Source organism: Flavobacterium aquidurense, assembly GCF_031458035.1.
Lineage (GTDB): Bacteria > Bacteroidota > Bacteroidia > Flavobacteriales > Flavobacteriaceae > Flavobacterium > Flavobacterium aquidurense_C.
The window spans coordinates 173014-403699 of sequence record NZ_JAVDXR010000003.1; the positions used below are offsets into that span (position 1 = coordinate 173014).

Annotated in this window: 209 protein-coding genes and 1 pseudogene (2 of these 210 running past the window's edge); 115 read left to right on the plus strand and 95 right to left on the minus strand. The window is 33.7% G+C overall.

All coding sequences use genetic code 11. From position 1 onward, the window contains the following. From coaE to J2X17_RS06255, 10 genes are all read right to left on the minus strand, one after another. A protein-coding gene (coaE, locus tag J2X17_RS06210) for a dephospho-CoA kinase (protein ID WP_310295712.1) crosses the window boundary here: on the minus strand, positions 1 to 254 show its 5' portion. 343 nt of this gene lie to the left of the window's left edge; 254 of the gene's 597 nt are visible here — the first part of the coding sequence; it begins with the start codon at positions 252 to 254; its stop codon lies off the left edge, out of view. 1 nt (position 255) lies between these two features. Continuing rightward, positions 256 to 1254, minus strand: a complete 999-nt coding sequence (locus tag J2X17_RS06215) for a glycosyltransferase family 2 protein (protein WP_310295714.1) — start codon at positions 1252 to 1254, stop codon at positions 256 to 258. 125 nt (positions 1255 to 1379) lie between these two features. Further along, complete coding sequence (gene fabV / locus J2X17_RS06220) at positions 1380 to 2570, minus strand: enoyl-ACP reductase FabV (protein ID WP_310295716.1); 1191 nt, start codon at positions 2568 to 2570, stop codon at positions 1380 to 1382. A 107-nt stretch (positions 2571 to 2677) separates the two neighbouring features. Further along, complete coding sequence (gene recN / locus J2X17_RS06225; protein WP_310295718.1) at positions 2678 to 4330, minus strand: DNA repair protein RecN; 1653 nt, start codon at positions 4328 to 4330, stop codon at positions 2678 to 2680. A gap of 54 nt (positions 4331 to 4384) precedes the next feature. Next, positions 4385 to 5269, minus strand: a complete 885-nt coding sequence (gene porD, locus J2X17_RS06230) for a type IX secretion system protein PorD (RefSeq protein WP_310295720.1) — start codon at positions 5267 to 5269, stop codon at positions 4385 to 4387. A gap of 68 nt (positions 5270 to 5337) precedes the next feature. Next, positions 5338 to 6552, minus strand: a complete 1215-nt coding sequence (gene coaBC, locus J2X17_RS06235; protein WP_310295722.1) for a bifunctional phosphopantothenoylcysteine decarboxylase/phosphopantothenate--cysteine ligase CoaBC — start codon at positions 6550 to 6552, stop codon at positions 5338 to 5340. A gap of 9 nt (positions 6553 to 6561) precedes the next feature. Then, positions 6562 to 6879, minus strand: coding sequence for a DNA-directed RNA polymerase subunit omega (locus tag J2X17_RS06240; protein WP_007807938.1), 318 nt, complete (start codon positions 6877 to 6879; stop codon positions 6562 to 6564). 9 nt (positions 6880 to 6888) lie between these two features. Then, positions 6889 to 7683: an outer membrane protein assembly factor BamD gene (locus J2X17_RS06245; protein ID WP_310295725.1), complete on the minus strand. Its 795-nt coding sequence runs from the start codon at positions 7681 to 7683 to the stop codon at positions 6889 to 6891. A gap of 130 nt (positions 7684 to 7813) precedes the next feature. Then, positions 7814 to 8701 (minus strand): 4-hydroxy-tetrahydrodipicolinate synthase, encoded by an 888-nt coding sequence (gene dapA, locus J2X17_RS06250; RefSeq protein WP_310295727.1) that lies wholly within the window; start codon positions 8699 to 8701, stop codon positions 7814 to 7816. A 15-nt stretch (positions 8702 to 8716) separates the two neighbouring features. Beyond that, entirely contained in the window at positions 8717 to 9229 is a 513-nt protein-coding gene (locus tag J2X17_RS06255) for a DUF6913 domain-containing protein (RefSeq protein WP_310295729.1), read from the minus strand. A gap of 47 nt (positions 9230 to 9276) precedes the next feature. Between J2X17_RS06255 and J2X17_RS06260 the strand changes: the two genes are divergently transcribed. Together J2X17_RS06260 and J2X17_RS06265 are read left to right on the plus strand one after the other, a co-directional pair. Then, the gene (locus J2X17_RS06260; protein WP_310295731.1) at positions 9277 to 10056 is read left to right on the plus strand and encodes a 5'-nucleotidase C-terminal domain-containing protein; all 780 of its coding nucleotides are present in this window, start codon (positions 9277 to 9279) and stop codon (positions 10054 to 10056) included. 41 nt (positions 10057 to 10097) lie between these two features. Next, positions 10098 to 11009, plus strand: coding sequence for a bifunctional metallophosphatase/5'-nucleotidase (locus J2X17_RS06265; protein ID WP_310295733.1), 912 nt, complete (start codon positions 10098 to 10100; stop codon positions 11007 to 11009). Here J2X17_RS06265 and J2X17_RS06270 read toward each other — a convergent pair. From J2X17_RS06270 to rpsF, 9 genes are all read right to left on the minus strand, one after another. Continuing rightward, positions 10995 to 11681: a lysoplasmalogenase family protein gene (locus tag J2X17_RS06270; protein WP_310295734.1), complete on the minus strand. Its 687-nt coding sequence runs from the start codon at positions 11679 to 11681 to the stop codon at positions 10995 to 10997. The two genes, J2X17_RS06265 and J2X17_RS06270, sit on opposite strands and share 15 nt — an antisense overlap. A 7-nt stretch (positions 11682 to 11688) precedes the next feature. Further along, positions 11689 to 13695, minus strand: a complete 2007-nt coding sequence (ligA, locus tag J2X17_RS06275; protein WP_310295736.1) for an NAD-dependent DNA ligase LigA — start codon at positions 13693 to 13695, stop codon at positions 11689 to 11691. Between the two features lie 244 nt (positions 13696 to 13939). After that, on the minus strand, positions 13940 to 15874 hold the full coding sequence (locus J2X17_RS06280) for an OmpA family protein (protein WP_310295738.1): 1935 nt from the start codon (positions 15872 to 15874) through the stop codon (positions 13940 to 13942). An 11-nt stretch (positions 15875 to 15885) separates the two neighbouring features. After that, positions 15886 to 16818, minus strand: coding sequence for a PorP/SprF family type IX secretion system membrane protein (locus J2X17_RS06285; RefSeq protein ID WP_310295740.1), 933 nt, complete (start codon positions 16816 to 16818; stop codon positions 15886 to 15888). 45 nt (positions 16819 to 16863) lie between these two features. After that, the gene (locus J2X17_RS06290; protein ID WP_310295742.1) at positions 16864 to 24009 is read right to left on the minus strand and encodes an Ig-like domain-containing protein; all 7146 of its coding nucleotides are present in this window, start codon (positions 24007 to 24009) and stop codon (positions 16864 to 16866) included. Between the two features lie 1316 nt (positions 24010 to 25325). After that, positions 25326 to 25799 carry a DUF6495 family protein gene (locus tag J2X17_RS06295; protein ID WP_310295744.1) on the minus strand — a complete coding sequence of 158 codons (474 nt, stop codon included), beginning with the start codon at positions 25797 to 25799 and terminating at the stop codon, positions 25326 to 25328. Between the two features lie 124 nt (positions 25800 to 25923). Beyond that, complete coding sequence (gene rplI, locus J2X17_RS06300; RefSeq protein WP_072971140.1) at positions 25924 to 26364, minus strand: 50S ribosomal protein L9; 441 nt, start codon at positions 26362 to 26364, stop codon at positions 25924 to 25926. Between the two features lie 66 nt (positions 26365 to 26430). Continuing rightward, complete coding sequence (gene rpsR / locus J2X17_RS06305) at positions 26431 to 26727, minus strand: 30S ribosomal protein S18 (RefSeq protein ID WP_002987043.1); 297 nt, start codon at positions 26725 to 26727, stop codon at positions 26431 to 26433. 5 nt (positions 26728 to 26732) lie between these two features. Next, a complete protein-coding gene (gene rpsF, locus J2X17_RS06310) occupies positions 26733 to 27074 on the minus strand; it encodes a 30S ribosomal protein S6 (protein ID WP_007810575.1) in 342 nt (113 codons plus the stop codon). A gap of 177 nt (positions 27075 to 27251) precedes the next feature. Here rpsF and J2X17_RS06315 point away from each other — a divergent pair, with 177 nt between their 5' ends. Beyond that, the gene (locus J2X17_RS06315) at positions 27252 to 27950 is read left to right on the plus strand and encodes a LytR/AlgR family response regulator transcription factor (protein WP_026982306.1); all 699 of its coding nucleotides are present in this window, start codon (positions 27252 to 27254) and stop codon (positions 27948 to 27950) included. On the opposite strand, the gene priA is transcribed toward J2X17_RS06315, so the two are convergent. From priA to nadC, 7 genes are all read right to left on the minus strand, one after another. After that, positions 27951 to 30401, minus strand: a complete 2451-nt coding sequence (priA, locus tag J2X17_RS06320) for a replication restart helicase PriA (RefSeq protein WP_310295748.1) — start codon at positions 30399 to 30401, stop codon at positions 27951 to 27953. Between the two features lie 50 nt (positions 30402 to 30451). Continuing rightward, positions 30452 to 30856, minus strand: coding sequence for a type II toxin-antitoxin system VapC family toxin (locus J2X17_RS06325; RefSeq protein ID WP_310295750.1), 405 nt, complete (start codon positions 30854 to 30856; stop codon positions 30452 to 30454). Continuing rightward, positions 30856 to 31092 carry a hypothetical protein gene (locus J2X17_RS06330; RefSeq protein WP_310295752.1) on the minus strand — a complete coding sequence of 79 codons (237 nt, stop codon included), beginning with the start codon at positions 31090 to 31092 and terminating at the stop codon, positions 30856 to 30858. The genes J2X17_RS06325 and J2X17_RS06330 overlap by 1 nt, the downstream gene beginning before the upstream one ends. A gap of 112 nt (positions 31093 to 31204) precedes the next feature. Continuing rightward, positions 31205 to 31960 carry a subclass B1 metallo-beta-lactamase gene (bla-B1-FLAV, locus tag J2X17_RS06335; RefSeq protein ID WP_310295754.1) on the minus strand — a complete coding sequence of 252 codons (756 nt, stop codon included), beginning with the start codon at positions 31958 to 31960 and terminating at the stop codon, positions 31205 to 31207. A 7-nt stretch (positions 31961 to 31967) separates the two neighbouring features. Continuing rightward, positions 31968 to 32396, minus strand: coding sequence for a DUF2147 domain-containing protein (locus tag J2X17_RS06340; protein WP_310295757.1), 429 nt, complete (start codon positions 32394 to 32396; stop codon positions 31968 to 31970). A gap of 1 nt (position 32397) precedes the next feature. Beyond that, the gene (locus J2X17_RS06345; protein WP_310295759.1) at positions 32398 to 33321 is read right to left on the minus strand and encodes a YihY/virulence factor BrkB family protein; all 924 of its coding nucleotides are present in this window, start codon (positions 33319 to 33321) and stop codon (positions 32398 to 32400) included. Between the two features lie 100 nt (positions 33322 to 33421). Next, positions 33422 to 34279 (minus strand): carboxylating nicotinate-nucleotide diphosphorylase, encoded by an 858-nt coding sequence (nadC, locus tag J2X17_RS06350; protein ID WP_310295761.1) that lies wholly within the window; start codon positions 34277 to 34279, stop codon positions 33422 to 33424. Between the two features lie 336 nt (positions 34280 to 34615). On the opposite strand from nadC, the gene J2X17_RS06355 reads away from it, so the two are divergent. The 7 genes from J2X17_RS06355 to rlmH all read left to right on the plus strand — a co-directional run bounded on the left by J2X17_RS06355 (position 34616) and on the right by rlmH (position 40273). Then, the gene (locus J2X17_RS06355; protein ID WP_310295763.1) at positions 34616 to 35716 is read left to right on the plus strand and encodes a DNA alkylation repair protein; all 1101 of its coding nucleotides are present in this window, start codon (positions 34616 to 34618) and stop codon (positions 35714 to 35716) included. A gap of 297 nt (positions 35717 to 36013) precedes the next feature. Beyond that, positions 36014 to 36895, plus strand: coding sequence for a pirin family protein (locus J2X17_RS06360; protein WP_310295765.1), 882 nt, complete (start codon positions 36014 to 36016; stop codon positions 36893 to 36895). 3 nt (positions 36896 to 36898) lie between these two features. Continuing rightward, positions 36899 to 37294, plus strand: coding sequence for an OsmC family protein (locus tag J2X17_RS06365; protein ID WP_310295767.1), 396 nt, complete (start codon positions 36899 to 36901; stop codon positions 37292 to 37294). Positions 37295 to 37315: 21 nt separating this feature from the next. Then, the gene (locus tag J2X17_RS06370; RefSeq protein ID WP_310295769.1) at positions 37316 to 37600 is read left to right on the plus strand and encodes a GNAT family N-acetyltransferase; all 285 of its coding nucleotides are present in this window, start codon (positions 37316 to 37318) and stop codon (positions 37598 to 37600) included. 227 nt (positions 37601 to 37827) lie between these two features. Next, positions 37828 to 39243 (plus strand): adenosine deaminase, encoded by a 1416-nt coding sequence (locus tag J2X17_RS06375; protein ID WP_310295771.1) that lies wholly within the window; start codon positions 37828 to 37830, stop codon positions 39241 to 39243. Positions 39244 to 39413: 170 nt separating this feature from the next. Next, entirely contained in the window at positions 39414 to 39716 is a 303-nt protein-coding gene (locus J2X17_RS06380) for an antibiotic biosynthesis monooxygenase family protein (RefSeq protein WP_310295773.1), read from the plus strand. Positions 39717 to 39799: 83 nt separating this feature from the next. Next, on the plus strand, positions 39800 to 40273 hold the full coding sequence (gene rlmH, locus J2X17_RS06385) for a 23S rRNA (pseudouridine(1915)-N(3))-methyltransferase RlmH (RefSeq protein ID WP_026982293.1): 474 nt from the start codon (positions 39800 to 39802) through the stop codon (positions 40271 to 40273). A gap of 40 nt (positions 40274 to 40313) precedes the next feature. On the opposite strand, the gene J2X17_RS06390 is transcribed toward rlmH, so the two are convergent. Further along, on the minus strand, positions 40314 to 40964 hold the full coding sequence (locus J2X17_RS06390; RefSeq protein ID WP_310295775.1) for a hypothetical protein: 651 nt from the start codon (positions 40962 to 40964) through the stop codon (positions 40314 to 40316). Positions 40965 to 41101: 137 nt separating this feature from the next. Beyond that, positions 41102 to 41935 carry a dihydropteroate synthase gene (gene folP, locus J2X17_RS06395; protein ID WP_310295777.1) on the minus strand — a complete coding sequence of 278 codons (834 nt, stop codon included), beginning with the start codon at positions 41933 to 41935 and terminating at the stop codon, positions 41102 to 41104. Positions 41936 to 42168: 233 nt separating this feature from the next. Between folP and J2X17_RS06400 the strand changes: the two genes are divergently transcribed. From J2X17_RS06400 to J2X17_RS06480, 17 genes are all read left to right on the plus strand, one after another. Then, positions 42169 to 42708, plus strand: coding sequence for a DUF1599 domain-containing protein (locus tag J2X17_RS06400; RefSeq protein WP_310295779.1), 540 nt, complete (start codon positions 42169 to 42171; stop codon positions 42706 to 42708). A gap of 90 nt (positions 42709 to 42798) precedes the next feature. Next, on the plus strand, positions 42799 to 43899 hold the full coding sequence (locus J2X17_RS06405) for a BT_3928 family protein (RefSeq protein WP_310295781.1): 1101 nt from the start codon (positions 42799 to 42801) through the stop codon (positions 43897 to 43899). Between the two features lie 160 nt (positions 43900 to 44059). After that, on the plus strand, positions 44060 to 44725 hold the full coding sequence (locus J2X17_RS06410; protein ID WP_310295783.1) for a dienelactone hydrolase family protein: 666 nt from the start codon (positions 44060 to 44062) through the stop codon (positions 44723 to 44725). A gap of 375 nt (positions 44726 to 45100) precedes the next feature. Then, positions 45101 to 45601, plus strand: a complete 501-nt coding sequence (locus J2X17_RS06415) for a TlpA family protein disulfide reductase (protein WP_310295785.1) — start codon at positions 45101 to 45103, stop codon at positions 45599 to 45601. A gap of 57 nt (positions 45602 to 45658) precedes the next feature. Beyond that, positions 45659 to 46411 (plus strand): triose-phosphate isomerase, encoded by a 753-nt coding sequence (gene tpiA / locus J2X17_RS06420; protein ID WP_310295786.1) that lies wholly within the window; start codon positions 45659 to 45661, stop codon positions 46409 to 46411. Positions 46412 to 46687: 276 nt separating this feature from the next. Beyond that, positions 46688 to 47521 (plus strand): 50S ribosomal protein L11 methyltransferase, encoded by an 834-nt coding sequence (gene prmA, locus J2X17_RS06425; RefSeq protein ID WP_310295787.1) that lies wholly within the window; start codon positions 46688 to 46690, stop codon positions 47519 to 47521. A 36-nt stretch (positions 47522 to 47557) separates the two neighbouring features. Continuing rightward, positions 47558 to 47833, plus strand: a complete 276-nt coding sequence (locus J2X17_RS06430; RefSeq protein WP_294780715.1) for an ATP-dependent Clp protease adaptor ClpS — start codon at positions 47558 to 47560, stop codon at positions 47831 to 47833. A gap of 64 nt (positions 47834 to 47897) precedes the next feature. Next, on the plus strand, positions 47898 to 49169 hold the full coding sequence (locus J2X17_RS06435; protein ID WP_310295788.1) for a sterol desaturase family protein: 1272 nt from the start codon (positions 47898 to 47900) through the stop codon (positions 49167 to 49169). Positions 49170 to 49176: 7 nt separating this feature from the next. Then, positions 49177 to 49854 (plus strand): lysoplasmalogenase, encoded by a 678-nt coding sequence (locus J2X17_RS06440; protein WP_310295790.1) that lies wholly within the window; start codon positions 49177 to 49179, stop codon positions 49852 to 49854. A gap of 122 nt (positions 49855 to 49976) precedes the next feature. Then, the gene (locus J2X17_RS06445) at positions 49977 to 50429 is read left to right on the plus strand and encodes a 2-dehydro-3-deoxyphosphooctonate aldolase (protein WP_310295791.1); all 453 of its coding nucleotides are present in this window, start codon (positions 49977 to 49979) and stop codon (positions 50427 to 50429) included. Beyond that, the gene (locus J2X17_RS06450; RefSeq protein ID WP_310295793.1) at positions 50430 to 50810 is read left to right on the plus strand and encodes a hypothetical protein; all 381 of its coding nucleotides are present in this window, start codon (positions 50430 to 50432) and stop codon (positions 50808 to 50810) included. It begins immediately after the preceding gene. 336 nt (positions 50811 to 51146) lie between these two features. Continuing rightward, the gene (locus tag J2X17_RS06455) at positions 51147 to 51596 is read left to right on the plus strand and encodes a hypothetical protein (protein WP_310295795.1); all 450 of its coding nucleotides are present in this window, start codon (positions 51147 to 51149) and stop codon (positions 51594 to 51596) included. Between the two features lie 150 nt (positions 51597 to 51746). Then, positions 51747 to 51896, plus strand: a complete 150-nt coding sequence (locus tag J2X17_RS06460) for a hypothetical protein (protein WP_310295796.1) — start codon at positions 51747 to 51749, stop codon at positions 51894 to 51896. A 100-nt stretch (positions 51897 to 51996) separates the two neighbouring features. After that, complete coding sequence (locus J2X17_RS06465) at positions 51997 to 52797, plus strand: arylamine N-acetyltransferase family protein (RefSeq protein ID WP_310295798.1); 801 nt, start codon at positions 51997 to 51999, stop codon at positions 52795 to 52797. 261 nt (positions 52798 to 53058) lie between these two features. After that, positions 53059 to 53877, plus strand: coding sequence for a 3-deoxy-8-phosphooctulonate synthase (kdsA, locus tag J2X17_RS06470; protein WP_133507114.1), 819 nt, complete (start codon positions 53059 to 53061; stop codon positions 53875 to 53877). Positions 53878 to 53893: 16 nt separating this feature from the next. Beyond that, on the plus strand, positions 53894 to 54799 hold the full coding sequence (locus J2X17_RS06475; protein ID WP_310295801.1) for a hypothetical protein: 906 nt from the start codon (positions 53894 to 53896) through the stop codon (positions 54797 to 54799). A 215-nt stretch (positions 54800 to 55014) separates the two neighbouring features. Then, a complete protein-coding gene (locus tag J2X17_RS06480; protein WP_310295802.1) occupies positions 55015 to 55692 on the plus strand; it encodes a YiiX family permuted papain-like enzyme in 678 nt (225 codons plus the stop codon). A 97-nt stretch (positions 55693 to 55789) separates the two neighbouring features. Here the strand turns inward: J2X17_RS06480 and J2X17_RS06485 are convergent, their stop codons facing one another. The 13 genes from J2X17_RS06485 to dnaK form a co-directional block, all read right to left on the minus strand. Beyond that, positions 55790 to 57178, minus strand: coding sequence for a M20/M25/M40 family metallo-hydrolase (locus J2X17_RS06485; RefSeq protein ID WP_310295804.1), 1389 nt, complete (start codon positions 57176 to 57178; stop codon positions 55790 to 55792). 85 nt (positions 57179 to 57263) lie between these two features. Then, on the minus strand, positions 57264 to 59192 hold the full coding sequence (locus tag J2X17_RS06490; RefSeq protein ID WP_310295805.1) for a discoidin domain-containing protein: 1929 nt from the start codon (positions 59190 to 59192) through the stop codon (positions 57264 to 57266). 3 nt (positions 59193 to 59195) lie between these two features. Then, complete coding sequence (locus J2X17_RS06495) at positions 59196 to 60002, minus strand: glycerophosphodiester phosphodiesterase family protein (protein WP_310295807.1); 807 nt, start codon at positions 60000 to 60002, stop codon at positions 59196 to 59198. A 124-nt stretch (positions 60003 to 60126) separates the two neighbouring features. Then, positions 60127 to 62427: a beta-glucosidase BglX gene (gene bglX / locus J2X17_RS06500; protein WP_310295809.1), complete on the minus strand. Its 2301-nt coding sequence runs from the start codon at positions 62425 to 62427 to the stop codon at positions 60127 to 60129. Positions 62428 to 62464: 37 nt separating this feature from the next. Next, positions 62465 to 63853: a glucoamylase family protein gene (locus tag J2X17_RS06505; RefSeq protein ID WP_310295811.1), complete on the minus strand. Its 1389-nt coding sequence runs from the start codon at positions 63851 to 63853 to the stop codon at positions 62465 to 62467. Between the two features lie 70 nt (positions 63854 to 63923). Continuing rightward, positions 63924 to 64901, minus strand: coding sequence for a LamG-like jellyroll fold domain-containing protein (locus tag J2X17_RS06510; RefSeq protein WP_310295813.1), 978 nt, complete (start codon positions 64899 to 64901; stop codon positions 63924 to 63926). Positions 64902 to 64919: 18 nt separating this feature from the next. Beyond that, on the minus strand, positions 64920 to 66374 hold the full coding sequence (locus J2X17_RS06515; RefSeq protein ID WP_310295815.1) for a RagB/SusD family nutrient uptake outer membrane protein: 1455 nt from the start codon (positions 66372 to 66374) through the stop codon (positions 64920 to 64922). A gap of 4 nt (positions 66375 to 66378) precedes the next feature. Continuing rightward, on the minus strand, positions 66379 to 69396 hold the full coding sequence (locus J2X17_RS06520; protein ID WP_310295818.1) for a SusC/RagA family TonB-linked outer membrane protein: 3018 nt from the start codon (positions 69394 to 69396) through the stop codon (positions 66379 to 66381). Positions 69397 to 69640: 244 nt separating this feature from the next. After that, a complete protein-coding gene (locus tag J2X17_RS06525) occupies positions 69641 to 72385 on the minus strand; it encodes a helix-turn-helix and ligand-binding sensor domain-containing protein (protein WP_310295819.1) in 2745 nt (914 codons plus the stop codon). A gap of 101 nt (positions 72386 to 72486) precedes the next feature. Next, the gene (locus tag J2X17_RS06530) at positions 72487 to 73671 is read right to left on the minus strand and encodes an acetate/propionate family kinase (protein ID WP_310295822.1); all 1185 of its coding nucleotides are present in this window, start codon (positions 73669 to 73671) and stop codon (positions 72487 to 72489) included. A 97-nt stretch (positions 73672 to 73768) separates the two neighbouring features. Further along, a complete protein-coding gene (gene pta / locus J2X17_RS06535) occupies positions 73769 to 75862 on the minus strand; it encodes a phosphate acetyltransferase (protein ID WP_310295824.1) in 2094 nt (697 codons plus the stop codon). A 62-nt stretch (positions 75863 to 75924) separates the two neighbouring features. After that, positions 75925 to 76995: a magnesium/cobalt transporter CorA gene (gene corA, locus J2X17_RS06540; protein WP_310295826.1), complete on the minus strand. Its 1071-nt coding sequence runs from the start codon at positions 76993 to 76995 to the stop codon at positions 75925 to 75927. Between the two features lie 205 nt (positions 76996 to 77200). After that, positions 77201 to 79084 carry a molecular chaperone DnaK gene (gene dnaK / locus J2X17_RS06545; RefSeq protein WP_026982239.1) on the minus strand — a complete coding sequence of 628 codons (1884 nt, stop codon included), beginning with the start codon at positions 79082 to 79084 and terminating at the stop codon, positions 77201 to 77203. Positions 79085 to 79439: 355 nt separating this feature from the next. On the opposite strand from dnaK, the gene J2X17_RS06550 reads away from it, so the two are divergent. From J2X17_RS06550 to J2X17_RS06565, 4 genes are all read left to right on the plus strand, one after another. Beyond that, the gene (locus J2X17_RS06550; RefSeq protein WP_310295828.1) at positions 79440 to 79907 is read left to right on the plus strand and encodes a hypothetical protein; all 468 of its coding nucleotides are present in this window, start codon (positions 79440 to 79442) and stop codon (positions 79905 to 79907) included. A gap of 15 nt (positions 79908 to 79922) precedes the next feature. Further along, a complete protein-coding gene (locus J2X17_RS06555; protein WP_310295830.1) occupies positions 79923 to 80570 on the plus strand; it encodes a hypothetical protein in 648 nt (215 codons plus the stop codon). A gap of 143 nt (positions 80571 to 80713) precedes the next feature. Then, positions 80714 to 81151: an acyl-CoA thioesterase gene (locus J2X17_RS06560; protein WP_310295832.1), complete on the plus strand. Its 438-nt coding sequence runs from the start codon at positions 80714 to 80716 to the stop codon at positions 81149 to 81151. An 87-nt stretch (positions 81152 to 81238) separates the two neighbouring features. After that, positions 81239 to 82090, plus strand: coding sequence for a mechanosensitive ion channel family protein (locus tag J2X17_RS06565; RefSeq protein WP_310295834.1), 852 nt, complete (start codon positions 81239 to 81241; stop codon positions 82088 to 82090). 124 nt (positions 82091 to 82214) lie between these two features. On the opposite strand, the gene J2X17_RS06570 is transcribed toward J2X17_RS06565, so the two are convergent. Further along, complete coding sequence (locus J2X17_RS06570) at positions 82215 to 82907, minus strand: hypothetical protein (protein WP_310295836.1); 693 nt, start codon at positions 82905 to 82907, stop codon at positions 82215 to 82217. A gap of 272 nt (positions 82908 to 83179) precedes the next feature. On the opposite strand from J2X17_RS06570, the gene J2X17_RS06575 reads away from it, so the two are divergent. The 5 genes from J2X17_RS06575 to J2X17_RS06595 all read left to right on the plus strand — a co-directional run bounded on the left by J2X17_RS06575 (position 83180) and on the right by J2X17_RS06595 (position 87764). Next, positions 83180 to 84172 (plus strand): alpha/beta fold hydrolase, encoded by a 993-nt coding sequence (locus J2X17_RS06575; RefSeq protein ID WP_310295838.1) that lies wholly within the window; start codon positions 83180 to 83182, stop codon positions 84170 to 84172. A gap of 110 nt (positions 84173 to 84282) precedes the next feature. After that, positions 84283 to 84672 carry a DUF1398 domain-containing protein gene (locus tag J2X17_RS06580; RefSeq protein WP_310295840.1) on the plus strand — a complete coding sequence of 130 codons (390 nt, stop codon included), beginning with the start codon at positions 84283 to 84285 and terminating at the stop codon, positions 84670 to 84672. Between the two features lie 15 nt (positions 84673 to 84687). After that, positions 84688 to 85512, plus strand: a complete 825-nt coding sequence (locus J2X17_RS06585) for a ThuA domain-containing protein (protein WP_310295842.1) — start codon at positions 84688 to 84690, stop codon at positions 85510 to 85512. A gap of 11 nt (positions 85513 to 85523) precedes the next feature. Then, complete coding sequence (locus J2X17_RS06590) at positions 85524 to 86378, plus strand: sulfurtransferase (RefSeq protein ID WP_310295844.1); 855 nt, start codon at positions 85524 to 85526, stop codon at positions 86376 to 86378. A gap of 144 nt (positions 86379 to 86522) precedes the next feature. Then, positions 86523 to 87764 (plus strand): ATP-binding cassette domain-containing protein, encoded by a 1242-nt coding sequence (locus tag J2X17_RS06595; RefSeq protein ID WP_310295846.1) that lies wholly within the window; start codon positions 86523 to 86525, stop codon positions 87762 to 87764. 103 nt (positions 87765 to 87867) lie between these two features. Here the strand turns inward: J2X17_RS06595 and J2X17_RS06600 are convergent, their stop codons facing one another. Further along, a complete protein-coding gene (locus J2X17_RS06600; RefSeq protein ID WP_310295848.1) occupies positions 87868 to 88911 on the minus strand; it encodes an RluA family pseudouridine synthase in 1044 nt (347 codons plus the stop codon). Further along, a complete protein-coding gene (locus tag J2X17_RS06605; RefSeq protein WP_310295850.1) occupies positions 88901 to 89524 on the minus strand; it encodes a PASTA domain-containing protein in 624 nt (207 codons plus the stop codon). Before J2X17_RS06605 ends, J2X17_RS06600 begins: the two co-directional genes overlap by 11 nt. A gap of 336 nt (positions 89525 to 89860) precedes the next feature. Between J2X17_RS06605 and J2X17_RS06610 the strand changes: the two genes are divergently transcribed. The 4 genes from J2X17_RS06610 to J2X17_RS06625 all read left to right on the plus strand — a co-directional run bounded on the left by J2X17_RS06610 (position 89861) and on the right by J2X17_RS06625 (position 92945). Then, entirely contained in the window at positions 89861 to 90832 is a 972-nt protein-coding gene (locus J2X17_RS06610) for a D-alanine--D-alanine ligase (protein ID WP_310295852.1), read from the plus strand. A gap of 195 nt (positions 90833 to 91027) precedes the next feature. After that, positions 91028 to 91720 (plus strand): DUF421 domain-containing protein, encoded by a 693-nt coding sequence (locus J2X17_RS06615; protein WP_310295854.1) that lies wholly within the window; start codon positions 91028 to 91030, stop codon positions 91718 to 91720. 102 nt (positions 91721 to 91822) lie between these two features. Next, complete coding sequence (gene coaD, locus J2X17_RS06620) at positions 91823 to 92281, plus strand: pantetheine-phosphate adenylyltransferase (RefSeq protein ID WP_310295859.1); 459 nt, start codon at positions 91823 to 91825, stop codon at positions 92279 to 92281. Positions 92282 to 92366: 85 nt separating this feature from the next. Next, complete coding sequence (locus J2X17_RS06625; protein WP_310295860.1) at positions 92367 to 92945, plus strand: PhnA domain-containing protein; 579 nt, start codon at positions 92367 to 92369, stop codon at positions 92943 to 92945. 148 nt (positions 92946 to 93093) lie between these two features. On the opposite strand, the gene J2X17_RS06630 is transcribed toward J2X17_RS06625, so the two are convergent. Together J2X17_RS06630 and J2X17_RS06635 are read right to left on the minus strand one after the other, a co-directional pair. Next, the gene (locus J2X17_RS06630) at positions 93094 to 93540 is read right to left on the minus strand and encodes a hypothetical protein (RefSeq protein WP_310295861.1); all 447 of its coding nucleotides are present in this window, start codon (positions 93538 to 93540) and stop codon (positions 93094 to 93096) included. A gap of 346 nt (positions 93541 to 93886) precedes the next feature. Beyond that, entirely contained in the window at positions 93887 to 95236 is a 1350-nt protein-coding gene (locus tag J2X17_RS06635) for a DEAD/DEAH box helicase (RefSeq protein ID WP_310295862.1), read from the minus strand. 338 nt (positions 95237 to 95574) lie between these two features. Between J2X17_RS06635 and J2X17_RS06640 the strand changes: the two genes are divergently transcribed. Continuing rightward, the gene (locus tag J2X17_RS06640) at positions 95575 to 97302 is read left to right on the plus strand and encodes a M14 family metallopeptidase (RefSeq protein WP_310295863.1); all 1728 of its coding nucleotides are present in this window, start codon (positions 95575 to 95577) and stop codon (positions 97300 to 97302) included. 640 nt (positions 97303 to 97942) lie between these two features. Here J2X17_RS06640 and J2X17_RS06645 read toward each other — a convergent pair. Further along, positions 97943 to 98554 (minus strand): NUDIX hydrolase, encoded by a 612-nt coding sequence (locus J2X17_RS06645; protein WP_310295865.1) that lies wholly within the window; start codon positions 98552 to 98554, stop codon positions 97943 to 97945. Between the two features lie 7 nt (positions 98555 to 98561). Here J2X17_RS06645 and pyrE point away from each other — a divergent pair, with 7 nt between their 5' ends. After that, the gene (pyrE, locus tag J2X17_RS06650) at positions 98562 to 99206 is read left to right on the plus strand and encodes an orotate phosphoribosyltransferase (protein ID WP_310295867.1); all 645 of its coding nucleotides are present in this window, start codon (positions 98562 to 98564) and stop codon (positions 99204 to 99206) included. Between the two features lie 137 nt (positions 99207 to 99343). Then, positions 99344 to 99736 (plus strand): SRPBCC family protein, encoded by a 393-nt coding sequence (locus J2X17_RS06655; protein WP_310295869.1) that lies wholly within the window; start codon positions 99344 to 99346, stop codon positions 99734 to 99736. A gap of 192 nt (positions 99737 to 99928) precedes the next feature. Here the strand turns inward: J2X17_RS06655 and J2X17_RS06660 are convergent, their stop codons facing one another. After that, positions 99929 to 100669 (minus strand): biotin--[acetyl-CoA-carboxylase] ligase, encoded by a 741-nt coding sequence (locus J2X17_RS06660; protein WP_310295870.1) that lies wholly within the window; start codon positions 100667 to 100669, stop codon positions 99929 to 99931. Positions 100670 to 100762: 93 nt separating this feature from the next. On the opposite strand from J2X17_RS06660, the gene rsfS reads away from it, so the two are divergent. The 7 genes from rsfS to J2X17_RS06695 all read left to right on the plus strand — a co-directional run bounded on the left by rsfS (position 100763) and on the right by J2X17_RS06695 (position 106391). Then, entirely contained in the window at positions 100763 to 101134 is a 372-nt protein-coding gene (gene rsfS / locus J2X17_RS06665; protein WP_007809313.1) for a ribosome silencing factor, read from the plus strand. Positions 101135 to 101149: 15 nt separating this feature from the next. Next, positions 101150 to 103075 carry an ATP-dependent zinc metalloprotease FtsH gene (gene ftsH, locus J2X17_RS06670; RefSeq protein WP_310295873.1) on the plus strand — a complete coding sequence of 642 codons (1926 nt, stop codon included), beginning with the start codon at positions 101150 to 101152 and terminating at the stop codon, positions 103073 to 103075. A 114-nt stretch (positions 103076 to 103189) separates the two neighbouring features. Beyond that, complete coding sequence (locus J2X17_RS06675; protein WP_310295875.1) at positions 103190 to 103795, plus strand: lactate utilization protein B/C; 606 nt, start codon at positions 103190 to 103192, stop codon at positions 103793 to 103795. A gap of 1 nt (position 103796) precedes the next feature. After that, complete coding sequence (locus J2X17_RS06680) at positions 103797 to 104687, plus strand: phosphatidate cytidylyltransferase (RefSeq protein WP_310295877.1); 891 nt, start codon at positions 103797 to 103799, stop codon at positions 104685 to 104687. Further along, entirely contained in the window at positions 104677 to 105330 is a 654-nt protein-coding gene (locus J2X17_RS06685; protein ID WP_310295879.1) for a phosphatidylserine decarboxylase family protein, read from the plus strand. The genes J2X17_RS06680 and J2X17_RS06685 overlap by 11 nt, the downstream gene beginning before the upstream one ends. After that, entirely contained in the window at positions 105331 to 105600 is a 270-nt protein-coding gene (locus tag J2X17_RS06690; RefSeq protein WP_310295881.1) for an acyl-CoA-binding protein, read from the plus strand. It abuts the gene before it with no gap. Positions 105601 to 105608: 8 nt separating this feature from the next. Then, entirely contained in the window at positions 105609 to 106391 is a 783-nt protein-coding gene (locus J2X17_RS06695) for a superoxide dismutase (protein WP_310295883.1), read from the plus strand. A gap of 116 nt (positions 106392 to 106507) precedes the next feature. Here the strand turns inward: J2X17_RS06695 and J2X17_RS06700 are convergent, their stop codons facing one another. After that, the gene (locus tag J2X17_RS06700) at positions 106508 to 108379 is read right to left on the minus strand and encodes an alpha-amylase family glycosyl hydrolase (RefSeq protein WP_310295885.1); all 1872 of its coding nucleotides are present in this window, start codon (positions 108377 to 108379) and stop codon (positions 106508 to 106510) included. A gap of 341 nt (positions 108380 to 108720) precedes the next feature. Here J2X17_RS06700 and J2X17_RS06705 point away from each other — a divergent pair, with 341 nt between their 5' ends. From J2X17_RS06705 to J2X17_RS06735, 7 genes are all read left to right on the plus strand, one after another. Next, a complete protein-coding gene (locus J2X17_RS06705) occupies positions 108721 to 110388 on the plus strand; it encodes an OstA-like protein (protein WP_310295887.1) in 1668 nt (555 codons plus the stop codon). A 122-nt stretch (positions 110389 to 110510) separates the two neighbouring features. After that, complete coding sequence (locus J2X17_RS06710; RefSeq protein WP_310295889.1) at positions 110511 to 111707, plus strand: aspartate aminotransferase family protein; 1197 nt, start codon at positions 110511 to 110513, stop codon at positions 111705 to 111707. Positions 111708 to 112033: 326 nt separating this feature from the next. After that, on the plus strand, positions 112034 to 113428 hold the full coding sequence (locus tag J2X17_RS06715) for a tetratricopeptide repeat protein (RefSeq protein ID WP_310295890.1): 1395 nt from the start codon (positions 112034 to 112036) through the stop codon (positions 113426 to 113428). 2 nt (positions 113429 to 113430) lie between these two features. After that, complete coding sequence (locus J2X17_RS06720) at positions 113431 to 114180, plus strand: shikimate dehydrogenase family protein (protein WP_310295892.1); 750 nt, start codon at positions 113431 to 113433, stop codon at positions 114178 to 114180. 68 nt (positions 114181 to 114248) lie between these two features. Continuing rightward, the gene (locus J2X17_RS06725) at positions 114249 to 114998 is read left to right on the plus strand and encodes a lipid A phosphoethanolamine transferase (protein ID WP_310295894.1); all 750 of its coding nucleotides are present in this window, start codon (positions 114249 to 114251) and stop codon (positions 114996 to 114998) included. 274 nt (positions 114999 to 115272) lie between these two features. Next, positions 115273 to 117264: a DUF349 domain-containing protein gene (locus tag J2X17_RS06730; protein ID WP_310295896.1), complete on the plus strand. Its 1992-nt coding sequence runs from the start codon at positions 115273 to 115275 to the stop codon at positions 117262 to 117264. 174 nt (positions 117265 to 117438) lie between these two features. Next, on the plus strand, positions 117439 to 117858 hold the full coding sequence (locus tag J2X17_RS06735; protein ID WP_310295898.1) for an OsmC family protein: 420 nt from the start codon (positions 117439 to 117441) through the stop codon (positions 117856 to 117858). An 83-nt stretch (positions 117859 to 117941) separates the two neighbouring features. On the opposite strand, the gene J2X17_RS06740 is transcribed toward J2X17_RS06735, so the two are convergent. Together J2X17_RS06740 and gyrA are read right to left on the minus strand one after the other, a co-directional pair. Next, positions 117942 to 119213 (minus strand): tetratricopeptide repeat protein, encoded by a 1272-nt coding sequence (locus J2X17_RS06740; protein WP_310295899.1) that lies wholly within the window; start codon positions 119211 to 119213, stop codon positions 117942 to 117944. A gap of 45 nt (positions 119214 to 119258) precedes the next feature. Continuing rightward, a complete protein-coding gene (gyrA, locus tag J2X17_RS06745; RefSeq protein ID WP_310295901.1) occupies positions 119259 to 121901 on the minus strand; it encodes a DNA gyrase subunit A in 2643 nt (880 codons plus the stop codon). A 257-nt stretch (positions 121902 to 122158) separates the two neighbouring features. Between gyrA and J2X17_RS06750 the strand changes: the two genes are divergently transcribed. The 3 genes from J2X17_RS06750 (at position 122159) to J2X17_RS06760 (ending at position 126828) form a co-directional block, all read left to right on the plus strand. Further along, the gene (locus J2X17_RS06750) at positions 122159 to 124705 is read left to right on the plus strand and encodes an ATP-dependent Clp protease ATP-binding subunit (protein WP_310295903.1); all 2547 of its coding nucleotides are present in this window, start codon (positions 122159 to 122161) and stop codon (positions 124703 to 124705) included. A gap of 140 nt (positions 124706 to 124845) precedes the next feature. Further along, positions 124846 to 126213, plus strand: coding sequence for a 30S ribosomal protein S6--L-glutamate ligase (rimK, locus tag J2X17_RS06755; RefSeq protein WP_310295905.1), 1368 nt, complete (start codon positions 124846 to 124848; stop codon positions 126211 to 126213). A gap of 99 nt (positions 126214 to 126312) precedes the next feature. Further along, complete coding sequence (locus J2X17_RS06760) at positions 126313 to 126828, plus strand: DUF421 domain-containing protein (RefSeq protein ID WP_310295907.1); 516 nt, start codon at positions 126313 to 126315, stop codon at positions 126826 to 126828. 180 nt (positions 126829 to 127008) lie between these two features. Here J2X17_RS06760 and J2X17_RS06765 read toward each other — a convergent pair whose 3' ends face one another. Genes J2X17_RS06765 through hutH form a run of 3 tightly spaced genes read right to left on the minus strand, consistent with a single transcriptional unit; the run spans position 127009 to position 130583 of the window. After that, positions 127009 to 128343: an inorganic phosphate transporter gene (locus tag J2X17_RS06765; RefSeq protein ID WP_310295909.1), complete on the minus strand. Its 1335-nt coding sequence runs from the start codon at positions 128341 to 128343 to the stop codon at positions 127009 to 127011. A 32-nt stretch (positions 128344 to 128375) separates the two neighbouring features. Then, on the minus strand, positions 128376 to 129020 hold the full coding sequence (locus tag J2X17_RS06770; RefSeq protein ID WP_007810732.1) for a DUF47 domain-containing protein: 645 nt from the start codon (positions 129018 to 129020) through the stop codon (positions 128376 to 128378). A 48-nt stretch (positions 129021 to 129068) separates the two neighbouring features. Further along, on the minus strand, positions 129069 to 130583 hold the full coding sequence (gene hutH, locus J2X17_RS06775) for a histidine ammonia-lyase (RefSeq protein WP_310295914.1): 1515 nt from the start codon (positions 130581 to 130583) through the stop codon (positions 129069 to 129071). A 632-nt stretch (positions 130584 to 131215) separates the two neighbouring features. Between hutH and thrA the strand changes: the two genes are divergently transcribed. The 11 genes from thrA (at position 131216) to J2X17_RS06830 (ending at position 145863) form a co-directional block, all read left to right on the plus strand. Then, positions 131216 to 133663, plus strand: coding sequence for a bifunctional aspartate kinase/homoserine dehydrogenase I (thrA, locus tag J2X17_RS06780; protein WP_310295916.1), 2448 nt, complete (start codon positions 131216 to 131218; stop codon positions 133661 to 133663). Between the two features lie 148 nt (positions 133664 to 133811). After that, positions 133812 to 134735, plus strand: a complete 924-nt coding sequence (locus J2X17_RS06785) for a homoserine kinase (RefSeq protein ID WP_310295918.1) — start codon at positions 133812 to 133814, stop codon at positions 134733 to 134735. Positions 134736 to 135102: 367 nt separating this feature from the next. After that, positions 135103 to 136392: a threonine synthase gene (thrC, locus tag J2X17_RS06790; RefSeq protein ID WP_310295921.1), complete on the plus strand. Its 1290-nt coding sequence runs from the start codon at positions 135103 to 135105 to the stop codon at positions 136390 to 136392. 1332 nt (positions 136393 to 137724) lie between these two features. After that, positions 137725 to 138342: a hypothetical protein gene (locus tag J2X17_RS06795; protein WP_310295923.1), complete on the plus strand. Its 618-nt coding sequence runs from the start codon at positions 137725 to 137727 to the stop codon at positions 138340 to 138342. Positions 138343 to 138522: 180 nt separating this feature from the next. Beyond that, positions 138523 to 139092, plus strand: coding sequence for a hypothetical protein (locus J2X17_RS06800; RefSeq protein WP_310295925.1), 570 nt, complete (start codon positions 138523 to 138525; stop codon positions 139090 to 139092). A 170-nt stretch (positions 139093 to 139262) separates the two neighbouring features. Beyond that, positions 139263 to 140711, plus strand: a complete 1449-nt coding sequence (locus tag J2X17_RS06805; RefSeq protein WP_310295927.1) for an AbiJ-related protein — start codon at positions 139263 to 139265, stop codon at positions 140709 to 140711. A 182-nt stretch (positions 140712 to 140893) separates the two neighbouring features. After that, positions 140894 to 142774 (plus strand): P-loop NTPase fold protein, encoded by a 1881-nt coding sequence (locus tag J2X17_RS06810; protein ID WP_310295929.1) that lies wholly within the window; start codon positions 140894 to 140896, stop codon positions 142772 to 142774. Between the two features lie 169 nt (positions 142775 to 142943). Next, positions 142944 to 143423 (plus strand): hypothetical protein, encoded by a 480-nt coding sequence (locus J2X17_RS06815; protein WP_310295931.1) that lies wholly within the window; start codon positions 142944 to 142946, stop codon positions 143421 to 143423. 159 nt (positions 143424 to 143582) lie between these two features. Then, entirely contained in the window at positions 143583 to 144284 is a 702-nt protein-coding gene (locus J2X17_RS06820; RefSeq protein WP_310295933.1) for a hypothetical protein, read from the plus strand. A gap of 319 nt (positions 144285 to 144603) precedes the next feature. Then, entirely contained in the window at positions 144604 to 145110 is a 507-nt protein-coding gene (locus J2X17_RS06825) for a GNAT family N-acetyltransferase (RefSeq protein WP_310295935.1), read from the plus strand. A gap of 204 nt (positions 145111 to 145314) precedes the next feature. Further along, complete coding sequence (locus J2X17_RS06830) at positions 145315 to 145863, plus strand: HutD family protein (RefSeq protein ID WP_310295936.1); 549 nt, start codon at positions 145315 to 145317, stop codon at positions 145861 to 145863. A gap of 216 nt (positions 145864 to 146079) precedes the next feature. On the opposite strand, the gene J2X17_RS06835 is transcribed toward J2X17_RS06830, so the two are convergent. From J2X17_RS06835 to J2X17_RS06855, 5 genes are all read right to left on the minus strand, one after another. After that, entirely contained in the window at positions 146080 to 146463 is a 384-nt protein-coding gene (locus J2X17_RS06835) for a DUF3037 domain-containing protein (protein WP_310295937.1), read from the minus strand. Then, positions 146453 to 147235, minus strand: coding sequence for a HipA family kinase (locus tag J2X17_RS06840; protein WP_310295939.1), 783 nt, complete (start codon positions 147233 to 147235; stop codon positions 146453 to 146455). The genes J2X17_RS06835 and J2X17_RS06840 overlap by 11 nt, the downstream gene beginning before the upstream one ends. A 125-nt stretch (positions 147236 to 147360) precedes the next feature. Beyond that, positions 147361 to 148209, minus strand: a complete 849-nt coding sequence (locus J2X17_RS06845) for an NAD(P)H-hydrate dehydratase (protein ID WP_310295940.1) — start codon at positions 148207 to 148209, stop codon at positions 147361 to 147363. Positions 148210 to 148541: 332 nt separating this feature from the next. Further along, positions 148542 to 150371, minus strand: a complete 1830-nt coding sequence (locus J2X17_RS06850; protein ID WP_310295942.1) for an adenylate/guanylate cyclase domain-containing protein — start codon at positions 150369 to 150371, stop codon at positions 148542 to 148544. Further along, positions 150371 to 150823 (minus strand): hypothetical protein, encoded by a 453-nt coding sequence (locus tag J2X17_RS06855; protein ID WP_310295944.1) that lies wholly within the window; start codon positions 150821 to 150823, stop codon positions 150371 to 150373. Before J2X17_RS06855 ends, J2X17_RS06850 begins: the two co-directional genes overlap by 1 nt. 257 nt (positions 150824 to 151080) lie before the next feature. On the opposite strand from J2X17_RS06855, the gene J2X17_RS06860 reads away from it, so the two are divergent. The 5 genes from J2X17_RS06860 to J2X17_RS06880 all read left to right on the plus strand — a co-directional run bounded on the left by J2X17_RS06860 (position 151081) and on the right by J2X17_RS06880 (position 156965). After that, positions 151081 to 151968: a YitT family protein gene (locus J2X17_RS06860; protein WP_310295945.1), complete on the plus strand. Its 888-nt coding sequence runs from the start codon at positions 151081 to 151083 to the stop codon at positions 151966 to 151968. Positions 151969 to 152290: 322 nt separating this feature from the next. Continuing rightward, positions 152291 to 153373, plus strand: a complete 1083-nt coding sequence (gene gcvT, locus J2X17_RS06865; RefSeq protein ID WP_310295947.1) for a glycine cleavage system aminomethyltransferase GcvT — start codon at positions 152291 to 152293, stop codon at positions 153371 to 153373. A gap of 231 nt (positions 153374 to 153604) precedes the next feature. After that, positions 153605 to 155635 (plus strand): S41 family peptidase, encoded by a 2031-nt coding sequence (locus J2X17_RS06870; RefSeq protein ID WP_310295949.1) that lies wholly within the window; start codon positions 153605 to 153607, stop codon positions 155633 to 155635. A 282-nt stretch (positions 155636 to 155917) separates the two neighbouring features. Continuing rightward, positions 155918 to 156631, plus strand: a complete 714-nt coding sequence (locus J2X17_RS06875; RefSeq protein ID WP_007811539.1) for a YebC/PmpR family DNA-binding transcriptional regulator — start codon at positions 155918 to 155920, stop codon at positions 156629 to 156631. Between the two features lie 142 nt (positions 156632 to 156773). Continuing rightward, positions 156774 to 156965, plus strand: coding sequence for a hypothetical protein (locus tag J2X17_RS06880; RefSeq protein ID WP_310295955.1), 192 nt, complete (start codon positions 156774 to 156776; stop codon positions 156963 to 156965). A gap of 114 nt (positions 156966 to 157079) precedes the next feature. On the opposite strand, the gene J2X17_RS06885 is transcribed toward J2X17_RS06880, so the two are convergent. From J2X17_RS06885 to J2X17_RS06895, 3 genes are all read right to left on the minus strand, one after another. After that, positions 157080 to 157991: a LamG domain-containing protein gene (locus tag J2X17_RS06885; protein ID WP_310295957.1), complete on the minus strand. Its 912-nt coding sequence runs from the start codon at positions 157989 to 157991 to the stop codon at positions 157080 to 157082. A gap of 353 nt (positions 157992 to 158344) precedes the next feature. Next, positions 158345 to 159385, minus strand: a complete 1041-nt coding sequence (gene capA, locus J2X17_RS06890; RefSeq protein WP_310295958.1) for a cysteate synthase — start codon at positions 159383 to 159385, stop codon at positions 158345 to 158347. Positions 159386 to 159455: 70 nt separating this feature from the next. After that, a complete protein-coding gene (locus J2X17_RS06895; protein ID WP_310295960.1) occupies positions 159456 to 161516 on the minus strand; it encodes a S9 family peptidase in 2061 nt (686 codons plus the stop codon). Between the two features lie 143 nt (positions 161517 to 161659). On the opposite strand from J2X17_RS06895, the gene J2X17_RS06900 reads away from it, so the two are divergent. Next, a complete protein-coding gene (locus J2X17_RS06900) occupies positions 161660 to 161980 on the plus strand; it encodes a YbaB/EbfC family nucleoid-associated protein (RefSeq protein ID WP_055098103.1) in 321 nt (106 codons plus the stop codon). Positions 161981 to 162078: 98 nt separating this feature from the next. Here the strand turns inward: J2X17_RS06900 and J2X17_RS06905 are convergent, their stop codons facing one another. After that, positions 162079 to 163098 (minus strand): threonine aldolase family protein, encoded by a 1020-nt coding sequence (locus J2X17_RS06905; protein WP_310295964.1) that lies wholly within the window; start codon positions 163096 to 163098, stop codon positions 162079 to 162081. A gap of 151 nt (positions 163099 to 163249) precedes the next feature. Here J2X17_RS06905 and prfB point away from each other — a divergent pair. The 8 genes from prfB (at position 163250) to hemN (ending at position 171420) form a co-directional block, all read left to right on the plus strand. Then, positions 163250 to 164348 (plus strand): peptide chain release factor 2 gene (prfB, locus tag J2X17_RS06910; protein WP_139256999.1). Its coding sequence is split into 2 segments (ribosomal slippage): positions 163250 to 163312 and positions 163314 to 164348, totalling 1098 coding nucleotides; the frame shifts between segments, so codons are not numbered across the junction. Between the two features lie 74 nt (positions 164349 to 164422). Next, on the plus strand, positions 164423 to 164869 hold the full coding sequence (gene msrB / locus J2X17_RS06915) for a peptide-methionine (R)-S-oxide reductase MsrB (protein WP_310295967.1): 447 nt from the start codon (positions 164423 to 164425) through the stop codon (positions 164867 to 164869). A gap of 356 nt (positions 164870 to 165225) precedes the next feature. Continuing rightward, a complete protein-coding gene (gene lpxD / locus J2X17_RS06920) occupies positions 165226 to 166224 on the plus strand; it encodes a UDP-3-O-(3-hydroxymyristoyl)glucosamine N-acyltransferase (RefSeq protein ID WP_310295969.1) in 999 nt (332 codons plus the stop codon). A gap of 302 nt (positions 166225 to 166526) precedes the next feature. Further along, positions 166527 to 168155, plus strand: coding sequence for an acyl-CoA carboxylase subunit beta (locus tag J2X17_RS06925; RefSeq protein ID WP_310295971.1), 1629 nt, complete (start codon positions 166527 to 166529; stop codon positions 168153 to 168155). A gap of 307 nt (positions 168156 to 168462) precedes the next feature. Beyond that, on the plus strand, positions 168463 to 168882 hold the full coding sequence (locus J2X17_RS06930) for a DoxX family protein (protein ID WP_310295973.1): 420 nt from the start codon (positions 168463 to 168465) through the stop codon (positions 168880 to 168882). 121 nt (positions 168883 to 169003) lie between these two features. Next, positions 169004 to 169351, plus strand: coding sequence for a hypothetical protein (locus J2X17_RS06935; protein ID WP_310295975.1), 348 nt, complete (start codon positions 169004 to 169006; stop codon positions 169349 to 169351). Between the two features lie 106 nt (positions 169352 to 169457). Further along, positions 169458 to 169928, plus strand: coding sequence for a hypothetical protein (locus J2X17_RS06940; protein ID WP_310295977.1), 471 nt, complete (start codon positions 169458 to 169460; stop codon positions 169926 to 169928). 127 nt (positions 169929 to 170055) lie between these two features. After that, complete coding sequence (gene hemN, locus J2X17_RS06945) at positions 170056 to 171420, plus strand: oxygen-independent coproporphyrinogen III oxidase (RefSeq protein ID WP_310295979.1); 1365 nt, start codon at positions 170056 to 170058, stop codon at positions 171418 to 171420. On the opposite strand, the gene J2X17_RS06950 is transcribed toward hemN, so the two are convergent. From J2X17_RS06950 to J2X17_RS06985, 8 genes are all read right to left on the minus strand, one after another. Then, positions 171417 to 172118 (minus strand): sulfite exporter TauE/SafE family protein, encoded by a 702-nt coding sequence (locus J2X17_RS06950; protein WP_310295981.1) that lies wholly within the window; start codon positions 172116 to 172118, stop codon positions 171417 to 171419. The genes hemN and J2X17_RS06950 overlap by 4 nt on opposite strands. Positions 172119 to 172122: 4 nt before the next feature. Then, positions 172123 to 172572: a FixH family protein gene (locus J2X17_RS06955; RefSeq protein ID WP_310295983.1), complete on the minus strand. Its 450-nt coding sequence runs from the start codon at positions 172570 to 172572 to the stop codon at positions 172123 to 172125. A 104-nt stretch (positions 172573 to 172676) separates the two neighbouring features. Next, positions 172677 to 174095 (minus strand): cytochrome c oxidase accessory protein CcoG, encoded by a 1419-nt coding sequence (ccoG, locus tag J2X17_RS06960; RefSeq protein ID WP_310295985.1) that lies wholly within the window; start codon positions 174093 to 174095, stop codon positions 172677 to 172679. Positions 174096 to 174100: 5 nt separating this feature from the next. Continuing rightward, the gene (locus tag J2X17_RS06965) at positions 174101 to 175042 is read right to left on the minus strand and encodes a cbb3-type cytochrome c oxidase N-terminal domain-containing protein (RefSeq protein WP_310295987.1); all 942 of its coding nucleotides are present in this window, start codon (positions 175040 to 175042) and stop codon (positions 174101 to 174103) included. 1 nt (position 175043) lies between these two features. Next, positions 175044 to 175238, minus strand: coding sequence for a CcoQ/FixQ family Cbb3-type cytochrome c oxidase assembly chaperone (locus tag J2X17_RS06970; RefSeq protein ID WP_310295989.1), 195 nt, complete (start codon positions 175236 to 175238; stop codon positions 175044 to 175046). A gap of 7 nt (positions 175239 to 175245) precedes the next feature. Continuing rightward, positions 175246 to 177432: a cytochrome-c oxidase, cbb3-type subunit I gene (gene ccoN / locus J2X17_RS06975; protein WP_310295991.1), complete on the minus strand. Its 2187-nt coding sequence runs from the start codon at positions 177430 to 177432 to the stop codon at positions 175246 to 175248. Between the two features lie 2 nt (positions 177433 to 177434). Continuing rightward, a complete protein-coding gene (ccoS, locus tag J2X17_RS06980; RefSeq protein WP_041517968.1) occupies positions 177435 to 177626 on the minus strand; it encodes a cbb3-type cytochrome oxidase assembly protein CcoS in 192 nt (63 codons plus the stop codon). A 115-nt stretch (positions 177627 to 177741) separates the two neighbouring features. After that, on the minus strand, positions 177742 to 180129 hold the full coding sequence (locus J2X17_RS06985; RefSeq protein WP_310295994.1) for a heavy metal translocating P-type ATPase: 2388 nt from the start codon (positions 180127 to 180129) through the stop codon (positions 177742 to 177744). Positions 180130 to 180332: 203 nt separating this feature from the next. On the opposite strand from J2X17_RS06985, the gene J2X17_RS06990 reads away from it, so the two are divergent. Then, positions 180333 to 181013, plus strand: a complete 681-nt coding sequence (locus J2X17_RS06990; protein ID WP_310295996.1) for a Crp/Fnr family transcriptional regulator — start codon at positions 180333 to 180335, stop codon at positions 181011 to 181013. Positions 181014 to 181254: 241 nt separating this feature from the next. Then, positions 181255 to 181707 (plus strand): PepSY-like domain-containing protein, encoded by a 453-nt coding sequence (locus J2X17_RS06995; protein WP_310295998.1) that lies wholly within the window; start codon positions 181255 to 181257, stop codon positions 181705 to 181707. Between the two features lie 111 nt (positions 181708 to 181818). Here J2X17_RS06995 and mazG read toward each other — a convergent pair whose 3' ends face one another. The 3 genes from mazG to def all read right to left on the minus strand — a co-directional run bounded on the left by mazG (position 181819) and on the right by def (position 183836). Continuing rightward, positions 181819 to 182589 (minus strand): nucleoside triphosphate pyrophosphohydrolase, encoded by a 771-nt coding sequence (gene mazG, locus J2X17_RS07000; protein ID WP_310295999.1) that lies wholly within the window; start codon positions 182587 to 182589, stop codon positions 181819 to 181821. 102 nt (positions 182590 to 182691) lie between these two features. Beyond that, entirely contained in the window at positions 182692 to 183177 is a 486-nt protein-coding gene (locus J2X17_RS07005) for a DUF5606 family protein (RefSeq protein ID WP_310296001.1), read from the minus strand. 68 nt (positions 183178 to 183245) lie between these two features. Further along, positions 183246 to 183836: a peptide deformylase gene (gene def, locus J2X17_RS07010; protein WP_310296003.1), complete on the minus strand. Its 591-nt coding sequence runs from the start codon at positions 183834 to 183836 to the stop codon at positions 183246 to 183248. Positions 183837 to 184036: 200 nt separating this feature from the next. Here def and J2X17_RS07015 point away from each other — a divergent pair, with 200 nt between their 5' ends. After that, the gene (locus J2X17_RS07015) at positions 184037 to 186259 is read left to right on the plus strand and encodes an FUSC family protein (RefSeq protein ID WP_310296004.1); all 2223 of its coding nucleotides are present in this window, start codon (positions 184037 to 184039) and stop codon (positions 186257 to 186259) included. A 224-nt stretch (positions 186260 to 186483) separates the two neighbouring features. On the opposite strand, the gene J2X17_RS07020 is transcribed toward J2X17_RS07015, so the two are convergent. The 5 genes from J2X17_RS07020 to J2X17_RS07040 all read right to left on the minus strand — a co-directional run bounded on the left by J2X17_RS07020 (position 186484) and on the right by J2X17_RS07040 (position 189845). Continuing rightward, entirely contained in the window at positions 186484 to 187983 is a 1500-nt protein-coding gene (locus tag J2X17_RS07020; RefSeq protein WP_310296006.1) for a malate:quinone oxidoreductase, read from the minus strand. Positions 187984 to 188108: 125 nt separating this feature from the next. After that, positions 188109 to 188525, minus strand: coding sequence for a Holliday junction resolvase RuvX (gene ruvX / locus J2X17_RS07025; protein WP_310296008.1), 417 nt, complete (start codon positions 188523 to 188525; stop codon positions 188109 to 188111). A gap of 24 nt (positions 188526 to 188549) precedes the next feature. Continuing rightward, positions 188550 to 188831 carry a type II toxin-antitoxin system RelE/ParE family toxin gene (locus J2X17_RS07030; RefSeq protein ID WP_310296010.1) on the minus strand — a complete coding sequence of 94 codons (282 nt, stop codon included), beginning with the start codon at positions 188829 to 188831 and terminating at the stop codon, positions 188550 to 188552. Then, positions 188821 to 189066 (minus strand): hypothetical protein, encoded by a 246-nt coding sequence (locus J2X17_RS07035; protein WP_310296012.1) that lies wholly within the window; start codon positions 189064 to 189066, stop codon positions 188821 to 188823. The genes J2X17_RS07030 and J2X17_RS07035 overlap by 11 nt, the downstream gene beginning before the upstream one ends. A 44-nt stretch (positions 189067 to 189110) precedes the next feature. Continuing rightward, positions 189111 to 189845 carry a class I SAM-dependent methyltransferase gene (locus J2X17_RS07040; RefSeq protein WP_310296014.1) on the minus strand — a complete coding sequence of 245 codons (735 nt, stop codon included), beginning with the start codon at positions 189843 to 189845 and terminating at the stop codon, positions 189111 to 189113. 218 nt (positions 189846 to 190063) lie between these two features. Here J2X17_RS07040 and J2X17_RS07045 point away from each other — a divergent pair, with 218 nt between their 5' ends. The 3 genes from J2X17_RS07045 to J2X17_RS07050 all read left to right on the plus strand — a co-directional run bounded on the left by J2X17_RS07045 (position 190064) and on the right by J2X17_RS07050 (position 192520). Beyond that, positions 190064 to 190879 carry a 2,3,4,5-tetrahydropyridine-2,6-dicarboxylate N-succinyltransferase gene (locus J2X17_RS07045; RefSeq protein ID WP_310296016.1) on the plus strand — a complete coding sequence of 272 codons (816 nt, stop codon included), beginning with the start codon at positions 190064 to 190066 and terminating at the stop codon, positions 190877 to 190879. A 542-nt stretch (positions 190880 to 191421) separates the two neighbouring features. Further along, on the plus strand, positions 191422 to 191703 hold the full coding sequence (locus J2X17_RS19045; RefSeq protein ID WP_409025245.1) for a superinfection immunity protein: 282 nt from the start codon (positions 191422 to 191424) through the stop codon (positions 191701 to 191703). A gap of 52 nt (positions 191704 to 191755) precedes the next feature. Continuing rightward, positions 191756 to 192520 carry a glycosyltransferase family 32 protein gene (locus J2X17_RS07050; protein ID WP_310296018.1) on the plus strand — a complete coding sequence of 255 codons (765 nt, stop codon included), beginning with the start codon at positions 191756 to 191758 and terminating at the stop codon, positions 192518 to 192520. A 169-nt stretch (positions 192521 to 192689) separates the two neighbouring features. Here the strand turns inward: J2X17_RS07050 and J2X17_RS07055 are convergent, their stop codons facing one another. Continuing rightward, the gene (locus J2X17_RS07055; protein WP_310296020.1) at positions 192690 to 193442 is read right to left on the minus strand and encodes a glycosyltransferase family 2 protein; all 753 of its coding nucleotides are present in this window, start codon (positions 193440 to 193442) and stop codon (positions 192690 to 192692) included. Between the two features lie 126 nt (positions 193443 to 193568). On the opposite strand from J2X17_RS07055, the gene J2X17_RS07060 reads away from it, so the two are divergent. Together J2X17_RS07060 and J2X17_RS07065 are read left to right on the plus strand one after the other, a co-directional pair. Then, positions 193569 to 194636, plus strand: coding sequence for a glycosyltransferase family 9 protein (locus tag J2X17_RS07060; protein WP_310296022.1), 1068 nt, complete (start codon positions 193569 to 193571; stop codon positions 194634 to 194636). Between the two features lie 16 nt (positions 194637 to 194652). Further along, positions 194653 to 195426: a glycosyltransferase family 2 protein gene (locus tag J2X17_RS07065; RefSeq protein ID WP_310296024.1), complete on the plus strand. Its 774-nt coding sequence runs from the start codon at positions 194653 to 194655 to the stop codon at positions 195424 to 195426. Here the strand turns inward: J2X17_RS07065 and J2X17_RS07070 are convergent. After that, a complete protein-coding gene (locus tag J2X17_RS07070) occupies positions 195407 to 196171 on the minus strand; it encodes a lipopolysaccharide kinase InaA family protein (protein ID WP_310296026.1) in 765 nt (254 codons plus the stop codon). The genes J2X17_RS07065 and J2X17_RS07070 overlap by 20 nt on opposite strands. Before the next feature lie 60 nt (positions 196172 to 196231). Between J2X17_RS07070 and J2X17_RS07075 the strand changes: the two genes are divergently transcribed. From J2X17_RS07075 to J2X17_RS07085, 3 genes are all read left to right on the plus strand, one after another. Beyond that, positions 196232 to 197188 (plus strand): WaaS/CpsH family glycosyltransferase, encoded by a 957-nt coding sequence (locus tag J2X17_RS07075; protein ID WP_310296028.1) that lies wholly within the window; start codon positions 196232 to 196234, stop codon positions 197186 to 197188. A gap of 235 nt (positions 197189 to 197423) precedes the next feature. After that, complete coding sequence (locus J2X17_RS07080) at positions 197424 to 198608, plus strand: acyltransferase family protein (protein WP_310296030.1); 1185 nt, start codon at positions 197424 to 197426, stop codon at positions 198606 to 198608. A gap of 71 nt (positions 198609 to 198679) precedes the next feature. Beyond that, positions 198680 to 199240 (plus strand): L-threonylcarbamoyladenylate synthase, encoded by a 561-nt coding sequence (locus J2X17_RS07085; RefSeq protein WP_310296032.1) that lies wholly within the window; start codon positions 198680 to 198682, stop codon positions 199238 to 199240. An 84-nt stretch (positions 199241 to 199324) separates the two neighbouring features. On the opposite strand, the gene J2X17_RS07090 is transcribed toward J2X17_RS07085, so the two are convergent. Continuing rightward, positions 199325 to 200449, minus strand: coding sequence for a cysteine desulfurase family protein (locus J2X17_RS07090; protein ID WP_310296034.1), 1125 nt, complete (start codon positions 200447 to 200449; stop codon positions 199325 to 199327). An 87-nt stretch (positions 200450 to 200536) separates the two neighbouring features. Here J2X17_RS07090 and J2X17_RS07095 point away from each other — a divergent pair, with 87 nt between their 5' ends. Beyond that, a complete protein-coding gene (locus tag J2X17_RS07095; protein WP_310296036.1) occupies positions 200537 to 201535 on the plus strand; it encodes a hypothetical protein in 999 nt (332 codons plus the stop codon). Between the two features lie 148 nt (positions 201536 to 201683). On the opposite strand, the gene J2X17_RS07100 is transcribed toward J2X17_RS07095, so the two are convergent. Together J2X17_RS07100 and J2X17_RS07105 are read right to left on the minus strand one after the other, a co-directional pair. Next, positions 201684 to 202235: a Smr/MutS family protein gene (locus J2X17_RS07100; RefSeq protein WP_310296037.1), complete on the minus strand. Its 552-nt coding sequence runs from the start codon at positions 202233 to 202235 to the stop codon at positions 201684 to 201686. Then, on the minus strand, positions 202225 to 202410 hold the full coding sequence (locus J2X17_RS07105; protein ID WP_310296039.1) for a hypothetical protein: 186 nt from the start codon (positions 202408 to 202410) through the stop codon (positions 202225 to 202227). The genes J2X17_RS07100 and J2X17_RS07105 overlap by 11 nt, the downstream gene beginning before the upstream one ends. 105 nt (positions 202411 to 202515) lie before the next feature. Here J2X17_RS07105 and J2X17_RS07110 point away from each other — a divergent pair, with 105 nt between their 5' ends. Continuing rightward, positions 202516 to 202800, plus strand: a complete 285-nt coding sequence (locus tag J2X17_RS07110; RefSeq protein WP_310296041.1) for a DUF2752 domain-containing protein — start codon at positions 202516 to 202518, stop codon at positions 202798 to 202800. A 12-nt stretch (positions 202801 to 202812) separates the two neighbouring features. Here J2X17_RS07110 and J2X17_RS07115 read toward each other — a convergent pair whose 3' ends face one another. Then, positions 202813 to 203514, minus strand: a complete 702-nt coding sequence (locus J2X17_RS07115; RefSeq protein WP_310296042.1) for a DUF1003 domain-containing protein — start codon at positions 203512 to 203514, stop codon at positions 202813 to 202815. Positions 203515 to 203704: 190 nt separating this feature from the next. On the opposite strand from J2X17_RS07115, the gene J2X17_RS07120 reads away from it, so the two are divergent. From J2X17_RS07120 to J2X17_RS07135, 4 genes are all read left to right on the plus strand, one after another. Continuing rightward, positions 203705 to 204496, plus strand: a complete 792-nt coding sequence (locus J2X17_RS07120; RefSeq protein ID WP_310296043.1) for a serine O-acetyltransferase — start codon at positions 203705 to 203707, stop codon at positions 204494 to 204496. A gap of 1 nt (position 204497) precedes the next feature. Next, positions 204498 to 205385 (plus strand): cysteine synthase CysM, encoded by an 888-nt coding sequence (gene cysM, locus J2X17_RS07125; protein WP_154782914.1) that lies wholly within the window; start codon positions 204498 to 204500, stop codon positions 205383 to 205385. Between the two features lie 126 nt (positions 205386 to 205511). Next, positions 205512 to 206498 carry an aldo/keto reductase gene (locus J2X17_RS07130; RefSeq protein WP_310296045.1) on the plus strand — a complete coding sequence of 329 codons (987 nt, stop codon included), beginning with the start codon at positions 205512 to 205514 and terminating at the stop codon, positions 206496 to 206498. Positions 206499 to 206601: 103 nt separating this feature from the next. Continuing rightward, positions 206602 to 207042: a hypothetical protein gene (locus J2X17_RS07135; protein ID WP_310296047.1), complete on the plus strand. Its 441-nt coding sequence runs from the start codon at positions 206602 to 206604 to the stop codon at positions 207040 to 207042. A gap of 2 nt (positions 207043 to 207044) precedes the next feature. On the opposite strand, the gene J2X17_RS07140 is transcribed toward J2X17_RS07135, so the two are convergent. Next, positions 207045 to 208094 (minus strand): sensor histidine kinase, encoded by a 1050-nt coding sequence (locus J2X17_RS07140; protein WP_310296049.1) that lies wholly within the window; start codon positions 208092 to 208094, stop codon positions 207045 to 207047. Positions 208095 to 208253: 159 nt separating this feature from the next. Between J2X17_RS07140 and rlmD the strand changes: the two genes are divergently transcribed. From rlmD to J2X17_RS07155, 3 genes are read left to right on the plus strand one after another with little or no spacing between them, the layout of a single operon-like run. After that, positions 208254 to 209666 carry a 23S rRNA (uracil(1939)-C(5))-methyltransferase RlmD gene (gene rlmD, locus J2X17_RS07145; protein WP_310296051.1) on the plus strand — a complete coding sequence of 471 codons (1413 nt, stop codon included), beginning with the start codon at positions 208254 to 208256 and terminating at the stop codon, positions 209664 to 209666. An 11-nt stretch (positions 209667 to 209677) separates the two neighbouring features. Continuing rightward, a complete protein-coding gene (locus J2X17_RS07150) occupies positions 209678 to 210235 on the plus strand; it encodes a DUF6452 family protein (RefSeq protein WP_310296052.1) in 558 nt (185 codons plus the stop codon). Further along, positions 210207 to 211022, plus strand: coding sequence for a DUF6048 family protein (locus J2X17_RS07155; RefSeq protein ID WP_310296053.1), 816 nt, complete (start codon positions 210207 to 210209; stop codon positions 211020 to 211022). Before J2X17_RS07150 ends, J2X17_RS07155 begins: the two co-directional genes overlap by 29 nt. Positions 211023 to 211071: 49 nt before the next feature. Here J2X17_RS07155 and J2X17_RS07160 read toward each other — a convergent pair whose 3' ends face one another. The 3 genes from J2X17_RS07160 to J2X17_RS07170 form a co-directional block, all read right to left on the minus strand. Then, the gene (locus J2X17_RS07160; protein ID WP_310296055.1) at positions 211072 to 211764 is read right to left on the minus strand and encodes an aspartate/glutamate racemase family protein; all 693 of its coding nucleotides are present in this window, start codon (positions 211762 to 211764) and stop codon (positions 211072 to 211074) included. Positions 211765 to 211972: 208 nt separating this feature from the next. Continuing rightward, a complete protein-coding gene (locus J2X17_RS07165; RefSeq protein WP_310296057.1) occupies positions 211973 to 212209 on the minus strand; it encodes a hypothetical protein in 237 nt (78 codons plus the stop codon). A 163-nt stretch (positions 212210 to 212372) separates the two neighbouring features. Continuing rightward, the gene (locus J2X17_RS07170) at positions 212373 to 213536 is read right to left on the minus strand and encodes a THUMP domain-containing class I SAM-dependent RNA methyltransferase (RefSeq protein WP_310296059.1); all 1164 of its coding nucleotides are present in this window, start codon (positions 213534 to 213536) and stop codon (positions 212373 to 212375) included. Positions 213537 to 213673: 137 nt separating this feature from the next. On the opposite strand from J2X17_RS07170, the gene J2X17_RS07175 reads away from it, so the two are divergent. From J2X17_RS07175 to J2X17_RS07215, 9 genes are all read left to right on the plus strand, one after another. Continuing rightward, positions 213674 to 214438, plus strand: coding sequence for a class I SAM-dependent methyltransferase (locus J2X17_RS07175; protein WP_310296061.1), 765 nt, complete (start codon positions 213674 to 213676; stop codon positions 214436 to 214438). A gap of 90 nt (positions 214439 to 214528) precedes the next feature. Continuing rightward, the gene (locus J2X17_RS07180; RefSeq protein ID WP_310296062.1) at positions 214529 to 215197 is read left to right on the plus strand and encodes a ZIP family metal transporter; all 669 of its coding nucleotides are present in this window, start codon (positions 214529 to 214531) and stop codon (positions 215195 to 215197) included. A 385-nt stretch (positions 215198 to 215582) separates the two neighbouring features. Beyond that, positions 215583 to 216395 (plus strand): N-acetylmuramic acid 6-phosphate etherase, encoded by an 813-nt coding sequence (gene murQ / locus J2X17_RS07185; protein WP_310296064.1) that lies wholly within the window; start codon positions 215583 to 215585, stop codon positions 216393 to 216395. 112 nt (positions 216396 to 216507) lie between these two features. Beyond that, entirely contained in the window at positions 216508 to 216729 is a 222-nt protein-coding gene (locus J2X17_RS07190) for a DUF6095 family protein (RefSeq protein WP_017498392.1), read from the plus strand. A gap of 88 nt (positions 216730 to 216817) precedes the next feature. Next, positions 216818 to 217390, plus strand: a complete 573-nt coding sequence (locus J2X17_RS07195; protein WP_310296070.1) for a pentapeptide repeat-containing protein — start codon at positions 216818 to 216820, stop codon at positions 217388 to 217390. A 110-nt stretch (positions 217391 to 217500) separates the two neighbouring features. Then, a complete protein-coding gene (locus J2X17_RS07200; protein WP_310296072.1) occupies positions 217501 to 218073 on the plus strand; it encodes a DUF1572 family protein in 573 nt (190 codons plus the stop codon). A gap of 130 nt (positions 218074 to 218203) precedes the next feature. Further along, positions 218204 to 218575 carry a DNA topoisomerase IV gene (locus tag J2X17_RS07205; RefSeq protein ID WP_310296073.1) on the plus strand — a complete coding sequence of 124 codons (372 nt, stop codon included), beginning with the start codon at positions 218204 to 218206 and terminating at the stop codon, positions 218573 to 218575. Between the two features lie 94 nt (positions 218576 to 218669). Continuing rightward, positions 218670 to 220589: a DUF294 nucleotidyltransferase-like domain-containing protein gene (locus tag J2X17_RS07210; RefSeq protein ID WP_310296075.1), complete on the plus strand. Its 1920-nt coding sequence runs from the start codon at positions 218670 to 218672 to the stop codon at positions 220587 to 220589. 2 nt (positions 220590 to 220591) lie between these two features. Further along, positions 220592 to 221218, plus strand: a complete 627-nt coding sequence (locus J2X17_RS07215; protein ID WP_310296077.1) for a 3'-5' exonuclease — start codon at positions 220592 to 220594, stop codon at positions 221216 to 221218. A gap of 44 nt (positions 221219 to 221262) precedes the next feature. Here the strand turns inward: J2X17_RS07215 and J2X17_RS07220 are convergent, their stop codons facing one another. Then, positions 221263 to 223026 (minus strand): type VI secretion system baseplate subunit TssF, encoded by a 1764-nt coding sequence (locus J2X17_RS07220; RefSeq protein WP_310296078.1) that lies wholly within the window; start codon positions 223024 to 223026, stop codon positions 221263 to 221265. Here J2X17_RS07220 and J2X17_RS07225 point away from each other — a divergent pair. Next, positions 223027 to 223686: pseudogene (locus tag J2X17_RS07225) on the plus strand (AAA family ATPase); the annotation flags it as partial. A gap of 54 nt (positions 223687 to 223740) precedes the next feature. On the opposite strand, the gene J2X17_RS07230 reads toward J2X17_RS07225, so the two are convergent. The 5 genes from J2X17_RS07230 to J2X17_RS07250 all read right to left on the minus strand — a co-directional run. Beyond that, positions 223741 to 226464 (minus strand): DNA gyrase/topoisomerase IV subunit A, encoded by a 2724-nt coding sequence (locus J2X17_RS07230; RefSeq protein ID WP_310296079.1) that lies wholly within the window; start codon positions 226462 to 226464, stop codon positions 223741 to 223743. 39 nt (positions 226465 to 226503) lie between these two features. After that, positions 226504 to 227076: a hypothetical protein gene (locus tag J2X17_RS07235; protein ID WP_310296080.1), complete on the minus strand. Its 573-nt coding sequence runs from the start codon at positions 227074 to 227076 to the stop codon at positions 226504 to 226506. A gap of 13 nt (positions 227077 to 227089) precedes the next feature. Further along, positions 227090 to 228958 (minus strand): DNA topoisomerase IV subunit B, encoded by a 1869-nt coding sequence (locus J2X17_RS07240; RefSeq protein WP_310296082.1) that lies wholly within the window; start codon positions 228956 to 228958, stop codon positions 227090 to 227092. Between the two features lie 159 nt (positions 228959 to 229117). Then, a complete protein-coding gene (gene pncB, locus J2X17_RS07245; protein WP_310296084.1) occupies positions 229118 to 230296 on the minus strand; it encodes a nicotinate phosphoribosyltransferase in 1179 nt (392 codons plus the stop codon). Between the two features lie 68 nt (positions 230297 to 230364). After that, positions 230365 to 230686 carry the 3' end of a transglutaminase domain-containing protein gene (locus J2X17_RS07250; RefSeq protein WP_310296086.1) on the minus strand. It continues 656 nt past the right edge of the window, so only the last 322 of its 978 coding nucleotides appear in the window; its start codon lies off the right edge, out of view; the stop codon is at positions 230365 to 230367.

The window sequence follows — 230686 nt, forward strand, 5'->3', positions numbered from 1 at the left end:
ATACCATTTAGTTTTGCTAGTTTATCAGCATCTTTAAATACAATTTCAGCAAGTTTTGCTCTATTTAAAATATTATTTTCAAAAAGAATTTCGCCAAACTCCTGTTTTATCTTTTCTATAATATAGTCCGATTGCATTACTGCCCTGGCGCCATCATCGGCAATATATAGAGGAACTCCCATTTCTTTAAAATAGTTTGCAATGGTTGTTTTCCCACTACCAATTCCCCCTGTCAGGCCAATAACTTTTGTCATATTATATTTTAAAAAACATACGAGGAAAAGCTTCTTGTGGTTTTTTCTTCAAAAGAATCACTTTTACAAACGATTCCAAAAACCCCGTTCCATAACCATAAAATTGTTTCCAAACTGCAATTACAGATAAATAGCCAATTTTAATATTTTTATTCTGAATACTAGCTGTAAGAAAAATAATAACGAAATATACAAAATATAATTGTAATAAAATATCAATATTAAAAATTAATAGTAAAAAAGCTAATAATAATCCTAGTATAAAAAATGTTGGAAAGAAAAACGTTAACTTATTATGTTCTGGATACCAGCTATTTAGGATTGGTCTGGCTATTCCAAATTTATGAACCTGAATAGAAAACTTTTCCCAGTCAATTCTGCGTTTATGATACACATAAGCTTCTGAAAATAATCTGGTTTGAAAACCTAAATTCCATAAACGGATGGATAAATCCGGATCTTCTCCAGGGTGAATATTTCCAAAACCTTTTGATGCTTCAAATGCTTTTTTAGAAAGTCCCATATTAAAACTACGAGGCTGAAACTTGGTTATTTTTTCTGAACCACCACGAATTCCACCTGTTGTCAGAAATGAAGTCATGGCAAAATTGATTGCTTTCTGAATATTAGAAAAACTATCTAATGCTTTATCAGGACCTCCGAAACAATCTACATAATCTTCATTTAATGCTTTTCGTACTTCCGTCAAATAATTAGGCGGAATAATACAATCTGAATCAAAAATGATAAAATAATCTCCTCTCGCCTTTTGCATTCCAAAATTCCTAGAATCTCCCGGTCCTGAATTCTCTTTAAAATAATAAGAGATATTTAATTTTCCCTGATATGTCATCACAACATCTTTACATGGAATTGAAGAACCATCTTCGACAAGAACGATTTCAAAAGCTTCATTATAATCAGACTTTGACAAGCTTTCTAATAGTTCATCAACTTCGTCTGGGCGATTATACACGGGTATAATTAAAGAAAAAATCATAATGGGATATGCGGTATTAAAGTGGCAATTGTTTTAAATTTCAAAATTTTAACAAAGATATGTTATATTAACAAAAAAACCATTCGTCGTAACGAATGGTTTTCATTTATAGTGGTAATTTGTATTTATTTAATACTTTCTATTCCTACAACTTCATTTGCTTCCGCTTTATAATCAACTCCTGCAAATTCAAATCCGAATAAATTCAAGAAATCATTTCTATATCCTGCTAAATCTCCAATAGCTGGTAACGTTTCAGTTGTTGCTTCTTCCCAAAGTTTAGCCACTTTTGCCTGAACATCATCACGCATTTCCCAATCATCAATTCTGATTCTTCCTTTATCATCTGTAGGAACAGGTGATCCAGTATACAATCTGTCTTGAAACAATCGTTGAATTTGCTCAATACAACCTTCATGAATTCCTTCTTCTTTCATAATTTTATATAAAAGAGAAATATATAAAGGAATAACCGGAATTGCAGAACTTGCTTGTGTTACTAAAGCTTTATTTACAGACACATAAGCTTGTCCACCAATTGATTTCAAGCTATCAGTGATAGAAAATGCAGTCGCTTCCAAATGATCTTTTGCACGACCAATTGTACCTTTACGGTAAACTGCTTCTGTCAATGATGGTCCAATATAAGAATAAGCAACTGTTGTAGCGCCTGGAGCCAATAAATTTTCATCTTTTAAAGCATCCATCCACATTGCCCAGTCTTCACCGCCCATTACGGCAACTGTATTTTCAATATCTTCTTCATTTGCCGGAGCAATAGAAACTTCAGTAACATTTCCTGTGTGAAAATCTACTGTTTTATTTGTAAAAGTTTGTCCGATTGGCTTTAAAGTCGAGCGATGTAACACTCCTGTCTTAGGGTTTGTACGCACTGGCGAAGCTAAACTATAAATAACTAAATCAACCTGACCTAAATCAGCTTTAATTAAATCTAATGTTTGTCTTTTTATTTCGTTTGAAAAAGCATCTCCATTGATACTTTTTGCATATAAACCTGCTTTATGTGCTTCAGTTTCAAAAGCAGCAGAATTATACCAACCCGGTGAAGCTGTTTTTCCTTCAACTGGCGGCTTTTCAAAGAATACTCCAATTGTTGCAGCATCAGATCCAAAAGCACTTGTAATTCTAGAAGCCAAACCAAAACCAGTAGATGCGCCAATAACCAATACCTTTTTAGCACCGGCGATTGAACCTTTTGATTTTATATATTCTATTTGATTTTTAACATTTTGCTCGGCTCCTTTTGGGTGGGCTGTCAAGCAAATAAAGCCTCTCATTCTAGGTTCTATAATCATATTTTTATTGTTTATTCGTTCATTTGCTACTCATTAAAGTGAGGTAAATGATTAGCTTATTTACGTTTTGTGAATTCGTTTTAAGATGACAAATATAAAGTATTTCTTTAGTTCAACAAGGCTTTGGCATGATTTAAAGCTGAATCTGAGACAACTGCTCCGGATAACATCTGAGCAATTTCGATAACTCTTTCGTCCTGAGACAGAAGCTTTAATTCTGATTGCGTGTCGTCGCCCACCGTTGACTTGAAAACTTTGAAGTGCGAATCTCCTTTTGCGGCAATTTGAGGTAAATGGGTAATAGCAAATATTTGCATTTTCGCACTCATTTCTTTCATGATTTCTCCCATTCTGATTGCAATTTCCCCAGAAACTCCTGTGTCTATTTCATCAAAAATTAATGTTGGTAATTTTGAATATTGAGCTAAAATTGCTTTTACAGCCAACATTATACGCGACATTTCTCCTCCCGAAGCGACTTTTTTCAATAATCCAAAATCAGTTCCTTTGTTCGCCGAAAATAAAAATTGCAATTCGTCTTTTCCATTTTGAAAATAAGTTTCAGATGGCAAAAGTTCCATTTTAAAACGAACGTTTGGCATTCCTAAAGTTTCTAGAACCGAAATTAATTGGTTCGATAAAACCGGTATTGCATTCGATCTGTTTTGGTGAATTGAATCAGCAAAAGCATCCAATTCTATAACTTTTTGATCTATTGATTTTGTTAAGGAAGCAATTTCTTCTTCGATATTACCTAACTCAACAACAGCATTTTCTAATTTTGTCTGAATTTCCAATAATTCATCAACCGAAATTACCTGATGTTTTTTCTGCAAATTATAAATCAATTGTATTTTTTGATTTATCAATTCCAGCTTTTCAGGATCATTTAATAATTTCTCAGAAACGTTTTGCATTTCTCTCGAAACATCATCAAATTCAATTGCAACACTTGTGACTCTTTCTAACAAGCTTTGATATTCTGGCGAAAAAGCAGCTATTTTTTGCAATGAAGTTTTAATTTCATTCAAATTATGAAAAACCCCAAATTGTTCTTCATTAGCAATTACCAAAGACTTATCAATAGCTTCTTTTATAACTTCAACATTATTCAGTTTTTCAAAATCAGCTTCTAACTCTTCCTGTTCCCCGGATTTCAATTTAGCAGCAACTAATTCATTCAATAAAAAAGTGTTGTACTCCTGCTCTTTTCCTGAATCACTTTGTTTTTTTAGCAAAGCATTCAGTTTTGATTTATCCGATTTATAAGTTTTAAGTAATTTTTGGTACGATGCAATTACTTCAAAATTATCAGCTATAGCATCTATTATTTTAAACTGCACATTTTCGTCTGATAATTCCTGAGTTTGCTGTTGCGAATGAATATCAATCAAAAACAAACTTAAATCTTGCAATTCCTGAAGATTTACTGGACTGTCATTTATAAAAGCACGAGATTTTCCTGAAGGCAAAATTTCTCTTCTTATAATAGTTTCATCTTCATAATCAAGATCATTTATCTCAAAAAACTCTTTTAAATTGTATTTAGAAATTTCAAATTGTGCTTCAATTACACATTTTTCTTCCTTATTTTTTAATGAAGTTAAATCGGCTCTTTTTCCTAAAACCAAACCTAGTGCGCCTAATATAATTGATTTACCAGCCCCCGTTTCACCTGTAATTATAGAAAACCCTTTTGAAAAATCAATTGACAATTTTTCAATCAAAGCATAATTTTTAATCGACAGCGAAGTAATCATAGGATAAATAGGTAAATATAAAAGTTAATGAAGTAGTAAAAATCGAAAAAGCAATTAATATTTAATTTGCGACCATTTGGTAGTGTTCAAAGGAGAAACCTTATTCAATACATCTGTTAAATCAGTAACCGGTATACTGGGCCCTCCTGAAAAAACAGAAACAATCTCATCTGATTTTGCATCAAAAAACACTCTCGTTAAAAATGCATTTGGTTTAACCGAATTAAATTTACCAATAAGCAATAAAGAAGATTTAATCCTTTCTTTTGCTCCTTTTAAATCGTCGCTCATTTTATCCAAACCAGTATTATACAAAAATGTTACCTGACGTAAATCGCTGTACATTGGTGAAATCATATCTGTTATTAAATAATAACGATTCTGAATTCCGTCAGCCTGGCTCCAACCTTTAAAACCACCTTGCTGAGCAACGTTTGCAATGTTTTGCGCTGTTTCAAAATAAGGGTTTCCTGCTCCCATCTGAAAAGAATCAGCATCCATTCCTAAAATCAAATAGCTGTAAAAAGAAACTACAGATACTAAATTTGATTCGTAAGTTGTTGGATTAAATAACAATGGTTCGTATTCCGTATATCGGAAGCTAAAATCTTTATCATTAAAATTTAATATTGGAGAAGAATATGTCGAATTAAAGATCAATCTTGATGACTGTACCTGAATTGTACCTGAAAACTGATCTGAATTATTTGATGACAATGTAATATACATAGAACAATTGATACGCTCGTTTTGTTTTAAAATTGATCCAGTCCAATCTGTTTTGTTTACAAACTCCGACAAGGAAGTCTGAAGTGTCTTAAAAACCTGCTGATTCGGATTTGGCAACCTTTCAGTATTGATAGTTACGGTACAATTTAGCTGTTGTGCCTGCGCAAAGCCAAAAATTAAAAACGCTAAAAGAGTAACTATTTTTTTCATACAACGAAAATATTTTGGTTTAAAGGCAGATAATTAAGCTAATCCTGGTTGATTGTACTTTGATTATTTTATGTTTCCAAAAAATGTAAAATTACTTTATTTAAAATATCAACTGCAACAGATTCTTTTGATTTTAGTTCCATAGGTTCGATTTCAAAATTCCTGTCAATAAATGTAACTTTATTGGTTTCTTTTTTAAAACCTGCACCTTCATCCTGCAAAGAATTAAGAACAATCAAATCTAAGTTTTTTTTCCGAATTTTCAGCTTAGCATTTTCAATTTCATTTTGAGTTTCTAAGGCAAAACCAATTAAAAATTGATTTTTTTTGATTGCTCCTAATGATGCTAAAATATCTTTTGTTTTTTCAAGTTCAATAGAAAATTCGTCGGCGGCTTTTTTAATTTTTTGCGTAGCAACTGTCTTAGGCTTATAATCAGCAACTGCTGCTGCTGCAATAGCAACATCAACATCATTAAAACGTAAATGACAAGCATCATACATTTCCTGAGCAGAAACTACATTCACAACTTCAATCGAAGTATTTTTCACTTTGTAATGTGTTGGTCCGGAAACCAAAATAACTTTTGCTCCTAAATTAGCTGCTGCATTTGCGATATCAAACCCCATTTTACCCGAGGAATGATTTCCAATAAAACGCACGGGATCTATTGCTTCGTATGTTGGGCCTGCAGTTATAAGTATTTTTTTTCCTTTTAATGGTAATTTACTCTCTAAATCTGCTTCAAGAAAAGCAATGATATTCTCTGGCTCAGCCATTCTTCCTTCTCCGGATAAACCGCTGGCAAGTTCCCCGTTTTCAGCAGGAATCATAATATTACCAAATTGTTTTAAAGCTGTAAAACTACTTATTGTAGAAGGATGTTTATACATATCCAAGTCCATTGCCGGAGCAAAATAAACCGGGCATTTAGCCGATAAATAAGTAGCAATTAAAAGATTATCACAGTTTCCAGTAGCCATCTTAGACAGCGTATTTGCTGTTGCAGGAGCAATTAATATTAAGTCGGCCCAAAGTGCCAAATCAACGTGATTGTTCCAAACAGCATCTTCATCATCCTGATTAAAGAAAGTGGAGTGTACAGGATTTTTTGATAATGTAGACAACGTAAGTGGAGTTACAAAATCCTTAGAAGCAGGTGTCATTATCACTTGGACATGTGCACCTGCTTTTATAAAAAGTCGTACTAATGAGGCTGTTTTATAGGCTGCAATTCCACCGGAAACTCCCAGCAAAACTTTCTTACCGTTTAAAACTGACATTATACTATATTATTTGTTTGAACCTCTGTGGTAAGTTTTACCGTCTAACCATTCCTGAACAGCCAGCGCGTGTGGTTTTGGTAATTTTTCGTAAAATTTAGAAACTTCAATTTGTTCTTTATTTTCAAAAACTTCTTCAAGACTGTCATTATAAGTAGCAAACTCCTCTAATTTCTCAGTTAATTCTTTTTTAATTTCAGAATTAATTTGATTTGCTCTTTTAGCCATAATGGTAATTGCCTCATACACATTTCCTGTTGGCTCTTCAATAACAGTTTTATTATATGTTATTGTATTTACAGGAGCATTCGTCTTTTTTAAATCCATGACTTTATTTTATTTAGTAAATTTTTGTAAATCTGTTTCAACTCTGGCGTACATTTCGTCTGCCTGTTTTTTATATTTTGTGTCGCTTTTAAACTTTATCAGGTTATTATAAGCCACTTTTGCAACATTCAAACGCTCTTCCATTTTTTGCGGAATACTGTTTATTGCTAATTGATATGCAGAATCATATTTATAGAACAATGCATCTTCTTTTAAAGGTGTTCCTGGAAAATCAGCAATAAAATTATCAAAAGCAATTAACGCTGATTTATAATCTGAAATAGTATTATATCCTTTAGCATTTTCATATGCTTTTTTCTCTAATTTACCATTAAGAACTTTAACAGTTTCATTAGCCTGAGCAATATATTCAGAGTTTGGATAATTATCTATAAATGTCTGTAATTTTTCTAATGCTTTTACAGTATCAGCCTGATCTAAGCTGTAAACAGGAGCTAATTTTGAATAGCTATACGCTCCTAAAAACGCAGCTTCCTGCACTTTTTCACTACGTGGATAACCTGAAACAAAGCTTTCGAATTGATAACCGGCTAAATAATATTGATGTGTTTTGTAATAAGACTGCGAAAACATGTAAAAAAGTTTTTCAGCCTGAGGTTTACCTCTATATGAAGGTGCTAATTGTTCAAAAAGACGGATTGCTTTTGAATATTTTCCTGCATCATACATCTGAGTCGCTATTTCAAATTTTGCGGCAACATCATCATTTTTTAATGCCTTTTGATAATCACTACAAGAACAAAAAAGGACAACAACAATTAATAGAGATACTATTTTTTTCATTTTCTTACTTTTATTATGATTTCTCAGACAATTATGCCAAAGCAAAATCACACCGAAGTTCCGGTGGCAAATTTAGTTATTAATTTAGCTACTACAAAATATTTTTTGGTATAATAAAATACCGGCAATCTTACTCTATCTTAATGCTGTTTTTTACAAATTTATTCAATCTTTCTGCTAATGAATCATCAACAGTTACTAAAGGTAAACGAACAGTATTATCAGCAATACCAAGGGCTTGAAACACTTGTTTAATTCCGGCTGGATTTCCCTGTTCGAAAATCATATCAATACAATCAGATAAAAAATATTGTGTTTTAAAAGCTTCATTTACTTTTCGGTTCAGACCTAAACGAATCATTTCTGAAAATTCTTTAGGGAATCCCTGCCCAATAACTGATATTACTCCTGCTCCACCCGCTAGAACTATTGGTAAAGCAATCATATCATCGCCCGAAATAACAAGAAAATCTTTTGGTGCATTTTTTAACAATTGCAAAGCCTGAGCCATATCTCCTGCTGCTTCTTTTATAGCCACAACATTACTGAATTCATTTGCCAGACGAATTACCGTCGAAGGCAACATATTACTTGATGTCCTTCCTGGAACATTATATAAAATCACTGGTATCGGAGATGCCTCAGCAATAGCTTTGAAATGCTGATAAATCCCCTCCTGAGTAGGTTTATTGTAATACGGTGATACTGAAAGGATAGCTTCAAAAGCTGAGAAATCTCTTGTTTTCAATTCTTCGACAATTTGCAGCGTATTGTTACCTCCAACACCCAGGACTAAAGGCAATCTTCCTTTATTAGTATCAACAACAGTTTTAATAACTAATTCTTTTTCGGCTTGGGTAAGGGTTGCATTTTCAGCTGTTGTTCCCATAACTACAAGATATTCAACTCCTCCATCAATCGAAAAATTAACTATACGTTGTAAAGCTTCAATATCAATTGAGAAATCTTTTTTAAATGGAGTTACAAGGGCAACACCAGTTCCTATTAATGATTGCATATTCTAATTTATAATTTATTTTATGTTCTTTAAATACTTAAACAATTCAAAAATGAAAAGTTTATAATTTTCTAAATCAGTGTCTAACATCCATCGATTTAAACTTTTATCGACCGTAGAAAAACCAACTTTAAATTTCGCTTTTGACTGACTTGTGACCATCATCAAAATAACTTTTTCGACATTGTAATAACTTATTAAAAGGTCAAATTCTGTTTTTATAAAATCAATTAAAAAATCTTCCGTTACATCTCCCTTCCAACTTATATGTTTTTTACCAAAAGTGGGTCTTGAATATGTTTTTTTATCCTTGAATTTACCCCTGTAAACTATTGTTTTTATGTTCTCAGGAACAATTCCATACAGCATTAATTCTTTTATCAACTCTTTTGAATGACGAAATTCACTCTCATCAATCAGTAAACCAATTGTTTGTACATTACTTGTAAAGACTTCATTTTTGACATTATTCAGGTGATTTTTTAATGATTTTTTTACAAAAAATTCCTTTATATAATTTAAAAACATAGTACTTTTACTAGATTACAAAATTAATTATTTAAGCCGCATTTAAGATGGTAAAACTAAAAAAGTATAACGGATTTTTAAAACTTTTTGTTATATTCTTAACACTTTTTTTAATATTTTCCTGTAGTAAGAAAAACTACAACCTGACAAAGATAGAAGGAAAACAGCTTCCGATTACAGAAAAAGGCACACAAACGCCTGAAATTGAAAATTTCATAAAGCCATATCGAGATCATATCAACAAAGATTTAGACAACGTTTTAGCATATTGTCCGGAAACTCTCGATAAAAGTTCAGGAAAATGGCAAACCAGCATTGGAAGCCTAATGGCAGATGTTTGTTTGCAAAGAGGAAATACGGTTTTCAAAACCCGCGAAAAGAAAGATATTGATATATGTCTTTTAAATCACGGTGGAATTCGGTCCATTTTACCAAAAGGAAATGTAACGACAAGAACTGCTTTTGAAATTATGCCTTTTGAAAATAGTTTGATAGTAGTTGCTTTAAAAGGTGATCAGATTCTTGATATAGTCTCTTATATAATTAAGGAGAAAAAACCTCAGCCGTTGTCAGGTTTGACTTTTACCATCTCAAAAGAAAATAAAGCAAAAAATATCCTGGTTCAGGGAAAACCGGTTGAAACTGATAAAACTTATTACGTGGTGACCAATGATTATTTGGCGAATGGTGGCGACAACATGAGTTTTTTCTTAAAAGCAACTCAAAAATTTGATCTGAATTATAAAATCAGAGATGTGCTGATTGATTATTTTAAAGAAGTTGATACCATTCCGGTTAAAACAGACATTAGAATTACGGAAGAATAAAAAAATTAAAATTGCTGGCGCATACGCAAAAAAAATATACAATGAAAAGAAGAGAATTTATCGAGAAAACAGCTGCAAGTACTGCCTTATTAAGTTTAGGTTTGTCATTAAGCAGTTTTGGAGCTAACGATATTAAGCACTTAACTATTTTACATACTAATGATGTTCATAGCCACATTGATCCTTTTCCGGCCGATGATCCGAGAAATGCAAATAAAGGCGGTGTATCTCGCAGGGCTGCACTTATCGAAACAATCCGCAGAGAAAACCCGAATGTACTTTTGTTAGATGCGGGTGATATTTTTCAGGGAACTCCATATTTTAATTATTATGGGGGAGAGCTTGAATTTAAACTGATGAGTATGATGAAATACGATGCATCAACCATTGGAAACCATGATTTTGATAATGGTCTCGATGGTTTATATGCACAATTACCTCATGCTAGTTTTGATTTTATCTGCTCGAATTACGATTTTAAAAATACGGTGATGAACGGCCAGGTAAAACCGTATAAAATCTTCAATAAAAACGGAATTAAGGTTGGTGTTTTTGGCTTAGGAATTGAACTTGACGGTTTAGTAGACAAAAAAATGTACAAAGAAACTATATATAATAATCCGGTTGAAATTGCACAAGATATGACGCAAAGGCTAAAAAAGGAAGAAAAATGCGATCTGGTTGTTTGCCTTTCTCATTTAGGCTATAACTATAAGGATGATCAATCTAAAATTTGTGATTTAAAATTAGCCGAATTAACTCAGGATATCGATTTAATTATTGGAGGACATACGCATACATTTTTAGATAAACCAACCATTGTTAAGAATAAAGCAGGAGAAAATGTTTTAGTAAATCAAGTAGGTTGTTACGGTATAAATCTAGGCCGAATAGATTTTTATTTTGATAAGGACAAAGCGCATACAAATCAGGCAAAATCAATCATTGTTTAAAAGTTTTTCCTGCGCCCTAATCTGATTCTTTGATCTTTCCAAAAAATATGCAACCATAAAAAAATAAGCTAAGATTTGAGTTACATCGCGAATTAAAATCAGGACGACAGAATAGGAAAAATATTCATTGAAAATGTAAAATATATCTGAAAATATATAGCATACTGCCATTAATGACATTATTAAAGCGATATGAGTTCCTTTTGTAATGTAGCGCACAAAGGCAAAATAACTTAAAACACTAAGAACAATTCCGTAAAAAGTATATAATAAATTGAACTTTTTCATATTTTCTGACTGAAGACTCAAAACGGAAACTAATAAATAGACAAGAAATATTATAACTATAGATATTGGTAAAATATCTTTTTTGGCAAGCTTAATTTTTTCACGTTCTAAAATAAAAAGTTTTAAAAGTAAGAGGTAAACCACTAAAAAACTTAAAAGACCCCCAATTTCCGAAACCTCAACAGCCATAAGATCAAATACCTGACCAACAAAACAAAATAAAAAAATGAATGCTTCTGTTTTTTCTATTTTAAATTCGCTGCTTATAAAAAAATAGAAGAATATGGCGGGCAATACAATTGCCTTGGCATACATTGCCAGAAAATCCTGCCGCGTCCAATCAAAAATGATTGTCAGCAGTAACGCCAGAAAATATAAAATCAACGAGGGTTTATTCGCTTTCATTTAATTTGGTTATAAAATCTTCTTCAGATAATATCGGAATATTTAATTTATTCGCTTTTTCTAATTTAGCCGGGCCCATATTATCACCTGCAACAACAAAATCAGTTTTTGCAGAAATTGAACTTCCAACTTTTCCACCATTATCTTCGATTGTCTTTTTCAATTCATCTCTCGAAAACTGAGCAAAAACTCCCGAAACGACAAAAGTTTTTCCAAGGAATTTTTCTGTAGCATTTGGGTTGATTTTTTCTACAATTTCAAATTGAACTCCATAACTTTTAAGACGTTCTATTATTTTTTGGTTTTCTTCATTTTCAAAAAATTCAATGACGCTTTTAGCAATACGCTCCCCTATTTCATCAACCAGAATCAAATCCATTAATGAAGCCTGACTTAATGCATCAATATTTTTGTAATGCTTAGCTAGTTTTTTAGCAACAGTTTCACCCACAAAACGAATTCCGAGTGCAAATAAAACGCTCTCAAACGGAATTTCTTTTGATTTCTCTACACCTTTGACCAAATTCTCAGCCGATTTTTGCGCCATTCTTTCTAAGTGCAAAATATCCTCTACTTTTAATTCGTATAAATCGGCATAATTATGAACCAAATTATTCTTAAAAAGCAAAGCTACAGTTTCGCCACCAAGTCCTTCAATATCCATTGCTTTTCTTGAAATAAAATGCTGTACTCTTCCAATAATCTGCGGAGGGCATCCGTAGAAATTAGGACAATAATGATTTGCTTCGCCTTCGTTTCTAACCAATTCCGTCTGACATTCCGGGCAATGTGTAATGTAGTGTGTAATCTCAGAATTTTCAGGACGCTGTTCTAAATCTACAGCAATGATCTTCGGAATAATTTCTCCGCCTTTTTCAACAAAAACTGTATCATTTATTCTGATATCCAACTTTTCAATTTGATCGGCGTTGTGCAACGATGCTCTTTTTACAATTGTTCCAGCCAATTGTACGGGTTCTAAATTTGCAACCGGAGTAATTGCTCCCGTACGCCCAACCTGATAGGAAATCGATTTTAATTTGGTCGAAACTTGTTCTGATTTGAATTTGTAAGCGATTGCCCAACGCGGGGATTTTGCCGTATATCCTAATTCTTCCTGATGTTGAATGCTATTTACTTTAATTACAACACCATCCGTTTCATAAGGCAATTTATGGCGGTGAACGTCCCAATAATCGATGAAGTCGAAAACTTCCTGCATATTATTGACTAATTTAGCCTCATTCGGAACTTTGAATCCCCATTTTCTCGCCGATTCCAATCCTTCGTATTGAGATGAAAAAGGCAAATTATTTCCCGTAACAAAATATAATAAACATTCTAACGGACGTTTGGCAACCTCAGCACTATCCTGCAATTTCAAACTTCCGGAAGCTGTGTTTCTTGGATTTGAATATGGGGTCTCTCCGATTTCAATTAGTTCCTGATTCATTTTTTCGAAACCGGCAAAAGGCAAAATTATTTCGCCTCGAATATCAAATTTATCCGGATAATTCCCTTTCAATTTTAAAGGAATCGATTTTATTGTCTTGATGTTATTTGTAACCTCATCACCCTGAAAGCCATCTCCTCTGGTTAATGCCTGAACTAATTTTCCGTTTTCATAAGTAATGCTAATTGAAGCACCATCGTACTTTAATTCGCAGGTGTATTGCAATTTCACATTCCCTAAAACTCTCTGAATTCGGTTTTCCCAATCCAGCAAATCTTCTTTAGAATAAGAATTATCCAAAGAATACATTCGATATTGATGTGCAATCGTTTTAAAATTTTTAGTGACAGCTCCACCAACGCGTTGTGTTGGCGAATGTTCATCAAAAAATTCGGGGTGTTTGTTTTCTAATTCCTGAAGTTCTTTTAATTTAATATCAAAATCATAGTCTGAAATTGTGGCATTATCAAGTACATAATAATTGTAATTGTGTTGATTAAGTTCTTCTCGTAAGGCCTGAATTGTTTCTTGAATACTCATAAAATATTAAAATGATGCGGATTGTAATTTTGACTAACTGAATATCAAAATTAGGACTTTTTTAGCCGAAAAACATCAAAAAACAAAAGTTTTAAAACATCAAAAATCAAGTTGCAAAAAGATGCAACCTGATTTTCTTCTTGTCCATTATTCTTAAAAAGAATTAAACAAAACCAACTTCCAAATGGTTCCTTTGTTTTATATTCTTACACTTATAATCAAATGATTAGTGGTAAATATAAAACTATTTCTGTATAATGATAAAGTCGGAGCGTCTATTTAACAAATGTTCATCTTCGGTGCACTTTACACCATTTTTACATTTATTAATTAATCGGGTTTCCCCGTAACCAATCGCACTTTCAATTCGTGAAGCATCAATATCTTGTGAAATAATATAATCACGAGTTGACTTGGCCCTGTTGTCTGAAAGTTTCAGATTATAAGAATCTTTTCCTCGGGAGTCTGTATGCGATTCGATTTTGATTCTGGTATTAGGGAATTTTTTCATTACAAAAACCACTTTCGCCAACTCTTCGATTGCCAAAGGTGTAATGTCGTATTTGTCGTAATCAAAGTAAATTGGTTTTACATCTACTTTTTCAACACCTTGTTTTTTCACTACCAAGTCGTCGTAATTGCTCAGTTCGAAATTAACATCTTTAATTTCGCCTCCATTATTATTACTGGTTTCGGCAGTTTTTTCGTCGCTGGCGTAATTTGGTTTTGCGGCAATCATTTTTACTACTTTATTACACGGTACTTCGATTGCATATTTACCTTCAAAATTTGTTTTGGTCTCGCCAAGAACATCACTGATAGAGTTGTATGCCATGATAGAAACCTCAGAAAGCGGCAATTTTGTTTTACGATCTGTTGCGATACCTGAAATAATTTGATTACAAACTGGTTTTCCTTTTACAAATGAATAAATATCATCATCGCCTTTGCCTCCTGCTCTATTGGAAGATACGTAACCATATTCTTCTGTACGGTCAATTATGAAAGCAAAATCATCTTTATTACTGTTAATTGGGTTTCCTAAATTTATAGGATCGGAGAAAGTTCCGTCAGCTAATAATTTGCTTTCGTAAACATCTAAATCTCCCCATCCGTAATGCCCATCAGAAGAAAAATAAAGCTTTCCATTACTGAAAAACGGAAAAAGATCATTTCCGATAGTGTTGATTTTTGGTCCAAGATTTACTGGCGAACTCATTGTTCCGTCAGCAGCAATTTTCACATAATACAAATCGGTTTCACCAATTCCTCCCGGCATATCAGATGCAAAGAAAAGCCATTGACCGTCTTCGCTCAATGAAGGATGGCCTACAGAATAATCGTCACTGTCAAAGAAAACTTTTTGCGGATTTTCTAATTTATTATCTACAATACTTCCTTTAAGAACTTGAAAATTATTCGTTTTAGTTTCGTCGATAACTAATTTATTCTTTTTAACGATGTTAGTCGAATAGTAAATTGTTTTTCCACTCGCATCAAAAGAAGCAGTTGCTTCATGATATTTGGTCATTACGTTAGACAGAAACACTGTTTCATTGAATAAACTTCCATCGGCCTGATTTCTTTCAGCTACATAAAGATTAAGAAATGGCTGGTTGTTCCAGGTATATAACTTTTCGCTAAACTTTGTGGTATCTCTCGCAGAAGTAAAGACAATTTTATCCTGAAAAAAAGTAGCTCCAAAATCAGATTTGCTTGTATTTATATCAAGATTTTTAACTGTGTACAGAGATTTAGTTTTAGACAAACTATCCATCTGCTTCTTTTGGGCAACATATCTGTTTATTTCATTTTGATCCCCTTTTCTGCTAAGATATTCCTTTGTCATTTTATCTGCCTCATCATAATCCATTACACCTTTAAGTGATTGAATATAACGCAAATAATAAATATCGGTTAAATTATTACCTTGAACATCGTATAATTTTTTGTACCATTTTAATGCATTTCGGGCATCAGAAATAAAATAATACGAATCGGCTGCATTTTTTAGCGTTTGTGCTGACGGATTTTTAATGTTCTGTAAAATTTCTTCGTAAGCTTTTGAAGCGTCTGCATACGCATAATTTCTAAACAGGGCATCGGCCTTTTTTAAGTTAGTCTGAGCGAAACTAAGTGTAACGCTCAAGACTAAACATAGGATATATAATTTTTTCATAGGTTTTACTTTTAGAAGAATCGAGGAGATTTAATTTTGCTTTCCCCTTTGTTAAACTGATAACGCAAGATGATTTCGTGAGATCCGTCATTGTATTTATTCAGATCGCTTACTGTATAATCGAAAGCGTATCCGATATAAAAACTTTTAGATATCTGAAAACCTGCCAGGATGCTCACAGAATCATCTGTTCTGTAAGAAGCTCCTATTACAAATTTCTCAGCAATCATAAAATTCGCAGAAACATCTGCAGTAACCGGTGCTCCCGTTACTGCTTTTACTAAGAATGCAGGTTTGAATTTTAAATTCGGATTCAAATCAAAAACATACCCTCCCATTAAGTAATAATGCAAACGGTCATAGTCTATAGATTCCTGAACATCATCGTAATAATTACTTTGAATGAAACTCGGAATTGATAATCCTACATACCATTTATCAGTGTAATAATAAACCCCAGCTCCAACGGCCAATTTTGCCTGATTGTCAATATTTTGATTTAGCAAAACATCATTTGGATCATAATATCTTCCTTTTGACCAATCAACGTTTAACATTCTCATACCCGCTTTTAATCCGAAAGCTAGTCTTTGTTCATATCCAAGAGGAATTGAGTAAGAGAAGTTTCCGTCAAGATACAGCTCGTTTGATGGACCAATTTTATCGTTAACGACACTTAATCCTAAGCCAATCATTTCATTTCGAAGAGGCGAATGAATAGAAAATGATTGTGTTTCTGGTGCCCCTGGAATTCCAACCCATTGAGAGCGGTACAAAAGTGCTGCATCTAAGGTGCCGGTAGACCCAGCATACGCTGGATTTACTGCCATAGTGTTGTACATATACTGCGTGTACTCCGGATCTTGTTGTGCGCTGACACAAAATGTGATAAAAGAACATATTATCAAAAAATATGTTTCTAATGATTTTATATATAGTTTCATAACGATACTCATTTAGTTTAATTAATTAGATGACTAATAGTTTGCTTATCTCATAATAGATAACCACCCTTTTTTAATCGTTCCGTTTCCAATGTCAATCACATAAAAATAAGTACCTGTTGGCAACATATCTCCTTTATTGATCACTCCAGATACATTGGCAGTTCCATTCCAATCATTTTCATAATGTTGTTTACTATATACTAATGCTCCCCATCTGTTGTAAACTTTTAGCTCATTATTTGGATATGATTCGATACAGTCAATTCTAAACAAATCGTTTTGTCCGTCATTATTCGGAGTAAACTCATTGTAAACTGTCAGGCAAATTGGTTCTACAGTAACTGAAGCTGTATTGTTTGCCGCATTTGAATCTAATGGTGTTGAAACTATAACACTTGCAACACTTACATACTCGCCGCCTGGCACTACCTCAGCCACAATTGTAAGCGTAACACTTTCTCCTGAATTTAATGTTGGAATTGTCCAAAGGTGAGTGATCGGATCATAAGTTCCTGTAGATGTATTTGCGCTTACTAAATCATAACCGCTAGGTAATAAATCACTTACTATTGTGTTGATGAAATTACCCTGACCAACGTTATTTACTGTTACTGTAAATGTTATCTCCTCTCCAAAATTAGGAGTTGGGTTACTTACTGTATTTGTAATAGTCAAATCTGAACAGGTAGCTACTGTAACATTCAATGTTTTAGTGGTTGGTTCATTACAATTATTAATGTAGGCCACCTCAACTTTACCCTGTCCGATATCAGACCATGAAATAGTCACAGAACCATCATTAGCTCCGCCGCCGGCGGTTATGGTTCCATTAGTAACTTTCCATACAAAATTTGATTTTCCATTTGCAATTGAATACGTAATTGGCTGGAAAACACAAGGAGTATCGTCAGTAGTGGTCAGTTGAACTAAGGCATCGTTTTCAAAATTTATTGTTACTCCCAAACGTGTAGCACTTACACAACCATTTGTAGTGTTATTAAGTGCTCCCGCATAATATGTAGTTGCCGTAAGCGGTGTATTTGATGCTAAAGGTGTTGCACTTGTTGGAGAGGCATACCACACAACATTTGTTTCATTTACTAATATGTTAGCCAAAGTTGCTAAAGCAGATGGGCAAAAAGTTTGTGTAGTTCTAGGCGTTGTAACAACAGCCGGAGTATTTACATTTACTGCAACTGCCAATCTTACCGGATTCTCACAACCTACAGGGCTTGAAACTACTCCATAATAAGTTCCCGTAGCTAAAGCTGTTGTTGCTGCTAACGCTGTACCACCTGGTGCAGTACTGTACCATACCACATTTGCTTCATTAACCTGAATATTAGCTACTGTTGCTACATTTAACGAACAGAAGTTTTGCGTTAATGAATTTGTAGTTGGCGTAGAAACCGGATTGTTGATATTAATTGTTACCTGCAAACGTGTTGCACTTTTACAACCTGTAACCGGATCTGAAATTTCTCCAAAGTATGTACCTGAAGTTAATGGTGTTGTTGATGGAATCGCTGTTCCTCCTAAAGCACTATTAAACCAGCTCACATTACTTTCTTTTACTTGAATACTTGCAAATGTTGGAGCGCTTGCTGAACAGAAGTTTTGAGTTCCTGCCGTTACCAAAGTTGGTGTCCCCGGATCTGTAACGCTAATTGTTACCGATAATCGTGAAGCGCTTTCACAACCAGTTGTTACGTCTTTTAATGCTGCAAAATAAGTTCCGCTTGTCAATGTTTTTGTTGACGGAATTAAATTTCCTCCACTTACAGCGTCATACCAAACAATATTTGTTTGGTTGAATTGAACACTTGCAAAAGTTGGCGCATTTATTAAACAGAAGTTCTGAGTTCCTGCGTTTACTAAAGTTGGAGTTCCCGGATCTGTAACGCTGATTGTTACTGATAATCTCGTAGTACTTTCACAACCTGTTGTTGCGTCTTTTAATGCTGCAAAATAAGTTCCGCTTGTCAATGTGTTTGTTGAAGGAATTAAATTTCCTCCACTTAAAGTATCATACCAAACTATATTTGTTTGATTGAATTGAACGCTTGCAAAAGTTGCTGCATTTATCAAACAGAAGTTTTGAGTTCCTGCGTTCACTAAAGTTGGCGTGCCCGGATCAGTTACGTTTATTGTTACTGATAATCTTGAAGCACTTTCGCAACCTGTTACAGCATCTTTTAATGCTGCAAAATAAGTTCCGCTTGTCAATGTATTTGTTGACGGAATTAAATTTCCTCCACTTACAGCGTCATACCAAACGATATTTGTTTGATTGAATTGAACACTTGCAAAAGTTTGTCCATTTACCAAACAGAAGTTTTGAGTTCCTGTCTTCACTAAAGTTGGTGTACCCGGATCGGTTACGTTTATTGTTACTGATAATCTTGAAGCGCTTTCACAACCTGTTACAGCGTCTTTTAATACTGCAAAATAAGTTCCGCTTGTCAATGCATTTGTTGACGGAATTAAATTCCCTCCACTTAAAGCATCATACCAAACGATATTTGTTTGATTGAATTGAACGCCTGCAAAAGTTGGCGAATTAACCAAACAGAAGTTTTGAGTTCCTGCGTTCACTAAAGTTGGTGTTCCCGGATCAGTAACGCTTATTGTTACTGATAATCTCGTAGTACTTTCGCAACCTGTTGTAGCATCTTTTAATGCTGCAAAATAAGTTCCGCTTGTCAATGTATTTGTTGATGGAATTAAATTTCCTCCACTTACAGCATCATACCAAACTATATTTGTTTGATTGAATTGAACGCTTGCAAAAGTTGGCGCATTTACTAAACAGAAGTTTTGAGTTCCTGCGTTTACTAAAGTTGGCGTGCCAGGATCAGATACGTTGATTGTTACTGATAATCTTGTATTACTTTCACAACCAAATATTGGATGTTTTATAGCTGCATAATAAGTTCCGCTTGTCAATGTATTTGTTGACGGAATTAAATTTCCTCCAGTTACAGCATCATACCAAACTATATTTGTTTGATTGAATTGAACACTTGCGAATGTCGGAGCATTTACCAAACAGAAGTTTTGTATTCCTGCGTTTACCAGAGTTGGTGTTCCAGGATCTGTAACGCTAATGGTTACTGATAATCTTGTAGCACTTTCGCAACCTGTTGCAGGATCTTTTATCACAGCAAAATAAGTTCCGTCTGCAAGTGCATTTGTTGAAGGAATAACAGTTCCTCCATTTATCAAATCATACCAAACGATATTCGCTTGATTGAATTGAACGCTTGCAAATGTTGGCGCATTTACCAAACAGAAGTTTTGTGTTCCGGCTGTAACCAAAGTCGGTGTACCTGGATCGGTTACGTTTATGGTCACTGACAATCTTGAAGCACTTTCACAACCTGTTGTTGCATCTTTTAGTGCTGCGAAATAAGTTCCGCTGGTTAGTATAGCTGTTGACGGAAATAGATTTCCTCCACTTACTGCATCATACCAAACGATATTGGTTTGATTAAATTGAACACTTGCGAATGTCAGTGCATTTACCAAACAGAAGGTTTGAGTGCCTGCATTTACTAAAGTTGGTGTTCCAGGATCAGTTACACTTATTGTTACTGATAATCTTGCATTGCTTTCACAACCTGATATTGGATCTTTTATAGCTGCATAATAAGTTCCGCTGGTCAATGTATTTGTTGACGGAATTAAATTCCCTCCATTTATCAAATCATACCAAACGATATTCGCTTCGTTAAACTGAACGCTTGCAAAAGTTGGCGCATTTACCAAACAAAAGTTTTGAGTTCCTGCTGTTACCAAAGTCGGTGTACCCGGATCATTTACATCAATTGTTACCGATAATCTTGTAGCACTTTCACAACCTGTTGCAGGATCTTTTATCACGGCAAAATAAGTTCCGTCTGTAAGTGTAGTTGTTGAAGGAATAACAGTTCCGCCATTTATCAAATCATACCAAACGATATTCGCTTCATTAAACTGAACGCTTACAAAAGTTGGTGCATTAACCAAACAAAAGTTTTGGGTTCCTGCTGTTAACAAAGTTGGCGTGCCAGGATCATTTACATCAATTGTTACCGATAATCTTATAGCACTTTCACAACCTGTTGCAGGATCTTTTATCACAGCAAAATAAGTTCCGTCTGTAAGTGTAGTTGTTGAAGGAATAACAGTTCCTCCATTTATCAAATCATACCAAACGATATTCAATTCATTAAACTGAACACTTGCAAAAGTTGGTGCATTAACCAAACAGAAGTTTTGAGTTCCTGCTGTTACCAAAGTTGGCGTACCCGGATCATTTACATCAATTGTTACCGATAATCTTGTAGCACTTTCACAACCTGTTGCAGGATCTTTTATCACGGCAAAATAAGTTCCGTCTGTAAGTGTAGTTGTTGAAGGAATAACATTTCCGCCATTTATCAAATCATACCAAACGATATTCGCTTCATTAAACTGGACACTTGCAAAAGTTGGTGCATCAACCAAACAGAAGTTTTGGGTTCCTGCTGTTACCAAAGTTGGTGTGCCCGGATCATTTACATCAATTGTTACCGATAATCTTGTAGCGCTTTCGCAACCTGTTGCAGGATCTTTTATTACGGCAAAATAAGTTCCGTCTGTAAGTGTAGTTGTTGAAGGAATAACAGTTCCGCCATTTATCAAATCATACCAAACAATATTCGCTTCATTAAACTGAACACTTGCAAAAGTTGGTGCATCAACCGAACAGAAGTTTTGGGTTCCTGCTGTTACCAAAGTCGGCGTGCCAGGATCATTTACATCAATTGTTACCGATAATCTTGTAGCACTTTCACAACCTGTTGCAGGATCTTTTATCACAGCAAAATAAGTTCCGTCTGTAAGTGTAGTTGTTGAAGGAATAACAGTTCCTCCATTTATCAAATCGTACCAAACGATATTCGCTTCATTAAACTGAACACTTGCAAAAGTTGGTGCATTAACCAAACAGAAGTTTTGGGTTCCTGCTGTTAACAAAGTTGGTGTGCCAGGGTCGTTTACACTAATTGTTACTGACAATCTGGTAATACTTTCACAACCAGTTGTTGCATCTTTTAATGCTGCATAATAAGTTCCGCTTGTTAATACATTTGTTGACGGAATTAGATTTCCTCCACTTACTGCATCATACCAAACGATATTGGTTTGATTAAACTGAACACTTGCAAAAGTCGGAGCAGTTACCAAACAGAAGTTTTGAGTCCCTGCCGTAACCAAGATTGGCGTACCCGGATCGGTAACTTCTAATGTTACTTCTCCTCGTTCTAAAATAGGACAGCCATTTCGTATCGATTCTACATAATATTTATGTATTCCTGCTGTCAATGTATTTGGAAGGGTAAAGGTAGAACCATTAGCCACAACTGCTCCTGCTGTTGGCGCATCATACCAGACATAAGTGGAACAAGCGGATGAAGGCACCTCAAGATTCACATCTGATCCTGAACAAACCGTTACTTTATTAGTGAGATCGCCTCCAATTACTTTAGTATTTGCAACACGTTCGACTGTATGTACATCAAGAAAATTTAAAACTGTTAAAGCTCCTCCAAAACTTATTCTAACCCGATCGTATGGATCGGCTTGAGAAGATGCAACTTCAATAGATGCGAAGCCTCCTGATAATAAATTTATACTTAAAAGTGAATTTGTATTTTCAATTGGAATTGAAGGACCAACAGCAACATTACCTAAATAACGTTGTATACTTAATCCATTAAGTAAATTGACATTCAGAATTGGACTTGGTCCTGAAACTACTATTTTTAACTTATCACTTGCAATAAATGGCGTTTTAAATTGAACCATTAAATCGGCAGTAGCAAGAACACCGGCTCCTACATACATTCTTGCAGAAGTAGTATCATCATGATCGGCAACATTCCATGCATTGCTAACACCTACAGTAGCGGTTAAGGCCCCAACCCCTATCTCTGTAACTCCATGAAAAATATCCTGAATATCTCCTGGTGTACAAGCTGGTACTCCCACCACTTGTCTCTTATAATATGCCTCATACACTCTGGTACTTTGAGCAATACTTACGATGGGCACTGACAAAATTCTGATTCCGTCATAGTCTATTGGTCCGGAATTATCTGAAGGCACAAAAGTAAATTCAAAACTATTATCACCAGATAATAAATTCAATAATGATCCGGAAATTGCTTGATAGTTACCAACAACAACGCCATTTTTTACTCCAGCCACTGATAAATTGTAAGCCACCGCAACTCCACTATATTCAGACCCTAATTTTACTGTAACAGGAGTACCTATTGGAATAGGATCTGACCAAAATAAATCTTGCCATGTTGTACCAATTCCTGCAACCCCAAGTCCTGTAACAATTGTAGAATAAGTTTGCAAATTTTTATCTTTAGCATTATCTCCATTTGCTACTCCACCTGTTACAATACTTCCTGAAGATTGCCCATTAGCATAAACTCTTTCCTGCAATGGCTGGCAATTAACATTAACAACAACTGCTACTCTTTCATCACTTTCAGAACCATTTCTTGACACACCTATGTAATAGGTCGTATTAGCTGTTACATTTGAAGTTGTAAAAGTATTACCTGTCGCAAGAGGAGTTGTAGATGTAGGAGAACTATACCAAGCTAATGTTGTTCCTGCTGCTGGAACAGCAGTAAGTGTAATAGGATTTCCAGAATTTACAGTTTGAGTTAAACCTCCAGTAACTGTTGGTTTTTCAAATTCTACACGAACATCATAAACGCGTAAATTTACCAGAAGACTTAGAAGTCCACCATCCTGAATCTGTATTTGATTAGTGTCACCTGTTAAAGTATACCTTACAAGACCAATAGTGTTGCCAGGCAATAAACTTAAATTCAAAAGCGGGCTATTTAATGGTACACTTGAACCAACATTAGTCCCCGAAAATTTTGCCTGAATGGAGGCATTCGCAAGCAAACCAGCATCTAAAACAGCATTACCTGTACCTATATAAAGTACAATCTGGTCTCCTGCTTTTGCAGTTTGATTAAGCGTTAGTGTTTCTTCAACAAAACATCCTACTCCAACATCATTTATCAGTGTGGCAAATGTTGTCGGAATAACCGTGTCACTGTTATAGGCGTTCCCTGGGTTATTAACCCCTAAGCCTACGCATACAGTACCGCCTTGACTAACTGTGTGAGACACCGGTCTAGTAAAATTTTGGGCATAGTTTATATTACAAAAAAGCAACAAAAACACCAAACCTAACAATCTCTTTTTTAGAATGAGATCATAAAGAGTAATTTTTTTTTTCATAATTTGGAAGATTAGAAAATGGACAATAAAACACCTGTTGCGATAAGCTATAGGCTTAGGCAATTTTAAAAAACGTTAATAATCAGTCGCTTAAAATGAAATTTAAAATAGTAGTTATCCACTATTTTAAAACTACATTTAAAAAAAACGTTGCGCATACAGCAGTATACAAGGACCATCACTTCTTATTCTTTTGAATAAAAAATGTCTCAAAAACTTTATGGAATACTGAACCGAATCAATTTTCCAAATAAATAGCGTGATTTGTCAGGAGGTTAATTTTCGAAAAGAAAATATATGTTTTTAAGTAGAATTGGGGAATTCTATTAAATATAAAGTGTTTAAACTACTACTGAAAGATGATTAAGCATTCGATAGTAGGTGATTTAGAAGTGTAAATCCCAAAAACTAACACTATTTTTAATATACAAAGTCAGTTGTATTCATGATATTTAACCACAAGAATACCTTTCATCGACAAGCCGCTGAGTACTGGGGTTAAAAAATAAAAATTTGACGTAATGCTGGCTTTTTTGGAATATGCTGGCCAGCAATGTAAAATTTGCTTTTTGAGTTAATTTTATTTTATTCAATAGCATAATAAATAAAATTAAAGCACTCTGAACTACTAACACAAATTCGATAACTAGAGTAATTGTCAATTTCATAAGCAAATCAATTAAGTTATAAAAAAAATAAACTTTAATATTTTAAGCAGCACTTTAAAAACAATTACAATTCTAAAAGTGTTTATCAAAAAACCAAAATATTTTGTTTAACTTTTCTTTGATTAAAATTACTTAAAATGAAACTATAAAACAAGAATAAATTTCTTATTTTTTTTTACTTAAAAAATTTTAAAACATTAAAACAAAGCCGCCATTATCAGTAAAATATGGGCTTCAAAAGCAAATATAACTGTTAAAAATATAATAAAAAAAAATATAAAAAACGGTAAAATTTAAATAATGTCAGTTTAATAATACAATAAACTAAAAATACAATATTCAAAAAGATTAAACAAAACTCCTCAATTTATTTAGCATATTTAATAAGATGCAGCTAAAAATCATCAGACTAATCAACAATAAACAACTAAAAACAAGCAAAAAAGTCATATTTAAAAGATTAAACAAAAGTTAAATAAAAAAAATAGACAAACAATAATATCGTTTGTCTATTTCTTATTTAATTTAATATTAAACCTAAGATTCAATAATGGTATTTATTTGTGTAAACAATTGCCCATCGCTTAAAAAAGCACCTTGTTGGATCAACTCAAAGATAGAAGCATTTCTATCTTCAGTAAAAACCTTTTTCCCAACTTTCATTTCTATGTTTTCTGTAAACATATTATCACTTAACCATTGCAAACCGTCTTTAGTTAAAAAATCAGTTTCAGGAACTAGCGATTTCAAAACGATTGACTTAACATCTGTTTCAAAGCACTGAAACAAAAAGATATGATTTTTAGAAAAGTGTTCTAAAAACTCAGCTCTTGACAAAACACCTTCCCAAATCAAATCTGAAAAAACATCCAGTTCCTGCTCAGCAACTTCTGGTTTGTTTATTTTAAGAGAATCCCATTCTGCTTTATCAATAGCCTGTGTAGCCAAAAAACTGGCAAATTCTGCATGCAATTCATCAAATTGCTCTTTTGTTAATCTTGCGTATTTCATCTTTTATTTGGCTTTATGCCTTACGCTATAAGCTATAGGCAAATAACTATAAATCTATTTAATATTTCCTTTAAACAAAAAAATCCCGATTCGCATCGGGATTTTTATATAGTATTTAAAACTATTACTTTTCAGCGATAATTTCGTATGGTAAATCAACGATAACATCTCTGTGTAAACGGATGCTAGCAGAATATTTCCCTGTACGTTTTACGATACCACTAGTGATGAATTTTCTATCAATAGCGTTACCTGATTTCTCTAAAGCTTCAGCAATGTCGATGTTTGTGATAGAACCAAAAAGTTTCTCTCCACCAGCTTTTGCAGTAAGTTTAATTTCAAGAGCTTTTAAAGTTTCAGCTAATGCTTTAGCATCAGCAACCACTTTAGCTTCTTTATGTGCTCTTTGTTTTAGGTTTTCAGCTAAAACTTTTTTAGCAGAAGGAGTTGCCAATGAAGCAAAACCTTGAGGAATTAAAAAGTTACGACCGTAACCAGGTTTTACAGATACTACATCATCTTTAAATCCCAGGTTTTGTACGTCTTGTTTTAAAATAAGTTCCATGTTGTTGTCCTTATATTTTAGAAGTTAGGTTCTGCTTTAACAGAAACCAGCGACTAGAGTTTTTAATTATTTTAATAAATCGGCCACGTATGGCATTAAAGCTAAGTGACGAGCTCTTTTTACAGCTACAGAAACTTTTCTTTGGTATTTCAATGAAGTTCCAGTTAAACGACGAGGAAGAATTTTTCCTTGCTCATTAACGAATTTCAATAAGAAATCAGCATCTTTATAGTCGATATATTTGATTCCTGATTTTTTGAAACGACAATACTTTTTAGTTTTGTTAGTTTCAATGTTTAAAGGCGTTAAATATCTGATATCTCCGTCTTTTTTTCCTTTTGCAGATTGCTCTATTGTAGACATAATAATTAAGCTTTAGTAGATTTTAATTTGGCTCTTCTTCTTTCAGCCCATGAAATAGCATGTTTGTCTAAACTTACAGTTAAGAAACGCATAACTCTTTCGTCACGTCTAAATTCAGTTTCAAAAGCAATTAGAACTTCTCCAGCTACTTTGAATTCGAATAAATGGTAAAAACCACTTTTTTTGTTTTGGATTTCGTAAGCCATTTTTTTCAGACCCCAATCCTCTTTCGATACCATTTCAGCTCCTCTACTAGTAAGAAATTCTTCAAATTTCGTTACTGTTTCCTTCACCTGAACCTCAGATAAAACGGGATTTAAAATGAAAACAGTTTCATAATGATTCATAAATACAATATTTATTTGTTAAAATTGGGTGCAAAAGTAACCATTATTTTTATATATACAACACTTTTTCTACTTTATTCGTTGTAATGTAAAAAATACGGCTTAAGTTTAGTTTTTTTCCTAGAAAAATAATACATTTACTACTGCTATCCTGAATTTATTCTAAATTTAAATGTTATGAAACTAAACTGTGTTGTTGTAGATGATAGTTCTATACAGAGGACAATTATTGCAAAATTAGTTAATAATCACCCAGGTTTGCACTTAATCGGGGACTTTTCTAATGCAATAGAAGCAAAAAGTTGTATCTCTTTAAATAATATCGATCTAATATTTTTAGATATTGAAATGCCTGTAATTAATGGTTTTGATTTCCTTGATGGACTAAAATCTAAGCCTCAGATTATATTTATTACTTCTAAAGCCGAGTATGCCTTAAAAGCTTTTGACTACGATGCTACTGATTATCTTCAGAAGCCTATTGCCGTTGACCGTTTCAATGCTTCTGTAAAAAGAGCGATTGACATGCACCTGCTTAGAAAAGAGGTTAAAGAAGAGGAAGGAGAGCACATTTTTATCAAAAGCAATCTTAAAAAGCTAAAAATTTTCACATCTAAAATTAAATGGATTGAAGCTTTTGGAGATTATGTAAGAGTAGTTACAGAAGACGACAGCAACTTAGTTCTTTCGACAATGAAATCTTTTGAAAACGATTTATCAAAAGATAAATTTATTCGCGTTCACAAGTCCTATATTATTAATATTGACAAGGTAGAACGCTTCAATAGTAAATTTGCCGAAATCGGAATTACTAAAATTCCTTTAAGCCGAAACAAAAAAGAAGATTTAGTTAAAGCATTATCTACTTCGTCTTAATTAATAAAAATCGACGTTAGCAATCACTTTAATAGCTCTGTATTGAGCAACAGCCTCAAAACTATTCAACATTTTCTGAATAGTTTTTTTTGTGTTTCCTAAATGCAGGTTTTGCGGAATTTTAATCAATATCGTTCTGATATATTCATTTCTGATTCTGCTAATCGCTGGTTCTTCCGGACCTAAAACCGGCATATTCAAATTCTGACTCAAAACCTGGTACAGCCACATCGATCCTTCTTTCAGTTTATCAAAATCTTTGTGCTTCAAAGTCAGTTTTATAATTCTGAAATAAGGTGGATATTTATAGATCTGACGATCGTATAATTGCTCCTTATACATACCTATATAATTATGTGTAGTAACCTGCTGAATTGTGTTATGATTCGGATTGTAAGTTTGAATCACAACTTTTCCTTGTTTTTCTGATCTTCCTGCTCTTCCTGCAACTTGTGTCATCATCTGAAAACTACGTTCGAAGGCTCTAAAATCCGGGTGGTGTAGCATATTATCGGCATTCATAATTCCGACAAGACTTACATTATCAAAATCCAATCCTTTAGCCAGCATTTGCGTTCCGACCAAAATATCAATTTCTCTATTCTTGAAAGTATCAATAATTTTCTCAAAACCAAATTTTCCACGTGTTGTATCCTGATCCATTCTTCCAGTTTTGGCTTTCGGAAAAAGAGAAACCAATTCCTGCTCAATTTGTTCCGTCCCGAAACCTTTTGTAGTCAAATCTATACTCGAACAACTATGGCAATGTGTTGGTTTTGCAATTGAATATCCGCAATAGTGACATCTTAATTGATTTTTATGTTTGTGAAAAGTCAAACTCACATCACATTGCTGACAATGCGGAACATGACCACAAGTGAGACATTCGATTATAGGCGAATATCCCCTTCTGTTTTGAAACAAAATAACCTGCTCACCCAAAGACAATGCTTCAGCAATTTCTTCAATTAAAAGATCACTAAAATGACCAGTCATTCTTTTTCTGAAATGCTTGTCTTTTAAATCAACGAGCACAACTTCAGGCATTCGAACATTATTATAACGTTCTGAAAGCGTTACTAAACCAAATTTCCCACTTTGTGTATTAAAATAGGTTTCAATACTCGGAGTTGCTGATCCTAAAAGTACTTTGGCATGATGAAAATTAGCCAAAACAATTGCCGAATCTCTAGCGTGATATCTGGGCGCCGGATCCGTTTGCTTGAACGTCTGTTCGTGCTCTTCGTCAACAATCAATAATCCGAGATTATTAAAAGGCAAAAACAAAGCCGACCTTGCTCCTATTACAATTTGCGCTTTCTCTGAATTTTCCAGCGTTTGTTTCCAGACTTCTACTCTTTCGTTGTTACTGTATTTCGAATGAAAAACAGCCACCTTATCTCCAAAATGATTTCTAAGACGAGAAACCAATTGCGTTGTTAATGCAATTTCAGGCAATAAATACAAAACCTGTTTTCCAGTTTCTAAATATTCCTCTATTAACTTAATATATATTTCCGTTTTTCCACTTGACGTAACACCATGCAAAAGACAAACTTCTTTTTCCTGTAAATTATTTTTAATTTCATTAAAAGCTGTTTCCTGAGCATCACTTAATTGCAATTGCTTTTCTGAAGCTTTCCCATCAAAAGAAACCCTGTCGTGTTGCAGAAAATATTCTTCAAAAATTTCTTTTTCGATTAATGCTTTTACAGTGGCAGCAGTAGCATTTGAAACTTCGGTCAATTTCTTAACAGTAACCGGTTTTTTCTCCGAAGCATTAATTTGGAAATAAGCCAAAACAATTTCTTTTTGTTTATTGGATCTTTTCAGAAATTCCAATAATTCATTTAAACCGTTATCTGATTCGTATTTCGAATGTAATTTTACATATCGAACCAGTTTGGGCTTATAACTTTCTTTTATTTCTTCTTCTAAAACTATAATACCTTTATCCATCAGTTTTTGAAGAATCGGAAAAATATTCTTTTTGTTTAAAATTGAAATAATCTCCTGAACTTTAAGAGAACTTTGTTGCTGCAATGCTTCATAAATCAAAAATTCCTCATCTGAAAGCTCCTTTTGGTTAACAATAACATCAGCTTTATGCGAAATAATCGTTTCACTTTCCAACAACAATCCACTCGGAAAAGCACCGCGATACACATCACCAATGCCACACATATAATAATTTGCCACCCAAAGCCAGTGTTTAATCTGAGTTTCGGTAGCAATTGGTCTTTCGTCTAATATTTGATGAATTTCTTTGGCATCATACAAACTTGGCTTATTCTGATGCATATCAATAACCAAAGCCGTATAGATTTTACTTTTACCAAAAGGCACCGCCACCCGCATTCCTTTTTTAATGAAATGGAATTCAGCCTCAGAAACACGGTATGTAAAGGTTTTAACTAAGGAAAGTGGTAAAATAACTTCGACAAAAAACATGTGATTTTTTTATTGGGATTTATAAAAGGGAGGAAAAACCGGCATTACAATTAAGTTCTTTCAAACCAATTCTCCATTCGAATTCCACTCAAAAGTTTAAAATCCTTAGTATTATCAGTAACTAAAATTAAGTTATTTTCTATCGCAGTGACACCAATCAAAAGATCAAACTCATCATGCATTGGTTTTCCAATTTTTCTAAGTCTTACTTTTTCTATAGCATATCTTTTTATAGAACCAAAAATAGGAATAACAGTCAATCCTTTTAAAAATACATCAACAGCTTTATTTGATTTTATAGGATCGTCACTATTTTCAGCTCCAAAACGCAGTTCTGCAACCGTAATTTCAGAAATATAGCAATTTTCTAACCCTATCTCTTTTATCATTTTATCAAGATGTAGTCTTCCTCTTAAAAAGAAAACACAGATACTTGTATCAAGTAAATAACCCATTAAAATTTAATATCAGTATTTTTAAATTTTCTGCTGGATTTAATTTCAGACACAATCTCTTCTGCAGATTTCTCGGAAGCAAACGCACCAAAAGATTTATAAAAACCAACTCCTTTTGACTTATTGGCTTTTAAAGATTTTGTCAGTCTTTCAATAAGCTCAATTTTATTATCAAAACTAAGTCCCTCAAATAAATTTGAATAGCTTTCAAGTATATTTTTGTCAGTTATAGTCATCCTTATTTCATTTTAATTAGTTCCAAATATAAGCAAAATTAGCTATTTTTTGGTAATAAATTAAAGAACTACCAACCGCAAAAAGATGTAATATTAGTACCGTAATATAAAATTATTTTTTCTCTGATTTATTCGAAACTTTTTCAGCATTATATTCCTGAACCAATTTCAAGGTATGTTTTAAAGAGGTCAAATCTTTCCAATCATCGTGTCCAGTGATGATATATTTTGGACTTTTAAATTTCGATTGTACTTTTTTAATCGATTTTTCCCATTCTTTCACATCTGCATCACCTAAATACCCTAGATCTTTTGCTTCCGCACTTTTGACGAAACAACCTCCGTAAAGTATTTTTTCTTTATCAAACCAAACTATAATATTGTCCGGCGCATGTCCTTTTCCAGGATAGTATACCTGAAAAGTATGGTTTCCAACATTAAAAATTGTATCGTTTGGAACTATAAATTCAGCTCTTTTTTCATTATTTTTCTTAAGGATATTATCTGTTAATTTACCAGAATATGTTTTTATTCCTTTTTGTCTATAAAAATCTAATCCACCCGCACGGTCATCATGAGAGTGCGTTGCAAAACACATAATAACCTCTTTGTTATGCTTTGCCTTAATTGTATCTAACAAAGGCTGAAACTGTGTTTTGTCCCACGGCGCATCAAACAACACAACACCTTTATCTGTAACAAGATATAGGGCATTGGCAGAAATCATCGTTCCGTTATAATCGTGAAACGTTCTATAAACATAAAAGTCACCTGTAAGATGACTTATTTGTAATGGCGAATTCTTAGATTGTCCAAAACTATTGGATAGTATTGCTAAGAATAAAATTATCGAAGCTAATTTTCGCATATTTTTTTTATTTCACTCTTGTCCAATATTGTGTTCTTCCCATAATAGAAATCCCAACATAACCGCGAAGTTTTAGTTTATCAGCAGATTCTAATTCGATATAACATTTGTATTTTTTTCCGTTCGTTGGATCTAAAATTGATCCTCCGTTATATTCAGAACCGTCTTTTTTAAGACCATTAATGATAACCATACCTAAAATTGGTTTATTTTTTTCTGTACCTTCACATTTTGCACACACATCTTTTTTATGATCAGCACGTAATATTTCAACAACTTTACCATAGATTTTTCCAGATTTTTCATAAACCTCTACTATAGATTTAGCTTCACCAGTTTCATCATCAATTGTTTTCCATTTTCCAATAACACTTTGCGCCTGAATAGTACTCATTGTTATAAAAAAAACACCAATTGTTAACATCCAATTTTTCATATTATATATTTTTTTTTTGTTTTAATTTTCTGATAGTGGCATTCAATTCAAAACCCAGAAGCAGAATCATACAGTTGATCCAAATGTAGAACATTAGAATTAATAATGTTCCGATTGAACCGTAAAGTTCGTTATATTTTGAGAATTTTATAACCCAAATCCCAAAAAAGAACGAGGATATAACAATTAAAACCGTTGTAAAAACAGATCCGATACTTATAAAAGGAACTTTATTATACTGTTTAGTACCATAACGTAATAATATTGAAGATGTTATCAAAATCATCAAAATTACAAACAAATATCGGCCCAAAATAATGAGCGGAATTCGATCACTCAAAACATCCTGAATGATAGTTTTTTGAATAAATACCTCAAAAACGACAATTGTGGCCACCGTAACAAACAAAATAATAGTCATTATAAGTGAAATCGCCAACGCCACTAAATACTGACTAAAAAAACCACGTTTATCAAAAACATGTTTTGAAGATTCAAAACCGCTCAGAATTCCGTTAATACCATTTGCCATCAAAAAAATGGAAAGCAAAAATCCTGAAGAAAGTAATCCGGAGTGACTATTGTTTAAAATATCGCTAATAATTTTACTAATAGCATCGTACGTATTTGGTGGAACTCCTTGTTGTACAAACTGAAGAAAATCATCCTGAAATCCTTCAATAGGAATAAACGGAATTAAATTCAAAATAAATAAAGCAAAAGGAAACAAAGCCATAAAAAAGCTAAAAGAAACCGCACTCGCATGATATGAAAAAGCGCCTTCGATAATTCCCATTATATACATTTCTAATAAATCGTATAAAGAGAATCCTTCAAGCCAAGGAAATTTTATTCTCTTAAAAAGACGAGCTACAGAACGTACAATCGGGATTTTTTCAATCCGATCTTCAATTTCTTGAGACATATATTTTTAGATTTTTAGACTGCTTAGATTGTTAGACTTCTTAGATTTTTGGATTGTAAGATTAAAGCATTCTGTGCTATATTAACAATTAATAATTAATTTAAAAAGCTTTTAGGCTCAAATCCATATTATAAATAGAATGTGTTAAAGCTCCTGATGAAATGTAATTTACACCGCAAAGTCCATATTCTCGAATGGTTTTTTCATTGATATTTCCAGACGATTCTGTTTGGCATTTTTTACCAATTAAAGCCACTGCTTTTTTAGTATCTTCATAATTGAAATTGTCGATTAAAATTCTGTGAACGCCGTCGCTCAACAAAATTTCACGAATTTCATCCAGATTTCTGGCCTCAACAATGATCTTTAAATCTAAATTGTTGGCTTTTAAATAGTCTTTCGTCTTCTTAATGGCCAATGTAATTCCTCCAGCGAAATCAATATGATTGTCTTTCAGCATAATCATATCATATAAAGCATAACGATGATTTTCACCTCCTCCTATTTTTACTGCCCATTTTTCGGCAGCTCTAAAATTTGGAGTTGTTTTACGTGTATCTAAAATTTTAGCACCGGTCCCGCCCAAAAGCTGTACATATTCGTTAGTTTTTGTTGCAATAGCGGACATTCTTTGCATAGTATTCAAAACCACTCTCTCTGCCTTTAAAATAGATTGCGAACTGCCCGCAACTTCAAAAACGACATCGCCATATTCTACGCGCGTACCGTCTTCTATGAATGTTTTTACTTTTAATTTTGGATCAACAAATTCAAAGATCAATTTGGCCAGTGCAACGCCAGCAATAATTCCCTGATCTTTTACCAATAATTTAGCTTGTCCATGAGCCGTATCCGGAATACATGCCAATGAACTATAATCTCCCGGTCCTACATCTTCTCGAATTGCATTGCTGATCAATAGTTGTAATTCAGCTTGAAATTGTACTTCGCTAATCATTTTTCTTAAATTTTATAATATGCTAAAGTAGGACTTATTTTGTGGATTTGAAAGTTTAAGCTTTGCCAAAAATTCCAAAACAAGAAAATACCTGATAAAATTAAGAAGAAAAGTATTAAAAAACTCTAACACATAGATACATAGTTAATCATTGTAAAAAAAGGCGTTTCACTCTTATAAAAACACAATACAACTATGTGGTAAAATCTGATTTTTTTTAAAACACCTCAAACTAAATAGTAAAATTCTATGTTTCTATATGTTTATTTTTTTAATCAAAACCCATAACTTTAATTCAAAACATTAAATATCTTTGAGTTTCATTCAAACAAAATCATGGGATTAATTAAAGATATTTACTCGGTTACTTTTTACGAAAAATTTAGTCAGGCTGTCGCAGAAGTGAATCCGGCATTCAACAAAGAAAAATTCATTGAAGCCATTTACGAAGGCAATTTTACACAAAAAGAATGGAAAGACCGCATGAAACACACTACCGTTGTTTTACATCAGTTTATGCCCGAGAATTTCCCTGAAGCCGTTGCTTTAATTGACAAAATCATTAAAAACTTAAAGAAAAATAGTTTTACTGATGGAAATCTGGCATTCATTTTCTTTGCAGATTATATTGAAAAATACGGTTTGGATGATTTTAAAACTTCGGCGAAAGCCTTTGTTTCCATAACACAATTTATTAGTTGTGAATTTGCTGTTCGTCCTTTCATTTTAAAATATAAAGAAAAGATGATCGATGAAATGACAAAATGGTCGTTGCATGAAAATCATCATGTAAGAAGATTAGCCAGCGAAGGTTCGCGCCCGAGATTACCGTGGGCAATGGCGATTCCGTACTTAAAGAAAGATCCAACTTCTATTCTGCCTATTTTAGAAAATCTTAAAAATGATCCATCAGAATATGTTCGCCGAAGCGTCGCCAATAATTTAAATGATATTGTAAAAGATAATCCGGAAATTGTCCTTGATATTGCTCAAAAATGGAGAGGCATCAGCAAAGAAACCGACGCAATCATCAAACACGGCTGTCGTACTTTATTAAAGCAAGGACATCCTGAAATTTTGAGTCATTACGGTTTAGAAAGTACCAATATTGAGCTTTCTAATTTCGAAATCAAAACACCAAAAGTCAAAATTGGAGAGTATTTACAGTTTCAATTTCACTTAAATAATAAAAATGATGAGGCTAAAACAATTCGTTTGGAATATGCTGTTCATTACAAAAAATCAAAAGGTCATTTGGCTAAAAAGGTCTTCAAAATCAGTGAGAAAATCTATCAGCCACATCAATTGACTAAAGTCGAGAGAAATCAATCTTTTAAATTAATTACAACTCGTGTTTTCCATACGGGAATGCATCAATTGTCTATTATCATTAATGGGACAGAAAGTGAGGCTTTGGAATTTGAATTGATTGGATAGAATTTTAAACACATAGAAACATAGATTTTAGCTGTCTGAAAAAGTCGTTTCACTCGCATCAAAACACATTAGATCGTAATCTACACTATGTGTTAAAATCTAGATTTTTTAAAATAATCTAAAACTTTCGATTTTAAATCTATGTTTCTATGTGTTAAATTTAATCAACACTATAAAAACAAAACCAACCATTTTCCCTACTTTTATAGTTATTACCGAAAACACATGTTCTTAATCTAAATTAAGTTACAGATTGTGACTGCAACTGTAATTTTGCATTCAACTAAAACGAAAACCATGTCAAATATCAGTTTAATTATCGAAGAACGCTCTGCCAATATTGGCAATTTTATGGTAGGCAGATTATTGCCTTTCCGTGAAAAAAGAGCTGTCGGACCATTTGTATTTATCGATCACATGGGACCGGCGCATTTAAGTGATCATGAAAATATGGATGTCCCTCCGCATCCGCATATCGGACTTTCAACTCTTACTTTTTTGTTTGACGGAAGCATCATGCACCGCGATAGTTTAGGAACCGAATTAGAAATAAAACCAGGTGCCGTAAACTGGATGACGGCCGGAAAAGGAATTGTACATTCTGAAAGAACACCGGAATATTTAAGACATTCTGATAAAATGCTTCACGGTTTGCAAATTTGGGTGGCGCTACCAAAAGAATTGGAACAAATGGATCCGACTTTTGCGCATGTTGAAGCAGATGACATTCCGAAATGGGAAAATGATGGAGTTTCTTATAAATTAATTGCCGGAGAAGCTTTTGGAAAAAAATCGCCAGTTCCCGTTTATAGTCCGTTATATTTTATTGAAATTAAAAGTACCGAAGCAAAAAAAATCAATATCGGAAAAGATTTATTCGGCGAAAGCGGTTTATATATTTTAGAAGGAAGCATTAAAAGCGGCGAACATGTTTACGATCCAAAACAGATTCTGATTACCAATGACAGCACCTTATGCGAATTTGAATTAGCCGAAAACAGTACCGTTTATATTTTTGGCGGTATCCCATTTCCTGAAGAACATTTTATCTTTTGGAATTTTGTTTCTTCAGACAAAGAACTAATCGAAAAAGCAAAAAAAGACTGGACAGAACAGACTTTCCCGAAAGTTCCGGGCGAAACAGAATTCGTGCCTTTACCTGAACCTAGAATCAAATAATTTATGGATACCATTAAAGCACAAATCGATACCCGAAAATACCGTACTGAAATAACATCTAAAAGTGGCAATATTCTGATTTCAGACGAACCACAGGAAATAGGCGGGAAAAATTTAGGATTTAGTCCGTTTGAACTTCTGGCTTCATCTCTAGCTTCCTGCACTTTAATTACGTTACGGATGTATATTGACAGAAAAGGATGGGATGTTTCAGAACTAACTATTTGGGTAGATTTTGAAAAAAATGAAGAACATACCGTTTCTTTATTTTCAACAAAAATCCTGATCACAGGAAATGTTGACGATGCACAAAAACAACGAATTTTGAAAATTGCAAACAGTTGTCCTGTTCATAAAACACTTATAAATACAATTAAAATCGAAACTTCTCTAGTATAAATAATCTTAGATAAAATAATCATGGAAATACATCAAATTAACGATATAAGAAGAGGCTATTTTGAAGCTATCGAAGACGGAAAACAAGCCGGAAAGATGACCTATACCTGGGCAGGAGATTCAAAATTTATCATTGACCACACCGAAGTGAGCGAAGGATTTAATGGAAAAGGTGTTGGCAAAAAATTAGTGATGAAAGCAGTTGAATACGCCAGAAATAGTAACCTGAAGATTATTCCGCTTTGTCCCTTTGCAAAAAGCGTTTTTGATAAGACGGAGGAAATTCGTGATGTACTTTTTTCGTAAGATGCTAAGATTCCTAAGGTTCTAAGATTTTTTTAACCGCAAAGCACGCAAAGAATTACGCAAAGTTCGCAAAGTTTTAAGTAAAGCTTTGCGAACTTTGTATTTATATTCAGTTTTAGCATATAACTAAACTTTGCGAACTTTGCGGTTAGATCAACACAAAGTAAAAACACATTTTCAAATCTCCTCGAAAAGCCTTACATTTGCATGTAATTTAAACTTAGAGTATGACAAGGATAATTACACTTTTCTGTTTTTTTATAGCGCAAATCAGCTTTTCTCAATCGGCTGAAAATTATTTAGAAAAAAACAGAAACAATGAAGCTCTCTTAACAGCTTTCTTTCAACAAATGCCAAAAGGCGGCGATTTACATCATCATTTTTCGGGATCAGTTTATGCAGAATCTCTTTTGGAAAGAGCTATTGCAGAAGATTTTTATCTGAATATAGAAACGATGGGAGTTGCTAAAACAAAACCTGCAATTGGCAATTGGCAAACCTTCTCTTCTCTTAAAAACGAAGGAAAATTACCTTTTTATCAGCAACAAATAATGCAAACCTGGTCGGCTAAAGATTATAATGGTTCAGTACCTTCTGATGATTTATTTTTTGACTCTTTCATGAAATTCGAACCAACTATCGCAGGTCATTTTGCAGAAGGAATGCTTGAATTAAAGAAACGCGCCATTGCAGAAAATGTAAGTTATATCGAAACACAATTATCAACGATTCCGTGTGATATGGATGTTTCTGATTTAAGTGATTTCAATTCAAAACTACGTCAGGCAGCTAGTCAAAAAGATGAAAAAGCAGTTCTAAAACTTTTAGATGAATTGAATAAAGCGATTCAACAAAAAGATGCTAAAAAATATGCTACTGAATTCAACACCAATTTCATTGCAAAACTGCACAAAGACCTAAAAATTGACGACGAGAAATTTACAATGCGTTATCAAAATTTTGTACTTCGTTTTATGAATCCGGTCGATTTATTTAAAAACCTGACAATCGCTTTTATCTCAGCAAACGACAGCAAATTAGTGGCAGGAGTAAACATCGTTTCCCCAGAGCATGGTCAAAATTCTATGAAGGACTATTGGTTGCACATGGTAATGTTTAAATATTGGCACTCTAAATTTCCTGACGTAAAATATACGCTTCATGCGGGAGAATTAACTTTAGGTTTAGTTCAGCCAGAAGATTTAACGTGGCATATTAATGATGCGATTCACGTTGCCGGTGCTAACAGAATTGGGCACGGAGTTGACATCGCCTACGAAGAAAACTCATACGATTTATTGCGTTACATGACAAAAAACAATATTCCGATTGAGATTAATTTGGCGAGTAATGAGTTTATTTTGAAAGTAAAAGAAGGTCGTCATCCGTTTACACTTTACAGAGAATTTAATGTTCCAATTGTAATCAGCACAGACGATGCGGGAATTTTGAGAACCAATATGACAGAACAGTATGTTTTATTGGCTAAAAGATATCCTGACGTTTCATACGCAACGATAAGGCAATACGTTTACAACAGCATTAATTACAGTTTTATTCAGGATGTCTCGGTAAAAAAACAATTACTGAAAGATTTGGATACGAGATTTAAAACTTTTGAAGAAAAATTTTCTAAAAACTAAATCTTTATAAACTTGTGTGAAAAGATTTCACGCAGATTTACTCAGATTAAAGCTAATTAACGCAGATTTTAAAATAAAAATCTGCCGAATCTGCTAAATCTGCGAGACCTATTTTTTTTCTCGCAGATTAGCAGATCGAGATAAAAATGAATTTGTAATCCTAATTAACTATGATTTTAGAAGCCGCTGTTCTTTATATAAAACGAGATTTATTAACTCAATTCGAAATTGATTTTGCAAAGGCAAGTCAGTACATTTCTTCGATTGATGGCTATTTAGGACATCGATTAGAAAAATGTCTGGAAGTCGAAAACAAATATCTTTTATTAGTTGATTGGAGTACTTTGGAAGATCATACAATAGGTTTTAGGACTTCGGAAGCGTATTTAGAATGGAAAAATATTTTGCATCACTACTATGAACCTTTTCCAATTGTAGAACATTTTGAAACCGTTTTTGAGAATAGAAAATAATCTTTTATGCCACAGATTAAAAGATTTTAAAGGATTTTTTAATCTATGAGAATCTTATAATCTGTGGCAAAAATCGAAAAACAATGAACATCAAACTTATCGCCATTGGCAAAACCGACAATAAATCGTTGCAGACTTTAATAGACGATTATACCAAACGTTTATCGTTTTATATCAAATTTGATTTGGAGATTATTCCGGATATCAAAAACGTGAAGAATTTATCTGAAAGTCAGCAAAAGGAAAAAGAAGGCGAATTGATTTTGTCCAAACTTTCTCCGACAGATCAATTGATTTTATTGGATGAAAACGGCAAAAACTTTTCCAGCGTTGGTTTTTCTGAAGAATTACAAAAGAAAATGAATTCGGGAATCAAAACTTTGGTTTTTGTAATCGGCGGTCCTTACGGATTTTCAGATACCGTTTACAGCAAAGCGCAGGGCAAAATTTCGCTTTCGCTGATGACTTTCTCTCATCAGATGGTGCGTTTATTTTTTATCGAACAATTGTATCGCGGATTTACGATTTTAAGAAATGAACCTTATCATCATCAGTAGACTTTTGTTTCAGGTTTTCTTTGTTTCAGGTTTCAAGTTTTTAGTAGATATACTCTTCTTCTTCACTTATAAAAACAAATGGGATCTTTTTATCAATTATAGTTTTTACAAGGATTTTAGATTGGATATAATCGCCATAATGCATATTCTTATCATAGGAAAATATAATTTGGGCTTTCGGATTTATAACCAAACTATCTAAAAAAGGTTCCAGATTATTTTTAGGAAAATCGTAAGTTTTTCTTCCCCTATATTCTATCATTCCATTTTTTCTAAAATACAATTGGCTCGTATTTTTGCTAATACGCTCCATTTTATAAAACACTTTCGTGAAAGGCAAAAAGGCTAAATTCTTTCCGATGGAATCTGCATAGGAATAATAATTTTCGGCTTTTTCATTTTTATGGGCACTGTCTCCGCGTTTTTTTTCCTGCAATTTTATTACTTCCGGAATTACCAATTTTAATGGTAAGCGCTTGTCGATATTGAAAATCCAATTGGTTGAGATGATGCTGTTTTTTCTGTTTACTTCGGCGATTGTGTCTTTGCCTTCGGTTTTAAAAAAGATGTAAATTGGTGAATGATCCTGAACATCTTTAACGATTGACACATTTGCTTTTGGGAGCAAAACATCTTTTTTTTCTCCACATGAAAAAAGAAGAAAAGCTATAATTACAGTAAAGTATTTCATAATTTATTTATTTTAACACAAAGTATGTCATTCCGACGGAGGAGGAATCCCCGCAAGTAGCTCGACAAAGTTTGGCAATTATGATTGCGGAGTTTCTTGTGGGGATTCCTCGTTCCTCGGAATGACAAATCTGTCGGTTATATTTTATTATAATTCATTTTCTCAAACAAAGTCACACATTCCATTGCCTCTTTTACATCGTGCACACGAAGTATTTTCGCTCCTTTTGTCAATGCAATTGTATTAAGAACCGTAGTTCCGTTTAAGGCTTCTTGTGCAGAATTACCAAGTGTTTTATAAATCATCGATTTTCTTGAAACTCCGGCTAAAACTGGTAACTCTAATACATTAAAAAGTTCCATTTTTTGTAAAACTTCATAATTCTGATCGGTTGTTTTTGCAAATCCAAAACCCGGGTCAAGAATCAAATCAATAATTCCGAGGCTTCTCGCCTTTTTTACTTTTTCAGAAAAATAAAAAAGCATTTCTTTTACAATATCATCGTATTCAGTCAGACTTTGCATCGTTTGCGGATTCCCGCGCATGTGCATCATAATATACGGAACATTATATTTTGCAATCACATCAAACATTTTATCATCCAATTCTCCTGCAGCAATATCATTTATAATCGCCGCGCCGTTTTCTATACTTGCTTTTGCGACTTCGGCTCTAAAAGTATCAATCGACAATAAAGCTTCCGGAAAATGTTTTAAAATCAATTCAATTACTGGAACAATACGTTCAATTTCTTCGGCTTCGGTTACAAATTCAGCACTTGGTTTGCTCGAATATGCGCCAATATCAATAAATGTTGCACCTTCAGATAACATTTTCTCAACTTGAGAAATAATTTCCTCTTCGTTTTTATATTTTCCTCCGTCAAAAAAGGAATTTGGCGTGACATTCAAAATCCCCATTACTTTAGGAACTGATAAATCAATAAGTTGTCCTTTGCAGTTAATCGTCATTTGTTGTTTATTTTTGTTTCAGGTTTCAAGTTTCAAGTTTCAGGTTGCTGTAGATTGTATAGGTTCCAGAACTTGAAACTTGAAACCTGAAACTTGAAACATCATTTTTTCAGTTTCAAATTATCCCATTAACAATTTGTTTAGAAAAAACTTGAAACAAAGAAAACCTGAAACTTGAAACTCTTGAAAAATTCCTTATTTTTGAAGAAATTTTAGCAAATATACAGCAATAAATGAAGAATACTTCCCTTGAATATGATAATGTAATTACGGTTTGCCGTACTTTATTTATCAATAAAATGACAGATTATGGCAGTGCATGGAGAATTTTAAGACTGCCTTCGCTAACCGATCAAATATTCATAAAAGCACAAAGAATCAGAAGTTTACAGGAAAACGAAATCCGTAAAGTGGATGAAGATGAAAAAGGAGAATTCATCGGAATCATCAATTATTCGATTATGGCATTGATTCAGTTAGAATTGGGTGTTGCAGAACAGCCTGATCTTGATGTAGCAAAAGCAACCGAATTATACGACGCTAAAATTAAATTAACCAAAGAGTTAATGGAAGCCAAAAACCACGATTATGGAGAAGCCTGGCGTGATATGCGTGTGAGTTCCTTAACTGATTTAATTCTTCAAAAAATACTTCGCGTAAAACAAATTGAAGATAATAAAGGTAAAACTTTAGTTTCTGAAGGCATCGACGCTAATTATCAGGATATGATTAATTATGCAGTTTTTGCTTTGATTTTAAATCCACTTAAATAAAAGAAATTCCAAAGAAAAAAATCCAAATTCCAAACGTAGTACTATTGGTATTTGGAATTTAAAAATTGGAATTTATAATAACCTCAAAACATGAAAAATATTTTTACCCAATTCTCACGCATCTTTGTCGGCGTATTATTTATCATTTCAGGATTAATAAAACTGAATGACCCAGTTGGTTTCTCTTATAAATTGGCAGAATATTTTAGCGAGCCAGTTTTCAACATGCCTTTTTTGGAGCCATTCGCTTTAGGTTTAGCGATCTTCTTAGTGATTTTAGAAGTTGTTTTGGGCGTAATGTTATTGGTGGGGTATAAATCAAAAACCACGATTTGGGCTTTATTGCTTTTAATCATTTTCTTTACCTTCCTTACCTTCTACTCGGCTTATTTTGACGTAGTTAAAGATTGTGGTTGTTTCGGGGATGCTTTACACTTAACACCTTGGCAATCGTTTACAAAAGATGTTGTTCTACTTTTCTTTATTTTAATTTTATTCATCAATCAAAAATTAATAAGACCATTGTTTTCAACTCCACAAACCAATTTTGCAGTTTACGTAAGTGTTGTTTTGTGTGCTTTTATGGCCGTTTGGGTTTTGAATCATAATCCGATAAAAGATTTCCGTCCTTACAAAGTCGGAACTAATATCGAAAAAGGAATGGAAACTCCTGAAGGTGCTCCAAAATCTGTTGTTGAAATGATTTTTATCTACAAAGTGAACGGTGTTGATAAAGAGTTTACGGAGAAAGATTTAATGAATATTCCTGCTGGTGCCACTTTCGTGGATAGAAAAGATAAAGTAATTTCAGAAGGTTACCAGCCGCCAATTCATGATTTTACAATGAGGAAAGAAGATGCAGATTATAAATCAGAATTTTTGAAAGAACCAAAGTTACTTATTTTTGTGACCTACGATTTGAATTTATCTGATCCAGCCGGAATGAAAAAATTAGAAGCTGTAAATAAAGAGGCACAAGCAAAAGGTTATAAAGTTATTGCCATGACAGCTTCTGGTTTGGATGAAATTGCAAACGCTAAAAAAGAATATGGCTTAAATGTCGATTTCTATTTCTGTGATGCAACAGCCTTAAAAACGATTGAAAGAGCAAACCCAAGTATCGTCGTTATACACAACGGAACTATAATTCAGAAAGTTCATTATAATGATATTGGAGATTTAAAATTGTAATTTTTTTCAAATTTATATAAAATTTAAAGCGCCAATTTTTCTATTCATTAGTTAAATTGGCGCTTTTGTTTACACATATTTTTGCGTAAGAAAAATAGCAAATCAGACTTTTTTGTTTTCTATATTTGTTTCAACTATTTCAAAAAAAACAAACTAATCCATGAAACAATCATCAAAGTTCTCGTCGACCTTTTTACTAATTCTCCTTTTAAACTTTACAGGCTTTTGCCAATCAACTCCAAATAAAGATCAGGCTTACATCTTTTTTCTGCACAATGCTTTTGTTGAGCAAAATGACTTAAACGTGGCACATCCAGAATATGGTAAAGCAGAATACAACGAAATTTTAGCTTCGTATAGAAACGATAACTTTATTGTTTTTAGCGAAATCAGAAAGAAAAATACTAACGCAGCAAAATATGCGGAAAAGATTGTCAAGCAAATTAAAAAATTAATTAAGGACGGTGTTTCTCCAAATAAAATTACCGTAATCGGGACTTCAAAGGGCGGATATATTGCACAATATGTTTCGACGTATTTGGCAAACCCGAATGTAAATTTTGTTTTTATAGGATGTTTTCGAGATATCGATATCGAACAAGCTCCTGAGATTAATTTCTGTGGAAACATTCTAACAATCTATGAAAAATCAGACATTTATGGTGTTTCGGCAATTAAGAGAAAAGAAACTTCGAAACTTAAAATCAATCATTTCAAAGAAATAGAATTAAACACCAATCTAAAACACGGTTTTTTATACAAAGCTTCTGATTTATGGATTGCTCCGAGTAAAAAATGGGCAAATGGTAATTACGATTTGAACTAAAACTTTCATCAAAAGACATTTTAAAAGTCTTCAATAATTACATTTTATTGAAGGCTTTTTGGTTGAAATCTGACGTTTTTTTGATCTCTTAATGGTAAAAAAAATACAAAAATAAATCCAAATTTTACTTCATTCAAAAATGATTACTAAAATTTTTCATTTCTGAAGCTAACTATTACGATTTCAATCGCATTTTCCTAACCCAAATTCCTTGTTTTGTTACAAAATAAACGACTCTTCAAATTTTGTTAATCTCCATTTGGCATTCAATTTGTTTGTTTAACTTTGTTCGGCATGAGATATTCATCATTACAAATCATTTAAAAGATGATGAATAACATCTCATATTTTATTAAAAAATAAATTTATCTACGTATGAAACAATTAGCCTTGGTTTTTATTGCATTGATTACCTTTTCATGCACACAAGCACAGAAGACAAGTTTTTCTAAAGAAGCTTTATCTGAAAAATTACTAACAGTTGATGGAGGCCAGACTTCTTTCAAAAACATTTTAAAAAAATACAAAGGAAAAACTTTGGTTATCGAAGTTTGGGCTTCATGGTGTGGAGATTGCGTAAAAGCAATGCCCAAAGTAAAAGAATTGCAAGCGAATAATCCTGATGTTTCTTACTTATTCCTTTCTGCGGATAAAACGGCTGACAAATGGAAAATCGGAATTGAAAAACACGAATTAAAAGGCGATCATTTTATGATGAATGATGGTATGAAAGGTGTTTTTGGAAAAGCAATTGATTTAGACTGGATTCCGAGATACATTATTGTTGATAAAACTGGAAAAATCGTTTTATATCGCGCTATTGAAACTGATTTTGATAAAATCAATGAAACTCTAAAAAGCTTAAAACAAGCTTAATACCAGTACAAATACCACTTAAAAACAAAAATTAAAAGAATAATAAAAACTACCAAAATGAGAAAAAAGATTGTTGCAGGAAACTGGAAAATGCATAAAAACGCAGCACAAACTGAAGAATTATTAAGCGAATTAATTACAAAAATACCAGCACAAACTACTGCTCAGGTAATTGTTGCGCCAACATTTGTAAACTTACAGGCTGCAGCAGCTAAAGTGAAAAATACAACTATTGGAGTTTCTGCTCAAAACGTTCACCAGGCTGAAGGCGGTGCTTTTACAGGAGAAATTTCTGCAGATATGTTAACCAGCATTGGTGTAAACACTGTAATTCTTGGACACTCTGAGCGTAGAGCTATTTTTCATGAAACAGATGCTTTAATCGCAAACAAAGTTGATACTGCTTTGAAACATGATATGACTGTAATTTTCTGTTTTGGAGAAGAATTAAAAGACCGTCAATCAGGAAATCATTTCAATATTGTTGAGAATCAATTGCGTGACGGATTATTCCACATTGCAAAAGAGTCTTGGGAAAATGTTGTTTTAGCGTACGAGCCAGTTTGGGCTATCGGAACCGGAGAAACTGCTTCGCCGGAACAAGCACAGGAAATGCACGAATTCATCAGAGAAGTTGTTCGTAAAGCTTTTGGAGCTGATATCGCTGATGAAGTTTCTATTTTATACGGTGGTTCTGTAAAACCAGACAACGCAAAAGAAATTTTCTCTAAACCAGACGTAGACGGTGGTTTAATTGGAGGCGCAGCTTTAAAAGCAGATGATTTCTTGGCAATTGTAACGGCTATCTAGATTTTAGATTTTAGATTTTAGATTTTAGATTTTAGATTTTAGATTTTAGATTTTAGATTTTAGATTTTAGATTTACTATAAAAAAAAAGTGTTCTTCGAACGCTTTTTTTTTATGTCTTTACCTTTTTATATGTGCTATAAATTACTCATAAAATTATTTCTGAATTAATTTATATTTACTTATATCACTTATATGGTAAAAGAAAAATTTTAGTTTATAATATGATTTATAAGCAACTTCTACATTCTATTCTTACCTTTGCAAAAAAATTATTTATGTCGAATATATATTTAGGTTATCATTTTACGATTGAACCGAAAGAACCAGGATCAGAAATTTTAATTGCTGAATTAGGCGAAAAGGCGTTTGAAACTTTTACAGAAACTGACAACGGAATTTCAGCTTATGTGAAGAAAGATTTATGGGATTCAACTATTCTGGATGACATTTATATTTTACAATCGGAAGAATTTAAAATTGAATATACTGTTGAAGAAATCGATCAGGTAAACTGGAACGAGGAATGGGAAAAGAATTTTGAAGCGATTGATGTAGACGGAAAATGCCATGTTCGCGCTCCTTTTCATCCAAAAACTGATGCCGAATTTGATATTGTAATCGAACCAAAAATGAGTTTCGGAACGGGGCATCACGAGACAACTCACATGATGATCCAACATTTATTAGAAATGGATGTTACGGGTTTAAAAACGTTGGACATGGGCTGCGGAACTGCAATTTTGGCTATTTTGGCCGAAATGAAAGGCGCTCAGCCAATCGATGCCATAGATATTGACAACTGGTGTTATTTGAATTCGATCGAAAATGCTGAACGCAACAATTGTAAACATATTACGGTTTACGAAGGAGACGCCGCATTATTAGCCGGTAAAAAATACGATTTTATTATAGCCAACATTAACCGAAACATCTTGTTGAATGATATGCAAAGTTATGTTGATGCTTTAAACCCAAAAGGAATTATTCTTTTTAGTGGTTTTTATGAAGAGGACATTCCGTTTATCGATGCTTCATGCACAGAAAAAGGATTGACTTATGTTAAAAAATTTCAAAGAAACAACTGGGTTTCATTAAAATACGTAAATTAGTTTTAGTAATTACAAAAGTACAAAAACCTAAAAAACATGAGTACTAAAGAAAAAGTAAGAGAAAGAGTTCGTGAAAAAGAAGCCGTTGGTTTCAATAACGAAATCATAGTTTATAACGACGATGTAAACACTTTTGATCACGTAATTGACACTTTAATGCGTGTTTGCAGCCATACAGCCGAACAAGCAGAACAATGTTCCTTAATTGTACATTACAACGGGAAATGCACCGTAAAAACGGGGCCAATCGACAAGTTAAAACCACAATGCACGCAACTTTTGGAAGCCGGACTTAGTGCTGAAATCGTTTAATTGCAAATAATTTAAAAAACATTGTATTTTATTTTATATTTGAAATAAAATACAATGTTTTTTTATGGAAGATTACGGAAAAATATTAATTATTGCTACGCCGATTTTTTTGGTTTTAATCATAATTGAAAAAATATACGGCAGCTATAAAAAAGAAGATACTGCTCCTTTAATAGACAGCGTATCGAGTATTAGTTCTGGAATTACCAATTCTGTAAAAGATGTTTTAGGTTTAAGCCTGACTTTTATTTCTTACGAATGGCTGGTTTCTAAAATTGCCATTTACCATCTCGAAGCTAATGTTCTCTCCTATTGCATTGCTTTTTTTGTCATCGATTTTTATGGGTATTGGAGCCATAGATTGGCGCATCAGATTAATTTTCTCTGGAATAAACATGCGATTCATCATAGCAGTGAGGAATTTAACCTGGCCTGTGCTTTAAGGCAGCCAATTGCAAGTCTGGTTAATTTGTTTACTTTTTTATTGATTCCGGCTGCTTTATTGGGCGTTCCTGCTTCGGTAATTGCTATTACATTGCCTCTTCATTTGTTTTTACAATTTTGGTATCATACCAAGCATATTAAAAAAATGGGGGTTCTTGAAAAAATTCTCGTAACGCCTTCACACCATCGCGTGCATCATGCGATAAATCCGGAATATTTAGACAAAAATCACTCGCAGATATTTATTTTTTGGGACAAGCTTTTCGGTACTTTTCAGGCTGAACTTGACGATGTTCCGCCAGTTTTTGGCATTACAAGACCAGCGCATACCTGGAATCCGATTAAGATAAATTTTCAGCACCTAACCTTATTAATCAAAGATGCATGGCGCGCAGAAAACTGGAACGACAAGCTTACTATCTGGTTTAAACCAACCGGATGGCGTCCGGAAAATTTCGAAGAAAAATATCCCGTACACAAAATAGAAAATGTTTATGATTTTGAAAAATACGGCACTCAAAATTCTCAGAAACTCATTTATTGGTCGGTTGCTCAGGTCTTAATTACGCTTTTATTTGTGACTTATTTGTTTGATAATATTGCCAAAATCGGCTTGCCAAATATCTTTATTTATGGCTTTTTTATTCTGATTACGATTTACAGTTATTCAGAATTAATGGATAAAAGCAAATACGCCATTTTTTGGGAAGCATTCCGTTTTATAGTAGCCGTTGCCATTATAACTTATTACGGAGATTGGTTTGGTTTAAATCAAATTTTTCCTGCTTCAAATTATATTATTCTAACTTATTTAAGCATGTCATTTTTAGCCTCTGCTTATTTTGTTACGAAAGATTTTAAAACCATTCAAAACCAATTAATAAATTCATAATCCCATTATGAGAAACGCCACCATTTTTAAAACTTTTATTGTATTTAGCACACTTTACTTACTTATTTTACTTATCGGATACGAAAATTTAGATTTGTTTTTAAAACCTATTTTAATTCCGCTTTTAGGATTTGGTGTTTATTTTTATCGAAAATTCCCCACTAAAAATACGCTCTTAGCTGCTTTATTATTTTCATGGATTGGCGATGTTATTTTACTTTTTGCCGATATTGCCGAAATCTATTTTATACTTGGGCTTGTTTCTTTCTTAACCGCTCATGTTATTTATTGTATTCTTTTTAATAATCAAATCAAAACTAAAGCCAATAAAAACAAAGTTGCTTTCGGGATTGGAAGTTTTGCAATTGCGCTTTATCTTATCGGAATGCTGTCTCTTTTATTACCTTCTTTAGGCGATTTAAAAGTACCTGTTATTGTGTACGCCAGCGTAATATCGATCATGCTTTTATTTGTTTTTAAAGGATTTTTGGTTTGGGAAGACCCAGGAAATAAATACATTTTTATTGGTGCAATTGTCTTTGTTATTTCAGATAGTATTCTGGCAATCAATAAATTTTACACACCAATTGAAAGAAGTTCGTTTTTAATCATGCTGACTTATCTTGTGGCACAATATCTGATTGTGGTTGGAGTATTAAAACTAAATCCTAAAAAAGTAGAATAGCTTATATAGACGAATAACAACATTTAAAAAGGTTTTCGTAGATTAATTTTTTATTTAATCCTTTAATCTGTGGCAAAAACTATTTTTACTTTTTACATTTGTACGACTAATACTCTTAAACCATGAAAAAAATAACCCTATTAATTGTTTTACTCATTACAGTGACTTCTTGTATGAGCACAAAATCGACTTTGAAAAATGTAGATGACAATGCTCCTGATTTAGTTTTGAAAAATGAAAACACATTTGTCATAACTCTTTTTAGTAAAGACAAAAAATATGGTTACGATCCTGATTACCCAATAAATATTTTTTTCCGAAGCACCAAAAATGAAGCGATAAACGAAACTCGTTTCCTAAATGCTCTTGCGGGACCAAATGGAGAAAAGATAACTTATGCACGATTAGAAACCTGCTGTCCTTTCCCAACTAAAAGAAGCGATATGGGTGCAGGATTCCTAAATGTTTATGAATTAAGATGGGAAGGACAAAAGAAACCTATCAAACTATATTTGAATGTTTACGAAAAAGGAATTTTAATGGTTCCGATGGGATTGAGTTTGAAGAAGGAGTAAATGATAAAGAAAATAATTTTAGGCTCAATAATTTTGTTATTTATCCTTTTTGGTTTTGTTGCGTATGGATTATATTTAATGGAAATCGAAGATCATTACGGTGATTTACAAGAAATTTATTTTGATTCGGAAAGTGGAGATATTATTGTAAATAATCAAACTCAAAAGTTTGGTTTAATTACAAAAAACTGGAAAAGAGTTGAAGTAATCACAAAAGAAAACGACACTTTAGATTTATATAATTTTATTTATGTAAATCAGGAAGAAAATAAATATGAAGTTTTCAGAAGTGAAAATGAGTTAAAAATCAATGAATTGAACTTCAGAAAAATAATAGAACTAAAAAGAAAAAAAATATTGGAAGTTATTATCAAAAAGTAAATTTATGTTCGGAATATCCCCATTTATTTTAATTATTTTCCCTTTATTTTTTCAACTTATATTTGGAAGAAAAGCGATCAACGAAATTATCAAATTAAAGTTTAAACTATCTCTTTTATTAGTTGTACTCTACATTCGTTTTATCAATTTTATCTTTTCACATTGCCTCTTATAATTTTAGAGAAAGCCTCGATGGAAGGAACTATGTTTGTGGAATGGGAATATTGGGAATAGTTGTGATATCAATATTTTTTCTATTATTCTTGCAATTGTTATTATTTCGCAATCCTTTATGAAGAAATCTTATGAAAAACAGTTGTTTTAAAACAGAAAAAAATGATTAAAACAAAAACTGCTTTTTTAATTTTCGCCTTTTTATGTATAATCGTATTTCCTTATTACATTGCTATTCTTTGCATAAACTCTGATTTTTTTAATTCCATAATTCCGGGTTGGCATACGAATATTGTTGGAGGAAAGGTAATTTTAAACTTAATTAAATTTGCAATTCTTAGCATTGTTACTTTTTATTATTGGAAACTTTTTAAAATTAAATCAGAAATAAATTTTAAAAAATTCTTTATTCATTTACTATTAACCCTGCCCTCTGTTTTAATTGCAAAACTTAATTTAGCTGATTTTATTGATTTGAACTTTAACGATCTTACAATCTTTGCTTCTCAAATTAAAATGCTCGCTTATATTCGTGTTTTTAGTAATATTCTATTTTTACTTGGACAGATTCTGTTTTGGAGATTTTATGTTAAATTTCAAAAAAATATTTGATTATTTCTCCTCCGCGAGCCCGAGTGTCTCGCTCGTGTCCGCGACTTGCAGGCACGAGCGAGACGCTCGCGCTAGCTATTGGGGTTTATTAAATTTTAAAAAAACATTTATTATTTCCTTTTATCCAAACTTTCTTTATAAACTTGCAGTATGAAAAAGATTACAACAAATAAAAAAACAATATTGGAATCAATTGCTAAATTGACTGTAGATAACAATGCTGTAAGTTTGTATTTAAAAGATAAAACTTCCATTACCACATTAAAAGAAAAAGGAATTACTCTTACCAATCCTTTATAATCATTTTTACAACGAAGATTCTAAATTTTTTTCTTAGTGATATAAATGTTTTAATTTTGATTGTGCTAAAAGGCATTTTAAGAAAGTTAAAAAAATCAAAATGGAACAATCAAAAAATCTATATAAAATTGAATCGGCTAGTTTCAATTTACAGCAATACTTAGACAGAATCAAATTTTCGGGGGAAATCGAATTGAATCTTGATGGCATCACAAAATTAATGCGCAGTCAATTGTTCAGTGTTCCATTTGAAAATATTGATGTTCAGGCAGGAAAAGCTATATCGCTTAATGGAGATGATATTGTAAATCAAATTGTGAATCTAAAACGAGGCGGTTATTGTTATCAGATCAATGGTTTGTTTTCTTTGGCTTTGCAGGAAATTGGTGTTCCGCATTATTATGTTGCAGCGCGACCTTTGGTGAATCCGGGGCAAAATGCTAAAACCCATTTGGGAATCATAGCAACCATCGAAAATGAAGAATATTTGATTGATTTGGGATTTGGAGGAAACAGCATTAGAAATCCTTTGAAACTTAGTGAAATTGAAACTGAGATTCAGCATGATTTTGACACTTTTACTTTGGCTAAAACAGAAGAAAACGAATTTTTATTGCAAATCATGATTGGGCAAGAATGGTCAAATCTCTATTCTTTTGATTTGACGCCACAAAGATGGATCGATTTTAAACCTGCGAATTATTACAATTACTCGCATCCGGATTCGATTTTTACTCAAAAATTAATTGTGGTTTTACAAAATCCGCTGGGAAAAAAAATACTATCTAAAAATTCCTTAAAAGTAATGTCAAATGGGGTCTCTGAAATTTTTTCTTTTGAGGATAGTCAATTGAATAATATCCTGGAAACTGAATTTAATTTGAGACTGGAAGAATCTTAATGCTTAATAATTCAAAACTTCTTAAAACTCATAATTCCACTAAACCAATAGCCCTGATGGGAGGGAAAATCCTTTTTTGAGAAAGCCTATTTTTTATGGTTTTTGCAGAGCGACCGGAGGAAGCTCCTGCAAAGACCAATAAAAAAAGGTTTTGGAGAAAAAGATTGGAAGGACAGCAGAATTAGCTTCTTAAAATAATCTTAAATCCTCATCCGCTATTCATAAATCATAACTACCTTTGCACTGTCAAAAAATCATACTATGAACATACAACATATTCCACAAATTAAGCACACTGATAGCGGAAATTTCTTTTTATTGGCGGGACCTTGCGCTATTGAAGGAGAAGAAATGGCTCTTAGAATTGCTGAAAAATTAGTTGGTATTACCGACAAACTTCAGATTCCTTATGTATTTAAAGGATCATTTAAAAAAGCCAACCGTTCTCGAATCGACAGTTTTTCGGGAATTGGTGACGAAAAAGCATTAAAAATTTTAAGAAAGGTTTCAGAGACTTTTCACGTTCCAACTGTAACAGATATTCATACAAATGAAGATGCTGATATGGCTGCTCAATACGTTGATGTATTACAAATTCCGGCCTTTTTAGTGCGCCAGACTGACCTTGTGGTTGCTGCGGCTAACACTGGAAAAGTGGTGAACCTAAAGAAAGGACAATTTATGAGTCCTGAGAGCATGAAACATGCTGTACAAAAAGTATTAGATTGTCATAATGAGAATGTTATGGTTACTGATCGTGGTAGTATGTTTGGCTACCAGGACATGATTGTTGATTTTAGAGGTATTCCTACTATGCAGCAATATGCGTCTACGGTTCTTGATGTAACACATTCGTTACAACAACCTAACCAAACTGCCGGTGTCACGGGCGGAAGACCTGATATGATTGAAACTGTTGCCAAAGCGGGTATTGCCGTTGGTGTTGACGGGATTTTTATCGAAACTCATTTTGACCCTGCTAACGCAAAAAGTGATGGCGCTAATATGCTTCATTTAGACTATTTTGAAGGTTTAATGACGAAATTAGTTGCCATTAGAAAAACAGTTAACTCATTTTAATTTTAATACACGTTCATTGAAAACAAAAATTTTATTTTTGTTTCTGGCATTTGTTACATTAAACACATTCGCTCAGGAACAAATTGCAGTAGAAAGATACACAGCCCATAATAAAGGGAAATTCTTCGTTTCATGGGGAGGAAACCGCGATAGTTATACTAAATCTGATGTGAATTTCAGGGGGAAAGATTACAACTTTACGGTTGATAATATGGTTGCGCATGATAAACCAAAAGGATACCATGTTGATTATGTGAATCCGGCAAACATGACGATTCCGCAGACTAATTTTAGAATGGGGTATTTCATCAACGATCATTACAGCGTTTCTATTGGCTGGGATCACATGAAATATGTAATGACTCAGACTCAAACTGCAAATGTTACTGGTTATATTGATTTACCTGCTGATCAATCTGGATCTATTTACAATGGCGTTTATAATAATACACCTGTAGATATGTCTCAAAATGGTGCTGTCGAAGGTGGCTTTGAGAAAGGAACCGTTCAGCCAAGTCCTCCTGCTTTTTTAATGTACGAACACACAGACGGTTTGAATTATATTAATAGTGAGTTTTCCAGACATGACGATATTTCGAAATGGTTTGGTTTGCCTAATACTGATAAGGTTCAGATTAACTTAACTGAAGGTTTAGGTGCCGGACTTTTGTACCCGAAAACAAATGCAACTGTTTTAGGAAAAGAACGTCATGACGACTTTCATGTTTCTGGTTACGGTTTATCTGCAAAAGCGGGAATTAACTTTACTTTCTTCAAGTATTTTTACTTGCAAGGGGAATTAAAAGGCGGTTACATCAACATGCAGGATATTAGAACTACGGTAAGCAATGAAGACAAAGCTTCGCAAGACTTTTTCTTCTTTCAGAGAATTATTGCTGTTGGTGGAATTTTTAGAATCTAATATTTCATAAACATATTTAAAAAATAGTTATCATTTTGGTAACTATTTTTTTTGTTTTTTATTTGCTGAGTTTTTTGTAACACCGAATAAAATCACGCAAAGTCGCAGAGTCGCAAGATACTTTTTCAAGTGCTACAATTTGCGACTCTGCGACTTTGCGTGAAAAATTGCCCAGATAATCTTAAAAAAAACTTACTTATCATTAAATTCTTAACATGAAAAAAACAAAATATCTTTTTCCCATAATTACATTTTTAATCAGTTTTGGCTGTGCTTTGTTTGTGGCGATGAAGGTTTTCCCGAATAATCCGTTTTCGGGAACAAAGTCTGAAAATAGTGTTTTGGGAAAAGTTCACGATGGGGATATTATTTTTCAAACTTCGGAATCAAAACAATGTGAAGCGGTCCGAATTGCTACGAACTCGAAATTTTCACATTGCGGAATTATATTTTTTGTTAATGGTGGGGAATTTGTTTTAGAAGCTGTACAACCTGTAAAAATAACACCTCTTGAAGAATGGATCTCTCATGGAAGAGATCATAAATATGTGGTTAAAAGACTAAAAAATGCCGATACTATTTTGAACGACGAAACTCTTAGCAAAATGAAATCGTATGGTAAAAGTCTTCTGGGCAAAGAATATGATGGTTATTTTGAATGGACGGATAACCGAATTTACTGCTCTGAATTAGTCTGGAAAATTTATAAAAATGGTGCGGACATTGAATTATCAAAACTTAGACAGTTGAAAGATTTTAATTTAGAAGATGTGAGAGTTCAGAAAATATTGAAAGAACGTTACGGAAATGATATTCCGCTTGACGAGAAAGTCGTTGCACCTGCTGATCTTGTTAATTCTAGTTTATTAAAAACTGTAATTTATACTTATTAAACTGCCCACGGATTTCGCTGATAGAATCGATTTACACTTATATTTTAAAATAAAAAAGCGATGATTTCTCATCGCTTTTTTATTATTTTTTTGACTCTTAGTTCGCTGTTGGAAGCACAATTCCGGTTTGGTCAATTAAATAGATTAACGACGTCATGGTTGCTGCTCCTAATTCTAACTCTCTTTTGTTAATAGCATCAAATTTATCATTTGCTGCGTGGTGATAATCAAAATAACGTTGAGAATCTGGTTCTAAACCTGCTTTTACAATCGTTTTAGAAGTCAAATGCTCAATATCTGATCCTGCGTGACCTCTTAAGAAACTGTGAACAAAATAAGGCTCAAAAAGAGGTGCAAATCCTTGTATTTTTTTCAAATTTGCGTCGTCAGCTTCGATAGAAAATCCTCTTGGCGTAAATCCGCCTGAATCACTTTCCAAAGCAAAAATATGATTCTCGTTCTTTTGTTTTGAAACTTCTTCATATTTAGCACCACCTTTTCCACCATTTTCTTCATTCATAAACAACACCACACGAATCGTGTTTTTAGGTTTGTAGTTAAGGTTTTTAAGAATACGAACTGCTTCCATGCTTTGTACCACTCCCGCCCCATCATCGTGAGAACCATCCGCTAAATCCCAAGAATCTAAGTGACCTCCAACTACCATAATATTTTCAGGAGTTACAGTTCCTGTCAACTCTCCAATTACGTTATGTGACAATACATCTGGCAAAGTTTCGCAAGATTGTTTGAAATAGAATTTTAAGCTTGGGTTATTTTTCAATAATTTACTTAATAATTCAGCTCCATTAGTACTTATTGCAGCTGCCGGAATATATTGTGCTTTTGGCAAATCACCATAACTTTGCGCTCCTGCATGAGGGAAATCATCTAAACGCAAATTCAAAGAACGGACAATAGTTCCTACTGCTCCTAATTTACCAGCCTCTTTTGCTCCGCTACGTCTTTGATCTCCAGCTCCGGAATAAGCTTCAAAAGTTCCGATATTTTCAGGATTCATCGGTCTGTTGAAAAACACAATTTTTCCTTTTACTTTTTCGCCTAAAGCTTTTAGTTCATCAATACTTTTTACCTCGATTACTTCTGCAGTAATTCCAGTTTTTGGAGTTGCAACTGATCCTCCCAAAGCACAAATTGGCACAACAGTTTTAATTTTATTGTCTAAAATATATGCAGTTTCTTTTTCGCCACGAACCCAATGAGGCACCATCACCTCCTGAAGATAAACTTTATCAAGTCCTAAAGTTTCTAATTGCGATTTTGTGTATTGAACTGCTGCTGCAGCACTTGGAGAACCTGAAAGGCGGCTTCCAATATCATTAGATAAATACTCCAGCCAAGTGTAACATTTTGCCTCGGTTAAAGCTTTTTTATAAAATAATTTAATGTTTTTTTCATCATTTGACTGTGCAAAAGATGTCAATCCGTTTAAAACTAAAACAGTTAAAAGAATCGTTTTTTTCATAGGTTTAATATTATTTTTTGGGTTGTTGCACAAAGGAACAAAATTCTTCAGACGTGCCACGGATTTAAATCCAACTTTTCTCAAATTATTTTACCTCAATTAACTTATTTTGTGATCCTATTCCGTTTTCATTAAAAGCTTCAATTGTAAAGTAATATTTGGTGCCTTTATCCAAACCTCTAAAGTCATATGAATCTTCATTGTAAACCATAATACTGTTGTACAATTTATCAGGACTGATTCCGTAATAAATGTTATAACCTGTCGCGTCCGGCTGTTTTTTCCAGCTAATTATCGCATTGCGGGAATCTTTTGAATTTCTGACCACTTTAAAATTAGAAACCGCTTTTGGTTTTGAAGCCAATCCATTTCCGAAAACCCTGAAATCTGAAACAGCGAATAACCCTGAAGCATTATGAATGTTTACCATTTTAATATAGCGCGCTTTAATTGACTTTGTCAACTCCACATAATCGTGCGGAATGTCTTTAACATTTTGAGATTTATCAACCACTAATGTCCAATTTTGAGCATCATCAGACATAAAAATTTTGTACTGATAATAGATGTCCATTGCTTTATTGTATTGCGTTGCTTTATGATCTGCATAATTGATTTGCAGTGCATTTATCTCCATCGGTCTTCCTAAATCAAGCTGTAACCATTCGCCGGGATTATCTGTTTTTGCCGACCAATAGGTTTGAATGTTTTCATCGGTCAAATTTTCGGCACCATAACAAAATTTCTCATAGACTTTTTTTCCACCATTGTCCACTCTGTGAGTCTCCACTTCCATGCAATCTTCAAAAGATGAAACCGTAACTGGTTTTTTATACGAAAGCAACATCCATCCTGAAGAAGCTCCTTTCTCCTGATTTCTCAGATTCGTTGGAAGCTTGATCGGAAAATCGCCGTAAGACGTAATCGAGTACATAACATCGTCTTTATCAAATCCTGCGGGAAACATATCGATACGACGCTCAAAACGGTCTTTTATAGAGATTTTACACGTTCCGGTATTCCAGTAATTGCCGTAATTATCTGCAAAGGTATTTCCGTGTCCTGCTCCAATGACAAATCCACCCGGTTTATATGACATCGGATTGTGTTTTTGATACACAAATGGCCCTAACGGATTATCGCCAACGTGAACGCCATTTGCATACCCTTTAAACTCTGTCGCCGGCGCACCGTATTGCATATAATATTTTCCATTATGTTTAGTCATCCATGCTCCTTCGATAAAATTTCCCCAAGGTGCCGGTTCCATATCGTTATTGGGCCCAAAACGTTCCCAACCATGGTTTGCAGGATCTAAAATCGCAACTTCTTTTATCTGACCATAAGGACGCTGAATATCTTCAACTTCTGTGGCTTCATATAATTTTGCATAATCGGCCTGATTTCCTTTTGGAAGCCACGTTTTGTAATCTACTTCTACACCAACAAGCGGTAATTTTCCACTTGAACCGTAGTACATATAAACTTTTTTATCGTCATCCTGAAAAATCGCCGGATCCCAGGTTGGCAACATTGCTTTGTCGACATGTCTTAACCATTGTCCTGATTTTGGATCGGCTGTTTTCCATATTGGATGATCTCTTTTCCATGTTGAACCAACGTAAAATAACGTATCATTTACAACCCATGCTGCCGGAGCACACTGGTCATCATCGGCAGGTTTTCTCTGAAAACTTCCGTAGACAAATTTCCAATCTGACATGTCTTTACTCCAAAAATACCCTGCCTGATTGGTAGCAAATAAATAATATTCGCCTTTGTAAGTAATGATAACAGGATCTGCGCTTGAACGCCGGGATTCCGGGATTCCGTTGTGATTTTGTGTTGTATAATTATATCCGATATTGATTGGATTACAATAGGTTGTTGCTGGTTTATTGGGGTCAAACCATTCTGTTTTACCCGGAATATTCGCAGTTTGCGCGAAAACATTGCTGTTGAAAATCATCAAAAACAATACTATTCGCAGTGTGAGTATATATGTCTTTTTCATGATTTAATTTTTATTTTTAAAGTTTAAAAGATTACTTTTTTCTTTTAATCTTTCCTTTAATAGTTCAGGTTCATTTGTAGTTATGTAATTGAATTTATGATCAATAATCCAATCCATATCAGAAGCTTCATTAACCGTCCATGTATTTAGGATAATATGATTTTCTTTAGCTTCCTTAATCCATTCCGGATGTTTTTTAAAAACAGAAAAATGATAATCAACTCCCGAAATTTTATCTGATTTTACTTCTTTTGGAGATTTATTTCCTTCCAGATATTGTAAAACCGCCTTTTGATCTACTTCCCTTATTTGCTTTAAAATTTCGTAATCAAAACTTATGTAACAAGTGATTTTATCAGCTTTAAGTTTTTTGATCGTTTCAACCGTTTTTAAAGCTGTTTTTTTGCCTCTTTCCTTGCTTAATTCTGATGGTTTCACTTCACAAACTAAAAGAGTATGTTTGTTGTTTTTCTTACCTTCAGAAATATACTCGTGTAATGTTGGCAGCTTCTCTCCGTTTGAAAGTTTGAATTTTATTAAATCTTCATAATTAGTTTCTTCAATAGGCATTTTATTAAAGTGCGCATCGTGATTGATCACAAGAGAATCATCAGCCGTTCTCCACACATCAAACTCAGAACCAGCAAGTTTTAAATCAATTGCATGTCTCAGTGAAGCAATTGAATTCTCTGGCAGATTATTTTTTTTCCACGCTCCGCGATGCGCTACAATCGCATTATTACTAACATTACACGAAGAAGTTACCGCTAGCACTATTAAAAACGCTCCAAATTTTTTAGTTACATTCATAGGTAGAAAATTGTAATTTTTAAAGGCTTGTTTCATAGATTTACAAAAGAAAATCCTGTTTAATAGTGTAAAAAAAGCCCTTCGTATAACCAGTACGAAGGGCAATTACTAACCAACAAACCAATTAGTTAATTAACTCAAAACTAACTTTCTTGTCTGCAGCTGAATTTCCTCCAACGAAAATATCAAACTGTCCCGGCTCTGCTACAAATTGTAAATCAGAATTATAAAATTTTAAATCTTCAACTGTGATATCAAAAGTCACGGTTTGTTTCTCTCCTTTTTTAAGGGTTATTTTTTGGAAATTTTTCAATTCCCTAACTGGCCTTGTTACAGAACCTACTAAATCTCTGATGTATAATTGAACCGTTTCTTTTCCGTCGTAATTTCCTGTATTCGCAACATCTATTGTTACTTTTAATTTTCCATTGGAATGCATTTTATCCGAAGAAATCTTCAGGTTTGAATATTCAAAATTGGTATAACTTAATCCGAAACCGAATGGAAATAACGGCTCGTTTCTTTCGTCTAAATAATTAGATCTGAATTTTTCGAATTTACCTTCAGTATTGGCCAATGGTCTTCCTGTGTTTTTGTGTGCGTAATAAATTGGCACTTGTCCGACACTTCTTGGGAAAGTAGTTGTTAATTTTCCAGATGGGTTTACATCTCCAAATAAAACATCTGCAATAGCGTAACCCGCTTCAGTTCCTGCAAACCAGACATTTAAAATCGCCGGAACTGCTTCGTTTTCTTCTTTTATCACTAACGGACGACCATCGAACAAAACCAAAACAACTGGTTTTCCTGTTTTTAATAAAGCATTTAATAAGTCTTTTTGAGACTGTGGAATTTCTAAATTCGTACGGCTGCTAGATTCTCCGCTCATTTCTGCAGATTCTCCAAGTGCCGCTACAATTACATCTGATTGATTAGCAATTTTTAAAGCTTCTGCCAATAAATCTTCTTTAGAACGACTATCACGGTGCAGGGTTTTACCAAACATTGTCGCGTTAGTTTCGAAAGTTTCATTGTAATCTAAATTACTTCCTTTTGCATAAAGCACTTTCGTGGAAGGTCCTGCCACTTCTTTAATTCCTGCCAATAATGAAATTGCATTTTCCATTTTTGTAGCAACGCTCCAGGTTCCCGGCATGTTTTCTTTAGCATCTGCCAATGGCCCGATAAGTGCAATTGTCCCTGATTTTTTAAGCGGCAATACCTGATTTTGATTTTTCAATAAAACCAATGACTGCGCTGCAATCTGACGTGCTTCTTTTCTGCTTGCTGCAGTAAAAATTTCAGTTTTGGCTCTTTTTTCGTCGCAATATTTATACGGATCGTGGAATAATCCTAAATCGTATTTTGCTTCTAAAATAAGTTTAACGGCATTGTCAATTTGTTCGATCGTTACTTTTTTCTCATCTAAAGATTTTTTCAAAGTCGTTAAAAATCCTTCACCAACCATATCCATTTCAACACCAGCGTTTAGAGACAAAGCCGAAACCGCTTGTAAATCGCCCATTCCGTGTTCGATCATTTCGTTGATTCCGGTAAAATCAGTTACTACGAAACCTTTAAAGCCCCATTTTTTTCTTAAAACATCAGTCATTAACCATTTATTTCCGGTCGCCGGAATTCCGTCTACTTCATTAAAAGAAGCCATTACAGAACCTACACCGGCATCAACAGCTGCTTTGTAAGGTGGAAAATAATCGTTGAACATTCTGATATGGCTCATGTCAACGGTGTTGTAATCACGTCCTGCTTCTGGCGCACCGTATAAAGCGAAGTGTTTTACACACGCCATGATGGAGTTATTTTTTGAAAGATCATGTTGTTGGTATCCGTTTACCATTGCTTTCGCAATTTGGCTTCCCAAATATGGATCTTCTCCTGAACCTTCAGAAATTCTTCCCCAACGTGGATCGCGGGAAATATCTACCATTGGTGAAAATGTCCAGTTGATACCATCGGCACTTGCTTCCTGAGCAGCGATCTGAGCACTTCTTTCGATCAGATTCATGTCCCATGTACAAGATAATCCTAACGGAATTGGGAATGTTGTTTCATAGCCGTGAATGACATCCATACCAAAAATCAATGGAATTTTTAAACGGCTTTTTTCAACAGCTATTTTTTGAACTTCCTTAATTTTCTGAACAGATTTTATATTGAATAAACCGCCCACTTTCCCTTCAGCAATTTTTTTAGCCACATCAGAACTGTTTGCCTGCCCTGTTGTAATATCTCCAGAAGTTGGTAAATTAAGCTGTCCTAGTTTTTCGTCTAGTGTCATTTCTGACAAAAGTTCAGCTACAAACTCTGATTTTGGTTTAATTGTTACTGCATTTTTAGTGTTCTTTTTTTGAGCGTAACCCAAAACAGCGCATCCTAAAAAAAGTAAGACTAACTTGTTTTTCATGTGTCTTTAATATTTATTCTTATTGTTTCATTTTGAATTAAAATCCATACTTAGTAGAATTAAATCCAAGTTTTATTAGACCTTGTTTCGTTTCCGGTGCATTCATAAACAGCTTCCATAACAAACCGCTTCTGTAGTTTTCAATCATAGGTGCGATTGTCCCCTGATCGATAGCCAAATAGCGAGGTGTTACCCAATTATACTGTGGTGATAAAGCATCGTAAGGTCCCGCAATTCCCACATATTTTGCTTTGTTTTCATCATATAAAAAATGTAAAAACTTCATAGCTTCGACTGGCGCAAAAGGAAAAGAAGATAATGCGGCAGTTGGCGAAATCACGCCGGTATCATTGTTTGGCTGATGTGCGGTGTATCCTGTTGTTCCGTCAGGATTACGGGTGTAACTTGCTGTAAGTCCCCAACATTTATCAGAATACCCTTTCCATCCTTTCGGATTTGCAACACTGTGCTGCACCATGATTTTAGCATGATTTTGAGTCAATGCTCCATAATCTGCATATTTATCTTTTAGATTATTCGGGTCTAAACCTAAATATGAATAATGTGACCAAAACATTGGCCCAACATTTCCGACAGCGCCATTATAACTTAAAATAACCGGAATTCCGTATTGAGAACCTCCGTTTACAATTGCGCCATTTCTTGCCCACGCCTGATGATAGGCTTCCGCCGAAATAGGATGCGTTGGCGAAGATGCTGCCATCACGTATGTAATTAAACATTCGTTATAGCCTTCTAATTTAAAATTCATTTCCCAGCCATAATTCGGTGACCAGTGCCAGTATAAAGCATTTTCTCCTTTTGTGTACCAATCCCATTCTACTCCTTTCCAGAGTTCATCAGCTTTTGCAGCTAATTCTTTTTCGGCTGTACTTCCATTTTTAAAATATTCTCTAATAGTAATTAAGGCCTGACAAACGAAAGAAGTTTCTACTAAGTCTCCTCCGTTATCTTTTGTGCCAAACGGAATTACTCTTCCCGCTTTATTATCCATCCAGTGTGGCCATGCACCGTGAAATCGATCTGCTTTTTCAAGGAAAGCTAAGGCTGTGGCAAGTCTGGAAACAGCTTCAGCCCTTGGCAAAAAACCTCTTTCCACCCCTACTACAATACTCATCAATCCAAAACCTGAACCGCCTGTTGTGATAATATTCGATTCAAAATTCGGGTCTTCGGTAAGATATCTTTCTCTTGCTAATTTTGAATTAGGATCAGCATAATCCCAAAAATATTTAATGGCATCTTTTTGAACCTGATCTAATGCTTCAGCATCGGTTAAAGGTTTCACAGGAATCGTTGGGTTCGTTGGTAATGGCGTTCCTCCGCTATTGCCTCCTTCTGGTGAAGAGGACGAACAGGAGATAAAAACACTCAAAAAAAGGGTGATATAAAAACTGCTTTTCATTTTTTTTGCTGTGATATTAATAGTAAAAAATACACCTGGATTTTTTTACCCAGGTGTATTAAAGAAATTGCTATCTATTGTCTTTTTCAAGTTTGTATAAAGCGGAAACTTCATTGCTTGCAAGTGCCGCATCATAAATTCTGAACTCGTCCATTAACCCGGCATAACTTGTAGCCCAGTCTTGTTGAGAACCGTTGTTTAAAGGAGGTGTTGTTTCAAATTGATGATTTCCAAAGACAACTTTACCATTTGTACCAACCATCTGAAATGCTCCATATTTAGGCGCATTTTTCGCGTTGTCATAAGTACCGGGATCATCCGCATACCAAATTGCCGTACCTACAACTCCTGCTGCAGGAGCGTAAGGAAAACCAACAACATTTGCGCTTGGAGCTCCGTTGGTATAACAATTCATAGTGCTTGTTTTAGAATCGTAAGCAAGAACCACATGAACCCAGGTGTTTAAGCTATTATCTATATTTACGATAACGCTTTGTCCTTTCCAATTTACTCCAGCTCTTCCGTTTTCAACACCAAGTTTTAATCTTAATCGGTTTGGATTAGCGCTGTCCGGATTTTCTAAAAACACATTGATTCCACCCCAAAACTCAGTTGGTCGTACGATTGAAAAAATACCTTGTGCTCCTTTTCCTTGTCCAGGGCTTCCACCATCCGGAACCGTATTAGCAGTATTCATCCAAAATGAAATTGAATAATCGTTTAGAGAAGTGATTTTTGTTGTCCCATTTCCTATAGCATATCTCGCCTGAGAACTTGAACCCTGATATGCACTTCCTTTTGCACCGTCGGCAAAAGCTACGTTTGTTCCTTCAACTCCTGTAATGTTGCTTTTGCTATCTGTTAGATTTCCTTCAAAACTAAATTTGGAAATTAAATGGGCAGCTGCAACTTCATCAGAATTTTCATAACCTCCAATTGATTCATACGGAATTGGATCGTTTTCTTTATCTATACTATCCTCACAAGCCACAAAAACAGATGAAGCCACAACAAAAGAAAGCAAGAAAATATATTTATGTTTTTTCATTTTAATTGTCTTTAAGGATTAATAACCAGGATTTTGAGGACAAAGCGTTCCAGCTTGTTTTATGAACGCCGCCGGAATTGGGAATAATTCGTTTTTACCTTCGGTGAAAGTTTTTCCATCAATTGCGAAAGCAGCTTTAGCCTGGCCGGTACGAACCAAATCAAAGAATCTATCATGTTCAAAAGCCATTTCAACTCTTCTTTCTCTCCAGATTGCATTTCTGATATCTGCCTGAGAGGAATACGTTGTATTTGCCAAACCTGCTCTGTTTCTAATTTGATTTAATAATGGAATAGCTTCTGCTGTTTGTCCTAATTCATTTAAAGCCTCTGCTTTCATTAATAAAACTTCGGCATATCTCAGGTATTTAATATCAACATCTGTCTCCCAGGCGTCTGTATAGGCAGAAGAATAAGCTTTATAATTGTAGCGTTCGTTTTCAACAGTTGTTGGAATTACACGCCCATCATACAATGTGGATCCTCTAAAAATAATTGTAGCTGCTTTTCTAACATCACCTGGCTCATAAGCATTTACTAAACTTTGAGATGGCGTATTGAAACCCCAGCCCCAACCACCGGCACCACGAGCACCTTGTGTGTTAGAATACCCTTCGATTCCTTTGGCAGGTACTGCACCTTGTGCATAAATTTCGAAAATAGTTTCGGCATCAAATTTTCCAGTTGCTTTAAACATGCTTGCATAATCGCTAACAATAGAATACCCTGTAACTTTATTACAATTGTCTACTACTTTTTGCCAATTTTTTTGATACAAACTTACTTTTGCCAATAAAGCATACGCAGCTCCTTTTGATACTCTGGATCTTTCATTTGCAGCATAAGCCGTTTTTTCAGGTAAAGCCGCAATAGCATCATTTAAATCACTTTCGATAAATGCATAAACCTCTGCAGCAGTTCTGCGGGTTAATTGCATAATTCTATCCGGATCTGAACCCGGAACTGGCAGGTGATCTACAATTGGCACTCCTCCGTAGCATTTCACTAAAGTAAAATACATAAAGGCTCTTAAAAACTTGGCTTCACCGGCTAATCTGGCTCTCAAATTAGGATTTGCCTTATCTAATTTTGGAAGAATATTCAAAGCCTGATTACATCTGTTGATTCCATCATAATTAGCATTAAAAGTACTTTCCGCAGAAGGATTTGATGCATTATAAGTTAAGGCATCCAAAACATCCTTGTCTGTTCCTGTATCTCCCGGAGATGATCCTTTATCAGCATCATCAGAGGTTATACTTGAAAGACCAATCCAACCAAATGAGGTCATATCCCAATTCAGAAATTTGTTATAAATTGCAGTTACAAACTGAGCTGCTCCAGCATCGTTATTAAACAATTCAATATCGTCTGTAGAAATCGATTCTGTTTGATCCACATCTAAATAATCGTCTGCACAGCCGGTAAAAAAGAATGCTGATAATACAAACGTTGCTATATATATCTTTTTCATGATTTTAAAATTTTAAGTTAACTCCCATTACAAATGATCTCAAAGTTGGGTAAGCATCAAGCTCTACTCCCTGAGTTCCGTAAGGATTTCCGTCACCGTTTAATTCCGGAGAGAATCCTGAGAATTTTTGTGTAATAAATGGGTTTATAGCATTTACGTAAATTCTGCAGGAATTAATGAAATTAGTATTCTGCAAGGGCAGTTTGTATCCTAATGTAATGTTGTTTATTCTAAAGAAATCTCCTGATTCTAAATAATAAGTCGAAGCAACCGGAACCTGATTGAATGGTGCTGGATTTGAAGCTGTCAGATTATTAGGTGTCCAAAAATCATTGGCAAGAGTATCTTCGATGTTTTCTCCTGAAAAACGTTGTGCTTTTTTACCATTATAGACTTTTGCACCGCTTGTTCCGTAGCCATCTACAGAGAAATCAAAGTTTTTATAATTAAATCCTAATGATACTCCGTAATTAGATTTTGGCAAACTTGAACCAACATATTTTTTATCAGTAGTTGCGCTTAAAGCATCCTGAGTTACTTTAGCACCCGCAGCGTTATAATATAGCATTTGACCATTTGCAGGATCAAAACCAGCGTACTCATAAATATAGAAACTTCCTAATGGCTGACCAATTGTAGTATTGTCTAACAATTTAGTATCCTGACCGTTACCCAATCCTCCACCAATTAATGGAGATAAAATAACATTTTTCAAACCAGTAAGTTCATTTTGATTGTTTGAGAAGTTTCCTCCAATGAAATAGCTGAAATTCTCACCCACTTTATCATCCCAACGCAATGAAATTTCATAACCTTTATTTGAAACTTCACCCACATGTGCTGGAGAAAAAGTTGTGATTCCTGATGTAGAATAAGGTTTTGTATTTAAAATGATATTGCTTGTATTTCTGTCATATATATCAAAAGTTCCTTTTAATCTATTGGCTAATAATTCGAAATCTAAACCAATAGAAGTCTCTTTTGTAACCTCCCAGGATAAACTTGGATCAATTTGAGAGTTAATTGTTGTTCCTTCATTCAAAATAGAACCTCCCAAATAAGCATTTTGACCAGAGGTATAACTTGCTCTGTTTAATGGTACATTTTGATTTCCTAATTCACCCCATCCTCCTCTTAATTTTAAGAAATTAATCGTTTTTGAATCGGCCAAAAAGTCTTCTTTAGAAATAACCCATCCCACACCAAATGCAGGAAAAGTACCCCAACGATAATCTTTACCAAAATTCGAAGATCCATCACGTCTTACAGTTCCGGTAACTAAATATCTGTCCATTAATTTGTATTGAAAACGACCTAAATATGATGCCAGTTTTACTTCATTAAAAACTTCATCTTTGTAGCTCGTTACATTTGCAGCATATTCTACGTCTTTTAATGCCCAGTAATTTTCATTAGGGTTTACATTTTTTCGTTTGATGGTAAGCTTTTGGCGAGAACCTTTAACACTTGTTTCGATACCTGCTACAACTTCAAGATCGTGAATCTCAGAAAACACTTTATTAAATGTCAAATAGTTGGCTAAGTTCCAGTTGTAATATTCTTCTCTTCCTTTTGTCAATAAATTAATGTTGGCATTTGGGAATTCTTTATCATAATCGTCTGCAACTTTATTAGGATTCGCTGCCAGCCAGATATTTTTAGTATCGTCGAAATTATATTGATTCCAAGTATAGTATTCACCATTATATTGAGAAGTGAATTTTAACGATTCCAGAATTTCATAATCTAATTTCAACCCACCCTGTAATGTAATGCTTTTTTGTTGTTCATCATAAAAATCAAGTTGAGCAACCGGATTTCCAACATTGTTAAACGCAGATCCCGTTTGGCTTGCAAAACCATCTGGCCCAACTCTTGGAACTCCATATTTACCGTCAGAAAAACGAACAGGAACTATTGGCGATTGTTTGTAAGCATTTGTAAAAGCGCCTAATGGCTTAGGAGTAGATTTTGTAGAAGTAAAACTGAAGTTTTGATTTAAAGTCAGTTTTTTAGAAATTTTATACTCATTATTATTTCTAAAAGTAGTACGGCCATAAGATAGTCCGTTTAAAATTGCTTTTTCTTCGTAGTTTCCTAAACTGAAAAAATACTTTACAGTTTCGCCACCACCAGAAACAGAAACGTTATTTTGTGTATACGATCCGCTTCTTGTAATTTCATCAAACCAATCTGTATTAACTGGCTGGTCTTGTGAGAAAGTAGTATTTTGCAAAGCCACATTTGTATAATGTGAATATTTGTTACTACCCGCCATTTTCACCTTTTTAAGAGGCTCTCTTACACCAGCGAAGCTCTCTATTTCTACAGCAACTTTGTTATCTGCTTTACCCTTTTTAGTGGTAATTATGATAACCCCATTTGCCGCTCTTGTACCATAAATAGCCAACGCCGAAGCATCTTTCAGAATATCATAAGAAGTAATATCGTTCGTATTAATATTATTGATATTCTCAGTCTGCATTCCATCAACTACATATAAAGGAGTTCGACCTCCTAATGCAGTTCCTAAACCCCTAATTACAACAGAAGGTGTACTTCCTGGTAAATCAGATGAAATCACCTGTACCCCAGCCGCTTTACCCTGAATGGCCTGCGACGCATTCAGTACCTTCGTTTTAGTAATTTCTTCAGCTTTAATCGAGCTGATAGCTGTTGTATTATCAACTTTCTTTCTTGTTCCGTATCCAATTACAACAACTTCTTTTAAGGCTGTATCTTCAGATTCCTTTAAGGTAATCGTCATTGGCGCCGTGGTTGCAGGTACAGAAACAGCATTAAAACCCAGCATCGAAATTTTTAAAATCTCACCTTCTTTGGCATTAATTGTAAAATTTCCGTCGAAATCAGCATCAGCAGAAGTTTTGGAATTCGCAGCACTAATTACTGCTCCTGGAACTCCCATTCCGCTACTGTCTACTACTTTTCCTTTAATTGCCTGTCCTGACATATATGCCGGAAGCAATAAGAGAGCTAAAAAGCTAAAAATAAAATTTTTCATACAGTTCGTAATCGTTTAAGTTAGTAGAGCCAAATTAAACAATTACAACGTTGTAGTACATCAAATACCACCCCTACATAGCTACATCATTATGTTAAAATACAAGTATATTCTACTGAAAATCAATGCAATAAATGTTAAAACTTTTTTGTTAACATATCGTTATGATGTAGTAATGATGTATTAGAATTATATAAAAAATAGGGTGAAAAAATATAATATCATCAATAAACAAACTCAAAACTTAAAGACTTAATAAAAATTTAGACAGGTTTTCATCTTGGGTCAGGTTTAATTTCTTTCTTAAACGATATCTGTGAAGTTCTACACCTCTAAAAGAGATGTTCATCATTGGTGCAATTTCCTTCGATGAAAGATTCATTTTAAGGTAAACGCAGAGTTTTATATCCTTTGGAGTTAGGTTTGGAAATTTCTTCGAAAGGTTAATAATAAATTCGTTGTGAATCTGATTTAGATTGGTTTCAAAAATCTCCCATTCATGTTTATTCACCTCATTTATTTTTATTGCTTTTTTAATTTCGCTTTTCAGCTTATTAAAATCACTTTCAGAGTCTAAAATGGTTTGAATGTTCTCGATCATTTCACTTTGTTTGGCAATAGATAAAGATTTACCTGCCACTTCAGATGATTTGGTTTGTAATTCCAGTTCCAGAATGTGTTTTTCATATTCCTGTATGTTCAATTCGTTCTCCGCTTTTAATTCCATTTCAAGAATTTCCCTCTGATGCTTTAATTCTTCTGCCTGCAGTTTTAATTTTTGCATATAGCGAAGTTTGTTCCATTTGTAATAGAAAAATAAAACCGCACCAATTATCAGTAAATACAGTAATATCATCCAAATTGAAAGATACCAGGGTCTTGCAACTTTAAAATCAAAGTCTGTTACTTTTTCATACGTCGCACCATCATGTTTATAAACAGTTATGGTATGATAGCCACTGCTCAAATTATTGAGTACGATTAATCCATCCGAAATTGGAATATAGTCTTTGTTATGGGTAAGTTTATAAAATAAATTCGGTTTACTTGCGCCATAAATACCAGAAATTACATTTACTTTTAATTCTGTATTGTATTTAATTTTAGAATCATTCGGCACAATATTTTCATCGTTAAATGCTTCAATTTTAACATCAGAATTCTGCTTGTTTACATATTTTAATTTAAGTGAAATAAAGCCATCATCAAGATTAAGCAAATAATTATTTTCAGCCTTAAAGATTCTCAAATTATCATTGATCAATTTTCCTTTATAATATTTCTCCTGAATAATATTCCACAAAAACTTATTTCCATGTGCATATATGTGGTACAAAATTCCGCTTTGGAGGACCATAAAATGATTTTCATCAATACCAACAATGTCTGTTACATTTTTAAAATTCTCATTAAACAGTTCATTTTCTTCAAGTTTATTCACGATTGAATTGTAAGTGTACCATGTATTATTTATTAAAAACAAAATTTCATTTCTGAACTCGAAAATCTTTACACCAAAATCATTTTTAATTTTACTTTGCTGCGTAATGTTTTCAACCTTTTTCGTTTTATAATTATCATCGAATATGACACGATATAAACCACGATAGTTGTCTGCTGCCCAAATTTCATTCTTTTTGTTCTGAGCTACATATTTTATAGGTTTAGAAAGATCTTTGATAACTTTTTTTTGAGATAAATCTGAAGGATTATCATAAACTAAAATCCCGCTGTATGTCGACTGGAAATAAGTATTATTGATAGCGCTTTTGGATAAATTCCACCCACCATTGATATTATTTATTTTTGCCAATGAACCATTTTCATAAGAAAATGTACCATCATTATGACCAATTACATATTTATTGTTAATTTCTGTGATGTTCCATGCCTGACCTTGTGTATTGGGCATCATATTGAATTTCCCTGAATCAAATTCAAAAACACCATGATTAGTGGCTATTAAGTACCCGTTATTTATGGTTGCCACCGAATAAACAGATCCTAAAATACCCGAATTATCATAAAAGATTGATATGGGAGAATTTATTTCAACATGAGCAATTCCATTATCCAGACCAAGCCATAAATCGTTTTCTTTATCAAACCCGATACTTAAAATAGAGTTGTTCATCAAAACATTTTTCCGGTCAATATTCTTATAGATATTCGTAGTTAAATCGTAAACAAAAACACCTCGATTTCCACTTCCTACAATTAACTTGTTGTTTTTTGTAAACCTGGCTACGTTAATAGTTCCTGCTTTTAATGTTTCGTTCAACGGACTATCCCAAGCTCTTAAACCATTGGATTCTACAATAAAAACACCATTTTTATGTGTAAAGATATAAGTCTTGCCTTTATATTTTTCGATAGCATGAACTACACAGTTTTTAAGAACATTCCAGCCTTTTGGATTGGCGATATGAGAACCATTCATTTTGAAAATCCCTTTTTCCACAGAGGCAACATAAAGATTTTGACCGACTACAAAGCAATATGAAATTAGAAAAGGAAATTTGATTTTTTGAATGTGTTTTCCATTATAAATAAAAACATCATTAAAGGACTGAAAATACAAAGAGCCATTGTACCTGAAAATTTTCCAGATTTCCTCATTGTCTTTTTCATCAAATAAGCGCAGTTTTTTGGTAATCGACACATAATGCATTTTGCCTTCTTTTCTGTACCAATAACCAAATTCTTTGTAAGAACCAGAGTAAATTCTATCCCCTTCAATCAAAATTGAACGGATAATCGTTTTATTGGGTAAAGTGTATTTTTCCCATTTTACACCATCGTATCGCAATAAATAATGATTATTGGCAAAATACATGGCATTATCCTTTCCCTGAGCAACATTCCAGATTTGATTGTCCCCCTGATAATTTGATTTATTATAATTTTCAACAAATGGAAGTAATTCTTGTGCTTGAATTTGAGAAGCGATGAAAAAGAAAAAAAATGATTTTAGAAGTATCGATTTCAAAATATGTGGTTTTATATCCAAAGATAATGACAAATATTGAATTTAAATAAGTAAAAAAGCTCCTCGATGGAGGAGCTTTTTTTATAATAAATAGATTCAACTTAGTTATGAAGTAATTGATAAACCTGATTTGCAATTTCATATTCTTCATCTGTTGGCACTACCAAAACTTTAGCTTTTGAATTTTCTCTATTGATTTCCCTAACAGATTTAGAACGAATAAGATTCTTTTCATCATCTAATTCAATACCGAAATACTCCATACCCGTACACACCAATTTGCGCATGTAAGAAGAGTTTTCGCCAATTCCGGCGGTAAAAACAATGGCATCTAAACCATTTAAAGCTGCTGCGTATGAACCTATAAACTTTTTAATACGATAAGCATTCATTAATAAAGCCAATTGACAATCTTTATTGCCTTTCTCAGCTTCGGCTTCAATATCGCGTAAATCGCTGTATCCTGTAAGTCCAAGCATACCACTTTGTTTCAATAAAACTGAATTTACTTCATCCGGAGAATATCCTAAATTCTTAATCATATAAAAAACTACCGACTGGTCAATATCTCCGGAACGCGTACCCATAATCAAACCATTTGATGGTGAAAATCCCATTGTAGTATCAATACATTTTCCATCTTTAATAGCAGCCATACTGCAACCATTTCCTAAATGAATGGTGATTATTTTAGAATTATGTTCCAAAAAATTAATGGCTTTTTCAGAAACATATTTATGGCTGGTACCATGAAAACCATACACACGGACTTTATTTTCTGTTAAAAGATAATTCGGAATAGCATATTTATAAGCTACTTCCGGCATTGTCTGATGAAAAGCAGTATCAAAAACCGCAATCTGTTCAGCGGAGCTAAAAATCTCTTCAGCAACATTAATCCCTTCTAAATTCGCAGGATTATGCAATGGCGCTAATTCAAAAAGCTGTTTGATTTTTGCTTTTACTTTTTCGTCAATTTTTACGGTAGCGCTAAAATCACTTCCTCCATGCACCACACGATGCCCGACTGCTGCTATTTCAGAAGTCGATTTGATTACGCCTTTTTCAGTATCCAAAAGCATATTGGCTACTTTTTGCAATCCTACTTTATGATTCGGAATTGGCAATAATTCCTCATGTGAATTTGATGCCGTTTTAAACGTGACATTAGAGGTTTCTAAACCAATTCTGTCAATCATACCGGAACAAATTACTTCGTTTTCCGGCATAACCATTAATTGATATTTTATAGATGAACTTCCTGAGTTTATAATTAGTATTTTCATTTCTTTTAAGGTTCTAAGGTGCTAAGTCTCTAAGGTTCTAAGTTTTTTTTTAAAAAAGACTTAAAGTTTAATTTTTAATTCTCAATTTTTAATTGATTTAAAGTCCCTGTGCCTGAATTGCTGTAATTACAACTGTGTTAATAATATCATCGACTGTACAGCCTCGGCTTAAATCGTTTACGGGTTTGTTTAAACCTTGTAACATTGGACCAATAGCTAAAGCCCCGGTTTCTCGCTGAACGGCTTTGTAAGTATTATTTCCTGTATTTAAATCCGGGAAAATAAGTACACTCGCCTGCCCTGCTACTTCAGAATCAGGCATTTTGCTTTTGCCAACAGCACGGTCCACAGCGGCGTCATACTGAATTGGCCCTTCTATTTTTAAATCCGGACGTTTTTGTTTTACGATTTCGGTAGCCGTTCTTACTTTCTCTACTTCATCCCCTTTTCCTGAAGTACCTGAAGAATACGAAAGCATGGCAATTTTAGGCTCAATCCCAAAAGCAGAACTTGAATCTGCTGATGAAATAGCAATTTCTGCCAATTGCTCTGCCGTTGGATTCGGATTAATGGCACAATCTCCAAAAACCGAAACCCTGTCTTCCAGACACATGAAAAATACAGAGGAGACTACTGATGAATTAGGTTTAGTTTTAATGAACTGCAATGCAGGTAAAATGGTGTGTTGCGTTGTGTGTGCCGCTCCCGAAACCATTCCGTCAGCATGACCCTTATACACCATCATTGTTCCGAAATAGGAAACGTCTTCCATTAAATCTCTTGCCATCGGAAGCGTAACATTCTTAGCTTTACGAAGTTCGTAATAGGTGTTTACATAATCTTCATAAAACTCCGATTCACTTGGATTAATGATTTTTATTTTTGAAAAATCAAATGTAATGCCGAGTTCAGAAACTTTACTTTCAATTTGTTTTTTATCGCCAATCATCGAAATATCAACAACATCCATTGCTAATAATCTTGACGCTGCGATAATAATTCGTTCATCAGTTCCTTCCGGCAAAACGATGTGTTTACGATGCTGTCTGGCTCTTTTTACCATGTTGTACTGAAACATTTTTGGCGTCATTCCTTCTGCTTCAAAAGTGATTACTCTTTCAGACAATGCATCAATTGCGACATATTTTTCAAAAGTATTAATCGACGTCTCAATTTTATGGGTGTTATTGGCGTAAATTTTTGATTTTATAGAGCCAATTTTGTTTGTAATATTATAAGTTCCTCCATCAACAGAAATAATCGGAACAATGGCAGAAAGTCCTTCGATTAATTTTAAGATACTTTGCTCCGGAATAATATTTCCGGTTAAAATAATTCCAGAAATTGTTGGATAATTAGCCGATTCATTGGCTTGTAAAGCCCCCAGAATAATATCCGAACGGTCGCCTGGTGTAATTACCAAAGCATTATCCTGCAAATGAACCAAATAATTATGCAATTGCATCGCTCCTACACTGTAATGTCCAATTTCATTGTTTAAATAAGCGCCTCCAAACAATACTTTTGCATCAAGTTCATTGACAATTTCCTGCATTGTTGGGTTATTCAAACTTGAAATTATAGGGATTGTGTTTACTAAAACATTCGCTGGCAGACTTTTCTGCAAACCTTTTGTGACCAATTCTATATTTTCCGGCTGTACTTTATTGGCAAAAACCGATAAGACCTCTACTTCTTTTACCTTAAAAGAATCGTAAACCAAATACAAGCTATCAACCAATTCGTCTAATGTTTTACCAACTCCTGAACCAACAATTACAGTCGGTATTCCGAGATTTTTTGCAATTAGGACATTCGTATCTAATTCAATGGAAGTTCCTTCTCCGGTAAAACTGGTGCCTTCAACCAAAACAAAATCAAAACGCTCTTCGAGTTTTTTATATTTTTCGATTATTAAATCTAAAACCTCGCCTATTTTTCCGTTATTTTTTTTCTTGATTAATTTACTTTTGGTGATGGCGTAAGCATCTTCAAACTTCATATCAAGATTAAAATGTGAAAGCACAGTCTCAATATGATTGTCCAATTCTCCATCAACAAAATCTTCTACGATGGGCCTGAAATAACCCACTTTAGCCGTTTTACCAATCAAAATACTCATCACACCTAACGTTATAATTGATTTTCCGCTATTCTGATCACTTGTGGCAATGTATATTGCTTTACTCATAATTTTTTATTTTGATATCTTAACAATGTACTTTTAAATCGTAATTTATAAATGTAAAACCTTTAAAACCAACGCCTCCTTTTGAAATAAATAATTAAGGCGATCACGAGTAAAGCCATGCCGATCATTACGGTATGATAACCATATTTATATCGAAGTTCTGGCATATTTTCGAAATTCATTCCGTACACCCCAACAATAAAAGTTAGCGGAATAAATATTGCCGATATAATTGTCAGCGTTTTCATGATTTCATTCATTTTCCGGCTTTGTTCTGAAAAATAGAAATTTGAAGCACTTTCTAAAGAACTCATATCAGAATCAATCTGCTCTAAAAGCTCTAAACATTTTTGATGCAATCTGATAAAGAAGTTAAAAGTATCCTTTTGAATTCCGTTATAATTATCATCATCTTTAATCGTTTTCAAATAATACAAGGAATCCCGAAGCGGAATGATAGAACGTTTTAAAAAATTAAAATTATCACGATGATTTTCAATTCTTTCTAATATAACAGGATCAGCACCTTTCTTGGTTAAATTGATTAACTCTTCAATCTTTTCTTCTTCATCTTCAATCGTAATATAAAAATTCTCCATTACGGCATCTAATAATAAATAAAGCAAATAATCTACTTTTTTAGTTCTTACAATTCCCGCATGAGTGCGAAGACGCTCTCGAATATGAGTAAAAAAATCGCTTCGTTTTTCCTGAAAAGAAATTAAGATTCCGTCTTTTAAAATAAAACTTAATTGCTCTACTTTTATTCCATCTGAATATTCTGAAGGCAAAAGTGATTTTATATTAAAGAACAAAATATCTTTTTGCTCTTCTAACTTCGTTCTTTTGGTTGTGTTTAAAATATCCGCCAATAAAAAATCATCCAGACTAAAATGTGTTCCGATAGTTTGTATTAAGTCGATATTATTTAATCCGTGAATATTTAGCCAGTTGTTTTTAGTATAATCAATACAAGTATTTAATGCGTGAACTGAAAATTTTTCATATTCGATAATAGAATTATCATCATATACAAAAAGCTGCATTTCTGTTTTGAGATCTTTATGTGAACCAGTATACTCTAAACTAGTATGTTGCAGTTTACGTCCTTTTTTGTATTTTATCTTTCTCATTCAAAATGATTTATATAGTAATATTACAAAAAAGTTTCCGAACAGGAAATGACATTTGTCATTTTGTAAAAGAAAAGAGACGCACAGCAGTGCGTCTCTACAATGAAAATCATAAATTTAGTCCATAAAAAAACCGGACTATTTCTAGTCCGGTTTTCATTTTATATGGTAGAGGCGCACAGCAGTGCGTCTTTACAAAGAAGAATTATTTTACTTCTTCGAATTCAACGTCTTCAACATTGTCACCTTGCGATTGCTCTTGTTGTGGAGCTGCTTGTTGACCTTGATCACCTTGAGCATACATAGCTTCAGTTGCAGTTTTCCATGCAGCGTTCACATTGTCTAATCCTTTTTGGATAGCCTCAAGATCTTGAGATTGGTGAGCAAATCTTAATTCAGTCAAAGCAAACTCGATTGCAGTTTTGTGATCGTCAGCAATCTTATCTCCTAACTCTTTCAATTGAGTTTCAGTTTGGAAGATAGTACTGTCAGCTTCATTTATTTTTTCAGCTCTTTCTCTTGCAATTTTGTCAGACTCAGCGTTAGCTTCAGCATCTTGCTTCATTCTTTCGATTTCTTCAGAAGTTAATCCAGAAGAAGCTTCGATACGAATATCGTGAGATTTACCAGTTCCTTTATCAGTAGCAGTTACTTTGATGATACCATTAGCATCGATGTCAAAAGCAACCTCGATTTGAGGAACTCCTCTTGGTGCTGGTGGAATACCATCTAAGTGGAAACGACCGATAGTTTTATTATCTACAGCCATAGCTCTTGCACCTTGAAGAACGTGTAGTTCAACAGATGGTTGAGAATCAGAAGCAGTAGAGAAAACTTGAGATTTTTTAGTTGGGATAGTTGTGTTAGCCTCAATTAAGATAGTCATAACACCACCCATAGTTTCGATACCTAAAGATAAAGGTGTAACGTCAAGTAACAATACATCTTTTACATCTCCAGAAAGAACTCCACCTTGAATAGCTGCTCCAATTGCAACAACTTCATCAGGGTTAACTCCTTTAGACGCTTTTTTACCAAAGAATTTTTCAACTTCTTCAACAATTCTTGGAATACGAGTAGAACCACCAACCAAGATAACTTCGTCAATATCAGAAACAGATAAACCTGCATTTTTCAACGCTTTAGCAACTGGTGCCATAGAACGTTTTACTAATGAATCAGTTAATTTTTCAAATTGAGCTCTAGTTAATTTTTTAACTAAGTGTTTTGGTCCAGAAGCTGTAGCAGTTACATAAGGTAAGTTGATTTCAGTTTCTGCAGAAGATGACAATTCAATTTTAGCTTTCTCAGCAGCTTCTTTGATACGTTGCAATGACATTGGGTCAAGACGCAAATCGATACCTTCTTCAGCTTTAAATTCGTCAGCTAACCAGTCAATAATTGTATGGTCAAAATCATCTCCTCCTAAGTGAGTGTCTCCATCAGTAGACAATACTTCGAAAACTCCGTCTCCTAATTCAAGAACAGAGATATCAAAAGTACCTCCACCTAAATCGTAAACAGCAATTTTTTGATCAGTTCCTTTTTTATCTAATCCATAAGCAAGTGCAGCAGCAGTTGGCTCGTTGATGATACGCATAACTTTAAGACCAGCAATTTCACCAGCTTCTTTAGTAGCTTGACGTTGTGCATCGTTAAAGTAAGCAGGAACAGTAATAACTGCTTCAGTAACTGTTTGACCTAAATAGTCTTCAGCAGTTTTTTTCATTTTTTGAAGTGTCATAGCTGACAATTCTTGTGCAGTATATAAACGACCATCAATATCCACACGTGGAGTATTGTTATCCCCTTTTACTACTGAATAAGGTACTCTTTTTGCTTCCTCAGTGATTTCAGCAAAAGAATGTCCCATAAATCGTTTGATAGAAGCAATAGTCTTTGTTGGATTAGTTACTGCTTGTCTTTTTGCAGGATCACCTACTTTAATTTCGCCACCTTCAACAAAAGCGATGATAGATGGAGTTGTTCTTTTTCCTTCTGCGTTAGGAATAACAACTGCTTCGTTACCTTCCATTACAGAAACACAAGAGTTCGTCGTACCTAAGTCAATTCCGATTATTTTACCCATTTTTTATATATTTAATTTTGATATACATTTTATAACTCAGGTGGCATAAGTCAATCTCTGTGCCAATATAAAAAACTAAAGTAAATTGTCAGTTTTCATGTCGGCACACTAAAAATCATCTGACAACATGACATTTTTAAAACCTGACAGACGTGGCATATCAGCACTTTACGTGTCATTATCAGGAGTTTTGTTGTCATCATCAGGAGCTGTTTCCTGCTATCCGTTATATCTTTTGTGGTGGTCCCGATGCTTCGGGACCACCACAAAAGGATACCGCTGCTATCAGGGCCAGGGCACCCGGTTTCTCGATTTTTTTTTATCTTCGTTCTAAAACCAAAACATAAGCCAAAGCATGAACCAAGAATTACACAGCCAATTTGACGAATTTGAAAAACCCTTAATTATTAGAAGAAAACTTTTACCGTGGTGGATAAAAACTTTTTGTTGGATTTTTATGTTCATGGGAATATGTGGTATTGTAACCATTCCAACCAGCTTTTTTTCTGATAATGTTAATCTAATGCTTTACGGTTTTTCAAGTAACACTGCTCTCTCGGGAACCGGAATCTTCATCATTCTAATTATGACATTCAAAGCTTTTGCTGCATATTCTCTTTGGTTTGAAAAAGAAAATGCAATTATGATGGGAAAGATAGATGCTATTCTTGGAATTGTAATTTGTATTGCTGCAATGTTTGTTATTCCTTTTATATCTCAAAACTCTCATTTCGAATTCAGACTCGAAATCTTATTACTAATCCCATACTACATAAAACTAAATAAAATCGAATACGAGTGGGACAATCTGGAAAGTATATAAAAACATCAAACAAAAATGAAAAACACGCTGCTTATTCTTCTATTTTTAAATTTAAACGTTGCCTTTTGCCAACAAAAGACAACATTTAAAAAACACGAAACTTTTAATGAAACGGTTCAAAATATTGACAAAAATATTCTATCGTTTATTCCAAAAGGATATGAAGCAATTACGCTTAAAAAAGGCGATTTAAATCTCGATAAGTTCGAAGATTGTATTTTGGTTTTGCACAAAAAAACCGAAGAAACAACTTCAAATTATAATGATCATAAACCCGACAAAAGACCTTTATTAATTTTATTGGGTCAGGAAAACGGAAGCTTTACATTAGTTTTCAAAAATGAGGATGCCGTTTATTGTATTGATTGTGGTGGCGTTTTTGGAGATCCGTTTACCGGAATTGCAATTAAAAACGGTTATTTTTCAATCGAACATGGTATTTCGGGCGGACATCACTGGGAAGAAATTATTACCTTCAAATTCAACAAAACTAAAAATAATTGGTATTTGTATAAAGATCATTATATCAACTATAAGCTCAATCCAAGCTCAGACCCAAAAGCCGAAGCTTTAATACCAGATGTTGACAGGTTAAAAACGGTTAAGGATTTTGGCGAAGTTTCATTTCAAAATTTCAATATTTATTCTGATAAAGGGTATTAATTTATATGCATGCATAATAAATTAATATTTTCTAATATTGAATTCCTTTTTTATTCGTAATTTCGATTTTCTAAAAAATGATTGTTATTCCAGAGAAAATGATCTCCTAAAAAACAATTCAAATAAATTAAAATACAATAAAAATGGCTTCATTTATTAAAGAAATTTCTTTTCGCTGGTCTGATCTTGACCCTAATTTTCACGTTCGTCATAGTGCTTATTACGATTTTGGCGCACAGCACCGTATCGAAATCCTTGAAGAACTTGGGTTAACGTTGAGAGTAATGCAGACACAAGGTTTTGGTCCGGTTTTATTTCGAGAAGAATGTGTTTTTAGAAAAGAATTAAAACTTTCAGATAAGATATTCATCCATACCAAAACATCTAAAATGAAATCTGATGCTTCACGCTGGTCGATTATCCACGAATTTAGAAGAGAAGATGACACACTTTGCGCTACCATTACTGTTGATGGTGCCTGGATGGATACTAAACTCCGTAAATTGGCTAATCCAACGCCTGAAATTGCGATTGAAGCATTGAGTATTTTTCCTAAAAGTGATGATTTTGTAGGATTATAAAAACAAACTTCATTTGTCGTAACTTTGTGAAATCCAAAAAACATATCTTTAGATTGTTTTTTGGATTTTTTTTTAAAATTAAAACGTATGATTGATTACTTAAACGACTTTCGAATTGGTATTTTCATTGGTGTGATTGCTATAACAACTATCATTCTTGGTGCCATTACCGATAAAGTACTTCGTTACGTTTTGTACCGAAGACAGACTAATAAAGATTATGACGCAACAGGATTCAAGTTTTTAAAACATTTGATCATTACCGTAATTTACATTCTTGGTATTGCGTTTGCTTTAATACAAATTCCTGAGTTCAAAATTATCGGACATTCTTTCCTGGCAGGGGCCGGAGTGATTTCGCTCGTTGCAGGTCTTGCATCGCAACAGGCTTTAAGTAATATTGTGAGCGGAATTTTTCTGGTTGTTTTTAAACCCTTCCGAATTAATGATAAAATCACCATCAATAATTTTGTTGGTACTGTAGAAGACATCAATTTAAGACAAGTTGTTTTGAAAGATGCCGAAAACAATAGAATTATCATTCCAAATTCAGTTATCAGCAATCAAATTATTGTCAATACTAATATGCTGGACACGAAATGTTGTAAAATAATCGAAATCGGAATTGGTTATGATTCTGATGTCGAAAAAGCTTTGGAAATTATGAAAGATGAAATTGCCAAACATCCTCTTTTTATTGATACCAGAACTGCTGAAACCAAGAAACAAAAAACACCATTAGTCGTGGCGCGCGTTGTAGCACTTGCAGATTCAAGCGTAACTTTAAAGGCATGGGCATGGGCAAAAAATTCAACTGATGGTTTTGTAATGTATTGCGATTTACTGCAAAGCATTAAAAAACGTTTTGACGAAGCAGATATTGATATTCCCTATCCGCAACGAGTTGTAACGCTGAAAAAAGACAAAACCGACTGTTAATAATCTACGAATCAAATAAAAAAATTACACATAAAATTTCATATACTTTCTTTGACTGCTGTCACAAATACACAAAAAAAATCCTTTATAATCCATTTAATCTGCAAAAATCTGTGTGCCATTTTTACTCAAACTTCAAGCCAAAGTTAACTTTATCAAAAGTCGTACTGCAGGAAATTGCAAATCGTCCGACATTTACGGTTCCAAAAATACCTCCAACACTATGTCCTGAATAAAATCCTCCGGCCGAAAAGCGTTCAATTTGATATTTTAAAGCAATATCATTGACTCTGCTGCTCAATTGCCCGAAAGCTATGACATGCGGGATAATCTCATAACTTCCAAAAACTTTCGGAACTAGTTTTTTATAGTAATCAAAACTTTCATCGGTTTCATAATCGACACTTGTCGAATGCAGATTTTCAAGATTTCCTCCAATATAGGTGTTTTCTGAAAAATGGTAGGAAATACTGAAACCGGTAAAAGTTCCGTCATAACCACTTCTCGATTCCAGATAACCAAAGCCAATCGTAGCCCTGAACTTGTCACATATTTTTCCGATGTAACCAATATAGGTTCGATCAATTTCCGATTTATCGATTCCGGCACCAAAAATTATATCCTCATCACACATATCAAATGCATACTGAAAATAGGCCGAATACTGATCTTCATTGGCCGCGACGACGCTCCGGCCTTTATCAAGATCGATATTTGCTGATATTAATGTAGAGTTTATAACGGCTAAATCAAATGAGTTGATTTCCTGGGCAAATGCGGGGACTGCGAACAGTATAAAAAGTATTGTTTTTTTCATATTACCAATTTTTAGCTGACAACATTCTAACTCTAAATTACAGACAATTTTCTTGTTAATAAAAGAAGTCCTTTGAAGTACACCATTACTCGTTAAAATGCAATATTTTAATAATCAAGCGTTTAAAACTGATTTAAATTCAATAAAAGAATTAAACGAAAGCGCCATTTTCCTTTTCAATTTGTTTTTTTCTGATAACTTTAAGACCATAAATTTTGCATTTCAAAATCGTTAACGGTAATTTTATAGTTGTTAATCCAAATTGATTTTAAATGAAAACGCTTAAACTTTTATTCCTGCTGCTTCCCTTTCTTGTTTTTTCGCAAGAAAGAAACATCAAAACTTTGGATATCGATTTATCGAACTATGAATATCCATTTCCTGTAAATTTCTTAGAATTGAGTATTCAGCGTCAATATTTAAGAATGTATTATATGGATGTACTTCCTGAAAACTATAATAACAAGAATATTGTCCTGCTTCATGGCAAAAACTTCAATGGCGCTTACTGGGAAACCACTATTAGAGCCTTAACAAAAGAAGGTTTCCGGGTTATTGTTCCAGATCAGATTGGTTTCGGAAAATCATCAAAACCAGATAATTTTCAATACACTTTTCAGCAATTGGCTGAGAATACCAAAAAACTATTAGATCATTTGGGAATCGGAAAAGCTACTATACTTGGACATTCAATGGGTGGAATGCTGGCCTCAAGATTTGCTTTGATGTATCCTGAAACTACCGAAAAATTAGTTTTGGAAAATCCGATTGGCTTAGAAGACTGGAAATTAGTTGTTCCCTACAAACCTGTTGATTGGTGGTTTGAATCGGAAATGAAACAAAATTACCAAGCCATCAAAAAGTATCAGATGGAGAATTATTATGATGGAAAGTGGAATGCCGATTACCAAAAATGGGCTGAACTGAGTGCCGGCTGGACTTCTGCTCCCGACTATGATCGCGTTGCCTGGAACTCAGCTCTCATATACGACATGATTTTTACACAGCCAGTTTTATATGAATTTAAAGACATCAAAAGTCCGACACTTTTAATCATCGGAACAAGAGATAAAACAGCCTTAGGGAAAAATCTCGTTTCCGAAGAAGTCAGAAAAACAATGGGAAACTATGCTGAATTGGGCAAAAAAACACAAAAAGCGATTCCGAATTCTAAATTAGTCGAAGTGCCAAATACAGGACATTTACCTCATATTGAATCTTTTGATCAATTTATAAAACCATTAATTGTATTTTTGAAACAATAATTTTATTTTTTTTCGCCACGAATTTACGAAATATATTGAATTCGTTTATGAATAAAATTCGTGAATCCGTGGCGAAAAACTTTACTTATTAATCTAAAAACTAAAACAATATGTTTACAATCGAACAAATAAAAGAGGCACATTCTAAAGTAAAAAGCGGTGCTGATTTTCCAAATTATATTCAGGATTTAATTATTCTCGGAGTAAAAGGATACGACACTTTTGTGCATGACGGACATGTTGAGTATTATGGTGTGAACAATTACAATGTAACATCAGATGAAAAATACAGTCCGATAAGTATTGCAGCGTTTCCTAATAAAGAACTTTTTATAGAATTTCTAGTGAAACATCAGCATGGAGAAACTGACTATATCACGTTCTGCACTCATTGCGGACAATGCGGTATCGCAAAATGGCGTGTTGATATTATCGAAATGACCTGCACTTATTATGACTTGGCAGACAACGAAATATTGATCGAAAAAATTCCAGGCTAATTCAATAAAAGTTTCATGTCTAAAAAATATATACTGCTTGTACTTTTTTCGATTTGCTTTTTAGGATTTTCACAGTCTAAGAAAGCAAATTCAAAATTTAAAGTCATTGCTTTTTATACTGCCAAAAATGATCAGGCACATATTAGTTTTGTTCATGAAGCCAATAAATGGTTTCCAAAAATAGCCGAAGAAAATCATTTTGTATATGATTCAACCAGCAATTGGGACAATCTGAATGCGAAGTTTTTAGCACAATATCAAGTAGTTTTATTTTTAGATACAAGACCGGAAACTCCAAGTCAGCACGAGGCATTTCAAAAATACATGGAAAAAGGCGGCGCATGGATTGGTTTTCACTTTTCGGCATTTGCTTTAAACGATTCCGATTATCCTCAAAACTGGAATTGGTATCATAATGCTTTCTTGGGTTCGGGTGAATACGGAAGTAACACCTGGCGACCGACTTCGGCAGTTTTAAGAGTTGAAAATCAGGATCCCATAACCAAGAATCTTCCTAAAACTTTTTCATCACAACCAAACGAATGGTACCGATGGGAGAATGATTTAAGGAAAAATCCTGACATCAAAATTCTATTGGCAATCGACGAAAGCAGTTTTCCGCTAGGAACTGGTCCAAAAGCCCATGAAATTTGGCATAACGGTTATTATCCTGTTGTTTGGACGAATAAAAACTACAAAATGCTGTATATAAATATGGGCCACAACGATATTGATTATGAACACGGAACGAATAAAACTCTTTCCTATACTTTTGAAAACAAAGCGCAAAACCAACTAATTATCAATGCTTTGCTTTTATTCGGAAATTCAAAAAAATAAATTATTTCAAAATGTCAAATAAACTTTCACCTATTATAAATCCTGAAGAATTATTACAATTGCAGGATTCTTCCGAAGTTATTTTAATCGATGCCAGAGCCGGAGTAAATGCCCAAGAAAATTATCAGAAAGAACACTTAAAAAATGCCCGTTATATTGATTTGAATCAGGATTTGGCCATTGTTGCATCTGATCCTGCAAATGGAGGAAGACATCCGTTACCATCATTAGAAAAATTCTCAGCGGTACTTTCTAAGCTCGGCATTTCACCTAATAGCCACGTCATTATTTACGATGATAAAAACGCATCAAATGCTGCTTCAAGATTTTGGTGGATGTTAAGATCTATTGGTCACGAAAAAGTACAGGTTTTAAATGGCGGCTTGCAAGCGGCGATAAAAACTGGTTTTCCAAAAAGTTCAGCAACCGAAAATTTTGAATCAACGGATTATAAAGTTTCTCAATGGAAATTGGCAGTCGCCGATATTGAAGAAGTTGAAAAAGCCCGAAACAACAACGAAAACATTGTAATCGATGTGAGAGATAAAAATCGTTTTGACGGACTTACGGAACCTTTAGATTTAATTGCAGGACATATTCCGGGAGCAATTAATGTTCCTTTCAGCGAAAATTTAAATGAAGACGGATTTTATAAAGCTGCTGCAACTTTAAAAGAAAAATATAATGCCGTTTTAGGCGATACAAATCCGGAAAACGTGATTATACATTGCGGTTCTGGCGTAACAGCCTGTCATACATTACTAGCAATGGATTACGCCGGAATTGAAATTCCAAAACTATACGTAGGATCCTGGAGTGAATGGTCGCGAAACGACCGTGAGATGTTTACAAAAGAAAGAGAATAAATAAAAAAAACATTTATGACGTAGATAATTTAAAATTTATATGCCACAGATATCACTGATTCAAAAGATTAATCATTCAAATCTGTGAAATCTGTGGCAAAAAGAAAATCATTAATCTATGTCCACTTAATTAAAAATTTTAAAATGCAGCATTGGGATATACTTTTATCGAATCAGGTAAACAAAAAAGCTTTTATAGATACTTTACTTTCTAGAGAAGCCAAAGGAGAATTAGCCGTTTTTAATTCACAAAAAGGAATTTTGTTTTCAGATATTGCCATTGAGAAATTCATCGAAAAAGAGTATCAATATGACATTGTAGAAGCTTCTCCGGAATCCCATCGTCAATTAAGAACCTTTTCTTCCGGAGAGCGCAAAAAAGAATTTTTAAAATACTGCATCAGTCAAAAACCTGATTTTATCATTTTTGATAATCCTTTCGATCATTTAGATCAGGCTTCGCGAGTGATATTGGCACAATCACTAGAAAAATTAACTGACACAATTGCGATTATTCAACTGGTAAACCGAGTTTCTGATGTTTTGGAATTTGTTCCGAATAAAGCACAAATCAAAGACAATTCATTTGAATTACATCCGATTTTAAAAACCGAAAATCATTTTAAAACCCTAAATACAGCTGCGATTCCAAAAGCGATTGAGCCACACACCTTTCACGAAAGTGTATTAATCAAAATGGACAAAGTTTCAGTAAGCTACGACGAACGAAAAATTGTAGACAACATTTCATGGACAATCAAACAAGGTGAATTCTGGCAGTTAATTGGTCCGAATGGTTCAGGAAAAAGCACCATTTTGTCATTGATAACAGGCGATAATCCAAAAGGTTTTGGACAGGATTTATTTCTATTTGGAAGAAAAAAAGGAAGCGGAGAAAGCGTTTGGGACATTAAAAAGCAAATCGGAATATTCGCTACTTCCATGACCGATTTATTTCAAAAAGGGCATACTTTGGAAGAAATGATTCTTTCCGGTTTTTTTGATTCCATCGGACTTTATATCGAGCCAACCACGCACCAAAAACAAATTGTTACCCAATGGCTTGAAGTAATCGAAATGACAAGTTTAAGAAAAAAACGTTTCATTGATCTTTCCATCGGTCAGCAAAGAGTCGCGCTGATTGTTCGTGCCGTTTTAAAACATCCGCCATTATTAATCCTGGACGAACCTGTAGAAGGTCTTGACGACGAAAATGTAGATTTGGTAATTCAGTTAATCAACACCATCAAACAAGAAACAAACGTTAGTATTTTATACGTTTCCCATCGTATAGAACAAGGCCTCGCTCCTACTTCAGTTTTTGAATTATTGCCAACACCAACAGGATCAATCGGCAAAATAAAATACCACTCGGAGTTAAATTAAAACACAAATTCCACTAATTTACACAGATTAATATTCGTGTAAATTAGTGGAATTTGTGTTCTGTATAAAAATTATCTAATTTTCTAATTGACAAATTATCTAATTAATTCTCTTCTTCTTCCGTATTGTGAGACTTCACATAATTACGCCATTTCTCAATACAATCCTGAAAATCCTGCGGCAATTCAGTATCAAAACGCATCATTTCGCCCGTTGTCGGATGCACGAAACCAAGTGTCTTGGCATGTAGCGCCTGACGTGGCAATGCTTTAAAACAATTCTCAATAAACTGCTTGTATTTGGTAAACGTAGTTCCTTTCAAAATCAAATGACCACCGTAACGCTCATCATTAAACAACGGATGCCCAATGTGTTTCATGTGCGCACGAATCTGGTGCGTTCTTCCGGTTTCTAATTTACAAGAAATCAAAGTTACATATCCAAAACGCTCCAAAACTTTATAATGCGTAATTGCAGGTTTTCCAATCTCAGGATCAGCAAAAACAGCCATTTGCATACGGTCTTTTAAGTGTCTGGCAAGATTTCCTTCGATAGTTCCTGCTTCCTCAGCAACATTTCCCCATACAAGGGCAATATATTCACGCTCAGATGTTTTAGCCTCAAATTGTTTTGCTAAATGTGTCATCGCAGCTTCCGTTTTGGCAACCACCAAAAGTCCGGATGTATCTTTGTCAATTCTATGAACCAAACCTGGGCGTTCACTGCTGTTCATTGGCAAATTATCAAAATGATGTGCCAAAGCATTTACCAAAGTTCCGGTATAATTTCCGTGACCTGGGTGTACCACCATTCCCGGTTCTTTGTTAATCAGTAGAAGCGCGTCGTCTTCATAAACAATATTCAACGGAAGATCTTCCGGAAGAATATGATTTTCAAACGGCGGATGCGATAACATAACTGTCACGACATCAAACGGTTTTACTTTATAATTTGATTTTACCGGAATATCATTTACAAAAATGTTTCCTTCAGTAGCGGCATTCTGAATCTTATTTCGCGTCGCATTCTGAATCAAATTCATTAAATATTTGTCAATACGCAAAAACGCCTGACCTTTAGGGACTTCAAATCTGAAATGTTCGAATAATTCGTCTTCCAGATCTAAATTTTCAATATTATTGTTCATCTTTTGGGGTTTCTGTCTCAGGCGACGCTAAACTGTCTGCGGCCTGGCTATCATCTACATAAGTTGCTTTTCCATCTCCTAAAACCAAGTCGATTTTAGATGCTTTCAGCACACGGTCTCCCGCTTTCACATTTCTTCCTTTGTAACGCATCTCCAAAACCATATCTTTTCCAAGATTCGGAATATAAGTGATTGTTCCAGCCTCAAGACCTAAAGCCTTCAAAGTTGGAACTGCTTCACGATATGTTTTCTCTATTAAGTCTGGAATTTTAACAGACGAAAATCCTGAGGCATTAATTTTAATATATATTTTTCTTCCCACTTTTACTTTCGTTCCCGGCAACGGATCTTGCTCAACAACACTGTATTTTGGGTATTCACTTCGGTAATCAACACTATCAAGAAGCACGTAATCTAAGTCTAATTCATCCAATTTTTCTTCCACCTGCTCTTCAGTCAGTTTAGATAAATTCGGAACAGCAATTTCATGACCGTGATCAGTTGTAAAAGTCAACCAATGCATAAACAAATACCCTAAAACAGCAATAATAGCTGCCGCAGCTAATACTTGCAAAAAAAACACGCGGCTTGTTAAATACTTACGTAAACTCATAAATTTATTTTTATTAGTGGCAAAGATAAAGCTATTTCGTTTCAAAAAAAATGATAATTTTGTTTTAAGGAAGAAAGTCGCGTGATTGTCATACTGATCGTCCCGATCCCGAAGCTTCGGGACGGGAGAAGGTTGTTTTTAAGGAGCTGTTTCCTGCTGTCCGCTATATCTTTTATGGTGTCCAGAAGCTTCGGGACCACCATAAAAGGATGTCGCTCCCATCAGGGCTAGGACACTCGGTTTCAAAACAACATTCCGATTAAACGATTTAACAAATCAAATTAAACAAAATTTCGATTAAACAAATACACAAATAAACGATTAAACATCAAATCAATGAAAAACATAGCCATTATCATGGGCGGATATTCAAGCGAATATAAAATTTCTCTTATCTCAGGAAACGTCGTTCACCAATATCTTGACAAAACAAAATACAACGGATTCCGTATTCATATTTTTAAAGAAAAATGGGTTTATGTAGACGAAAATGACACTGAATTTCCAATTGATAAAAACGATTTCTCTGTAACTGTAAACGGACAAAAAATTACTTTTGACTGTGTTTTCAATGCCATTCACGGAACTCCGGGCGAAGACGGATTAATGCAGGCTTATTTTGAATTACTTGGAATTCCGCAGTCTTCTTGCGATTATTACCAATCGGCACTTACTTTCAACAAACGTGATTTATTATCAGTTTTAAAGCCATACGGAATCAAAACCGCGATTTCTTATTACCTAAACAAAGGTGATAAAATTGACACTGCCGAAATCGTTAAAAAAGTAGGTTTGCCTTGTTTTGTAAAACCAAATAAAGCAGGTTCTAGTTTCGGAATTTCAAAAGTAAAATCGGAAGCCGAATTACCAATCGCCATTGAAGTAGCTTATAAAGAAGACAACGAAATCATCATCGAAAGTTTCCTTGACGGGACTGAAGTTTCTGTTGGCGTAATCAATTATAAAGGAGAGATTAAAGTATTGCCAATCACAGAAATTGTTTCAGACAATGACTTCTTCGATTACGAAGCCAAATACGAAGGAAAATCACAAGAAATCACTCCGGCAAGAATCTCAGATGAACTGACAAAAAAAGTTGGAGAAACTGCCAAACGAGCATACGAAGTCTTAAAAATGAAAGGTTTCTCAAGAAGCGAATTCATCATCGTAGACAACGAACCATACATGCTTGAAATGAACACAATCCCAGGTCTAACCACCGAAAGTTTGATTCCGCAACAAGCCAAAGCAGCCGGAATTTCTTTGGAAGATTTGTTCACAAACGCAATCGAGCTGGCATTGGCGTAGCCAAAATAGGTTCTAAGATTCTGAGATGCTAAGGCATTAAGATTTTAAAACCAGACAATATTGTCATTCCAATAAAATTGGAATGACAATAAAACTCAAAAAAAAAAAAATTGTCCCTTTGAACCTTTGCCGCTTTGAACCTTTTTAAAAAACCTTAGAACCTTAGCAACTCAGAACCTCAGTACCTTAGAAAAAATGAAAGAAATCTTCGAATGGAATAGATTATTTTACAATGATTTACCGGCAAATTTTGCCTTAGAAGTTGTATTTCGTTCCACTGTCATGTTTATCATTTTATTGCTGACTTTAAAATTGGCAGGAAAACGAGGTGTAAAACAATTATCTATTTTTGAGACTGTAATTATCATTGCATTAGGTTCTGCAGCCGGCGATCCTATGTTTTATGAAGACGTGGGAATTATTCCGGCAGCAATCGTTTTTACAGTAATCATCATTTTATATCGATCAGTAACGTGGCTGACAGGAAAAAGCAAAAAGTTTGAAGAATTCATCGAAGGCAAAACAGAATGCCTAATTCAGAATGGCAAATTTTCTGTATCAACTTTTAAAAAAGAAAGTTTGGCACAGGACGAATTTTTCTCAGAACTTCGCATAAAATCTATTGAGCATTTAGGACAGATAAAACATGCTTTTATAGAAACCAGTGGAGAAATCAGCGTGTTTTTCTATGAAGATAAGGAGGTTAAATATGGCTTACCGATTTTACCCGGCTTATTTAACGACAAAAGCAAATTCATACTAAACGACGGCATTCATGCCTGCACTTTTTGCGGACATACCGAAGAACAAAAACCAGGAACGGCTACATGTGAAGTGTGTCAGAAAGATGAATGGGTTCCGGCTATAAAAACAGTGAGAATAACGTAAAAATAAATTCCAATGATAAAAAATTCCAAATTCCACTAACAAAATAAAAAAAGCCTTTGCACCTTTGTGCCTTTGCAGCTTTGAACCTCTAAAAGAAAAAAAATGCGAAAAGCCATATTTCCAGGATCATTTGACCCAATTACACTAGGTCACGAAGACATTATCAAAAGAGGAATTTCCCTTTTTGATGAAATTGTAATTGCTATTGGAGTAAATGCCGAAAAAAAATATATGTTTTCACTTGAAGAAAGAAAACGATTTATCGAAGAAACTTTCAAAAATGAGCCTAAAGTAACCGTTATAACTTATGAAGGTTTAACGATTGATTTGTGCCATAAACTGAAAGCTCAATTTATTTTAAGAGGTCTTAGAAATCCAGCCGATTTCGAATTTGAAAAAGCTATAGCTCATACAAACAGACGCCTTTCTAAAATTGAAACTGTCTTTTTATTAACTGCGGCAAGAACTTCCTATATCAGTTCAAGTATTGTTCGTGATGTATTGCGAAATGGCGGCGAATATGAAATGCTGGTTCCGGATGCTGTTAGGGTTAAGAAATAATGAGCAATAAAAATAACCACTCAACACATAAACTTGCAAGCGAAAGCAATTATAAGTAATTTCGCATTTTAAATAAACAGAAATAATGAGCATCGAAAGAGAATTGAACAAACGAAGCGGATCTAAATGTGAACTTTGTGGCGCGGAAGAAAACCTAAAAGTATATCAGGTATTGCCAACCAAAAAAGGCGGACTTGACGAAAGTATTTTAGCTTGCAGTACTTGTATTGACCAAATTGAAAACCCTGATAACGTTGATTTAAATCACTGGAGATGTCTTAACGACAGTATGTGGAATGAAAACGTTGCTGTACAAGTCGTAGCCTGGAGAATGTTAAGCCGTATGCGTGCTGCAGGATGGCCTCAGGAATTACTAGATATGATGTATTTAGACGAAGATACCTTGGCATGGGCACAAGCAACCGGCGAAGGCGAAGATGATGAAAACAAACTGGTTCACCGTGACAGCAATGGCGTGATTTTAGAACACGGAGATTCTGTAGTTTTAATCAAAGATTTAAAAGTAAAAGGTTCAAGCATGGTGGCAAAACAAGGAACGGCAGTAAGAAATATCCGTTTAGACCATGAAAATGCCGAATATATTGAAGGAAAAGTTGATGGTCAGCAAATTGTGATTATTACTCAGTATGTGAAGAAAATATAGTTTTTTTTAAAAGGTGCTAAGAAACTAAGATACTAAGGTTCTAAGTTTTTTTTAAACCTGAAACTTGAAACTTGAAACCTTAAACTCGAAACAAAACAAAAAAGGCTATTCAAATCTGAATAGCCTTTTTTAGTATTTTAAAAGTAAATTATTTTTGGAATAATTTATTAATCTGATCTTTTACAAATGGCTCAGAAATGTTGCTTGTTGCAGCAGATGCTTCTTTGCTTGAAACCATAAACTGAACTGTAGCTTTCTCAGGAATAACACTTCCTGTGTAATGCAACCAGATATAATTGTTTGGCAACTCTAATTTGATATCATATAACGGATTTGCACCAAAACCATTCATGATAATATTGTAAAGACTTGCGTAATCATTGTTCACATTTTTGAATGTAAACTTTCTTAAAGTTGAAGATTCATCATCGTTTTGAATACTTGTATAGTACACTGTGTATTCATCTCCAATTTTTTGAATGTAGTTGTTATTTACTTTTCCTAACTTCTCGACCGGAACAGTTTCGATAACTTTAATTTGTGCAAATGAGACAACACTCAACAATAAAACGGCAATCGTAATAATTCTTTTCATAATTAATTTGGGGTTTATTATTTACTAGTACAATAAACGCAGAAATTATGATTTATTAAAACCTATACCGTTAATTTATTAACAAAAGATTAAGAATGTTGTTTACAATTGATTTAAATCTCATGTAATAACCATATAAACACCTAAATAACAATCAATTAAACCATCTACAGCACTCTAAAAGAGCAATAAAAACACTTTAAAATCTCGATTTAGAAAGTCTCAAAATGTACAAAAAAAGAAAAATTTTTACTACAAAAAGAACTTCTAAACCTGAATAAACTTCACAAAATAAACAAGGATTTACGTCAAAAAAACCTGAAAGCACAAACCTGAAACAAAAAGTTTACCTTTCCTCCTCTTTCTTTACCACTTTACGGGCAACTTCAATTTTGAATTTCTTGCCTTTCATTTTTTCATCTTTGATGTTTTTCAGCAAGTCATTTACTTTATTGAATTTTACAGCAGCAAACGAAATAAAATCTTTTACTTCAATCAAACCTAAATCACCTTTTTCTAGTTTTCCTTTTTGAGAAAAGAAACCTACGATGTCAATTTTGTTCAGTTTTGTTTTCTTTCCGCCACTGATATAAATGGTTTGAAATTCCGGTGGTTTTGGTAAAGTTGTAGCGTTATCAACTTTTAAAACATCCATTCCGTAGTCGATATAATCTAATTTCTTTTCACTTTCGTGGATGATAATATAAGCCGTTCCAGAAGCCTGCATACGAGCCGTACGACCGTTACGATGCGTAAATTCATCTTCTTTTAAGGGCAAATGATAATGAATAACATGTTTCATCTCCGGAATATCTAATCCACGTGCCGCTAAATCGGTAGTGATTAGATAACTCATACTTCCGTTCCTAAATTGAATCAAAGCACGCTCGCGTTCATCCTGATCCATTCCGCCATGATAATACGTTGCATAAATTCCTTTTTCGTTTAAAGTGTCACTAATACGCTCTGCCGCATCACGATGATTACAAAAGATAATTGCCGATTGCGATTTTAAAGAACAAATCAAATTGAATAAACTGTCTAATTTATCTTTGGCTGGCGAAACCACCATTTTCATCGAAAGATTTGCTTTTTCTTCTTCCTCAGGAATAAAATCTAAAACTGTCGGATTCACAACTCTTGTGTATCTCGGGATTTCAATATCTGAAGTCGCCGAAACCAAAACACGTTTGTTTAATTTGGTCAATTTCCCAATGATATAAGACATTTGCTCATGGAAACCTAATTGCAATGATTTGTCAAATTCATCTAAAATTAAAGTCTGAATTTTATCAGTACGAAAAGTATCGCGGTCAATATGATCGGCGATTCGGCCAGGCGTTCCAATTAAAACCGCCGGAGGATTACTTAAATTCTTAATTTCAGTATCAATGGAGTGTCCACCATAGCAAATATTTACTTTATACTGGGTTCCCATTTTTTTCCAAACCTGCTCAATCTGCAAGCCTAATTCGCGCGAAGGCACTAAAATTAAACATTGAACCGAAAGAATTTCAGGCTGTAATAATTCTAAAACCGGAAGCAAAAAAGCCAATGTTTTTCCTGATCCTGTTGGAGAAAGCAGTAAAACATTGTTATCGTTCAAAATAGCATCTTGTGCTACTTCTTGCATTTCGTTTAGGCTCTCAATTCCTAAATTCGAAAGTATGTTATTGGAATGGTGATTTTTATTCATTTTGCAAAAGTAGGTAAAAAAAATTGTTTGCTACGCCAATTCGGCAAAAGCCTCGTGTCAGGTTTTTCTTGTTTCAAGTTTCAAGTTTTCCAAACTTTGTCTATAATTTTTACCGCAAAGTTCACAAAGGTTTTTTTAATAGATTGTGTTTAGAATGTGTTGACAAACACAAAGTTCGCAAAGCTTTGTGAATATAGCTTTGCGAACTTTGCGTAAACCTTTGCGCACTTTTTGGTAAATGCCAAAGCTGCCTATTCTCATTTCAACTTGAAACTTGAAACAAGAAAAACTTGAAACTAATTTTTTCTATATTTGATTCCTATTAAAAACCCAGATTCATGAAACTTTTTACCGTTATCATTTCACTTTTCACACTTTCCATTTTTGCTCAAAACAATAAAAAATACGATACTTTTTTTGAGAAAGGAAACGGAAATCAATCCGCCTCGTATGCTGAAACAATTTCTTATTATAAACTTTTAGCCAACGACTTTCCAACAATTCAGATTAAGGAAATGGGTCTGACAGATTCTGGAGAACCATTGCACATGGTTGTTTACAATCCGGAAAAGGAATTTGATTTTAATAAAATTCAGAAAAACAAGGCGGTACTTTTTATCAATAACGGTATTCATGCCGGCGAGCCTGACGGAATCGATGCTACAATGCAATTTTACAGAGATTTAGCTATTGGTAAACTAAAAGCGCCAAAAAATACTGTTTTGGTTTGTATTCCAGTTTATAATATTGGAGGAGCTTTGAACCGAAATTCAACTACAAGAGCCAATCAGGATGGTCCTGAAGTTTACGGTTTTCGAGGCAATGCCCGCAACTACGATTTGAATCGCGATTTAATGAAATCAGATACTCGAAATACAAAAAGTTTTGTTGAAATTTTCCAAAAAATAAATGCTGACGTTTTTATTGATAATCACGTAAGTAATGGGTCTGATTACCAATACAAACTGACCTATATTATGACACAGCATAATAAATTAGGAACTGTTTTGGGGCATTACATGAATGATGTCATGATGCCAGCTTTAGTAAAAGATTTACAGCAAAAGAAAATAGAAACAACACCTTATGTAGATTCTTTTAAGGATACACCGGACAAAGGTTTTGGGCAGTTTGTTGATAGTCCGCGCTATACAACGGGTTACACTTCATTATTCAATACAATTGGTTTTGTTGTTGAGACGCACATGCTAAAAAAATATGCCGATCGTGTAAAAGTAACCTACGAATACATGAAATCAACTTTGGATTTTACCGATGCCAATTATCAGAAAATAAAAGAGTTGAGAGTTAAAAATCTGGAACAATATCAACCTAAGAAATCTTATACTTTAAAATGGGAATTGGACAGCACAAAAGCAACGACTTTTTCGTTTTTAGGATATGAAGCAGGTTACAAAAAAAGCGATGCTACAACTGGAGATCGTTTGTATTACGACCGAAGCAAACCGTACAAAAAAGATGTACCTTATATCAAAGAATTCAAATCACAAAAAGAAGTTGTTATTCCGTATGCTTATATCATTCCGCGTGGTTATTGGAATATTATCGATCTTTTAAAGAACAACAATATTACCTATTCTCAGCTTAAAAACGATACAATCATTGAAGTTGAAAGTTATAGAATTGCCGATTTCAAAACGGTTCCGAATGCTTACGAAGGTCATTATTTACACCGAAATACAACTGTAACTTCTAAAATGGTAAAAATGGCTTTCGCCAAAGGCGATTACCTTGTTCCAACCAACCAAAAAGGCGTAAAATATTTACTGGAAGCTTTTGAACCCGAAGGTGTTGATTCGTTTTTTAACTGGAATTTCTTTGATCCTATTTTACAGCAAAAAGAAGGCTATTCTGATTATGTTTTTGAAGACACAGCTACGAAACTTTTGAAAGATAATCCTCAATTAAAAGCCGAATTAGAAACCAAAAAACAAAATGACAGTGAATTTGCAAAAAATGCTGAAGCTCAGTTAAACTGGATTTATAAACATTCGGTTTATTATGAAAAGGCGCATTTGCAGTATCCTGTTTATCGATTACTTTAAATTTAACCGCAAAGTTCGCGAAGGAGTTTTATTTTAGTGTGTTGAAAAAACTCTAAGATCGCAAAGCTGTTCCTTAAAATCTTTGTAAACAAAAAAGGGATTAAAAATGATTAGAAAAATACTAAGCCCAATAATAATTTCAGTAATTCAAATTGTTGTTTTAGCAGTCATCCACAGTAGCCTGAACTATTTTTATCCAATACAACATAGATCAGTTGGATTTGGGTTGACTCTTTTTTTAACCGGAATTATTTTTATGCTCTGCATTCTTGCGTTTAATTTTTATCTGGAATTTTTTAAACGAAATTTGTATTGGATTGCATTCTGGCTTTTAATTCTGACTAGCATTTTACCATTATCAGCATTTAATGAAAGACCTTTAAGAAGTCTATTTTTAATTCTGCTCACTTTATGTGGATTTTTATCTTCTTTATTTGTGAATAAATGGAGAATGAAAATTAATCTAAAAACTGAAACGCGCTTTTGAAAATGAGTTCGCGTGAGGGATAGCAGCTAGCTACCGAAGTAGCGCGGATAGCCCGACACCATTAAAAAAAGGCCCAATGAACACAATGCTCATTGGCCTTTTTTTAATGGTGTCACGCCCAGAATAATTTTCTAGCGCTATCTTGATTCTACCCTACTCTTCAACAGAAATCTTACTCTCTTCTTCAAACAACAATTTAATGTTTTCATAAGAGTTTTTCAATGCTTCCTTGATCTGATCAGGATTTAGCCAGGCTACTTTTTCGATGCCTTCTTCGATTTGGCCTTGTGGAGTTCCCTCAAAATCAGATTGCATTTCGAACCAATGCGTGATTTTAAGTTTGTATTTTCCGTTACGTTTGAAAACGTGATAGGTTTTTTGGAGCTTATTTGTGATTCGGAGTTTGCCTACACCGGTTTCTTCTTCGACTTCGCGCATGGCCGTATCTTCAATTTCCTCGCCTTTTTCGATTCCGCCTTTTGGCAAATCCCATTTTCCGTTTCTGAAAATGAATAAAACCTCGCCTTTTTTATTGTACACAAAGCCTCCACCTGCTTTACTAACAGGGATTTTAGCCTTGAGAGTCTTCATAATTTCTTTCTCGTCGGGGTGATATAAATAAGCCTTTTGAATTTTATTTTGAAAAATTTTAACTATAAGCTGCTCAATATCAATACTCTCCAATAGGAATAATTGAAAATTAGTCTCTCTTGAGATTTCATTTGTCAAAAAAAGTGGTTTGTCGTTCACAAAAACTTTATACATTTGTACTATGATTTTTAATAAAGATACTGCCGAAAAAACAGCCGAATTGCTTTTGCAAATAAATGCAATTAAATTGAATCCAGAAAATCCTTTTACATGGGCTTCTGGATGGAAGTCGCCTATTTATTGCGATAATAGGTTAATTCTTTCATTTCCGATCATCCGAAATTACGTTCGTGATGAGTTTGCGAAAAATATAGAAAAACAATTTGGGAAACCAGATGTCATTGCCGGAGTTGCTACCGGAGCTATTGGAATTGGAATTCTTGTTGCCGAAAGCCTTGGATTGCCATTTGTATATGTGCGTCCGGAAGCTAAAAAGCACGGAAGACAGAACCAGGTTGAAGGATTTTTGCAAAAAGGTCAAAATGTAGTTGTCGTTGAAGATTTAATTAGTACCGGAAACAGCAGTTTGATGGCTGTAGAAGCTTTACGCAACGAAGGTGCCAATATTAAAGGAATGGCAGCAATTTTTACTTACGGTTTTGGTGTTGCCGAAGAAAACTTCAAAAGGGCTAATATTGATTTGTATACGCTAAGCAATTATGAGAATTTATTGGATTTAGCGGTTCAAAAACAATATATTACTGAAGAACAACAATCTACTTTACAGGAATGGAATGCAATTCCATCGACTTGGAGACAGGATTAATTTTATATTGTTGATTTTAGATTTTAGATTGCGACTTAGCTTTGCGAACTTTATAGCAAGGTAAAATCTACAATATAAAAAAAACTTTGCGCACTTTGCGGTTAAAAAATACAACGTTATTTAAATAAAAATAAAATATGAACTTAGAAAGTCCAAAAGTTACTGTTCAGAAATCAGCTCAAGATTTATTTGATTTATTGTCTGATGTAAAGAATTTTGAAAAATTAATGCCTGAAAACATTGCTAAATTTGAAGTAATTGGCGAAGATGCTTTTATTTTTGGATTGAAAGGTATGCCGGAAATAAAATTAAAAATGAAAGACAAAACAGCGCCAAGCAAAATTGTTTTGGGAGCTGCAAGTGATAAACTTCCTTTTACTTTGGTTTCTGATATCGAAAGTATTTCAGATTCTGAAAGCGCTGTGCAATTAAAATTTGACGGTGAATTCAACGCTATGATGGCGATGATGATCAAAGGACCTATCAGCAAATTCATTGAAACTCTAGCAACTAATATGACTAAATTATAATTGTGAATTATAAATGGTAAATTGTTAATTCGCAATTACATAAAATTTTAAAAGCCTGATCTTACGATTGGGCTTTTTTTTGCCACAAAGACGCTAAGCCTCAAAGTTTTTAACCTCTCCAGCCAGACGCACTGCTGTGCGCCTCTACGTAAAACCTCAGAACCTTAACATCTCAGAAACTTAGAACCTTCCTCAATAAAGCATCTGAATCTCCTTAATATCAAACTCCGAAACAGAATCGTCTTCAAGTAAAATCTGGATTTTTCCGACAGAAGAAACTCCTTGAATAATTCCCATAAAATTTACCGCTGAACCTTTTGAAGTAAGGTTTTTAAAAGGCATTGGAACTCCTTTTCGGAACAAAGAACTGAAATATTCATCCCAGAAAATCGCCGAATTGGTTTCCCATAAATCGATTCTTTCTTTGATTTTTTCTACGATTAACTGTGGCAAGGAATCTTTATCGAAATTTCTGCCTGAAATGACTGCCAACGAAGAAGCATATGGCAACTCATCAAAATTAGTCTGATTGACATTGAGCCCTAATCCAACTACTGACACGATCCTGCCATCACTTTTAATGGTATTTTCAATTAATATGCCACCGATCTTTTTATTGTATGACATTATGTCGTTAGGCCATTTTATACTTAAATCAGAAATATCTAATGATTTTAATACATCCATTACAGACAAAGCGGTGATTAAACTAAGACTAAATACCTGTTCATTATCAAAAATGAAATCCTTGACCAAGGCACTCATAATTAAGTTTTTACCTGCTTCAGACTGCCACTTCGCCCCCATTTGCCCTTTGCCTTTTGTCTGATTTTCAGCCGTTACCACCGTAAAATTCTCAAGTTCATCCTGAGCAGATAATGCTTTAAGAAATTCATTTGTAGAATCTATGGCATCGAGTTTGATTAGTTTCATTCAAGTAATTTAAATAACTTAATTTAATATTTTGTTAAGGTTCAAAAATAATCACAAATTTTGGTAACTTTACAAATTCATATAAAATAATTCATGGCGAAAAAGACTATTAATAATGATGTTCTATTGGCGAACATAATCAAAGGGATTGAAGAAGTAAAAGGAAATGATATCGATATTCTTGACTTAAGAGAAATAGACACGGCTGTTTGTGACTATTTTGTCATTTGCAACGGAAGTTCTAACACCCAAGTTAACGCCATTGTAAACTCAATTCAAAAAACAGTATCCAAAGATCTTAAAGATAAACCCTGGCACGTAGAAGGAACCGATAACGCGGAATGGGTTCTTATGGATTATGTGCACATCGTGGTACATGTTTTCCAGAAACACATTCGTGAATACTATAATATCGAAAGCCTTTGGGGTGACGCCAAAATAACTACAATCGAAAACAAATACTAAAGAAAATTTTTTCTAATGGCTAAAGATAATAATCCAAATCCGAGTAAATTTAAAATAAGTCCTTGGTTGATATATACCGCAATACTTTTAGTTTTCTTATTTATCAGTTTTGCAACCGGGGGATCAAGCTTACAAGAACCAGCTCAATTAACTTCTTCTAAATTCAATACATTATTAGAAAAAGGTCAGATTGAAAAAGTAATTGTATACAATAAAGCTGAAGCTGAAGTATATTTAACTGCTGCTGCCCTTAAAGATGCAGCTAATAAAAAAGTAGCTAAAGATATGTTTGAAAGACCAAATAAAGGTCCTCACTATACTTTAGAAATTGGTAACGACCAGATTTTTCAAACTAAATTAGAAAAAGCAGTTGGCGAAGGCAAACTGAAAGATTTTAATTTTTTACAGAAAAATAATTGGAGCGATATTTTAATCAGCTTGCTTCCAATCATCATTATTATTGGTGTATGGATTTTCATTATGCGTAAAATGTCAGGCGGCGCTGGTGGCGGTGGCGGGCAAATTTTCAACATTGGAAAATCAAAAGCTAAGTTATTTGATGAAAAAACAGATATCAAAACAACATTTAAAGATGTTGCAGGTTTAGAAGGTGCAAAAGAAGAAATACAAGAAATTGTAGAATTCCTGAAAAACCCTGAAAAATATACAAACTTAGGAGGTAAAATCCCTAAAGGAGCCTTACTTGTAGGACCTCCGGGAACTGGTAAAACTTTGCTTGCAAAAGCTGTTGCTGGAGAAGCCCAGGTGCCTTTCTTCTCATTATCAGGATCTGATTTTGTTGAGATGTTCGTTGGAGTTGGTGCTTCACGTGTTCGTGATTTATTCAAACAAGCTAAGGAAAAATCTCCTGCTATTATCTTCATTGATGAAATTGATGCTGTTGGTAGAGCAAGAGGAAAAAGTAATATGTCAGGCGGAAACGACGAGAGAGAAAATACTTTGAACCAATTATTAACAGAAATGGATGGTTTTGGTACAAATTCTAACGTAATTGTTTTGGCTGCAACCAATAGAGCGGATGTTCTTGACAAAGCTTTGATGCGTGCCGGACGTTTTGACAGACAAATTTTTGTTGACTTACCAGACATTCGCGAAAGAGCTGAAATCTTTAAAGTTCACTTAGCTCCTATCAAAAAAATCGAAGGTCTTGATTTAGATTTCTTAGCAAAACAAACTCCTGGTTTTTCTGGTGCTGATATAGCAAATGTTTGTAACGAAGCGGCCTTAATTGCTGCCCGTAACAACAAAACCGCAGTTGACAAACAAGATTTCCTTGATGCGGTTGACAGAATTATTGGTGGTTTAGAAAAGAAAAATAAAATTATAACTCCGGAAGAAAAAAGAGCAATTGCAATTCACGAAGCTGGACACGCAACTGTAAGCTGGATGTTAGAGCATGCTGCACCACTTATCAAAGTAACAATCGTTCCTCGTGGGCAAAGTTTAGGAGCTGCATGGTACTTACCAGAAGAAAGACAAATCGTTAGAACAGATCAAATGTTAGACGAAATGTGTGCTACAATGGGAGGAAGAGCAGCTGAAAAAGTAACTTTCGACAGAATTTCGACCGGAGCATTAAGTGATTTAGAAAAAGTTACTCGTCAGGCCCGTGCTATGGTAACAATTTACGGTTTGAATGAAAAAATCGGAAATGTTACTTATTATGATTCAAGCGGACAAAGCGAATACAACTTCTCTAAGCCGTATTCTGATGAAACTGCAAAAGTTATTGATAAAGAAATTTCAGAATTAATTGAAGGTCAGTACCAAAGAGCCATTCAAATTTTAGAAGAAAACAAAGACAAGTTAAATCAGCTTGCCGATATCTTAATTGAAAAAGAAGTTATTTTCAAAGATGACTTAGAAACAATTTTCGGAAAACGTACTTTTGACAAAAATCTGGAAGAAGTTGTTTCGTAAATAATTTCATAAATATGTAATATTTTTTAAAATCTTAATTCAAAACAGGCTTTTGAATTAAGATTTTTTTATCTTTGAACGTTTTCAATTAACATGTAAAGTATTTCATATAAAATGAATTTTTTCAAAAAAATATTTGGTTCTAGCGACGCCGCTTCTGATGAAGTAAATGAAAGTGAATATGGAGCAAGTCCAATTCAGAATAGTCATTTATCAATCGATGAACAATTCATTTTCAATTTCAAGAAAAATGGCGGTAAATTTTTGTATTGTGAAAATAAACAGGAAGTTGCGGAACAATTTGAAAACATTTTAGAAGAAAACGATTGGTTTGAGAGCGAAGTTTTATGTTACGAACCTGGTCTTTTTCATTTATTAGAAGAGAATAAATTACTTTACAAAGCTCCGGTAAAACCAAAATTTCTTTTGGCAAGCTGTGAAAACCTAATTGCGGATGAGGGTTCTATTTTGTTTTCATCTAAACAGATTAGACAAGACAAACCAAACGAACTACCGGCAAATATTGTCATTATAGCCACAACAAGCCAAATTCTTTCGATTAAAAGTGATGGATTGAGTGCTATCAAACGTAAATACGAAAGAGACTACCCTACCAATATTACTACAATAAAATATTTCGAAAAAGCGAAAGAAGAAGATTTTACGCAATACGGAAGTGTCGCTAAAAACCTTTATTTATTGCTTTTAGAAGATCTTTAAGATGAACGAAACACTCAAGAGAACCATTTCTGGTGCTGTTTATATTGCTTTATTATTAACTTCCATTCTGTTTTCTACTGAAAGCTTTATCATTCTTTTTGGTCTTTTTTTAATAATTACGATTTACGAATTTTGCAATTTAGTCAACCTCAATAAAATCTTTTCAATTCTTTTTGGGATTTTGTTATACTCGACAATTTTATTAATTAGTCACTACAACAAACAGACTACTGCATTTTTGAACGACAACTTAAATTCAAGCTTAAATTTAAATGTCAATGTTCAGCAATTAGATCTAATTTTGCTTGCTGTCACTATTGTTGTATCAATTAAATGTATTTTATTTTTATTTTATGACAATATTCAAAAAGTCAGCACTTCATCAAAATACTTATATTTATTAGGATACATTACACTTCCATTTATATTTATTGTTAAAATTTCTTTTGGTACCAATGATTACAATCCAAAAATTATTCTTGGCTTATTTATTTTGATCTGGACCAACGATACTTTTGCCTATCTGGTTGGAAAATCTATGGGAAAACATAAATTATTCGAACGTGTTTCACCTAAAAAAACTATTGAAGGATTCGTTGGTGGGATGCTATTCGCTGCTTTTGCAGGTTTTCTAATTTCTAAATTATACATTCAGCCTAATCCTGAGTTCAGCAATAAATCTATTCTTATCTGGACGATTATTGCCTTGATTGTTAGTGTTTTTGGAACAATTGGAGATTTGATTGAATCAAAATTTAAAAGAATTGCCGGCGTAAAAGACAGCGGCGCCATAATGCCTGGCCACGGAGGTATTCTAGATCGATTAGATAGTGTTATATTTGTAGCACCAATTATATTTTTATTTTATCAAATTTTATATTATGTTTCATAAAGAAGGAGGCCCATCCATTTTATTAGGTACTGTATTTACTGTAGCTGTACTTTTAATTGCTGAGAAATTCATTGATATTAATTGGCTGAGAATACTTGTGCAAATAGCAGGTGTATTGGTTTTGATTATCATTTTACAATTTTTTAGAAACCCAAAAAGAATTGCGGTAAGAAACAGCGATCACATACTTGCTCCTGTTGACGGAAAAGTTGTGGTTATTGAAGAAGTTTATGAAGGTGAATTTTTTAAAGACAAACGTTTACAGGTTTCTATTTTTATGTCACCAATTAACGTTCACGTAACGCGCTACGCAATGGACGGGATTATAAAATTCAGTAAATACCATCCAGGAAAATTCTTGGTAGCATGGCATCCAAAAGCAAGCGAAGAAAACGAAAGAACTACGGTTGTAATTGAAAATGATACTTTTGGACAAATACTATACAGACAAATTGCCGGTGCTTTAGCGCGTAGAATTGTAAATTATGCACAAGAAGGAATGCAGGTAATTCAGGGAACTGATGCTGGTTTTATAAAATTTGGTTCAAGAGTAGATTTATTTTTACCTTTAGGTACTCCAATTAATGTAGTATTAAACCAAAAAGCAATTGGTGGAAAAACCATTATCGCTACAAAAGCATAAATGACCGAAAAAGATTTAGATACTCGTTTTTCAGAGGCCGTAGAAACCGCTTTAAAAATGACTCAGGCCTCATTGCCGCAAGATGTGCAGCTAAGACTTTATGCCTATTACAAGCAGGCTACATTTGGGACAGCAGTTTATAATCAATCTGAAAATTTTGATTTACGCGATGCATTTAAAACAAATGCATGGATGCAGATTAGTCATCTATCAGTCGACGAAGCAAAAGAAAATTATATCGAAATCATTAATTCCCTAACATCAAAATAATATCTATTATGAAGAAAAACATCATACGTTTGACTATTTGTGCTTCATTTTTTATTTTATTTTCTTGTAATGACAGCAATAAACTGACTGAAGTTGTCGAAGTTCCTTTGCCAACAAAGGAAGAAAAAATAACAATCGGATCACCTGACGATGTAAAAGCTGACCCAGGTTCATTTGAGCTGACAAAACTGCCTTTTGCTTATGACGGATTAGCGCCTGATATTAAATCTCTTACTTTAGAAACACATTATTCGAAACATTATGTTACCTACACGAATAATTTCAACAAGGAAATTGTTTCGACTGAATATGAAAACATGCCGATTGAGGATATCCTGAAAAAAATGGACCTTATGAACGCTAAACTTCGCCAAAATGCCGGTGGATATTATAATCATACCATGTATTTTAATCTTTTGACACCAAAAGAGCAAACCCCAAAAGATACTTTAGCAGGTTCCATAAATAAAGAATTTGGTTCTTTTAACAATCTAACGAACCAATTCAAAGCTATGGCTACAAAACAATTTGGATCGGGATGGGTTTGGTTAGTCGTTGACAGATATGGAAAACTTCAAGTAACACTTACAGGTGATCAGGATAATCCATTAATGAAAAATGCATTGATTCCGGGAACTCCAATAATGGGAATTGATTTATGGGAACATGCTTATTACCTTGATTATCAAAACAGAAAAGGAACTTATATAGATGCTTTTTACAAACACATTAATTGGGAAAAAGTAAACGAAAACTACATACAGGCTTTGAAGAAAGTCAAAAAAGTATAAAACAAAAAAAGCTGATACGATGTATCAGCTTTTTTTATAGTGCTTGTTTCACATTGAGCGAGGTCGAAATACCTGGTTCTCTCCCGAAGTCTCGTGGCGACCATGCTGACGAGATCCTATTTCAATTCGTAAATAAATGATTCTGAAGGTAATATTTTAATTCTTGTTATTCCTTCTCCGTCCTTTACTTTGAATGTAACTGAATTGCTTTTATATAACTGATCAGTTAATTGATATTCTCCATCTTTTAAATTCCATTTTGAAATAATATCAGCAGGAATTTTTAAATCAAATTCACTTGTTTTTTCAGAAGAGAAATTGACAACGATAATTAGTTTTTGATTTTCAGACCAACGGGCATACGAATAAATTAATTCATCATAGCCAATATTATTCTGACGATTGACCGATTGAATTTCCTGAAAACTTCCCATCAGGGCTGAACTATTAATCGAAAAATTCAATAATCGCTTGTAAAAGTCTCGCAAGCTTTTTTCTGATTCTGATAATTTTCCTCCATCAAATTTACCTTCATTCATCCATCGCTGATGATTTGGAACTCCAATATAATCAAAAATAGAAGTTCTGGAACGCGTTCCGAAACCTGCGTTCTCATTTCCGGCCTCTCCTACTTCCTGTCCAAAATAAACCATTGTTGGTGATGTGCTAATTGTCGTCGAAACCACCATTAAAGGTTTCCCCCTTTCTGGAGTTCCCGCAAATTCAGGACTTGCTAAACGCTGCTCATCATGATTGTCTAAAAAATGAAGCATATGATGTTCAATATCGCCCATTCCTTTTTGAATGTCTGACAATCCATCCGGAGAAGATTTTCCGCGAATAACATCTTTCAATTTATCATATGTCTCAACTTTATCATACAAATAATCCATTTTTCCTAAACGGATATAATTACGATATTCATTCGGGTTATAAACTTCAGCCAATAAAAAAGCGTTTGGGTTTTTCATTTTGATTGCCGAATTCATATAGCTCCAAAATTCGTAAGGAACCATTTCTGCCATATCGTATCTAAAGCCGTCAACACCTTTAGCAGTCCAGTATAAAGCGATAGATTTGAATTTTTTCCAGGAATCCGGAACATCTTTATCCTGCCAAAAAGCAAAATGTTCCTGATATGATTTTTGATCGAATCCGGCCGGAAGTTCAGGAAAATCCTTAGAACCATCAGGACGAATTCCGTAATTTACTTTAACCGTTTCATACCAGTCATTTTGGTCCGGTTTAACTTTTCGCGATCCATTGCCTGTCCATTTTGCCGGATTTTCATCAAAAAAACCATCAACCATTGGATTTTTTTCGCCATTTAATGGAATATCTCCATCTGGAATTTCAAAATGTGCTTTAGGAATATAATAAAAATTGTTATTTCTCTTATACTCAACGCTTACGTCATCATCTGCTCCAAAATCTCTTACACCTTCAGGGTTATTTTTCCCTTCATATTTTCTGGCGATATGATTTGGCACAATATCAATAATAAGTTTCAGACCTGCTTTGTGCGTACGAGCGATCAAAGTTTCAAATTCCTGTAAACGATTCGCCGGATTAACCGCCAAATCTGGATTTACATTATAATAATCTTTTACCGCATAGGGCGATCCCGCCCTTCCTTTTACTACTTCGGGATCATCATTTGAAATTCCGTAAGCTGTGTAATCACGAACCAACGCATGATGAGGAACTCCGGTGTACCAAATATAAGTTACCCCTAAATCCTTAATTTCATGAAGGGCTTTATCAGTAAAATCGTCGAATTTTCCAACGCCGTTTTCCTCAATGGTTCCCCAAGGTTTATTGGTTGTATTTTTATTTCCAAATAGGCGTGTAAAAACCTGATACACTACAATTTTTTTATCACCTGAAGTGTTTTCGTTTGCTGTATTCATTCTTAAATCTTTTGTTTTACATGCTGAAAACAGCATCGTTGCAGCTATTCCCACAACGAAAATTTTTTTATGCATCATAATTCTAATAAACTGACTTCTTTCTAACCTTTAGAATTAAATCCAAAAATTGAAACCATTTTTTAAATTTAGTCTAATTTTTAAAATTCAAAAAGAAACTCACTCGATTTTGTTTCAAAATCAATTAAAAAATCAAACTACAACGAATGAGTAATTTGTTTTGTTGATAACTTCAATAAGGTTCAAGGTTACAAAGAAGTATGAAAAATTCGAAGAATTTAAAAAACCTTTGAACCTTTGCCACTCTGAACCTTTGAACCTAATAAAATGAATTTATAAATTAATCCTAATATCCATAAAGGTTGTAACCTTTTTCATAAATTTGACAAAAATTTAATCAATTGAAGAAATCACTCTTTTTCATATCTTACTGTTTGCTGCTTTTAAGTGTTCAAAGCGTTTTTGCACAAGAGCCTAAAAAAATTATTGTAGAAAATGCCGATTTTTCTGATGTCGATCAAGTACTAATGCCAGATGCCCTTTTACTGACAGGAAATGTTAAAGTAAATCATGATGGTGTTGTACTAACTTGCAACAAAGCATATTTCTTTCAAAAGGAAAATTATCTTAAAGCATTTGGTAATGTGCAGCTGGTTCAAGGTGATACCTTATTCTTAAACAGTAAATATGCGGAATATAACGGGAATGTAAAAAAAGCCTTTGCGACCGGAAATGCAGTTATGACTTCCCCTGATGCAACCTTACAAACCGACACAATCAATTTTGACCGTAATGTTCAGGAGGTGTTTTACAATACAAAGGGTACGATCATAAATAAAGACAATACACTAGTAAGCAAATCAGGACGCTATTATGTAGCCCAAAAAAAGTTCCTGTTTTTGACCGAAGTAACACTAACGAATCCTAAATATGTTGTAAAATCAAATCATTTAGATTATTACAGCAATTCCGGACACACCTATTTATTGGGTCCATCAACGATTACAAGTAAAGCCAACTATATTTATACAGAAAAAGGTTTTTATGACACTAAGAAAAACCTCGCGCATTTTCTCAGAAAATCCTATATCAAATACGACGATCGACTCATTGAAGGAGACAGTTTATATTATAATCGGAATATAGAATTTGCATCGGCAACGCGAAATGTAAAAATCACCGATTCTATTAATCGTGGAATTGTAAAAGGACATTATGCTGAAGTTTACAAATTAAAAGATTCGATGTTTGTTACCAAAAGAGCTGTTGCTATTAACTTTGTAGAGAATGATTCCGTTTATATTCACGGAAAAAAATTAATGGTAACTGGAAAAGAAGGTGAGAGAATTTTGAGAGCATATAATAATGTTCGTTTTTATAAAACCGACATGAGCGGAAAATGCGATTCAATTCATTCAAACTCTAAAACAGCCTTGACAAAATTGATAGGAAATCCGATTCTTTGGAGTGACGAAAATCAAATTACGGGCGATGTTATGCATCTTATCGGCGATAATACGACAAAAAAAATAGACTCACTAAAAGTTCTCAATAATACATTTATAATCTCGCGAGATACACTCGGAGCAGGATATAATCAGGTAAAAGGGCTTAATTTATATGGAAAATTCAAGGAAGGAAAATTGCATGATGTTGACATTATAAAAAATACAGAAGTTATTTATTTTCCGCGAAATAGCGAAAATGAGCTTGTTGGAATTAATAAAAGTGTTAGTAGTAAGATCAGTCTTATTCTAGAGAATAATAACATAGAAGAAATTACATTCTTCAATAATGTAGATGGCGACCTATATCCCGAAGAGGATTTACCTGAAAATGCCCGTAAATTACGAGGTTTTATCTGGCGTGGTGACGAAAGAATAAAATCGAAAGATGATATTTTTACCACAGAAGACAATGAAATGAACGATAAATTAATTCAGGAAGGAAAAGACGATGAAGCTAAAAACAAAGACGTTCCTATGAAAGTCCGGAAGGAAACTTTGAATTACGACAAAAAGAAACCAGCAGTAACAACAAGTGCTACTAAAACAAAAACTAAAAAGTAGTTTTTTAGTCTCAGTCGCAGTTTTCAGTCCGTATGAAGACTACGACTGAGACTGAAAACTGCGACTGGGACTGAGACTAAACTCAGAACCCTAGAAACTTAGTTCTTTAGAACCTCAAAAAAATGAATCCAGATTTTATAAAATACCAGGCGCAGACATCTCCATACCCACTCGGAATGGAAGTTTCGCATGCCGTTGGCTCCTATATTTACGACACAAACAATAAAAAATATTTAGATTTTGTTGCAGGCGTATCCGCTTGTACACTCGGGCATCAGCATCCGAGAGTCAATCAGGCTATAAAAGATCAATTAGACAAATATTCACATGTAATGGTTTATGGCGAATATTCGCAAAGTCCTGCTGTTCAATATTGCAAATTACTTGCTTCACTTCTGCCGGAATCTTTAAATAAAACCTATTTAGTTAATTCAGGTACCGAAGCTATCGAAGGCGCTCTTAAATTAGCAAAAAGAACAACTGGAAGAAGTCAGCTTATTTCTTGTCATAACGCTTATCATGGCAATACTATGGGCTCAATGAGTGTTATGGGATTTGAAGAACGCAAGCAAGCTTTTCGCCCTTTGCTTCCAGATGTTGATTTTATCACTTTTAATAATGAAGAAGATTTACAAAAAATAACCAATAAAACTGCTGCAATTCTTTTAGAAACAATTCAGGGCGGTGCAGGATTTATTCAGCCTCAGGACAATTTTCTTCAAAAAGTGCGCAAACGTTGCGACGAAGTTGGGACCATGATGATTGTTGATGAAATTCAGCCAGGATTTGGAAGAACGGGTAAGCTTTTCGGTTTTCAAAACTACGATGTCGTTCCAGATATTGTCGTAATGGGAAAAGGAATGGGAGGTGGAATGCCTGTAGGTGCTTTTACTGCATCTGCCGAAAAAATGGATCTGCTGACTGAAAATCCAAAACTAGGACATATTACCACTTTTGGAGGTCATCCTGTCATTGCGTCAGCCTGTTTAGCTACTTTGCAGGAATTAACTGAGACTAACTTAATGCAGGAAGCCTTAGAGAAAGAAAAACTCTTCAGATCGCTTTTGGTACACCCTTTGATAAAGGAAGTTAGAGGAAAAGGATTAATGCTTGCCGCAATGACCGAAACTGCCGAAATAACCAATCAGGTTATTTTAAATTGTCAGGATAAAGGATTGATTTTGTTCTGGTTACTGTTTGAAGGATGCGCTATACGAATCACACCTCCATTAACTATTTCTGAAGAAGAAATAAAAGAAGGCTGTGCCATAATTTTAAACGTTATGGATGAAATCATGAAAAAAGAACAACAAGCATAATAGGAGCTATTTACTGCTCCCGAAGTTTCGGGACGCTTTATATTTTATTCTTTAAAGAAAAAATAAAAGGATATCGCTGCAAACGAAGTTCACTGAACTCCGCATATAAAAGCAAAGTGAAGTAATCAGTACAAGGGTCTCCATTAAAAATAAAATTAGAATAATAACAAAATAATCTTTTAAATATCAGAAGATTATGATTAAAAACAGAACTTGAATTCTGTCCATATTGTTAATTAAATTGTTCAAAACAATTAATTTCCTTTCCCCACAACAATAATATGGTTGCCTAAATTTATAACAGGCTAATTTCAAAAAAACACAGTATGCAATTAAGCAACGAAGAAGAAGATTATAACCTATCCCTATCCAAATTTGAGTCCATGTTAAAAACTAACAAAGTACTCTTTTTTGATTCTGAAGAATTCGAAGAAATTATTCTTCATTATTTAGACATAGGCAAGGCTAATTTAGCAAAAAAGGCCTTAAAACTTGCATTAGACCAACATCCAAAATCTACAGGCTTAAAATTAGTACAAGTAGAAATGCTGGTTTACGACGACAAACTCGAAATCGCTGAAAAGCTTTTGAATGAGTTGTATGCAATTGAACCTAACAACGAGGAAATCTACATCCAAAAAGCCAATATCTGTTCCAAAAGAGATCAACACGAAAAAGCAGTACAATTGCTTAAAATTGCTTTGCAATATACTGACGATTATGCTGACGTGTACAACTTGATTGGTATGGAATATCTTTTCATGGATAACCTTGAGATGGCAAAAGACAGTTTTATTAAATGTCTTGAAGAAGATCTAGAAGATCAATCTGCGTTATACAACGTGGTGTACTGTTTTGAATTTTTAGATCAAAATCAGGAAGCTATCGTCTATCTAAACGATTATATCAACAAAAACCCATATAGCGAGATTGCATGGCATCAGCTTGGACGCTTACATTATGGCGTAAAAGAATACGAAAATGCTATTCGTGCTTTTGACTATGCAACCCTAATCGACGATGAGTTTTTAGGCGCTTTCATGGAAAAAGCAAAAGCGTACGAACGCCTTAAAAAATACAGTGAAGCAATCGAAAGCTACAATCGTACGATTGAACTTGACGATGCTACATCGTACGCTTTATTGCGTATCGGAAAATGTTATGAAAAACTAGGAAATGCTGTAAAAGCACTTCAATATTACAACCAAACCGTACACGAAGATCCTCTTTTAGATAAAGGATGGATTGCTATTACCGACTTTTATGTTCGTCAGAAAAACTTTCAAAAAGCATTATTTTTTGTCAACAAAGCATTAGCAATTGACAATCAAAATCGCTTGTATTGGAAACGTTACGCGACGATCAATAAACAAATGAACTTTTTTGAGGAAGCAGAATTTGGGTACAGAAAAGCGGTTGAATTTGGTGATTATGCCTTAGACACCTGGTTGTTTTGGGTTGATATTTTGCAATTTCTAGGCGAATTCGAAAGTGCAATTCAAACCTTGTTACAAGCTACTGAATACTTTCCTGAAGAAAATGAAATCGAATATCGTCTGGCGGGATTATATTTTATGATTCAGGATAATACGAAAGCAAAATTCCACTTAAGCAATGCATTACGTTTAAACTTTGACAATTATATTTTAATTGAAGATTTATTTCCGGTTGTTTGGGCAAAAAAAATGGTTAAAAATTATATTGAAAAACATAGAAAATAATAATGATTGATATTTTAAGAAGACGTTTTGGTTTATTAGGTCGTAATATTAGTTACTCATTTTCCAAAGGATATTTTACCGAAAAATTTAGCGACGAAGTTTTTGCCGGCAATAGCTACGAAAATTTTGATATTTCTGAAATCAATCATTTTAAAGGACTGATTAAAAACAATCCGGATCTAAAAGGATTAAATGTTACTATTCCGTATAAGGAACAAGTGATTCCTTTTTTAGATAAACTTTCAAAAAAAGCAGCCTTGATAGGTGCTGTAAATACCATTAAATTTACCAAAAACGGAAAGCTAAAAGGATACAATACTGATTATTATGGCTTTAAAAAATCATTAAAGCCATTATTGGAACCTCACCACAAAAAAGCACTTATTTTAGGAACTGGCGGCGCATCAAAAGGTGTAGCATTTGCACTTGATGAACTTAACATTCCCTATACTTTCGTTTCTAGAGAAGCAAAAGAAAACATTATTGATTATAACTTAATCAATGCCACCACTTTTGATAATTTTCAAATCATAATCAATTGTACCCCAGTTGGCACAAGTCCTAATATTGAAGCCTGTCCTGATTTGCCTTACGAATTTTTTACTGATAAGCACATTGCATACGATTTAATCTACAATCCGGCGGAAACTCAGTTTATGAAGAATGCTAAAAAAAACGGAGCAATTACCAAAAATGGTTATGACATGCTTATTTTTCAGGCAGAAAAAGCCTGGAAAATCTGGAATAAATAAAAAAAAACGAGAGCCAATAAAATGTTAAAGTAATTTTCGTAACTTAGACTACTCATTAATAGATAGTTATGAAAAAGACATATTTACTCTATATTTTTGTTCTTCTAGGAATTTTATCTTCGAATGCACAAGGTACAGAAGTGGAAGAAAAAATTCCATTTACAGAACCTCGATTTCGATATTATCTGCAAACTTTACTTTTTTTCAACGAATATCTGGATACAGATAATGGTTCCTTTAATACCACGCAGGTACGTGGTTTAGTACCTATAGGCAGCAAAGCATGGAATTTAAGATTTGATCTTCCTATAATATCCGCCAATACTAATGACACAAACAAAACAGGACTTGGAGATGTTGGTATGGGTATTAGTTATATACCTTTTATGAAAAACAGTCAGGGTATTGCAGTCAGAACAAGAGTTTATGCTAATTCTGCATCAGATCCGGCTTTTGGATCCGGAAAATGGGTCGTGATGCCTGCCTTTTTTTATGGTAGATATTTTAATGACAAAAAATATCTATGGATTTCTTCCTTTGAATACCAACAAAGTTTTGCCGGTTCAAGTCAACGTAACGATATTAGCATTGCCGTTCTTGAAAGTGTATTTTTTCATTTTTTTGGTAAAAACTGGGTTGCAGGTGATGTTGCATTGCGATATAATAATACGCTAAATGGGTATCAAAATAATGCATACATAGAGTATGGCAGAAGAATAACACCTACTAATCTGGTCTATATTCATCCAAGTGTTGCGTTTGGTGGAGATAAAACATATAATTTTGGTATAGAAGGCGGTGTTCTGATTTTATTTTAGTTTTATTCTTAAACAATACTATACAATGCTATTAAAAACCAGGCTCCTTTCAATATAACCTAAAATTATTCAACATTTTACTAATTTGATTATTCATATTCAATTTACATTTACTTTAAATAAAGATTTAAAACTTTATATGATATGTACAATATGATTATATAAAATAAGAATTTTATCGTGAATTCTGTTATAAATAAGGGAATTATTTTGTATTTAGAAACACCTTTACTATCTTTCGCAATGTTTAAAATAAAAACCTTATACATTTAAGATGTTAGAAGAAAAGAATGATAACCTGCAAGATGCAGACGGAAAATCAGGAATCGAAATTAGCGATTCTACACAAAATGATGCAATTGAAACATCGGTTACTGAAACAGTGCCGGAAAATGAAATTTCACTTACTGAAAATGAAATAGAAAGTACGGGAGAAGTGGCAGAAACCAATCATCAAACTGCACTTGACGCTATAACAAATTCAAATGCTGAAGAAAGTGAAGATGAAACACTAAAAGAGCGTCATGACATTCCTATGCAGGATTATGATACTTTTTCGTTAGATGCGCTTGTTGATGAATTAAAAAAACTAGTCAATACAGATAAAGTAATGTCTGTAAAAGATCATATAGAAGAAATTAAAAAATCATTTTTACTACAATTCAATCATCTTATAGAGGAGAAAAAAGAGGAATTTAACGCTTCAAAACAAGATCCTAATGAAGAATTTGAATATCATTCTCCACTAAAATCTAAATTTGATGAATATTATAATATTTTCAGAGAAAAAAGGAATGCACATTTTAAACATTTGCAAACCAATTTAAAATCAAATTTAGAGAATCGACTTGCTATTGTTGAAGAACTAAAAGAACTTATAAACCCGCAGGAAAACATCAAAGACACACTTAAACATTTTAATGATTTAAGAGAAAGATGGAAAAATGCCGGAGCAATCCCAAAAGACAAATACAATCACGTTTGGAATAATTACCATTTTCATGTAGAAAATTTCTATGATTATCTGCATTTAGACCGTGAAGCCAGAGATCTTGATTTTAAATATAATTTAGATCAAAAACAAAAAATAATTGCACGTGTTGAAGAATTGGTAAACGAAACTGACATAAGCAAAGCATTCCGCGAACTACAGGATTTACACAGAATCTGGAAAGAAGACATCGGGCCCGTTTCTAAGGAACATCGAGATGCAATCTGGAATAAATTCAGTGAACTGACTAAAAAAATCCACGACAAAAGAGAACTTTTGTTTGAAAGCCAAAGGGCAAGCGAGCAAAAAAACCTTGAAGTTAAAAAAGGAATCATTGCTACACTTGAAGTTTTAGCTACTGAAAAAGTGGGCTCGCACTCGCAATGGCTTGTGCAAATACAAAAAGTAGAAGCATTGAGAAATGAGTTTTTTGCTGCCGGAAAAGTTCCATCTGAAGTTAACGAAGATACCTGGGCTGCTTTTAAAACTGCCGTTAGAAACTTTAATTCTTTTAAAAATTCATTTTACAAAGACATTAAAAAAGATCAAAACGACAATTTAAACAAAAAAATGGCTCTTGTTGCCAAAGCAAAAGAACTACAGGAAAGTACTGATTTTGGCGCTACTACTCCAATAATGAAGCAAATTCAGGAAGAGTGGAAACAAATTGGTCATGTTCCTAAAAAATATTCAGATAAAATCTGGAAAGAATTTAAAGATGCGTGTAACCATTATTTCAATAAATTAAAAGAGCACAAATCCGAGGAAAACGGTGACGAAGTAGCTGCTTTTGATAATAAAAAAGCGTATTTGGATATCTTAAGAGCTTATCAGTTAACAGGCGATCACAAAACAGATCTAGACGCTATTAAATTGCATATTGAAAACTGGAAAGGATTTGGAAAAGTACCATTTTCAAGACGTCATATTGAAGGGAAATTCAATAAAATTTTAGATGCTCTTTTTGAAAAACTAAGTTTAAGCAAGAAAGAAACTGAAATGATGCGTTTTTCTAACAGAATCGATTCTTTATCAGAAAGTAACGATACTCGTAAGCTAGATAATGAAAAGATTTTCTTAATGCGTAAGATTGAAGAAGTTCAAAATGAAATCTTTCAATTAGAAAATAACATTCAGTTTTTTACAAATACTAAAAACGCTAAGAAAGAAAATTCAATTGTTCTGGAAGTTCGTAAAAACATTGCAATTCACAAAGAAAGTCTTGACGTATGGAAAGACAAATTGAAGCAATTACGTAATTTAAATCAGGAATAAGATTTAATTTTAAGCTAAAAAAACCAGAAAGGTGTAATGAAAATATATTCATTACACCTTTTTTTTATGTATTTACTTTCAAGTAACAAATTGATAAACTATTACTTAAAAATATTAGTTATATTTGATAATCAATACTTTATCAAAATATATTAATTTCTAAAATAGAATAAAATGAAATTTACTAGAAAAGCAAATGCCAACTGGCAAGGAACCGGCATGGAAGGCAAAGGAACTATTAGTACGCAAAGTACCACTTTAGATAATGCACAATTATCATTTAAAACCAGATTTGCAGATGGAGTTGGAACTAATCCGGAGGAGTTAGTCGCAGCAGCGCATTCGGGTTGTTTTACAATGCAGTTAAGCTTTTTACTAAATGAAGGAGGCTTTACAGCAGATGATCTATCCACAGAAGCTACAGTCACTTTTGAAGACGGAACAATAACTCTAATTCATCTGGATTTAAAAGGAAAAGTACCATCTATTTCAGCTGAAGAATTTGAAAAAACAGCTGCAAAAGCAAAAGAAATTTGCCCTATTTCTAAACTTTTAAACACTACAATTACATTAACCGCAACTCTGGTTAGTTAAAAGTATGTACTGTTTTTTAGACATAAAAAAACCATCAGCCGAGACTGATGGTTTTTTTAATATTCTTAGTTAAGAAATTATTCTTAATTCATTGTTGCTTTCAATGCTTTTGCTTCAGCAGTCATTTCTAAAGCTTTGTAAACCCCTAATAATGTTTTAGAAACATCATCATTTTTAGGATCTAGTTCGTGTGCTTTTTTAAGATAAGGAATAACACCTTTAAAAACATTTTCTCTTTGTTTTTTCAATACCTCATAACGCTTTGTATCTTTATCAGAAGTACCTAATTTATTCATTTCATCAATAATTGGTTTCTCTGCTTCCAATTTTAACGCTGAAAGATTAAGATATGCGTTTGTGTAATTTGGATTAATTTCGATAGCTTTTAAATAATATTTTTCAGCATCTTCATTATTCTTCGCACTTGCACTAATTACTCCTAAGTTAAAAATCAAGTCAGCATTGTTTGGGTCTTTTTGCAAAGCCTCTCCAACTAATTTTTTATAAGTCACAAAGTCTTTACTATCAAGATATAAATTTGCCTCTGTAAGAATCAAAGAAGTATCATCCGGATTTGTTTTTCTAGCATCAGCAATAGCTTGTTTTGCATCTTCGGTGCGACCTTTCTGAACTAAAATTAAAGCTAAATTTTTGTAAATCTCTCCTCTTTTAGAAGGTATTGCTTCCGTTTTAGGTTTTTCGTGAGTTCCAATTTTTACGGCTAAATCTCTTTCTTTAGCAGTATTAAAACCATCTTCATTACCTGAAGCTTTATTTACTGCTGTATAACTTGTTCCTTTACCTGAATAGTTTATTTTTTTCAATTCGTCATACATTGGTAAGGCTGTATCATAATCCTGAGCATTTACTGCTGTAGAAGCTGCATAATACAAATTGATGGTGTCTTTTTTATCCAACAAATAAGCCTCATACAATTTTTTCGCTCCTTCTGAGTGTTTGTTTGCCTGACTATCAGCAATAGCTGAATTGATCAATTTACCTTTAATATCAGTTATTGAAGCAGCAGCCTGAGTAGAATACTTTACTTTTCCAGATGCTTTTTCAACATCAATTAACTTTTTATAACTCTCAGCTGCAAGTAACAAGTTTTTACTTTCATCAACTTTCTTATTTGCTAAATCTAAATAAGCATTTCCTTGTACAGAATAGTATTGTGCCTGTTCAACATCTTTGGCATTTACTACCAAGTTTTCAGCGTCTTTTAATATCGTAATTGCTCCCTGAGCATCTCCGCTTTTTAATGCTTTTTCAGCATTTTTAATTTGATCTTTTTGAGCAAAAGTAGCTACTGAGATCAATAATGCTGATGCAAGTATTACATATTTACTTTTCATAATATTCAATTTGTGTATTTAATTTTAATTTTCTTTAATTTCTATTTATTCCTCTGACTCTTCTTCTTCAGAATCATCCTCTTCTTCAATTTCTTCTTGAGAATCATCTTCCTCGTCGTCTTCAGCCGTTCCGTCATCTTCAAGAACCTCTAAATCAGGCTTAACTCTTTCAATAACTGGACCAACTACATTTCCTTCTTCGTCAACAACAACTTCTTCAACATCATCTTTCATCACTTTTGTTACAGCAGCGATAGAATCTTTACCTTTTAAGTTAATTAATCGAACACCTTGCGTTGCACGACCCATAACGCGTAAATCTTCAATAGCCATTCTAATTGTTAATCCAGATTTATTGATAATCATTAAATCATCAGCGTCAGTTACTGCGTTAATAGAAATAAGTTTACCTGTTTTCTCCGTGATATTAAGTGTTTTAACACCTTTACCTCCACGGTTTGTGATTCTGTAAACATCTTCACCATCTTCGTCAACTAATTTGGTACGTTTTCCGTAACCATTTTCAGTTACAACTAAGATTTGCGAATCATTAATATCGTTTTTATCTACAGTAACCATACCAATTACTTCATCAGTATCGTCTTTTAAGGTAATTCCACGAACTCCTGAAGCCGTTCTTCCCATAGGACGCGTTTTGGTTTCCTCAAAACGAACCAATTTACCAGACTTAACTGCTAAGATAATTTGGCTTTCTCCATTTGTTAATTGAGCTCCCATTAATTCGTCACCTTCCTTAATAGTAATAGCAGCAACACCATTTACCCTAGGTTTAGAATATTTCTCCAAAGAAGTTTTCTTAACCTGACCTTGTCTGGTAACCATTACAAGATTATGACTGTTGATGTAATCTTTATCTTTTAGATCTTGTGTACAGATGAAAGCTTTAACTTTATCATCACTTTCAATGTTTACTAAATTCTGGATTGCTCTACCTTTTGCAGTTTTGCTTCCTTCCGGAATTTCGTAAACACGCATCCAGAAACATTTTCCTTTTTGCGTAAAGAACATCATATATTGGTGGTTGGTTGCAACGAACATATGCTCAAGGAAATCCTGATCTCTAGTTCCTGCGCTTTTTTGCCCAACTCCTCCTCTGTTCTGAGTTTTGTATTCTGTTAAGTTGGTACGTTTTATATAACCTGCATGCGAAATTGTAATAACAACATTCTCATCAGCAATTAAATCTTCAATACTTACATCTCCACCAGAATATTCAATTTGAGAACGACGCTCATCTCCGTATTTCTCACGAATTTCTTCAAGTTCTTCTTTTATTAAAGCAGTTCTTAAATTAACATCAGCTAATAACGCTTTTAAGTGCTCGATTAACTTCATTAATTCTTCGAATTCAGCTCTTAACTTGTCTTGTTCCAGACCTGTTAACTGACGTAAACGCATCTCAACAATAGCACGAGCCTGAATATCTGACAAACTGAATCTTTCGATTAATTTCTCACGAGCTTCTTCTGTGTTTTTAGACCCTCTGATGATAGCAATTACTTCATCAATATTATCAGAAGCAATAATTAAACCTTCTAAGATATGCGCTCTTTCTTCCGCTTTGCGTAATTCAAATTGCGTTCTGCGAACCACTACATCATGGCGGTGCTCAATAAAATAGTGAATCATATCTTTCAGATTCAACATTTGTGGGCGGCCTTTTACCAGTGCAATATTATTTACACTGAAAGAAGATTGTAATGATGTAAATTTATATAAGGTATTCAAAACTACGTTTGGCGTAGCATCACGTTTCAGGATGTAAACGATACGCATCCCATTTCTATCAGATTCGTCACGAATATTCGCAATACCTTCAATTTTTTTGTCGTTAACTAAATCAGCCGTACGTTTGATCATCTCGGCTTTGTTAACCTGATATGGAATTTCGGTAACAATAATACATTCTCTTCCGTCAACTTCTTCAAAACCAACTTTAGCACGCATTACAATACGACCTCTACCAGTTTTAAAAGCTTCACGAACTCCTTCATAACCATATATTACACCTCCGGTTGGAAAATCCGGAGCTTTAATATGTGTTATTAATTCGTCTATTTCAATATCGTTATTATCAAGGTAAGCTAACGTACCATTGATTACTTCAGTTAAATTGTGTGGTGGCATATTAGTTGCCATACCAACTGCAATACCTGTTGCTCCATTTACTAATAAAGTAGGAACTCTTGTTGGCATCACTTTTGGCTCATATAATGTATCGTCAAAGTTCAATTGAAAGTCAACCGTTTCCTTTTCGATATCTGCCATGATATCTTCTGAGATTTTGCGCATTCTGGCCTCAGTATAACGCATTGCTGCCGGGCTGTCACCATCAACAGAACCAAAGTTACCCTGGCCATCCACTAATAAATATCGCATACTCCATTCCTGAGCCATACGAACCATGGCATCATAAACAGAGGTATCTCCGTGTGGGTGATACTTACCCAGAACCTCTCCTACGATTCTCGCAGATTTTTTGTGGGCAGATCTTGATGTTACTCCTAAGTCATACATTCCGTAAAGAACTCTTCGATGCACTGGTTTCAAGCCATCTCTAACATCCGGAAGTGCTCTTGATACGATTACTGACATCGAATAATCGATGTAAGCTGATTTCATTTCATCTTCTATGTTAATAGGAATTAACTTTTCTCCTTCAGACATAAGTTGTTATATTAAATAATTATATTAGTTTCAAAGCGTGCCAAGATACGTTTTTTTCGAATTTTTTCAGCTATTTCCTTACACTTATTTCAATGATTTATTAACAACTTTTTTTACTCTTTTAGTTAATAAATTAAGCGTTTTTTAACTCTTTTATTGTTATTTTTTTTGTCAATTAGCTGTCAGGAGTTCTACAAGGGTACGGTTTTTGTTTTTCCAACTGTAATTCACTAAATTTACAATACCAATTATATATTATGGATGATAATTTTTCACCAAGAGTAAAAGATGTTATTACATACAGTAAGGAAGAAGCCCTTCGTTTAGGTCACGACTTTATTGGTACTGAACATCTAATGCTAGGCATTTTAAGAGATGGTAACGGAAAAGCTATTCATATACTTAATAACCTAGCAGTCGACCTAGATCATTTACGCAGGAAGGTAGAAATACTGAGTCCAGCCAATCAGAGCGTTGAAGTAAATGCTGAAAAGAAAAATCTTCATCTTACACGACAGGCAGAAAGAGCCCTGAAGACAACTTTTCTTGAAGCTAAAGTATTTCAAAGTTCATCGATAAGCACGGCACACCTGCTTTTATGTATCTTACGAAACGAAAACGATCCAACAACCAAGCTATTGAATAAACTAAAAATAGATTATGACATAGCTAAAGAACAATATTTAAATATGACTCCAAACGAAGAAGAATTCTTAGAAAACTTGCCAAGAAACGAATCGTATAATGACGATTCAGGACAAGATGACAGTCTTAAAGAAAGTAGTTTTAACAATCCAGCCAATAAGTCAAACAAAAAATCTAAAACTCCGGTTTTAGATAATTTTGGGAGAGATTTAACAGAAATGGCCGAGGAAGGAAAACTAGATCCGGTTGTAGGACGCGAAAAAGAAATTGAACGTGTTTCGCAAATCCTTAGCCGTAGAAAAAAGAACAACCCGCTACTTATTGGAGAGCCTGGAGTTGGTAAATCTGCTATTGCAGAGGGACTTGCTTTGCGTATCATTCAAAAGAAAGTATCTCGTATTCTTTTCAACAAACGTGTCGTTACACTTGATCTTGCCAGTTTAGTAGCAGGGACAAAATACCGCGGTCAGTTTGAAGAAAGAATGAAAGCCGTAATGAACGAACTTGAAAAAAATGACGATATCATTCTTTTTATTGATGAAATTCACACGATTGTAGGTGCTGGTGGAGCAACTGGTTCACTAGATGCTTCAAACATGTTCAAACCTGCTTTAGCGAGAGGCGAAATTCAATGTATTGGTGCTACAACTCTAGATGAGTACAGACAATATATTGAAAAAGACGGTGCTTTAGAAAGACGTTTCCAGAAAGTTATTGTAGAACCAACTTCTGTTGAAGAAACGATTGCTATTTTGAACAATGTAAAAGACAAATACGAAGATCATCACAACGTAACTTATACTAAGGAAGCTATTGAAGCCTGCGTTAAATTAACAAACAGATACATGTCTGAGCGTTTTTTACCGGACAAAGCTATTGATGCTCTTGACGAAGCAGGATCTCGTGTTCATATCACCAATATTGATGTTCCAAAACAAATTTTAGATTTAGAGCGTCAGTTAGAAGAAGTTCGTGAGCTGAAAAATATGGTTGTTAAAAAACAAAAATATGAAGAAGCTGCCAAACTTCGCGATGATGAAAAACGTATCGAAAAAGATTTAGCTGTCGCACAAGAGCAATGGGAAGAAGATTCTAAAAACAACAGAATTGAAGTTACAGAAGATAATGTAGCCGATGTTGTTTCGATGATGACCGGAATTCCAGTGAACAGAATTGCACAGACAGAAAGCAACAAATTGGCAAAATTACCTGAATTGATTCAGAATAAAGTAATTGGTCAAAATGAAGCAGTTCTAAAAATTGCACGTTCTATTCAACGTAACAGAGCCGGACTTAAAGATCCGAACAAACCAATTGGTTCCTTCATTTTCTTAGGTCAGACTGGTGTTGGTAAAACGCAATTAGCGAAAGTTTTAGCAAAAGAGCTATTCGATTCTGAAGATGCGTTAATTCGTATTGACATGAGCGAATACATGGAGAAATTTGCAATCTCCCGTTTAGTTGGAGCGCCTCCGGGATACGTAGGATACGAAGAAGGTGGTCAATTGACTGAAAAAGTTCGTAGAAAACCATATTGTGTTGTTCTTTTAGATGAGATCGAAAAAGCGCATCCAGATGTATTCAACATGATGCTTCAGGTTTTAGATGATGGTTATTTGACAGATAGTTTAGGTCGCAAAATTGACTTTAAAAATACTATTATCATTATGACTTCTAATGTTGGAGCACGTCAGTTAAAAGATTTTGGACAAGGTGTAGGATTCGGAACTGCTGCGAAAGTGGCTCAGGCTGATGAAAACTCAAAAAGCATTATCGAAAATGCATTGAAAAAAACCTTCGCTCCTGAGTTCTTAAACAGAATTGATGACGTAATTGTGTTCAACGCTTTAGAAAAAGCTGATATTGATTTGATTATCGAAATCGAACTTAAAAAATTATATTCTCGTATTGCAGAATTAGGATACACTTTAAGTTTAACCGACAAAGCAAAAGCATTTATTGCAGAAAAAGGCTTTGACAGACAATTTGGTGCAAGACCACTTAAAAGAGCGATTCAGAAATATGTTGAAGATTTGTTAGCGGAAGAAATTATAACTTCTAAAATCCATTCTGGTGATGAAATTATGATGGATTTAAAAGATGATTCTCAAGAACTTTCGGTAGAAATTCATAAAGCCGAAGAGCCGACAAATCAATAAATTAGTTTAAATTTATAACAAATATAATCTACCCGTTACGTTTTCATAACATAACGGGTATTTTTTTTAGATAATTTGCTATCTTTAGTAAAAGCAAATAGCTACTTTTGAAATAATAAATTCTATAATAAAAACAACGTATGCTTCAAAACAAAGTCATTTTAGGCAGTGAAGAATGGTGCTCATTTCCAGAACTAGGAATCCCGACAATCAAGGCTCGTGTTGATTCTGGTGCCAAAACTTCTGCAATGCACGCCATAAACATAGCCCCTTTTATAAAAAATGATGCCAATTGGGTGAAATTTGATATTAATCCAATTCAGAATAATATAAAAACCATCATTCATTGCGAAGCTCCGTTGGTTGACAAAAGAATTGTAAAAAGCTCTAGTGGTTTTAGAGAACATCGTTACGTCATTCAAACCAACCTAAAAATTGGCGATGTAAAATGGCCAATCGAAATGACTTTGACCAATCGTGACTCAATGGGTTTTCGCATGCTTTTAGGGCGCGAAGCCATGAGCGGACGTGTATTGGTTGATCCTGAAGAAAAATACATGTTGGGACAACCAACAATGGAAGCCCTAAAAGAATTATACCAAAATTCAGAAAAAGCGACTTCTGGCTTACGAATCGGACTTTTAGCAAGTAATCCTGAGTTATACAGTAATAAAAGAATCATGGAAGCCGGAGAAATGCGCGGCCACGAAATGCATTTTTTAAACATCAAAGAATGTTACATGAAATTGGATGCAAAAACTCCGGAGATTCATTATCGTGGCGGAAAAATATTAAATCAGTTTGATGCAATTATCCCAAGAATTAGACCGAGTATTACTTTTTACGGTTGTGCCTTAACGCGCCAATTTGAAGCTTTAAAAGTTTTTGTTTTAAATTCGGCTACAGCCATAACACAATCACGTGATAAATTATATTCACTTCAATTACTTTTAAATAGCGGAATTGACATTCCGACAACAGGATTTGCCAATTCACCTTTGGATACAGACAATTTGATTAAAATGGTTGGAGGCTCCCCTTTAATCGTAAAATTATTAGAAGGAACACAAGGAAAAGGCGTTGTTTTGGCAGAAACAAAAAAAGCAGCAGAAAGTGTTATCAATGCTTTTAAAAGCTTAAATGCTAATATTTTAGTTCAGGAATTTATCAAAGAAGCCAACGGAAAAGACATTCGTTGTTTTGTAATTGACGGAAAAGTAGTAGCTGCGATTCAGCGTGAGGCAATGCCGGGTGAATTTAGGGCAAATATTCATCTTGGCGGAACAGCGTCAGTGATTAAAGTAACCGCCGAAGAAAAAAAGATCGCCATTAAGGCCGCAAAAGCGATGGACTTAAAAGTTGCCGGTGTAGATATTATTCGTTCTTCAAAAGGGCCGTTATTGCTTGAGGTAAACTCTTCTCCGGGACTTGAAGGAATTGAGGGAGCAACAAATAAAGATGTTGCCGGAGAAATGATCAAAGCAATCGAGAAAAATTTCAAATTGTAATTAAGTTTATCTAAACCTAATATCCTATAAATAATTTATCAGCTTTGTCAAAGTTTAAAACTTTGACAAAGTTTTTTTTTACCTTTAAAATAAAAAACAATGCTTAACCCCTATTTAGATATTATTTTCAGAAGTCTCGCGGTATACTTTTTCATGACAATAGCCTTGCGAATCTTCGGAAAGAAAGAACTCTCGCAATTGAACACCGCCGATATTATTTTAATTTTATTAATTAGTAATTCGGTTCAAAATGCAATGGTTGGCCCCGACACCAGTCTTTGGGGCGGATTAGTCGCCGCTTTGGCTTTATTTGTGATTAACTTTATCATTAAAAAACTGACTCACAAATATAAACTAGCTAACGATTTGCTTTTAGACAAACCTGAAATCCTAATTCATAATGGAACATTGGATTTTAATGCTTTGAGCAAATTAGACATTTCACACGAAGAACTAAAAGAAGCGGCACGTGAACATGGTTTAGAACATTTAACAGATATAAAGCTTTGTACACTAGAAATTGACGGTACAATTAGTATTATTTCGAAAGATAAAACCAACTTAAAAGAAACACATTACAAGCGCAAGCACAATCATAAGAATTTCAGGAAATAAAATTTAACAAATTCCAAGAGGGAAATTCCAAATACCAAATCTGAAAAGCGTGTCAAACATTGGATATGGAATTCAGAATTATTAGAATTTAAATAAAAAAGCCGATTTCAAATTGAAATCGGCTTTTTTTATGTCGATAAAATGCGATTTTACATCTCACATTGCACATAAATCATTTTACTAAGAAACAAATACACTCAATATAAAGTATACAAATCCAGCCAAAATTGCCGAAATAGGAATTGTTAGTACCCAAGCCCAGATCAAACTTACGGTTACCCCCCAACGAACGGCAGATACACGTTTTGTTAATCCAACCCCGATAATAGAACCTGTAATCGTATGTGTTGTACTTACCGGAATCTTTAAATGTTCTGTAAAATAAAGTGTCAATGCACCTGCAGTTTCAGCAGCAACACCTTCAAATGAAGTTACTTTTGTAATTTTAGAACCCATCGTTTTCACGATTTTCCACCCACCACTCAAAGTTCCCGCAGCAATTGCAGAATAACATGCCAATGGAATCCAGCCTGGCATTACACCTTTAATTCCCGCATCATCATTTGGCAATACAACATTTAACCATGAATCCATATGAACCCCAGGATTTGTATTAATATAAACCGCTACAGCTGCAGCAATAATACCCATAACTTTTTGAGAATCATTCCCACCGTGTCCTAAACTAAAGGCTGCAGAAGATAATAATTGCATTTTTTTCAATGCAGCATCTGCCTGATGAAGATTTAAGCTGCTAAATATTAAACAAAAAGCACTAACTGTTAAGATAATAAAGGCTACTAAAAACCATTTAATATTATGTGGATCAAAAGCGACACTCCAAAAATGAGATTCAAAACGAGGCTTTTCAATATCAGCATAAGGAACCATTAGGTTACTAACAATCCATACTGTTGCAATCATTAATGCTACAGTAAATATTTTAGGAAAAATACTTTTACGAGAAGCATTTAATAACCAAATCGATATTAAATAAGAAGCTAAAGCTCCCAATAAAGGTGCTAAAACAATAAAAGCAATAATAATAAGAACTCCCGAAGGCATTCCGCCATCTTTTCCTGCCTTGTACCAACTTACGATTTCGTACCAATAGTGTGTAGTTCCATCTTCGCCAATATAACCTGAGAAACCGTGTACAGCGATAGCGTGAGCAACTGCGGCTCCTGCAAAACCACCAATTAATGTATGCGATGAACTAGAAGGAATTCCTAACCACCAGGTCAATAAATTCCAACAAATAGCCGCGATAACACCGGCAAGAATTACAACAAGGTTAATCTCCATAGTGTGCGCTGTTTTTGCAACTGTATCCGCAACACCAAATCCGAAAACCCAATAAGCCAAAAAGTTAAAAAATGCTGCCCAAAGTACGGCCTGAAAAGGCGTTAAAACCTTTGTAGCAACAACGGTAGCTATAGCATTTGCCGCATCATGAAAACCATTGATGTAATCAAAAATTAAAGCTAATACTATAATAATTATAAGTAGCGTCATAAAATTATAACTTCAGAATGAAATAAATTGAATTAAGAATGTTTTACAGAAATAGATTCCAGTATGTTTGCAACACTCTTACATTTGTCTGTTGCTGATTCTAAAACAGATAACACTTCTTTATATTTGATAATATTTTTAGCATCTGTTTCGTTTTCAAAAATTTCAAAAACTGCTTTGTTATAAACGTTGTCTGACTTGTTTTCCAATTTATTAATTCTGGCACAAGCATCTTTAATGACTTTAAAATTCTTTAAATTTCTCAATTCTTTTACAGCACTGTCAATATTCTGACAAGCTTCAAGATTGATTTCTGTCATCTTTCTGATCGATTTTGTAATCTTATCAACCTGATACAATCTCATTCTGCTTGCTGCACCGTGAAGGTAATCAGCAACATTATCAATAGAAGTAATTAAAGTGTGAATATCCTCTCTATCAAATGGCGTAATGAAGTTTCTGCTCAATTCAAGATTGGTTTGACGCGTAATGTCTTCTCCTTTTTGCTCTAATTCATCAATTTTTTGAAAAAGAACTTCTCTTTCTTTTAATGGAAGGTTTACAGCTTCGTGTAAATTAGAAGCTAGTTCAATTAAATTGCTTGAAGCCTCTTCAAAAAGTGGAAAGAATTTCTTGTCTTTCGGCACTAAAAATTGGAAAATACTGTTTATTGACATTTTTATATTTTTGATAGTGCAAAATTACTTCAATATTATTTTACAATGTTAAGCCATTGTTAACAAATCGTTTTCTATTTGGAAACTATTTAAAAACGCAACTGTCTTTTCAATATCGTAATGCAAGATTCTGTCTTCTTTAACCAAAGGCACCACTTCTCTATAACTGCTTAAGAACATTTCGATGAAATCACTTGATTTTAAAGGCTCTCTGTAAGCAATTGCCTGAGAAGCATTCATTAATTCAATCGCTAAAATACGCTCTAAATTATCCATAACGCGCAACGCCTTTGTTGCTCCGTTTGCGCCCATACTCACGTGATCTTCCTGCCCGTTGCTCGAAACAATACTGTCAATACTTGAAGGAGTTGCCAGTTGTTTGTTCTGACTTGCAATACTTGCAGCGGTATATTGCGGAATCATAAATCCTGAATTTAATCCCGGATTGTCAACCAAAAATGCCGGAAGATTTCTTAAACCTGAAATCAATTGATAGGTTCTTCTTTCAGAAATACTTCCTAGTTCTGCCAAAGCAATTGCCATAAAATCTAAGGCTAAAGCTAAAGGTTGTCCATGGAAATTTCCACCAGAAATAATTTGATCGGCTTCAATAAATATATTTGGATTATCCGTAACCGAGTTAATTTCGGTTTTGAATACTTTTCGAACGTAATCAATCGCATCTTTCGAAGCGCCATGAACCTGAGGCATACAACGGAAAGAGTAAGGATCCTGAACGTGTTTTTTCTCCTGAGCAATAATTTCACTTCCTTCTAAAAATTCATTGATACGCTGTGCAGTTACAATTTGTCCTTTGTGAGGACGAATAAAATGAATCAATTCGTTAAAAGGCTCGCTTCTTCCATCAAAACCTTCCAAAGAAATAGTTCCGATTAAATCTGCCAAATACGAATATTTATACGCTTTTATTAAGATGTGAGCTCCATAAGCACTCATAAACTGAGTTCCATTCAACAAAGCCAAACCTTCTTTTGACTGTAAAACAATGGGGTCCCAATTAAAATGTTTTAAAACTTCGGCAGAAGCCACTTTTTTTCCTTCAAAAAGTACTTCACCTTCTCCTAATAACGGTAACGATAAATGGGCTAATGGAGCCAAATCTCCCGAAGCTCCTAACGAACCTTGTGTATAAATAACAGGAAGAATATCATTATTATAGAAATCAACCAAACGATTTACTGTTTGCAACTGAATTCCTGAATGTCCGTAGCTTAAAGATTGGATTTTAAGCAGTAACATCATCTTCACAATTGCTGAAGGAACTTCTTCTCCTGTTCCGCAAGCGTGCGATTTTACCAGGTTTTCCTGAAGTTTTGACAAATTCTCATTTGATATTTTTACATTACAAAGTGATCCAAAACCAGTATTGATTCCGTAAATAGGTTCAGAATGTGAAGCCATTTTCTTGTCTAAATAATCACGGCATTTCTGAACGTTTACTTTAGCTTCTTCAGATAATTCAAGCATTTTTTGATTGCCAATAATTTCTTGTAAATCTTCTAAATTTAAGGTTTCAGTACTTATATAATGGACTTCTCTCATGTCATTTTTAATTTAAGGCATCAAAATTCAGCAAATCAATATTAAAAAGCAACATTTGTTCATAATAATAAAAATTTAAGCCAACCAAATTCAGCACATTTATCTATTTCACAATACTTATCATACAAAAATCTCTTTCATTTTTTATGTAAATCACCCTTCAAAACTTATTTCAAAAAATCAATTTCCTACTTATTTTATAGACTAATGACGATTTTTTCGCAATATTTCGATTAGAATCAGCTTTTTAAGGCTATACATTTCCAATAAATACGGGTTTAAATATACGAATCCGGTAATTTATGATATTCAATCTTAACAAAAGCTCAATATTAAATCAATGAGATTTGAATTATTAAAATATTCGCAAAAAGAAAATAAAGGTTTTTCGCTTTTATAAAAATCTGTACTTTTGAAACATCAAAAATGAAAAGTAACAGCGCAAAATATCAATCTACAATGACAACTCAAACAAGAGTTGCAATTGCTGCTACAACAATTTCTACTACAACAACTACCCCTTAGGGGTATACATTTTTACATATAATCCTGGTTATCTATACTTTTTTCTTAAAAGAAGAAAGGCTTTGGATACATAAAAAATATTTGCATCAAAGAAAAAAAATATCAAAATGAAAGTATTAAAATTTGGCGGAACTTCGGTTGCCAATGCTCAAAATATAAAACTCGTTCTCGAAATTATAAACCAAAAGTCTAAACAAGATCAATTAGTTGTTGTGGTTTCTGCCTTAAGCAAAGTGACCGATTTATTGCAATTGGCAGCAGCAAGAGCAGCAGCCAATGACGAAAGTTTCAGAGAAATTGTCGCTGAAATCGAAAAGAAACATCTTGACACTTTAAAAGAATTAATTCCGGTTAGCGAGCAAAGCAGCTTGTTGAGTCATGTAAAAAGAATCATCAATCACTTAGAAACATTGCTTGACGGGTGTTTCTTATTAGGCGAATTATCTCCAAGAACAGCTGACACCATTTTGAGTTTCGGGGAATTACTTTCGTCCTATATCATTGCACAGGCGTACCAGCAAATCGATAAAAATGTAGTGTATAAAGACAGCCGTGAGATTATCAAAACAAATGCTGATTTCGGAAAAGCGGTTGTGAATTTTGAGATTTCAAACCAATTGATTCAGGATTATTTTGACGAAAATAAAGCTCAAATCAATGTTTTGCCTGGATTTATCGCTTTAACTCTTGACGGAATCACGACTACTTTAGGGCGTGGCGGTTCTGATTATACTGCAGCCATTATCGCCGGAGCACTTGATGCATCACAATTAGAAATTTGGACAGATGTAAACGGAATGTTTACTGCCAACCCGAAAATTGTAAAACAAGCACGACCAATTGCAACCATTTCTTACCAGGAAGCGATGGAATTGTCTCATTTTGGTGCCAAAGTTTTGTATCCCCCGACAATTCAGCCAGTTTTAAGAAAAAATATTCCAATTTTAATCAAAAATACTTTTGAGCCGGAAGCTGAAGGAACTTTAATTTCTGATCAGGTTTCATCAAATGATACTGTTGTAAAAGGAATCAGCCATATTGATAATATTTCGCTTGTAACATTGGAAGGTCCAGGAATGATTGGAGTTGCAGGTTCATCAAGACGTTTATTCGAAGTATTGTCTCAGGAAAAAATCAATGTAATTTTCATTACTCAGGCTTCTTCTGAGCACTCTATTTGTATTGGAATTTTAAATTCAGATGCTGAAAATGCCGAAGCTGCGATCAACAGAGCTTTTGAAGTGGAGATTCTTCAAAACAAAATTGACCCTGCCATTGTAGAAAAAGATCTTTGTATTATTGCTTTGGTGGGTGAAAACATGAAAAACCATCAAGGTTTGAGCGGTAGAATGTTCAGCACTTTAGGAAAAAATAACGTAAATATCCGTGCGATTGCGCAAGGGGCTTCTGAACGTAATATTTCAACTGTAATCAACGAAAGAGATGTCAAGAAAGCGTTGAATACCTTGCATGAAAACTTCTTCGAAGAAAACACCAAACAGCTGAATTTATTTGTGATGGGTGTTGGAAATGTGGGCGAAAAATTCATCGAGCAAATTCACAATCAAAGGAAATTTTTAAAAGATAATTTAAAAATCAACGTTCGTGTTATCGCTTTGTCAAACTCAAGAAAAATGCTTTTTGACGAAGACGGAATTTCATTGAAAGATTGGAAATCGACTTTAGACAAAGGCGAACATGCCATTCCAACAGAATTTATCGCACGCGCTAAAGAAATGAATTTACGTAACAGTATTTTTGTGGATATTACAGCAAATGCAAGTGTTTCTGAAATGTATGAGAAATTCTTAAAAGAAAGTATTGCTGTTGTAACTTGTAACAAAATTGCCTGTTCATCAGCGTATGACAATTATAAAAAACTAAAAAGTTTATCACGCCAATACAACGCTCCATTTTTGTTTGAAACGAATGTGGGAGCGGGATTGCCGATTATCGATACGGTAAAAAACTTAATTGCTTCCGGTGATAAAGTGCACAAAATTCAGGCAGTTTTATCTGGAAGTCTGAACTTCATTTTCAACAATTTTGACAAGAATAATTCTTTTCATGATGTTGTGAAAGAAGCCGGAGTTCAAGGTTTTACAGAACCGGATCCGAAAATTGACTTAAGCGGAATCGATGTGGCTCGTAAAATCCTGATTCTTATTCGCGAAAGCGGTTACGAAATGGATATTGACGCCATTGCAAACGAATCGTTCCTGCCTGCAGAATGTTTGGATACAACAAACAACGAAGCCTTTTTTGCATCGTTAATCAAACATGCTGATCATTTTGGAAAAATCTACGAAGAAGCATTATCTAAAGATTCAAGACTAAAATACGTAGCGCAATTCGAAAACGGAAAAGCAAGCGTTGGCCTGCAATTCATTCCAAAAGATCATCCTTTCTATAATTTAGAAGGAAAAGACAATATCGTATTGTTCTACACAGATCGCTACGTAGACCAGCCGTTATTGATCAAAGGCGCCGGTGCCGGAGCTGCGGTTACAGCATCAGGAATTTTTGCGGATGTAATTCGAATAGGAAATAATTAAAAAAAGGGACAAAGGCACAGAGGTGCAAAGGTTCAAAGGTTTTTACTTTGTCACTTTGCCTCCTTGAACCTTTGAACCTAAATATAAAAATATCTAGAGGCAAAGCCTTTGTTCCTTTGAACCTTTGCCACTTTGAACCTTATAACAAATGACACAGATTAAACTCTTTTGCCCGGCAACTATTGCAAACCTCTCGTGCGGATTTGACGTACTTGGACTTTGCTTAGACAATGCGGGCGATGAAATGATTGTTCGAAAAGTCGATCAAAAAGGCGTTCGTATTACTAAAATTGTCGGTGCCGATTTGCCTTTGGAAACCGAGAAAAACGTTTCGGGTGTTGCGGCTTTGGCAATGCTGGAAACTTTAGACGAACTAGATTTTGGTTTTGAAATCGAAATTTACAAAAACATTAAAGCCGGAAGCGGAATCGGAAGCAGTGCTGCAAGTTCTGCCGGAGCGGTTTTCGGGATTAATGAGTTACTAGGAAGACCTTATTCCCGTAAAGATTTGGTGCAGTTTGCGATGCAGGGCGAAAAATTGGCAAGTGGAAACGCGCATGCTGATAACGTTGCTCCTGCCCTTTTAGGCGGCTTTACGTTGGTAAGAAGTTATGCACCGCTTGATATTATCCAAATTGATAGTCCGGAGGAATTGTATGCAACGGTGGTTCATCCTCAAATTGAGTTGAAAACGTCAGATGCACGTTCGGTATTGAAACAAAACGTTTCCCTGAAAAGTGCGATTATGCAATGGGGAAATGTGGGCGGATTAATTGCCGGTTTATACACCAAAGATTATGATTTGATTGGAAGATCGCTTCATGACGAAATCGTCGAACCTTTAAGAAGCGTTTTGATTCCAGGTTTTGATTTAATCAAACAAACGGCATTAGAAAACGGCGCTTTAGGTTCCGGAATTTCAGGTTCTGGCCCGTCGATTTTTGCGCTTAGCCGAGGAAAAAACACCGCCGACCAAATCGCCAAAGCGATGAGCGATGTTTATGAAAAGATGAATTTGCCCTATGAGATTCACGTTTCGAAAATTAATCCGGATGGGGTTAGGATTCTTTAAATGAATTAAAAATTAAAAATTTAGAATTAAAAATTTGTTTGGACGTTTGTCAGACTGAGCGAAGTCCAAGTCCCGTAAAGTATAAAACATAAACTGTAGCACACAAAGTATAGCACACAAAGTTTGTCATTCCGAGGAACGAGGAATCCCCGCGAGAAACTCGACAAAGATTGGCGATTTAGTTAGCGGAGCTACTTGCGGAGATTTCTCCTCAGTCGAAATGACAAAACAGAAGCTTAAATAATATAATTATTGGAATTTGGAATTTAAAAAATTGGAATTTGATTGTACAGAAAGTCTATTTTCTATGCTCTATATTCTATTCTCTTTTTTCTAAAATCTAAAATCTAAAATCTAAAATTAAACCATGAAATACTATAGTTTAAACCATAATGCACCAGAAGTTTCATTCAAAGAAGCTGTAATACAAGGATTGGCGAGTGATAAAGGATTGTATTTTCCGCAAATCATTACGCCTTTAAATCCTGCGTTTTTTAATGTAATCGAGAATTTAAGCCATAACGATATTGCTTTTGATGTGATTCACCAATTTGTGGGCGATGACATTCCGGAGGACAATTTAAGAGAAATTATTAAAGACACTTTATCTTTTGATTTTCCGGTTGTGGAAGTTGAAAATGGCATTTATTCGTTAGAATTATGGCACGGGCCTACAATGGCTTTTAAAGACGTTGGAGCGCGATTTATGTCACGTTGTCTGGCGTATTTTAATAAAGATAAAAAAGACAGTAAAAATACCGTTTTAGTAGCGACTTCCGGAGATACTGGCGGTGCGGTTGCAAGCGGATTTCTGGGCGTTGACGGTGTTGATGTTGTGATTTTATATCCGTCAGGAAAAGTGAGCGACATTCAGGAAAAACAATTGACGACTTTAGGAAAAAACATTAAAGCGCTTGAAGTAGATGGCGTTTTTGATGATTGCCAGGATATGGTTAAAAAAGCTTTTTTAGATGAAACTTTAGCGCATAAAAACCTGACTTCGGCGAATTCTATTAATATTGCGCGCTGGCTGCCACAAATGTTCTATTTCTTCTTTGCTTACAAAGCATTGAAAAGCCAAAACAAACCGTTGATTTTCTCTTGCCCAAGCGGAAATTTCGGGAATATCTGCGCCGGAATTATGGCAAAAAAATTAGGTTTGCCAATTGAACATTTTGTAGCGGCTACCAACGTAAACGATACCGTACCAAGATTCTTAGAAAGCGGAAAATACGATCCGAAACCTTCTAAAGCAACAATTTCAAACGCTATGGACGTTGGAAACCCAAGTAACTTTATTAGAATTCAGGAATTGTACAACAACGATTTAACGGCTTTTGAAAAAGATTTTTCATCGTACAGTTATACCGATGAAGAAACACTTACAGCCCTAAAACAAATTTATAATACCGACGGTTACATCGCAGAACCACACGGTGCTGTGGGTTATCTTGGTTTGAAAAAAGAATTACAAAAACACGATAACGCGATTGGTGTTTTCTTAGAAACCGCACATCCTATTAAATTCTTAGATGTTGTTGAACCTGCTTTAGGTATTACACTTCCGATTCCAGACCAAATTGAAAGTGTTATGAATGCCGATAAAGTGAGTGTGAAGATTAAGACTTATGAGGAATTGAAGAGTTTTTTGGGGTAAATTATTTATTATCATAATAGAACGACTGAGAATTATTTCAGTCGTTTTGTTTTTAAAATCAATACTTAATATCCAAAAAATTCTTTAGATTTTTTTTTCTTCCAAAAAAATAATTATTCAATATCAAGTTTAAAAATCTAGTAGGAAAAAACCATATATTTGAAAAGCAAGAAAACGAAATAAAGTTTCGCTTATCTACCCGATCTTAGGTGTATATGCGAAGGTTTGCTTCGCATATAAATGAGTTATGCGGGAGTTGAAAAAGAGCATTTCGGTTAAAATTACGTTTTTAAAAAAGCATTTAGTTGCGCATAAAATCGAAATTCAGAAACTTGAAAATTGGATTTTTAATTGGAAACTTGGAAAGCGGAAACTTTAAAATTGGAGTTTCTAAACTGAATCTGAAAAAGCAGAAACTTGAAAAGCAAACTTGAATTTCGGAGTTTCCAAACTGAATCTGAAAAGCAGAACTTGAAAATTGGAGTTTTAAATTGGAGTTTTAAATTGGAGTTTTAAATTGGAGTTTTAAATTGGAGTTTTAAATTGGATTGCGAAAACTGAAACTTAAATATTGAAGTTTCTGCAAGAATAAAATAAACAATCGTTTTGATTGTGAAATTGAAACGAAAAAAGGGAATAAAATTTAGCCGAGATTTAGGCAAGAATTAGGTTTTTAATCGGCAAAGATATGGCTGAAAATCGATTAATAATTAGGAATATTTGCTAGAAACAACCCCCGCATAACAGCCACTACAACGGATTTGGGCATTTGGCTTAATGGAAAAATGGTTTTGTATTTGGATGATTTGGCAAATCCGAAGAATGGTCTTAATTTAGTCCCAAACCCGCTGTAGTGCCAAGACGTTATAGAGCAGTTGTGCCGAAATTACGCAGATAAAAACAATTGGAAAATAAACATTTGTTTACGCAGAAAGTTAACAAAGCAGAAGCGTGAAAATTGGAACTTGCTTGTAGAAACTTGAAAAGCAGAACGTGAAAATTGGAATTTGTTAGCCGAAGCTTGAAATTCTTTGCGCAGAATTTATAATTAGAAAGTAAATAATTGAAAATAATACGCCGAAAATTACGAACCGAAAAGCAGAAACTTGAAAGTTGGAATTTGCCAACAGAAGCGTGAAAAGTTTACGGTTCAATCGTAATTTCGACAAAACAACCGCTCTATAACACACACTACAAGCAATTTGGGGATTTGGCTTAATGGGAAAATTGGTTTGTATTAGAAAGATTTGGCAAATCCGAAAGATAACGCTGATTTAATCCCAAACTGCTTGTAGCGCGAGAACGTTAGCGTATATTTTAAAGAACTGCAAAATGAGAAACATAATTTTATCAATCGCTTTTTTTTCAATTTTTAGTTGCAATAATTCTGAAAACAAAATTGAATTCACACCATCGGCAGTTAAAGAAATCAATGAAATTGTTAAAGTAATAATAGCGGAAGATAGTCTAGAAGTTTTTGAAAATGCAAAAGATAAAAAAATGCTTTGTAAAGAATTGATTAGATTAAACATATACATTCCAGAAAAACCAAAAAATGGCAAAATTCCTCCACCTCCACCACCATCGTTTAATGATGTTTCAATAACTGACCTAATGCATTATGACAGAAACTCCACATTCTTCAAAGCTGTTGATTCACTGTATTTGATAAAACAAAACTTAAATCCAGAAAAATTAGAGATAGACTCTAATATAGTTGGACAAATCAATTTTACCACAAAAGATAAAGAAATCAGCAAGAAAAAAGCAGAACAGCCTTATAGTTACTATGAAATGACTATTCCAGTTTTTTCGTTAGATAATCAAGTAGCTTATGTGGAATTGAATTACTATTGCGGAAGATTATGCGGAAGCGGAAAATCGGTATATCTAAAAAAAAATAATGGAAAATGGAAAGTTATAGAAAAGTGGAGAACTTGGATAAGCTAAAAAAACATCCGCTAACACACGCTACAAGCAATTTGGGGATTTGGCCTAATGGAAAGTTGGTTTTGTATTTGGGATGATTTGGCAAATCCGAAAATAGGGCTTAATTTAGTCCCAAACCCGCTGTAGCGCGAGAACGTTATGCGTCAGCTTAACCAAACTCAACAGAAAATAGAAATATAAATGGCATTATTTCACTTGATATTTGAACTAATAAAAATCTCTATTTTAAGCTGTATTTATGCAAGCTTAATACTGTTGGCCTTTAAAATAATTGCACATTATAAACCAAATTCTTGGTTTGTAAAAGCTTCAACTAAGAAACTTAAGTTTTGGTTTTTAAGCGGTCTTTCCATGTCTGTTTTTCTTTTCTTTTTTATGTTTACCTATTATGGAGATCATGGTCTAGGAGACAGTGCAAGAGTTCCTATTGGACACTCGAAAGCAATTCAAGAAGTAGATGGTGTTCAAGCATATATTCAAGATGAAGGGCCAATTAGTATGATAGAGATAAGCAAATTCAAGATAACTGATAACTTTGTCTATGGTTATACAAGCGATTCAAATGTAAATTATGATGGTAATTATTTTGCCTACAACTTGGTAAATAATTCTGTAAAAACATTTAAACAAAAAAGTGAATACCTAAACTTTTTGGCGATAAATAAACTTGATAAAAACCCGAATTACAAAGATTTTAATTATTACTATGGAGAATATTGGAATAGTTGGAGATTCTGGCTTTTACCGTAATAAATTGAAAAAAGCCGAACGCATAACAGCCACTACAACGGATTTGGGAAATTGCCTTAATGGGAAATTGTTTTTTGTATTTGTGATGATTTGGCAAATCCGAAGAATGGGCTTAATTTAGTCCCAAACCCGCTGTAGTGCCAGAACGTTAGCACTCATTTTAAGACGATATGCAGAAAGAATTATATAAATGGTTAAAGGATGTAGGGGAACAAGATTCTGCTCGACTAATTTCTGAATGTAGTGTTGACCTTTTATATGTTGACACTCTATTTGAAATGAGTAGTGATAGAATGACTGATTTAATGGATGCTCAAATTGGTGTCCCTGGAAAATATTATCTTAAACTACAAACCCACTTTCAGAAAGAAATTAAAGTAATTGAAACCCAATTAATGGAAATTGCAACTGCAATGGGCATGCACATACGTGGAATTTCATGGAATCCTAAAATTGATAACGACAATGAACTACAAATGAAAATTTCAATAATTATTCGCCAAGCAATCTTTGACGAAATAACACTCAATAAAATTTCTTGGTCTGGCAGACTTGAAGAACCTGATTTTTTAAATAGGATTTTTGACCTCTCAAAAATGCCGTCTTACGACTCTAGATATGACAACGCTTATGATGATATTCATAAACATCGTATCATGAATTATGACTGGGAAGATGATTGGGTTTTTACTGATAGACGTTTCAATCTACTTCATTGTGATGAAGAAGCACTACTAAAATTTTTATCATTAACAATAAATCCTGTTTCAAGGACAGATGATGAAGGGGTCAATCAATTAATTGAAATATACAATAGAAATCTTTCTGCAAGTGGAATTGAATTTTATGAAAAATCAATAATCGCAGGAAAATCTATATATGGTTATAGAGAAATCACAATTGGCGAAACCACCAATGAAAACAAAGAAATCAAACAAAGAAAAATTGCATTAGTTGTTGGATGTAGTCAGTATGAGTTTGCTGGACATTTAGAAAATCCTTTGAATGATGTAAAATCTGTTAAAGAAAGTCTAGAATCACTTGGATTTGATGTAATGTATGCAGAGAATCCAAACCTTAAGGAATTGAAGATTGGAATTGACGACTTTGGGACTGAACTTGAGAAGTATGATGTTGGCTTATTCTATTTTGCTGGACATGGTGTTCAAGTTAAAGGCTTAAATTATCTAATTCCTGTTGATGCAAATTTGAAAAACGAAAGAACAGTTGAATATGACTGTGTCCAAGTTGACAGAATATTAAGCCATATGGAAAGTGCTAAAACTTCTGTGAACTTACTTATTCTTGACGCATGTCGTAACAATCCGTTTGAAAGAAACTGGGGAAGAGAATTAGGACAAAGAGGTTTTGCTGTTATGGACGCACCAAAAGGCTCTTTAATCGCATACTCGACATCTCCGGGCAAAACAGCATCTGATGGTGAAGGTAAGAATGGACTTTATACAGGAGAACTTATTTCAGAAATTAAATCAGTTAATGTGACAATTACTCAATTGTTCCAAAAAGTAAGGAAATCTGTTATGGAAAAATCGAAGGACGAACAAGTTCCATGGGAATCCACATCATTGACAGCAGACTTTTACTTTAATCGAAAATAAAAAAACGAGTGCTAACACACGCTACAAGCAATTTGGGGATTTGGCTTAATTTGAAATTGGTTTTGTATTTGGAAGATTTGGCAAATCCGAAGAATGGGCTTAATTTAGTCCCAAACTGCTTGTAGCGCGAGAACGTTGGCAGTAATGATACCGCAGAATCAAGAATCTAAGAATATACCTAAATGAAGATAGAACAAGTAGAAATAATTAAGCAATATCTGAATATTGAAACCAACTATGCTGTTATTATTAATGGACAGTATGGGATTGGTAAAACTCATTTTTACAAGAACTACTTATCTCCAGAAATTAAAGAAATATCACTTCCAAAAGATGACAGGAAAAAATTTACCCCAATTCATATTTCACTATTTGGGTTTAAAAGTTTAGAAGAAATTCAGACAGCAATTTTTGTTGAACTTTATCCAATTCTTAAAAGTAAAAATCTAAAATTAGCTGTCGGTATTGGCAAGTCATTAATTAGGGGCATAGCACAAATAAATGGAGCGGGTGATATTGATAAGTATATTGGTGATATAACTCAAGAAGCTGATGATTGGTTAAAATATGATGAACTAGTCATTTGTTTCGACGACCTAGATAGAAAAAGCAAAAACTTAGATTTGAGGGATGTTTTTGGATTCATTAATTCATTAGTTGAAAATCAAGGTGCCAAAATTTTAATTATAGCCAATGAAGAACAGTTAATTAAAGATGAACATTACTCTTCGAGCCTAAGAGAAAAAGTAATTGGAGTTTCAATACAATTCGAACCTAATATTGAAGATGTTTATAAACAAATAATTGCTACAAAATATTCTTCGTCATCAAAATCTTTATTTGACTTTTTAGAAACAAAAACTTCTCAAATAGTTGAAATTATTCAAATAAACCAAAATAATTTTAGAAACTTAATTTTCTTTCTTGAACACTTTAGAACAATTTATTACCCCTTGGAAAAAGAATTTCAAGAAAATAAAGACTTCTATATCCTAAAAGACGAAAAACTTCAATCTGTTCTTGATTTTACGATTGCTATAACCATAGAATATAAACTTGGATTGATAAACTCAACAAATTTCGCAGATATTAAAGAATTTGGTAAAGATGTACTTTCAAATTATGACATAAGCTTGTTTCTTCAAAATAGTAAAAAAGAAGAAAAAGAAGAAAGAACTCCAACTTATATAGAGATCTTTAGGAATAAATATTTTGCTAACAAAAAATATTATTTTTTCAAATCCATATTTTATTATATTACAGGAACAAAGTCTTTTTGCATTAAAACTTTGAAGTCTGAATTAATGGAATATTTTATTGTGAAAGATGGTGTAATTCCAGAACAAGATATAATATTAAACCAATTATCTTATTTAGGTTGTTTGAATTTATCTGACGATAGTTATAAGACATTAACTTCAAAAATGCTTGAATTCGTAGATGATGGAAAATACCAACTAAGACAATATACTACTGTTTTTCATTTTGCAAGTCGATTTAATAACATTCTTGGCTACAATTTTAAAAACTTAAAAAAGAGATTTAAGAAAGGTATTAAAAATGGAATATCTAATTACACGTATAATGACGACTTAGATTTTCATATGTCTGTTAGTGGAGATACAGAGTTTAAAGATGATGTTATTGAAATAGTAACATATTGCCTAGAGATAAATAAGTCTTTACAAAAGGACAATACAGAATCAGAATTAAAAGAACTTTTTGACCTGTTCCAAAATGATTATACTTCTTTCATTCAAAAAATAACCGAAAAAGAAAACGAATTTCGTTACTCCCCTTTTTGGTTAGAATTCAACTTAAAAAAAGTAGCAAAGACTATAGAAAATCTTGATAATGAAAAAATTTGGAAACTTGGTCATTATTTTAGAAACAGGTATAGAGTTCATATCTACGAAAAGATATGCCCTGAAAAAGATTTTATAATGAAACTCAGAGAAGAAATTAACAGGTCGACAAAAAAACGTAAAGTGAAAAATTTAAAAAATGCGAGTTTAAACTATCTCACAAAAATATTATCTGAATGCGAGAATAACTTTCCGTAATAAAATCACTACTGCCAACACACGCTACAAGCAATTTGGGTATTAGGCTTAATGGAAAAATTGGTTTGTATTTGGAATATTTGGCAAATCCGAAAGATAACGCTGATTTAGCCCCAAACTGCTTGTAGCGCGAGAACGTTGTACCTAATTTTAAAAGACCAAAAAACGAATGAACATATTTCCAAAAAGCGATTATACTTTCAAAATAATTGGAGAAGAAACAGAAACTCTTGAACGTTTAAAAAGAAGAACTGAACTGTCTGAAAGTTTGACTTCAAAAATAACCGACAAATCATTTCGCGGAATAATTAAAGACAATACATTTAGGATAATATCCTCAGAAATTGGAAAAGGTGCATTTTGTGTTTTAACAGGCGAAATTGTAAACAAAGATGGGCAAGTGGAAGTGGAAATAAATAAAGCCTTCCGAATTTTACTAACTGTTTTATTATGCTTTCCTTTTATCGGTGTAATTGCTCAAACTTTTTCTAACAAAGAAGGGTTTTCAATAATCTTTATACTTGTGGCAATACTACAATTATTAATGATTAGATACATATTTATTGAATTAGCATTCAGACGATTCTCAAAATCTAGTTTAAATAAATTGAGCGACGTGTTGGACATAGAACACATTGAAAAAAACTAGGTACAACACACGCTACAAGCAATTTGGGGATTTGGCTTAATGGAAAAATTGGTTTGTATTTGGAAGATTTAGCAAATCCGAAAGATAACGCTGATTTAGTCCCAAACTGCTTGTAGCGCGAGAACGTTATAGGCAAGAACTCTGCATCACGATTAAACTATGAAATACAAATTACTTTTTTCGCTCGCTTTGATTGCATTACTTGGTAGTTGCAAACAAGAAACTGTAGAAAAAAAATATTATGTAATTTCAAATGCAGATTCGATTAGTAAAGCGTGGGCGAAATCAGCAAAAGTTCCACCACCTTTTACTCCTCACAATTTAAAATGGTACTCTGATGTCGTTTTTATTTTAGATTCTAGTAAAGTTTATGCTTATCAAACAGAAAAAACTCATACAGCCCAAGGAAATAATGTAGATTTTGAATATCCAAATTACATTGGACTAAATCCAGAATATCTATTAACTATTGACAGCGAAAATTTTGTGTCTTTTTTAGTGAATAACAATGATATTTTCGGAATATTTCCCGAAAATTCTGTTCAACCAATTATTTATTTAGCAAGCCAAACTGATACTGTAAAAAATGTTGCGCTAAATCAATTATGGAAAAAACTAAAAAGTAACAAAAGTCGAACATTCTTTTCCGTTCGAAGAACAACTGAAGAAGAAAACATAGTACTTTCATACAAAAAGAAAAATAAAGAGTTTTTACCTGAAAAAGTAAAATGGTCTTCGAACTTCTACAATGGAAAAGTAAAACCTTTCACTAAAGAATACCAAGAAATAGAAGAAACAAATCAGCTTATAAGAAAAGCAAAAGAGACTTTTAAAAAAAAGAAAATATCAATTGAAATGTAATAGTTCCTGCCTATAACAGCCACTACAACGGATTTGGACATTTGGCTTAATGGAAAAATGGTCTTGTATTTGGAATGATTTGGCAAATCCCCAGCTAGCGCGAGCGTCCCGCTCGTGAACGCGAATTCAAAAAACAATTAGAACGTGCACGAGCGTGACGCTCGCGCTAGCGACCATATAGCTCTGAGTCAATAAGTTGCTGCAGCCAAAAATCACAATAATTTTGGATAAAGCTAATCTCTAATATTATAATTTTGTTTCTCCAGCTAAAGCAGGTGGCAATTCAAAAATTTTAAAATTACTACAGCATAAAATTACCATGATTACAAAAGCAACTTTACAAGATATTCCTGCCTTAAACATTTTAATTAACTCCGCTTACAGAGGCGAAACTTCTAAAAAAGGCTGGACAACAGAAGCCAATTTATTAGAAGGAAAAAGAACAAACGAAGAAGAATTGACAGAAACGATTCTGAATCCGAAGAATACAATTTTGAAATATACTGAGAACAATCAAATTATTGGATCGGTTTTATTGGTGGAAAAAGAAAACCAATTGTATTTGGGAATGTTAACCGTTTCCCCTGAATTACAAAACAGCGGAATCGGAAAAAAAATGTTGACTGAAGCCGAAAATCATGCTAAAGCTTTGGGACTGTCGAGTATTATTATGACGGTTATTTCGGTTCGCGAAGAGCTTATTGCGTGGTACAAACGCCACGGTTATGTTGATACGGGCGAAAGAGAAGCTTTTCCTAAAAGCGAAATTCATGTTACGATTTCTGATGCGCCTTTGGAGTTTATTTATTTGGAGAAGCTTCTTTGAGATTGTTATTTCATAGAGATTCGCAGAGATTTTTCACAGAGATTCGCTAAGGTCTTTTTTGCTAGTGCGAAATATTCACGCGAAGACGCGAAGACGCAAAGTTTTATCTTTTTATATTCTTTGCGACTTTGCGTGATTCTTTTTTTTTTGAACCTCTGCACCTTTGATGCTTTGCCCCTTTGAACCTTTTTTAAAAAATTAAAAATGAACATACAGCTTTTACCTAAAAAAGATAGCAAAGCTTCTGTTTGGAGTGGTGGATTGACATATGAGTATCTAATATATCCGGAAACAGCAAGCTATGCCGACAGAGATTTTGTATTCAGAATAAGCAGTGCTACAATAGAGAAAGAGCCATCAGAGTTTACGAAGTTTAAGGGCTATTACCGCTATTTGGTTATGCTTGATAATACCTTAGATATTGAGGTAAACAAAGAAAAAAAGATATATGAGAAATATGAAATCATGGAATTTCATTCGGATGATGAAGTGATTTCTTATACAAAAGGCATTGATTTTAACTGGATGGTTTCTGATAAAATAATCCATCACAAACTAGAAATGACGAATAGCAATCAGAATTGTAATGCTCAAATAATGATTTTATTTTCTTTAGACACAACAGTTATTAAAATAAATGACAAGCCTTACCATCTAAAACCTTATGATTTATTAGTTATTGAAAATCAAAAAAAGGAAAATATAATGCTTGATTTTTCTAATGAATGTCTTTTTGGAATATTGGATCAGTAAGGTTGTACCACAGAGATACACAAAGGTTTTGCACAGAGGACCGCTAAGTTTTTTTTTACTACGAAGGCAGGAAGGCATGAAGTTTTTTTAATTGTGCAATCTCGATAGCTATCGGGAGCGAAGTCGCAAAGAAATATAAAAAAGAAAACTTTGCGACTTTGCGAGATTTTTTTTTAAACCTCTGCACCTTTGTCACTTTGAACCTTTGAACCTCTTTTAAAGTACAAGCTCTTCAAACAATCTTTGAATTGTTTTTTCCAAATCCTCACACAAACCAGAATGCGGTCTTGAAGTTTGAATTGCTGAACTTCGTATAGCTGTCAGCCATCTAAAACGCTCCGGAATATCCATTTGTCCAATTGGGCCGCCATCTTTATCTCCAGAGGCAATTTTCTTAAATGCTGTTATATTGCAATGTAATTGCTCGATATCAAAATCATTGGAGAGAGCTTCAATTTTGGCATCGTCAATGTGGGCTAATACTTTTATAAATTTGGCTTTTTTGCAAAACAAAATGATTCCGATATTCAGGAATTCTTCGCGCTCCACCCTTGGTACCACACGAATTACGGCATATTCATATAAGTGATTATCTTGCATTATGAGCCTGATTTACAAAGATTTCGGAATTAGTTAATCGGGTCTGTAAAAACTGTAAGTAAACATTGCGTAAAGCTTCCGGCGTTTCGTCGGTATCTTCCCATTGCAGCCATTCTTCCGGAATAGTATTTACAATATCTTCCAAAATTTCGTTAGTTAAAAGCACTTTGAATTCGGCATCAACTTCTTTTAAAAGTGAAGCCTGAGGTAATAAAACGTGATCTTTTATCAATGCAAACGGACTTTTGGCATGTTGTTCCCAATTATTCCACGAATGATGAAAATACAAACACGCGCCGTGATCTATTAACCATAATTCTTTGTGCCAAATCAGCATATTGGTATTTCTGAATGTTCGATCTACATTTGTGATATAAGCGTCCAGCCAAACGATTTGCGATGCTAATTTATCGTCTACAGTCGTCACAACGGGATCAAAAGTAATCGCGCCCGATAAAAAATGAAGTGCCAAATTCAATCCCTGGCTTCCTTGCAGTAAATCCTGAATTTCTTCGTCGCCTTCTGATCTTCCAAAAGCTTCATCGAGATTAGCGTACACTAATTCCGGCAACTGAAGTTTTAAGGCTTTAGCAATTTGTCCGCCTACTAATTCGGCTATCAAAGCTTTTACACCATGTCCGGCTCCTTTGAATTTTAAGACATATTTAAAATCGTCATCGGCTTCTGCCAAAGCGGGTAAAGAACCGCCTTCGCGCAAAGGCGTGATGTAACGGGTAACATTTACCGTTCTGAGATCGAAATTGTTTTTCATAGATACAAACTTACGAATTTAGATTTCTGATTGTAGAGTTTAGATTTAGAAAAAAGAGTATAGAACATAGAAAAAAGACTTCGTGTGGTAATGAAAATTATCTAATTATCAAATTGACACATTATCTAATTCTCCAATTCCAAAAAAGCTTTCCCCAAATACTCAATAATATTCGATGCTATAAAAGATTGATAGCCAGTTTCCGACAAAGCAATATCAGCGGTTAATCCGTGGAGGAAGACGCCCATTTTTGCGGCATATTTAGGTTCGTAGCCTTGCGCCAGAAAACTTGTGATTATTCCGGTTAAGGTGTCGCCACTTCCTGCGGTTGCGAGAGCGGCATTCCCGGTAGTGTTTTCGTAGATTTCCTGTTTGTTGATGATGTATGTTGGCGCGCCTTTCATGACGATAATGACTTTGTATTTCTCAGAAAAAGCGATTGTTTTTTGAAATTTCTCTGCTTCCGAATTCCATTTACCAATTAAACGCTCCAATTCTTTTGGATGTGGAGTCAAAATAGTGTTTTCTGGAACTAATTCCAGCCATGATAAATTTTCAGCAATAATATTTAAGGAATCTGCATCGAGAACTAACGGCACTTTATTAACTCTCAAAAACTCAAATAAAGCTTTCTGAGTGCCTAGCTCCTGCCCGATTCCTGGTCCAATTCCAATTGCCTGCGGAATTAAGTGAAGGTGAATATTGGTAATGAAATTCGCGTTTTCATCGGTGACAACCATAACTTCGGGAATTGAAATTTGCAGAATCTGGTAACCGCATTTTGGCGTAAAAGTCGTTACAAGTCCACAGCCCGATTTCAGACATGCTTTCGATGCCAAAACCGCTGCTCCAACTTTGCCATAACTTCCGGCAATAATTACTGCATGTCCCTGAAGTCCTTTATGTGTTAGAGGATTTATAGGTTTGTAGAATTTTAGAATTTCTTCTTTGGAAATTAAAAGTGGAGCTTTCATTTGTTCAATTTGTTAAGGCAAATAATTTAAAAAAAACTTTTTGCCACAGATTTTTAAGATTTACACCGATTAAATACAAATAATTTACCCGTAGGTGTGATTATTTCTAACACATAGAAACATAGTTTTTATCATCTAAGAAAAGTCGTTTCACTCGCATACAAACACATAGTGCTATGTGCAAGAAATATATTTCTTTTTGTTCCCTTTTTTAAAAATAAAATCTATGTTCCTATGCGTTAAAAAAAATTATGAATTACATACATCCACGGATTAATTAAATCATTTTAATCCTCAAATCTGTGGCCTAAAATATCTTTTATCAGATCTTTTTAATTCAAACGCTTATTTACAAAATACATTTTCATCTTGCCTTTATTTTTTACTTCAATTTCTCCTCTGTATTGGCAATCAAAATTATCTTTTATCAACTCATAGGTATTTTCAGAAATATTAATTTTTCCGGGTTCTGAATTCGATTCCATTCTCGAAGCAATATTCACGGCATCGCCCCAAATATCATAAGCAAACTTTTTAGTTCCCACAACTCCGGCAACCACCGAACCAGAATTTATTCCGATTCGGATATTAAAGCGCGTTTCATTAAAATCGGTGTCATTTTTAGAATCTTCTACAAATTTTAGAATTTCCAATGCTGCCAAAATTATTAATTCGGCATGATTTTCAGACGGATAAGGCAATCCTCCCGCACACATATACGAGTCTCCAACCGTTTTAATTTTTTCTAAATCGTATTTCTCGATGATTGCATCAAATTTAGAAAAATAATAGTCAACACTCTCCACTAATTTTTCCGGGGATAAATTTTCTGAATACGTTGTAAATCCCTCAAAATCTGTAAACAAAACCGAAACCGATTCAAATCTTTTGGCCTGTACTCTTCCGCTAATTTTTAATTCAAAAGCTGTTTCTTCAGGAAGAATATTTAGCAATAAAGCATTGGATCGGTTCTTTTCTTTTTCGATAATTTTATTAGTTTTATGAACAAATTTATAACGTCGGTACAATCCGAAAGCCAATAAAAACATCAAAGTAAAAGAAACTAAAGAGGCAATTACCAAAATCTTTTGCGTCTTTTTTTGCTGATTGAGTAAATCGACCTCTACTTGTTTTTGGGAAACTTCGGCGTTGGTTCGGATATCTGCCATTTTTTGAACCATTTCAATATTATTTACACTATCACGGTAAACAATATGTTCCTTAAAATACTCAAGAGCTTCTTTAAAATCGCCTGCCTTTTGATACAATTCTGAAAGTTTTAAATTAGAATTGCTTAATTGATCTTTCAGCCCATATTTTTTGGCTAAAATCAGGCTTTTTTGCGCATAAGTTAAAGCTTTCCCCCATTCATGTCGTTTCAGGTAAATATCTGAAATATAGGTTAAATAATCTGAAATAGCGTAATAATCTTCGTGTTCTTCAAGAATAACAATAGCTTCCTTAATATGCGACATTGCCAAATCATCCTTCCCTAATTCCGCATAAAGCATCCCAATATTCCCTAAATTATAAGCTGTACCAATTAAGTAATTTACCTTTTTAAAAAGCGCTCCCGACTCTTTGTAATAGAGCAAAGCCTTTTCGTATTTTTTACCTTTCGAATATTCTTCGCCGGCATTTAGCAAAGCTGTGGCCAGCGAAACGGTATCTGTCGTTTTTCGCAGGATATAAATGGCTTTATTATAGTAAATTTGGGCATTAACAGCATTATCCATAACCGAATAAACATCGGCAATAGACATATTTGTGGTTCCTTCGCCCGGAAGATAATCGGCATGAATTGCAGCATCTTTACTTTTAAAGAAAACATCCAAAGCTGCATTCAAATCGCCAAGAAGCCGGCATGTATTTCCTTTTTGTAAATAACCGCGATGCAAATAAAGATAATTGTTTGTTGCTTTTGACAAGGCGATCAACTCATCAGCATATTTTAGTGATAGTTTGAGATCGTTGACTTCGTTAAAAGATAAATTCCGGAGTAATTCAAGTTTTGCTTCTCCGGTTAATTTATTCTCTTTGTAAATTTTCTTCAGACTATCGGCTACTTTTTGATTTTGGGCAAAGCCAAAAACAGAGAAAAAACAAATCAAAACGACCAAAAAATAAATTCTTATTATTGAATTACTTTTTTTCAAACTCATTAACTATTGGCTTTAAGTTTGGGATCAATCAGATATTTTTTTGCTTTATTTTTATAATAAATACTGAAGTTGATTTTATAAATATTATTAGTTTCAGCAATGTCAGCCTGATCTTTTACGGTAGCCACAACTTTGCTGTTTTTGCCTCCGGAACCTGTAATGGTAATATCATCGTCAAGAAAATAGATGTCGTTGGGATCGTTTAAATCAAAATCGTAAACTATACTATCAATCGCAACATCATAACCTTTATCTTTTGACTCTCCCACCCACTCTACATTTTGCGCAATATAAACGTTGCTTAAAAAATCTACCACTTTTCCAGTTTCACTGATTCCGTCATTATCGTCAGAAAGAGTACAATTATCGTGAATTTCATCCTGAGACGGATTTGTCATATGATAGAGACTGCTGGCATCAACAGTTAAAACTATCTGCACATTTTTACCCATAATTTAATTTTTTAAGATTGATTAATTTGATTTCTATAGGCCAAAAATCAGTCGGAAATTAAAGTTTACAGGTTGATTTTGAGGAGATAACCTATCAAATTTAGTGATTTTTTTATTTGAATTTTTATAAAATCATTCAGATGTTATTTCAACCGATTAATACGTCATTTCATCGGATATGTGCCAGACAAAAGCAGTAATTTCTTTATATTTATAAATATAAAACGCTGTTTTTAAGTGTTTTAAACACCAAACTTATGAGTATAAACGAACGCGCGATAGATTGGAAGGAAATTTTTAATCTTAAAAACATTTTATTGAATCTTACCGGTGTTATCTTCATTACGCTGGCACTAAAAGGCTTCATGATCCCGAATAAGTTTTTGGACGGCGGCGTTATCGGAATTTCGATTCTTGTGCATGAAATTACTCATATTCCGTTTGGTGTTTTGGTACTTGTTTTAAACATTCCGTTTTTATTTATCGGAAAAAAAATCCTCGGAAATACTTTTGCTCTTCAGAGTTTAATTACTTTTTTACTGATTGCGTTCAGCATGACTTTTGTTCATATTGAAGCCGTGACTTCTGACCGTTTATTGATTGCGTTATTTGGCGGTTGTTTAATCGGAATTGGAATGGGGTTTTGCATTCGAAGTGGCTCTACAGCTGATGGAATCGAAATATTGGCTTTGCTGACAACCCGAAAAATTGGTTTAAATGTTTCAGAAGTTATTTTTGGGATGAACAGTTTATTGTTTCTTGCAGCGGCCTGGTATTTCGGAATCGGGACGGCTTTGTATTCGATTGTGACTTATTTTTCAGCCATAAAATCGCTTGATTATATTTCGCAGGGAATAGAACAATATATTTCGCTTCATATTATTTCGGCAAAAAGTGATGAAATAAAAGAATTGATTGCGACAAAATTCAGAAAAGGAATTACCATCATTAAAGGTGAACGAGGTTATTTGCCTGATAATTTTGATGAAAAATTTGATTGTGATATTATTGTCACGATTGTAACACGCCTGGAATTACTAAGAATTAAAGAGGAAATTACGCAGCTTGATGCACATGCTTTTATGTTTATTCAATATATAAAAGATGCCAGCGGCGGAATTTTAAGATTGAAGAAGAAGCACTAAATATTTTTGTAATTTTTATCAAATCCTGCTATAACCTTATCAAAGTTTAAAACTTTGACAAAGAGGGAAACAAAGAGGAAAACTTTGACAAGGATTAAAACTTTTGAAGAATATATTTGAAACCAAGATTCCCTATCCCTGATAGCAGTGATATCCTTTTACTTGCTCCTTTAGCAAGGAAAAGCTATAGCGGATAGCAGGACACGAGCGATAGCGACTGACGAAGTAAATAGCTCCTAATTATTGCGAATTTTATAATTTAGACTATCATTTTTCGATATTTTTTAAATAAATTTGCGATTCAATTTTATAAATCAACACAATGAAAAATACTGCGCTTACGCACATACATGAGAGTTTGGGAGCGAAAATGCTGCCTTTTGCCGGTTATAACATGCCTATTACGTACGAAGGCGTAAATGCTGAACACGAAACGGTTCGTAACAGTGTGGGCGTTTTTGATGTTTCGCACATGGGAGAATTTTTGTTGACTGGACCAAATGCTTTGGCTTTGATTCAGAAAGTAACTTCGAATGATGCTTCGACTTTGACTATTGGAAGAGCGCAATATTCTTGCCTGCCAAACAATGATGGCGGAATTGTGGACGATTTGATTGTTTATAAAATGAAAGAGGAAGAGTATTTGCTTGTTGTAAATGCTTCGAATATAGAAAAGGACTGGAACTGGATTTCATCACACAATGATTTGGGTGTTGATATGAAAAATCTTTCTGATGATTATTCTTTATTGGCAATTCAGGGACCAAAAGCGGTGGAAGCGATGCAGCCTTTGTCGTCTATAGATTTATCGGCAATTGCTTATTACCATTTTGAAGTGGCTGATTTTGCGGGATTTAATGATGTAATTATTTCTGCAACTGGTTATACTGGTTCGGGTGGATTTGAAATTTACTGCAAAAACGCTGATGCTGAAGCGATTTGGAATAAAGTTTTTGAAGCCGGTGCTGCTTTCGGAATTAAACCAATTGGACTTGCGGCTCGTGATACTTTACGTTTAGAAATGGGATTCTGTTTGTACGGAAATGATATTAACGACACGACTTCTCCTCTTGAAGCAGGCTTAGGATGGATTACGAAATTCAATAAAGATTTCACGAATTCAGATAATCTGAAAAAGCAAAAAGAAGAAGGTGTTTCTAAAAAATTAGTTGCTTTTGAAATGCAGGAACGCGCAGTACCAAGACACGATTACGAAATTGTTGATGCTTCGGGCGCTGTGATTGGGATTGTTACTTCCGGAACTATGTCGCCTTCTATGAATAAGGGTATTGGTTTAGGATATGTTTCTGTGAACAACAGCGCTATTGACAGTGATATTTTTATCCGAATCAGAAAAAATGATGTTCCCGCAAAAGTGGTAAAATTACCTTTTTACAAAAAATAGTTTTAAAACATATATTTTAGAAAATGCATTACTTAATAGTGATGCATTTTTTTTTGTCCGAATTAAAAATAATGTCAAAACTCTTTTTGCCCATTAATCAATTGATTTATCGCGGTTTTTGACGTGCATCTTAACGGAAATAAATCGATTAAATGTAAGATATTTTAGAAAAAAAATAACTTTTAATCAAAAAAATAACCGTAAATTTAGTCTAAACCAAGATTTCCAATTATGAAAAAAATAGTATTATTTTTTTTGATGACTACAAGCGTTCTATTTAGTCAAAATAGCGCATCAACATGCGAAATCCTAAGCAAAATAAACAGACTGATTCAAGCCGAACATATTAGGCCAAAACCGGTGGATGACAGTTTATCAATATTTGTTTTTGATAATCTGATCAATGATTTAGATCCGTCGAGAAATATCTTTTTTAAGACTGAATATGATGAAATGTCTAAGAAATATCGTCTAAGTCTCGACGATATGATTATGGAAGGCGACTGCCGTTTTATAGATGATATTTCAGCTAAATATAAAAACGGTCTTCTTAGAACTAAAGCCGTTTTAGAGAAGATACAACTCGGCAATATTGATTATACTAAAAAAGATACCATCAGGTTTTATAAAAAGTCATTTGATTTCTATCTCAAACCAGAAGATTTAGAAAAAGTATGGCTCAAAAAATTGCGTTATCAGATTTTAGATGATATGGCCGAAACGAGCGGAAATCTGGATTCGATTAAAGCAAATTTTAAATCGATTGAACTGGCCTCCAGAAAATTGATTTTAACAAATGAAATATGCAGAATCAGAACGCTTATTGAAACAAATCTAAAACCGGAAGAAAAAGTATATAATTTCTTTTGTACTTATTATGACCCGCACACAACTTACTTTAGTGATGATGGCAAATCAAGTTTTGTCGCATCTTTATCAAAAGAGCATTTGTCGCTGGGAATGACTGTTAATCTAAATGAAAAAAATGAAATTATAATTGATGAAATAGATCCGAATGGTCCTGCTTATAAAACAGGGCAAATTAAAAAAGGGGATCAAATTGTTTCGATTTCAAATCAAAAAGAGACATTACAGGTTTCGTGCGCTTCTATAGAATCAATTTCAACAATGATATTATCAGAATCTAATAAAAGTATTACGCTAACGCTAAAAAGAAATTCAGGTAAAAGTTTCGACGTTTATATCGAAAAGCAGGTCATGAAAGACGAAGACAATTCCGTTTTTAGTTTCATTGTTGGTAAAGAAAGTAAAATTGGATATATCAAAATTCCGAGTTTTTATGCCGATTTGGATTCAAGGAATCGAAAAGGATGTGCTGACGATGTAGCCCGTGAGGTTATAAAATTGGACAGAGATAATATAAAAGGCCTTGTTATTGACTTGATTGATAATGGCGGCGGATCTATGGAAGAAGCTATTAAATTAGCAGGCATGTTTGTCGATTACGGACCACTTTCAATTGTTGTTGACAGCAAGCAAAGCAAATCTGTTATAAATGATCCATATAGAGGCATGATTTATAAAGGCCCTATTGTCGTTTTAGTAAACAGCAACACGGCTTCTGCAAGCGAATTCTTTTCGTCAATCTTACAAGATTATAATCGCGCTTTAATATTAGGAAGTACCACCCTTGGGAAAGCAACCATGCAAACCATTCTTTCGCTTGACGAAGATAAAAACACTGATTTCCTGAAAATTACTATCAATAAATTTTACAGAGTTACTGGAAAAAGCCATCAATATATTGGCGTAAAGCCAGATGTAATTCTCCCTGAATTTTATGAAGACGTTTACCAAAAAGAAAGTGATTTTCCGACTGCTATTAAAAATGATAGTATTGAACCGTTTTTAAAATACAAACCTTATGTAAAGCGCGCACTTATAGATAAACTTGCCGAAAGCAGTAGAGCGCGATTGGCGGATAACCCCTATTTTAATGATGTAAAAAAGATTAATTTAAAAATTGATCAGATTGTCAATGCCCCAAAAGCAGAAGTCCCAATGACCATAGATGCCGTTTTTAATCAGAAAAAAATAGTGAATTCACTTTGGTCAGAAATCAATACGTTTAATGATGAAAATAATCCTTTAGATGTATATAATTCGAGCGTTAATCAATTTTTATTAGGCGTCTATCCAACTGAGAAAACTATAAATCAATATCAGATTGATAACCTGAAAACAAATCCTTACCTAAATGAAGCTGTAAATATTATTACGGAGTTTAATGCGTCTAAATAGATTTTTAGATTTTTAGATTTTTAGATTTTTAGATTTTTAGATTTTTAGATTTTTAGATTTTTAGATTTTTAGATTTTTAGATTTTTAGATTTTTAGATAAAAAAATCCATTCGTAAACGAATGGATTTTTTTATGTTAAAGATTCCAACAAACCTGAAACCTGAAACCTGAAACTTGAAACTTTTAACATCTAACTTCTAACTAACTTCAAAAAAGAACTCAATTGATTTTGGAAAAATAAGGAATAACCGTATTTTTGCATCACAAAACTAAAAATTAGAAATGGGAAGAGCGTTCGAATTTAGAAAAGGAAGAAAAATGAAACGTTGGTCAGCAATGGCCAAAACATTTACCAGAATTGGTAAAGATATCGTTATGGCTGTTAAAGAAGGCGGACCTAACCCAGATGCCAATTCTAGATTAAGAGCTGTAATACAAAACGCGAAGGCGGCTAACATGCCTAAGGACAATGTGGAGCGCGCTATCAAAAATGCAAGTAATAAAGATACTGCCAACTACAAAGAAATTTTGTTTGAAGGATATGCTCCTCACGGAATTGCGATTTTGATTGAAACAGCATCTGACAACAATAACAGAACTGTAGCAAACATTCGTAGTTATTTCAATAAATGCAACGGAACTATGGGAACTCAGGGTTCTGTAGAGTTTATGTTCGACCATACTTGTAACTTCAGAATCGCAAAAGGTAATCTAGATCCTGAAGAATTAGAATTAGAACTTATTGATTTTGGTGCTGAGGAAGTTTTTGAAGACGAAGACGGAATCTTAATCTACGCTCCTTTTGGAAGCTTTGGAGCTTTGCAAAAAGAATTAGAAAACAGAGGTCTTGAAATTTTATCTTCTGGTTTTGAGCGTATCCCGCAAATCACTAAGGAATTAACTGAAGCTCAAATCGCTGATGTTGAAAAACTTATCGAGAAAATTGAAGAAGATGATGACGTTATGAACGTTTATCACACGATGAAAGAAGAATAATATTTTTCTTTTTTATAAAAATATCAGAGCCCTTGGATTTTTTCCAGGGCTTTTTTGTTTGTAACGATTTTAAACTGATACAGAAAATTATGAAAAATCATATTAACTATTATATTTGCGGTTCCTCAAATAATAATAAAATATGAAAACATCGAAATTCACACAAGTTGCCGTAATCGCTATGGTAATTTTATTTTTAGTGCTTAGCATGGTAAGTTGCAGTACTCATGTACATACAACCTCATCAGGTAAAGTACCACCTGGACAGGCAAAAAAAATGTCCGGAAGTAAGAGCGCTAAAGCTTACGCTCCGGGACAACAAAAGAAACATTAGTAAACAAAAAAGCCTTCTTAATTAGATTTAAGAGGGCTTTTTTCACTCTTTCAAAAAATTTAATTCAACTAATTACAAAAAAACTAACTAACTATTTTAACCAAATGCTTATTCTTATTTTGAAGTAACCTTGGTAGTCGGCTTATTTGTAATTTTTAATAAATAAGTCCCTTCAGGAAGATCATTGATGCTGATTCCATTATTACTGCCAATTATTTTTTGACCTTGCGAAAAAACCTCAATATTTTTAGAAACTGAATTTACATCGCTGGTTTTATTGATTGTGTTTGTTGGTGTTGATTTAGCAACAACATTTGTTTTTGCAGTTTTACTATTTTTAGCAACTTCTGCCGATTTTAGTACCTCAGCTGGTTTAGAACTATTGTATTGTTCTGCTACTTGTTCATCGGTCAAAGCCACATTAAATATTTTTAAATCATCTATATCAGCATTAATACCGACCGTTGTGTTGATTTCACCCAACCTAAAAATATTACCTTTAGTAGCGCGAATTATACCGGGAACAGCTTTTATCAACTGTCCGTTGCGATATATTTTAGAAACTGCATTATCGTAGGTGAAACTATAGTTGTACCAAACATTTTTTTCCAATGGAATTGAAAGAATGATATCATTTGATATCCCCCAACCGGCCATATTTAAGTTAGAATTAGCTGAGTTTGTCCCTTGATGCAATAAACCACAATATTGAGCATTATAAGCGGCTCCATAACCCCAGATATAATTTGCTGAAGAAATATCGTTAAACTTAACCCAGATGCTTATTGTTCTGGCAGTATTGTTTTGAGGAAGATCATCTATAACAGCTTCCATGCCTTTATTGACAAGGCGCTGGGCTCCATTTGCAACACCTTTTCTATCGGTTACAAAATTATTGGCTCCCATAAAAGAAGTTGTGTTTTCAATATTATTCAAAGTTCCATTAAAACTGAATTCCTGAATCGGATTCTGAGCATTCGAACTTAAAAAACTTACAAACATTGTTGCGAGTAAAATTTTTTTCATTTAGTAGGTTTTGGGGATTAAAAAAACACTGTGTTATTTTAACACTACTAATCTATATTATAAAGTATTTTAATAAAAATAATATCGACAACGAACCTAAATAATCGTCAAATAACCAAAATTTATGGTTTTAAAAGCTTAATTTGATTTATTTATACTTTTAGCAATATTATTAAAATTATAAATTTACTTCAATCAAAATAAAAAAATCTTACGTATAAATACGGTATTTACATATTTTTAATCATTTATATCAATATTAACCATTTGCTATTTTAATAAATCTAAGATGCTTTCAAAAAAAAACTCCAGATATTTGATTATCTGGAGTTTATATTTTAGAGAAAAACCTTTTATTTTACAAATTCAATTTTTTGAACTTCTTCTTCATTAATGCTATCAAAAAATCCTTGCTCATTCATCCAGTCGTCACTAAATACTTTACTCATATAGCGAGAACCATGATCAGGAAAAATAGCAATAATATTACTATCTTTTGTGAACTCTCCTTCTTCTGCGTATTGTTTTATCGCCTGCATTACTGCTCCTGAAGTATATCCAACAAATAAACCTTCCTTACGAGTGATTTCTCTTGCTGAGTGTGCACTTTCTTCGTCGGTTACTTTCATGAATTTATCAATAATATCAAAATCTGTAGCAGATGGAATCAGGTTTTTACCCAAACCTTCAATACGATACGGATAGATTTCTTTATTATCGAATTCTTTAGTTTCATGATATTTTTTTAATACTGATCCAAAAGCATCAACACCAAGGATTCTAATATTAGGATTTTGCTCTTTTAAGAATTTAGCAGTTCCGGAGATAGTTCCTCCTGTTCCGCTACACGCAACAAGATGTGTGATTTGCCCTTTTGTCTGTTCCCAGATTTCTGGGCCCGTACTGTTATAATGGGCATCAATATTTAATTGGTTAAAATACTGATTGATATAAACGGAACCTTTTGTTTCTTCATGTAAACGTTTGGCAACATTATAGTAAGATCTTTCATCATCTGCTGAAACGTGAGCAGGGCAAACATATACTTTTGCTCCTAAACTTCTCAACATGTCAATTTTATCTTTTGATGATTTTGAACTTACTGCCAAAATACAATTATAACCTTTAATAATGCTGACCATCGCCAAACTAAAACCTGTGTTACCAGATGTAGTTTCGATAATGGTGTCACCTGGCGATAGGATTCCTTTTTTCTCGGCTTCTTCAATAATATATAACGCTATTCTATCTTTTGAGGAATGTCCCGGATTAAAAGCTTCTACCTTTGCGTAGAAATTTCCTTCTAACTCTTCGGTGATTTTATTTAGCTTAATAAGTGGGGTGTTACCTATTAATTCTAAAACATTATTATAAGCATTTATTTCTTCTTTCATAAAAAAATAGTTAATCAAAGGCATTTTTAAATAACCCCGATAGGTTGCAAATTTAACAAAAAATTTCTAATTAGCTTTTAATTTTTTCTAAATCTAATAAAAAACTAAATTCCTTTGCTAAGTCTTTCAAAGCTTCAAATCTTCCCGAAGCGCCACCATGTCCAGCATCCATATTGGTATCTAAGAACAAAAGATTATCATTTGTTTTTAGGTCCCGCAACTTGGCGACCCATTTAGCAGGTTCCCAATATTGTACTTGTGAATCATGCAATCCGGTGGAAACATACATGTTAGGATATTTTTGTGCTTTTACATTATCATACGGCGAGTACGATAACATATAATCATAATACTTCTTATTGTTTGGGTTACCCCATTCATCATATTCTCCGGTTGTCAACGGAATACTATCGTCAAGCATTGTTGTTATTACGTCTACAAAAGGTACCTGAGCAATTACTCCATTGTACAATTCAGGGGCTTCATTTACGATAACTCCCATCAAAAGTCCTCCTGCAGATCCTCCTTCTGCATACAAATGTTCAGCAGAAGTAAATTTTTCGTTAATTACAAATTTAGAGCAATCGATGAAATCTGTAAAGGTATTTTTCTTTTTTAACAGTTTTCCGTCTTCATACCATTGCCTTCCTAAGTCCTCACCTCCCCTAATATGGGCAATTGCGTAAACAAAACCACGATCTAACAAAGATAGTCTAGTAGACGAAAAATAAGCATCCATTGTAATTCCGTACGAACCATAAGCATAAAGCAACAACGGATTTTTACCATTTTTCTCTAATCCCTTTCGGTAAATCATCGAAATTGGCACTTTTACACCATCTCTGGCAGTTGCCCAAACACGTTCTTCTACGTAATTCTCTTTATCAAATTTTCCGCCTAAAACCTGTTGTTCCTTTAAGATTTCTTTGGTTTTAGTTTTCATATTAAAATCTATTACAGATGAAGGCGTTGCAAGTGATTGGTAGCTGTAACGCAAAACATCCGTATCAAAATCAATATTTGTTGTCGTGTAGGCATTGTATGTCTCGCTTCCGAAAGGCAAATAATAGTCCGGTTCGTCATTCCATGGCATGATTCGAATATGATTTAAACCGTTAGAGCGCTCTTCAACCACTAAATAGTTTTTGAAGATTTCTATATCTTCAAGTAAAACGTCTTCGCGATGCGGAATAAGATCTATCCAATTTCTTTTTCCGGTCTTATTTTCAGGCGTTTTCATCAACTTAAAGTTCGTCGCCTTATCTTTATTCGTCAAAACATAAAATGAATCTTCAAAATGCGAAATACTGTATTCTAAACCACGAACGCGTTTCTGAAATACTTCAAACTCTCCGTCAGGATTATCTGAATTCAAAATTCTGTATTCTGTCGTCAACGTACTTCCTGAACCAATTACAATATATTTTCTTGATTTTTCTTTGCTGATGGAAACATTAAACGTATCATCGGTTTCATCAAAAACCAAAACATCATTTGCAGAATCAGTATTTATTTTATGTCTGAAAACCTTGTCAGACCTTAAAGTTACCTCATCTTGTCTGACATAAAAAATAGTTTTATTGTCATTTGCCCAAACTGAACCTCCTGTCGCGTTTTCTATTTTATCAGCTAGGATTTCGTTTGTTTCTAAGTTTTTAATCTGAATTGTATAGATTCTTCTTCCAACAAGGTCAAGTCCAAAACTTGCAAATTTGTTATCCGGACTGATACTTAAACCTCCTAATTTAAAATACGCATGTCCTTTTGCCATTTCGTTGCAATTGAACATGATTTCTTCATCTGCCGAAAGGCTTCCTTTTTTTCTGGAGAAAATTGGATAATCCTGCCCTGTTTCAAAACGTGTGATATAAAAATAACCATTATAAAAATAGGGAACTGATGAATCATCTTCTTTAATCCTCCCCTTCATTTCTTCGTACAAAGATTCCTGAAGCTCTTTGGTATGCGAAGTCATATTTTCGTAATAGGAATTCTCCTGATTCAGGTAATCAATAACTTCTGAATTTTCTCTGTCATTAAGCCAGAAATAATTGTCGATTCGGGTTTCTTTATGCTTTTTTAGTGATTTTGGAATTACTTTGGCTTTTGGAGCCGGTATATCGTTTTGCATTGATTTAGCATTAATTTTTAATATAAGAAGCAGCAAAAATACTATAAACACAATAGAACAGAATTAATATTTTCATAAAATATTCTATTGATATAAGACAGCAATATACTAATTTTGTCTGAAATAATTTAAAAATCAACAAAATGGATTTAATGGGAATGATGGGTAAACTTAAAGAAACCCAACAAAAAATTGAAGATACAAAAAAGCGTTTAGATACAGTTTTAATTGATGAACAAAGCGCTGACGGATTATTGAAAGTGACACTAACTGCTAATAGAAAAGTAAAATCTATCTCAATTGATGATTCTTTATTAGAAGACAAAGAACAACTGGAAGATTACTTAATTGTAACCCTGAATAAAGCTATTGAAAAAGCGACAAGCGTTAACGAACAAGAGCTTGACGCCGTTGCAAAAATGGATATGCCGATGATTCCGGGAATGGATAATTTATTTAAATAAGGCTCAAAGGTTTTAAAAAAGGTTCAAAGGGACAAAGGTTTTTTTTATTGCGAATAAAACCTCTGTCCCTTTGAACCTTTGCCTCTTTGTACCTCTTCCTAAAACTTCTGAAGCGTTTCAATCACATATGTGTGCATTACTTCTTTGTAATCTAAGTGTGTTACGATACGAAGTTTGTTATGCCCCATCGAGCTTATTAAAATATTTTTCTGTTTTAATTTTTCTATCAAAAGCTGATCGCTGTAACCTTCTGAAAGCGAAAAAATTAAAATATTAGTTTCAACGGGTTCTATTGCTGACACCCATGGTTTGGTGCTTAAAACTGCTGCAATTTCTTTGGCTCTGCGATGATCTTCCGCTAACCTTTCGATATTATTTGCCAAAGCATACAATCCAGCCGCAGCCAAATAACCCACCTGACGCATTCCTCCACCAAGTATCTTTCTGATTCTCAACGCTCTGTGAATATCAGCTTTACTTCCTAATAAAACTGAACCAATTGGAGCGCCTAATCCTTTTGATAAACAAACCGAAATAGTATCGAAAATAGCCCCAAATTCCTTCGGATTTTGTCTTTTTGCAACCAATGCATTCCAAATTCTGGCTCCATCTAAATGGAATTTCAGATTATTAGCATCACAAACCTTTTTTATTTCTCTTAAATCTTCTAATTCATAACAGGCACCTCCGCCTTTATTAGTTGTATTTTCAACACAAACCAAACTCGTTAACGGACTGTGATAAAACTCCGGATCGTTAATAGCTGCTGCAACCTGTGCTGCATTTATCATTCCGCGATCACCATCTACTAAACAGCAGGAAACGCCGCTGTTAAAAGAAACCCCTCCTCCTTCATAATGGTAAACATGTGCATATTTATCGGCAATTAATTGCTCTCCCGGCTGTGTATGCAGTTTAATTGCCGTTTGATTAGCCATAGTTCCTGACGGAAAAAAAAGTCCCGCTTCCATACCAAAAAATTCAGCAACTCTTGTTTCTAACTCGATAACTGTAGGATCCTGTTTATATACATCGTCTCCAACCTGAGCATTAAACATATACTGCAACATTTCGAGTGTAGGCTTGGTAATGGTATCGCTAATTAAATTTATTTCCATATTCTAAAAACTATATCTTATTTTTGTGCAACAAAATTACGTATTACTGTTTGTTATTCTCAGCAAGTTTTAGTAAATTTTAACTTGTAAAGAACACAGCAACCAAATTAACGTAATATTTATAAAAAACATATAAAACTATCATTAATTTATGACAACTACCGAACAAATAAAAGGTATTGTGGAGCGCCTTGGTGCGTTGAGGAGGTATCTTTGACGTTGATGCCAAACTAATTGAAATTGCCAACGAAGAAGAAAAAACCTTCGCACCCGACTTTTGGAACAATGCAAAAGAAGCTGAAGTTATTGTAAAAAACCTTCGAAACAAGAAAAAATGGATCGAAGATTATAACAAAGCAATCGAGCTTACTGATGAATTGCAATTGGCGTATGATTTTTATAAAGAAGGGGAACTTTCTGCAGAAGAATTAGACGAGCATTACAAGACAACTCAGGATCATATTGAAAACATCGAGTTTAAAAACATGCTTTCTGACGAAGGTGACAGTTTAAGCGCCGTGGTACAAATTACTGCCGGAGCAGGTGGAACCGAAAGTTGTGACTGGGCCGGAATGTTAATGCGTATGTACATGATGTGGGGAGAAAGTTATGGCTACAAGATAAAAGAACTGAACTTTCAGGAAGGCGAGGTTGCCGGTATTAAAACCGTGACTTTGGAATTTGAAGGAGATTATTCTTTTGGATATTTAAAAGGAGAAAATGGCGTGCATCGATTGGTTCGAATTTCACCTTTTGACAGTAATGCGAAACGTCATACTTCATTTGTATCAGTTTACGTGTATCCGCTTGTTGATGATAGTATCGAAATTGACATTAATCCTGCCGACATCGAAATTACAACTTCGCGCTCTAGTGGTGCCGGAGGACAAAACGTAAATAAGGTAGAAACCAAAGTTCAATTGGTACACAAACCAACCGGAATTCAGATTCAATGTTCTGAAACAAGATCTCAGCAAGATAACAGACAGCGAGCCATGCAAATGTTGCGTTCTCAGTTATATGAAATCGAGCTGAAAAAACAACAAGCACAGCGTGCTGATATCGAAGCCGGAAAAATGAAAATCGAATGGGGTTCGCAAATCCGTAATTACGTTATGCAGCCTTATAAATTAGTAAAAGATGTTCGTACCGGTTATGAAACCAGCGATGTTGATGGTGTTATGAACGGAAACATTGACCCATTCTTAAAAGCATTTTTAATGATGATGGGACAAAAGGAAGAAGAATAGTTATCAGTGTTCAGTCGCAGTCTTCAGTTACTGGGACTTAAACTTGAAACCTTAAACTTGAAACAAAAATAGTTATGATCAAATGGGCAGATGTAATTCATTTTACAAACAAAGGAAATCCAACTCCCGAAAAAAGAGTGGAGAAATCGGAAGATGAATGGAAACAAATCTTAACTCCTGAAGAATATCAGGTAACACGATTAAAAGGTACCGAAAGATCTTTTAGTTCTGAACTTTGCAGTTTATTTGATCCCGGAATCTATGAATGTAAATGCTGTGGCACTTTGCTTTTTGATGCTTCTGAAAAATTTGAATCAGGAACTGGCTGGCCTTCTTTTACCCAACCCATCAAAGAAAATGCGATTGCTTATCATGCTGATAAATCATACGGAATGATTCGGGTTGAAGTTGTTTGCAATACCTGCGACGCGCATCTCGGACATGTTTTTCCTGATGGCCCCGGTCCAAGCGGATTACGATATTGTATTAATGCCATTTCATTATCCAAAATAAAAGAATAAACATTTATAAAAGCGATTCCTTTTGACAAAAAAAGTGAATCGCTTTCTTTTTTACGCTGATTATTAGACTTCTATATTATAAAAAATGTAAGTTACTACCTATCAATTAATTAAATTTAGCCTTCTAACTTGTATTTACCTAAATATAATACCTATCTGTCTAGGTTTCTCTGTATCAGCCGTCTAAGCAGAAATTAAAGAACTAGTAATAAATTAATAGCTAAAATGTTAATTTTGTAATATTTAAACTATTATTTTAAATATACTTCAATAATCATCAAAAAAATATTAGGTAATTAGAATCTAATTGAGTTTATTTGGCAAAAAATACCACTAAATTCTATTAAATACATTAAATGAGATCTTATTCAATTCAAGAAATTAACGAAGTGATCAATGGAGTAATTTACGGCTCTACTTCACAAAGTATAACTGCAACAGAACAATTAGAAAAAGCTACCACTTCTGAAATTTCTTTTATAGGAAATAAAAAATATGAAAAATACTGGTTAGCATCAAATGCATCTATTGCCGTTGTAAATGAAGATATTTCGATAGAACCAGGAGAAAATCGTGCTTTCATTAAAGTGAAAAATGCCGATTTAGCCATGTCACAAATATTGGCTCTTTTTGCACCTCCTACTCCAATCTTTCATAATAACATTCATAAGTCAGCAATTGTTGACGAAACGGCTATTATTGGCGAAAATGCACGAATTGGAGCTGGTTGTTATATTGGTCCAAAAGTTGAAATTGGCGCAAATGCTACAATTTATCCAAATGTCACAATTTTAGATGAATCTACAATCGGAAAAAACACTATTATTTGGTCAGGGACAGTAGTTCGCGAGCGTTGTCATATTGGTAACGATTGTATTATTCATCCAAATGCCACTATTGGAGCAGATGGTTTCGGATTTCGCCCGTGTAGTGAAAAAGGTCTGGTAAAAATTCCACAAATTGGAAATGTAATTATCGGTAACGGAGTTGAAATTGGCGCTAATACTTGTGTAGACCGCGGAAAATTCAGCTCGACGGTTCTTGGAGATGGCTGTAAAATCGATAATTTAGTTCAGATTGGACATAATAGTAAATTAGGTAAGTTTTGTATAATGGCCGGAAATAGTGGTTTAGCAGGTTCAGTAACTTTAGGAAATGGTGTTATCATTGGCGGAAGCGCTTCTATAAAAGATCACACTACAATTGGCGATGGTGCAATTGTTGGCGCGGGATCTGGTGTAACGGGTGATGTTCCTGCAGGAAAAACAATGCTTGGATATCCTGCTGTTGAAGCTCGTGATGCATTGAAACAATGGGCAATTTTAAAACGAATGGTTTGCGAGTCCAAAAAATAATCGTATGATTTTAAATATATATATATATATATATAAAACAGAAGTTCGCTTCTGTTTTTTTTGGTCTAATAGTTAGAGAAACTTCAATATTCAATTCATTTCGCCGTTCGCTGAAATTAATTAAACACATAAAAACATAGACTTTGCGGTCAAAAAAAGGTGTTTCATTTATTTAAAAAACAAAGAGCCTTTAAATTGGTAGAAATATGTTATTTATTTAATCCGAAGATCATAATTATGGTGTGGATTTCAATTGATTTTGTAAATTAGCCAACACTATTTTGTAAAAAAATCAATTTCTTATGGATTTAAACTTCAATAAAAACGAAGATCACAATAAACTCTTACTTTCTGAATTAAAACAAAAATTTGCCAAAGTAAAATTGGGCGGAGGCGAAAAACGTATTGAAAAATTACACGCCGAAGGTAAAATGACGGCTCGTGAACGCATTGATTATTTATTGGATGAGAATTCGAAAAGTATTGAAATCGGTGGTTTTGTTGGTGAAGGAATGTATGCAGAACATGGCGGTTGTCCGTCTGGTGGTGTCGTAATCAAAATAGGATATATTCGAGGAAAACAATGCATTGTTGTTGCCAATGATGCAACGGTCAAAGCCGGAGCATGGTTTCCGATAACAGGAAAGAAAAACCTCCGCGCTCAGGAAATTGCCATGGAAAACAGGTTGCCTATTATATATTTGGTTGATAGTGCCGGAGTATATTTACCACTTCAGGATGAGATTTTCCCGGATAAGGAACATTTTGGGCGCATATTCAGGAACAATGCGCAAATGAGCAGCATGGGAATTACTCAAATTGCTGCTGTCATGGGAAGTTGTGTTGCAGGAGGTGCTTATTTGCCAATTATGAGCGACGAAGCTTTAATTGTCGATAAAACCGGAAGTATTTTCCTTGCGGGAAGTTATTTGGTGAAAGCTGCTATTGGCGAAACCATAGATAATGAAACTTTAGGAGGAGCCACAACGCATTGCGAAATTTCTGGTGTGACCGATTATAAAGCCAAAGATGATAAAGACGCTTTAGATAAAATAAAAAATATTGTCGATAAAATAGGTGATTTTGATAAAGCGGGCTATAACCGAATCAAAGCTGAAAAACCTGCTTTAGAGCCAAAGGATATCTACGGAATCTTGCCAAAAGCCAGAAACGAACAATACGATATGATGGAAATCATTAATCGTCTTGTTGATAATTCTGAATTTGAACCTTACAAAGATGGTTATGGACAAACTATAATCACTGGATATGCACGAATTGATGGCTGGGCTGTTGGAATTGTTGCCAACCAAAGAAAAGTCGTGAAAACAAAAAAAGGCGAAATGCAATTTGGAGGTGTCATATACTCTGATAGCGCGGATAAAGCCACGCGCTTTATTGCTAATTGTAATCAAAAGAAAATTCCATTGGTTTTCGTACAGGATGTGACCGGTTTTATGGTTGGATCAAAATCTGAACACGGCGGAATTATAAAAGATGGTGCTAAAATGGTAAATGCCGTTAGTAATTCTGTCGTTCCAAAATTTACTGTTATTGTCGGAAATTCTTATGGCGCAGGAAACTACGCCATGTGCGGAAAAGCCTATGATCCGAGATTAATTTTTGCGTGGCCAAGTGCAGAACTTGCCGTAATGGGCGGAACACAGGCCGCAAAAGTACTAGCGCAAATTGAAGCTTCTTCGCTTAAAGCGAAAGGAGAAATCATTGACGAAGCAAAAGAAACCGAGCTTTTCAATAAAATAAAAGCACGTTACGACGAACAGACTTCACCTTATTATGCCGCTTCAAGATTATGGACAGATGCCATCATTGATCCTCTTGATACGCGTACCTGGATTTCTATGGGAATCGAAGCTGCAAATCATGCGCCAATTCAAAAAGCATTTAACTTAGGCGTTATTCAGGTTTAACCTTAAAGTCGAAAGTCAAATGTCATAAAGTTTTTAAAGTCGTGCATTTACTGACCTTCTCATTTTATTTTCACCATTATAGTGTACTCAAAAAGTGTGCAAGGTCTATATTAACAACGCCTTTTGACTTTTATCCCGTCCCGAAGCTTCGTGATCGGAATCGACTTGTGACTTTTGGGTTTAAATTAATTTCAGGAATCCTCAAAATACGTTAAATAAATAGTAAAAAACTTATTTTCAGATACTTAAAATAAATATATCATTAAAAATTAGTAACTTAGTATATTATTTTTAATCACGTAGTATCATGGAAAATGTAAAAAGTTTGAATAAATGGGCAAATACGCACACTTATTTACCAGTAGATTTAGTACGTATTGTATTGGGCGTTTTTTTATTTATGAAAGGAGTTTCATTTGTAACGAATGTTCAGTATTTACATGATTTAATTTCTCCTATTGATCATTATGGCGGCGGCATGTTTCTTTTGCATTATATCGCTCCAGCCCACATGATTGGAGGAATAATGATTGTTTTTGGGCTACTCACCCGCTGGGCTATTGCAGCTCAATTACCAATTCTTTTTGGTGCCGTCCTCGTTAATTTTATGGGACATATGCACTCTGAAAGCCTAATTTTAGCAATAGTATTATTACTTTGCATCTTCTTCTTATTTTACGGAGGAGGAAAACATTCCGCTGATTATTACTTCAAAATGCAACAATAACCCAAATTTATCCTCAACTCTTCCCGATAAAAGTTGAGGATATTACAATAAAATTAATTTTAAGAAGTAATTAGCACTTCATAATTTCTTTAATTGTGTTTTATGAACTAAATTCGCCAACATGGATTGGATTCGTAAAACCGTCATTTTTGTATCACTTTTGATCCTTGCCTTTTTTGTATCTCAAGAAAGCAACAGTGCTGTGCAAAATACCGAGAGTCAAAATACAGAAACCAATTTTTCTAAAGATTACTCAGATTCACTGGCTTTTATACAGCCACGGGCAAGTTACCAGTTTGCGGCAAACATCAAAACAAACCATGCCGGAATCATCAAATGGTTTGGTTCCTTATTAGTTGCAGTTCCTCAACATCAGGTTGCCGAATCTGCATCAAACTTTGCAAATCAATTTTCGACTCAGAGCAAGAAAGTCTTACTCCTGCTCTACCCTTTCCATTTTTTCTGGTAGATAATACTGAAATTTAGTTCGAAGAATTCATTTCTTCCCAAACAATTTAACCGTTTTCTTTCAGAAAACTGTTTACTATTTCATTTCATTTATCAAATTTAAAAACATGGAAACGAGTGTAACCATTATTGGTATTGTGATCGCTATCATAGTAGCCATTCCTATTTATTTTTCGGCACGATCGAGCGCTGCGAACAAATCTAAAATTCTGACTATTAAAAAGAAATTCAATCCAAATCATCCTGAAGATTTTGATTTGACCGAATCCCAAAGCAATAAAACGCTGACAATTGACCAAAAACATAGAAAATTCATTTTGATGAATTTCAATCCAAACCAACAAGAATCAACTTTTGTCGATTTAAGAACGGTTTCATCCTGCAAATTAATTTTGACGACTGACGGAAATTCAGATACCATTCTCAAAATTGATTTTGATTTTCAGAGTAGGGAAACTTCTAAAAAAATAACAATTCCATTCTACGATTTTGACGACGACCGCATCAAGCAGATCAGTGCGTATCAAGATCATCAGTTTGCGAAAAAATGGCTTAAAATCATTCAGGATTCTATTTAGTGTTAGTTATTTAATTCAGGAGAAGAGACTCATTTTTGGGTCTCTTTTTTTATGCTGTACTATGACATTTATCATTTTATATTTTGAGATATGGAAGTACTTTTGAAATATCCAAAAATGCTTTTTTATGAAAATTTCATTGATTCAGAAGTACAACGTTCCCGGCCCAAGATATACCAGTTATCCAACAGTTCCGTATTGGAATGAAGCCGAATTTTCCGACCAAAAATGGATTGAAACTTTTCAAAAAGCATTCAAAGAAAGCAACTCTCAAAACGGAATTAGTTTATACATTCATTTGCCTTTCTGCGAAAGCATGTGCACTTTTTGTGGCTGCAACAAACGTATTACTAAAAATCATTCTGTCGAAGAAACCTATATAAAGGCACTTTTAAAAGAATGGCGTTTGTACTGCAAATTATTACCGGAAAGACCTCTGATAAAAGAAATTCATTTAGGCGGAGGAACTCCAACATTTTTTTCAAAAAACAATTTAGAAGCGCTTATCAACGGTATTTTTAGCTTTGCAAATAAAGCTGATCAATATGAATTTAGTTTTGAAGGACATCCTAACAATACCACTTACGAACAGCTTCAAAAGTTATATGATTTAGGCTTTCGCCGAGTAAGTTTTGGTGTTCAGGATTATGCTGAGAAAGTTCAGAAAGCGATTCATAGAATTCAGCCATTTCATAATGTAGCAAAAGTAACTTTTTGGGCTAAAGCAATTGGTTATACCTCGATTGGTCACGATATAATTTTTGGCCTTCCTTTTCAAACCGTTGACGATGTCGTTGATACTGTCGAAAAAACATATTCACTTAAACCAGATCGTCTGGCTTTTTACAGCTATGCCCACGTACCCTGGATTAAAGGAAACGGACAACGCGGCTATAATGAAGAGAATCTTCCAAAAGATGTTGAAAAACGAAAATTATACGAAACTGGAAAAAAATTACTTTCTAAAAATGGCTATCACGAGATTGGCATGGATCATTTTGCTTTAGAATCTGATAGTTTATTCAAAGCATCAAAAACAAATAAGCTACACAGAAACTTCATGGGCTACAGTGCTTCTAAAACACAACTTATGATTGGCCTCGGCGTTTCTTCAATAAGTGATAGCTGGTATAGTTTTGCTCAAAACACTAAGAGTTTGGAAGATTATTACCAATTATTAGAATGGGACAAATTGCCGATTGTAAAAGGTCATATTCTAAATGATGAAGATTTAATTATCCGAAAACACATTCTAAACCTAACTTGCGAATTTGAAACGTCATGGACAAAAGAAAATCTTTATTTTGAAGATGTTGAAAATGTAATTGCTGATTTAAGGGAATTAGAAAAAGATAATTTAATTGTAATTGCCGAAAATAAAATTAGAATTACTGAAGCCGGAAAACCATTTGTCCGTAATATTTGTATGGCTTTTGATTTGCATTTAAAAAGAAAATCACCGGAAACAAATTTGTTTTCGATGACAGTTTAATGGCAATTAGGAGTCGATTGTACAAACAAACTCATATTTGAAGGGGAAACATATGGAATTCCTAAGCCTAAGCCTCTGAGGATAAATAAAACACCAATAATTACGGCAACGTACGGAATGGCTCTTTGAATTTTATTTCTAAAAGGCAGTTTGATTAAAGAATGAATATAAACTACTATCGTCATTAAAGGCATAGTTCCTATTCCGAATAAAAGCATATACAAAACTCCAAAACTGGCGCTTTGCATGGCAATTGCTCCAAATAAGGCAACATAAACCATTCCGCAAGGCAGGAATCCATTTAATAATCCAATAGTAAAAAGAGATTTGTAACTTTTATTTTTAAACTGACTTCCTAAATTCGATTTTATTCTTGAGATGATTTTATAAACAGGTTTCGAAAAATTATATTTTGAAAAAGCGCTCTCCGGAATCAAAACCACAAGTATCATTGCCAAACCAATGAAGATAGACATTTTCTGTTGCAGACCGGCCAAAAAGAATCCTCTTCCTAATAATCCAAAAATTAATCCTATTGTGCCATAAGCGGTCAATCTGCCCAAATGATACGTAATAATCTGTGTTACTTTTTTTGCTTCATTCTGATGATCTACAGGCAGCATCATAGCAATTGGACCACACATTCCTATGCAGTGCAGACTACTAATTAAACCTAATATGAAAGCAGAATATAACATTGTGTTAGTTTACGTAAATCACTTCTTTTGTCAGGTATTTTTTCCCTTCATACTGCCATTCCATACTGACATCCCAACGTCCTTTAATTAATTTGCTTTTAGGAATTAACAAATTAGAATTTACCACTGCTATCTTTGTATTAAAATCGAATTTCTTATTTGAAGGACGATATAATAATACATTCCCTTTTATTTTATCGCTTTCAAAAGAAGCTGGAAAGCTAACCTTAACGCCTTCCTTATTAAACGCAATTATAGGTTTCTGTTGCAAATCATGTGCATTTTGAATACGTGCCATCTCCTCCTGAAAATGCGAATCGTATTTATAATATTCTTCTACAACCAAATCATTATCATATTTGCTGTTGGATTGTACCTCAAAAACAAAGTATAAAATAAAGCTCATGAATAATCCAAAAGCAATGACAATTCCGGTTCCCCAATTTATTTTCATAATTGTAAATTTTATTTGTTAGTTGTCAAATATGGTATCGCTTATTATTATTTGTTTTTGTTTCACAAAGCTTTATAGTGGCGATTTCATGATACTGTAATTTTCTAATTAAAACTTCGCGGACCTAAAAAGTTTGTTGATGTGGTTTCAAGCAAATCTTTACCGTTGTAAACACCAATTTTAACTTTGGTTTTATCACTTTCTAAAAGAACTTCATCTATTTCTATAAATAATGTTCCTTGCGAAATGCCTTCTTTCTGGATTTTGAAATGTTCTTTTCCAACATTTTTAATTTCCCCTTTCTGATCAATCAATTCAAAATGAATATCATTATAGTCATTCATCGTTTTATTGACAATTTTATACGTATAAACATTACTAATTTTTTCTCCTTTATGCTGAAATAATTGTCCTGGCAAACGCAGTATTATAGCTTCAACATTGGTTCTTAAAAACAGCATTCCGACAAAAACGCTTAATAAAATGAATAAAACAGCGGTGTAACCTTTCATTCTGGCGGTGAATCTGAAAGGTTCTTTCTTGGCTATTTCATCTTCAGAAGCATAACGAATTAGTCCTTTGGGCAAACCAATGGTTTCCATTATAGCATCACATTCATCTATACAAGCGGTACAGTTTGTACATTCTAACTGAGTTCCGTTTCTGATGTCAATTCCCATTGGGCAAACATGTACGCATTGATGGCAATCGATACAATCTCCTTTGCCGGTGGTTGCTCTGTCCTCTTTTTTATTGAATTTTGCACGGCCTTCTTCTTTCTCTCCACGAACAAAATCGTAAGCAACATTAATTGATTTATTATCTAATAAAACACCTTGCAATCTGCCGTAAGGACAAGCAATAATGCAAACCTGTTCCCGAAACCAGACAAAGACAAAATAAAATACACTTGTAAAAATAAGAAGCGCTATAAAATTGCTGGATTGCTTAATAGGCCCTTCTTCGATCATTAAAAATAAGGTATCACTACCCACTAAATAGGCTAAAAAAACATTAGCGATTCCGAAAGAAATCAAAAAGAAAATAGTCCATTTGATGAGTCTTTTTCTGATTTTCTCTGAATTCCATTCCTGACGCGCCAAACGTGATTGTGCACCGCGATCACCATCAATCCAATATTCAATTCGGCGGAAAACCATTTCTAAAAAAATAGTCTGCGGACAAATCCATCCACAAAATATTCTTCCAAAAACAACGGTAAACAAAATCACAAAGACAACACCGACGAGCATCGATATTACAAACAGGTAAAAATCCTGCGGCCAAAACGGAAATCCAAAAATATTGAAACGGCGTTCCAAAACATTAAACATCATGAATTGGTTGCCGTTTACTTTTATAAACGGATTAGCAACTAAAATAGCCAACAAAACATAACTGACTATTTTTCGATATTCATAGAACTTACCAGACGGTTTTTTAGGGAAAATAAATTTTCGATTACCGCCTTCATCAATAGTTCCTATGGTATCTCTAAAAGCTTCGTCTGGTAAATTTGACATGATTTTTATTTTTTAACTTCTGTACTATCTTTTGGTTTACTTGTTGCGGCATCCGTTTTTGGAGCGCTTTCACCTACCCAAACTTCTCCTTCAGGTTCTTTTGGGTCTTTAGGATTACTTCCCTGCAGCGACAAAATATAACTGGCTACTTTTTGAATCTCTTTCGGTTTTAAACCGTTAGCTTTCCAGGAAACCATTCCCTTTCCGTCACGACCACCGTTTGTGATGGTGTGGAAAACTTCTTTAATTCCACCACCTAAAATCCAATGATTATCTGTAAGGTTTGGTCCAATTTGTCCTCCTGCATCTGCTCTGTGACAGGCTGCACAATTGGTTGTAAAAATTTCTTTTCCAGCTTCTAAATTATCTTTGTCGGTAAGCAAAACAACCGTTTTTTCATCCATTAAATCCGGAGCAGTTTTAAGATATTCATCTACATCAATTTTTGCCTGAGCCATTTCTTTTTTAAGCTCGGTTTCCTGATCATCGGCGCCAAAAACTTCAAAACGGGCCAGATATACGACACTAAAAATTATTGTAATATAGAACAAGTAAACCCACCATGGCGGCAAATTATTATCTAACTCTTTAATTCCGTCATAATCATGGTGCATTAATAACTCACCTTCTTTTTCTATAGGTTCCGTTTTAGTCAGTTTATGAATTAAGTCTTTGTACCAGGTACTTTCCTGCAAACTCAGACTCTCTTCATAATCTGCTTTTGCTTTTTCTTCCGGTGATAACAATTGATACATAACGCGATTAACCGCATTCATTGTAATCTCGATTGCAATCAGAATGAATAAAAAGACAAACAAAAAGACAGATACCATTGGGTATTTTATAAAAGCTGGCTGAGATCCGGAATCAATAAAATATTCCAATAAACCAAAACCTATGAAAAAAATCAATGGGACTCTTACATATACTGGGAAAAATTTTTTCATGCTATTTATCTTTTGAGATTATACTTAGCTCTTCCTCTAAAGGAATTTCACTCATTTCTTTAATCTTGTCTTTTTTATATGAGAATACCCAAAAGCCTAATCCCACAAAAAAGAAAAAGAAAATCAGTAGAGAGAGAATCGGGTAAATTTCAATACCCGAAATGTTCTCCATATTGTGTTTTATCTGTTCAAACATAGCATTATCATTTAGAAGTCTCTTTTACTTTTATATCAGTTCCTAATCTTTGAATGTATGCGATTAGCGCAACGATTTCTCTTTCATTCATCGGAACAAATTTTTCGCCTCTAGCAGCAGCTTTTTTTCTGCTATCCTCATAACTTTTTACAAAATCAGGATCATTTTCTAAGCTTTTCTCAATTGTTAGCGCCTGAGTTCTCAATATTTTTTGAGCACTTGCAATGTCATCTTTGGAATACGGAACACCAAGCGTAACCATCGCTTCCATTTTCTTTTGAGTTAGGGAAATATCCAGTGGTTTATTATCAAATAACCATTTGTAACCCGGCATAATTGAACCTGCTGATGTACTTTGTGGATTCCACATATGATTAAAATGCCAGTTATCATTGTATTTTCCACCTACTCTTAGCAAATCAGGACCTGTACGTTTTGACCCCCATAAAAATGGATGATCGTATACAAATTCCCCTGCTTTAGATTGTGGTCCATAACGTTCTACTTCACTTCTAAACGGACGAACTGATTGTGAGTGACAGCCTACGCAACCTTCTCTTATGTACAAATCACGTCCTTCAAGTTCTAGCGGTGTATATGGTTTTACACTTGAAATCGTCGGAATATTTGATTTAATTATTAGTGTTGGTACAATTTGAATAACGCCTCCAATTAAAATTGCAATTGTAGCAAGAATGGTCAACTGAATTGGCTTCCTTTCTAACCACGTATGGAATTTTTCTCCACTAAGTCTATGACTACTGATTCTTTGTAATGCCGGAGCCTGAGCCAATTCATCTTCAATAGGATCACCAACTTTTATTGTCATTATGATATTATAAACCAATACCAGCATTCCAACCAAATATAGAGTACCTCCAATCGCTCTCATCCAGTATAAAGGCATAATGGCTGTTACTGTTTCAAGGAAATTACCATAAGTTAAAGTTCCGTCAGGGTTAAATTGTTTCCACATTGAAGCCTGTTGAAAACCTGCAACATACATTGGCAATGCATATAAAATAATTCCTAAAGTCCCAATCCAGAAATGGAAATTGGCTAGTTTCTTTGAGAATAAAGAGCTTTTGCTCATTCTAGGAATCAACCAATAAATAATCCCAAACGACATAAATCCGTTCCATGCCAAAGCACCTACGTGTACGTGTGCAATAATCCAGTCTGTGTAATGCGCAATGGCATTTACATTTTTAAATGAAAGCATAGGACCTTCAAAAGTTGCCATTCCGTAACCGGTAATTGCAACAACAAAGAATTTTAAAACTGGCTCTTCACGAACTTTATCCCAGGCACCTCTTAGCGTTAAAAGTCCGTTGATCATACCTCCCCAAGATGGTGCTATGAGCATTATTGAAAACACAACACCTAAATTTTGAGCCCAATTTGGCAGAGCAGAATATAATAAGTGATGAGGACCAGCCCAGATATAAATAAAGATTAAAGACCAAAAGTGAATAATAGATAATCTATAGGAGTAAATTGGACGATTTGCGATCTTCGGAACAAAGTAATACATCATACCTAAAAATGGAGTTGTAAGGAAAAATGCAACTGCATTGTGACCGTACCACCATTGTACCAAGGCATCCTGCACTCCTGCATAAACAGAATAACTTTTTAACGCTGAAACCGGCAATTCTATATTATTGAAAATATGCAAAACTGCAACCGTAACAAATGTGGCCAGGTAAAACCAAATGGCAACGTATAAATGTCTTTCTCTTCGGCGTATCATTGTACCAATCATATTGATACCCATTACCACCCAAATTATGGCAATAGCAATATCAATTGGCCATTCTAACTCGGCATATTCTTTTGAAGAAGTATAACCTAATGGTAATGTAATAGCTGCAGCAACAATAATTAACTGCCAACCCCAAAAATGTAAGTTGCTCAAAAAGTCACTAAACATTCTCGCTTTCAGTAATCTTTGTAAAGAGTAATACAAACCTGCAAAAAAAGCATTCCCTACAAAGGCAAAAATAACGGCATTGGTATGTAACGGCCTAAGTCGTCCATAACTTAGCCATGAAATTCCGTCAGTTATGTTGGGAAAAAGGTACATAACCGCAAGGGTCAGTCCCACTAACATACCTACTACTCCAAAAAGAATAGTGGCGTAAATGAATTTTTTTACAATTTTGTTGTCGTAATAAAACTGTTCCATTTCCATAATTATACTTGTTTTTCTTCTGTTGGTGAATTATTATTCTGGGGAGTAATTTTGGTTTCGTCGTCAAAAAGCATCCTGACGGAAGGTGTATAATCATCATCGTATTGTCCTGATTTGACAGCTACGATAAAAGCAATAAAGAACCCAATTGCTACGAAAATACTAACTGAAATTAGTAGATAAATCACACTCATACCCTAAATTTATGTTAACAAAATTAGAAGATTGCAGCCGTTTAAAATATGACAATTATCATATTCAAAGACTTAAGTTAAATTTAATAAAAATTTATTTATAAATTATTTATAATCATTTTAAATTACTGTTACTGAAATAGTTAGACATCAACGTAACAAAACTAACTATTGTAATCGTGCTTAAAGGCATAATTATTGCCGCAACAAGAGGAAGTAAATTGCCTGTAATTGCAAAGGAAAGTCCAACAATATTATAAAGCAATGACAAAACAAAACTCATTTTAATGATCCAAATAGATTTATGTGATAACCTTAAAAAATAGTCCAATCTCGAGAATTCACTAGCATCCAAAATAGCATCGCAAGCGGGTGAAAATACATTGACATTTTCAGAAATAGATATTCCGACGTTGCTTTGTGCCAAAGCTCCCGCATCATTCAAACCGTCACCCACCATCATTACATTTTGTCCTTTTTCCTGAAGTTTTTTAATGAATTCCAGTTTCTGTTCTGGTTTCTGATTGAAAACAAGTTCGGTGCCTTTTGGTAAAATTGCTTCAAGATTAGATCTCTCTCCATCGTTATCCCCTGAGAGCACTTTTATTTGGTAATTTTTACTCAGTTTTAAAAATAACGTTGCAAGACCATCTCTATATTGATTTTGAAAATTAAATCGACCATAATACACATCGCCGATTCTAATATGAAGTGCCGTTTTCCCGATTTCCGATGAATCCAAATCCGGGCAGCCAACAAATTCAGCTGAACCAATTTTAATTGTTTGATTTTCGGTCAAAGCCAATATTCCTTTTCCCGTAATTTCCTGGAAATCTTCCATTTTTATTCGATGATAATCTGGAAGAAAATCATATAACATTCGGTTCAAAGGGTGATTTGAAGCACGTAAAACATTTTTAATCAACGCATAATTCTCATCAGAAAGAGGATTTCCTTCATAAATAATACTCGATTTTTTATTGGTGGTGATGGTTCCGGTTTTATCAAAAACAATGGTGTCCACTTTAGCTAATTGTTCAATTACTAAAGCATTTTTTAGATACATTTTCTGCTTACCCATAATTCGGAGGATGTTTCCGAAAGTAAACGGTGCCGTAAGAGCCAGTGCACAAGGACAGGCAACTATCAAAACTGCGGTAAAAACATTAAATGCTGTATTAGCATCAAAAAATATCCAATATCCGAAACCAGCAAAAGCAATCAATAATAATATAGGAGTAAAATATCGACTGATTTTGTCTGTAATTGTTTTGTGCTTTTGATCAACATTCTTTTGAAAAATTTCATTACTCCACAACTGCGTCAGATAACTTTGTGAAACCGAATGCAAAACTTCCATTTCGATCACTTTCCCAATTTGCTTTCCTCCTGCAAAAACTTTATCTCCTGATTTTTTGGTAATTGGAACTGCTTCTCCTGTCACAAAACTATAGTCAATCTCGGCTTTTTCGCTAATTAAAATTCCATCGACGGGAATTAATTCCTGATTTCTTATTAGTAATCTGTCTCCTTTTAAAACATCGTAAATCGGAACACTTTCTTCAGAGGTATTATTATTGATTTTAGTGACCGCAATTGGAAAATAAGATTTAAAATCTCTCTCAAAACTTAAAAAGCTGTATGTTTTTATTTGGAACATTTTTCCGAGAAGCATAAAGAAAACCAATCCTGTCAAACTATCAAAAAAACCTGATCCATAATCCATTACAACATCAAAAGTACTACGAACGAACATTACGATAATTCCCAAAGCAATCGGAATATCGATATTCAGCATTTTTGATCTTATACTCTTATAGGCCGAAACATAATAACCACTAGCGGAATATAAAAAACTCGGCAAGGCCAATAAAAATATTAAAATCCTAAAAAATGGCTTGTAATTGTCTAACCAAAACTCCTTGATTTCGAAGTATTCCGGAAATGACAAAAGCATAATATTTCCAAAACAAAAGAAAGCGACGCCCAATTTATAAGTCAGACTTCTGTCTACATTGTTTTTACCTGTTTCGTAATTTTCCAGACTGATATAAGGCTCATACCCAATCGAACTTAAAAGATAAACTATTGATTTAAGTGAAACAACATCAGAATTAAAGGTGATTCGGACTCTTTTCTCTGGAAAATTAACTTGCGAAATACTAATACCAGATTGAATTCGGTTTAGATTTTCGAGAATCCAGATACAAGAACTACAATGTATGTGTGGAATATTTAAAGAAACTATAGCGGTATTTCCTTCCTGAAATTCTAATACTTTTGAAAGAATCGTTTCGTTTTCTAAAAAATCATATTTCCCCTGAATGTCTTGCGGAGTGGCACCGGGTGATTTTTCAAAATCATAATAACAGGTCAAATCATGAAGACTGAAAATTTCGTAAACCGTTTTGCAGCCATTACAGCAAAACTTTTTACCATCAAAATTGATTTCTTCATTTTTAATTATGGTCAATCCACAATGAAAACAACCTTGGTCACTCATAATTTGTTTTTTTAACTTGTACAAAGTTTGTGATTGCACTAGACTATAAATATGACATTTATCACGTTTGGCTAAATTATGATTCTAATTTACTAAAATAAAAAAGGCAAATTACGGTACTATAATTTTTCTTACGTTTTTTCTGAAATTATATCCCTGAAGATAATGAATAATGGTTAATTTTGCCTAAAATTATCTTTGTCATGAATAAATGTGACCAATGTATCGTGCGTCAGCTAACTTCTTTAAATGCTTTAAATAAAGAGGAAGTAATAAAACTAGCCAATAGTAAAACGACTTATAAAATTAAAAAAGGAGAAGCTATTTTTGAAGAAGGGGAAGTTACAAACGGTGTTTTCTGCGTAAAAGACGGCGTTGGAAAACTTTCTAAATTAAGTGCCAATGGAAAGGACCAAATTGTAAAACTGGTAAAATCAGGAGAGCTTTTAGGGCAGCGCTCTATGATTAGTAACGAACCGGCCAACTTAACTGCAAAAGCCGTTGCTGACATGGAAGTTTGCTTTATTCCGAAATCCGAGATCATTGGTTTCTTTAATACTAACAATCAGTTTTCGATGAAATTAATGCAGTCTGTTTGTGAAGATTTGAAGGAATCTGAAAACGATAAAATTGCTTTGGTCCAAAAAACTGTAAAACAACGTTTAGCCGAAACATTATTGCATTTGCATGATGCTTTTGGAGAAAACCCAGACAAAACATTAAAAGTTCAACTGACAAGAGAAGAATTAGCCGGAATGATAGGAACAGCAACTGAAAGTTGTATTCGTTTATTATCCGACTTAAATAAGCTTGAACTTATTGAATTAGTTGGTAAAAAAATTATTCTTAAAGATGTAAAAGCATTAAAAAAATTAGCTGAATAATTACAGTTTTTTTGCTTCACTCCAAAACACATCCATCTCGGCAAGCGTCATATCTATTAATAGTTTTTCAACAATAAATGATTAGTATAAGATAAAAAAAATGTCTTAGTGTAATATTTTTAAGACTTATTTAAGTCTGTTTAATAATTGAATTATTATATTTTTCAACTGTGAAAGCATATAAAATTTCACACAACTAAAATATATTATATCAAACATTTAAATCTTTAAAATTTATACTATGAAAACAAAAATGAAATTATTTTTTACATTCCTATTCTTAACAGCATCATATGCAGTTAGCGCTCAAAAAACGAATATTACTTTCAAAGAGCTTCCTGCACCTGCTCAAAATTTTATAATTACCAATTTTAAAGGACAGTCAACCTCATATATAATCAAAGACAAGGATATAATGAGCATTGATTATAAAGCGATGCTTTCGGGTGGAACGAAAATAGAATTTGATAAAAAAGGAAATTGGAAAGAAATCGACGGTAACAAGAATGTCATACCCAACTCTGTCTTACCTAAAGGAATTTCCGACTATATAAGTAAAAACTATAAAAATCAAAAAGTAGAAAAAATAGATAAAGAAACAGAATATTTTAAAGCAGGATATAAAGTAACATTATTAAATGATTTGGAACTTAAATTTGACAAAAATGGTAAGTTTTCAAGAATAGACGATTAAAATTACCTAAAAATATTTTTAAATTTCAAGAAGAAATTATTAAACTAACTAACGCTATTTTCTTTTCAAGAATAAAAGAAAATAGTGTTTAGTTTTTTTCAAAGTCAACATCTACAACTTTTTTGCTTCATTCCAAAACACATCCATCTCGGCAAGCGTCATATCCATTAACGGTTTTCCTAACTGATCTGCCTTGCTTTCTAAGTATTGAAAACGCTTAATGAATTTTTTATTGGTTCGCTCTAAAGCATCTTCTGGATTTACATTTAAGAATCGGGCATAATTAATCATGGAGAATAAAACATCTCCAAATTCGGCTTCAATTTTATCCTGATCGCCAGATTTTACTTCTTCCTGAAGTTCTTCTAATTCTTCCTGAACCTTATCCCAAACCTGATGTGGTTCTTCCCAGTCAAAACCAACACCTTTTACTTTGTCCTGAATTCGGCTTGCTTTTACTAATGCAGGCAAACTTCTCGGAACACCTTCCAAAACTGATTTTTTTCCCTCTTTCAGTTTTAATTTTTCCCAATTTTGTTTAACTTCTTCTTCGTCCTTCACAACAGTATCACTATAAATATGAGGATGACGATGAATTAGTTTATCACAAATTTCGTTGCAGACATCTGCCATATCAAAATCATTCGTTTCAGAGCCAATTTTTGCGTAAAAAACGATGTGCAATAATAAATCTCCAAGTTCTTTTTTAACTTCGTTTAGGTCATTGTCTAAAATAGCATCACCTAATTCATAAGTCTCTTCGATTGTGAGATGCCTAAGTGTCTGCAGTGTTTGCTTTTTATCCCATGGACATTGCTCACGAAGTTCATCCATAATAATTAATAATCTTTCGAAAGCCTTAAGTTGAAGTTCTTTGCTCATTTTGTGAAGTTTTTTTGGGATTGAAACCGAATAAATGTAAAAGTAAAAAATCCTGTCAAGAAAACATCTCAACAGGATTAATATAATTTGAATGTAAAACTACTATTCTTCTTTTTTAGCTTTTGCTTTTTTAGCAGCCGGAGCTTTTTTTGGTTTCTCTTCCGCAGCCGGAGCTTCTTCAGCAGTTTCTGATGGAGCCGGAGCTAAATCAGTAACCAATCCTTTAGCTTCAAGTGTGTTGTACCAGTTTAATACTTTTTTAATATCAGAAGGGTAAACTCTTTCTTCATCATATTCTGGTAAAATTTCTTTAAAGTAAGCTGTCAATGTAGCATTGTCTTCTTTATGAGAAATCGCCTGACCTTTGTTTTCTTTAACAGCAATACGCTGCATTACTTCTGTCAAAGGTTTTTCACCTTCGTATGTATAAATTGAAATCTCTGACAATAAACTTACATTACTTTTTAAGTTTACTGTGATTTTTTTTCCATCTGTCAATGATTCTGCCACAAAACCTGTACGAGTTTGAACCTTCAATACATATAATCCTGGTTTCCCAGAAATGGCTAAAATTTTCTCTAAATTCATGTTTATTAAAATTAGTATTAAGAATTTGATTTATTTATATTTCTTCGATTCTAAATAATTTAGAATATTTATCTTCCTTTTTTTGCGGCAGCAAATTTCATTCGGTACTCTTGAAAAGTCTTACCTTCTGTAATGTTTTTCAATTTCTTTTGAATCAAACGCTTTTTCAAAGAAGATATTTTATCAGTAAATAAAATACCCTCAATATGGTCGTATTCGTGTTGAATTACTCTTGCAATTAAACCATCAAAAACTTCCGTTTTCATTACAAAATCTTCTTCGCAATATTCAATCGTTACGGTTGGTTTTCTGTAAACATCTTCACGAACATCAGGAATGCTTAGGCATCCTTCGTTAAAACTCCACTCCTCACCTTCTTCTTTAACAATTTTAGCATTGATAAAAGTTTTTTTGAAACCTTTTAAATCTTTTTGCTCTTCTGAAGGTAAATCTTCATCATCACTAAAAGGAGTCGTATCAATTACAAACAAACGAATTGCCATTCCTACCTGCGGCGCAGCAAGTCCAACACCATATGCGTTGTACATGGTTTCATACATGTTTGCTATTGTTTCTTTTAAGTTTGGATATTCTGGCGTAATTGCCTCACCCACTTTTCTTAAAACAGGATCACCATATCCTACAATTGGTAAAATCATTTGTATTATTTTATGTTTTATCTACTGAAAATCCTGAAATTAGTTCTCATAATTCAGCTGGCAAAAATAGTAAAAAATAGTCAATGAATAATTCTAAACAACATATTATATCGCATTTTTTGTCTCTCTGTTAAAATCTCAGCCATAATTATGCCAAATTAATTCGTACAATTCTTACCTTTGTTAGTAAACCGCAATATATGTTTGATCGTATCTCGAAATTCACCAACAGTACTTCTTTCTTAAACGCATCAAAAGTAACTATTGCTTCTGTCGTTCCTGTGCTGATTTTAAACTTTTTTGGACATTTTGAAATAGGATTTACGATTGCGTTAGGTGCTTTTTATACCTATCCCAGCGATATTCCGAGTTCATTAAGTCACAAAATAAAAGGGCTTATTGTAGCATCATTTATAGTTTCCGGAGCTAATTTATTAGTAAATCTTGCCTATCCTTATCCTTATTTATTTTATCCCTTCTTAGGATTTTTATTGTTTTTATGCTCTATGATATCGGTTTACGGGCAACGTGCTACATTAGTATCATTTTCTGCTTTATTATCAATTTCATTATCATTTGGGCATTTGCATGAAGGCTGGGAAGCTTTTGAATACTCAGGTTTTATTTTCATCGGAGGAATTTTATATCTGATTGTATCATTGGTATTTCACATTATACAACCTTATAAATATGTAGAATTACAAATTGCCGAAGGAATAAAATTAACTGCAAAATACCTGAAATTAAGAGGTGATTTATGGCATCCTGACGCAAATCGGGAAACCATTATCGAAAAACAATTGGCTATTCAGGTCGAATTGAATTTGATTCATGAAGATTTAAGAAAAATGCTGATTGGGAATCAAAGTACTTCGGGAACAACTACACAAAACCGAAAAATGCTTTTGGTTTTTATTACGCTGGTTGAAATTCAGGAACTTGCTTTATATACTTCATTTGATCACAGTAAACTTCATGAGAAATTTTCTAAACATCCGGAAGTGCTTCGAACCTATCAAAATGTGGCCTATAAATTGGCTTCGACCTTAAAAAAGCTTTCAAAAAACGTTCATCATATTGCGGTTTATGTCGACAAAAATGATTTAAAAAATGAATTGGAAGCCTTGGAATTTGCCATTTTTGATTATGAAAAAAACTTAGGCAAGGATGAAGCGTCAGAAGGTGTTTTGATGCTGACAAACATGCTGAAATATGCTAAAAATCAGGTTGGTAAAATAAAAATTATTCAGCGTGCTCTCTCTCTTGCCATGCAGTCTTATAAACTGAAAGATAAGGATAAAGAACTTGAAAAATTCCTGACGCCTCAATATTATCCATTGCGCACGATGATTGAAAACTTAAGTTTTTCATCTTCTATTTTCAGACATTCCGTAAGAATGACTATTACTATTCTGATAGGTTTTATGATTGGAAAAATTCTCCCGTTTCAAAATGTTTATTGGATTTTATTGACAATCGTCGTAATCATGCGGCCGGGATACGGATTAACTAAAGAGCGTTCTTATAATAGAATCTTCGGAACTATTTTGGGAGGATTACTCGCTTTCGGAATTGTATCGGTAGTTCAGAATCATGTTGTCTTGAGTATTTTCTCTATTGTATTTATGCTTTTGGGTATTGCATTTACGCAGATAAATTATAAAATCAGTGCGACTTTTGTAACCATGTATGTGGTTTTTATTTACGGAATCCTCACTCCAAATGTTGTCGAAGTAATTCAGTTTCGAATTTTAGATTCACTTGCAGGTGCAATTTTGGCTTTCCTCGCCAATCAGTTTTTGTGGCCGGCATGGGAATTCATCAATACGCCAATACATATCGAAAATTCGATTCGCGCCAACCGAAATTATCTGAGAGAAATTGCTGATTATTATAATAAAAAAGGAGATGTTCCTACTTCATACAAATTAGCCAGAAAAAATGCGTTTGTAGAAATTGGCAACTTGATGACGTCTTTTCAGCGTATGATGCAGGAACCAAAATCGAAGCAAAAAACACTGCCTTTGGTTAATAAATTGGTAGTTTTGAATCATTCGATACTATCCGCTTTGGCATCATTGTCGACCTATATTCAGTCACACCAAACAACATCAGCCTCAGAATCATTCAATTATATTATAAAAACGATATTATCAAATTTAGATCAGTCGATTTCTATTTTAAAAAATGAAGCGATTCTCACAGATACCTTTTTTGATAAGGATGATGTAACGCTGCAATTTGAAGAATTGAAACGTGTAAATTTTAAACGTCTGGCCACAGATGACGATTTGGATAAAGAAACACGTCAGGCAAAAATGCAGGAAGCCCAAATGGTTATTGAACAATTGATCTGGATGAGTAATCTTGCTGAGAAGATATTGAAAATCACGAAAGAACTAAAAGCAACAAATCCAGATTAATTCATCTGGATTTGTTGCTTTTATATAAAACCTTAAAGTCGCACGTCAAATGTCATAAAGTCTTTAAAGTCCTGTACTTTACTGTCTGACTTTCGCTCATTATTTTCACCCTTATCGTGTACTCAAAAGTGTGCAAAGTCAATATTGACAACGCCTTTTGACTTTTATCCCGTCCCGAAGCTTCGGGATCGGGATTGACTTGCGACTATTGGGTTAAATGTGAATTAATTATTTCTCAATTTTAAAACTTCAGAAGTTTCTTTTCTTAGTTTTTCCAAAAGTTCTGGTTTATCATTTAAAGTCTGTCCATAAGAAGGAATCATGTTTTTCATTTTTGCTTCCCATTCCGGTGTTTTAATTTGATTTGTAAAACATCTGTTGATTAAATCAATCATAATCGAAACAGCAGTTGAAGCTCCCGGAGATGCTCCTAATAAAACTGCTAAAGTTCCGTCATGTGTATTAATAACTTCTGTTCCAAATTCTAAAACCCCACCTTCTTTTTCATCTTTTTTAATTACCTGAACACGTTGTCCTGCTCTTTCTAATTTCCAGTCTTTAGAACGTGCTGTTGGCAAATATTCGCGAAGCGCATTCATTCGGTCTTTTGGAGACTGACGCACTTGTTCTATTAAATATTTCGTTAATGGAATATTGTGATATCCAGCAGAAAGCATCGGAATTAAATTGTTTGCTTTAATTGACAAAGGCAAATCAAGATATGATCCGTTCTTTAAGAAACGAGTTGAGAATCCTGCAAAAGGACCAAAAAGTAATGCCTTTTCGCCATCAATTACACGGGTATCAATATGCGGAACAGACATTGGAGGTGCTCCAACGCTTGCTTTTCCATAAACTTTAGCCTGATGTTTAGCAATAACTTCCGGATTGGTACATTTTAGCCATTGACCGCTTACAGGAAAACCGCCGTAGCCTTTTCCTTCGGGAACATTTGCTTTTTCTAACAAAGGCAATGAACCTCCTCCGGCTCCAATAAATACAAATTTGGTATATGCTTTTCTTTTCTGTCCTGTAGATAAATCGGTGACTTTAATTCGCCAGGACTTATCCTCACGCTGTCTTAATTTTTTTACTTCATGGTTGAAATGTAAAGATACACCATCAAGTTTTTCTAAATAATTGAACATACTTCTGGTCAAGGCTCCGAAATTAACATCGGTACCAATTTCCATATGTGTTGCAGCTAATTTATCTGTAGAAGCTCTTCCTTCCATTACAAGTGGCATCCATTTTTTTAATTGCTCAAAATCTGTACTAAAAGTCATTTGAGAAAAAATTGGATTGCTTTGTAAAGCTTCGAAACGCTTTTTAAGGTATTTTACGTTTTTATCACCCCAAACAAAACTCATGTGGGGAACGCTTTTGATAAAATTATCAGGAGATGGAACTTTATTTTGCTGTACTAAATAAGACCAAAACTGACGAGAAATCTCGAAAGATTCAGCAATACTAATTGCTTTTTTAGGATCAATGCTTCCGTCCGCCTTTTCGGGAGTGTAATTTAATTCACAAAAAGCAGAATGTCCCGTACCGGCGTTATTCCACGCGTCCGAGCTTTCGGCTGCAGCGACATCAAGTCTTTCGTAAATTTCAATTTTAATATCAGGTTGTAATTCTTTCAAAATTACCCCAAGAGTGGCACTCATAATTCCAGCTCCAATAAGTACTACTTCACTATTTGAACGTATTGTTTCGTCAGGCATAACAGTAATTTGTTTTAAAATGCAAAGGTACTTTTTTCAATCGCAAAAAAAAACTAATTTTTGCATGATAAAAGTTAGAAAACTATAAATTTTTCTAAAAAAAGTAAATTTAATCGGCTTTAAACCTAAAAACGGTTAGAAGAAAGATAGTCCTGAAGCATAATCGTTGCAGAAATTTCATCGATGAGTCCTTTGTTTTGGCGCTGTTTTTTGCTCAATCCGCTATCGATCATCGTTTGAAATGCCATTTTTGAAGTAAACCTTTCATCCACACGAACAACTTTCATATCTGGAAAAATATTCGAAAAATGCGTCACAAAACCTTTTATGATGGAGGCACTTTCAGACGGAAGTCCGTTCATTTGTTTTGGTTCTCCAATTAAAACTACTTCGACTTTTTCTTTGGCAAAATAATCCTTCAGAAAATCAATTAAAGTGTTTGTTGGAATCGTAGTTAAACCTGACGCGATAATCTGCATTTCGTCAGTAACAGCAATTCCGGTACGTTTTTGTCCGTAATCTATGGAGAGAATTCTTGGCATTTTGTAATTTTTGTCAAATTTACTTTAAAATAGTTTTTTATGTTTTAAAATACCAATAATATAAACGATTTCTTTCTCAGAATCTATTCTAACTGTTATAATATAACCTTTAAAAACATAATCGCGATAAATTTCATTTTCAAAATAAATTGACTTCTTAAAATGAAATGGATTTATTAAATCTTTCCTTATCTTTTTTAGTAAATCATTCTTAAATTTTCTTGCGGCAATAGGTTTATCTTTAGCAATATATTCTGATTGTTCCTTTAGTTGAAACATAAAATCTTCCGTAAAACTAACTTTCATATTTTGAAATTGTTTTCTCTAAGATTTCGTCTAATTCTTCAAACGTATATAATTTAGCAGTGCCGTTATCGATTTTGGCCGCGGCCGCTTCCAACTTCTTTTTATGTTCCTCAAAACTAGGATCAGAAAAACCTTCTTCTTGGATTATTTTCAATTCATCCGCAGAAAATCTACTTAATAATTTTAAGACTTTTTCTTTAATCTCTGGCTGAAATTCTAATCTGATAGCTTCCATAATAATTTCATTTACAATACAAATATAATCTTTTTAAAAGACAACTATCGAAACTTTCCAATTCTTAACAACAAAGGAAACGTAACTTTTTGATCATTATTTTCCCAGGAAACCTTCAAATCCTCATAAATCAAATCAATTGGATTTTTGCCATTTTTTGAAATATAATGCTGAACAGAAGACCACGTATTTAAATATCCAATCAACGCATCGAAAGACCACACAAAATTGTTTTCAAATTTTTTACTTGGGATTTCTTCAAAAGGAAATGGAATCGTTTCGTAATTTTCATCCAGATACTTTCGTTCCGCATCCCAATAAGGTCCGACAATATTGTAATAGAAATGATTCAGGATTTTATCTGAATCTGGGTTCGTAGAAAATAATCCGTAACCCATCACTGCAAAAATTCTGTTTGGTTTTAAAATCCGATAGACTTCTTTATAAAATGCGTCAAAATCAAACCAATGAATTGCTTGTGCCACGACAATTAAATCGAATTTTTTATTTTCAAAAGAAGTATTTTCTGCAGGTTGCTTACAATAAATAATATTGTCAGCCTGAATAGCATTATCAAGCTGTTTTTGACTGATGTCAGTTGCATAAACTTTTTCGAAAGAAGAAGAAAGTTTATGTGCAACCTGACCGTTTCCAGTGGCAATATCCAACGCTACCGATTTGTTCGTCACAAATGAGACGATATAATCAATCATTTCCTGAGGATATTGCGGACGAAATTTGGAATAATCTACTGCTTGTTTTGAGAAATTATCTTTCATGATTTATTTTAGAATAAAAAATTCCTTCATTATAAAGGTATTCATTTTTGTTCGGCATCAAATTCTCTATTCAATAAAAAATGATTATTCTGTTTAACTTCTATTAAAAATTAATTTATCAAATTAAAAACAAAATGTTACATATATAACATTTTCAAAAGACTTTACTTTTCTTACTATTATACAAATACGTTATCTTTGCCAAAAATTAAAACTATATGAATTCTTTACAAACTATAATTGAACAAGCTTGGGAAAACAGAGCTTTATTACAAGAAACTACTACAACCGATGCTATTAGAGAAGTTATCGAAATGGTCGACGCAGGAAAATTACGTTGCGCTGAGCCAGTTGGCGATAAATGGCAAGTAAACGAATGGGTTAAGAAGGCAGTTGTAATGTATTTCCCAATTCAAAAAATGGAAACATGGGAGTCTGGTATTTTCGAATATCACGATAAAATGTTGCTAAAAAGAAATTATGCTGAAAAAGGAATTCGTGTAGTACCAAACGCTGTTGCACGTTACGGAGCATATATTTCAAGCGGTGTAATTTTAATGCCAAGTTATGTAAATATTGGTGCTTATGTTGACGAAGGAACTATGGTTGACACTTGGGCAACTGTTGGAAGCTGTGCTCAAATTGGTAAAAACGTTCACTTAAGCGGTGGTGTTGGTATTGGTGGAGTTTTAGAACCATTGCAAGCTGCGCCGGTAATTATTGAAGATGGTGCTTTTATTGGTTCTCGTTGTATTGTTGTAGAAGGTGTTCACGTTGGTAAAGAGGCTGTTCTTGGCGCTAACGTTTGTTTGACTGCTTCAACAAAAATTATCGATGTTACTGGTGATGAGCCTGTTGAAATGAAAGGTTTTGTTCCCGCTCGTTCAGTAGTAATTCCAGGAAGCTATACTAAAAAATTCGCTGCAGGTGAGTTTCAGGTTCCATGTGCTTTAATCATTGGTACTCGTAAACCATCTACAGATTTAAAAACGTCATTAAACAATGCGCTTCGTGAATACGATGTAGCGGTATAGTCAATATATTTTTTTGATATAAGAGGGCGGTATTTTACCGCCCTCTTTTTATTTCTATCAATTCCTGGAGATTTTAAATATCAACAAGCCAATCAAACGGTATTAAAATTTCTTTTTCTTCCATCAACCTTTGCTTATTGCAGCGAATCTCATTGATCTTTTATATTTCCAATTCCAAATCACAATTATAGAAGCAGCCAATTACGGTTTTCTCAAGGACTTTCCACTCGTTTTTAAATATTCCCTTTAACATATTAAAACAATATCTCAAAAAGAAGAAATTTATAAAGTCAATTATTTTGACAATAAAGAACTTGACTTTATTTATAAACCAAACTTATATATTAAAAATCTGAAATCATGAATGATATGCCTACTGTACCATTTCTTAATTTTATAAGACTACACTAAAATCATGAAAGCTTACCGAATGTGTTTCTAATTAAAAACTTAGGCTTATTCTTACTTATTATTGCCTTTTTTTGGAATCAATAATTACTGACCTCTCTGTAATTTTGGATTTTCTAAAAAATAGAAACTTCATGAAAATAAAAAAAGTTCGATTTAGAGATCTATTGTTATTCCCTTTTTACGCATACTTTTTCCCATCATATCTGTGCAGGAATCATCAAAATCCAATTCCAATATCCGTATTAAATCTATTTTTAGGCTGGACTATAATAGGCTGGATTTGTGCTTTAATCTGGGCCCTCAATTTCAATAATAAAAATTACTTATATAATCACAATCAAATAGATTTTAAGGCTGCAGATGAAAATTATCGAAGGTCACAAGAAATGAACAGAATATATGACAAACAATAACTTGATTTTCAGTTTAATATAAAAATTAAAAAAGATAATTAATATACAAAATATGATTCCGAAAAAAATACATTTTTGTTGGTATGGACGAGGTGATTATAATGAAGTTATAAAAAAATGCATTCAATCATGGAAAGTTAAACTTTCAGATTATGAAATAAAAAAATGGGATGAATCAAATACACCTTTTGATAAGCTTCCTTTTTTACGAATATTGTATAAACAAAAAAAGTGGTCCTTCATCTCTGATTATATGAGATTATATTCCATTTATACCGAAGGCGGTATTTATTTAGATACTGATATAGAAATTATAAAAAATTTTGAAGAATTACTTACTGAAGATTCTTTCGTAGGATTTCAAACAAATTTAGAAAACAAGTATCCGTTAAATTCAGCAGTAATTGGAGCTGTAAAAAACAGTTCATTTATATTGGATTGTATCAAAGCTACTGAGCGTAAACAAAGATTACATTTTAATGCCATGGGCGGACCACCGATTGTAACCAGCGTTTTATACAATTACGGTTTGAATAGCTATAAAAAACAGTATCTTAAGAAGGTCCTTTTACTTCCTACAGAATATTTTTATCCATTTGCATGGTTTGAAAAATTCACTTCAGATTGTATTACAAAAAACACCATTTGCATTCATTGGTGGGAAGATTCATGGGTTACTAAAAAGAAGGACGCAACTTATTTCATAGATAGTATCAAACGAAAAACAGAAAAAGTTCCTCTAGTTTTTTTTAATAGAATCAAATTTGCTTTCAATAAAGAGAAATTTTATCATATAAATAAAATGAAATTTGAATAGCATCCCGTAAATTCATGATTATTGGTACTCGTAAACCATCTACAGATTTAAAAACGTCATTAAACAATGCGCTTCGTGAATACGATGTAGCGGTATAGATTTTAAAGATTTAAATTCCAATATTTTAAATTCCAAATTCCAATCATTATCAATTGGAATTTGGAATTTTTTATTTGGTATTTTTCTTTTGAAGTTTTAAGAGCTTCGCATATTTCATATAAGAGAAAAAACTCTGAATCATGGCTATCGACAACCCGTCTATTCCATTGAAAATTCCCTTCTTAAAAAAATAACAACGAATAAAAGCGACTGTTCCATTTAAAACTGGCTTAAAAGCATTTACCCTCTTGCCCTGATCGAATAATTGCTGCGCATGCCAGCCCGAATATTGGTTCTTTTTTGCAATAATCTGATCAAGAGAATCCCAGCCATAATGTAATATATGTACAGCTACTTTTTTCTCGTTTTGAGTAATGATCTTTTGATGCACTTTTGAATCTGAAGGATGTGCAGTTTGTTTATTAAAAAAACGAACTTTATGATCTGGATACCATCCTGAAAAATCAATTAGTTTGTTGCCTAAAAAGTTTTTTACACGAAAACTGAAAGCATCGTAATTCCCTTCTAAATATTTTTGATTTACTATAAATGCTTCAGCATCTTTATCCAAAAATTCATCAGCATCGAGGTTAAGAATCCAGTCATTTTTGCAATAAGGCAATCCGTGTGTGCGTTGTGGACCGTCACCTAAAAATGACTGTTGAATAACTACAGCGCCTTTTTCTTTTGCAATTTCCACAGTGCGGTCCTTGCTAAATGAATCGACAATAATCACTTCATCGCACACCTTCAATAAAGCATCAATACACTTTCCAATGTTTTTTTCTTCATTGAAAGTAATAACCAAACCGCTAATTTTCATTGCAAAAATTTAATTTATTAAACGCAAAAATATAACTTTTTTACTTAGTTTAATCTTATTCTCTTTAACAGTTGTACACTTCATAAAATAGTTTGTAATTTAGCCTCTAAATTGAATTTTAGATAAATGAAGATATTAGTTATTCAGCAAAAAAGAATTGGAGACGTATTAACGAGTACAATTATTTGCAACAACTTAAAGACAAAATTTCCAGACGCGGTAATAGATTACATGTGTTATCCAAATTCTGTCGATGTACTAAAAGAGAATCCTAATATTGACACTATTATTCCATTAACCAATAAAGTACGAAAGTCAATTCCTTCTTTATTTAAATTTATTTTTCAGATTAGAAGAAAAAAATACGATGCTGTTATTGATGTTTATTCAAAATTAGAAACCAATTTAATTACGCTGTTTTCAGGCGCAAAATATAAGGTTTCTTACCACAAATGGTATTCGAGTATTTTTTACAATTATAGCTACGAGCGTTTTGATGCTATAGAATCTGAACACGGACTTGCAATTGAAAACAGATTGTTACTTCTAAAACCATTTATTTCAGAAAAAATTACCGACGTAAAACCGAAGATTTTCTTGAAAGAATCTGAAATCAACGAAGCCAAAAACCTTTTAAAAATCCATAATATTAATACCGCTGAAAAGCCGTTAATTATGTTTGGAATTTTAGGAAGTGAAGTTTACAAAACCTATCCTTTAGAAGGAATGGCAAAAATCATCGATTTTACAGTTGCGAAAACAAACGCCACAATTATCTTTAATTATATTCCGGATCAAAAAGAACTGGCACTTGAAGTATATAATTATTGTACCGAAGAAACTAAAAAACATATTGTTTTCGATTTATATTGTACTGAATTACGACCTTTTCTGGCTTTACTTTCTCAATGCGAAATGTTAATTGGAAATGAAGGCGGGGCTGTTAATATGGCAAAAGCATTAGAAATTCCAACTTTTTCAATTTTTACACCTTCTGTACGAAAAGAAACATGGCAATTATTTGAAAACGAAGCTAAAAATGCCTCAATTCATTTAAAAGATATAAAACCTGAAATTTACGAACAGCATACGGAGCAATATATTAAGGAACATACTTTTGAATATTATGATGAATACCCATTACCGTTAATGCTTGAAAAATTAGAGACTTATTTTCAAGAATATAAAAATTGAAAAAAGTAAACTTCAGATGAATACTCTTGAAAAGCAAAAATTATCTGTTTTGATTATTACATTTAATGAAGAACTTCATATAAAATCATTACTTGAGGATATTAATTTTGCCGATGAAATAATTGTGGTAGATTCATTTAGCACTGATAAAACCGTTGATATAATTGAATCATTCAAAAATGTTCGATTAATTCAAAATCACTTTATTAATTACACTTTACAGCGCAATTTTGCTTTAGATCAGGCAAAAAATCCGTGGATATTATTTATTGATGCCGATGAACGCCTGACACCAGATTTAAAAACTGAAATACTTTCGACTATAAATGATGAAAATGCTGCCAGTGCGTATTTAATTTACCGAACCTTTATGTTCAGGAACATAAAATTACATTTTAGCGGTTGGCAAACGGATAAGATTTTCAGGCTTTTTAAAAAAGAAAATTGCAGTTATACTGAAGACAGAATGGTTCACGAGAAATTAACAGTGAACGGTCCTGTTGCAATTTTGAAAAATAAAATAATTCACTTTTCTTATACCAATTACGAAGACTATAAAATGAAAATGTATAAGTATGGTATTTTAAAAGCAAATGAAAAACACAACAAAAAACATAGCGGATCTCGTTTTTTAATGGTTTTTCATCCTATTTATACTTTTTTATATCAATTTTTGATTCGGCTTGGTTTTTTAGACGGCGTAAAAGGAGTTACGATATGTTATCTCAACGCCTACAGTATTTTTATCCGTCATAAGGAACTCTGCAGAATTACTTCTTCCAGAATTTAAGTTTCTTTTTCAAGCGTTTTTTTCTGTAGAATTTCTCCTGAAAATCAGCAGTAAATTGCCATAAAGTATCAAATGTCTTTTGTTCAGATTCGCCGTATAATTTTGCATATTCATTACTCATTACAGCAACCATCTCTTTTAAAGGAGTCAGACGGCACAAATTTTTCATTCGCATTTCAAAAGTCATCGACTCATGAAATTCCATTCTGTTTAAATCCACAAGAAAAAAATCATAATTTCCTTCGGAATTCTTTTTAATTAAAGTATTTCCAGGTGAATGATCCAGAAATTCAATTCCTTTTTCGTGTAAATCAAAACTAAATCTGGTAAACTGTCTTAATATATTTTCATGATCCGGATAATCAGGAATTTCTACAAGTTCCCTGAAAGTCAAATCACATTGAAGCTGTTCACTTACGTAAAAACTTTTCTCTAAGCCTAACGCTGTCGAAAACTCTGCAAAAGCAATAGGTTTTGGTGTGCCAATTCCTAATTCTAATAATTGATTTGCAAATTCAAACGATCGTCTTGCTTTTGATTTTCTAAAATACTGATACGCAATTTTATTAATAAAATGAGGTACTTTAAACGATTTTATATTGATGGTTTGCTCCTCTAATTTGAAAAGTTTAATTTGATTACGCTGACCGTCAACAAAAATTTCTCCCTTGGTATCGAAATAAATAATACAGTCTAAAAGGTCTTCTCTGTAGTTTTCGTATTCTTGATTTAATTTGAAAATCATAAAAAATGTTTCGACAAATTTAGTTAGTTTTACCAACTAATAAAAACAAAAGCACAGATAATGCGGATAACCTTAGTAAGTTTTGACAATTGGGGACTCAATAAACACATTGAATTAACTTTGAAAAAACAAGGGCATAATGTGCGTCATATTGATTTTAATACTTTTAAATACAAGTATCCATCTGTATTGCATAAAGTTTATAATTTTGTCCTGAAGAACTTTTTCAAAATGAACTTAAAAAACCTGTATTACGGGCAAGAAGTCATCAAACAACTAAAGAAAAACGAAGAAATTCAAGACGTTATTCTGACGATAAAAGGCGATTTTATTGATCCGAAGAGCATTTTGGAATTAAAAAAATACACGAAAAAATCCATTGGTTTTTTTAATGATAACACATACCGATGTCCTAAAATAGCTCGTGTTATTCCATTTTTTGATGAAGTTTTTTCATTTGAAAAAGAAGATTGCAAAAACTACAATTTAAATTTTGCATCCAACTGGATATATAATTGTGATACTTCCCTAAATAAGGAAACAAATTTTGAATATGACGTTTTTAATATTAGTTCGATCGATAAAAGACTGCCTATTTTAGAACGAATTGCTAAAGAACTGGAAACAAAAAAAATAAAATATAAATTTATAGTTTTCGATAAAAAACATAAACCTACAAATGATGGCATTACTTATATCAACAAGCACCTGCCATTATCAAAAGTAAATCAATATATAAGCCGTTCAAAAGTGTTATTAGACATTAATCGAAATGGTCAGATTGGGTTAACTTTTAGGGTTTTTGAAAGCCTGGGCCTGGAAAAAAAACTTATTACCACTAACGCTGACATCAGCAATTACGATTTTTACAATCCGAACAATATTCTGATAATTGACGACAAAAAACCTGAAATTCCTGTAGATTTTTTCAAAAACGAATATGAAAAAATACCGGAAGCCATTTTAAATAAATATACTTTAGAAGGTTGGATTGAAAATGTGATTTTAAAAAAATAGAAGTGTATTTTTTTTTCTTTAAAAAAGGATTAAACTAATATTTAAAAAACTGAATAACAACTACTTGTTGTTTTAATGATTTCTTAATATTTTTTTTCTCACGGGAAATTTAAAAAATGCGATACTATTCTTTCCATTATAAATTTTCATTCATTATGTTTGCACAAAAATAAAATACCACCTAATAGTCTGAAAATGATTTCAATATGGTGTTATCCAACATCATATTAAATAAATGAATTTTACTATTTCTGCTTTTTTATTTCCGATTTTAATCGTTCTAATCCTATCTGTTTTAATTGTAAACATACTTGTAAAAACAGATTTAAATGAAATCCGACATCCAGAAATTGATGGTTTGAGAGGTTATTTGGCATTTTTTGTTTTCTTGCATCATAGTTATATCTGGCAGGTATTCTTAAAAACAAAAAACTGGGAGGATCCGGAGTCTAACTTATTTAACCAATTTGGAGAAACAACAGTTGTTTTCTTTTTTATCATTACAGCCTTTTTATTTACTTCTAAACTTATTCATAACAAAACCAAGGAAATTGATTGGTCCGAATATCTTAAATCTAGATTTTTTAGGCTTTTTCCAATGTATTTTTTCTCCATCATCATTGTTTTTATTTTAGTTGCAATTTTGACTCAATTTAAAATTAGAGTTTCCGCTATCGAAAACATGAAAAGTATATTGTCATGGATATTTTTCAATGTTAGTAAAAACTCTAATATCAACGGCTTAGAAGATACATTTATATTGAATTCCGGAATAACCTGGACTTTACCTTATGAATGGGCATTTTATTTCTTATTGCCAATTATTGCATTGTTCTTTAAAATAAAAATCAATTTTAAAGCTTTGCTTGGTTTTACAGCTGTAGCCGCAATAATTCTAGTCATAAATAAATCATCTTTAAGACATTTTATGCCATTCGTTGGAGGCATTAGTGTTGCTTTATTAAATAGTAAAAAGCTTGACACAATTTTAAAACAAAAAGCATATACGGTTTTGGCAATCGTATTATTAGCAGCTTCTATCTATTTTTTCAATGGAGGCAGAAAACCAATTCAGATCATAATAGCATCAATTGTATTTTTGATTATTGCATCAGGAAATAACTTTTTCGGAATTTTATCTAGCAGGTTTTCACGTAAATTTGGACAAATAACCTATAGTTTATATTTATTGCATGGCATTCTACTCTTCATCATATTTTATTTTATAATTGGATTTGACAGAGCAAAAACGTTAACTAATTCTGAATTCTGGCTTATTATAACAGCGTCCGTTTTCCCTCTCATACTAATTTGTCAGCTTACTTTTAAATATATCGAATTACCCCTAATGGCGATGTCTAAAAGAAAAAAGATCCAGGAAGTTCTAGTGACGGATTATTCGATCAAGTCAGGCAAATAAATTATCTTCTTTATTTTATTTATACCTTTGCATCTTAATAATTCATACAAAATCAGTATATAATTTATAGAATGAACGAAGAAATAATCAAAGCGTACGAAGTTATCAAAGAAGGCGGCATCATACTTTACCCAACTGATACTGTTTGGGGAATTGGTTGTGACGCTACGAATCCTGAAGCTGTTGCTAAAATATATAAATTGAAACAACGTGCTGAAACACAAAGCATGATTGTTTTGATGAATGGTGAAAAAATGATGTATAATGTTTTTAAAAACATTCCTGAAGTTGCCTGGCAAATTTTGGATTTGTCTGAAAAACCAACAACTTTAATTTTGGACGAACCAAGAAATGTGGCTCCAAACATTATTGCAGCTGACAATTCTCTTGGCATTCGCATCGTAAAAGAGCCTTTTTGTTTTAAATTATTAGAGCGAATGAAAAAACCATTGGTTTCAACTTCGGCTAATATTTCAGGTCAGCCTACTCCTATTGCTTTTAAAGATATTAATCCTGAAATTATTAAAGGCGTAGATTATGTGGTAAATTTATATCACGATAAAGTTGCCGGAAAACCTTCGACAATTATCAAATTGACAAAAGACTCACAGGTTAAAGTAATTCGTAAATAATTAGAGTTTTTTTTGTTTCAAGTTTCAAGTTTCAGGTTTTTCAGGTTTAATCACAAAGTAAAAAAACTTAGAATCTTAGCACCTTTAAATAATTTTTAAACTCTCAATCAACCAATCAATATCTTCTTTGGTGTTGTAGTGACTAAATGAAATTCGGAGATTTGGTAATTTTAAATCGGTCTCCGAAAGCATTTCTTTCAAAACATGTGAAGGTTTTATACTTCCTGACTGACAAGCACTTCCTCTGGAAACTGCTATTCCCTTCATATCCAAACTAAACAGCAGCATCGAAGTCTTATCTTCAGAAAAAGGTAAAATGATGTTGATGATATTATAAAAATCTTCTTTTTTTCCATTGATTCTAAAGCCCGGAAAATGAATTTCAAGTGCAGCAATCAAGTAGTTTTTTAAATCGGAAATATATTTTCTTTCTTCGTCTAATTTCTCATAAGAAAGCGATAAAGCTTTAGCCATTCCGGCAATTTGGTGCACGGCTTCGGTTCCGGCACGAAGGCCTTTTTCCTGCTCTCCACCAAAAAGCAAAGGCTGTAAACCTGAGTTTCTTCGGATGAAAGCAAAACCAATTCCTTTTGGTCCATGAAATTTATGAGCACTTGCCACTATAAAATCGACTTGAGTTTTTTGCAGATCGATTTCAGTTTTCCCTACAGATTGTACAGTATCTGAATGAAACAAAGTATTATATTGTTTACAGATAACCGCAACCCTGTCTAAATCTAAAATAGTTCCGGTTTCATTATTAACATGCATCAAACTAACAATGGTCGTTTTTTCTTCGGACAATAAATTAGACAAATGCGTTAAATCTATACTTCCGTCCGGATTTACTTTGACATAATCTATCTCAACATTATAATCGGACTGCAATGCCAAAACTGTATATAAAACAGCATGATGCTCAATTTTTGAAGTAATAATACGCTCCACTTTCAGATCTTCAACAGCCGAACGAAGAATCCAGTTATCAGCTTCTGTACCTCCGGAAGTAAAAATAATTTCCTGTGCAGCGCAATTTAAATGCTTGGCAATACTTTTTCTGGAAAGTTCTAAAATAGTCTTGCCATTTCGCCCAAAACTGTGTGTAGAAGACGGATTACCAAAATCTTCTGCCATGACTTTGGTCATTTCCTGAATAACTTCAGCGCGTATGGCAGTTGTAGAGGCGTTATCGAGATATACTTTTTTCATCGCTGCAAAGTTATGAAATATCAATTGTCTAATCTTAAATATCATTTGCCAAATTTTTCACTATTTTTGACCTCAAATAAAATTACGATGAAAAAATATGCAAGCCTTCTATTATTTGCGCTGTTATTAAACGGTTGCGATGACGGAGATTTAACAGTTGACACAATTGATTTTGATGAAGTAGCATCTGCAAGTTGCGATCCTCTTACGAATACGTTAATTTATAAATTAAAACCACAGGAGTCGTTATTGTTAAACATGCCTGAAGGAAAGATTCTTGATGAACCCAGTACGGTCGATGCTCCGCTGACCTATGATATTGACAATATTAATTATCGTGTTTTTTACAGGGCTTATGACGGCACAGTTGCCAAAGAAAATATCTGTGGATCGATTCCTCCAAAAACACCAAATGTTACAGAAGAATGGATCGCAACAGCCGGAAAAATTGAGATTGCTACCAATGCCATTTACAAAGATCCTGCCCCAACTGACGGACACACTGAAATTGTAGGTTACAATCATAATATTGTTTTTAGAAATATAACTTTTTTAAAACCTGCAGGACCGCAAGTTGAAGCAGAATATGTATTTGGAGATTACCAAACGGTAGTTACACCAGTGGTAGTAACTTTTTTAGAACCTGAAAATGCAAAATACTGTGATGTTCTGCGCAAAGTTTACAACAACAATACTGCAAATTCCTTAGTTATTGAAAATCTAGATAAAAGTCTGATTGTAAATGAGGCAACGCCGGTTGGAAAACCAAGAACGAGCGTTGTCAATTTAAATGGAAACACGAATAATCTTTTTTACAGAACCTATAATGGTAACCTTCCTGCACCAACGAATATAAATTATTATTGCTTAGAAAATACACCAAGCAGCCCTACTGTGAAAGATACCTGGGTAGGTGAAGCAGGTGTTGCAAATGTAAGTGGGATTATAGAAGTTACAACCACAAATTCTCTTAACGTTTTCAAACATCAGGTTGTCCTTAAAAACGTAACGCTTAAAAAAGGAAACAGTTCATTTAAACTTGCTAGTAATTTTGTTTTAGGAACAGTTACTACTATTACTCAATAATATTAATTTAACTTTAGCATCAAAAATTAAAGTTTAAATTCTTACAAAAATCATCCATTTTTCAAAACTGATTTTAGCACTAATCAGGAAGAAAAATGGATGATTTTTTTATGCTTTAAAATCGGACCCAGCACACTCGAAAACAGTCTTATTTATTATTTTGCCTAAAATAAACTTCGGTTGCTCCTAAACCATATTTTTGATAATTGGCATCCTGAAAATCTATTCCGTCGTAGCGACCCAATAAAAAATCAAGTTCGGCTTTTAAAATTCCTTCACCAACACCGTGAATAAAAACAATTTTCGGTATGCGGTTTCTGATGGCAAATTCGATATGTCTTTTTGCTGTTTCTGTCTGCAATGTCAGGATATCATAATTTGACATTCCGCGTTTATTCGGAACTAATTTTTCAATGTGCAAATCAAATTCCGGAGCTGCAATTTCGCGCTTATCTTTCTTTTCTTTGACAAAACTTCGCGGTTTTGGCTCTTCTTTCTCTTTTGAAACTCTATCTAAATCTATTCTTTTAATAGAATTCATTAAATTACTGGAATCGTGAATTTTAATCAATTCATTGACAAAAAATGTCATCATGAATCCATCCTCAGTTTCAATCAAAACCTCATTGTTTTTCACTGAAACTACTGTTCCGTTTATGGCTTCATCTAATACAGAAACCTTATCTCCTTTAGTCAACATCCTGCTCCTCTTTATCTTGATTTTTACTCGGTGTTTTTGCACTCAGCTGCATCATTCCATACATGAAAACTACAATTGCAATTACCATGATATAGATATTTTTTTCTCCTGAAACCTGCTCATATAATGCAACTGAAATTGCAAGAATCATTATTAAAATTTTTAAAGCTTTCATATTTTAAAGTTTAAGAATTCAAAAGTATGAAACTTTAAAATAGCAGTTCCTGTCCCCTGAATTGTTATCCATTATTTTTTCGTAAAATTGTAAAAAATAATTACCGTGAATTTAGAAAAATACATGTTGCCCTGCCTATTCAAAATGCTCTTCGGAATTGAGTGTTTGGGATGCGGTTTTCAGCGTTCTGTATTCTTACTTTTTCAAGGTAAATTTTTAGATGCTTTTAAGATGTATCCGGCAGTTTTTACAACGCTGCTTTTTTTAGGAATTGCACTTTTATATTTTTTGGACAAGAAAAAAAATCATCAAAAAATATTTTTGTTTACCACTATTTTGAATGTCATTTTTATGCTCGGCGGATATTATTACAAACACTTTTACATCTAACTTTTGTAAGAATTATTTTTTGATCTGATCCAAAATATCATTCATCATTTCGATCTGAACTTTCTGAATTTCGATTAATTCTTGTTGCTGATGCATAATCAAATGATCGATTTTATCGTGAATCATTCTAATCTCTAATTCTGATTTCAGGTTAATCATATAATCTTTTTTAGCACGATTTCGATCTTTTTCTTCCTGACGGTTCTGGCTCATCATAATTACAGGAGCCTGCAAAGCAGCAATACAGGATAAAATTAAGTTCAACAAAATAAACGGGTACGGATCGAAACCTTTATTCACTAAAATATAAACATTTGAGCCAATCCAGATAACAATAAAAGCCAAAAACGAAATTATGAATGTCCAGCTACCTCCAAAACCTGCCACCTGATCAGCTATTCTTTGCCCAAAATTTCGTGTTTCTTCTTCATCTTCAACAGTGCTCACTATAGATTTATCCTCTTTTAAAGATGTTATTACGCTTTTTTCGAGATCAGATAACGCGCCCATTTCAGCAGATAAATAGTTCGAAATATACTTTTGACGATATACATTTAATTCCTGAACCGAAATACAATCAACATCACAAAAAGAAGGATAATCTTTAACAATAAGGCCAAGAACCGGATCATGTATCGACTTTCCACAAATTTTTTCATTTTCCGGAAATTCAAGATCAGAAATAGCACTTTTAAAAGTTGAATTGTTTTTCATTTTTATAAATTTTACCTGCTAATTTAAGCATTTAACTTCTTAAGAATGATATAAATTATACTCCTCAAAAAATCTTTTAATTATCACAAATCCGGTTCTCAAAACAAAATTTCTTTAGGTATTTCGTACCTTTATTTACAAAAAACGCCTTACTTTTAGCGTTTCAAATTATTCATTCAATTTTATAATTGTGTCAAAAAATTCCATCATACAAAATATAAAAGCTTTAAAAAGCCATTCAAATATAAATTACGGGATAAAAACTAAAACAGAAGATTTTACCGAAAAGCTTTTCTATACCCTTTTTGATTCAAATGCTCCTTTAGATCAGAGTATCGACGAACTCGAAATACGTTTTAAAGAAATTGCTGTTATGGCCTGCAAAAAACCAGAAAATTTATGCGAATCGATTTGGGATCGTTTTCTGGAAAAGCTTCCCGGTGTTCTAGAAAAACTAAATCTGGATGCAGAATATATCTTAGAAAATGATCCTGCATCAAATAGCATCGACGAAGTTTACTTAGGCTACCCTGGATTTTATGCTATTGCCATTTATAGATTAAGCCACGAATTATATCTTCTTGATTTATTATTATTTTCAAGATTGATGAGCGAATATGCCCATCGAATTACCGGAACAGACATTCACGCAGGTGCTAAAATCGCTTCTCCGTTTTTTATCGATCACGCAACCGGAATTGTAATTGGAGAAACGACCGTGATAGAAAAACACGTAAAAATTTATCAGGGTGTTACACTCGGCGCTTTGAGTGTGAGTAAGGAAATGAAAAATGCCAAACGTCACCCAACTGTTGAAAAAAATGTTTGTATTTATGCGAATGCAACCATTTTGGGAGGAGAAACCACTATTGGGAAAAACAGTATTGTTGGCGGGAATGCCTGGATTACCAAATCTATTCCTGCAGATTCTATCGTAATGAACACCACAACTACCGAAGTTAAAATAAAAGAAAAAAAATAAAATGGGTCCACAGAAATTGTTAAACCTAATTGGGAATACTCCTTTGATGGAAACTGTCAATTTGGTTAAAAATAAAAACGTAAAACTTTTACTAAAACTTGAAGGAAATAATCCCGGAGGAAGCGTAAAAGACAGAGCGGCTTATAACATGATTGCATCAGCCCTTGAAAGAGGCGATATCAAAAAAGGAGATAAATTAATTGAAGCAACCAGCGGTAATACCGGAATTGCTTTAGCAATGATTGCGCAACTGTTTCAAATTGAAATCGAATTGGTTTTACCGGAAGATTCTACAAAAGAACGAACTCAAACAATGCGTGCTTATGGCGCTACAGTGATTTTAACGCCTGCCAGCGAAGGAATTATTGGTTCGCGTGACTATGCCGACAAAAAAGTCGCAGAAGGCGGTTATTTGATGCTAAATCAGTTTGCAAATGACGACAACTGGAAAGCACATTATAAAACAACAGGTCCTGAAATATGGAACGATACCGAAGGGACTGTAACACATTTTGTTTCTGCCATGGGTACAACAGGAACAATCATAGGAACTTCGACTTATTTAAAAGAAAAAAATCCGGCGATTCAAATTATTGGCGCTCAGCCAAGTGATGGATCTCAAATTCCCGGAATTCGAAAATGGCCTCAGGAATATTTACCGAAAATTTTTGATGCCTCGAAAGTAGACTCGGTAATTGATGTAAGCGAAGAAGAAGCCCGCGAAATGACAAAAAGATTAGCGCTTGAAGAAGGTGTTTTCGCCGGAATGAGCAGTGGTGGCTCAGTAGCCGTAGCCTTAAAAATTGCAGAACAATTAGAATCAGGGGTTATTGTGGCCGTTATTTGCGACCGTGGTGATCGATATCTTTCTTCGGATTTGTTTGACTAAAAAAGGGACAAAGGAACAGAGGTTCAAAGGAACAAAGGTTTGCAAAAACCAGTTTCAAAGAACCTAAAAAACCTTTGATCCTTTGCAACTATGAACCTTTGAACCTTTGAACCTTAAGAAGAAAAAATGAACTACAGAAAACTAGGAAAAACCGACTTTAATATATCTGAAATCTCTCTTGGCACCTGGCAAGTGGGAGGAAAATGGGGATCTGCTTTTGATAATAAAACAGCAGACGAACTTTTGAATACCGCAATTGACAATGGTGTAAATTTTATCGACACTGCCGATGTCTATGAAAATGGATTGAGCGAAACTGCCGTTGGACGTGTTGTGCGCTCCCGATCTGAGCGTATTTATGTGGCTACAAAATGCGGCCGTCACATCAATCCGCATGTAAGTGAAGGTTATCAGCCAAAAGTGCTTCAGAAATACGTGGAAGACAGTTTAAAAAGAATGAATTTAGAAACACTGGATCTGATTCAGTTACACTGCCCTCCTACTGAAGTTTTTTACAGACCCGAAATTTTCGAACTGTTTGATCGCCTAAAAGATCAGGGGAAAATTTTGAATCTTGGTGTAAGTGTCGAAAAAGTGGAAGAAGCGTTAAAAGCAATTGAATATTCGAATGTCACTACGGTTCAGATTATTTTTAATTTGTTTCGTCAGCGTCCTTCTCAATTATTTTTCTCTGAAGCCAGAAAAAAAGATATCGGAATTATTGCGAGAGTTCCTTTAGCAAGCGGACTCTTAACGGGTAAATTTGATGCAAAAACTACTTTTGAACTACAGGATCATCGTAATTTTAATCGTAACGGAGATGCTTTTGATAAAGGCGAAACTTTTTCAGGTATCGACTATAATTTAGGATTAGAAGCTGTTGAAAAATTAAAAGCATTATTTCCGGAAACAACCAACCTTGCTCCTATTGCCTTGCAGTGGATTTTGAGTTTTCAGGATATCAGCTGTATTATTCCGGGAGCTTCAAATGCAGGTCATGTAATGTCGAATTTATCTGTGTTTGATTTACCAAAATTAACGCCAGAGAAAATTTCAGCCATGAATGCCATTTACGAAGAATACATAAAACCGTCAGTTCACCACTTATGGTAGTTTTTTTTTTGAGGGTTCTAAGATACTAAGTTGCTACGATTCTAAGATTTCAGCTGAAAAAACTTAGTACCTTAGAACCTCAGAAACTTAGCAACTTAAATAAATGCTTAAAAAGTCCAAATTTAAAGAATGGTTCGATCGTTACAAGTATGCTGAACTGGCAAGTACGAGTGCTGCACTTACTGCATCTCTTTTTAGTAATATTTATAGCGGTTTAACTACAGCGTATATTATTACTTTTTCAGAATATCTGGCTTTTTATAGTGTCATTTTTATTTCTTCCTATAAAAAAATGGCGCGCCAAAATACACTTCTGAACAAAGAAACGTCTTCTAAAGAAATTCTGTTATTGCTTAAAAATTTAGTTCTGGAATTCGGTTATCCTGCTTTTTTAGACTTTTTAGTGATTCGCCCTTTTTGCATGTATTGGATGCCTATTATATTTGGGAATTATTTTTTCGGAATTATTTTCGGCAAAATATCAGCCGATTTATGCTTCTATTTTTTTACGATTGTAAATTATGAGCTTATAAAAAAGAAGTAAAACTACTGCTCAAATTCAATTTTAAATTCGGCACCTTTATTTTTCCCTTTACTGCTTGCAGTCAGCTTACCTTTATTTCTTTCAATAATTTTCTTGCACAAATACAATCCAATTCCGGTTGAAGATTCATTGGCGGTCCCCAATCGGCTCATTTTAGTGAATTTCTTAAACAATTCATCAATCTGATCTTTATCAAAACCAATACCTTTATCTGAAACTGTCATTACCAATTTTGAATTTTCACTATAAATTCTGGCTTTAATCTCACTATCAAAATAAGAAAACTTTATAGCATTACTAATCAGGTTCACCAAAACCTGGGTGAGCAAACCTTCATCAATTTTAAGTTTAGCTTCGACCGTTTCTAAACTTAAGCTTAGTTTAATGTTTTTATCGATCAAACGCTGTTCGACCTGTTCATTTATGAAAGGCAAAATGGTAGGGAAAGAGATTACTTTAAATTCCTGATTCATTTTTACCACCTGATCCTGCTCATTCAGTAATTTAATAAAATTCTCGATATATCGGAATTGCAAATTGGTAGATTCACAAATTAATTCAGCCAGATGCTTTATGGATTCTGATGGATTTTCAGTTAAAATTAATTTTGCCAAACCTTGCGGATTTCCGGCAAAATTTTTCAAATCATGCGAAAGCATATAAATCAAATCTTGTTTTTCATTTATAAAACTTTCAGATTCATATATAGATTCCTGAATATTACACATTAATAAACCAGCCTCATCAGTATATTCTGTTGGCAAAATAGAGAGTTTTCTATCATTCCGATAATCATCTAATGATTTCGAAGCTATTGAAATAGGTTTTATTAATTGATTTAAAAACAACAGCGTTATTGCAGTTGCCAGCAAGGTCATGAATAACGCAAAAATCAAAATAGATGTCGGCGAAATATTATCAGAGAAATAGAGTACAAAAAATAAAATCCCAATTAAAGGAATATGGATACCTATAAAAGCAACAAACAGGAATTTGAACGCATAACTTTTTTTCAGGAAGCTAATTTGTGAAAGATTGTGATACAAATTCATAAAAATATAACAATACTATTAATTAAAAATGTAGCATTTGGGGATATTACTAAAAACAAAGTTAACTTTTAAACTGAATTAAACTAATAAATTGAAGAATTTGATAAAATATTTTGAAAATTAAATTTATAAAAGTTTACAAACCCTTATTTTTGCGCTATGGGAAGAAAAAATACAGACAAAGTTGTCTTTCATCAAATCCAGGTATTAGATGCCGGAGCAAAAGGAGTATCAGTTGCTAAGGCACCTGACGGAAAAGTAATCTTTATTCCGAATGTAGTTCCTGGTGATGTAGTTGACGTACAAACATTCAAAAAAAGAAAAGCCTATTACGAAGGTAAAGCCGTAAAATTTCACGAATTTTCAGAACATCGTATTGAACCAATCTGCGATCATTTTGGGGTTTGTGGAGGATGCAAATGGCAAAATATGAAATACAGCCAACAGTTGTATTACAAACAAAATGAAGTAAAAAATCACCTACAGCGTATTGGAAAAGTTGAACTTCCTGAATTCGAAACTATTTTGGGTTCAGAAAAACAGTTTTTTTACAGAAATAAAATGGAATTTTCGTTTTCTAACAGCCGTTGGTTAACAGAGAAAGAAATTGGAAGCACGGAAGATTTAGGAAACAGAAATGCGTTAGGTTTCCATATTCCTAAAATGTGGGATAAAATTCTGGACATTCAAAAATGTTACTTACAAGAAGATCCTTCAAACGCCATCAGAAATGAAATTAGAGATTTTGCAAACGAGCATAATTTAGCTTTTTTCAATCCGAGAGAACAATCAGGTTTACTAAGAACTTTCATGATTCGTACTGCTTCAACTGGTGAAATCATGGTTTTGATTCAGTTTTTCGAAAATGACAAGAAAAACCGTGAGTTAATCCTGGATCATTTATACGAGAAATTTCCACAAATTACTTCATTGCAATATGTTGTAAATGCGAAACAAAACGATACGATTTACGATCAGGACATTAAGTTATATAAAGGACGAGATTATATCTTGGAAGAAATGGAAGGTTTAAAATTCAGCATCAATGCTAAATCATTTTACCAGACGAATTCTGACCAAGCGTACGAATTATATAAAATAACACGTGATTTCGCCGGTCTTACAGGTGACGAAACCGTTTACGATTTATATACCGGAACAGGTACAATTGCGCAATTCGTTTCTAAAAAAGCTAAAAAAGTAATTGGCGTAGAAAGTGTTCCTGAAGCTATTTTAGACGCTAAAGCAAATGCCGAACGCAATAACATTACTAATTGTGAGTTTTTTGTTGGAGATATGAAAGTTGTTTTCAACGAAAGTTTTATCGCACAGCATGGCAAACCAGATGTTATTATTACAGATCCGCCAAGAGATGGTATGCATGCAGCAGTTATTGACCAAATTCTAAAAATTGCTCCTAAAAAAGTCGTTTATGTAAGTTGCAACTCAGCTACACAGGCCCGTGATTTAGCTTTAATGGATGAAAAATATAAAGTTACACGCGTTAGACCGGTTGATATGTTTCCACAGACACATCATGTTGAAAATGTTGTACTTTTAGAACTTCGTTAATAAAATTATAGATGAAAAAAATAATTTCTCTTTTATTAGTCTTCACTTTTGGTTTATCAAGTTGTGAGAAAGATGATATCTGTGATGCAAATACGCCTACAACGCCGAGATTAGTTATTACCTTTTACGATGTTAATAATCCATCGTTACTTAAAAATGTTACCAATTTAAAAGTTGTTGGCGAAGGAATGACAGAAGGAATTATTTTTAACGAAAATGGTACTGAAACCACTAAGTATTTAGCAAATGGCAGCACTATTTCTATTCCCTTGAAAACAGATGCAGATGTCACTACTTTTACTTTTGAACTGGATTCAGGAAATGAAAATCCAGCTGCGATAAACAAAGATGCAATGACATTTTATTATACACGTCAAAACGTGTATGTTTCAAGAGCGTGCGGTTTTAAAACTATCTTTGATTTAAATCCGGTCTCAACATCTCCACCTATAACAGTGCCTTTTGTTAGGACGGATACTGATTCTAAAGGACTTTGGATGCAACAAGTTTTTGTAAAAAATTATAACGTCGAATTTGAAAATGAAACACACATTGAAGTATATTTTTAGTATTTGCTTATTGTTTTCAATGTTTTTGGGTCATACTCAGGAAACGTCAACTACAACAGTAACAAAAGAAATTGTTCCCGTAAAACCAAAAACTGAAGCAAAACCAGCTATTCAGGAAACTAAAACGGATACCGTTCCTCCAAAAACGGATCGTTATGGTTTGCGTGTAGGTGTCGATTTGTATAAACTGACTCGTGGTTTTTATGATAAAGATTATAAAGGAATTGAATTTGTAGGAGATTTTCGTCTGACAAAAAAATATTATCTGGCAGCTGAACTAGGTTTTGAAGACAAAACTACAGATGATGACCGATTGAATTCGACTGCAACAGGAACCTACATAAAAGGTGGTTTTGATTATAATACATACCAAAACTGGCTCGACATGGAAAATCTTATTACAATAGGTTTACGTGGTGGTTTTAGTACTTTTAGCCAGCAATTAAACAGTTATAAAATTTACAATCCAAATCCGTATTGGGGCGAACAGCCTCCAATTGTTGATGGCAAAAAGTATGATGGCCTTACAGCAGGATGGTTTGAAGTCGCAATGGGATTAAAAGCAAAAGTTTTTAATAATATTTTTGTTGGTTTTGGTGTGCAGCTAAAATTGTTACTAGCCAATTCTAAACCTGACGGCTTTGACAATCTTTATATACCGGGCTTCAACCGAACTTATGATGGTAGCTTCGGAATTGGTTTTAACTACACTGTTTCATACTTTATTCCACTTTATAAGAAAAAAGTAAAAATTCCGGAAACTAAAACAGAAACTCCTAAAAAGTAATTTTATATAAAATAATAAGCCCCGAATTCATAGTTCGGGGCTTATTATTTTAAGATAATTGAAATTCAACCGCAGCTTTAGAATGAATCAGTGTAGTATCAAAAACTGGCACAGAAACATCTTCAGGTAAAATTATCAGCGGAATTTCAGTACATCCTAAGATAATTCCTTCGGCTCCATTTTCTATTAGTTTGTTCGCAATTTGCAAGTATCTTTTTTTAGTAGATTCGGTTACAAGGCCTTTGCCTAATTCTTCAAAAATTGTGGTGTGAATAAAATCCTTATCTTCCTGACTTTCCGGAATAATAGCTTCGATTCCCTGAGCCAGAAGTTTATCTTTGAAAAAATCAAGCTCCATTGTGAATTTTGTTCCCAACAAACCGACTTTTTTCAAATCTTGTTTTTCGATTTCTGAAGCCGTTGCCGTGGCGATATGAATAAGTGGCAAATCAATTGCTTCTTCGAGTTTATCGGCAATAAAATGCATCGTATTGGCACACAAAACAATAGCCTCTGCTCCACCCGATTTTAGAAATTCACATCCTTTTAGAAGCATTTTAAATGTCGAATCCCAATCGTTGGCTTCGTTATTCTTTTTTATATCGGCATAATTGAACGAGTAGAGTAAACATTCGGAGAAGTTAAGATCTCCCATCTTTTCATTGATACCCTGATTTATAAGTTTGTAATAATCTGCTGTAGAAACCCAGCTAATACCGCCTATAAGTCCAATTTTCCTCATAAAAAAGTTTTTTTTACCTGTTGGGTAGAGTTACTAAAAATTTTAAATCGCTAATATCTTAAATATTTTTTCACGCAGATTCAAAAAGATTTAAGCAGATGCAAATAGATAATTATCTAAATTTTAATCTGCACAAATCTGCCAAATATGCGTGAAATAAAATCTTTGCATGGTCTTAAAAGAAACTACACAACTGGATAATTATAAATTATCCGATTTCTCTAATTCCTTTTAGAAAAATCCATTTCATGAAAAGCTTTTCGCCATCTTTGGTTTTTACCGCCTGAAATTTAGGCGCAATCAGTGTTGCCACGATAAAAGCCGTCATCGGAATCCAAAGTCCGCTCAATTGTGTATAAGTCGCTACCAAATATCTACCTAAAATAAATAGAATCGCGAAACATCCTAATTGATATAAAAAACCTCTTACTTGTAGTTTTGTCATTGTTTTCTTTTTAAAGGTTCAGAGTTGCAAAGGTTCAAAGGCACAAAGGTTTTACCTTTCTATCTTTAAAACTTTAACTTTCTAAACTATTTATTTTGCAGTTCAAAGTGACAAAGTTTTTTCCTTTGAACCTTTGAACCTATGTACCTATGTGCCTATGTACCTATTCAGAAACCTGAAATTTCGTTCTCTTGCTTCCCTCGTACATTTCGTATTTTACCAAACGTGCTTCTAAACTTGCGTTGAAAAGTTTGATTTTTCTTGAAGGTTTTAAACCTACAAATTTCAGTGCTTCAAGGTTTGCAGTGATAAACCAGGCGTTAGTTCCCGGATAGCTTTTCTTTAAAGTATCTCCGATATTTTTATAGAATTCTTCCATGTGAATATCCAAACGCTCATCATACGGTGGATTGAAAACCATATGAAGTTTACCTTCAACAGCTTTTTCAGTATCAAAAAAGTTATCTTCTGAAATGGTAACATAATCTTCCAAATTAGCATTTCTGATATTGTCTTTGGCTTTGTTTACAGCACTTGGCGCTTTGTCAAAACCTTTAATTGTATAATGAAATTCCTTTGTTTTTTTCATCAGGCTGTTTACGATCTGATCAAATAAATCATTATCCCAGTCTTTCCATTTTTCGAAAGCAAATTCTTTTCTATTGATATTTGCCGGAATATTACAAGCGATCATCGCCGCTTCCGCCAAAAAAGTTCCGGATCCGCACATTGGATCTAAAAAATGACTTTGACCTTCCCAACCTGATAAAAGCAAAATTCCTGCCGCCAAAACTTCGTTGATTGGTGCAATATTCGTCGCGGTTCTGTAACCACGTTGGTGCAATGAATTCCCTGAAGTATCCAAAGCTACAGAAACCTGATCTTTATCGATGTGAATGTTGATTCTTAAATCCGGGAAAGCTTTATCAATGCTCGGACGCTGACCTGTTCTTTCTCTAAACTGATCCACAATTGCATCTTTACATTTTTGAGAAACAAATTCAGAGTGATTAAAATAAGTCGAATGCACTGTTGCATCAATTACAAAAGTTTGATTGGCATTTAAAAGTTTAGACCAGTTTACACCTGAAATTCCTTTGTATAACGCCTGCTCGTTGTTTGCCCTGAACGAATAAATTGGCTTTAAAACTTTAAGCGCAGTTCTCAACGATAAATTGGCTTTGTACATAAAACCCTTATCGCCTTTAAAGCTAACCATTCGCACTCCTTTTTCGACATCCTGAGCACCAAGATCACGTAATTCTTTCTCTAATATTTCTTCGAAACCAAAAAAACATTTGGCAATCATTCTAAAATTTTCTTCCATCTTTATTTTTGTTTAAAAAAACAACTCCAATCGCAGACGCACATAACAATGATTATATAGGTATCCTCGCGAAATAGTTATTTTTCGGCAAAAATACACTAAATTTGCGGTACTTTGAATTAATTGAAATAGAATAAATGTCTGAAGCACCTAACTCATCAACACCAAATCAGGAACGTAACACCGAAAACTGGTTCACATCATGGTTTGATACTCCGTATTATCACATTCTTTATAAAGACCGAAATTACCGAGAGGCTCAGATTTTCATGGATAATCTTACCCATTATCTAAATCTTCCTGAAAAGGCAAAAGTATTGGATTTGGCTTGCGGAAAAGGTCGTCATTCTATCTATTTAAACCAACTTGGCTTTGATGTTTTAGGAGCCGATTTATCTGAAAACAGCATCGCCGAAGCCAGCAAAAACAGTAACGAAAACCTGCATTTTAAAGTGCACGATATGCGCGAACCTTTTGAGGAAAAATTTGATGCGATTTTTAATTTGTTTACTAGTTTTGGTTATTTCGAAAGCGATGATGATAATCTGACAACCTTAAAAGCAATCAAAGAAAGTTTATCTGAATATGGTTTTGCGGTAATTGATTTTATGAACGTGAATCAGGTAATTGAAACTTTGGTTCCTGAAGAGGTAAAAACAGTTGATGATATTGATTTTAAAATCAAACGATACGTTGAAGACGGTCATATTTTTAAGGAAATAGATTTTGAAGATAATGGTCATCAATATCATTTTACCGAAAAAGTAAAAGCCTTAACACTAAAGGACTTTGAAGAATTAATGGCCGAAGCCGGAATTTTTCTCCTGGATATTTTTGGAGATTATAAACTCAAAAAATTCCATAAAACCGAAAGCGAACGATTAATCATGATTTTTAAATAAATTGGTGAGTCGTTTAATTGTTTAACCGTTTAATTGCTAAACAAAAAAACAATTAACCGATGAAACAAATCAACGATTAAACAATAAAGAATGAATTACTTACTACCCTTATTTTCTGTACTTTTAGGTTATGCTGTGGCTTTATTTATAAAACCAAATAACAAAACCAATCTAAAATTATTGCTTGCATTTAGCGGTTCATTTTTATTATCATTAACCGTAATGCATTTATTACCAGAAGTTTACGAATCACACAATCATAATATTGGTTTATTCATCATGGTCGGGATTTTATTCCAGATTATTCTTGAATTTTTCTCTAAAGGTGCAGAACACGGACACGTTCACGGGCACGCGCAAATGACGCAGATTCCGTGGTTGTTGTTTATCAGTTTATGCATTCATGCCTTTTTAGAAGGTTTCCCCGTAAGTCATCATCACGATTTAGCGGTCGGAATTGCGATTCATCATTTGCCAATTGCCGTGATTTTAACCACGTTTTTCATCAATGCCAATCTCAACAAAAAAGCCATTTTTGCTTTCATGCTAACTTTCGCACTTATGACGCCGCTTGGCACAATTGCATCTGAATATTTACCACTTTTAAACGAATATTACACTGAAATAACAGCAGTCGTAATCGGAATTTTATTTCATATTTCATCAACTATTATTTTCGAAAGCAGTGAAGGGCACAAATTCAATGTTGCCAAAGTTTCCATGATAGTTCTTGGTATTCTATTGGCATTCCTATTATAATTAGGGCGTGCCCATATTTACAAAAGGCGCTATTTAACAATCCGCTTACAAGCGCCTTTCGCAAATCCGGTCGGGCTATCCACACTACTTCGGTAGTCAGCTCCTATCCCTCACGCAAAAACACAAAAGAAAGTTAGGTACTTCCATTTTCATAATTCAATTTTCCAATTATCTAATTTTCTAATTGACTAATTATTAACTTCTTTTTCTTTCAAAACATTATTAAAGATACAAAAACAGAGATCTTAACAATCTTCTGCAATTATTTTAGTCTATCCATTTATTTTTAATATTTTAACAAAAATAATATTTGAGTTCTTTCAAAAAAGGTTCTGAAAATTGTAATAAAAAAGATTAATTTTGCCCCCGATCAATTATTCGAAAAATGATATTTACCAAAACCACTGAAGAAGTCTCAAAATACGAACATTTAGAAAACATGTCTGTTCATGAACTGCTTATCAATATCAACCAGGAAGATAAAACTGTTCCGTATGCTGTTGAAAAAGCGTTACCGCAAATTGAAGCATTAATTGCACAAATTGTTGCAAAATTAAAATTGGGCGGGCGACTGTTTTATATTGGAGCAGGAACTTCAGGCCGTTTGGGTATTGTGGATGCATCGGAATGTCCTCCTACTTTTGGAGTTCCTTTTGATTTGGTAAACGGAATTATCGCTGGCGGAGACAGTGCAATTCGTCGTGCTGTTGAAAATGCGGAGGATGATGACAAACAAGCCTGGATTGATTTGCAGTCACACAATATTGGTAAAAATGACGCTGTAATTGGAATTGCGGCTTCAGGAACTACGCCATATGTTATTGGTGGTTTAGAAACCTGTAATGAAAATAATATTGTTACAGGTTGTATTACCTGTAATGCAGGAAGTCCATTAGCTTTAACGGCACAATTTCCTATTGAGGTGGTTGTCGGTCCTGAATTTATTACCGGAAGTTCAAGAATGAAGGCCGGAACTGCTCAAAAATTAGTTTTGAACATGATTTCGACTGCTGCTATGATTCAACTTGGAAAAGTGAAAGGAAACAAAATGGTAGACATGCAGCTGACTAACACTAAATTAGTTGATCGAGGCGTAAAAATGATTATGGGAGAAATTCCGGTTTCGTATGAAACAGCGTCTGATCTATTAAAAAAATATGGCAGTGTTAGAAAAGCTGTTAACAATTACGCAAAGTAAAAAGTTTTCTGTGAAATGTAAACTGTTGCAAGATTGAAAAATTTAAGTTTCTAAAAACCTGAAACTAAAAGAACTTGAAACTTGAAACTTTTTTCAAAACAAAAATTTAAAAATGGCCACAAATAAAGAACTTTTAGGAAAAGGAATTAAATATTTAAGCGGATCGCTTCCGCTTTTATTTATTGGTCCTTCGTTGATTTATAACGCTTTTATGAATCAGCATACCAATTGGCATTATTTGGTTTTAGGAATTGGAATTGTAGCTTGCTTAAGTGCTATGTTTTTAATTTTTTACGGATTGAAAATCATTATGAAAGGTTTGTTTAATGACTAATTTCTTAAATGTCTTGACAAACCTAACAGGTTTTAAAAACCCGTTAGGTTTAACTCTTCAAACTTTAATTTCTTATTAAATAAATTACATGGAAAGTCTAATTCACATTCAGAAAACCTTCGAGAAAGTCATATATATTGACAAAAAAATAAACAATCGGGAGTTTGAAGATTGTGTCTTTAAAAACTGTGATTTCTCTAACAGCAATTTTGCTTACAATACCTTTTTAGACTGCGAATTTATCGACTGTAATTTGTCGATGACCAGTTTATTGGGAACGAATTTAAAAAATGTCTCTTTCAAAAACTGCAAGCTTTTAGGAATTGCTTTTAACGAATGTGATGATTTTTTATTTCAGGTTTATTTTGAAGAAACGGCTTTAGATTATGCCATTTTCTCCAACAAAAAAATGCCAAAAACCAAATTCATTAATTGCTCTGTAAGAGATGTAACTTTTATTGGAACGAACTTAACTAGTTCGGTTTTTGATAATTGCAATTTAGAAGGTGCTATTTTTAATGATACACAACTTGCAGCTGTAGATTTTAGAACAGCTTACAATTATAAAATTGATCCTGAATTTAACCCGATGAGAAAAGCGCAATTTTCGAATCAGGGAATTGTAGGGCTTTTAGATAAATATGATATTAAAATTGTTTAAAAGAACGCCACGAATTACACGAATTTCCACGAATTAAAGTTTTACCATTTTGTATCGAAATATAATATTAGTGAAAATTTGTGAAATTCGTGGCTAAAAAAAATGTAAGCATGGAAGCAACGGAATCCTATTTAGAAAGCGTAAAAAAACAATTTTTATATTATAAAATGTTGGGAGAAAAAGCGATGGATCAATTAGAACCGGAGCAGCTTTTTGTCGCAATAAACGAAGACACCAACAGTATTGCTACAATAATCAAACATATTTCGGGCAATATGCTTTCGCGCTGGACAGACTTCCTTACTTCTGACGGTGAAAAAGAATGGCGTAATCGTGATGCCGAATTCGAAAACGATTTACAATCAAAAGAAGAAGTTTTAATTACCTGGAATAAAGGCTGGGAATGTTTTCTTGCTACCTTGAATAGTTTGAAACCAGAACAGCTTTCAGATATTATTTATATTAGAAATGAAGGACATACGGTTATTGAAGCTATCAATCGCCAATTAGCACATTATCCATATCATGTTGGTCAGATTGTTTTTTATGCGAAACAATTGAAAAATGGCAATTGGGATAGTTTATCGATTCCGAAGAATAAATCCGGAAATTACAATGCTGAAAAGTTTGCCAAAGAAAAAGAAATCAAGAACTTTACCGATGATGAGCTAAAAAGATTTTAGATTTTAGATTTTAGATTTTAGATTTTAGATTTTAGACTTGAGATTTCAGATTTTCACATCTAACTTTTCACATCTAACTTTTTACCTCATAGGCAGGAATCAGCTCCTAAATAATAACCTAAATTTAAAAATGAAAAAAATTATATTCCTTTTACCGTTAATCACATTATTTTCATGTTATAACGCGGAACACAATTGCAAAGATTTTAAAACTGGTAAATTCAAATTTGAGTTTGAGGTAAATGGCGTTAAAAAAACGACTTTTTTTGAACGAAAAGATAATATCGAAATTGAAACTTTTGATGGTAAAACTGACACCTCAACAGTACGCTGGGTAAGTGATTGCGAATATGTTTTGCAGAAAAAACATCCAAAGAATATGGCTGAGGAAAAAGCAATCAGCATGAAAATCTTAACGACTTCGAAAGATTCTTATACGTTTGAATTTGGGATGGTGGGATCTGAGGAAAAACAACGCGGAAAGGTTTTTAAAATTGAATAAACAAACCACTAATTCTGCTACAAAGGCACAAAGGCGCAAAATTTTAATATCTTAGTGTCTTTGTGCCTTTGTGGCAAAACGCAAATCTAACATAATGAAAAACACGATATCACATAGAGTTGCCGACTTTTTAAAGGACTTCCCTCCTTTTAGCTTTTTACACAAGATGGATTTAGAAAAACTATCAGAACAAATTTCGATTATTTATAAAGATAAAGACGCTGTGATTTTTGCCGAAAACGAAAAAACGCACGATTCTTTTTATGTCGTGCATAAAGGTGCGGTTGCACTTAAAAAAAGTTCTAAAAACAATGTGTTGGACATGTGCGACGAAGGTGATATTTTTGGATTGCGTCCGCTTTTGGCACAGGAAAACTACATTATGGAGGCTGTAGCGCATGAAGAGAGCATTTTATATGCGATTCCGATTACGGATTTTAAGCCTTATGCTCTTGAGAACAGAACTGTCGGTAATTTTTTAATTGAAAGTTATGCTTCCAACACCCGAAATCCGTATTCTGACATTCATAAAGACAAATTGTATGGCGATGATCTGGTGCATGATACAATGCATTCAGATACTAATTCATTTGATTTAGCTCCGATAAAATATTCGAAAAAAATTGTCACTTGTTCGCCATCGACCACGGCGCGTGATGTTGCCAAAATCATGAATAAGAAAAAGGTTGGAGCTATTTTGATTGTCGATGAAATGCTTCCGATTGGAATTATTACCGATAAAGATTTACGCAACAAAATTGTAACCGGCGATTATTCGATCATGACGACTGCCGAGACGATTATGACGAAACCGGTTATTACCTACCCAAAGAAAATGACCGTTACAGAGGCTCAGATGGCGATGATGAAAAGCAACATCAGTTATTTGTGCCTGACAAAAGACGGAACGGTTAATACAAAAGCGGTTGGAATTTTATCGAAGCATGATGTGATGGTTGCCTTAGGAAATAATCCTGCAGTTTTGATAAAAGCTTTAAAAAGAGCAAAAAAAATCAAAGAAATTAAGCCAATCCGAAACCGAATCATGCAGCTGCTTCAGGGGTATTTAGATCAAAACATTCCGATGACATTGATTTCTAAGATCATAACGGAGTTAAATGAAGCCTGCACGACGCGAGTTATCGAAATGTGTATCGAAAAAATGAGTAGCCCACCACCTGTAAAATTTGCGTGGTTAGCCTTAGGAAGCCAAGGAAGAAGCGAACAAATGCTGCATACAGATCAGGATAACGCGATTGTTTATGAAAATGTTTCAGAAGTTTTTAGAGACGAGACCAAAATATATTTTTTAAAATTTGCCGGTCTTGTCAATAAAGGGCTTTTTGAAATTGGATATGATTATTGCCCTGCCGAAATGATGGCTTCGAACCCAAAATGGTGTATGAGTCTTGACGACTGGAAAAATCAGGTTCATTATTGGATTACAAATCCGGGGAAAAATGAAGTTTTATTGTCTTTTATATTTTTCGATTACAGTGTAACTTACGGTGATACGGCAATTGCCAGTCAATTATCTGATTCTATTTTTGAAAATGTAAAAGCAAATCCGATTTTTTATGTGCATTTAGTTAGCGGTGCATTACAAAGTCCGTCACCGACTGGCTTTTTCAGACAATTTTTAGTAGAACAGGATGGTGCAAACAAAGACAATTTTGATATTAAGCGAAGAGCTTTAATGCCTTTGACAGATGCTGCGCGTGTTTTGATTTTATCACACTCGGTTAAATCTATCAGTAATACAGCAGAACGTTTTGAAAAATTGGCGCAATTAGAACCTCAAAACAGTGAGTTATATTTGTCATGCTCCTATTCGTTTAAAGCTTTGTTGAAATTCAGAACCAAACAAGGACTTTTACATCATGATTCGGGGCAATTTATAGCGTTGGAATCTTTATCTAAAATGGAAAAAATAAAACTCAAACGAACTTTTAAAACCATTAAGGAACTTCAGGAATTGATTAGTGTGAGATTTAATGTTTCAAATGTCGTATAGTTATGAGCCTACTTAATTTTTGGAAGAAAGAAGAGAATCTGTTCGATGAAAATGTTACGATTGAAGAAACCCGTTTTGTAGTCTTAGATACCGAAACTACAGGTTTTGATTATGAGAATGACCGAATTTTATGCATCGGCGCGCTTGTTTTACAAAACGGAATTATCTCTGTTCAGAATAGTTTTGAAGTTTATGTACAACAAGATCATTATGATAAATCGACAGCACAGATTCATGGTATTTTGAAAGATTTTGTCTTAAAACGCCCCAGTGAATTGGAAGCTTTGCAACAGTTTCTTGCTTATTTGGAAGATTCAGTTATTATCGCGCATCATACTATTTTTGATGTTACGATGATTAATAGAGCTTTAGAAAGAAATGGTTTGCCTCAACTTACAAATCCCAGATTAGACACTGCTATTTTGTATAAAAAGACTTTAATTAAGTCCCATTTATTTGAGCGAAAAGACCATTACACTCTTGATGATCTTGCGGATAAATTTGATATTTCTAAAAAAGACAGGCACACTGCTTTGGGTGATGCGTATATTACTGCGATTGCCTTTTTAAAGATTGTCAAGAAATTGAAAGAGAAAAGAGAAACCAATTTGAATTCTTTGTTTAAATAAAAAAATCCTGACTTCGAGAAGTCAGGATTTTTTTTATTTCGTTTTTAATCCTCAATAAACAATCGATAAGGAAATACATTTGAAGATCTGTTTTTTAAATTTTTCATAAAACTATCACATAAATAATCCCACTCGGAAACAGATAAATATCTTTTTTCTTCCTTGTTGATCGTTAAATATATATCTACTGTTCGACTAAATCCGGCTTTTACCGAAATCTCTTTCCGGGTTCCTTTTTCTATTCTGATATCTGTAATACAGCTTTTAAAATGATTAAAACCAAATGCCTTGATATCGGCAAAAGTTACAATTCTGCCTCTTGTCAATAGAGCATTGCGGTAAGCCAAAATTCGGTCTTTGTTATTTTGTTTGTTTAAACCTCCTACAGTATTTGTCATTAATATTGCCGTCTTACTTACAAAAAACAAATCTTTACAATCTAAAACTGTTCCCGCTTTTATATCATTTCCTTCTTCTGCAAGAGTTGACCAATAATTTATTTTAAACTTTTTTCCTTCCGAACCATCAACTTTGGGCCTAATCATGAGGTAGGGATCGTTAATTTTAGAAAAACTATTTTCTTTCGCTTGTTGCTCAACAGAAGCCAGCAATTGGTTCATTTTTTTCAACGCACTATCTGTGAAATCTTTCCCTATACCAGAAAAAGCAGAGCTTTCATCCTTTAAAACATCTAAAACATTTTGAAGGAGTTCTGATGCACTTCTGGAATCAAATCTGGAAACGCCCGTTATCCTTAAAACTGCACTTCCCTCTTCCAAGACCCCTTCTTTAAATTCTTTTATTTCATAATGATTGTGAAACGGATCAACAACAGACTCTACATCGAGATAAATATCATTTCCTGTTTCTAAGGCTACGTATGATAAAAAAGTTCCAAATGCTTTTTCTGTAGAATGTTTTCTCTTATTAATTACAGGAAAACAATTTGTTGTAAAAGAAACATTCTCTATAATTTGCGGAACCAATGATTCAGGAAAAATCAATTTTATCCAAATAATATTTTTTCCATTATTTTTAGTAAGTTCATTAAAATGAATATACTCATTACTATATTCATCAATTGATTTATGTTTTAATATTCCTTTTAGCGTATAAAAATTATCAAAGTAATATTCGTTTACTTCCTGCATAATTTCACTCAGCTGTGTATAATTTCGATTAATAATATTTTCAATATCAAGATTATTAACCTGAATATTGTAACCTTCTTCAACTTTGATTTCAATATTGTTATACATGCACTTCATTTGCTTCAGGTAATATTGAAACATTTCTTTTTGGTGTGTATTTTTAATATCTATGTAAAGCATCAAATCTTCTATTTCAAAAACATTTGAATCGCTCAATTCTATACCCAAAACAATTTCACCCGCGGGTAGAATATTGATGTAATTCCTGATAGAATCCTTATAAAAAAGATTCGATATCTCAAATAAATTTCTTTCAAAGGCAATATACTTAACCTCACAGGCAGATAATTTTACTTCAAGAGTTGGTGAAAGGACAATTTCTTTCATTATTGGTTCCAGAGGATTATAAATATTATGGATCCTTCTTTCTGCCTGCATTTGATTTTGCAACGAAATTTTAATATTGTTTTCAATTGGCATTGCGTGCATTATTGCCCTGGTAGGCTTTGCTCCCGAAGCAGTTTGCGGAAACATAATCTCTAAAACTCTTTCGACGACACGTGTTTTGGAATCTTCCAATTCATGTGCTACTTTTTCTAGTTCATAAGACAATGCATTTAGCATCATCGAAACAACGGGATCAAAGGTTGTCTCCATCTCTACGGGGCGCCTCCTGGGTACATCGGGTATGCCGAAGGTGGGCTGCTCGTGAACAAGATCAGACAAAAACCTTATTCTATTGTTTTATTTGATGAAATCGAAAAAGCACATCCTTCTGTTTTTGATGTTTTTCTTCAGATTATGGATGAAGGAAAATTGCATGACAGACTAGGAAAAGAAGGCGATTTTGCGAATGCCATTATCCTTTTCACTTCAAATATCGGAGCTGATCATATTGTCGAGACTTTCAACAAAGGTCAGATTCCAACATCATCATCCCTCATGGAAATTATGGGGAATTATTTCAGACCAGAATTCTTAGGACGATTAACCGAGATTGTACCTTTTGCCCCTATCTCTAAAGAAAACGCCTTGAAAATATTTGAGATCCATCTTAAAAAAGAGTTCATGGATTTGTTGAACAATATCAATATTGAAGTTGAAATCCCTATGGAAGCCAAACTTTATCTGGCTGAAAACGGGTACAATGCAAAATATGGTGCAAGACCTATTAAGAGTATTATCAGGAGCCATTTGCGAAGACCTTTGGCGAAAAAAATAATTTCCGGAGAAGTAAAAGATGGCGACAAAATCATGGTGATTATTGAAAATGGAGAAGTAAAATGGATTAAGAAAGAATTAGAAATTCATGACTAAATCAACAATTTGGAAATAAAAAAAGCGCTAAAATAATCTTAGCGCTTTTAATTTTTATTCTAAAACCAATCCAATTTGGCCATCATCATCGAGTTCTGTTTCTACAGAGTCATCATCTGAAAACTCTGGCGTTTCCGGAATTTCTTCAACGGACTCTTCGTAAGGCAGGGGATCTAACAAATTCACTTGTTTCAGTTTATCTGTAGTTAATTGATTACCTAATGCTTTAAAACCTTTTACGGCTATAAAGTCTTCGACATCTATATGTAAATCTTCTTTTTGAACCCCTTTTACTTTAGCAAAAACCAGTTGTGCAACCGGACGATAATCTGTTGATACGATTTCTAATTGCGAATTTGGATGTTCCGTAATAAAACTTTCTTCTTTGCCTTCGTTTTCAACAAGGAAGCGTTTTAAATAATAACGCTCTTTTTCTCCATCATAATAAATCGCAGAAATTGGTTTCTTCGGATTCCATTTTTCCAAAACGATCATATCTTCATCAAAGTGAGTCGATAATTCCGGAATTATAACTTTCAGTTTACCGCTTTGGTTTATGATTAAGATTTTATCACTTGGTTTAAATTCTCCTAATAATTCTCCTCTTGCATCAACATTTAAACGTTTTACTGTATCGTCAAACCAAACTTTTCTTGGCAATAATGTAGAAATTCCTTTCTCTTTTAATTCAATTTTCTTGATTGGATATTTAGTTACCAAATTTCCTTTTGAAGCACGTCCTTTAATTGCTAATTTAGCAAAATCAATATCGAACTTCAATTTCTTGATTGTTCCAATCTGACGTAATAAAATTGTAATTACCTCTGCTTCTCCATTCGGATTATGAGAAAAATAAACCACTTGCGAACCTGAAGTTTCATTGGTCAGATCATATGGTTTGTCGCGCGTAACGCCCGAAACATTGAAACGTTTAATATAAGAAGGCCCTGATTTTCCATCACGATAAATCATGTTGTAAATCGTTCGCTTATCGCTCTTGTCAAAAATAGCAACGTGAATAATGTCTTTTCCGACAAATGTTTTGGCATCGACTTTGGTTACCAGCATTTTTCCGTCACGCAAGAACACGATTACATCATCAATATCCGAACAATCCGTTACGTATTCGTCTTTTTTCAAACTTGTACCAACAAAACCTTCTTCGCGATTTACGTACAGTTTTGTATTTCTTAAAACTACTTTTGTAGCCTCAACATTATCAAAAACACGAAGCTCTGTCTGACGTTCGCGGCCTTTTCCGTACTTCTCTTTTAATTTCGCAAAATAAGCAATCGCAAAATCTGTCAAATGCTCCAGATTATGCTCTACTTCTTTCATTTCGTCTTCTAACTTGGCGATAAAATCATCGGCTTTATCAGAGTCAAAACGAGTGATACGAATCATCGGAATCTGAGTCAATCTTTGTAAATCATCGTCAGTAATATCTCTGACAAATGATTTTTTGAAAGGTTCAAAACGATCGTATAAATATTTATAAAGTGATTCTCTGTCAGAATATAATTTGAAATCAATGTACATTTCTTCACGAATGAAGATTTTCTCTAAAGTAGAGAAATGCCATTTATTTTTTAATTCTTCTAATTGAATTTCTAATTCCTGACGAAGCAAATCTACCGTTCTGTGCGTTGAAATTTTCAACATTTCAGAAACACCAATAAATAACGGCTTATTGTCTTCAATAACACAACCTAAAGGCGCTACTGAAGTTTCGCACGCTGTAAAAGCAAATAAAGCATCAATCGTTTTATCCGGAGAAACTCCTGGGAAAAGATGAATTAAAATCTCTACATCAGCAGCTGTATTATCTTCAATTTTCTTGATTTTGATTTTGCCTTTGTCATTGGCTTTCAAAATACTGTCAATCAAAGTCGTTGTATTGGTCGAAAACGGAATTTGCGTAATTACCAAAGTGTTTTTATCTAACTGAGCGATTTTAGCACGCACGCGGACACGTCCGCCACGCAATCCGTCATTATAATTTGACACATCGGCAATACCCTGCGTCATGAAATCTGGATATAATGTAAACGGTTTTCCTTTTAAAATCTTGATCGAAGCGTCGATTAATTCATTGAAGTTGTGAGGTAAAACTTTCGTTGAAAGTCCAACCGCAATCCCTTCTGCTCCTTGTGCCAAAAGCAATGGGAATTTTACCGGAAGATTGTTTGGCTCAGCACGACGACCATCATATGAAACACCCCAATCTGTAATTTTTGGAGAATATAAAACCTCTAGAGCAAACTTAGATAAACGTGCCTCAATATAACGAGAAGCCGCAGCCCCGTCGCCTGTTAAGATATTTCCCCAGTTTCCCTGGCAGTCAATCAATAAATCTTTTTGACCAATTTGTACCATGGCGTCACCAATACTCGCATCTCCGTGTGGGTGATACTGCATGGTGTGACCTACAACATTGGCTACTTTATTATAACGACCATCATCCAACTCTTTCAAAGAGTGCATGATACGACGCTGAACCGGTTTGAATCCGTCTTCGATCGCCGGAACTGCACGTTCCAGAATTACATACGAAGCATAATCCAAAAACCAGTCTTTGTACATACCGGTTACTTTCGTGATTACGTCATCGCCTTCTTCTTCCTGATTTTCGTAGAAATGCTGTCCTTCAAAATGTTTAGCATCTACGTTGATTATTTCTTCAGAATCTTCTCCGTCCTGATTTTCATCAAGCTGATTTTCATCTGAATTATTCTCGTCGTCGTTTGGAATTATGTTATCGTCTTCTTCGTCTTTCATTTTTATGCTGAATTATTTCAGTATTTTATGATTTAATTTTTATTCTAAAATCCCTTTATTTTTAAAGAATTTTTCTTCTTTATCTACATCTTTATCTTCTATAAAAAGTTTAATTCCAAACTTCTTGAATAATGCCTGCATATCACAATAACAATATTTTTGAAATCCATCTAGATTAGATGAATTTCTTGAACTTGAACACTCCAGACAAAACTCGTTATAGCCAATGATTCTGTTTTTATTATCACGAAATAAAATCATATGTCTCGGATTATAACACGCGGATGTAATTTGTTCCAAAGTACAAGTATCAGATATTATTAGATTTAAAAGTTCTTTCTCTTGAATCTTATTAAGTACAACTCTTTCCTGAATCATTGTACTATCAAAAGTTAATTTGTAATTATCAACTAATACTTTATAACTCTGTGATTCTCCTTTATATTTCGTGTCCCAAACTACTCTATTGTAATAAGAAATCAGTTCAATTTTAGAAAATCTCTTTACTGGAAAATCTCTTTTATGGATTACTTTGCTAAATGTTTTTCCTACCTCATTCTTTTTACAAGAAACTAAAAGTAAGATTGCAATAAAAAAAATTATTTTCCTCATAGATTATATTCTTCTAAACCTCCTCAATAGCATCCAACTCCACCTTCAAATTCTTAATAATAAATTCTTGTCTGTCCGGCGTATTTTTTCCCATATAAAAAGACAACAGCTGCTCAATTGAAGTATTTTTATCCATCATAATTGGATCAAGACGGATAGTTTCTCCAATAAAATTCTTGAACTCATCTGGCGAAATCTCTCCTAAACCTTTAAATCGGGTGATCTCTGGTTTTGGTTTTAGTTTTTCGATCGCGTCTCTTCTTTCTTCTTCAGAATAACAATAAATAGTTTCTTTTTTATTTCGAACCCTGAAAAGCGGCGTTTGTAAAATATACAAATGCCCTTCTTTGATTAACTCTGGAAAAAATTGCAAGAAGAAAGTAATCAACAACAAACGAATGTGCATTCCGTCGACATCGGCATCGGTTGCGATTACGATGTTGTTGTATCTTAATTTTTCCAGTCCATCTTCGATATCTAAAGCGGCTTGAAGCAAATTAAATTCTTCATTTTCATACACAATTTTCTTCGTCATTCCGTACGAGTTCAAAGGCTTACCACGCAAACTAAAAACGGCTTGTGTGTTTACGTCACGCGACTTTGTAATCGATCCGGAAGCCGAATCTCCCTCGGTAATAAAAAGTGTACTCTCCAAGTTTCTTGGATTCTTAGTATCCGGAAGATGCGCACGGCAATCTCTTAATTTTTTATTGTGAAGATTGGCTTTTTTAGCACGATCTGTCGCCAGTTTTCTAATTCCTGATAACTCTTTACGCTCTCTTTCGGCCTGTAGAATTTTTCGTAATAAAGCTTCTGCAGTCTGCGGATTCTTATGTAAATAATTATCTAGTTTATTTTTTACAAAATCATTTACAAAAGTACGAACTGAAACTGCTGGTGTTCCATCATCAGAACCCATATCGGTTGAACCTAATTTTGTTTTGGTCTGAGACTCAAAAACAGGTTCCATAACTTTAATACTAATCGCACTTACAATCGATTTACGGACGTCTGATGCTTCAAAATTTTTATTGTAAAACTCACGAATGGTTTTTACAAGCGCTTCTCTGTAAGCTGCTAAGTGCGTCCCTCCCTGTGTTGTATTCTGACCATTTACAAAAGAGTGATATTCTTCGCTGTATTGTGTTTTACTATGTGTTAAAGCGATTTCAATATCGTGATCTTTCAAGTGAATGATTGGATATTCTAAATCTTCTTCGCTGATGGTTTCTTCTAATAAATCACGAAGACCATTTTCAGAAATATATTTTTCTCCATTGAAAATAATCGTCAAACCATTGTTTAGGTAACAATAGTTTTTAACCATTTTAATGACATATTCCATACGGAATTTGTAATTTTTGAAAATCGTTTCGTCTGGCGTAAAAGTTACTTTTGTTCCTTTTCGCTTTGTTGTTTCGATTACATCTTCTTCTAAAACCAAATTTCCAGCCGAAAATTCTGCTGCTTTTTGTTTATCATCACGAACTGATTCTACACGAAAATAATTTGACAAAGCATTTACTGCTTTTGTTCCGACCCCGTTCAAACCAACAGATTTCTGGAAAGCTTTAGAATCGTACTTTCCACCCGTGTTCATTTTCGAAACTACATCAACTACTTTCCCTAACGGAATTCCACGCCCGTAATCACGAACCGAAACCGTTTTGTCTTTGATAGTCACTTCAATAGTTTTTCCTGAGCCCATTACGAACTCATCAATACAGTTGTCTAAAACCTCTTTTAAAAGAATATAAATACCGTCATCCGGCGAAGATCCATCTCCCAATTTCCCGATGTACATTCCGGGACGCATACGAATATGTTCCTTCCAATCGAGTGATCGGATATTATCTTCGTTATATTGATTTTGCTCTAGCATAAAATGAATTGGATTTTTGGCTAATGTACCATTTCTACGTAAAAAATAAAAGCGTATTTCTTTTTTGTTACGAATAATAACAGCTTTGAATTCTATTTAAATTGAATTTAAAAAATTACAAGCTTTAAAAGTAAAAAAAAACAGTTCTAAATCAAAAAATTACGACTTGATTCCGAGTACTTCTTTGGCCAAAGCAATCATTTCGGGCGTTCCCGTATTTTTATTTTTTTCGTCAGAAAGTTTTACAACACCCTGCCAATGTGTATTATCAGGTTTTGTATCGGTTAATTTAATCACCATATTCATGGATGGAAGACCAACATCATTGGTGAAATTAGTTCCTATACCAAAAGACATTTTGATTTTATCATTACAGAAATTGGCTATCGTTTTTACCTTATCAAAATTAAGCGAATCTGAGAAAACAATAACTTTTGATTTTGGATCAATTCCCATTTTTATATAATGATTGATTACTTTTTGCGCAAACTCTATCGGATCGCCGCTATCATGTCGCACACCATCAAAAAGTTTGGAGTATTTTTTATCAAACTGGTTGAAAAATATATCGGTTGTATAAGTGTCTGTAAGTGCAATTCCGAGATCGCCACCATACACTTGTGTCCAGTGTTCCAAACTCATTAAATTGGCCATTTTAAAGCCGTATTGCGCAGCATGAAACATAAACCATTCGTGTGCGTGTGTACCCAAAGGACGTTTGTTATTGACCATTGCAAAATGCACATTGCTCGTTCCCATGAAACTTTGAGAACCATATTCAGTTAAGGTTTCGTTGACTAAAACATGTACATCATAAGAATGACGGCGTCTGGTTCCGAATTCTAAAACAGAAACTCCTAGCGTATTGTAATTGTCAATTTTATTTTTGGTCAGGTCTCTTATTGCCTCATCATTTAAACGAATCAAATGATTTGTCTTGTAAAATAACTCCGAAATTAAAGCCATCAAAGGCACTTCCCACAAAATAGTGCGGTACCAAAAACCTTCAATAATAACTTTTATTTCAGAACCTTCCTGCGTAATTTTAACTTCGGACGGATCATAACTATAGCCTTGCAGAAAATCTAAATAAGTGGGATCGAGATAAGGACAATGGTGTGATAGGTAGTTCTTTTCGTCTTTGGTCAACCGAAGATCAGCCATTGCGTCAACCGATTTTCTAAGTAAGTCTGAAAATCCGGGCGGAAAAACATGTTGTCCCCGATTAATAAAAGCATAACGAACTTTAGCTTTTGGAAAAAGCCTGATTACAGCATGCTGCATCGTAAATTTATAGAAATCATTATCCAAAATTGACTTCAAAAAAGTTGTCTCCATACCACAAATCACTTATTTTTTCAGTAACTGCTAATATACGGCAATTTCACAAAAGAATACAGTAATAGTTATCTCGAAACTACTTTAAAAGAAGCGATGCTGTTGGTATTCAAGAAAAATGTGATATAATCGCCAATAGTATTATTAAAAGTAATTTGGAATTCCAGACTGCCTCTTCTTTCTCGGGAGTTTACAATTCTAACTGCCTGATTTTTTTTATTCAAATAAAAAAACTGATCTGATTTCGAAATGTTTTTAATCTGAAAAGTTATTTTATCGCCATTTTTAACTTCAATTATCCCAGATTCCGGTGCCAAAATTTTATTATCACCAGCTATTCCTTTATTATAAACTAAAGGTCCGTTAAGAAAATCATATTTACTTATTTTT

What these genes read in the sequence shown, in the direction of transcription:
- J2X17_RS06215 (WP_310295714.1), bottom strand. Translation starts at nt 1,254, where the DNA reads ATGATTTTTTCTTTAATTATACCCGTGTATAATCGCCCAGACGAAGTT.
- fabV (WP_310295716.1), bottom strand. Translation starts at nt 2,570, where the DNA reads ATGATTATAGAACCTAGAATGAGAGGCTTTATTTGCTTGACAGCCCAC.
- recN (WP_310295718.1), bottom strand. Translation starts at nt 4,330, where the DNA reads ATGATTACTTCGCTGTCGATTAAAAATTATGCTTTGATTGAAAAATTG.
- porD (WP_310295720.1), bottom strand. Translation starts at nt 5,269, where the DNA reads ATGAAAAAAATAGTTACTCTTTTAGCGTTTTTAATTTTTGGCTTTGCG.
- coaBC (WP_310295722.1), bottom strand. Translation starts at nt 6,552, where the DNA reads ATGTCAGTTTTAAACGGTAAGAAAGTTTTGCTGGGAGTTTCCGGTGGA.
- J2X17_RS06240 (WP_007807938.1), bottom strand. Translation starts at nt 6,879, where the DNA reads ATGGATTTAAAAAAGACGAATGCTCCTGTAAATACAATAACATATAAT.
- J2X17_RS06245 (WP_310295725.1), bottom strand. Translation starts at nt 7,683, where the DNA reads ATGAAAAAAATAGTATCTCTATTAATTGTTGTTGTCCTTTTTTGTTCT.
- dapA (WP_310295727.1), bottom strand. Translation starts at nt 8,701, where the DNA reads ATGCAATCATTAATAGGAACTGGTGTTGCCCTTGTAACTCCATTTAAA.
- J2X17_RS06255 (WP_310295729.1), bottom strand. Translation starts at nt 9,229, where the DNA reads ATGTTTTTAAATTATATAAAGGAATTTTTTGTAAAAAAATCATTAAAA.
- J2X17_RS06260 (WP_310295731.1), top strand. Translation starts at nt 9,277, where the DNA reads ATGGTAAAACTAAAAAAGTATAACGGATTTTTAAAACTTTTTGTTATA.
- J2X17_RS06265 (WP_310295733.1), top strand. Translation starts at nt 10,098, where the DNA reads ATGAAAAGAAGAGAATTTATCGAGAAAACAGCTGCAAGTACTGCCTTA.
- ligA (WP_310295736.1), bottom strand. Translation starts at nt 13,695, where the DNA reads ATGAGTATTCAAGAAACAATTCAGGCCTTACGAGAAGAACTTAATCAA.
- J2X17_RS06280 (WP_310295738.1), bottom strand. Translation starts at nt 15,874, where the DNA reads ATGAAAAAATTATATATCCTATGTTTAGTCTTGAGCGTTACACTTAGT.
- J2X17_RS06285 (WP_310295740.1), bottom strand. Translation starts at nt 16,818, where the DNA reads ATGAAACTATATATAAAATCATTAGAAACATATTTTTTGATAATATGT.
- J2X17_RS06295 (WP_310295744.1), bottom strand. Translation starts at nt 25,799, where the DNA reads ATGAAATACGCAAGATTAACAAAAGAGCAATTTGATGAATTGCATGCA.
- rplI (WP_072971140.1), bottom strand. Translation starts at nt 26,364, where the DNA reads ATGGAACTTATTTTAAAACAAGACGTACAAAACCTGGGATTTAAAGAT.
- rpsR (WP_002987043.1), bottom strand. Translation starts at nt 26,727, where the DNA reads ATGTCTACAATAGAGCAATCTGCAAAAGGAAAAAAAGACGGAGATATC.
- rpsF (WP_007810575.1), bottom strand. Translation starts at nt 27,074, where the DNA reads ATGAATCATTATGAAACTGTTTTCATTTTAAATCCCGTTTTATCTGAG.
- J2X17_RS06315 (WP_026982306.1), top strand. Translation starts at nt 27,252, where the DNA reads ATGAAACTAAACTGTGTTGTTGTAGATGATAGTTCTATACAGAGGACA.
- priA (WP_310295748.1), bottom strand. Translation starts at nt 30,401, where the DNA reads ATGTTTTTTGTCGAAGTTATTTTACCACTTTCCTTAGTTAAAACCTTT.
- J2X17_RS06325 (WP_310295750.1), bottom strand. Translation starts at nt 30,856, where the DNA reads ATGGGTTATTTACTTGATACAAGTATCTGTGTTTTCTTTTTAAGAGGA.
- J2X17_RS06330 (WP_310295752.1), bottom strand. Translation starts at nt 31,092, where the DNA reads ATGACTATAACTGACAAAAATATACTTGAAAGCTATTCAAATTTATTT.
- bla-B1-FLAV (WP_310295754.1), bottom strand. Translation starts at nt 31,960, where the DNA reads ATGCGAAAATTAGCTTCGATAATTTTATTCTTAGCAATACTATCCAAT.
- J2X17_RS06340 (WP_310295757.1), bottom strand. Translation starts at nt 32,396, where the DNA reads ATGAAAAATTGGATGTTAACAATTGGTGTTTTTTTTATAACAATGAGT.
- J2X17_RS06345 (WP_310295759.1), bottom strand. Translation starts at nt 33,321, where the DNA reads ATGTCTCAAGAAATTGAAGATCGGATTGAAAAAATCCCGATTGTACGT.
- nadC (WP_310295761.1), bottom strand. Translation starts at nt 34,279, where the DNA reads ATGATTAGCGAAGTACAATTTCAAGCTGAATTACAACTATTGATCAGC.
- J2X17_RS06355 (WP_310295763.1), top strand. Translation starts at nt 34,616, where the DNA reads ATGGGATTAATTAAAGATATTTACTCGGTTACTTTTTACGAAAAATTT.
- J2X17_RS06360 (WP_310295765.1), top strand. Translation starts at nt 36,014, where the DNA reads ATGTCAAATATCAGTTTAATTATCGAAGAACGCTCTGCCAATATTGGC.
- J2X17_RS06365 (WP_310295767.1), top strand. Translation starts at nt 36,899, where the DNA reads ATGGATACCATTAAAGCACAAATCGATACCCGAAAATACCGTACTGAA.
- J2X17_RS06370 (WP_310295769.1), top strand. Translation starts at nt 37,316, where the DNA reads ATGGAAATACATCAAATTAACGATATAAGAAGAGGCTATTTTGAAGCT.
- J2X17_RS06375 (WP_310295771.1), top strand. Translation starts at nt 37,828, where the DNA reads ATGACAAGGATAATTACACTTTTCTGTTTTTTTATAGCGCAAATCAGC.
- J2X17_RS06380 (WP_310295773.1), top strand. Translation starts at nt 39,414, where the DNA reads ATGATTTTAGAAGCCGCTGTTCTTTATATAAAACGAGATTTATTAACT.
- rlmH (WP_026982293.1), top strand. Translation starts at nt 39,800, where the DNA reads ATGAACATCAAACTTATCGCCATTGGCAAAACCGACAATAAATCGTTG.
- J2X17_RS06390 (WP_310295775.1), bottom strand. Translation starts at nt 40,964, where the DNA reads ATGAAATACTTTACTGTAATTATAGCTTTTCTTCTTTTTTCATGTGGA.
- folP (WP_310295777.1), bottom strand. Translation starts at nt 41,935, where the DNA reads ATGACGATTAACTGCAAAGGACAACTTATTGATTTATCAGTTCCTAAA.
- J2X17_RS06400 (WP_310295779.1), top strand. Translation starts at nt 42,169, where the DNA reads ATGAAGAATACTTCCCTTGAATATGATAATGTAATTACGGTTTGCCGT.
- J2X17_RS06405 (WP_310295781.1), top strand. Translation starts at nt 42,799, where the DNA reads ATGAAAAATATTTTTACCCAATTCTCACGCATCTTTGTCGGCGTATTA.
- J2X17_RS06410 (WP_310295783.1), top strand. Translation starts at nt 44,060, where the DNA reads ATGAAACAATCATCAAAGTTCTCGTCGACCTTTTTACTAATTCTCCTT.
- J2X17_RS06415 (WP_310295785.1), top strand. Translation starts at nt 45,101, where the DNA reads ATGAAACAATTAGCCTTGGTTTTTATTGCATTGATTACCTTTTCATGC.
- tpiA (WP_310295786.1), top strand. Translation starts at nt 45,659, where the DNA reads ATGAGAAAAAAGATTGTTGCAGGAAACTGGAAAATGCATAAAAACGCA.
- prmA (WP_310295787.1), top strand. Translation starts at nt 46,688, where the DNA reads ATGTCGAATATATATTTAGGTTATCATTTTACGATTGAACCGAAAGAA.
- J2X17_RS06430 (WP_294780715.1), top strand. Translation starts at nt 47,558, where the DNA reads ATGAGTACTAAAGAAAAAGTAAGAGAAAGAGTTCGTGAAAAAGAAGCC.
- J2X17_RS06435 (WP_310295788.1), top strand. Translation starts at nt 47,898, where the DNA reads ATGGAAGATTACGGAAAAATATTAATTATTGCTACGCCGATTTTTTTG.
- J2X17_RS06440 (WP_310295790.1), top strand. Translation starts at nt 49,177, where the DNA reads ATGAGAAACGCCACCATTTTTAAAACTTTTATTGTATTTAGCACACTT.
- J2X17_RS06445 (WP_310295791.1), top strand. Translation starts at nt 49,977, where the DNA reads ATGAAAAAAATAACCCTATTAATTGTTTTACTCATTACAGTGACTTCT.
- J2X17_RS06450 (WP_310295793.1), top strand. Translation starts at nt 50,430, where the DNA reads ATGATAAAGAAAATAATTTTAGGCTCAATAATTTTGTTATTTATCCTT.
- J2X17_RS06455 (WP_310295795.1), top strand. Translation starts at nt 51,147, where the DNA reads ATGATTAAAACAAAAACTGCTTTTTTAATTTTCGCCTTTTTATGTATA.
- J2X17_RS06460 (WP_310295796.1), top strand. Translation starts at nt 51,747, where the DNA reads ATGAAAAAGATTACAACAAATAAAAAAACAATATTGGAATCAATTGCT.
- J2X17_RS06465 (WP_310295798.1), top strand. Translation starts at nt 51,997, where the DNA reads ATGGAACAATCAAAAAATCTATATAAAATTGAATCGGCTAGTTTCAAT.
- kdsA (WP_133507114.1), top strand. Translation starts at nt 53,059, where the DNA reads ATGAACATACAACATATTCCACAAATTAAGCACACTGATAGCGGAAAT.
- J2X17_RS06480 (WP_310295802.1), top strand. Translation starts at nt 55,015, where the DNA reads ATGAAAAAAACAAAATATCTTTTTCCCATAATTACATTTTTAATCAGT.
- J2X17_RS06485 (WP_310295804.1), bottom strand. Translation starts at nt 57,178, where the DNA reads ATGAAAAAAACGATTCTTTTAACTGTTTTAGTTTTAAACGGATTGACA.
- J2X17_RS06490 (WP_310295805.1), bottom strand. Translation starts at nt 59,192, where the DNA reads ATGAAAAAGACATATATACTCACACTGCGAATAGTATTGTTTTTGATG.
- J2X17_RS06495 (WP_310295807.1), bottom strand. Translation starts at nt 60,002, where the DNA reads ATGAATGTAACTAAAAAATTTGGAGCGTTTTTAATAGTGCTAGCGGTA.
- bglX (WP_310295809.1), bottom strand. Translation starts at nt 62,427, where the DNA reads ATGAAAAACAAGTTAGTCTTACTTTTTTTAGGATGCGCTGTTTTGGGT.
- J2X17_RS06505 (WP_310295811.1), bottom strand. Translation starts at nt 63,853, where the DNA reads ATGAAAAGCAGTTTTTATATCACCCTTTTTTTGAGTGTTTTTATCTCC.
- J2X17_RS06510 (WP_310295813.1), bottom strand. Translation starts at nt 64,901, where the DNA reads ATGAAAAAACATAAATATATTTTCTTGCTTTCTTTTGTTGTGGCTTCA.
- J2X17_RS06515 (WP_310295815.1), bottom strand. Translation starts at nt 66,374, where the DNA reads ATGAAAAAGATATATATAGCAACGTTTGTATTATCAGCATTCTTTTTT.
- J2X17_RS06520 (WP_310295818.1), bottom strand. Translation starts at nt 69,396, where the DNA reads ATGAAAAATTTTATTTTTAGCTTTTTAGCTCTCTTATTGCTTCCGGCA.
- J2X17_RS06530 (WP_310295822.1), bottom strand. Translation starts at nt 73,671, where the DNA reads ATGAAAATACTAATTATAAACTCAGGAAGTTCATCTATAAAATATCAA.
- pta (WP_310295824.1), bottom strand. Translation starts at nt 75,862, where the DNA reads ATGAGTAAAGCAATATACATTGCCACAAGTGATCAGAATAGCGGAAAA.
- corA (WP_310295826.1), bottom strand. Translation starts at nt 76,995, where the DNA reads ATGAGAAAGATAAAATACAAAAAAGGACGTAAACTGCAACATACTAGT.
- dnaK (WP_026982239.1), bottom strand. Translation starts at nt 79,084, where the DNA reads ATGGGTAAAATAATCGGAATTGACTTAGGTACGACGAACTCTTGTGTT.
- J2X17_RS06550 (WP_310295828.1), top strand. Translation starts at nt 79,440, where the DNA reads ATGAACCAAGAATTACACAGCCAATTTGACGAATTTGAAAAACCCTTA.
- J2X17_RS06555 (WP_310295830.1), top strand. Translation starts at nt 79,923, where the DNA reads ATGAAAAACACGCTGCTTATTCTTCTATTTTTAAATTTAAACGTTGCC.
- J2X17_RS06560 (WP_310295832.1), top strand. Translation starts at nt 80,714, where the DNA reads ATGGCTTCATTTATTAAAGAAATTTCTTTTCGCTGGTCTGATCTTGAC.
- J2X17_RS06565 (WP_310295834.1), top strand. Translation starts at nt 81,239, where the DNA reads ATGATTGATTACTTAAACGACTTTCGAATTGGTATTTTCATTGGTGTG.
- J2X17_RS06570 (WP_310295836.1), bottom strand. Translation starts at nt 82,907, where the DNA reads ATGAAAAAAACAATACTTTTTATACTGTTCGCAGTCCCCGCATTTGCC.
- J2X17_RS06575 (WP_310295838.1), top strand. Translation starts at nt 83,180, where the DNA reads ATGAAAACGCTTAAACTTTTATTCCTGCTGCTTCCCTTTCTTGTTTTT.
- J2X17_RS06580 (WP_310295840.1), top strand. Translation starts at nt 84,283, where the DNA reads ATGTTTACAATCGAACAAATAAAAGAGGCACATTCTAAAGTAAAAAGC.
- J2X17_RS06585 (WP_310295842.1), top strand. Translation starts at nt 84,688, where the DNA reads ATGTCTAAAAAATATATACTGCTTGTACTTTTTTCGATTTGCTTTTTA.
- J2X17_RS06590 (WP_310295844.1), top strand. Translation starts at nt 85,524, where the DNA reads ATGTCAAATAAACTTTCACCTATTATAAATCCTGAAGAATTATTACAA.
- J2X17_RS06595 (WP_310295846.1), top strand. Translation starts at nt 86,523, where the DNA reads ATGCAGCATTGGGATATACTTTTATCGAATCAGGTAAACAAAAAAGCT.
- J2X17_RS06600 (WP_310295848.1), bottom strand. Translation starts at nt 88,911, where the DNA reads ATGAACAATAATATTGAAAATTTAGATCTGGAAGACGAATTATTCGAA.
- J2X17_RS06605 (WP_310295850.1), bottom strand. Translation starts at nt 89,524, where the DNA reads ATGAGTTTACGTAAGTATTTAACAAGCCGCGTGTTTTTTTTGCAAGTA.
- J2X17_RS06610 (WP_310295852.1), top strand. Translation starts at nt 89,861, where the DNA reads ATGAAAAACATAGCCATTATCATGGGCGGATATTCAAGCGAATATAAA.
- J2X17_RS06615 (WP_310295854.1), top strand. Translation starts at nt 91,028, where the DNA reads ATGAAAGAAATCTTCGAATGGAATAGATTATTTTACAATGATTTACCG.
- coaD (WP_310295859.1), top strand. Translation starts at nt 91,823, where the DNA reads ATGCGAAAAGCCATATTTCCAGGATCATTTGACCCAATTACACTAGGT.
- J2X17_RS06625 (WP_310295860.1), top strand. Translation starts at nt 92,367, where the DNA reads ATGAGCATCGAAAGAGAATTGAACAAACGAAGCGGATCTAAATGTGAA.
- J2X17_RS06630 (WP_310295861.1), bottom strand. Translation starts at nt 93,540, where the DNA reads ATGAAAAGAATTATTACGATTGCCGTTTTATTGTTGAGTGTTGTCTCA.
- J2X17_RS06635 (WP_310295862.1), bottom strand. Translation starts at nt 95,236, where the DNA reads ATGAATAAAAATCACCATTCCAATAACATACTTTCGAATTTAGGAATT.
- J2X17_RS06640 (WP_310295863.1), top strand. Translation starts at nt 95,575, where the DNA reads ATGAAACTTTTTACCGTTATCATTTCACTTTTCACACTTTCCATTTTT.
- J2X17_RS06645 (WP_310295865.1), bottom strand. Translation starts at nt 98,554, where the DNA reads ATGTATAAAGTTTTTGTGAACGACAAACCACTTTTTTTGACAAATGAA.
- pyrE (WP_310295867.1), top strand. Translation starts at nt 98,562, where the DNA reads ATGATTTTTAATAAAGATACTGCCGAAAAAACAGCCGAATTGCTTTTG.
- J2X17_RS06655 (WP_310295869.1), top strand. Translation starts at nt 99,344, where the DNA reads ATGAACTTAGAAAGTCCAAAAGTTACTGTTCAGAAATCAGCTCAAGAT.
- J2X17_RS06660 (WP_310295870.1), bottom strand. Translation starts at nt 100,669, where the DNA reads ATGAAACTAATCAAACTCGATGCCATAGATTCTACAAATGAATTTCTT.
- rsfS (WP_007809313.1), top strand. Translation starts at nt 100,763, where the DNA reads ATGGCGAAAAAGACTATTAATAATGATGTTCTATTGGCGAACATAATC.
- ftsH (WP_310295873.1), top strand. Translation starts at nt 101,150, where the DNA reads ATGGCTAAAGATAATAATCCAAATCCGAGTAAATTTAAAATAAGTCCT.
- J2X17_RS06675 (WP_310295875.1), top strand. Translation starts at nt 103,190, where the DNA reads ATGAATTTTTTCAAAAAAATATTTGGTTCTAGCGACGCCGCTTCTGAT.
- J2X17_RS06680 (WP_310295877.1), top strand. Translation starts at nt 103,797, where the DNA reads ATGAACGAAACACTCAAGAGAACCATTTCTGGTGCTGTTTATATTGCT.
- J2X17_RS06685 (WP_310295879.1), top strand. Translation starts at nt 104,677, where the DNA reads ATGTTTCATAAAGAAGGAGGCCCATCCATTTTATTAGGTACTGTATTT.
- J2X17_RS06690 (WP_310295881.1), top strand. Translation starts at nt 105,331, where the DNA reads ATGACCGAAAAAGATTTAGATACTCGTTTTTCAGAGGCCGTAGAAACC.
- J2X17_RS06695 (WP_310295883.1), top strand. Translation starts at nt 105,609, where the DNA reads ATGAAGAAAAACATCATACGTTTGACTATTTGTGCTTCATTTTTTATT.
- J2X17_RS06700 (WP_310295885.1), bottom strand. Translation starts at nt 108,379, where the DNA reads ATGATGCATAAAAAAATTTTCGTTGTGGGAATAGCTGCAACGATGCTG.
- J2X17_RS06710 (WP_310295889.1), top strand. Translation starts at nt 110,511, where the DNA reads ATGAATCCAGATTTTATAAAATACCAGGCGCAGACATCTCCATACCCA.
- J2X17_RS06715 (WP_310295890.1), top strand. Translation starts at nt 112,034, where the DNA reads ATGCAATTAAGCAACGAAGAAGAAGATTATAACCTATCCCTATCCAAA.
- J2X17_RS06720 (WP_310295892.1), top strand. Translation starts at nt 113,431, where the DNA reads ATGATTGATATTTTAAGAAGACGTTTTGGTTTATTAGGTCGTAATATT.
- J2X17_RS06725 (WP_310295894.1), top strand. Translation starts at nt 114,249, where the DNA reads ATGAAAAAGACATATTTACTCTATATTTTTGTTCTTCTAGGAATTTTA.
- J2X17_RS06730 (WP_310295896.1), top strand. Translation starts at nt 115,273, where the DNA reads ATGTTAGAAGAAAAGAATGATAACCTGCAAGATGCAGACGGAAAATCA.
- J2X17_RS06735 (WP_310295898.1), top strand. Translation starts at nt 117,439, where the DNA reads ATGAAATTTACTAGAAAAGCAAATGCCAACTGGCAAGGAACCGGCATG.
- J2X17_RS06740 (WP_310295899.1), bottom strand. Translation starts at nt 119,213, where the DNA reads ATGAAAAGTAAATATGTAATACTTGCATCAGCATTATTGATCTCAGTA.
- gyrA (WP_310295901.1), bottom strand. Translation starts at nt 121,901, where the DNA reads ATGTCTGAAGGAGAAAAGTTAATTCCTATTAACATAGAAGATGAAATG.
- J2X17_RS06750 (WP_310295903.1), top strand. Translation starts at nt 122,159, where the DNA reads ATGGATGATAATTTTTCACCAAGAGTAAAAGATGTTATTACATACAGT.
- rimK (WP_310295905.1), top strand. Translation starts at nt 124,846, where the DNA reads ATGCTTCAAAACAAAGTCATTTTAGGCAGTGAAGAATGGTGCTCATTT.
- J2X17_RS06760 (WP_310295907.1), top strand. Translation starts at nt 126,313, where the DNA reads ATGCTTAACCCCTATTTAGATATTATTTTCAGAAGTCTCGCGGTATAC.
- J2X17_RS06765 (WP_310295909.1), bottom strand. Translation starts at nt 128,343, where the DNA reads ATGACGCTACTTATAATTATTATAGTATTAGCTTTAATTTTTGATTAC.
- J2X17_RS06770 (WP_007810732.1), bottom strand. Translation starts at nt 129,020, where the DNA reads ATGTCAATAAACAGTATTTTCCAATTTTTAGTGCCGAAAGACAAGAAA.
- hutH (WP_310295914.1), bottom strand. Translation starts at nt 130,583, where the DNA reads ATGAGAGAAGTCCATTATATAAGTACTGAAACCTTAAATTTAGAAGAT.
- thrA (WP_310295916.1), top strand. Translation starts at nt 131,216, where the DNA reads ATGAAAGTATTAAAATTTGGCGGAACTTCGGTTGCCAATGCTCAAAAT.
- J2X17_RS06785 (WP_310295918.1), top strand. Translation starts at nt 133,812, where the DNA reads ATGACACAGATTAAACTCTTTTGCCCGGCAACTATTGCAAACCTCTCG.
- thrC (WP_310295921.1), top strand. Translation starts at nt 135,103, where the DNA reads ATGAAATACTATAGTTTAAACCATAATGCACCAGAAGTTTCATTCAAA.
- J2X17_RS06795 (WP_310295923.1), top strand. Translation starts at nt 137,725, where the DNA reads ATGAGAAACATAATTTTATCAATCGCTTTTTTTTCAATTTTTAGTTGC.
- J2X17_RS06800 (WP_310295925.1), top strand. Translation starts at nt 138,523, where the DNA reads ATGGCATTATTTCACTTGATATTTGAACTAATAAAAATCTCTATTTTA.
- J2X17_RS06805 (WP_310295927.1), top strand. Translation starts at nt 139,263, where the DNA reads ATGCAGAAAGAATTATATAAATGGTTAAAGGATGTAGGGGAACAAGAT.
- J2X17_RS06810 (WP_310295929.1), top strand. Translation starts at nt 140,894, where the DNA reads ATGAAGATAGAACAAGTAGAAATAATTAAGCAATATCTGAATATTGAA.
- J2X17_RS06815 (WP_310295931.1), top strand. Translation starts at nt 142,944, where the DNA reads ATGAACATATTTCCAAAAAGCGATTATACTTTCAAAATAATTGGAGAA.
- J2X17_RS06820 (WP_310295933.1), top strand. Translation starts at nt 143,583, where the DNA reads ATGAAATACAAATTACTTTTTTCGCTCGCTTTGATTGCATTACTTGGT.
- J2X17_RS06825 (WP_310295935.1), top strand. Translation starts at nt 144,604, where the DNA reads ATGATTACAAAAGCAACTTTACAAGATATTCCTGCCTTAAACATTTTA.
- J2X17_RS06830 (WP_310295936.1), top strand. Translation starts at nt 145,315, where the DNA reads ATGAACATACAGCTTTTACCTAAAAAAGATAGCAAAGCTTCTGTTTGG.
- J2X17_RS06835 (WP_310295937.1), bottom strand. Translation starts at nt 146,463, where the DNA reads ATGCAAGATAATCACTTATATGAATATGCCGTAATTCGTGTGGTACCA.
- J2X17_RS06840 (WP_310295939.1), bottom strand. Translation starts at nt 147,235, where the DNA reads ATGAAAAACAATTTCGATCTCAGAACGGTAAATGTTACCCGTTACATC.
- J2X17_RS06845 (WP_310295940.1), bottom strand. Translation starts at nt 148,209, where the DNA reads ATGAAAGCTCCACTTTTAATTTCCAAAGAAGAAATTCTAAAATTCTAC.
- J2X17_RS06850 (WP_310295942.1), bottom strand. Translation starts at nt 150,371, where the DNA reads ATGAGTTTGAAAAAAAGTAATTCAATAATAAGAATTTATTTTTTGGTC.
- J2X17_RS06855 (WP_310295944.1), bottom strand. Translation starts at nt 150,823, where the DNA reads ATGGGTAAAAATGTGCAGATAGTTTTAACTGTTGATGCCAGCAGTCTC.
- J2X17_RS06860 (WP_310295945.1), top strand. Translation starts at nt 151,081, where the DNA reads ATGAGTATAAACGAACGCGCGATAGATTGGAAGGAAATTTTTAATCTT.
- gcvT (WP_310295947.1), top strand. Translation starts at nt 152,291, where the DNA reads ATGAAAAATACTGCGCTTACGCACATACATGAGAGTTTGGGAGCGAAA.
- J2X17_RS06870 (WP_310295949.1), top strand. Translation starts at nt 153,605, where the DNA reads ATGAAAAAAATAGTATTATTTTTTTTGATGACTACAAGCGTTCTATTT.
- J2X17_RS06875 (WP_007811539.1), top strand. Translation starts at nt 155,918, where the DNA reads ATGGGAAGAGCGTTCGAATTTAGAAAAGGAAGAAAAATGAAACGTTGG.
- J2X17_RS06880 (WP_310295955.1), top strand. Translation starts at nt 156,774, where the DNA reads ATGAAAACATCGAAATTCACACAAGTTGCCGTAATCGCTATGGTAATT.
- J2X17_RS06885 (WP_310295957.1), bottom strand. Translation starts at nt 157,991, where the DNA reads ATGAAAAAAATTTTACTCGCAACAATGTTTGTAAGTTTTTTAAGTTCG.
- capA (WP_310295958.1), bottom strand. Translation starts at nt 159,385, where the DNA reads ATGAAAGAAGAAATAAATGCTTATAATAATGTTTTAGAATTAATAGGT.
- J2X17_RS06895 (WP_310295960.1), bottom strand. Translation starts at nt 161,516, where the DNA reads ATGCAAAACGATATACCGGCTCCAAAAGCCAAAGTAATTCCAAAATCA.
- J2X17_RS06900 (WP_055098103.1), top strand. Translation starts at nt 161,660, where the DNA reads ATGGATTTAATGGGAATGATGGGTAAACTTAAAGAAACCCAACAAAAA.
- J2X17_RS06905 (WP_310295964.1), bottom strand. Translation starts at nt 163,098, where the DNA reads ATGGAAATAAATTTAATTAGCGATACCATTACCAAGCCTACACTCGAA.
- msrB (WP_310295967.1), top strand. Translation starts at nt 164,423, where the DNA reads ATGATCAAATGGGCAGATGTAATTCATTTTACAAACAAAGGAAATCCA.
- lpxD (WP_310295969.1), top strand. Translation starts at nt 165,226, where the DNA reads ATGAGATCTTATTCAATTCAAGAAATTAACGAAGTGATCAATGGAGTA.
- J2X17_RS06925 (WP_310295971.1), top strand. Translation starts at nt 166,527, where the DNA reads ATGGATTTAAACTTCAATAAAAACGAAGATCACAATAAACTCTTACTT.
- J2X17_RS06930 (WP_310295973.1), top strand. Translation starts at nt 168,463, where the DNA reads ATGGAAAATGTAAAAAGTTTGAATAAATGGGCAAATACGCACACTTAT.
- J2X17_RS06935 (WP_310295975.1), top strand. Translation starts at nt 169,004, where the DNA reads ATGGATTGGATTCGTAAAACCGTCATTTTTGTATCACTTTTGATCCTT.
- J2X17_RS06940 (WP_310295977.1), top strand. Translation starts at nt 169,458, where the DNA reads ATGGAAACGAGTGTAACCATTATTGGTATTGTGATCGCTATCATAGTA.
- hemN (WP_310295979.1), top strand. Translation starts at nt 170,056, where the DNA reads ATGAAAATTTCATTGATTCAGAAGTACAACGTTCCCGGCCCAAGATAT.
- J2X17_RS06950 (WP_310295981.1), bottom strand. Translation starts at nt 172,118, where the DNA reads ATGTTATATTCTGCTTTCATATTAGGTTTAATTAGTAGTCTGCACTGC.
- J2X17_RS06955 (WP_310295983.1), bottom strand. Translation starts at nt 172,572, where the DNA reads ATGAAAATAAATTGGGGAACCGGAATTGTCATTGCTTTTGGATTATTC.
- ccoG (WP_310295985.1), bottom strand. Translation starts at nt 174,095, where the DNA reads ATGTCAAATTTACCAGACGAAGCTTTTAGAGATACCATAGGAACTATT.
- J2X17_RS06965 (WP_310295987.1), bottom strand. Translation starts at nt 175,042, where the DNA reads ATGAAAAAATTTTTCCCAGTATATGTAAGAGTCCCATTGATTTTTTTC.
- J2X17_RS06970 (WP_310295989.1), bottom strand. Translation starts at nt 175,238, where the DNA reads ATGTTTGAACAGATAAAACACAATATGGAGAACATTTCGGGTATTGAA.
- ccoN (WP_310295991.1), bottom strand. Translation starts at nt 177,432, where the DNA reads ATGGAAATGGAACAGTTTTATTACGACAACAAAATTGTAAAAAAATTC.
- ccoS (WP_041517968.1), bottom strand. Translation starts at nt 177,626, where the DNA reads ATGAGTGTGATTTATCTACTAATTTCAGTTAGTATTTTCGTAGCAATT.
- J2X17_RS06985 (WP_310295994.1), bottom strand. Translation starts at nt 180,129, where the DNA reads ATGAGTGACCAAGGTTGTTTTCATTGTGGATTGACCATAATTAAAAAT.
- J2X17_RS06990 (WP_310295996.1), top strand. Translation starts at nt 180,333, where the DNA reads ATGAATAAATGTGACCAATGTATCGTGCGTCAGCTAACTTCTTTAAAT.
- J2X17_RS06995 (WP_310295998.1), top strand. Translation starts at nt 181,255, where the DNA reads ATGAAAACAAAAATGAAATTATTTTTTACATTCCTATTCTTAACAGCA.
- mazG (WP_310295999.1), bottom strand. Translation starts at nt 182,589, where the DNA reads ATGAGCAAAGAACTTCAACTTAAGGCTTTCGAAAGATTATTAATTATT.
- J2X17_RS07005 (WP_310296001.1), bottom strand. Translation starts at nt 183,177, where the DNA reads ATGAATTTAGAGAAAATTTTAGCCATTTCTGGGAAACCAGGATTATAT.
- def (WP_310296003.1), bottom strand. Translation starts at nt 183,836, where the DNA reads ATGATTTTACCAATTGTAGGATATGGTGATCCTGTTTTAAGAAAAGTG.
- J2X17_RS07015 (WP_310296004.1), top strand. Translation starts at nt 184,037, where the DNA reads ATGTTTGATCGTATCTCGAAATTCACCAACAGTACTTCTTTCTTAAAC.
- J2X17_RS07020 (WP_310296006.1), bottom strand. Translation starts at nt 187,983, where the DNA reads ATGCCTGACGAAACAATACGTTCAAATAGTGAAGTAGTACTTATTGGA.
- ruvX (WP_310296008.1), bottom strand. Translation starts at nt 188,525, where the DNA reads ATGCCAAGAATTCTCTCCATAGATTACGGACAAAAACGTACCGGAATT.
- J2X17_RS07030 (WP_310296010.1), bottom strand. Translation starts at nt 188,831, where the DNA reads ATGAAAGTTAGTTTTACGGAAGATTTTATGTTTCAACTAAAGGAACAA.
- J2X17_RS07035 (WP_310296012.1), bottom strand. Translation starts at nt 189,066, where the DNA reads ATGGAAGCTATCAGATTAGAATTTCAGCCAGAGATTAAAGAAAAAGTC.
- J2X17_RS07040 (WP_310296014.1), bottom strand. Translation starts at nt 189,845, where the DNA reads ATGAAAGATAATTTCTCAAAACAAGCAGTAGATTATTCCAAATTTCGT.
- J2X17_RS07045 (WP_310296016.1), top strand. Translation starts at nt 190,064, where the DNA reads ATGAATTCTTTACAAACTATAATTGAACAAGCTTGGGAAAACAGAGCT.
- J2X17_RS19045 (WP_409025245.1), top strand. Translation starts at nt 191,422, where the DNA reads ATGAAAATAAAAAAAGTTCGATTTAGAGATCTATTGTTATTCCCTTTT.
- J2X17_RS07050 (WP_310296018.1), top strand. Translation starts at nt 191,756, where the DNA reads ATGATTCCGAAAAAAATACATTTTTGTTGGTATGGACGAGGTGATTAT.
- J2X17_RS07055 (WP_310296020.1), bottom strand. Translation starts at nt 193,442, where the DNA reads ATGAAAATTAGCGGTTTGGTTATTACTTTCAATGAAGAAAAAAACATT.
- J2X17_RS07060 (WP_310296022.1), top strand. Translation starts at nt 193,569, where the DNA reads ATGAAGATATTAGTTATTCAGCAAAAAAGAATTGGAGACGTATTAACG.
- J2X17_RS07065 (WP_310296024.1), top strand. Translation starts at nt 194,653, where the DNA reads ATGAATACTCTTGAAAAGCAAAAATTATCTGTTTTGATTATTACATTT.
- J2X17_RS07070 (WP_310296026.1), bottom strand. Translation starts at nt 196,171, where the DNA reads ATGATTTTCAAATTAAATCAAGAATACGAAAACTACAGAGAAGACCTT.
- J2X17_RS07075 (WP_310296028.1), top strand. Translation starts at nt 196,232, where the DNA reads ATGCGGATAACCTTAGTAAGTTTTGACAATTGGGGACTCAATAAACAC.
- J2X17_RS07080 (WP_310296030.1), top strand. Translation starts at nt 197,424, where the DNA reads ATGAATTTTACTATTTCTGCTTTTTTATTTCCGATTTTAATCGTTCTA.
- J2X17_RS07085 (WP_310296032.1), top strand. Translation starts at nt 198,680, where the DNA reads ATGAACGAAGAAATAATCAAAGCGTACGAAGTTATCAAAGAAGGCGGC.
- J2X17_RS07090 (WP_310296034.1), bottom strand. Translation starts at nt 200,449, where the DNA reads ATGAAAAAAGTATATCTCGATAACGCCTCTACAACTGCCATACGCGCT.
- J2X17_RS07095 (WP_310296036.1), top strand. Translation starts at nt 200,537, where the DNA reads ATGAAAAAATATGCAAGCCTTCTATTATTTGCGCTGTTATTAAACGGT.
- J2X17_RS07100 (WP_310296037.1), bottom strand. Translation starts at nt 202,235, where the DNA reads ATGTTGACTAAAGGAGATAAGGTTTCTGTATTAGATGAAGCCATAAAC.
- J2X17_RS07105 (WP_310296039.1), bottom strand. Translation starts at nt 202,410, where the DNA reads ATGAAAGCTTTAAAAATTTTAATAATGATTCTTGCAATTTCAGTTGCA.
- J2X17_RS07115 (WP_310296042.1), bottom strand. Translation starts at nt 203,514, where the DNA reads ATGAAAAACAATTCAACTTTTAAAAGTGCTATTTCTGATCTTGAATTT.
- cysM (WP_154782914.1), top strand. Translation starts at nt 204,498, where the DNA reads ATGGGTCCACAGAAATTGTTAAACCTAATTGGGAATACTCCTTTGATG.
- J2X17_RS07130 (WP_310296045.1), top strand. Translation starts at nt 205,512, where the DNA reads ATGAACTACAGAAAACTAGGAAAAACCGACTTTAATATATCTGAAATC.
- J2X17_RS07135 (WP_310296047.1), top strand. Translation starts at nt 206,602, where the DNA reads ATGCTTAAAAAGTCCAAATTTAAAGAATGGTTCGATCGTTACAAGTAT.
- J2X17_RS07140 (WP_310296049.1), bottom strand. Translation starts at nt 208,094, where the DNA reads ATGAATTTGTATCACAATCTTTCACAAATTAGCTTCCTGAAAAAAAGT.
- rlmD (WP_310296051.1), top strand. Translation starts at nt 208,254, where the DNA reads ATGGGAAGAAAAAATACAGACAAAGTTGTCTTTCATCAAATCCAGGTA.
- J2X17_RS07150 (WP_310296052.1), top strand. Translation starts at nt 209,678, where the DNA reads ATGAAAAAAATAATTTCTCTTTTATTAGTCTTCACTTTTGGTTTATCA.
- J2X17_RS07155 (WP_310296053.1), top strand. Translation starts at nt 210,207, where the DNA reads ATGAAACACACATTGAAGTATATTTTTAGTATTTGCTTATTGTTTTCA.
- J2X17_RS07160 (WP_310296055.1), bottom strand. Translation starts at nt 211,764, where the DNA reads ATGAGGAAAATTGGACTTATAGGCGGTATTAGCTGGGTTTCTACAGCA.
- J2X17_RS07165 (WP_310296057.1), bottom strand. Translation starts at nt 212,209, where the DNA reads ATGACAAAACTACAAGTAAGAGGTTTTTTATATCAATTAGGATGTTTC.
- J2X17_RS07170 (WP_310296059.1), bottom strand. Translation starts at nt 213,536, where the DNA reads ATGGAAGAAAATTTTAGAATGATTGCCAAATGTTTTTTTGGTTTCGAA.
- J2X17_RS07175 (WP_310296061.1), top strand. Translation starts at nt 213,674, where the DNA reads ATGTCTGAAGCACCTAACTCATCAACACCAAATCAGGAACGTAACACC.
- J2X17_RS07180 (WP_310296062.1), top strand. Translation starts at nt 214,529, where the DNA reads ATGAATTACTTACTACCCTTATTTTCTGTACTTTTAGGTTATGCTGTG.
- murQ (WP_310296064.1), top strand. Translation starts at nt 215,583, where the DNA reads ATGATATTTACCAAAACCACTGAAGAAGTCTCAAAATACGAACATTTA.
- J2X17_RS07190 (WP_017498392.1), top strand. Translation starts at nt 216,508, where the DNA reads ATGGCCACAAATAAAGAACTTTTAGGAAAAGGAATTAAATATTTAAGC.
- J2X17_RS07195 (WP_310296070.1), top strand. Translation starts at nt 216,818, where the DNA reads ATGGAAAGTCTAATTCACATTCAGAAAACCTTCGAGAAAGTCATATAT.
- J2X17_RS07200 (WP_310296072.1), top strand. Translation starts at nt 217,501, where the DNA reads ATGGAAGCAACGGAATCCTATTTAGAAAGCGTAAAAAAACAATTTTTA.
- J2X17_RS07205 (WP_310296073.1), top strand. Translation starts at nt 218,204, where the DNA reads ATGAAAAAAATTATATTCCTTTTACCGTTAATCACATTATTTTCATGT.
- J2X17_RS07210 (WP_310296075.1), top strand. Translation starts at nt 218,670, where the DNA reads ATGAAAAACACGATATCACATAGAGTTGCCGACTTTTTAAAGGACTTC.
- J2X17_RS07215 (WP_310296077.1), top strand. Translation starts at nt 220,592, where the DNA reads ATGAGCCTACTTAATTTTTGGAAGAAAGAAGAGAATCTGTTCGATGAA.
- J2X17_RS07220 (WP_310296078.1), bottom strand. Translation starts at nt 223,026, where the DNA reads ATGGAGACAACCTTTGATCCCGTTGTTTCGATGATGCTAAATGCATTG.
- J2X17_RS07230 (WP_310296079.1), bottom strand. Translation starts at nt 226,464, where the DNA reads ATGAAAGACGAAGAAGACGATAACATAATTCCAAACGACGACGAGAAT.
- J2X17_RS07235 (WP_310296080.1), bottom strand. Translation starts at nt 227,076, where the DNA reads ATGAGGAAAATAATTTTTTTTATTGCAATCTTACTTTTAGTTTCTTGT.
- J2X17_RS07240 (WP_310296082.1), bottom strand. Translation starts at nt 228,958, where the DNA reads ATGCTAGAGCAAAATCAATATAACGAAGATAATATCCGATCACTCGAT.
- pncB (WP_310296084.1), bottom strand. Translation starts at nt 230,296, where the DNA reads ATGGAGACAACTTTTTTGAAGTCAATTTTGGATAATGATTTCTATAAA.